General features: G+C 45.3%; 194 protein-coding genes and 7 pseudogenes (1 of these 201 running past the window's edge). 102 read left to right on the forward strand and 99 right to left on the reverse strand.

The window, feature by feature from the left end; genetic code table 11:
• Positions 1–318 precede the first annotated feature (318 nt).
• Genes ACE3K2_RS11685 through ACE3K2_RS11695 form a run of 3 tightly spaced genes read left to right on the forward strand, consistent with a single transcriptional unit; the run spans position 319 to position 3,982 of the window.
• Entirely contained in the window at positions 319–1,779 is a 1,461-nt protein-coding gene (locus ACE3K2_RS11685; protein ID WP_421889956.1) for a spore germination protein, read from the forward strand.
• The gene (locus ACE3K2_RS11690; protein WP_339296877.1) at positions 1,752–2,897 is read left to right on the forward strand and encodes a GerAB/ArcD/ProY family transporter; all 1,146 of its coding nucleotides are present in this window, start codon (positions 1,752–1,754) and stop codon (positions 2,895–2,897) included. The genes ACE3K2_RS11685 and ACE3K2_RS11690 overlap by 28 nt, the downstream gene beginning before the upstream one ends.
• Entirely contained in the window at positions 2,894–3,982 is a 1,089-nt protein-coding gene (locus ACE3K2_RS11695) for a Ger(x)C family spore germination C-terminal domain-containing protein (protein WP_421889958.1), read from the forward strand. The genes ACE3K2_RS11690 and ACE3K2_RS11695 overlap by 4 nt, the downstream gene beginning before the upstream one ends.
• Positions 3,983–4,145: 163 nt before the next feature.
• Here the strand turns inward: ACE3K2_RS11695 and ACE3K2_RS11700 are convergent, their stop codons facing one another.
• Both ACE3K2_RS11700 and ACE3K2_RS11705 read right to left on the reverse strand, forming a co-directional pair.
• Positions 4,146–4,487 (reverse strand): nuclear transport factor 2 family protein, encoded by a 342-nt coding sequence (locus ACE3K2_RS11700; protein WP_421889960.1) that lies wholly within the window; start codon positions 4,485–4,487, stop codon positions 4,146–4,148.
• Between the two features lie 42 nt (positions 4,488–4,529).
• The gene (locus ACE3K2_RS11705) at positions 4,530–5,324 is read right to left on the reverse strand and encodes an SDR family oxidoreductase (protein ID WP_339296880.1); all 795 of its coding nucleotides are present in this window, start codon (positions 5,322–5,324) and stop codon (positions 4,530–4,532) included.
• 177 nt (positions 5,325–5,501) lie between these two features.
• Here ACE3K2_RS11705 and ACE3K2_RS11710 point away from each other — a divergent pair, with 177 nt between their 5' ends.
• The 3 genes and pseudogenes from ACE3K2_RS11710 (at position 5,502) to ACE3K2_RS11720 (ending at position 8,981) form a co-directional block, all read left to right on the forward strand.
• Complete coding sequence (locus tag ACE3K2_RS11710) at positions 5,502–6,380, forward strand: LysR family transcriptional regulator (RefSeq protein ID WP_421889962.1); 879 nt, start codon at positions 5,502–5,504, stop codon at positions 6,378–6,380.
• 135 nt (positions 6,381–6,515) lie between these two features.
• A pseudogene (locus ACE3K2_RS11715) lies at positions 6,516–6,788 on the forward strand (flavin reductase family protein); the annotation flags it as partial.
• A 261-nt stretch (positions 6,789–7,049) separates the two neighbouring features.
• Positions 7,050–8,981, forward strand: a complete 1,932-nt coding sequence (locus tag ACE3K2_RS11720) for a fructose-1,6-bisphosphatase (RefSeq protein WP_421889964.1) — start codon at positions 7,050–7,052, stop codon at positions 8,979–8,981.
• A gap of 127 nt (positions 8,982–9,108) precedes the next feature.
• Here the strand turns inward: ACE3K2_RS11720 and ACE3K2_RS11725 are convergent, their stop codons facing one another.
• Complete coding sequence (locus ACE3K2_RS11725; protein ID WP_421889966.1) at positions 9,109–9,960, reverse strand: aldo/keto reductase; 852 nt, start codon at positions 9,958–9,960, stop codon at positions 9,109–9,111.
• Positions 9,961–10,130: 170 nt separating this feature from the next.
• Between ACE3K2_RS11725 and ACE3K2_RS11730 the strand changes: the two genes are divergently transcribed.
• The 7 genes from ACE3K2_RS11730 (at position 10,131) to ACE3K2_RS11760 (ending at position 16,189) form a co-directional block, all read left to right on the forward strand.
• On the forward strand, positions 10,131–10,580 hold the full coding sequence (locus ACE3K2_RS11730) for a MerR family transcriptional regulator (protein ID WP_421889968.1): 450 nt from the start codon (positions 10,131–10,133) through the stop codon (positions 10,578–10,580).
• 144 nt (positions 10,581–10,724) lie between these two features.
• Positions 10,725–10,961 carry an XRE family transcriptional regulator gene (locus ACE3K2_RS11735; RefSeq protein WP_421889970.1) on the forward strand — a complete coding sequence of 79 codons (237 nt, stop codon included), beginning with the start codon at positions 10,725–10,727 and terminating at the stop codon, positions 10,959–10,961.
• A gap of 331 nt (positions 10,962–11,292) precedes the next feature.
• Positions 11,293–12,039, forward strand: coding sequence for an ATP-binding cassette domain-containing protein (locus ACE3K2_RS11740; protein WP_421889972.1), 747 nt, complete (start codon positions 11,293–11,295; stop codon positions 12,037–12,039).
• Positions 12,023–13,651, forward strand: a complete 1,629-nt coding sequence (locus ACE3K2_RS11745) for a hypothetical protein (RefSeq protein WP_421889974.1) — start codon at positions 12,023–12,025, stop codon at positions 13,649–13,651. The genes ACE3K2_RS11740 and ACE3K2_RS11745 overlap by 17 nt, the downstream gene beginning before the upstream one ends.
• 321 nt (positions 13,652–13,972) lie before the next feature.
• Positions 13,973–14,551, forward strand: coding sequence for a hypothetical protein (locus ACE3K2_RS11750; protein ID WP_421889976.1), 579 nt, complete (start codon positions 13,973–13,975; stop codon positions 14,549–14,551).
• A gap of 160 nt (positions 14,552–14,711) precedes the next feature.
• Complete coding sequence (locus ACE3K2_RS11755; RefSeq protein WP_421889978.1) at positions 14,712–15,473, forward strand: pentapeptide repeat-containing protein; 762 nt, start codon at positions 14,712–14,714, stop codon at positions 15,471–15,473.
• A gap of 83 nt (positions 15,474–15,556) precedes the next feature.
• Positions 15,557–16,189 carry a histidine phosphatase family protein gene (locus ACE3K2_RS11760; RefSeq protein WP_421889980.1) on the forward strand — a complete coding sequence of 211 codons (633 nt, stop codon included), beginning with the start codon at positions 15,557–15,559 and terminating at the stop codon, positions 16,187–16,189.
• A 107-nt stretch (positions 16,190–16,296) separates the two neighbouring features.
• Here the strand turns inward: ACE3K2_RS11760 and ACE3K2_RS11765 are convergent, their stop codons facing one another.
• Positions 16,297–17,895, reverse strand: a complete 1,599-nt coding sequence (locus ACE3K2_RS11765; protein ID WP_421889982.1) for an FAD-dependent monooxygenase — start codon at positions 17,893–17,895, stop codon at positions 16,297–16,299.
• Between the two features lie 125 nt (positions 17,896–18,020).
• On the opposite strand from ACE3K2_RS11765, the gene ACE3K2_RS11770 reads away from it, so the two are divergent.
• The gene (locus ACE3K2_RS11770) at positions 18,021–18,656 is read left to right on the forward strand and encodes a TetR/AcrR family transcriptional regulator (protein ID WP_421889983.1); all 636 of its coding nucleotides are present in this window, start codon (positions 18,021–18,023) and stop codon (positions 18,654–18,656) included.
• 251 nt (positions 18,657–18,907) lie between these two features.
• Here the strand turns inward: ACE3K2_RS11770 and ACE3K2_RS11775 are convergent, their stop codons facing one another.
• Positions 18,908–19,789, reverse strand: a complete 882-nt coding sequence (locus tag ACE3K2_RS11775) for a LysR family transcriptional regulator (protein ID WP_421889985.1) — start codon at positions 19,787–19,789, stop codon at positions 18,908–18,910.
• Between the two features lie 206 nt (positions 19,790–19,995).
• Here ACE3K2_RS11775 and ACE3K2_RS11780 point away from each other — a divergent pair, with 206 nt between their 5' ends.
• On the forward strand, positions 19,996–20,847 hold the full coding sequence (locus ACE3K2_RS11780; RefSeq protein ID WP_421889987.1) for an alpha/beta fold hydrolase: 852 nt from the start codon (positions 19,996–19,998) through the stop codon (positions 20,845–20,847).
• Positions 20,848–21,185: 338 nt separating this feature from the next.
• Here the strand turns inward: ACE3K2_RS11780 and ACE3K2_RS11785 are convergent, their stop codons facing one another.
• Positions 21,186–21,443 carry a GlsB/YeaQ/YmgE family stress response membrane protein gene (locus ACE3K2_RS11785; protein WP_024630063.1) on the reverse strand — a complete coding sequence of 86 codons (258 nt, stop codon included), beginning with the start codon at positions 21,441–21,443 and terminating at the stop codon, positions 21,186–21,188.
• 157 nt (positions 21,444–21,600) lie between these two features.
• On the opposite strand from ACE3K2_RS11785, the gene ACE3K2_RS11790 reads away from it, so the two are divergent.
• The 3 genes from ACE3K2_RS11790 (at position 21,601) to ACE3K2_RS11800 (ending at position 24,562) form a co-directional block, all read left to right on the forward strand.
• Complete coding sequence (locus ACE3K2_RS11790) at positions 21,601–22,308, forward strand: response regulator transcription factor (protein ID WP_421889989.1); 708 nt, start codon at positions 21,601–21,603, stop codon at positions 22,306–22,308.
• A 71-nt stretch (positions 22,309–22,379) separates the two neighbouring features.
• Entirely contained in the window at positions 22,380–23,732 is a 1,353-nt protein-coding gene (locus tag ACE3K2_RS11795) for a sensor histidine kinase (protein WP_421889991.1), read from the forward strand.
• A 125-nt stretch (positions 23,733–23,857) separates the two neighbouring features.
• A complete protein-coding gene (locus ACE3K2_RS11800; RefSeq protein WP_421889993.1) occupies positions 23,858–24,562 on the forward strand; it encodes a hypothetical protein in 705 nt (234 codons plus the stop codon).
• Positions 24,563–24,684: 122 nt separating this feature from the next.
• Here the strand turns inward: ACE3K2_RS11800 and ACE3K2_RS11805 are convergent, their stop codons facing one another.
• From ACE3K2_RS11805 to ACE3K2_RS11815, 3 genes are read right to left on the reverse strand one after another with little or no spacing between them, the layout of a single operon-like run.
• Positions 24,685–26,001, reverse strand: coding sequence for a sensor histidine kinase (locus ACE3K2_RS11805; protein WP_421889995.1), 1,317 nt, complete (start codon positions 25,999–26,001; stop codon positions 24,685–24,687).
• Entirely contained in the window at positions 25,976–26,674 is a 699-nt protein-coding gene (locus tag ACE3K2_RS11810) for a response regulator transcription factor (protein ID WP_421889997.1), read from the reverse strand. Before ACE3K2_RS11810 ends, ACE3K2_RS11805 begins: the two co-directional genes overlap by 26 nt.
• Positions 26,661–27,623 carry a phosphatidylinositol-specific phospholipase C/glycerophosphodiester phosphodiesterase family protein gene (locus ACE3K2_RS11815; RefSeq protein WP_421889999.1) on the reverse strand — a complete coding sequence of 321 codons (963 nt, stop codon included), beginning with the start codon at positions 27,621–27,623 and terminating at the stop codon, positions 26,661–26,663. The genes ACE3K2_RS11810 and ACE3K2_RS11815 overlap by 14 nt, the downstream gene beginning before the upstream one ends.
• A gap of 263 nt (positions 27,624–27,886) precedes the next feature.
• On the opposite strand from ACE3K2_RS11815, the gene ACE3K2_RS11820 reads away from it, so the two are divergent.
• The 6 genes from ACE3K2_RS11820 (at position 27,887) to csaA (ending at position 31,106) form a co-directional block, all read left to right on the forward strand.
• Complete coding sequence (locus tag ACE3K2_RS11820; protein WP_421890001.1) at positions 27,887–28,462, forward strand: TetR/AcrR family transcriptional regulator; 576 nt, start codon at positions 27,887–27,889, stop codon at positions 28,460–28,462.
• Positions 28,463–28,833: 371 nt separating this feature from the next.
• Positions 28,834–29,685 carry an SDR family oxidoreductase gene (locus tag ACE3K2_RS11825; RefSeq protein WP_421890003.1) on the forward strand — a complete coding sequence of 284 codons (852 nt, stop codon included), beginning with the start codon at positions 28,834–28,836 and terminating at the stop codon, positions 29,683–29,685.
• A gap of 211 nt (positions 29,686–29,896) precedes the next feature.
• On the forward strand, positions 29,897–30,166 hold the full coding sequence (locus tag ACE3K2_RS11830) for a hypothetical protein (RefSeq protein WP_421890005.1): 270 nt from the start codon (positions 29,897–29,899) through the stop codon (positions 30,164–30,166).
• A gap of 2 nt (positions 30,167–30,168) precedes the next feature.
• Positions 30,169–30,381 carry an FAD-dependent monooxygenase gene (locus ACE3K2_RS11835; RefSeq protein ID WP_421890007.1) on the forward strand — a complete coding sequence of 71 codons (213 nt, stop codon included), beginning with the start codon at positions 30,169–30,171 and terminating at the stop codon, positions 30,379–30,381.
• Positions 30,382–30,424: 43 nt separating this feature from the next.
• Positions 30,425–30,748, forward strand: a complete 324-nt coding sequence (locus ACE3K2_RS11840; protein WP_337031447.1) for a putative quinol monooxygenase — start codon at positions 30,425–30,427, stop codon at positions 30,746–30,748.
• 25 nt (positions 30,749–30,773) lie between these two features.
• Positions 30,774–31,106: a chaperone CsaA gene (gene csaA / locus ACE3K2_RS11845; RefSeq protein WP_421890009.1), complete on the forward strand. Its 333-nt coding sequence runs from the start codon at positions 30,774–30,776 to the stop codon at positions 31,104–31,106.
• A 247-nt stretch (positions 31,107–31,353) separates the two neighbouring features.
• Here csaA and ACE3K2_RS11850 read toward each other — a convergent pair whose 3' ends face one another.
• Positions 31,354–32,301 carry an NAD(P)-dependent oxidoreductase gene (locus tag ACE3K2_RS11850; RefSeq protein WP_421890011.1) on the reverse strand — a complete coding sequence of 316 codons (948 nt, stop codon included), beginning with the start codon at positions 32,299–32,301 and terminating at the stop codon, positions 31,354–31,356.
• Between the two features lie 249 nt (positions 32,302–32,550).
• On the opposite strand from ACE3K2_RS11850, the pseudogene ACE3K2_RS11855 reads away from it, so the two are divergent.
• The 5 genes and pseudogenes from ACE3K2_RS11855 to ACE3K2_RS11875 all read left to right on the forward strand — a co-directional run.
• Positions 32,551–32,795, forward strand: a pseudogene (locus ACE3K2_RS11855) (hypothetical protein); the annotation flags it as partial.
• A gap of 232 nt (positions 32,796–33,027) precedes the next feature.
• Positions 33,028–33,588: a helix-turn-helix domain-containing protein gene (locus ACE3K2_RS11860; protein WP_421890013.1), complete on the forward strand. Its 561-nt coding sequence runs from the start codon at positions 33,028–33,030 to the stop codon at positions 33,586–33,588.
• Positions 33,589–33,806: 218 nt separating this feature from the next.
• Entirely contained in the window at positions 33,807–35,051 is a 1,245-nt protein-coding gene (locus ACE3K2_RS11865) for a CynX/NimT family MFS transporter (protein WP_421890015.1), read from the forward strand.
• On the forward strand, positions 35,044–35,358 hold the full coding sequence (locus ACE3K2_RS11870; RefSeq protein WP_421890017.1) for a universal stress protein: 315 nt from the start codon (positions 35,044–35,046) through the stop codon (positions 35,356–35,358). The genes ACE3K2_RS11865 and ACE3K2_RS11870 overlap by 8 nt, the downstream gene beginning before the upstream one ends.
• Before the next feature lie 41 nt (positions 35,359–35,399).
• Positions 35,400–35,627: a hypothetical protein gene (locus tag ACE3K2_RS11875; RefSeq protein WP_421890019.1), complete on the forward strand. Its 228-nt coding sequence runs from the start codon at positions 35,400–35,402 to the stop codon at positions 35,625–35,627.
• A 250-nt stretch (positions 35,628–35,877) separates the two neighbouring features.
• Here ACE3K2_RS11875 and ACE3K2_RS11880 read toward each other — a convergent pair whose 3' ends face one another.
• From ACE3K2_RS11880 to lpdA, 4 genes are all read right to left on the reverse strand, one after another.
• On the reverse strand, positions 35,878–36,444 hold the full coding sequence (locus ACE3K2_RS11880) for a GNAT family N-acetyltransferase (RefSeq protein ID WP_421890021.1): 567 nt from the start codon (positions 36,442–36,444) through the stop codon (positions 35,878–35,880).
• A 97-nt stretch (positions 36,445–36,541) separates the two neighbouring features.
• On the reverse strand, positions 36,542–37,690 hold the full coding sequence (locus ACE3K2_RS11885) for an ABC transporter permease (RefSeq protein WP_421890023.1): 1,149 nt from the start codon (positions 37,688–37,690) through the stop codon (positions 36,542–36,544).
• Positions 37,674–38,096, reverse strand: a complete 423-nt coding sequence (locus ACE3K2_RS11890) for an HlyD family efflux transporter periplasmic adaptor subunit (protein WP_376034930.1) — start codon at positions 38,094–38,096, stop codon at positions 37,674–37,676. The genes ACE3K2_RS11885 and ACE3K2_RS11890 overlap by 17 nt, the downstream gene beginning before the upstream one ends.
• 71 nt (positions 38,097–38,167) lie before the next feature.
• Positions 38,168–39,568 (reverse strand): dihydrolipoyl dehydrogenase, encoded by a 1,401-nt coding sequence (lpdA, locus tag ACE3K2_RS11895; RefSeq protein ID WP_421890025.1) that lies wholly within the window; start codon positions 39,566–39,568, stop codon positions 38,168–38,170.
• Between the two features lie 198 nt (positions 39,569–39,766).
• On the opposite strand from lpdA, the gene ACE3K2_RS11900 reads away from it, so the two are divergent.
• The 14 genes from ACE3K2_RS11900 (at position 39,767) to ACE3K2_RS11965 (ending at position 58,838) form a co-directional block, all read left to right on the forward strand.
• Entirely contained in the window at positions 39,767–40,348 is a 582-nt protein-coding gene (locus ACE3K2_RS11900; RefSeq protein WP_421890027.1) for a TetR/AcrR family transcriptional regulator, read from the forward strand.
• Positions 40,349–40,389: 41 nt separating this feature from the next.
• Positions 40,390–40,767, forward strand: a complete 378-nt coding sequence (locus ACE3K2_RS11905) for a DUF4180 domain-containing protein (RefSeq protein WP_421890029.1) — start codon at positions 40,390–40,392, stop codon at positions 40,765–40,767.
• A 24-nt stretch (positions 40,768–40,791) separates the two neighbouring features.
• Positions 40,792–41,232: an acetyltransferase gene (locus tag ACE3K2_RS11910; RefSeq protein ID WP_421890031.1), complete on the forward strand. Its 441-nt coding sequence runs from the start codon at positions 40,792–40,794 to the stop codon at positions 41,230–41,232.
• Positions 41,233–41,439: 207 nt separating this feature from the next.
• Entirely contained in the window at positions 41,440–42,657 is a 1,218-nt protein-coding gene (locus ACE3K2_RS11915) for a DNA polymerase IV (RefSeq protein ID WP_421891191.1), read from the forward strand.
• A complete protein-coding gene (locus ACE3K2_RS11920; RefSeq protein WP_421890033.1) occupies positions 42,654–43,001 on the forward strand; it encodes a YolD-like family protein in 348 nt (115 codons plus the stop codon). The genes ACE3K2_RS11915 and ACE3K2_RS11920 overlap by 4 nt, the downstream gene beginning before the upstream one ends.
• A gap of 1 nt (position 43,002) precedes the next feature.
• A complete protein-coding gene (locus tag ACE3K2_RS11925; protein ID WP_421890035.1) occupies positions 43,003–43,371 on the forward strand; it encodes a hypothetical protein in 369 nt (122 codons plus the stop codon).
• 525 nt (positions 43,372–43,896) lie between these two features.
• Complete coding sequence (locus tag ACE3K2_RS11930) at positions 43,897–44,691, forward strand: SDR family oxidoreductase (protein WP_421890037.1); 795 nt, start codon at positions 43,897–43,899, stop codon at positions 44,689–44,691.
• A gap of 190 nt (positions 44,692–44,881) precedes the next feature.
• A complete protein-coding gene (locus ACE3K2_RS11935; RefSeq protein WP_421890039.1) occupies positions 44,882–45,856 on the forward strand; it encodes a phosphotransferase enzyme family protein in 975 nt (324 codons plus the stop codon).
• 287 nt (positions 45,857–46,143) lie between these two features.
• A complete protein-coding gene (locus ACE3K2_RS11940; protein WP_421890041.1) occupies positions 46,144–47,805 on the forward strand; it encodes an extracellular solute-binding protein in 1,662 nt (553 codons plus the stop codon).
• Positions 47,806–47,879: 74 nt separating this feature from the next.
• Positions 47,880–49,727 (forward strand): sensor histidine kinase, encoded by a 1,848-nt coding sequence (locus ACE3K2_RS11945; RefSeq protein ID WP_421890043.1) that lies wholly within the window; start codon positions 47,880–47,882, stop codon positions 49,725–49,727.
• 3 nt (positions 49,728–49,730) lie between these two features.
• Positions 49,731–51,272, forward strand: a complete 1,542-nt coding sequence (locus ACE3K2_RS11950) for a response regulator transcription factor (RefSeq protein WP_421890045.1) — start codon at positions 49,731–49,733, stop codon at positions 51,270–51,272.
• A gap of 149 nt (positions 51,273–51,421) precedes the next feature.
• Entirely contained in the window at positions 51,422–53,470 is a 2,049-nt protein-coding gene (locus tag ACE3K2_RS11955) for a glycoside hydrolase family 16 protein (RefSeq protein WP_421890047.1), read from the forward strand.
• A gap of 518 nt (positions 53,471–53,988) precedes the next feature.
• Positions 53,989–57,792 (forward strand): GH32 C-terminal domain-containing protein, encoded by a 3,804-nt coding sequence (locus ACE3K2_RS11960; protein ID WP_421890049.1) that lies wholly within the window; start codon positions 53,989–53,991, stop codon positions 57,790–57,792.
• A 683-nt stretch (positions 57,793–58,475) separates the two neighbouring features.
• A complete protein-coding gene (locus ACE3K2_RS11965) occupies positions 58,476–58,838 on the forward strand; it encodes a VOC family protein (protein WP_421890051.1) in 363 nt (120 codons plus the stop codon).
• Between the two features lie 56 nt (positions 58,839–58,894).
• On the opposite strand, the gene ACE3K2_RS11970 is transcribed toward ACE3K2_RS11965, so the two are convergent.
• Positions 58,895–59,329: an Rrf2 family transcriptional regulator gene (locus tag ACE3K2_RS11970; protein ID WP_421890053.1), complete on the reverse strand. Its 435-nt coding sequence runs from the start codon at positions 59,327–59,329 to the stop codon at positions 58,895–58,897.
• A 361-nt stretch (positions 59,330–59,690) separates the two neighbouring features.
• Here ACE3K2_RS11970 and ACE3K2_RS11975 point away from each other — a divergent pair, with 361 nt between their 5' ends.
• From ACE3K2_RS11975 to ACE3K2_RS11985, 3 genes are all read left to right on the forward strand, one after another.
• Positions 59,691–60,134 (forward strand): ASCH domain-containing protein, encoded by a 444-nt coding sequence (locus tag ACE3K2_RS11975; RefSeq protein ID WP_421890055.1) that lies wholly within the window; start codon positions 59,691–59,693, stop codon positions 60,132–60,134.
• 426 nt (positions 60,135–60,560) lie between these two features.
• Positions 60,561–61,556 carry a glycoside hydrolase family 43 protein gene (locus ACE3K2_RS11980; protein ID WP_421890057.1) on the forward strand — a complete coding sequence of 332 codons (996 nt, stop codon included), beginning with the start codon at positions 60,561–60,563 and terminating at the stop codon, positions 61,554–61,556.
• 296 nt (positions 61,557–61,852) lie between these two features.
• Positions 61,853–62,710: a DUF421 domain-containing protein gene (locus ACE3K2_RS11985; RefSeq protein WP_421890059.1), complete on the forward strand. Its 858-nt coding sequence runs from the start codon at positions 61,853–61,855 to the stop codon at positions 62,708–62,710.
• A 208-nt stretch (positions 62,711–62,918) separates the two neighbouring features.
• Here the strand turns inward: ACE3K2_RS11985 and ACE3K2_RS11990 are convergent, their stop codons facing one another.
• Positions 62,919–63,497 (reverse strand): isochorismatase family protein, encoded by a 579-nt coding sequence (locus ACE3K2_RS11990; RefSeq protein WP_421890061.1) that lies wholly within the window; start codon positions 63,495–63,497, stop codon positions 62,919–62,921.
• A gap of 131 nt (positions 63,498–63,628) precedes the next feature.
• Between ACE3K2_RS11990 and ACE3K2_RS11995 the strand changes: the two genes are divergently transcribed.
• From ACE3K2_RS11995 to ACE3K2_RS12085, 19 genes are all read left to right on the forward strand, one after another.
• On the forward strand, positions 63,629–64,510 hold the full coding sequence (locus ACE3K2_RS11995) for a TetR/AcrR family transcriptional regulator (protein WP_421890063.1): 882 nt from the start codon (positions 63,629–63,631) through the stop codon (positions 64,508–64,510).
• A gap of 123 nt (positions 64,511–64,633) precedes the next feature.
• Entirely contained in the window at positions 64,634–66,610 is a 1,977-nt protein-coding gene (locus ACE3K2_RS12000; RefSeq protein WP_421890065.1) for a sigma-70 family RNA polymerase sigma factor, read from the forward strand.
• 172 nt (positions 66,611–66,782) lie between these two features.
• Positions 66,783–66,989 (forward strand): hypothetical protein, encoded by a 207-nt coding sequence (locus ACE3K2_RS12005; RefSeq protein ID WP_421890067.1) that lies wholly within the window; start codon positions 66,783–66,785, stop codon positions 66,987–66,989.
• A gap of 90 nt (positions 66,990–67,079) precedes the next feature.
• Positions 67,080–67,745: a GntR family transcriptional regulator gene (locus ACE3K2_RS12010; RefSeq protein WP_421890069.1), complete on the forward strand. Its 666-nt coding sequence runs from the start codon at positions 67,080–67,082 to the stop codon at positions 67,743–67,745.
• 18 nt (positions 67,746–67,763) lie between these two features.
• Positions 67,764–69,455, forward strand: a complete 1,692-nt coding sequence (gene ilvD / locus ACE3K2_RS12015) for a dihydroxy-acid dehydratase (RefSeq protein ID WP_421890071.1) — start codon at positions 67,764–67,766, stop codon at positions 69,453–69,455.
• Between the two features lie 274 nt (positions 69,456–69,729).
• On the forward strand, positions 69,730–70,227 hold the full coding sequence (locus tag ACE3K2_RS12020; RefSeq protein ID WP_421890073.1) for a MarR family transcriptional regulator: 498 nt from the start codon (positions 69,730–69,732) through the stop codon (positions 70,225–70,227).
• Positions 70,224–70,808 (forward strand): nitroreductase family protein, encoded by a 585-nt coding sequence (locus ACE3K2_RS12025; protein ID WP_421890075.1) that lies wholly within the window; start codon positions 70,224–70,226, stop codon positions 70,806–70,808. The genes ACE3K2_RS12020 and ACE3K2_RS12025 overlap by 4 nt, the downstream gene beginning before the upstream one ends.
• A 14-nt stretch (positions 70,809–70,822) precedes the next feature.
• Positions 70,823–71,308: a hypothetical protein gene (locus tag ACE3K2_RS12030; protein ID WP_289372572.1), complete on the forward strand. Its 486-nt coding sequence runs from the start codon at positions 70,823–70,825 to the stop codon at positions 71,306–71,308.
• Between the two features lie 699 nt (positions 71,309–72,007).
• On the forward strand, positions 72,008–73,144 hold the full coding sequence (locus tag ACE3K2_RS12035; RefSeq protein WP_421890077.1) for a GntR family transcriptional regulator: 1,137 nt from the start codon (positions 72,008–72,010) through the stop codon (positions 73,142–73,144).
• A gap of 170 nt (positions 73,145–73,314) precedes the next feature.
• Entirely contained in the window at positions 73,315–75,534 is a 2,220-nt protein-coding gene (locus ACE3K2_RS12040) for a hypothetical protein (RefSeq protein ID WP_421890079.1), read from the forward strand.
• 27 nt (positions 75,535–75,561) lie between these two features.
• Positions 75,562–78,636, forward strand: coding sequence for an alpha-mannosidase (locus ACE3K2_RS12045; protein WP_421890081.1), 3,075 nt, complete (start codon positions 75,562–75,564; stop codon positions 78,634–78,636).
• Positions 78,637–78,689: 53 nt separating this feature from the next.
• Positions 78,690–79,604, forward strand: coding sequence for an ABC transporter permease (locus tag ACE3K2_RS12050; RefSeq protein WP_421890083.1), 915 nt, complete (start codon positions 78,690–78,692; stop codon positions 79,602–79,604).
• Between the two features lie 12 nt (positions 79,605–79,616).
• Positions 79,617–80,513 (forward strand): carbohydrate ABC transporter permease, encoded by an 897-nt coding sequence (locus ACE3K2_RS12055; protein WP_192263016.1) that lies wholly within the window; start codon positions 79,617–79,619, stop codon positions 80,511–80,513.
• A gap of 80 nt (positions 80,514–80,593) precedes the next feature.
• Complete coding sequence (locus tag ACE3K2_RS12060) at positions 80,594–82,249, forward strand: extracellular solute-binding protein (protein ID WP_421890086.1); 1,656 nt, start codon at positions 80,594–80,596, stop codon at positions 82,247–82,249.
• Between the two features lie 44 nt (positions 82,250–82,293).
• Positions 82,294–84,300, forward strand: coding sequence for a glutaminase domain-containing protein (locus ACE3K2_RS12065; protein WP_421890088.1), 2,007 nt, complete (start codon positions 82,294–82,296; stop codon positions 84,298–84,300).
• Positions 84,301–84,324: 24 nt separating this feature from the next.
• Entirely contained in the window at positions 84,325–87,606 is a 3,282-nt protein-coding gene (locus tag ACE3K2_RS12070; RefSeq protein WP_421890090.1) for a glycosyl hydrolase, read from the forward strand.
• A 27-nt stretch (positions 87,607–87,633) separates the two neighbouring features.
• Positions 87,634–89,670, forward strand: a complete 2,037-nt coding sequence (locus ACE3K2_RS12075; protein WP_421890092.1) for a GxGYxYP domain-containing protein — start codon at positions 87,634–87,636, stop codon at positions 89,668–89,670.
• Between the two features lie 456 nt (positions 89,671–90,126).
• Positions 90,127–90,714, forward strand: coding sequence for a cupin domain-containing protein (locus ACE3K2_RS12080; protein ID WP_421890094.1), 588 nt, complete (start codon positions 90,127–90,129; stop codon positions 90,712–90,714).
• 92 nt (positions 90,715–90,806) lie between these two features.
• Positions 90,807–90,962: a hydrogenase/urease maturation nickel metallochaperone HypA gene (locus ACE3K2_RS12085; RefSeq protein ID WP_421891195.1), complete on the forward strand. Its 156-nt coding sequence runs from the start codon at positions 90,807–90,809 to the stop codon at positions 90,960–90,962.
• A 170-nt stretch (positions 90,963–91,132) separates the two neighbouring features.
• Here the strand turns inward: ACE3K2_RS12085 and ACE3K2_RS12090 are convergent, their stop codons facing one another.
• Positions 91,133–91,690, reverse strand: coding sequence for a hypothetical protein (locus ACE3K2_RS12090; RefSeq protein WP_421890096.1), 558 nt, complete (start codon positions 91,688–91,690; stop codon positions 91,133–91,135).
• 147 nt (positions 91,691–91,837) lie between these two features.
• On the opposite strand from ACE3K2_RS12090, the gene ACE3K2_RS12095 reads away from it, so the two are divergent.
• Together ACE3K2_RS12095 and ACE3K2_RS12100 are read left to right on the forward strand one after the other, a co-directional pair.
• A complete protein-coding gene (locus ACE3K2_RS12095) occupies positions 91,838–92,782 on the forward strand; it encodes a metallophosphoesterase family protein (protein WP_421890098.1) in 945 nt (314 codons plus the stop codon).
• Positions 92,783–92,897: 115 nt separating this feature from the next.
• Positions 92,898–93,161, forward strand: a complete 264-nt coding sequence (locus ACE3K2_RS12100; protein ID WP_342551480.1) for a hypothetical protein — start codon at positions 92,898–92,900, stop codon at positions 93,159–93,161.
• A gap of 82 nt (positions 93,162–93,243) precedes the next feature.
• Here the strand turns inward: ACE3K2_RS12100 and ACE3K2_RS12105 are convergent.
• Both ACE3K2_RS12105 and ACE3K2_RS12110 read right to left on the reverse strand, forming a co-directional pair.
• Positions 93,244–93,330, reverse strand: a pseudogene (locus ACE3K2_RS12105) (transposase); the annotation flags it as partial.
• A 734-nt stretch (positions 93,331–94,064) separates the two neighbouring features.
• Positions 94,065–94,214: pseudogene (locus ACE3K2_RS12110) on the reverse strand (PhzF family phenazine biosynthesis protein); the annotation flags it as partial.
• A 505-nt stretch (positions 94,215–94,719) separates the two neighbouring features.
• On the opposite strand from ACE3K2_RS12110, the gene ACE3K2_RS12115 reads away from it, so the two are divergent.
• The 9 genes and pseudogenes from ACE3K2_RS12115 to ACE3K2_RS12155 form a co-directional block, all read left to right on the forward strand.
• Positions 94,720–95,556, forward strand: a complete 837-nt coding sequence (locus ACE3K2_RS12115) for an alpha/beta fold hydrolase (RefSeq protein WP_421890100.1) — start codon at positions 94,720–94,722, stop codon at positions 95,554–95,556.
• A 769-nt stretch (positions 95,557–96,325) separates the two neighbouring features.
• Positions 96,326–96,727: pseudogene (locus ACE3K2_RS12120) on the forward strand (histidine phosphatase family protein).
• A 209-nt stretch (positions 96,728–96,936) separates the two neighbouring features.
• Positions 96,937–98,127: a glycine C-acetyltransferase gene (locus ACE3K2_RS12125; protein WP_421890102.1), complete on the forward strand. Its 1,191-nt coding sequence runs from the start codon at positions 96,937–96,939 to the stop codon at positions 98,125–98,127.
• A gap of 37 nt (positions 98,128–98,164) precedes the next feature.
• Positions 98,165–99,124, forward strand: a complete 960-nt coding sequence (locus ACE3K2_RS12130; RefSeq protein WP_421890104.1) for an L-threonine 3-dehydrogenase — start codon at positions 98,165–98,167, stop codon at positions 99,122–99,124.
• Between the two features lie 111 nt (positions 99,125–99,235).
• Positions 99,236–99,487, forward strand: a complete 252-nt coding sequence (locus ACE3K2_RS12135) for a hypothetical protein (protein WP_421890106.1) — start codon at positions 99,236–99,238, stop codon at positions 99,485–99,487.
• Positions 99,488–100,195: 708 nt separating this feature from the next.
• Positions 100,196–101,533 carry an ABC transporter substrate-binding protein gene (locus ACE3K2_RS12140; RefSeq protein WP_421890108.1) on the forward strand — a complete coding sequence of 446 codons (1,338 nt, stop codon included), beginning with the start codon at positions 100,196–100,198 and terminating at the stop codon, positions 101,531–101,533.
• 84 nt (positions 101,534–101,617) lie between these two features.
• On the forward strand, positions 101,618–102,514 hold the full coding sequence (locus ACE3K2_RS12145; RefSeq protein WP_421890110.1) for a carbohydrate ABC transporter permease: 897 nt from the start codon (positions 101,618–101,620) through the stop codon (positions 102,512–102,514).
• A 31-nt stretch (positions 102,515–102,545) separates the two neighbouring features.
• Positions 102,546–103,364: a carbohydrate ABC transporter permease gene (locus tag ACE3K2_RS12150; protein ID WP_421891198.1), complete on the forward strand. Its 819-nt coding sequence runs from the start codon at positions 102,546–102,548 to the stop codon at positions 103,362–103,364.
• A gap of 27 nt (positions 103,365–103,391) precedes the next feature.
• A pseudogene (locus ACE3K2_RS12155) lies at positions 103,392–103,694 on the forward strand (family 43 glycosylhydrolase); the annotation flags it as partial.
• Positions 103,695–104,339: 645 nt separating this feature from the next.
• Here the strand turns inward: ACE3K2_RS12155 and ACE3K2_RS12160 are convergent.
• Positions 104,340–104,672 (reverse strand): hypothetical protein, encoded by a 333-nt coding sequence (locus ACE3K2_RS12160; RefSeq protein ID WP_421890112.1) that lies wholly within the window; start codon positions 104,670–104,672, stop codon positions 104,340–104,342.
• A gap of 155 nt (positions 104,673–104,827) precedes the next feature.
• Here ACE3K2_RS12160 and ACE3K2_RS12165 point away from each other — a divergent pair, with 155 nt between their 5' ends.
• The 6 genes from ACE3K2_RS12165 (at position 104,828) to ACE3K2_RS12190 (ending at position 110,025) form a co-directional block, all read left to right on the forward strand.
• On the forward strand, positions 104,828–105,397 hold the full coding sequence (locus ACE3K2_RS12165) for a TetR/AcrR family transcriptional regulator (RefSeq protein ID WP_421890114.1): 570 nt from the start codon (positions 104,828–104,830) through the stop codon (positions 105,395–105,397).
• 669 nt (positions 105,398–106,066) lie between these two features.
• Positions 106,067–106,324 carry a hypothetical protein gene (locus tag ACE3K2_RS12170; protein WP_421890116.1) on the forward strand — a complete coding sequence of 86 codons (258 nt, stop codon included), beginning with the start codon at positions 106,067–106,069 and terminating at the stop codon, positions 106,322–106,324.
• A gap of 280 nt (positions 106,325–106,604) precedes the next feature.
• Positions 106,605–107,759 carry an alanine racemase gene (alr, locus tag ACE3K2_RS12175; RefSeq protein WP_421890118.1) on the forward strand — a complete coding sequence of 385 codons (1,155 nt, stop codon included), beginning with the start codon at positions 106,605–106,607 and terminating at the stop codon, positions 107,757–107,759.
• Positions 107,725–108,531, forward strand: a complete 807-nt coding sequence (locus ACE3K2_RS12180) for a D-alanyl-D-alanine carboxypeptidase family protein (RefSeq protein WP_421890120.1) — start codon at positions 107,725–107,727, stop codon at positions 108,529–108,531. Before alr ends, ACE3K2_RS12180 begins: the two co-directional genes overlap by 35 nt.
• Positions 108,532–108,584: 53 nt before the next feature.
• Complete coding sequence (gene vanG, locus ACE3K2_RS12185; RefSeq protein ID WP_421890122.1) at positions 108,585–109,646, forward strand: D-alanine--D-serine ligase VanG; 1,062 nt, start codon at positions 108,585–108,587, stop codon at positions 109,644–109,646.
• Positions 109,627–110,025, forward strand: a complete 399-nt coding sequence (locus ACE3K2_RS12190) for a hypothetical protein (RefSeq protein WP_421890124.1) — start codon at positions 109,627–109,629, stop codon at positions 110,023–110,025. Before vanG ends, ACE3K2_RS12190 begins: the two co-directional genes overlap by 20 nt.
• 266 nt (positions 110,026–110,291) lie before the next feature.
• Here ACE3K2_RS12190 and ACE3K2_RS12195 read toward each other — a convergent pair whose 3' ends face one another.
• Positions 110,292–110,690 carry an RDD family protein gene (locus ACE3K2_RS12195; RefSeq protein ID WP_421890126.1) on the reverse strand — a complete coding sequence of 133 codons (399 nt, stop codon included), beginning with the start codon at positions 110,688–110,690 and terminating at the stop codon, positions 110,292–110,294.
• A 1,333-nt stretch (positions 110,691–112,023) separates the two neighbouring features.
• On the opposite strand from ACE3K2_RS12195, the gene ACE3K2_RS12200 reads away from it, so the two are divergent.
• Entirely contained in the window at positions 112,024–112,497 is a 474-nt protein-coding gene (locus ACE3K2_RS12200; protein WP_421890128.1) for a YbaK/EbsC family protein, read from the forward strand.
• A gap of 221 nt (positions 112,498–112,718) precedes the next feature.
• Here ACE3K2_RS12200 and ACE3K2_RS12205 read toward each other — a convergent pair whose 3' ends face one another.
• The 8 genes from ACE3K2_RS12205 to ACE3K2_RS12240 all read right to left on the reverse strand — a co-directional run bounded on the left by ACE3K2_RS12205 (position 112,719) and on the right by ACE3K2_RS12240 (position 127,324).
• A complete protein-coding gene (locus ACE3K2_RS12205; protein ID WP_421890130.1) occupies positions 112,719–115,226 on the reverse strand; it encodes a WG repeat-containing protein in 2,508 nt (835 codons plus the stop codon).
• Positions 115,227–115,485: 259 nt separating this feature from the next.
• A complete protein-coding gene (locus ACE3K2_RS12210; RefSeq protein ID WP_421890132.1) occupies positions 115,486–115,764 on the reverse strand; it encodes a hypothetical protein in 279 nt (92 codons plus the stop codon).
• A complete protein-coding gene (locus ACE3K2_RS12215) occupies positions 115,751–117,580 on the reverse strand; it encodes a hypothetical protein (RefSeq protein WP_421890134.1) in 1,830 nt (609 codons plus the stop codon). The genes ACE3K2_RS12210 and ACE3K2_RS12215 overlap by 14 nt, the downstream gene beginning before the upstream one ends.
• Positions 117,581–117,584: 4 nt before the next feature.
• A complete protein-coding gene (locus ACE3K2_RS12220) occupies positions 117,585–121,139 on the reverse strand; it encodes a DUF4132 domain-containing protein (protein ID WP_421890136.1) in 3,555 nt (1,184 codons plus the stop codon).
• 19 nt (positions 121,140–121,158) lie between these two features.
• Complete coding sequence (locus ACE3K2_RS12225) at positions 121,159–122,382, reverse strand: VWA domain-containing protein (protein ID WP_421890138.1); 1,224 nt, start codon at positions 122,380–122,382, stop codon at positions 121,159–121,161.
• Entirely contained in the window at positions 122,367–124,844 is a 2,478-nt protein-coding gene (locus tag ACE3K2_RS12230) for a DUF5682 family protein (protein ID WP_421890140.1), read from the reverse strand. The genes ACE3K2_RS12225 and ACE3K2_RS12230 overlap by 16 nt, the downstream gene beginning before the upstream one ends.
• Complete coding sequence (locus ACE3K2_RS12235) at positions 124,832–125,932, reverse strand: ATP-binding protein (protein ID WP_253436758.1); 1,101 nt, start codon at positions 125,930–125,932, stop codon at positions 124,832–124,834. Before ACE3K2_RS12235 ends, ACE3K2_RS12230 begins: the two co-directional genes overlap by 13 nt.
• A gap of 414 nt (positions 125,933–126,346) precedes the next feature.
• Complete coding sequence (locus ACE3K2_RS12240; RefSeq protein ID WP_421890143.1) at positions 126,347–127,324, reverse strand: aldo/keto reductase; 978 nt, start codon at positions 127,322–127,324, stop codon at positions 126,347–126,349.
• Between the two features lie 189 nt (positions 127,325–127,513).
• On the opposite strand from ACE3K2_RS12240, the gene ACE3K2_RS12245 reads away from it, so the two are divergent.
• The 3 genes and pseudogenes from ACE3K2_RS12245 to ACE3K2_RS12255 all read left to right on the forward strand — a co-directional run.
• Positions 127,514–128,713: a cytochrome P450 family protein gene (locus tag ACE3K2_RS12245; protein WP_421890145.1), complete on the forward strand. Its 1,200-nt coding sequence runs from the start codon at positions 127,514–127,516 to the stop codon at positions 128,711–128,713.
• Between the two features lie 40 nt (positions 128,714–128,753).
• Positions 128,754–129,101: a ribosomal protein L7/L12 gene (locus tag ACE3K2_RS12250; protein ID WP_421890148.1), complete on the forward strand. Its 348-nt coding sequence runs from the start codon at positions 128,754–128,756 to the stop codon at positions 129,099–129,101.
• A 22-nt stretch (positions 129,102–129,123) separates the two neighbouring features.
• Positions 129,124–130,227, forward strand: a pseudogene (locus tag ACE3K2_RS12255) (MFS transporter); the annotation flags it as partial.
• A gap of 120 nt (positions 130,228–130,347) precedes the next feature.
• Here ACE3K2_RS12255 and ACE3K2_RS12260 read toward each other — a convergent pair.
• The 9 genes from ACE3K2_RS12260 to ACE3K2_RS12300 form a co-directional block, all read right to left on the reverse strand.
• A complete protein-coding gene (locus ACE3K2_RS12260; protein ID WP_421890152.1) occupies positions 130,348–131,103 on the reverse strand; it encodes an SDR family NAD(P)-dependent oxidoreductase in 756 nt (251 codons plus the stop codon).
• Positions 131,104–131,421: 318 nt separating this feature from the next.
• On the reverse strand, positions 131,422–133,149 hold the full coding sequence (gene poxB / locus ACE3K2_RS12265) for a ubiquinone-dependent pyruvate dehydrogenase (RefSeq protein ID WP_421890155.1): 1,728 nt from the start codon (positions 133,147–133,149) through the stop codon (positions 131,422–131,424).
• 239 nt (positions 133,150–133,388) lie between these two features.
• A complete protein-coding gene (locus tag ACE3K2_RS12270) occupies positions 133,389–134,150 on the reverse strand; it encodes an SDR family NAD(P)-dependent oxidoreductase (RefSeq protein ID WP_421890157.1) in 762 nt (253 codons plus the stop codon).
• A 153-nt stretch (positions 134,151–134,303) separates the two neighbouring features.
• Positions 134,304–134,609, reverse strand: a complete 306-nt coding sequence (locus ACE3K2_RS12275) for a Dabb family protein (protein ID WP_421890160.1) — start codon at positions 134,607–134,609, stop codon at positions 134,304–134,306.
• Between the two features lie 150 nt (positions 134,610–134,759).
• Positions 134,760–135,011 (reverse strand): type B 50S ribosomal protein L31, encoded by a 252-nt coding sequence (locus ACE3K2_RS12280; protein ID WP_278294759.1) that lies wholly within the window; start codon positions 135,009–135,011, stop codon positions 134,760–134,762.
• A gap of 144 nt (positions 135,012–135,155) precedes the next feature.
• Positions 135,156–135,422, reverse strand: a complete 267-nt coding sequence (locus ACE3K2_RS12285) for an HPr family phosphocarrier protein (protein WP_421890163.1) — start codon at positions 135,420–135,422, stop codon at positions 135,156–135,158.
• Between the two features lie 167 nt (positions 135,423–135,589).
• Complete coding sequence (locus tag ACE3K2_RS12290; RefSeq protein WP_421890165.1) at positions 135,590–136,657, reverse strand: NAD(P)-dependent alcohol dehydrogenase; 1,068 nt, start codon at positions 136,655–136,657, stop codon at positions 135,590–135,592.
• 83 nt (positions 136,658–136,740) lie between these two features.
• Complete coding sequence (locus ACE3K2_RS12295) at positions 136,741–138,888, reverse strand: alpha-glucuronidase family glycosyl hydrolase (RefSeq protein ID WP_421890168.1); 2,148 nt, start codon at positions 138,886–138,888, stop codon at positions 136,741–136,743.
• Positions 138,885–141,074, reverse strand: a complete 2,190-nt coding sequence (locus ACE3K2_RS12300) for a glycoside hydrolase family 52 protein (protein ID WP_421890170.1) — start codon at positions 141,072–141,074, stop codon at positions 138,885–138,887. The genes ACE3K2_RS12295 and ACE3K2_RS12300 overlap by 4 nt, the downstream gene beginning before the upstream one ends.
• 217 nt (positions 141,075–141,291) lie before the next feature.
• On the opposite strand from ACE3K2_RS12300, the gene ACE3K2_RS12305 reads away from it, so the two are divergent.
• Positions 141,292–142,203: an AraC family transcriptional regulator gene (locus tag ACE3K2_RS12305; RefSeq protein ID WP_421890172.1), complete on the forward strand. Its 912-nt coding sequence runs from the start codon at positions 141,292–141,294 to the stop codon at positions 142,201–142,203.
• Between the two features lie 31 nt (positions 142,204–142,234).
• Here the strand turns inward: ACE3K2_RS12305 and ACE3K2_RS12310 are convergent, their stop codons facing one another.
• Both ACE3K2_RS12310 and ACE3K2_RS12315 read right to left on the reverse strand, forming a co-directional pair.
• A complete protein-coding gene (locus ACE3K2_RS12310) occupies positions 142,235–143,638 on the reverse strand; it encodes an aldehyde dehydrogenase (protein ID WP_421890175.1) in 1,404 nt (467 codons plus the stop codon).
• Between the two features lie 90 nt (positions 143,639–143,728).
• Positions 143,729–144,031, reverse strand: coding sequence for an ArsR/SmtB family transcription factor (locus ACE3K2_RS12315; RefSeq protein WP_421890177.1), 303 nt, complete (start codon positions 144,029–144,031; stop codon positions 143,729–143,731).
• A gap of 272 nt (positions 144,032–144,303) precedes the next feature.
• Between ACE3K2_RS12315 and ACE3K2_RS12320 the strand changes: the two genes are divergently transcribed.
• The 5 genes from ACE3K2_RS12320 (at position 144,304) to ACE3K2_RS12340 (ending at position 148,277) form a co-directional block, all read left to right on the forward strand.
• Positions 144,304–144,978, forward strand: a complete 675-nt coding sequence (locus tag ACE3K2_RS12320) for a GntR family transcriptional regulator (protein ID WP_421891200.1) — start codon at positions 144,304–144,306, stop codon at positions 144,976–144,978.
• 40 nt (positions 144,979–145,018) lie between these two features.
• Positions 145,019–146,086, forward strand: a complete 1,068-nt coding sequence (gene uxuA / locus ACE3K2_RS12325) for a mannonate dehydratase (RefSeq protein WP_421890180.1) — start codon at positions 145,019–145,021, stop codon at positions 146,084–146,086.
• Positions 146,083–146,946 (forward strand): SDR family oxidoreductase, encoded by an 864-nt coding sequence (locus tag ACE3K2_RS12330; protein ID WP_421890184.1) that lies wholly within the window; start codon positions 146,083–146,085, stop codon positions 146,944–146,946. The genes uxuA and ACE3K2_RS12330 overlap by 4 nt, the downstream gene beginning before the upstream one ends.
• A gap of 204 nt (positions 146,947–147,150) precedes the next feature.
• Entirely contained in the window at positions 147,151–147,879 is a 729-nt protein-coding gene (locus ACE3K2_RS12335; protein WP_421890188.1) for a DUF421 domain-containing protein, read from the forward strand.
• A gap of 26 nt (positions 147,880–147,905) precedes the next feature.
• The gene (locus tag ACE3K2_RS12340) at positions 147,906–148,277 is read left to right on the forward strand and encodes a DUF4363 family protein (RefSeq protein WP_421890191.1); all 372 of its coding nucleotides are present in this window, start codon (positions 147,906–147,908) and stop codon (positions 148,275–148,277) included.
• A gap of 109 nt (positions 148,278–148,386) precedes the next feature.
• Here the strand turns inward: ACE3K2_RS12340 and ACE3K2_RS12345 are convergent, their stop codons facing one another.
• The 7 genes from ACE3K2_RS12345 to ACE3K2_RS12375 form a co-directional block, all read right to left on the reverse strand.
• A complete protein-coding gene (locus ACE3K2_RS12345) occupies positions 148,387–149,088 on the reverse strand; it encodes a M50 family metallopeptidase (protein ID WP_421891203.1) in 702 nt (233 codons plus the stop codon).
• Positions 149,089–149,131: 43 nt separating this feature from the next.
• On the reverse strand, positions 149,132–149,614 hold the full coding sequence (locus tag ACE3K2_RS12350) for a hypothetical protein (RefSeq protein ID WP_421890194.1): 483 nt from the start codon (positions 149,612–149,614) through the stop codon (positions 149,132–149,134).
• A gap of 164 nt (positions 149,615–149,778) precedes the next feature.
• Positions 149,779–150,906, reverse strand: coding sequence for a metal ABC transporter solute-binding protein, Zn/Mn family (locus tag ACE3K2_RS12355; RefSeq protein WP_421890196.1), 1,128 nt, complete (start codon positions 150,904–150,906; stop codon positions 149,779–149,781).
• On the reverse strand, positions 150,893–151,786 hold the full coding sequence (locus ACE3K2_RS12360; protein ID WP_421890199.1) for a metal ABC transporter permease: 894 nt from the start codon (positions 151,784–151,786) through the stop codon (positions 150,893–150,895). The genes ACE3K2_RS12355 and ACE3K2_RS12360 overlap by 14 nt, the downstream gene beginning before the upstream one ends.
• Positions 151,732–152,439 carry a metal ABC transporter ATP-binding protein gene (locus tag ACE3K2_RS12365; protein ID WP_421890202.1) on the reverse strand — a complete coding sequence of 236 codons (708 nt, stop codon included), beginning with the start codon at positions 152,437–152,439 and terminating at the stop codon, positions 151,732–151,734. The genes ACE3K2_RS12360 and ACE3K2_RS12365 overlap by 55 nt, the downstream gene beginning before the upstream one ends.
• A 49-nt stretch (positions 152,440–152,488) precedes the next feature.
• Positions 152,489–152,638: a 50S ribosomal protein L33 gene (gene rpmG / locus ACE3K2_RS12370; RefSeq protein ID WP_036613813.1), complete on the reverse strand. Its 150-nt coding sequence runs from the start codon at positions 152,636–152,638 to the stop codon at positions 152,489–152,491.
• Between the two features lie 70 nt (positions 152,639–152,708).
• On the reverse strand, positions 152,709–153,908 hold the full coding sequence (locus ACE3K2_RS12375) for a GTP-binding protein (RefSeq protein ID WP_421890206.1): 1,200 nt from the start codon (positions 153,906–153,908) through the stop codon (positions 152,709–152,711).
• A gap of 223 nt (positions 153,909–154,131) precedes the next feature.
• Here ACE3K2_RS12375 and ACE3K2_RS12380 point away from each other — a divergent pair, with 223 nt between their 5' ends.
• Both ACE3K2_RS12380 and ACE3K2_RS12385 read left to right on the forward strand, forming a co-directional pair.
• A complete protein-coding gene (locus ACE3K2_RS12380) occupies positions 154,132–155,172 on the forward strand; it encodes a permease (RefSeq protein WP_421890209.1) in 1,041 nt (346 codons plus the stop codon).
• An 82-nt stretch (positions 155,173–155,254) separates the two neighbouring features.
• Complete coding sequence (locus tag ACE3K2_RS12385; RefSeq protein WP_421890212.1) at positions 155,255–156,238, forward strand: TIGR03943 family putative permease subunit; 984 nt, start codon at positions 155,255–155,257, stop codon at positions 156,236–156,238.
• Positions 156,239–156,359: 121 nt separating this feature from the next.
• On the opposite strand, the gene ACE3K2_RS12390 is transcribed toward ACE3K2_RS12385, so the two are convergent.
• The 6 genes from ACE3K2_RS12390 to ACE3K2_RS12415 form a co-directional block, all read right to left on the reverse strand.
• Positions 156,360–157,661, reverse strand: coding sequence for a pyrimidine-nucleoside phosphorylase (locus tag ACE3K2_RS12390; protein WP_036613808.1), 1,302 nt, complete (start codon positions 157,659–157,661; stop codon positions 156,360–156,362).
• A 260-nt stretch (positions 157,662–157,921) separates the two neighbouring features.
• Entirely contained in the window at positions 157,922–158,629 is a 708-nt protein-coding gene (gene deoD / locus ACE3K2_RS12395; RefSeq protein ID WP_017688193.1) for a purine-nucleoside phosphorylase, read from the reverse strand.
• Between the two features lie 96 nt (positions 158,630–158,725).
• Positions 158,726–159,904 (reverse strand): phosphopentomutase, encoded by a 1,179-nt coding sequence (gene deoB / locus ACE3K2_RS12400; protein WP_421890215.1) that lies wholly within the window; start codon positions 159,902–159,904, stop codon positions 158,726–158,728.
• 29 nt (positions 159,905–159,933) lie between these two features.
• Complete coding sequence (locus tag ACE3K2_RS12405; RefSeq protein ID WP_421890218.1) at positions 159,934–161,124, reverse strand: NupC/NupG family nucleoside CNT transporter; 1,191 nt, start codon at positions 161,122–161,124, stop codon at positions 159,934–159,936.
• Between the two features lie 229 nt (positions 161,125–161,353).
• Positions 161,354–162,004, reverse strand: a complete 651-nt coding sequence (gene deoC, locus ACE3K2_RS12410) for a deoxyribose-phosphate aldolase (RefSeq protein WP_421891206.1) — start codon at positions 162,002–162,004, stop codon at positions 161,354–161,356.
• Between the two features lie 214 nt (positions 162,005–162,218).
• Positions 162,219–163,157 (reverse strand): sugar-binding transcriptional regulator, encoded by a 939-nt coding sequence (locus ACE3K2_RS12415; RefSeq protein ID WP_421891208.1) that lies wholly within the window; start codon positions 163,155–163,157, stop codon positions 162,219–162,221.
• 237 nt (positions 163,158–163,394) lie between these two features.
• On the opposite strand from ACE3K2_RS12415, the gene ACE3K2_RS12420 reads away from it, so the two are divergent.
• Positions 163,395–164,021 carry an FMN-dependent NADH-azoreductase gene (locus ACE3K2_RS12420; protein ID WP_421890221.1) on the forward strand — a complete coding sequence of 209 codons (627 nt, stop codon included), beginning with the start codon at positions 163,395–163,397 and terminating at the stop codon, positions 164,019–164,021.
• Positions 164,022–164,174: 153 nt separating this feature from the next.
• Here the strand turns inward: ACE3K2_RS12420 and ACE3K2_RS12425 are convergent, their stop codons facing one another.
• The 13 genes from ACE3K2_RS12425 to ACE3K2_RS12485 all read right to left on the reverse strand — a co-directional run bounded on the left by ACE3K2_RS12425 (position 164,175) and on the right by ACE3K2_RS12485 (position 180,471).
• A complete protein-coding gene (locus ACE3K2_RS12425) occupies positions 164,175–164,525 on the reverse strand; it encodes a hypothetical protein (protein WP_282321162.1) in 351 nt (116 codons plus the stop codon).
• An 85-nt stretch (positions 164,526–164,610) separates the two neighbouring features.
• Positions 164,611–165,798 carry an MFS transporter gene (locus tag ACE3K2_RS12430; protein ID WP_421890224.1) on the reverse strand — a complete coding sequence of 396 codons (1,188 nt, stop codon included), beginning with the start codon at positions 165,796–165,798 and terminating at the stop codon, positions 164,611–164,613.
• 81 nt (positions 165,799–165,879) lie between these two features.
• Positions 165,880–167,097, reverse strand: coding sequence for a M24 family metallopeptidase (locus tag ACE3K2_RS12435; RefSeq protein ID WP_421890227.1), 1,218 nt, complete (start codon positions 167,095–167,097; stop codon positions 165,880–165,882).
• Positions 167,090–167,935, reverse strand: coding sequence for an ABC transporter permease (locus tag ACE3K2_RS12440; protein ID WP_421890230.1), 846 nt, complete (start codon positions 167,933–167,935; stop codon positions 167,090–167,092). Before ACE3K2_RS12440 ends, ACE3K2_RS12435 begins: the two co-directional genes overlap by 8 nt.
• Positions 167,928–168,845, reverse strand: coding sequence for an ABC transporter permease (locus tag ACE3K2_RS12445; RefSeq protein ID WP_421890233.1), 918 nt, complete (start codon positions 168,843–168,845; stop codon positions 167,928–167,930). Before ACE3K2_RS12445 ends, ACE3K2_RS12440 begins: the two co-directional genes overlap by 8 nt.
• Positions 168,842–169,972: an ABC transporter ATP-binding protein gene (locus ACE3K2_RS12450; protein ID WP_421890235.1), complete on the reverse strand. Its 1,131-nt coding sequence runs from the start codon at positions 169,970–169,972 to the stop codon at positions 168,842–168,844. Before ACE3K2_RS12450 ends, ACE3K2_RS12445 begins: the two co-directional genes overlap by 4 nt.
• 72 nt (positions 169,973–170,044) lie before the next feature.
• Positions 170,045–171,181 (reverse strand): ABC transporter substrate-binding protein, encoded by a 1,137-nt coding sequence (locus tag ACE3K2_RS12455; RefSeq protein ID WP_421890238.1) that lies wholly within the window; start codon positions 171,179–171,181, stop codon positions 170,045–170,047.
• Positions 171,182–171,249: 68 nt separating this feature from the next.
• On the reverse strand, positions 171,250–173,223 hold the full coding sequence (locus ACE3K2_RS12460; protein WP_421890241.1) for a hydantoinase B/oxoprolinase family protein: 1,974 nt from the start codon (positions 173,221–173,223) through the stop codon (positions 171,250–171,252).
• A complete protein-coding gene (locus ACE3K2_RS12465) occupies positions 173,220–175,268 on the reverse strand; it encodes a hydantoinase/oxoprolinase family protein (RefSeq protein ID WP_421890243.1) in 2,049 nt (682 codons plus the stop codon). Before ACE3K2_RS12465 ends, ACE3K2_RS12460 begins: the two co-directional genes overlap by 4 nt.
• A 41-nt stretch (positions 175,269–175,309) precedes the next feature.
• A complete protein-coding gene (locus ACE3K2_RS12470) occupies positions 175,310–176,038 on the reverse strand; it encodes an FCD domain-containing protein (protein ID WP_421890246.1) in 729 nt (242 codons plus the stop codon).
• Positions 176,039–176,330: 292 nt separating this feature from the next.
• Positions 176,331–176,993 (reverse strand): class II aldolase/adducin family protein, encoded by a 663-nt coding sequence (locus tag ACE3K2_RS12475; protein WP_340962783.1) that lies wholly within the window; start codon positions 176,991–176,993, stop codon positions 176,331–176,333.
• Positions 176,994–177,064: 71 nt separating this feature from the next.
• Positions 177,065–178,555, reverse strand: coding sequence for a rhamnulokinase (locus ACE3K2_RS12480; RefSeq protein ID WP_421890249.1), 1,491 nt, complete (start codon positions 178,553–178,555; stop codon positions 177,065–177,067).
• 125 nt (positions 178,556–178,680) lie between these two features.
• A complete protein-coding gene (locus ACE3K2_RS12485) occupies positions 178,681–180,471 on the reverse strand; it encodes an L-fucose isomerase (protein WP_421890252.1) in 1,791 nt (596 codons plus the stop codon).
• Between the two features lie 413 nt (positions 180,472–180,884).
• Between ACE3K2_RS12485 and ACE3K2_RS12490 the strand changes: the two genes are divergently transcribed.
• Positions 180,885–181,901, forward strand: a complete 1,017-nt coding sequence (locus ACE3K2_RS12490; RefSeq protein ID WP_421890255.1) for a LacI family DNA-binding transcriptional regulator — start codon at positions 180,885–180,887, stop codon at positions 181,899–181,901.
• 183 nt (positions 181,902–182,084) lie between these two features.
• Here the strand turns inward: ACE3K2_RS12490 and ACE3K2_RS12495 are convergent, their stop codons facing one another.
• Genes ACE3K2_RS12495 through ACE3K2_RS12505 form a run of 3 tightly spaced genes read right to left on the reverse strand, consistent with a single transcriptional unit; the run spans position 182,085 to position 184,772 of the window.
• The gene (locus ACE3K2_RS12495; RefSeq protein WP_421890258.1) at positions 182,085–182,978 is read right to left on the reverse strand and encodes an NAD-dependent epimerase/dehydratase family protein; all 894 of its coding nucleotides are present in this window, start codon (positions 182,976–182,978) and stop codon (positions 182,085–182,087) included.
• A 12-nt stretch (positions 182,979–182,990) separates the two neighbouring features.
• Positions 182,991–183,761, reverse strand: coding sequence for an SAM-dependent methyltransferase (locus ACE3K2_RS12500; RefSeq protein WP_421890261.1), 771 nt, complete (start codon positions 183,759–183,761; stop codon positions 182,991–182,993).
• Positions 183,762–183,791: 30 nt separating this feature from the next.
• Positions 183,792–184,772 (reverse strand): Gfo/Idh/MocA family protein, encoded by a 981-nt coding sequence (locus ACE3K2_RS12505; protein WP_421890264.1) that lies wholly within the window; start codon positions 184,770–184,772, stop codon positions 183,792–183,794.
• A 190-nt stretch (positions 184,773–184,962) separates the two neighbouring features.
• Here ACE3K2_RS12505 and ACE3K2_RS12510 point away from each other — a divergent pair, with 190 nt between their 5' ends.
• Both ACE3K2_RS12510 and ACE3K2_RS12515 read left to right on the forward strand, forming a co-directional pair.
• A complete protein-coding gene (locus ACE3K2_RS12510; protein WP_421890266.1) occupies positions 184,963–185,547 on the forward strand; it encodes a bifunctional transcriptional activator/DNA repair enzyme AdaA in 585 nt (194 codons plus the stop codon).
• On the forward strand, positions 185,544–186,362 hold the full coding sequence (locus ACE3K2_RS12515; RefSeq protein ID WP_421890269.1) for an SPL family radical SAM protein: 819 nt from the start codon (positions 185,544–185,546) through the stop codon (positions 186,360–186,362). Before ACE3K2_RS12510 ends, ACE3K2_RS12515 begins: the two co-directional genes overlap by 4 nt.
• A 168-nt stretch (positions 186,363–186,530) precedes the next feature.
• Here the strand turns inward: ACE3K2_RS12515 and ACE3K2_RS12520 are convergent, their stop codons facing one another.
• From ACE3K2_RS12520 to ACE3K2_RS12640, 25 genes are all read right to left on the reverse strand, one after another.
• Entirely contained in the window at positions 186,531–187,637 is a 1,107-nt protein-coding gene (locus ACE3K2_RS12520) for a Gfo/Idh/MocA family protein (protein WP_421890272.1), read from the reverse strand.
• 95 nt (positions 187,638–187,732) lie between these two features.
• The gene (locus ACE3K2_RS12525) at positions 187,733–188,458 is read right to left on the reverse strand and encodes a ThuA domain-containing protein (RefSeq protein ID WP_421890276.1); all 726 of its coding nucleotides are present in this window, start codon (positions 188,456–188,458) and stop codon (positions 187,733–187,735) included.
• A gap of 79 nt (positions 188,459–188,537) precedes the next feature.
• Positions 188,538–189,710, reverse strand: a complete 1,173-nt coding sequence (locus ACE3K2_RS12530) for a Gfo/Idh/MocA family protein (RefSeq protein WP_036613779.1) — start codon at positions 189,708–189,710, stop codon at positions 188,538–188,540.
• Positions 189,711–189,764: 54 nt separating this feature from the next.
• Entirely contained in the window at positions 189,765–190,814 is a 1,050-nt protein-coding gene (locus tag ACE3K2_RS12535) for a LacI family DNA-binding transcriptional regulator (RefSeq protein ID WP_421890280.1), read from the reverse strand.
• A 504-nt stretch (positions 190,815–191,318) separates the two neighbouring features.
• Positions 191,319–192,392, reverse strand: a complete 1,074-nt coding sequence (glpX, locus tag ACE3K2_RS12540) for a class II fructose-bisphosphatase (RefSeq protein ID WP_421890283.1) — start codon at positions 192,390–192,392, stop codon at positions 191,319–191,321.
• A 692-nt stretch (positions 192,393–193,084) separates the two neighbouring features.
• Positions 193,085–193,603 (reverse strand): GNAT family N-acetyltransferase, encoded by a 519-nt coding sequence (locus tag ACE3K2_RS12545; RefSeq protein WP_421890287.1) that lies wholly within the window; start codon positions 193,601–193,603, stop codon positions 193,085–193,087.
• 385 nt (positions 193,604–193,988) lie between these two features.
• Positions 193,989–196,568 carry a glycosyl hydrolase gene (locus ACE3K2_RS12550; protein ID WP_421890290.1) on the reverse strand — a complete coding sequence of 860 codons (2,580 nt, stop codon included), beginning with the start codon at positions 196,566–196,568 and terminating at the stop codon, positions 193,989–193,991.
• A gap of 353 nt (positions 196,569–196,921) precedes the next feature.
• Positions 196,922–197,440 carry a (2Fe-2S)-binding protein gene (locus tag ACE3K2_RS12555; protein WP_421890294.1) on the reverse strand — a complete coding sequence of 173 codons (519 nt, stop codon included), beginning with the start codon at positions 197,438–197,440 and terminating at the stop codon, positions 196,922–196,924.
• Positions 197,437–199,764: a xanthine dehydrogenase subunit D gene (gene pucD / locus ACE3K2_RS12560; protein ID WP_421890297.1), complete on the reverse strand. Its 2,328-nt coding sequence runs from the start codon at positions 199,762–199,764 to the stop codon at positions 197,437–197,439. Before pucD ends, ACE3K2_RS12555 begins: the two co-directional genes overlap by 4 nt.
• Before the next feature lie 33 nt (positions 199,765–199,797).
• The gene (locus ACE3K2_RS12565) at positions 199,798–200,715 is read right to left on the reverse strand and encodes an FAD binding domain-containing protein (protein WP_421890300.1); all 918 of its coding nucleotides are present in this window, start codon (positions 200,713–200,715) and stop codon (positions 199,798–199,800) included.
• 269 nt (positions 200,716–200,984) lie between these two features.
• Positions 200,985–201,653 carry a nucleotidyltransferase family protein gene (locus ACE3K2_RS12570; protein WP_421890303.1) on the reverse strand — a complete coding sequence of 223 codons (669 nt, stop codon included), beginning with the start codon at positions 201,651–201,653 and terminating at the stop codon, positions 200,985–200,987.
• The gene (locus ACE3K2_RS12575; RefSeq protein ID WP_421890305.1) at positions 201,619–202,899 is read right to left on the reverse strand and encodes an XdhC family protein; all 1,281 of its coding nucleotides are present in this window, start codon (positions 202,897–202,899) and stop codon (positions 201,619–201,621) included. Before ACE3K2_RS12575 ends, ACE3K2_RS12570 begins: the two co-directional genes overlap by 35 nt.
• A 42-nt stretch (positions 202,900–202,941) precedes the next feature.
• The gene (locus tag ACE3K2_RS12580) at positions 202,942–204,264 is read right to left on the reverse strand and encodes a 5'-deoxyadenosine deaminase (RefSeq protein ID WP_062834805.1); all 1,323 of its coding nucleotides are present in this window, start codon (positions 204,262–204,264) and stop codon (positions 202,942–202,944) included.
• A 49-nt stretch (positions 204,265–204,313) separates the two neighbouring features.
• A complete protein-coding gene (gene ggt, locus ACE3K2_RS12585) occupies positions 204,314–205,909 on the reverse strand; it encodes a gamma-glutamyltransferase (RefSeq protein WP_421890308.1) in 1,596 nt (531 codons plus the stop codon).
• Positions 205,903–207,144 (reverse strand): pyridoxal-phosphate-dependent aminotransferase family protein, encoded by a 1,242-nt coding sequence (locus ACE3K2_RS12590; protein WP_074095406.1) that lies wholly within the window; start codon positions 207,142–207,144, stop codon positions 205,903–205,905. Before ACE3K2_RS12590 ends, ggt begins: the two co-directional genes overlap by 7 nt.
• Positions 207,145–207,150: 6 nt before the next feature.
• Positions 207,151–208,458 (reverse strand): Zn-dependent hydrolase, encoded by a 1,308-nt coding sequence (locus ACE3K2_RS12595; protein ID WP_421890311.1) that lies wholly within the window; start codon positions 208,456–208,458, stop codon positions 207,151–207,153.
• Positions 208,455–209,858: an allantoinase AllB gene (gene allB / locus ACE3K2_RS12600; RefSeq protein ID WP_421890314.1), complete on the reverse strand. Its 1,404-nt coding sequence runs from the start codon at positions 209,856–209,858 to the stop codon at positions 208,455–208,457. The genes ACE3K2_RS12595 and allB overlap by 4 nt, the downstream gene beginning before the upstream one ends.
• 43 nt (positions 209,859–209,901) lie before the next feature.
• Positions 209,902–210,279, reverse strand: coding sequence for a hydroxyisourate hydrolase (gene uraH / locus ACE3K2_RS12605; protein ID WP_421890317.1), 378 nt, complete (start codon positions 210,277–210,279; stop codon positions 209,902–209,904).
• Complete coding sequence (pucL, locus tag ACE3K2_RS12610; RefSeq protein ID WP_421890320.1) at positions 210,279–211,784, reverse strand: factor-independent urate hydroxylase; 1,506 nt, start codon at positions 211,782–211,784, stop codon at positions 210,279–210,281. The genes uraH and pucL overlap by 1 nt, the downstream gene beginning before the upstream one ends.
• Before the next feature lie 239 nt (positions 211,785–212,023).
• Positions 212,024–213,646 carry a PucR family transcriptional regulator gene (locus ACE3K2_RS12615; protein WP_421890323.1) on the reverse strand — a complete coding sequence of 541 codons (1,623 nt, stop codon included), beginning with the start codon at positions 213,644–213,646 and terminating at the stop codon, positions 212,024–212,026.
• Positions 213,647–214,073: 427 nt separating this feature from the next.
• A complete protein-coding gene (locus ACE3K2_RS12620; RefSeq protein ID WP_421890326.1) occupies positions 214,074–216,818 on the reverse strand; it encodes a CHASE3 domain-containing protein in 2,745 nt (914 codons plus the stop codon).
• 177 nt (positions 216,819–216,995) lie between these two features.
• Entirely contained in the window at positions 216,996–218,384 is a 1,389-nt protein-coding gene (gene fumC / locus ACE3K2_RS12625) for a class II fumarate hydratase (RefSeq protein ID WP_074095411.1), read from the reverse strand.
• A 132-nt stretch (positions 218,385–218,516) separates the two neighbouring features.
• The gene (locus ACE3K2_RS12630) at positions 218,517–219,527 is read right to left on the reverse strand and encodes an aldose 1-epimerase (RefSeq protein ID WP_421890330.1); all 1,011 of its coding nucleotides are present in this window, start codon (positions 219,525–219,527) and stop codon (positions 218,517–218,519) included.
• 168 nt (positions 219,528–219,695) lie between these two features.
• Entirely contained in the window at positions 219,696–220,505 is an 810-nt protein-coding gene (locus ACE3K2_RS12635; RefSeq protein ID WP_421890333.1) for an MBL fold metallo-hydrolase, read from the reverse strand.
• A gap of 180 nt (positions 220,506–220,685) precedes the next feature.
• Positions 220,686–220,958: a hypothetical protein gene (locus ACE3K2_RS12640; RefSeq protein WP_047843332.1), complete on the reverse strand. Its 273-nt coding sequence runs from the start codon at positions 220,956–220,958 to the stop codon at positions 220,686–220,688.
• A 234-nt stretch (positions 220,959–221,192) separates the two neighbouring features.
• Between ACE3K2_RS12640 and ACE3K2_RS12645 the strand changes: the two genes are divergently transcribed.
• From ACE3K2_RS12645 to ACE3K2_RS12660, 4 genes are all read left to right on the forward strand, one after another.
• Positions 221,193–222,425 (forward strand): aminopeptidase, encoded by a 1,233-nt coding sequence (locus ACE3K2_RS12645; RefSeq protein ID WP_421890336.1) that lies wholly within the window; start codon positions 221,193–221,195, stop codon positions 222,423–222,425.
• A 92-nt stretch (positions 222,426–222,517) separates the two neighbouring features.
• On the forward strand, positions 222,518–223,750 hold the full coding sequence (locus ACE3K2_RS12650) for an aminopeptidase (protein ID WP_421890339.1): 1,233 nt from the start codon (positions 222,518–222,520) through the stop codon (positions 223,748–223,750).
• 247 nt (positions 223,751–223,997) lie between these two features.
• The gene (locus tag ACE3K2_RS12655) at positions 223,998–224,588 is read left to right on the forward strand and encodes a sigma-70 family RNA polymerase sigma factor (RefSeq protein ID WP_338587152.1); all 591 of its coding nucleotides are present in this window, start codon (positions 223,998–224,000) and stop codon (positions 224,586–224,588) included.
• Positions 224,566–225,519, forward strand: a complete 954-nt coding sequence (locus ACE3K2_RS12660; RefSeq protein WP_421890342.1) for a hypothetical protein — start codon at positions 224,566–224,568, stop codon at positions 225,517–225,519. The genes ACE3K2_RS12655 and ACE3K2_RS12660 overlap by 23 nt, the downstream gene beginning before the upstream one ends.
• Positions 225,520–225,521: 2 nt before the next feature.
• On the opposite strand, the gene ACE3K2_RS12665 is transcribed toward ACE3K2_RS12660, so the two are convergent.
• The 5 genes from ACE3K2_RS12665 to ACE3K2_RS12685 form a co-directional block, all read right to left on the reverse strand.
• Complete coding sequence (locus ACE3K2_RS12665; protein WP_421890344.1) at positions 225,522–226,034, reverse strand: hypothetical protein; 513 nt, start codon at positions 226,032–226,034, stop codon at positions 225,522–225,524.
• A gap of 288 nt (positions 226,035–226,322) precedes the next feature.
• Positions 226,323–227,639, reverse strand: coding sequence for a hemolysin family protein (locus ACE3K2_RS12670; protein WP_421890347.1), 1,317 nt, complete (start codon positions 227,637–227,639; stop codon positions 226,323–226,325).
• 625 nt (positions 227,640–228,264) lie between these two features.
• Complete coding sequence (locus ACE3K2_RS12675) at positions 228,265–228,789, reverse strand: hypothetical protein (protein WP_421890350.1); 525 nt, start codon at positions 228,787–228,789, stop codon at positions 228,265–228,267.
• Positions 228,779–229,201 (reverse strand): MerR family transcriptional regulator, encoded by a 423-nt coding sequence (locus tag ACE3K2_RS12680; protein ID WP_421890354.1) that lies wholly within the window; start codon positions 229,199–229,201, stop codon positions 228,779–228,781. Before ACE3K2_RS12680 ends, ACE3K2_RS12675 begins: the two co-directional genes overlap by 11 nt.
• Positions 229,202–229,396: 195 nt before the next feature.
• A protein-coding gene (locus ACE3K2_RS12685; protein ID WP_421890357.1) for a sigma-70 family RNA polymerase sigma factor crosses the window boundary here: on the reverse strand, positions 229,397–230,686 show its 3' portion. 291 nt of this gene lie beyond the right edge of the window; only the last 1,290 of its 1,581 coding nucleotides appear in the window; its start codon lies beyond the right edge, outside the window — the gene reads right to left on this strand; the stop codon is at positions 229,397–229,399.

Raw genomic sequence — 230,686 nt, forward strand, 5'->3', positions numbered from 1 at the left:
TAGTAGTCCCAATTAGGGGTATTCGAAGCACCTGATGTGAAAGCCAACGGAATCAAACCAACAGTGGTAGCAACTAAAAAAGCATAAATCGTTAATTTATTGACCTCAGCTCACTTAACCCGGCTGAGGTTTTTTCATATGCATTGAAAAAATATCACATGCATTCTCACCGAGTAAAAAGAATCCTGATCCAGATTTCCATCTCATTCTCGAACATGTTGAGGCTTAGTATACACATTGCCGGTCGTATGATTTTTCGATTACAGGACAAGATATTAACCTTAGACCGTTTTGATTACTTTGATAAAGGAGAAGACCATGGTTGAAAAAAACGAGCCTCAAATGAAAAATCATCAAAAATCTACATGGCTTGATGATTTAAAACAACTATTAAACCATATGGAAGACGCTGAAATCATTGAACACAAAATAGGTACGAGTGCTTCAGTCCATCTTATATTTATAAAAACGTTAATAGATCAAGAACGTTTAAACGAGGCGATTATTCAGCCACTTCATCAATCAGGCGGAAATTCGCTTTCTTCATGCATCATCAATTCCGAAGTTTCGGAAGTTAAATCGCTCGAAGATGCTGGGCAAAAAATAATGCAAGGATGTATCCTTCTCTACGATTCAGTCAACGATCAATGGCTAGGTGTACAATTGGAGAATCCTCTTGGTCGGGCAGTTGAATCTTCCCAAACGGAAACGGTCATATATGGAGCGAAAGACAGCTTCAGCGAACAAATCGATAAAAACATTACAATGCTGCGCAGACGTTTGCCTATAACGACATTAAAAACAGAAAGCTTTACTATCGGATCACTAAGCAAAACAAAGGTTGTGTTAATGTACATAGACGGAATCATTAATCCTGAATTTGTTTCCATTGCAAGAAAGAAAATTGAAAGTGTGGATTTCGATCAGTTTCTAGACTCCGCACAGCTTGCAGCTTTTATTGAAGATCATAACCATACAGTCTTTCCGCAGTTTCTACAAACGGATCGGCCGGATGCCTGTGCCTACGCCTTAGGTGAAGGTAAGCTGACTTTATTGGTCTCCAATTCACCGTTTGCTTTAATTTGTCCCATTACATTATTTCATCTCTTCCAATCGCCAGAAGACTACTTCCTGCGTTGGCCAGTCGCCAGTTTCTTGCGTTTAATGAGGTATGGAAGTTTTATTATTTCTTTGACGATGATTCCTTTTTATGTAGCGTTAACGACATTTCATTACCAAATGGTTCCACTGCCGATTCTTTTCGTATTATTGGAATCGAGAAGCAAATTGCCTTTTACTCCGTTTGTGGAAGGACTTTTCATGATCGTAACGCTGGAAATCATCAAAGAAGCCAGTTTGCGAATGCCGACCAAAACGAGTCAAACTTTAGGGGTTATCGGTGGTATTGTCATTGGACAAGCGGCTGTAGAAGCAGGCTTTGCAAGTAAAGTATTAATTGTTTTGATGGGTATATCCGCTATTGCTTTCTTTTTAGTTCCCAACTATCAAATGACAAAATCCATGGTTCTGTTGCAAGTGTTTCTTCTTATCCTTGCATCGGTTCTTGGGCTGCCAGGAATCGTGGTCGGGCTAATCGGGATTCTTGCGCATATCCATGCACTAACGTCATTAGGTCAACCTTATCTGGCACCTCTTTCTCCTTTTTACGGGAAGGATTGGATTGACCTCTTTATTCGCGGGCCTCTGATTTGGATGAAAACGCGTCCGAGTAATCTAAAAACATTACAGAAATGGCGACAGGAGAAGATGAAGAAATGAAGACTCTATCCTTATTCAAGCAAACCTCCACCCTTGGCAGTATCCATTTCCTTTTATTGGTTAATCGTACGCAAATGCATTATTTTGTTCTAATCATGCCCGTTTATTTGGTCCATTCCTATATGGTTTGGGGTATTGTCGCCTTGGGGCTGCTGTCTCAACTTAATTTGATGATGCTGTCCAGATGGTTTGCTTCCAGTTATGCAGCCAAAGGCTATCAAGGATTTGTACAGCTTTTTGGAAAACGAGCGGTTCACATTTTCGCGATACTTGGTTTTTTGATAATACTGTTGAAAATTTCAATCATCACTCTGGGTTACGTTGAAATGCTCCATAGTTTTATTTATCCATCAATGAATAAAACGTGGCTGATCCTCGTTATTCTATCGATCAGTTTATTTGTGGCTTCACATGGCATGGAGAAAACATTGCGTTTTGTCGTTATCGCCTTTCTATGCGGGGCGTGGATCTTACTCATGTTTATTCCTTTTTTCTTTTCATCGATTTCAGATTACCGCGATTTGTATCCTCTAATCCCCACCGAATGGTCAGGGCAATCATGGCAGGGTTTGTTGTTTATATGGTCGGCATTTTCCGGTCCAGTGTATTTGGCCTTTATTGTTCCATGGCTAAGCTCCAACACAAAAATAACCAAATATCTTGTCATGGGCAACATGCTGACGATTTTGGAATATTCATTATTGTTCATAGCTTCGGTATTGTTCTATGGTTCCAACTTCTTAAGCAAGATCAACTTTCCGGTAGCATACATGGGGAGCTATCTTCAAACGAGCGGTTTAGAACGAATCGAGTACATTCTTATCTCTTTCCATATGTTTAATTACGTATTTGACATTTCAATTCTGTTGTTGTGTTTTTATGGAGCTGCAAGAGTTTTTATGAAAAAAATGAATTCAAGTACAACACTGACTGGATTGTTGTCGAGTTGGTTCGTCATTTTGATAAGTATCATCATCATGGATCAATGGTTATGGCAAACGGTTCCGGGTCAAACGATGTTACTGAACCTTCAAATCTGGCTAGGAGCATTCATTTATTTGCTTGTTCCTGCGATCCTTTTCACTGTGGTTAAACGAAAGGAGAGTATGCAGGCATGATACCATACAAGTATTATGGTTTATTGGCGATTGTAAGCCTTATGTGGATAACCGGCTGCTCTGCTCCATATGCCGAAAACAATCTGATCGAAGAGATCGCTCCGGTCGTTTTCTGGTCGGTGGACAAGGGGACGGATGGAAAGTTTAAAATCAGCACTTTAGTACCACCACTCATCGAAGAAAAAAAACGATTTCTCTCCAAGGAAGTTGATCTGATAAAGCAGGGAGGCAAGGAGTTTAATTTAATTTATTATCGGGAACTGAAACAGGGGCAGCTGCGAATATTATTAATCAATGAGAAACTGGCAAAAGAAGAAGGTATTGAAAAGCTGATCAATACGATATTGGTAGATCCCGATATTTCAATGCGTGTCTATTTAGTGGTTGTTAGAGGGGATTTTGATGAATACATAATAAATCAATTGACGAAGCAAGAAAACCAAGATTATTTTCTTTATCGGATGCTAAGGCATTACGAGAAGCATAACCAGGGTGAAATGAGCATTGTCAATATTCATCAATTTATGAAGAAGTTATATTCTCCTCTTAAGGATCCGATTCTTCCCGTTTTTCAAGCGGATAAGAACAATTTCAATTACGTTGGAACGGCCATGTTCCGAAATGACAAAGAAGCAATGGTCACTCAAGACATAAGCGATGAAATTTTTCAACTTCTGGATAACGATCATTTCTTAAAAGTCTTGGCCATTCCAAAGTTATCGACCAGTTTAGGACGTGTTCGATCCAATATTCGCATGAAACTATCGAGTGACTATTCATCCTTGTCTTTACATGTGGTACTGAAAGGAAGAATTGAGGAATATCAGGGAGATAAGAATATTCAAAACGAGGAAGAATTGGAACATTTCATTCATGAGATTGAGGTATATCTTGAGGAACAAACGTCAGTATTATTAAAAAGCATGCAACGGTTGAAAGTGGATCCCTTAGAAGTTGGCACACATTCGCTTAAACCGTTTTCCAAACAACTAACGGAAGAGCAATGGCTAAAATATTGGGAAAATATGAAAATTAATGTTGACTTCGACATCAAAATACAGCCTTTAATTAATGTTGAACGGTAGCCGTGATTCAAAACATGCCAATATAGTGAGTGATATCCTCATATCTGAATGAAACTAATATTTAAATATGCCCCCACAGGATCAAATACATCATTGTGGGGGCATTTTGTTCAAATCATGTACAAATAGTGCAGCTCGTTGCGGACAAGCCATTTAAATGCCTTTAGAAAATGGAAAGTCTGACGATCTTATCGTCAACAATAACAAAATGATAATTCAATAATAGTGGATCGGGTAGTCCAGTCTTGTCATAAGTACCATCCAGCTTGCATGTTAACACAATTTCATCACCTATTTTTTTTGCTTTTGTTGGCTCTAAGGTTACATTCGCCGCAAAATGGTTTTGATCACTCCATTCCCGAATCGCCTGTTTGCCATTTCGCTTTTTTCCTTCATCCAACACAACGGCATTCTCTGAAAAACAATCTACAAACACTGCGGGGTCTGGCTTGTTCGATGCAGTAATGTATTTGCCAATTACAGATGGTAAATGATTGAGATCCATATTATACTCTCCCTTTATTAATTCATTTTATTAGTTTCGTAATTAGACGGTAGGAATAGTTCCTCCATCTATGACATATTCACTACCTGTAATAGAAGCTGCTCGGTCCGAGACCAGAAATGCGACCAGCTCAGCGACTTCTTCAGGAAATCCTGGCCGACCAATTGGAATACCTCCGAGTGAAGTCATAAGTTGTTCAAGCGCACTTTCTCGACTTCCGGTTTCCGTTGCGATCCGATCAATTAATGCGTCAGCTGCTTCTGTCTGAATAAACCCGGGAGACAACGTATTTATGCGAATTCCTTGTGGGGAAAATTCATTCGATAATCCCTTGCTATAGTTAGTCAGCGCGGCTTTTGCAGATGCATAAGCCAGTGTAGTTTCATATAAAGGCAAACGTCTCTGGATGGAAGTGAAATGAAGAATAACACCTGATTTATTTTTTAACATAAGTGGAATTAAGCCACGATCAAGTCGAACTGCTGCGAGCAAATTCCAATTTAATGTATGAAGCCAATCCTCATCACTCAATACAAGTGCACCTCCTGGTGGTGTCGTTGATCCACCTACGCAATGGACAATAATATCGATACCTCCAAGTTGCTCTTTTACTGCTGTAATTATTTGTTCTATCCCTTCAGGTGTGGCGACATCTGCTTGCACAAATTTGACTGAATTTGGTAAGTCAGTTGATAGGGAACGGGCAGTAGTAAGGACTGTAGCTCCGCCGTTTGCAAGTCTTTTTACAACAGCTTGCCCCATTCCCTTTGTTCCTCCGGTTACAAGCACCTTTTTACCTTCAAATTCCGATACAGAAAACTCAAATTGTTTATGCATAACTATTCCTCCTAGTAGTGGTAGTCAATATTTAATTTAAAATTGCTCTGTCTCTAAAGCTGGATGAGTTGTTCGAGAGGAGCTAGAACTAATATTACACTTGCCACTTTCATAACGTCCAATTTATTATAATAATAAAATTAATGAATAATATTAATATATGGAGGGATAGTTTTAATGGAACTTACACAATTAGAGTATTTTATGACCGTTGCACGGCTTGAACATATGACCTTAGCCTCCAAAAAACTTGGTATTACTCAGCCAGCGTTAAGTCATGCCATTGCCAAGCTCGAAAATGAAATAGGAGCTCCTTTATTTGAGCGAAATGGACGAAACATAAAGCTGAACCGAAACGGTACAATGTTCTCTAAATGGATTGGTCGAGCTCTACAAAATATTGAAAATGGCCTAAGGGAAATCGAAGAGTGGTCCAATCCGGATACGGGTGTGATTACGTTGTCTTATCTAAACATTCTCGGGGTTGAATTGATCCCTAGCCTAATCCGGAGTTATCAATTGAAGTATCCCAAAGTTCGGTTCGAATTGACACAAGGGAACTTAGGAGATATTGACGACCATCTGGAGCAAGGTTTTTCGGATATTATGATTACATCGAGGGAATCTACTATGGATAATCATCACTGGAAGACTATTCAAAATGTTCCTTTATACATTGTTGTTTCCTCCCAACATCGTTATGCAGATTCTAGCGCACTTAGTTTGGCAGAGCTGTCTGGCGAGCCGTTTATTGGATTGAAAAATAACTGTGGATTAAAAGCAACAATTATATCCCGGTTCCGACATACGGGATTTTTTCTTGCTTCGGCTTATGAAGCGGAGGACCTGATCACTGTAGCCGGTTTTATAAAATCGGGCCTAGGTGTATCAGTACTGCCTAAGACGCTGGGTTTGATGTTAGATGAATTGGTCTGGATCCCTATCCTTGATGAAGGATGGTACTGGGAAATAGGATTGAAGTGGAGAGAGGATCATCATATTTCCCCAGCAGCTAAAAGATTTATTGAATATGTAGATACTTTACATCAATTATAATGACCGCCAAAATTTTAGTTTTGAACAAAAATGCTGAGAAGACAATCCCTAAGATTTTTATATAAGACCACAAGATTTCGAAAGTGCTCCCTTGTTATAATCAATGAGAAAAATGGAATGTGAAGGAGCTTATCCATGCATAAAATTGTAGAACCGAAAATTTTCTATTTTGGAATGCCAGTCGTACTAATCAGCACGCTAAACGAGGATCATTCGGTAAATTTGGCTCCTATTTCATCTGCATGGTCGCTAAATCAGTCATTTATGCTTGGAATACGTAACCGATCTCAACCGGTGCAAAATATTCTGCGTGAACGTGAGTGTATCTTAAACCTGCCTTCCGTAGACCTTGTTCACGCTGTGGATCGACTGGATCTTCTTACCGGACGTAACCCTGTTCCTGCCAAGAATCCACTGTTTATCGGATGATTATCGAATTGATTATCTGAAGCTCTACCACCTAGAAAGTCGCTAATGAAGCAAATGCAAAGTACACTCATCCAATGAAATTTGTTCATACATGAGGAACTGGAGTATAATGACCTGTGCGGATGGCACTTAGTAAAAATTCCGTTTGTAAAAACATATATAGAGTGGTTTTTATTATAGGTCTAAAGCTTTTGGACCCGGCTATACAACACCATACATTATTGAAGGGGGACATCTGTTTTGGATGAGCAATTTTTAGATTTATTGGCCCAGAAATATGATACGGAAGAAAAAATCATAACAGAGATCATCAACCTCGAAGCGATCTCCAATCTGCCGAAGGGAACTGAGCATTTTGTCAGTGATTTGCATGGGGAGTTTCAAGCTTTTCAGCATGTACTACGAAACGGTTCAGGTACGGTCAAAGAGAAAATCAAAGAATTATTTCGTGAGGTTTGGACGGACCAAGAAATCAATGATTTTGCGGCGCTCGTTTATTATCCGGAAGAAAAAATTAAGCTGGTCATAGGGGAGCTGAGCAATAAACAGGCTCTGGACCTGTGGTACAGACAAACGATTGAACACATGCTTAAGCTTATTTCTTACGCCTCTTCCAAGTATACACGCTCGAAATTGCGTAAAGCTCTGCCGGAGCAGTATGTATATATTGTAGAAGAGCTTCTATACAAGACGGATTCGACCAACAATAAAGATCCTTATTACGAGGAAATATATCGGCAAATTATATCCTTGGGCCAGGCGGATAATCTGATTATCGGCCTGGCTTATACGACCCAGCGCCTGGTGGTTGACCATCTTCATGTGGTTGGTGATATTTATGACCGGGGGCCGGACCCCGATAAAATTATGGATACGTTAATCCATTACCATTCCGTAGATATTCAGTGGGGGAACCATGATGTGCTCTGGATAGGTGCCTACGCAGGTTCCCTGGTCTGCCTTGCGAATATTATCCGGATCTGCGCCAGATATGACAATCTGGATATCATCGAAGATGTATACGGAATCAATCTTCGCCCACTGCTGAACTTGGCGGAGAAATACTATGAGGACAATCCATCGTTCAGACCTAAACTACAGGCTGGTCATAACCTATCGGAGCAGGAGATTTTGCAGATCACCAAAATTCATCAAGCCATTGCTATGATGCAGTTTAAACTTGAAATCCCGATTATCAAGAGACGCCCGTACTTTAATATGTCTGAAAGACTTTTGCTTGAGCTGATTGATTACGACAACAATGAAATTAACATCTGCGGCAAAACATACCTGCTGGAAAACACCTGTTTCGCAACCGTAAATCCACAGAAGCCTGAACAATTGCTGGAGGAAGAACGCCAGGTGATGGAGAAGCTGCTGTTCTCCGTTCAGCATTCCGAAAAGCTGGCCAGACATATGAATTTTTTGATGAAAAAGGGTAGTCTTTATTTAAAATACAACGGGAATTTGTTAATCCACGGCTGTATTCCTTTGGATGAAGAAGGAAATATGGAAGAAATGCAGATTGAAGACAAGATGTATGCGGGCCGTCAGTTGCTCGATGTTTTTGAAGATCACTTACGTTACGCCTTTGCTCATCCGGAAGAGACAGAAGATCTGGCGACGGATATGGTATGGTACATCTGGACAGGGGAATGTTCCTCGCTCTTTGGAAAGAGAGAAATGACCACTTTTGAACGTTATTTTATCCAAGATAAAGAAGCACATAAGGAGAGAAAGAACCCTTACTACCATTTACGTGAAAATGAAGAGATCACTCGAAAAATTTTGCAGGAGTTTGATTTGAATCCAGATCACGGACATGTCATTAACGGTCACACGCCAGTCAAAGAAAGTCGTGGAGAGAGCCCTGTTAAAGCAAACGGAAAAATGATCGTCATTGACGGCGGTTTTTCCAAAGCCTATCAGTCCACAACGGGCATTGCCGGATATACCTTGCTGTACAATTCCTTTGGCATGCAGCTCGTCGCCCATCAGAAATTTAATTCAAAAGAAGATGTGTTATGTAACGGAACAGACGTGTTATCTCTAAAAAGATTGGTGGACAAAGAACTGGAGCGGAAGCTGGTGAGGGAAACCAATGTCGGGGAGAAGCTGCAGCGGAAAATCTCAAACTTGAAGGATCTATTAGAATATCGCTACATGAAATGAAACGATTGCTAAAAGTACACACCCGGATCAACCGTTTGAGTGCATTTGACGTAAACGCTCGTATTGGGCAGGGAAATCATCATCCCCTGCCTGTACGAGCCTTTCTTTTTTATAGGTTTATTCCGGTTTACAGATCAATTTTCCAGTTACCCATCCGTTTGGCGACTTCTGGATCGCGGTACGATAAGAAAAGACTCTCCCGTGTATCCAGGGCCGAAATCTGTTCAATATCTTCGGTACTTAACTCAAAATCGAATATGTTCAAATTTTCGACGATCCGCTCTTTATTCACTGATTTTGGAATTACAACGATTCCACGCTGAACAAGCCAACGTAACACAACCTGCGCGACAGACTTACTGTGTTTTGCGGCAATCGATGTCAGCACTTCGTTGCCAAACATGTTATTAAGTCCTTCAGCGAACGGAGCCCACGACTGATGTTGAACTCCTTGTTCTTTCATAAAGGTGGCGCTCTCGGTTTGGTGATAGAACGGGTGCGTTTCGACCTGGTTAACAGCTGGCACAATTTCATTGTGCACGATAAGGTCCATCAGACGGTCGGGCAGGAAGTTACTGACACCGATCGCCTTGATTTCCCCTTCACGATACAGCTCTTCCATTGCACGCCAAGCACCGTAGTAATCCCCAAACGGCTGGTGAATAAGGTATAAATCGAGATAATCTAACTGTAGCTTACTCAAGGATTTGGCGAAAGCCAGCTTAGCACTCTCGTAACTGGCATCCTGGACCCAGAGTTTGGTCGTGATGAACAGTTCCTCACGAGGCACGCCACTGCGTTTGATCGCACGTCCAACCGCTTCCTCATTTAAATAACCGGATGCAGTGTCAATCAACCGATAACCAGCCATCAGCGCTTCATATACTGCATTCTCGCATGTTTCAGCATCTGGAACTTGGTAAACACCAAAGCCGATCATCGGCATTTTCACACCATTGTTTAATGTTACGGTTTGCATTGTAATTCCTCCTAATGATTAAATGTAATATGCAACAGCCATTAGATTCAAAATTTGGGCACCTCAACAGGGCTTTCCCTTAATGGTATAGTTGCATTACAATAAACCTATCACCTTCGTGTTACACGAAGGCAAGCATACTTCGAAATTTTTTTCAAGGAGGTCTTCTCATGCACACCGTTAAAGAAGCCGCGCAGATAACAGGACTTACGGAGCATGCTATTCGCTTTTATACAGATAAAGGCTTGGTGCCAAGTGTACAGCGCAATCAGAATAATATTCGAATGTTTGACGAAGAATCAATCAACTGGTTACATGGGATTAAATGTCTCAAACAATCCGGGATGCCAATCGAAACCATTAAAATATATGTTGATTTCTGTCTCGAAGGAGATTCAACGATTCGACAACGTTATACACTTATGATGAAGCATAAGGAAGCAGCTCTTGCCAAGTTTGAAGAAGCCAAACGGCACTTAGCTCATTTGGAAGAAAAAACTGATCTATATCAAGCAATCATGGAGAACCGATCCCTAGACACAACCAATCCCGCAAACTGGGATAGAATTAAACATATGCATGGAGACGTATTTTACGCTTCCTCTGTTGGTGAGGTCTAAAAGATAAAAGGGTGGATAGAGTGAAGAGATGTACCGCCATTTCTGTGAGAGGAAGGTAAGGGAGTAGGGGCGATCAATTTTCAAACACATGCTCGAAGGGAGAAAATTAGTTAACATACTTTTTACGGAGGAGGTCATCGTTTCTTGAAATTTGAACTAGGACGTTGCTTGTTGAAAGAACGATTATTGGAATATGGAAAATCAGAAGAATGGCTGGCAAAAGAATTACTGTTTAAACCCGAACGAATTACCGACTTTATTGAGAACAAAAGAGTGATGCCGCTCAAAATTGCCATATCAATCGCCGATTCCATCAGTTGTGATGTTCGTACGTTGTATGAATTAATTCCAAACGAAGATGAAGTAAAGTTTGGTGATTAGGCATAACATAGAAAAATTAATTCTGGATGGATAGAACATATGCCCATTGGAAGTCGCTTTTTTAGCGGCTTTTTTTGTTGTATTGAATATTCTTTTATCTGCAAAGGGAAGGACTTGCATCTATCAAAATAGAATATTGGTTTGAGTAATTGTCTATTTCCAAGATGAGTGATATTGGACAAATAAGACGATTACCTTATTAAAAGGATTAATTCTTATCCTTTTATCAAAAAACTGAAGGGATTGATAGGTATGAAAACTAAACAATTATTAAATATGAATAAAAACGTGAAACAAAAATCGAAATGGTTTGAAAGCGAGGATCAAATAAATGGAACTGGTATTACAAAATGTAGAGAAGAGTTTTGGTGAAAAAAAAGTATTAGCCAATTTAAGTTTTCAATTTGAAAAGGGAAAGATCTACGGTCTTCTTGGGCGTAATGGCGCCGGAAAAACAACGTTATTCAATTGTTTAGGTGGCGAGATCCAAGTGGATGGCGGCAAAATGAAACTCATCAACGGATCAAAAGCGCGTGACTTGGAAATGGATGATGTAGGTTACGTTTATTCATTGCCACTGTTACCAGAATTTCTGACGGGATATGAATTTGTACGTTTTTTTATTGATGTGAACGTAGATGTAATTGAAGGACGAGGAAACAATATTGATGCTCTGTTTGACATGATGCACATTGCGCAGGATGACCGACATAAGCTCATTAAACATTACTCGCATGGAATGAAAAATAAAGTTCAAATGTTGTTATTTTTACTCATAAAACCTGCAGTGATTCTGTTGGATGAACCTTTAACTTCGTTTGATGTCATCGTTGCGAGTGAGATGAAACAATTGCTACGTGATTTAAAAAAAGATCATATCTTAATTTTCTCGACCCATATATTACAATTGGCAACGGATCTGTGTGATGAGTTAATTATTTTAAATCATGGGAGTTTAACACGGATTTCACCTGAAATCCTTACTCAGCCCAACTTTGAAGAACAGGTAGTTGAATTATTACGACATGAAAGCCAAAATGAAAGTACGAAGGAGAACGCCAATGACGGGAATGATTAGTACAATTTCTCGCATGTGGCAGTTACAGATGATTACGCTGGTCAACCGTCTGATCTATTTCACACAAAAGTCACCGTTTGTAGGTCATTTAATCAGTGAACAAACGTATGCTGCTTTTCGGACAAAACGTACAATCGGTGCAATTGCGGTTATTTTATTATTTCTTGCTGGTTTATTGGAAAGCTTATTATATTTCGGGGGAATGCTTGCATTGCCCATGCTCTTATGGACAAAAAATATAAATAGTACGGAGCATTTTACCCTTTTTCTTCATATGTACTTTTGCATAAGTGGCGTAATGGCTGGCGTAACGAGTGCAAAAGTGTTGGAATCAACCAAAATGAAGTATACATCTGTCCGACTTATGCGGATAATCCCAACCAAATTTATGCGAGCTACGCTAGTTTATCGGTATACGACATTTTTCTTCTATCAAGGGATTGCAATTACGCTGGTTTCGGTTCTCTTTACCTTTTCAACGACTCATGCATTGTTAATTGTGGGCATTATGACCTTTTGGCGAGTGATATGTGAATTTTTACACCTGGCATTATTTAAATGGAGAGGAATTGTTCTTGTACAGAAAACATGGGCTACGAGTTTAAGCATGTTGCTGGCACTGACTTTGGCTTACCTTCCCTTCACAAAACTGAACCTTCCTCTATTTGGATCTGTGATATTGGATCAACCATGGCTTATGACGCTGATATCGTTGTCCGGGGTTATCTGTGGCTATGTTTTACTAAAACATACGGATTTCACATCTGCAGTGCGCGCAGTTACAAAACATGCTGATCCATTGTTGAACCCAGAAATACGGATTGCTGATCTTCAACAGAGACTGGTTGAGTCAAAAGAACATGACCTTAGCAGGCCTACCTCGTCTAACCTTCATGTCAACGAGCAGCGCACATTAGAAAAAAAGGGATACAAGCAATTACACGAAATTTTTGTTACCAGGCATTCCGCTCTACTCCGTGCACCGTTCCACAGACGTTTATGGGCTATTATGATTATAGGTATACTCCTGCCTTTGTTGGTGCTCATTTTCAAAGATCATCTTTCACTACATTCAATTGAAAGATTCTCACCTTTAATCATTATGGTCATGCTAAATCTGACCGTAGGTAGCCAGATCTGTAAGGCTCTATTCTACCATGTTGATAAGCCGTTAATGCGCTATCCATTTTACCGTCAGCAAGCGAAGCAACACTTTCTGTTACGATTTAGAAGTATATTAAACATCAATCTAAAGTTAGGTTCTTGTTTAGCAGCTGTAGTAAGTGTATCTATACTTGTATTAACTGGAGGACAGGATATACGTTTACTACTTCCTATCTGGGTTATAAGCATTGCAATGGCTGTATTTTTCTCAGTACATCATCTGTTGTTATACTATGTGATTCAACCTTATACAACGGAGTTGGAAACCAATAGTCCTCTTTTCTCACTCGTAAACAGCCTTATTTCATTGGGTTTTGTGGTGGCGATGTTTCTAGGTCCTCCACTATGGGGACTAACCGCTGTGATCATCGTGTTGACTGTAGCCTATCTATCCAGTGCTGTCCTTCTCGTAACCAGATATGCTCAATACAATTTTAGAGTAAAATGAGAAGGCGACTCCAAAGAGTAGAGATAGTTAACGATGTAAGATCAACAAAATTCAGCTATTAAGGGCTGCAAATTAAATATCATACTTGTTTTTATCCCCGGGTAAAACCGCTTAAAGCATTGAGTCTCAATCCCCACTAGGCCTATGTAATGTAGGAGGGATGAGATTCAATGCTTTTTTGATGATCGATCTAATCGTTATTTAATGATAAAGGTTTTCCTCTTTAATTGCAGGAAAGAGGTAATCTGAGCACGAAATATGTTGATGATTATGCTGAAAAAGTTGCTTGTTGCACAATGATGTAGCCAAAGGTGAATGTGCTTGAGCAAAGAGAAAGGTGTGCTACTAACCATGAAAGAACCGTCTGAACACCTCATTGCCATGCTGGGTCAGCCTTACGATTCCAAGTGTGTTCAACAAGTATTGCAATCCTTCGGTGTCAAACGTATGCCGAAGGCGAGCGGATGTTTTAGTGACGACATTATTTGGTCTGTAAAGTCATCTATCCGCCTAGACGTTTATCGCTCACCGAAAATCCATGAACTGACTGGACGTGACGATCTGAACACGGATGAATGGATGATCGGTGCCGTCCATTTTCTTGCTCCTGGATCGGATGATCGAATCCATACCCCGTTTCCCGGACAACTTCCTGCAGGAATGGCAATGAACTCAACACCAGATGAGTTCATTCGTGAATACGGTCAACCTGCATTGTATGAAGAAGGGGATTGGCTCGGGGGCAGCGGTCCGTTTCTGGCATGGCGCGAATCCGGCATCAATGTCGCCATCGAATATGAAACAAACGAGAATGGCAGTGCAATGACATGTTATACTGCCTGTTTAGTTGGATGTATCGGCGCTTGGCGAAAGGATTACCCGGAAGTTTTTATTCCCTGAAGACATCAAAAAAAGAAACACCGACGCTGGTCTGCATCCTCATAATATGATTGGTATGTCAGAGATCAATCATGGGGCTTGCGTTCCCATGTCTGGATCAACGCAGAGAGCTTATATTAGTAATAACAATACATCTCGAGGGACTGATAGGGTGAGAGGGATGAGAAAACTTGAGTCTGGTATCTCAGCAAACAACGAATTATTTTCTGACATTGTCAGGTATGAACACGAATCGATAAGTGGAACGACCATAATCAACTCAAATGTTGGTTCACCCATATTTTGGAGCTGTAACTTGCAACATCTTATATTTGATACCTGCGATCTTACAAATGCGAGATTTTTTGCCGGTAGTACGATTGATCATTGTACATTTATTCGTTCCGACCTGCGCTCTGTTGGCATTGCCAAAGACGAAGCTGTTTTCACCAATTGCGAATTTTCCTCCTGTGATATGAGAGGCATGACATTGGAGAACGCTACGTTTATCGACTGTACTTTTGTTAAATGCAGATTCAATGACCGGATTTTACAAGTGGCGAATATCGTCAATTGTTCCTTTACCGGAAAGCTAGTGGATATTACGTTTGAGGGGAATGGCAAACAAAAGCTAATCGCCAATTTTGAAAACTGTATCCTTGACGGTGTTCGTTTTGTGAGCTGTGACCTGACGCAATGTATTCCACCAAAATCCAAAAACCATATGTATGTTGAACAGGTATCCGCACGTGTGAAAAATGCTCTGACAAAGATAGACGATGACCCTAATCTATCTGACGATGATCGAAAAATACTGGTACGCAGTCTGCGCAAGCTTGAGCCTATGGAACAATATATTTTTAACACAGCGCATATGAAGAAAATATATGGTGATGTTTTTGTTGAACGATTTTTCAGTAGTCTGGATTGTAGCATGACGTAGATTTTCGATTGACGTAGAAATGAAGCACGTTGTATAAGTTATCGCAATAAAGGGGAGTGTAGAAGAAAAAAGGTGGAAGAGAAATGTACCGATTATTCATTTTTGTACCCTGTTTTTTTCTGTTGCTTGGAACAACTTATAGTGCTTGGGGAGCAGAGATTACCGGATCTTCTCTCATAAAAGATCTTCAAAAAGGCGGATACATCCTTTATATCCGACATGGAGACGCAACTGTTGGGGAAGATCAACAAAACTTTAGTCTAACAGATTGCACTACGCAGCGGAATTTAAGTGTATTGGGAAAAGAACAAGCTGAAAAGTATGGCGAGGCTATCCGTAAATTAAACATTCCTGTCCAAATACCCATAGAAGCAAGCCCTTTATGTAGAACCCTGCAAACGGCTCAGATTGCTTTTGGTACACAACAGGTAAAAGTAAATGATTTCTGGTTAAACATATATAATCTCAGTCAAAATCCGAGCACTGAAAAAATAAATAGTACATTGCAAGCATTTACAAATGAAATTGAACAAATACCTCCAACTCATGTTAACAGAGTAATTATGGCTCATTCTTTTCCTCCCGGGATAGGACTAGGAGAACTTTCGAGTATGGAGACTGTTATTCTAAAACCACTGGGAGATCAAAAAGGGTATATGGTTATTGGAAAATTGAAATTAGAAGATGTTTTACAGCTAGCCGGAATGTCAAATTAGATTAAAGATTGTATTTTAAGAGGTTAAATTAAAAAAATGGATTGAAGTAAAAGGAGAGGGGCCGCTTTTGATGACAAAAGTTGCCCTTCTTTGATTTCCTCTTGAATTTATCTTATTTCCCGCTGGCCTTGTCCAAACCAGTTCGTACGATAAATGTCATTCAAGTAATTCGAAATCGATGTAATATCATCAATGGAGGTACGCAGTGCAATGTAACCATCGGGACGAATCAATATGAGTTCTTCACTTGTTACATCGTAAATTCGATAGGCATTACCTGCGGTGTCTATTATGCCTTCCGTCGCTCCCTCCACGTTCGATGGCAGGATATAATGTACATGGAGTTTGTTGTTGGTGAAGTTTTTCAGCGAAGGATGGATGCTGTTTGCAAAAGCCAAAAGGGTCCAGTGTGGGCCGCGTAACAGGTCAAAGAGGCTTCCTGCAAATCCGGTTCCTTGCAGGCCCGTAGCATTAAGAGCACGATCCCCGGGAAATGAACGTGTAACATTTGTTCGAGCAGAACGACGGGTAAGCGAACTTGAGCGATAGGAAATGAGAAGCCCACTCGTCAGATCGTCGGAAATGGTGCTCAAAGATTGGGACAATCCTCCGCTTTCAGTCGCCGTTCCTATGACCACTCCCATCTTCTTCGTGCTGTCCTCAAGCACGGCTTGAGCCACTGGGCGGCGCTCCTCATCGTACGTGTCGAGTAAGGAGGTGTCCGCGCCCCGTATCACAGCCGCCAGCTTCCAGCCGAGATTGTATGCGTCCTGCATCCCCGTATTCATGCCTTGACCGCCGGCAGGTGAATGAACATGAGCAGCATCGCCGGCAAGGAAGACCCTGCCGTTACGGTAACATTCAACCATACGAACGTTGACCCGATAGATGGACAGCCAGGAAGCATCCGTGAGCCAAACACGTCCGGCCCCGGCGCGCCGGTCAAACATCGCTTGATACGCCTCTAGCGACGGCTGCTCTGGTTCTTCGATGTCTTGCGGAATGGTAGCCTGCAGTTGCCAAATATCGGATTTTGGCAGCGGGGTCACCCCAACCATCCCCTCCGAAGATGTCCAGATATGGATATGGTCACGATCTAACCCTTTCAATCGTACATCGCCAAGATACCAGCGCTCATCATCGTGTGTTTCCCCAATCAGCGGTAAGTGAATAAACTTGCGGATGTTGCTTTTGCCCCCGTCAGCGCCGACGACATAACGCGCGCGAATGTGCTCTTCTCCTTGTGGTGAATTCACGGTTACCGTTACACCATCCACATCCTGAATAAGCTCTACAGCTTCCATGCCCAACTCAACTTGACCACCAAGCACTGCATATCGGTCGCGCAATGCTTTTTCTACATCATACTGAGCAATCCAGACCGGATCACGATAGGGTGTTTCAAGTTCGGGGCTGGCTGCAACGGTAATAGCCGGTTTGTCCACACTCCTGCCATCTGCGGTATAAAAACGAACAGGCAAATCCACAACACCCGTGTCTATAATGTAGTGGACAGCCTCCAAATCATCGGCGACTTCGAGCGAGCGAGGCTGGATGCTTTTGGCGCGAGAAGCAACGTTGTATAAGGAGCTTCGTTCAATAATACGATGGTTGACGTTTCGACGAGCCAGATCACAGGCAAGTGTAAGCCCTGTAGGTCCGGCCCCAACAATGAGAACATCAACAAAAGACGGCTTGGTATTCATGAATAGAATCCTCCCTGATCATTGATTTGATATGCCACATTTGTTATACTACACCGTGCAGTGTAGTTTGTAAACAGAACTCTAATCAATTTCTGATGGTATACCAATAAGGGGGAAACGTAAGAATGGATCACACGGAAAACAAGAAAATCCGCAAAGGCTCTTCAGACAAACGAGCTAAAATTATTGCGGCAGCACGAGACCTGTTTCTTTCTGATGGGTTTGATCGATCCAGCGTTGATGCGGTCGCAGCTAAGGCGGGAGTTTCCAAACGGACAGTTTATGATTATTATGGCGACAAACTGAATCTACTGCTTGCCGTTGTGGAAGAATCCAGTTTGGCTGTTCTTAACATGATCGAGCAAGGGATTTCAGACCACCTCTTGGAATTTGAGGATCTGAAGCAGGCGCTCATCTTATTTTGCGAACAAATCGTAGCTTCTGCGAACGGTTCGTCCGACTACATGGCTTTGATCCGTCTGCTTACGGTGGAAGCCGCCAACCTGCCAGACTCGCTTTTTGAAAGGCTGGATAACGCAACGGAAGAGGGGATTATCAGGAGGTTTACAGAGTTTGGACATACCGGATTACTCGATGTGCCCGATCCTGAAATGGCTACAAAACACTTCGCTGCATTAACGTTTTTATTGGTATTTAATCAACCTAAAAAAACAGGGACATTGGAAGAGGAACAAACCAAACGTATCATCACTGAAGGCGTACGCGTCTTTCTTTGCGCTTATGCACCTCGTACCAATTAAAACGAAAATCAACGATTATACGGATTGCGATCAGGAAGATTAATATAGTCATGGGGGGAAGTTCATTCATATCCGCAGTCTGGAACAACGGGTTAACGGGAAACGATAGCTTAATAACAATAACAAGCAACCTATCATCTTAGATTGGTTGCTTTTGTTTTAACTAACGGGCAGGTTAGTTTACATAGTGCAATACACAGCGGGTTTAGCGACTTTTTTTCGATACAAGTTGTGAAAAAACTTGGTTAAGATTAGTGAAGTTTTTCCGAGAGATTATTATTCACTTCAACTAAAAAAGCAGATAATGCCGGTGTAGTTAAGGTGTCTTTACGCTTTACAAACATGGTTGTTACAGAAGAAAGCTTGGCGGGAAGTGGATGACTGATTACCTTTCCTCGATCCTCATAATCGGCAATTATTGAATAGGGGAGTAAAGTAATCCCTAAGCCTGCACTTACACAAGCAAGAATTGTTTCAAGAGTTCCGAATTCCATTAGTTTGGCGGGTAGTAAACCTTCATCTTGTAAAACAGAATTAAGCTTGGCGCGATATGTACACCCTTTAGGAAATACCAACATGGTATGATTTTGTAATTCATGGATAGAATCTACCCAAGGATGTGTAGGGGACGTTACGAGTACAAGTGTCTCTTCAAAAACTTTTTCTTGTGATAAATCAGGATGTTGAATAGGACCAGAAACAAATGCTCCATGAAGTTCATAATGAAGAACTGCCTGAAGCAGCTTTTCCGTTGATCCGGTAATAAGAGAAAAGTCTACAGCAGGATATTTTATATGATATTTAGCAATAACTGTGGGTAACCGAACCGCTGCTGTGGTTTCCATAGAACCAATGGTAAGAGGGCCGGAAGGAACAGAAGCATTCCCAACTGCCGCTCTTGCTTCATCCATCATGTTTAAAATCTTTTCGGTATAAGATACCAAAACTTCTCCAGAAGGAGTAAGGGTAATTCCCTTTTTATGGCGATAAAACAATGTTGTCTGAAGCTCAGCTTCCAATTGCTGAACCTTGTTTGTGACATTGGACTGTGCATAGTTTAACTTTTTGGCTGTTTTTGAAATGCTGCCTTCACGAGCTGCTTGAATAAAAATCTCTAACAAATGAATGTCCATAAAGCCTCCACTAAAATCAAGGTATCTGAAATAAAGATAGATAAGATCATGTTTTCGAATTATACATGATGGAAAGAACGGATGTAAACTAAACAATGAAGTAGCAGGCCGTCTTGGGAGCTGCTCACATGACAACTTGAAGATACAGGTTTACGGATTCATCGAACAAACAATATATTTGCAGAAATAGGAGATGACTACTACACATGACAACTTACCATAGAGTTGATGTAGATGGGATTGAAATCTTTTATCGTCAATCGGGATCAGTAGGCAAACCTGTAGTTATTTTACTACACGGGTTTCCAAGCGCGAGTCACATGTTTAGGGAATTAATTCCTGTATTAGAAGAGCACTTTCATTTAATTGCCCCGGATTACCCAGGGTTTGGAAACTCATCATCACCTGAACGTACTGATTTTGAATATACATTTGATAATATTACAAATATCATCGAACTTTTTATCGCTAAGCTAAACCTTACTAAGTATGCATTATTTGTTTTTGACTACGGAGCACCCATTGGTTTCCGGATTGCAATGCGTAATCCAGAACATATTACAGCGATCATAAGTCAAAATGGTAACGTGTACCGTGAGGGCCTGGGGACAAAGTGGGCTGCAAGAGAAGAGTATTGGCAGAATCCAACATTGGAGAAGAGAGACCGTTATAGAACAGCCTTTGCACATGATACCATCAAACATCAATATGTGGACGGAACGAAAAATAATTTGGTTTCTCCCGATGGCTACACTCTAGATCGTGCTTATATGAATCGACCAGGAAACGATGAAAAGCAGCTGGATCTAATATACGATTACCAAACAAATGTGAGAATGTATCCACTGTTTCAGCAATATCTTGAGCAATATCAACCTCCTTTGTTAGCTGTTTGGGGGAAAAATGATGTATCTTTTATACCTGCAGGTGCTGAGGCTTTTAAAAGGGATCTTCCCAATGCAGAGATTCACTTATTGGACACGGGTCATTTTGCATTAGAAACACACGCTAAGGAAATAGGAGAGATGATGGTTCAATTCCTAAAAAAACATAATTAATACCTGATATTGAACAGCGAATTAAACTATTGTTCAATCCCGCCGAAACCATTTGGAAGCCAGTAAAATGTAACAAAATTTGGAGCATTATTATAATGAAGATGGCTATCATAATGATTAGCGTCTTGCCAGGATGTGATTCAGGATAATAGGAAACTGTAACTCTTAAAATATAGAATGGATGAAATCAGTACAAAAATAAAAAAAGGACCGTAAGTGTTCATCCTCCATCGATGAATCCTTTCGGTCCTTCTATGTTTATCCTGTACTTTTATGCCTTGGCAGCATCTTTATGAAAATATCTAATAAACAACGGTATCGGTTTCCGCCTCTTTTGGTTAACGTCTTCGGAAGGCTCCGCCACGTGCGAGAGCGAAGAAGATGAGCAGGGCGATAATCGAGCCAACGATGGCTGGAATAATATGAAATCCGCCAATCACCGGCCCCCTTGGTCCCAGCAATTCCGTTCCTAACCAGGAACCGATAAAACCCGCAATAATGTTCCCAAGTACACCGCCCGGTACGTCCCGCCCAATCAAGTTGCCGCTTAACCAGCCAATAAGTCCACCAACAATGAGTACCCAGAGCAGATCCATGGATTGTTCTCCTTTCTTCAGGTTTATTACAAGTTATGTTGGGTTCGTTGGAATATACCTCATCTTCGTGCTGGTGGAGGAATCTAAAGCGCCTGTGCTAAGATGGGTTAATAATTGATTATAGCTGGTGAAAACAAGGCTAGATAGGGGTGTACAGTTGAAGAAAATCCTAGTCATTGATGATGAAATCGCAATTCGAGATTTAATTGAGCTGGTGCTAAGGCGAGAAAACTACGATGTGCAGACCGCAGAGGACGGCAAAACGGGCTTGCAGCTACTCGACTCTTTTCAACCCGATTTAGTGGTACTTGATCTGATGCTGCCAGACTGCTCCGGATATGACCTGTGCAAGGAAATCACCGGGAAACGTGCCGTTCCTGTCATCATGCTCTCTGCCAAAAATGAGATAATCGACAAGGTGCTGGGATTAGAGCTGGGGGCGGAAGATTACATGACCAAACCCTTTGACAATCGTGAATTGCTCGCTCGGATCAAGGTGATTCTGAGAAGAAACGAGAGTAGGGAGGGCACAAGTGAAGGGACAGAAGTGCAATCGAAACGGATCATTCATGAAGAGCTGACTTTTGACCTGGAGAGCCGAAGAGTGCTGAAAAACGGTGTACCCGTGTCTTTAACGGCCAAAGAGTTTAAAATTCTGGAAACGTTACTCAAAAGGCCAGAAAAAATCTTTACCCGGGATGAACTGCTGCAGATCGGATGGGGATATGACTTTATGGGGGACAGTCGCAGTGTGGATATGACCATCATGCGATTACGGAAAAAGCTGGAGGATAACGCGGACGAACCGAAGTATGTCAGGACGATCTATGGATTTGGCTATCAGCTTGGAGGTGGCGAGGCCTGAAGTATGCAACCCGGTTACTGCTGAATTATTTATTTTTCTCCGTGCTTTCTTTTGGCATCATCATTTTTGCGGTGAATAAAGCCATTGACTACTACAGCTTCGTTACGATTGAGAAACAAATGATGGAGAAGGCGGATCTGTCCGAGCTGTCCTTTCGTGAGGTGCTGGCACAACATAGGTCATCGTCTGGAGAACCGCAGACGGAGGAAATCGTCAGACTTGCTCTGGAGAAGCTAAAAGCTTCAGGCAAGGAAGTACGTATCTATAACAGCTCCAAGCAGTTGCTGGGCTTGGCTGTGGATGGCATCATTATTAATGATGGCAAACCGCTTATTTTTGACCAAAATATTGAGAAAGCTCTGAGCGGTAGTTATGCCTACACTGTAACGGAAAATCATCTGCTTTATTTTGCGACGCCCATTCAGGATCAATTCTACGAAAACGCTTATGTATATGAGTTCGTGGAGGACATTTCCTACTTTTATGCAATTATGGATCAAATCCGTTATATCCTGTTTGTCGGCGCAGGCGGATTTATTATACTCATTACGTTATCCAGTCTGTGGATTGCACGTAGCACAACCAAACCGATTAAGGTGCTGCTTGGCGCTGCGCAAAGCTTCTCCAGGCAGGAGTTTCGGAGAGTTCATCTGAAGCGAAAGGATGAGCTGGGCATGCTGGCAGATGGACTCGATTCCATGGGGCGGCAGCTTCATGATTATATCCAGTATCAAAAACAATTTGTCTCCAATGTATCTCACGAGTTAAAAACACCTTTGGCAGCCATTCGTGGTTTCTCTCAATACTTGGTTGAAGGGGAGACGGAGAACAAGGAGCTGCAAAAAATCTATGCTCATCTGCTGCAGGAATCGGATCGGCTGACACGCTTGATTAATGAACTGTTATTGTTATCCCGATTTGACAAGGCTGGTTCTAACGAACTCGAAGCCCGGAAGACGGAAATGAATGAACTCATTCAGGAAGTTGCAATGAATATGGGAGCCAAGGCTAAGGATAAAGGGATCGAGATCAAAGTTAGTAAAGTGAAGGGAGGATCGGCAAATGGAGGTCTGACAAGAGTCTATGCCAACGTAAATCCAATGCTGATGTCCCATGCGATCGCTAATCTTGTGGATAACGCTATCAAATACTCAGGCAATCACTCACAGATTGAAGTGGAGATGGAATATACGTCAAGCGAGGTTTTCATAAGGATACGTGACGAAGGGATAGGCATCGCAGGTGATGAGCTGGACCGAGTGCAGGAACGCTTTTACCGGGCGAAAAATGCAAGCACAGCGAACGGTTCAGGTCTCGGACTATCCATTTGCAAAGAGATTGTAGAGCGGTTTAACGGATATATCGACATGGAAAGTCAAATCGGGGAAGGAACAACCGTTACGATTGTATTGCCTCGTACGTAGTCCTGTATCTAAACCCAAGCCTGAATAGGTAACGTTACAAGATTGGTACATTTCTGTTATGAGACTAACAAATGTTTTATTTATAATCACTTCATAAGAACAAATCACATATTTATGGAGGGATCATGATGAAGATAACAAAGAAAGCAGCAGGTTTTATCGTACTAGGTGTTTTACTAACGGGGGCATTAACGGGCTGTCAATCCAGTGATGCTACATCTCCAGCAACTGGACAGAACACAACGAATGAACAAAGCAAAGGCGAAGGAGCAACCAATTCTTCTGCACCTGCTTCCGAAAATTCGGAAGAAAAGGGTACTGAAGCGATTAAAGAAGGTTCGATGGAGAAGGAAGGCAATGTCGTGCTGAAGGAGCTTGCTTTTGTCTATAATGAGCATACCATCGCGATTTCGGATACAGCGAACGAAGAACAGATGGAGCAGATGCTGGGCAAACCGGATAACCTGAAATCGCATACGTACACTGCCGACGATGGAACCAACATGGATACGTTAATCGGTTTTACAGAAAAAGTGTACACGTATCCTGGTCTGGAGATTAAAACAATCAGTATACCGGAAGGGAAACAAGACTCGATCTTTCATATTGAAATCACAGATCCTAAGTACACCACAGTTCGAAACATTAAAGCAGGAGACAGCCTGGATACACTCAAAAACGCCTACCCTGAGGGAAAACTCCTTGGTGATGGAGCTCCAGATGAAGAGGATGACTTCCGTTACGAGCCATCCAATTATGTGGATGTGATGTCATTCCATATCAAGGATGCCAAGGTTGAGAGCATTCAGATCTACAGTCTTCTGGACTAATATGTAGTGAGCAATGTTGCTAAGCCATTTATGCGTTTCACCTTTAATATCTGAATAAAATGAAAAGTTAACCCTCAACCATCCTGAAAAGGAGCATTGAGGGTTAACTTAGTTTTGGTCTTTTAGATTAAACGCTGTTTGGGCAAATGCAGAATAACGTTGAATTGATCGCCATGAATTTCGATTTTGATCTCCCCGCCGTGCAGTTCAACGATGCTTTTCACAATGGACAGCCCTAGGCCGGAGCCTTCAGTCTGGCGGGATTCATCTGCTCTTTTGAAACGTTCGAACAACTCTTCCGCAGCAAAATCAATCTCATAAGCAGCCGTATTTTGAATTTTGAATAGTACCTGTTCATCAGACTCATCCAAATAAATATAGATTCTGGTCCCCGGAAGCGAATATTTCTGCGCGTTGCCAATCAAATTTTCGAATACACGCCAAATTTTATTGCCGTCCAAATGTGCATGGATGGGGAATTTTGCAATCCTCTCCCGAATCTCGGGTGATGCTTGTCCCATACTGGTGTTGGACTCGGCAATCGCCTGTGTCAGCAAGGTTGCGACATCGACGTACTCTATATCCAGCTCTACTGTACCGCTGGCCATCTTTGAGATTTCGAACAGGTCTTCAATCAACAGCTTCATCCGTAGCGCCTTCCGGTCCAGGATTTCAATATAGGCTCGGTTGGTCTCCGTAGACAGATCTTCTTTTTTTAATAAATCAACATAGTTGATAATAGAAGTGAGCGGGGTCTTCAAATCATGTGATACGTTGGTAATCAGCTCTGTTTTTAACCGTTCGCTCTTCATTTGATTCTCCAGCGCGCTTTGATACCCGGCTTTCATATTGTTAATATAGCCAGCAAGCTTGGATAGGGTATCCTTGCCGGTAACCTGAATCGTATTCTGAATATTGCCTTCGGCAATTTCTTTGCTCCCGTTGATGATGGCGATGAAGCGACCAAGCTTGGAAAGGATATACGGAACCAGGAACAGCACATACAGCAATACATAAAGTAAGGGCGAGCCCTGTTGATATATGCTGTAATATGTGGCTGCCTGCCAAATACAAATGCCGGCTATCGCGGTTAGCAAAAACATCATGATGATGCCAAGCGTTAGTCTCCAGTTTTGCAAACTGGCTTTAAGACCGGTTCTCCAGCTATGAAAGTAATCCATCAGCAGACTGCCATGCCAGAAGGAACGCCTACTACGGGGTGCCTTAAAATAAAGAAACAATCTGCTTGCCAGTAGACAAAGAATAATAAAGGCAAGCAGTGTCTGGATGTAGCTTGAAGTTGAATAGTCCAGACTCAACCCCGTGTATGAATACGAGTTTATGAGTAAGAGGATCCATAAGATCGCGGCGACAATGATGACAATAAGGTCGATCGGAACCTTCCGATCGGATTTATTTTTTCTCGATTTTGTATCCAATTCCCCATACCACCTTTAAATATTTTGGGTCTTTAGGATTGATTTCAATTTTTTCACGGATGTTTCTCACATGTACGGCAACCGTATTCTCTGAAGTGAAGATCAGTTCATTCCACACGCGCTCATAAATCTCTTCGATTGAGAAGACTCTGCCCTTGTTCTCCATCAGCAGCTCCAAAATTTTGTATTCTTTCGGGGTTAGTCTGACGTCCTCACCATCTATCTCAACAGTCTTCGAGCTTTTGTTCAGCACGAGTCCTCTTACTTGAATGAGCTCATCCCCGTTGGACTGGAAGGAACCTAAATTCGTAAACCGGCGCAGTTGAGATCGAACTCTGGCGATTAGCTCTAAAGGATTGAACGGCTTCGTAATATAGTCATCAGCCCCAACGTTGAGTCCCAAAATCTTGTCGCTATCTTCTGACTTGGCGGAAAGCATAATAATCGGTATATTTTTGTTTTCACGAATTTTAAATGTCGTTTTAATTCCATCGAGCTGTGGCATCATGTTGTCCATGATAATAAGATGAATGGTTTCTTGTTCAAGAATTTCCAGCGCCTCCAATCCGTTAGAGGCAGTGAATACATTCACATCTTCGCTTTTCAAATAAATAACGAGCGCTTCTCGAATTTCCGGTTCATCATCTACAACAAGTATGTTATTGATAGCCATTATTTCTCACCTTCATCACGATATTTCTTATACTTGCTAATCCGGAACTCATATATCCCGAAAATTCAACATGGCGGGGGGGAGCGTCTGCAAGCATCAACTCCTCTGGTGATTCTTCCTCATCCGTGTAAAATCCATGCACCCCGAACCTGGACAGAATCTGCATAACCGGTCTGCTGTTGACGGTGTGAACATAACTATTCACCCCCAACTTATTTAGTGCTGGAACTAAATTGGGGTTTAGATACACCCGGTATACAGGCATGGCAACGGCTGTCAGTTGTTTGTCCCTTACGAATTCTACAATACTTTCGGCGGAGGCGCCAGTTTTGTAAAGTGAATATATTTTATTTGGAAAGGGGTGGATTCCCATAACCGTGTCATACATTTCCGGGCTGAAAATTTCAGGTATAACCCGGTTGAGCAGTGCAGAATCCGTACGTCGAGCCTCATTGACTAGATACGAAAACTGCTGCTGGATTTGCTCTTTACTGCCTGCTTTCGTGTCTACAATTAAGTAAAAATCAGGATATTGCTGCATCAACTGCAGTATGTCCGGCAGTGTAAGCGGGTGGAATCTTCCCATGATAAGCGAGTTTGCAAATTGAAGATTGGTTACGTTTCGTCCGTGATGAGCCGCCAAATCCGGCTGTAACCTCTGCGACCAATCATGTCTGGCTACAAGCTTCCCGTCCGTCGTCTGCACAAGATCAACCTCGAACAAACGGTACCCTCTATTGTAATTGGTTATAAATGCTTCATAAGAATTGGTGTAACTAGCACCGTCAACGCCGCCAAATGCATGTGCAATAAGCCTATTTTCCTGCCAGCCGCTGGTGCCAGCCATAGAGTCCGGCTGATTCTGATCTGTCCTAACAAACCCCCAGTTGCACCAGATCATTCCTGCCGTAATAACTATAAGTAAGCTTAACATCATCATTTTCTTCATTCGTTCTTCTCCTTCGTTATCCGATGTAAGTCATACTACAGGACTCAAATAAAGAAGGAGTGGTATAAAAACGAAGGAATTTATGAAGTTTGTACACATGTTACCGCCCTCATGCTTATGTTCTCCAATATGTTCATCTGGGGTCCCATCAAATGTCCCTTTACGCGACGTATCACCCAGCTGTGATCTCATCCGCTTGATCATGGTTAGGAGCACAACCTTCATCATGGACATACGTATATAGCACTGCTATAATAGAAGTTATGAACACATATGACAAAATATTATCAGCTGCTCTTAAGGTACTGGAGGAAGAGGGCGGAGCCCATTTTTCGACGCGAGCTGTCACTTCGATCGCGCAGGTTACGGCTCCTACACTCTACCACCACTTTGGTAATGCCGATGGACTCTTGAGTGCAGCTATAGTGGAAGCGTTCAAACAGTTATTCGAAAGCAAAATTGCCGCAGTCGAGTCACTTATTCCAGAGATGGCGCTGCGTCAAGGGTGGGATGACTATGTCCGCTTTGCGGCAGCCCGTCCTCGGATTTATGCGGCAATGATGGGGCGGCTGCTCGAGGGCGCCCATATTGAGGCGGCAGATCAGTCGTACCAAGCACTGGTACAAAATGTTCAAAACGTCGCTGCCGCAGGCAAACTGGCTGTTTCAGCCGAAGCTGCGGCAGATCTGGTCTGGGCTTCCGCCAATACGGCCTCTTGGCTGTATGTGACGTCTCAAATTCGCAAGACACCTCCCCCCCAGTCTGATGTTATTGAACTCATTCGTGAAAGCGTAATGCAGATCATTTTGATCCCAATGCCGGACGCAGGTTCCAAATGAGGGATCAATGACAGAGCCTGGAGACTCCAGACAAAGCCCCAATGTGGGCTTTGTTTCGTTTCATGGTAAAGATGTCAGACCATGTAAGACTATACATAGTACCCTATAAGAGAGATCGCCTATCCAAGCAGGATGGCGATCTTTTTCATTTTCAGTGGGTTTCGATGAGCCCACTCCTTAGGCCGCGGTATCTCGTAAACAATAAAGTACATCAAGCAGGGCCTGTCAAAAATGATGTTCATATCGCAGGAGGAGCACAATATAAAAAAATATATAGCACCGCTATAGACAGCTCTGTATAGCGGTGCTATAATCACCGTATAACAGTGCTATACAACGATTCATATCTTATTCAACTCGGGAGGTTTACAATGCCATATAAAACTCAAGAAATGGTTGTCGTTACAGGTACTTCAAGTGGAATCGGCAGGGCTACCGCGGAGCAGCTCGCCGCTGAAGGATTTCACGTTTTAGCCGGGGTTCGCCGTCAAGAAGATGCCGACAAAATCAAACAAAAAAATATCGAGCCTGTGATTCTCGATATTACTGCTATCGACACACTAAGGGCGCTGGCCGAACGAGTAGAGCAAGATCCGCTTGGTCGCCCGTTGCGCGCGGTGGTCAACAATGCCGGCATTGCCGTTAATGCACCTCTTGAGATGGTTCCGCTGGATGAATTACGCCGTCAGATCGAAGTCAGCGTGATCGGGCAAGTTGCGGTTATTCAGGCACTTACTCCAGCCTTGCTGAAGAGCGGCGGACGCGTAGTTAACATCGGATCCGTGGGTGGCAAAATCTCAATGCCTGGTTTCGGAATTTATTCAGCTGCAAAGTACGCGATGGAAGCGATCAATGACAGCCTTCGCAGAGAGATGTCCTCGTTCGGACTCAAAGTTATCATGATTACTCCAGGCGGTGTCAGCACCAGCCTGTCGGAGAAAGGGGTTATGACAGCCGATCGGCTGTCCAAGTTGATGACGCCCGATCAGCACAGACGTCATGATCGTCTTTTTGACGCCGTGAAGGAGCAGGCTGAATCGTGGGCAACGAGCGGTATTTCTCCTAAGAAAGTGGCAGAAGTAGTTTCACGAGCCATCCACGCAAGTAATCCGCGCACCCGCTATACGGCTGGCCGAGATTCGGCAATGCTGACCCGACTGGTTCGTATTCTCCCGGATAAACTCCTCGACCGGATGCTCCGCAGCCAGATGAAGCTGCAGTAATGGGAGTATGACAGATGTCACAACAACAGTTTGAACATGCCATTATTGTAGGTGGATCTTTAGGTGGTCTAATGATGGGCTGGCGTTATCCCGTTCTGGTTATACAGTGACTATTCTTGAACGTGCAGATTCATCATTAAGGAATGGTGCTTTTATTCGCCTACACACGAAGCCTTATTCTAATAGTGAAATGGAACGAGAACTTAGACATTTGGCATCCAATGGCAACAACAATGTTGAATCCTGGTCAGCCATTCAACAACGTTTGCTCCATGCGGCAGCTAAAGAACCTGGGATTACCCAGCATTCCTTATACGGTGAAGCTATTCCGGATTCGCTGCTGGAAGAACTATTACAACTCAGCCAAGCCCATTGGAGCACAGAAGATAATGCCATTTTGCAAATCGCGATTAAGGATCGCGGTTTAATCGGGGCCCTGTTAATGAATAGATCCCTAATCTATTGTCAAAAGGAAGAATAACCTTGATTGGTGACGCCGCTCATACCATGTCGCCAATGTCAGGCGCAGGCTTTAATGATGCACTCGATGATACGGTTGCCATCATGGACGCCATTAAACAGTATCCGAATTCGATAATAAATGCTTTGAGTGAATACCAAACACGTCGCTTGGATGTGGTTCGTCAAGATGTTCTTACGGGCCAGGGCTTTAATCGTTCATTTGGTCGCTTATAAGAGCATGATGCTAACTATTATCTATAAATTAGGAGGAATTAGCATGAACGATACAAATAACCGTTACGTTACTGTACTATGGGAGGCTAGAGCTAAGGCAGGGAGAGAAGCCGAGATGAAGGCGTTTATGACTGCAGCTGTCACCCCGTCACGCAACGACCAGGGTAACATTGACTATGAAGCTCACGAGGTAGAAGGCCAGCCTGGTACATTCATCATCTACGAGCGCTGGGAAAACCGGGATGCCCTCGATCGGCACCTGAGTGCACCGCGGATGCAGGAACTGGTGCCTCAGCTCTTGGAACTGATGGAGGGATCCATTGAGGAAGGGATACGACTCCTGAAGCCGTTTCGTCCAGCGCATTAAACTACAACACTGGGGAGGTCAAACATTGGCAACGATCGATGATTTTGTAGCACTAGATATTCGTGTCGGTACGATTACGGAAGCGGAGTTTTTTGATAAAGCAAAGATCCCGGCGATAAAGCTTAACATTGATTTTGGACCGGAGATCGGCATGAAATCCTCAAGTGCACAAATAACTAAGCGTTACAAGACTGAGGACATCATAGGAAGACAAATTGTAGGAATCGTCAATTTTCCTCCTCGGCGTATTGCTGGTTTCAAATCGGAGGTATTAGTTTTGGGAGGAGTCCTGGAAAAAGGAGATGTTATTCTATTAAAACCGGATACTGAAATCCCTAACGGTACTCCTATTGCATAAGTTAGACGACGAGAACGTTAACTGAAATACAAATAAGAAAGCAGCTGACCAATGTGTGAACTGCACCCCAATTGTTAGGAGGAACACATGAGCTTCTGGCGTTGGTTTCGCATCTAATTTCACCATTTTGGCTGAACTTATACAGAGATGAAATAGTTCACATACATTTAATCATCGCTGTATCATGAAATGATTCGCGATCGTTTACTCAAACTGCGTCATATAGTTCATTTTTATTGCACCATAACTATAATATCTGATTGAGCTTGCTTTCAGGCTCTTCACCATTTTCTACACGTTTTATATTCTCTATAAAGAAATCATATCTTTTTTTATGAAATTTCCGACCATCAGGCATTCCTGCTGTATGCGGGGTAAGTATCACATTACCTAGATTCCGGAGTTCACTCTCCATAGGTAGCGGTTCTGACTCAAACACATCCAGACATGCGCCTATAATATCGCCGTTTTTTAGTGCATCAATCAAGTCTCTTTCATTGACAATCCCCCCGCGGGCTGTATTGATAAAAAGAGTGGTATTCTTCATTTTTTTGAATACCGCTTGGTTGATCAGTTGTTTGGTTTGCTGATTCAAAGGAATATGTACACTGACTATGTCCGCTGTGCTTACAAGTGTATCGAAATCCGTCATTTCCACAAAACCATTCGATTGTACATTGGCATTCCTCGCATAAGCCAGCACATTCATATCAAAAACCCTGCAAAACGTAGCAACTTTTTTGCCGATCGCGCCCAAACCGATAATCCCAATCGTTTTGCCTTTTAATTCACTCCCTGTATAATCCAATTGATTTTCATCCATTGTGTTTTTCATGAACGAATCAAGAAACGGTATGTTTTTATAAAAAGACAATATCAGTGCCATTACGTGCTCGGCCACTGCCTGCGCATTCACCCCTGCAGCATTAGCGACCCAAATGCCTAGCTGTGAACAGGCAGCAACATCTACATTATCGAATCCTGCACCCGTCTGTACCAATTTTAATTTTTTTGCGGCAGAAAGCAGGCTGTAATCCACTTTAATGTGTTCAGGGATGATTACCTGGCAATCTTCAATATGATGCAGCATCTCTTGTCCGGGCGGGACAATTACAACGTTCCAATCTTTTGGAAAATACCTTTCAATATTTGATTTTGACGTCTCGCTAAAGTAGCCAACGATGAGAATTTTCATTGCTAAACCACCTTTCATACCTGTTTTTTAACAATATATCTGGAAAATGCGCCCGATTCACTGTGATGATCAGTTAAATTTTAAATACGATATAATTTGACGTAATTAAGATCTATAATAATGGTAAATTAACGAAAAGAACAACAAAACATGAAACGAAAAATACTCCAGAAGAACCTAACGGTTCTGAAAAAGAATTTTGGGAATTGGTTCATAGCAAAGAAGTCATGGAGATCGCTGAAGCAAAAACTGCCCTCGATAAGGACGACATGTGAAGTTTGTGATGGCAAGCGGTTTAACAATGAAGTGCTGCAGTATGAACTGAAACTGGCAGGAGAACTTCACAAGGAAGGCAATCTTTACGTAATGGATGAGCCGGCAACCGGACTGCATATGTCCGATATCTCCCGTTTAATGGACATAATGAACCGCTTGGTGGACGGGGGGATACGCTGGTGGTTATTGAGCACAACCTAGATGTGATCAAGAGCAGTAAAGCCTGATATGAAAGTGTACCTAGCTTAACAATAGGGCAAAAGTCACTACAATATAAATAAAGAGTCTATTCCAGTAATTTGTATTCTCCCCTCACAGTAGACAGGTAAAATAATCCATCCTGCTGCTGTGAGGGGAGTTTTTACTGCAAACATTACATCCCGGGAATGGAAAAGAATCCAGATAAACAATATACTAGCTATAACAGTTTAGTGTTGAGGTGAATATTTAATGGATGAAGTCAATGAATCAAAACAAATGGTATTACAAATGGGCGGTGCCTTGAAAAAGTACAGAAAAGAAAAAAATATGAGCTTAGATGACTTAGCGGAATTAACCGGCGTAAGCAAACTTACCCTGGGGAATATCGAACGTGGCGAGACCAATCCAACGTTGGCGATTATATGGAAAATATCAAAGGGCATATCATTACCACTATTGGCTTTGTTCAAATCAGAAGACCCTGTGAGTTTGTATCGAGCAGGCGAAGGATTGCGATTTTCTAATGACCAAAAAAATTGGATCATTGAACCCATCTTCAAAAGCAACGGTATTGAAATGTGTCGGGCTTACTTACAGCCGAATAGCTCGTATCACCCTGAAGGTCATCATGTCAATACAACTGAAATTGCAACAGTAATGACGGGTTCCATTGAAATTCAAGTCAACGAAGAGATTCATACATTGAATCAATATGATACGATCAGTTTTCGTGCGGATTGTCCTCACTCTTATACCAATCATACGAATAGCGAAACAGTGCTCCATATCTCCTTAAAGTATGGTTTCTAAAAATCAAAATTCTACCTAGGCATACAACTCCGAATTCCATGACGGGAATTCAGAGTTGTATTTTTGTTTTTAAACGACTTTAAAATATATCATATAATATTTATTGTAAATAATAATATATTATAATATACTTTTGTTGTCCGCGCGGAAGTTACTACCTCTTTTTCAATCAGCAGGAGATAAACCATACGTATGAAATCAGAAAGGAGAATTGAAGAATGCCGAACCAACAAAATAAAAAAGCCATACCATCTTCTATAGGATTTATCATTCTCGGCATTATTGTGATTGCAGCTAATCTACGTACTCCCTTAACCTCAGTCGGGCCTTTAGTGAGTCTCATCAGGGATGACATTCAAATTTCAAATACATTAGCCGGCCTCATAACAACGTTACCCTTGCTTGCCTTTGCTTTATTATCACCTGTAGTACCCAAATTAGGACGAATGTATGGGGTTGAACGCATCATTTTGATTGCACTCATATTTCTGACAGTTGGTATTGTAATACGTTCTTTATCTGGCGCAGCTAATCTGTATCTTGGGACTGCAATTCTCGGGTTCGCAATTGCCGTATGTAATGTATTGTTGCCCAGTATTATCAAAAGGGATTTCCCAACTAAAATGGGTTCAGTGACAGGTCTTTACTCCATTTCAATGAGTTTATGTGGAGCAATCGCATCAGGAATAAGTGTACCGCTAGCCGTGAACGCAGGTCTACAATGGCAGGGCGCATTGGGAATATGGGGGATTCTAAGCTTCGTATCAATCCTCTGTTGGTTACCACAATTCAGAAATCAAACGAGGCAAACTGCCACGACGAGCCAACAGAAGGACACCAATGATGTGAATGTTTGGCGATCTCCTCTTGCCTGGCAAGTAACCTTGTTTATGGGTATACAATCGATGGTTTTCTATGTGTTGATCGCATGGTTGCCCGAAATTTTAAAGCAGCAAGGAATTGATTCCAACCAATCCGGATGGTACCTCTCGATCATGCAGTTAGCTATGCTTCCATTTACCTTTCTTGTTCCTGTTATAGCTGGGCGTATGTCTAACCAACGTTTGTTAGTAGTCATCACAACCACTTTGCTTTTGACGGGAACGCTCGGACTTCTTTACGGAAATTACAGTATCATATTGTTGTGGATCATAATACTCGGAATTGGGGGAGGCTCCGCCTTTAGTTTGTCCATGATGTTTTTTGGATTACGTACTGAAAATGCGCGTCAAGCAGCCGAACTGTCAGGCATGGCGCAATCGATCGGATATCTTCTTGCCGCAGTCGGTCCTGCTCTTATAGGATATCTGCATGACGCGACAAATAGCTGGAAACTGCCACTTTACATTCTATTTGGTGCTTCGGTCTTACTCTTTTTAGTGGGTATAGGAGCAGCAGGAAACCGTTTTGTAGGTAACCGATATAACTACAGGCTGCACGCAAAGGAAGATAAAAATGTTTGAGAACATTAATGGCATGACATATGTGCCAGAGAATTTCCTGGAAGAAATATTGAACGAAATGGAGAAAACGAGTCTGCAACAAATACAACAAGCCAGTTCCAAATTAGAATCTGCGGGGATTAACCCGAAGACAGTTCATCTTAAGGGAAACCCTGCACATGAAATATTAAGATATGCAAGGGACACTGAGCAGCAACTCATTATTATTGGAAGCCGTGGGCTAAGCGGCATAAAAGAAATCATGCTAGGAAGTGTCAGCCACAAGGTTTCACAGCTATCCACTTGCCCAGTTCTCATTGTACACTAACCCTCTGTACTGCAGAGATGATGCATTGACATACAAACATCATGTCGGCAACAGGAAATCCCGACCTTCCACCAACCTCCCCCGAAGTCATGGCGTTGATGACTCGGCCTGCCCGGAATCCGATAGAGGATGAGGCAGGGCATTTGGCTCATAGCCTGGTGTTTGCCAAACGCATTGGCGGCACAGGCTATCCGTTCGATGCAAACGAGTATCGTTCACTCATTCGAGAGGAAGTTCAGCGAGCCTATGACCCGGGGAGTATTGCGTGACAAATCGCAGCAATTGCCGTTTTTGGCGACCGCCGCCCGAATCTGGAAAAAGTAACTGTTCCAGTATTAATTATTCATGGTATGGATGACCCAAGGATAATAATGGAAAATTATAAATGCGACCGTTTCCCATTGTTCTGCTGGGGAACGGTCGTTTGGTTGCTTATGTAATCAGTTTTGGTTGTAAACCAAATTGTATTCATCTACACCTGGAATGGTAACCTAACACGCCATTACATTTCTTATAAGATCACTGATGTTGTTTGTTCAACCACTCCGATCGCAGCATTGCATATTGATACTCATCTATCCAGATGCCTTTGGACTTGTAGTTTTCGAGCATGTGTCCTTCACATCTCATGCCCAATCGTTCTAACACTTGAATCGATTTTGTGTTCCTTACATCGGCAAAAGCGATTATCTTATGTTTAATTAGAGTGCCAAATACATAGTCCATCAGGGCACAAAGTGCCTCATTCATGTATCCTTTGCCTTGAAACTCAGGTGCAAGAGTGAATCCGAGTTCGACAATTTGAGGTTCATCTCCGCGTGTATGAATGGCACAGTCGCCGATTAGTTGATCCGACTCCGTCAGGGCAATGGCGTATTGAAACCAGGTCCCGGGCTGGTTAGGGGAATGTACGATTTGTTTGCTGATAAATGCTTCAGCATCTTGGAGCGTATAGTTTTCCCAGGATTGAAAACGGGCAACATCTGGATTAGCCCGGTAGTGATAGAACGAATGTACATCCTGCAAATCAAACTTTCGAATAACAAGACGCTCGGACACGCAATATACTTCGTTTGATTTCTTCATACCATAAACCTCACTTTTTCTGTATTTCTCTGGTTTTGATTCTAGCATAAATCGCCGCAGCCTATCATTCGCACAGGCATGCGGCGATTGTCCATTCCTAAACTGCTTTTGCTTCAAGTGTTGACGTTGTCACCTGTGATTCTCTTCGCAGGAATAATCCTATACCTAATGAAGCCAAACCGATAATCAGTATACAGGCTCCTAGCTCTACACCATAAAAAGTCAACTCACCGTGTCTAAAGGCCATTCCACGAATCATACGATTGAGCCAATTCATAGGCAGAGCCCATGCTGTAACCTGAAAAAATGTTGGAAATGCAAGCGGCGTCAGCTGAATACCTGTTACTAGAAATGATGGATATAAGATCAAGCTCATTCTGGCACCAACCCTGGACACGTTTTGAACAGAATATCCAAGTAACATCGCGAGCAAACATAATGCCATCGAATACAGCAATAAAGGAACGATGAAGATATACGGTGCCGCTTCGAATCGCATATGTCCCACTTGTTTTAACATCCCATAACTGAGCAGGGCAGAGCAGGTGCTTAGTATCACATAGGGCATGACCCGAATCCATAGCTGGAAAGGGGAAGTCCCCGCAGACAAAAGCTTACCCTCTTGCCGAAGGCGGGGAGCGATCGCGCCAGCCGCACCCGTCGTGAGCATCAGTATAATGATATTTACAAATCCAATCACCATGGTACCGATATAACTTGAATTTGGATTATATAACATGCGCTGCACTTGAGACAGCGGGGACACCAGAGCTTTTGCTGATTCGATGTCCATGCCGGTTTGAGTAAGACGTGATACAGCAAGCGTCATATTTTCGGTTGTTATTATTTCTTGAATTGCAGGCCGGATACCACTGAGGCTGGAAGGCATCGTATTGTCCATCCATATCCCGATACTTGAGGGTAGCCCCTTGTCTTTACGTTGCTCTAATCCGTCCGGCAAATAAATGACTGCCACTGCCTTCTCGTTCGCCAGCAGTGTATCCGAAGAGAGGCGATTGGCAAACACATTCGTGACTTTCATATATTGTGAAGCATTGATTTCTTCAATAAGTTGCCTTGAATATGAAGAGTGATCCTCATCCACAACCACAACCGGTGTTTCGCTCAACTGATTTTGGGAGAACAAAAGTCCAAAAAATACAGCTGCAATTAGAGGGGCAGCAAAAATAATACTAATCCATTTACTGCCGCGTATATGCTTCCATTCATCAGCCAGTGATTTCATCAAGCTGCACCTCCGCAGTCATCCCTGGAAGCAGATCTGCACTTGTTGGAATTGAAATCCGGATCAGGAACATACTTAGATCTGCTTGACCTTTTTCCCGCGTCATGCGGAGATTGGCGAATTGAGGAGAGGGGGATATCGACGTAACCACACCTTCCTTTACAAGAAGATTCTCCAGATATGGAAAACGAACATTTACCTTTTGATCTGCTCGAATCTGGTTAATCTGCGATTCCGGAATATATAGATCAACATAAAATCCTTCAGTCTTAGGTTCAGTATTTAATATTCCCTGCTTTTTACTTTCAGCCTGACTCACGGCGTCTGTACCTTTTGCGATCAACAAACCGCCTGCCAAAATAATGATCAAAGTTATGACGATATACAGTTTCCAATTAGACTTCAAGATGATCTCTCCCTATCCTATTACTCTCTATTATGATATGTGTTGGTTCATGTACAACTTTCCAAGCGTAATCAAACGACATCCATTTTCCTTTGTTCCATTCTCTGATGGGCTTGTTCAGCAGCCTCCATGATGATCTCGCCTAGCGTTGGATGCGGATGAATGGTCATGGCTATATCTTCTACCGTGGCTCCCATCTCAATCGCAAGGGAAAGCTCAGATATAAGAGTAGATGCTTCAGAGCCTACAATCTGTGCACCTAATACAAGGCCAGACGCAGCGTGAGCAACGATTTTGACAAATCCTTCGGTTTCCTTCAGAGCCAGTGCACGGCCATTAATAGAAAAAACAGATTTGCCAACGACAACAGGAATTGATTTTTCCTTACACGCCGTTTCGCTAAGACCGACGCTCGTAACTTCCAGGTGAGAAAACACAACCAGCGGAATAGCTTTGTAGTCGATGACAGAGGGTTTACCTGCGATAGCCTCTGCTGCAATTGTTGCTTCATAGGAAGCTTTATGAGCCAAAGCAGGGCCTTGAACAATATCTCCAATGGCATAAATATGCGGGATGTATGTTCTGCACTGTTTGTCAATCTCGATCAAGCCATGTGGAGTAGGGGACAGACCTATATGTTCAAGACCCAAGGTTCCATCTGTGTTCGGTTTTCTGCCTACCGTAATTAATGCATATTCAGCTTGAACAACATGGTGTTCATTCTGACGCATATAGTGGAGATCGATGTGACTCGTATATTGATCTGCTCCTGTAACCTTAGCTTCGGTCAGGGTTGTTATCCCATCCTTTTTCAGTTGACGAACGACAGGTGCAACAAGCTCTGCTTCGAATCCGGGCAAAATCTGTTCACCGCCCTCAAGCACCGTAACGTTAGTTCCAAATCTCGCAAACATCTGACCCAGTTCCACACCAATATAACCGCCACCAACCACAACGAGACTCTCCGGAATGTCAGGCAGCGATAGCGCTTCAGTAGATGAGAGAATTCGTCCGCCGAAAGGAAGAGAACTTATTTCAATTGGACGCGAACCGGTTGCCAGGATGAGATGTTTAAAGCCTATTCGACGCGTATGCTGTTCAGCATGATATATTTCAGCGGTGTTCGCATCAATTAAACTTGCTTCTCCTTCGATAACAGTCACACCCGCCGTTTTAAGCAAAAACCGAACCCCTCCAGACTGCTTATCCACCACAGCTTGCTTAAACACCTGAGCCTCCTGAAAAGAAGAAACTCCGTCAACAGCGCCCCATTGTCTGCGTAAATGATGACGCTCCGCTTCAGCAATGAGCGCTTTGGAAGGAATACAGCCTACATGCGTACATACACCTCCGATCTGTTGGCGCTCTACAATGGCTGTTTTCATGCCCAGTTGTGACGAACGTAAAGCGGCGACATAACCGCCTGGCCCTGATCCAATGACCAGGGTATCTACGACTTCTAATGAATTCATGATTGGTACCTCCAGTTTAAAATATGATGATCATAATATATTATAGTCATCATATTTTAAAGGAGTCAATACTCCATTTGTAGTCGCTCTCCCTTTGCTGAAGATGCTGATAGTTGAATTGACATTAGATAATATGATAACTATAATATTTTAAAAAACATTCATAGGTACAGACGTATACAAAGGAGAGGAAGCAGGATGCCTTATCCGAAAGGGCACAAGCTCAAAGTTCGGAACCATATTATTACCAGCGCGGCCAAAGCATTTCGAACCCACGGCGTGCGGAATATTAGTCTTCCACATATTATGAAAGGTGCTGGACTGACACATGGGGGATTTTACTCCCATTTTGAAAATAAGGATCAGCTTGTGATGGAGACCTGTCATTTCGCCATTGGTGACACCATTGAAATGCTGCAGAGAATCGCAGACAAAAACAAAAACGAAGATCAGACCTCAATTGAGGCTGTCATTGATTTTTATTTAAGTTCCCTGCATCGAGATCAGACGGAAGTCGGTTGTATCTTACCAGCTTTATCGGGAGAGATATCCCAATTATCGGAGGATATTCGGCAAGCTTACACACAGGAGCTGCAACGTTTTATCGCGTTTATTACAACTATGGCTGGTATGAATACCGCTGATGGTTATGCGTTGGTAAGCAGCATGGTGGGTACCGTTGCACTGGCACGGGCAGTTAGTGATGCAAAGTTCAGTGATGATCTGTTACAGGCAGGTCGTGTGCAGGCCAAACAAATGGTAAAGGTCGGCTCCAGATAACAACGACATTGATGAAACAGAGGAATGAGGGAGAAGAAGACATGAATATCAGAAAAATAAACGAAAATGGAGTATCTATTGCTTACGTTACGAGTGATGAACAATTAATTACCGATGTTCAATCCGCTATCGATCTTATGGCTACGGTTCGATATGAGGCCGATTGTCACCATATTATAGTTAACAAATCTGCTGTCAGTGAAGTTTTTTTTGATCTGAAAACACGGCTGGCGGGTGAAGTGTTGCAAAAGTTCATCAATTACCAGACCAAAATCGCGATCATTGGTGATTTTTCCGGGTATACCAGCAAAAGTCTTCGAGATTTTATCTATGAAAGCAACAATGGGAACGATATATTCTTCGTAACAGAGGAAGAACTGGCTATTGAAAAGCTAAGCAAGAACAGTGATCCAAGTTAACTAAGAGAGACTGGAGAGATTGAGATGGATATCGTGTCATATCGGGAACAAGATCAGGAACGACTGGTTCAGATTTGGGAGAGAGCTGTACGAGCAACACATACGTTTTTGGAGGAGCAACACATTCAATTCTATCGGGATATGGTAAGCAAGGTATTGCTGGAACGGCAAGTCGAGGTGTGGGAGATTCTAGATAAGGAGCATCAGCCTGTCGGTTTTATTGGGTTACATGATAACTTTATTGAGATGTTATTCGTCGATCCAAGTCAGCATGGACAGGGAATTGGGCGTCTGCTGATTGAACATACCCTCAAGATCAAAGGACCCCACCTAAAGGTGGATGTCAATGAACAGAACCCTGGAGCTGCGCAATTCTATAGCAAAATGGGGTTTGTACAAATCGGACGCTCCGAATTCGATGGCTCTGGCAATCCGTTCCCGCTATTGCATCTGGAAATTTCATAAAGGATAAAAGTATTTACATTAAAGTCGCTATTTTAGCGGCTTTTTTTTGTTGTGACCTAGTATGATCTAAATCCGTCATTTTGTCGTATGCCTATTATAAATATTTACCTCTTGCATAAAGAACGTATGTTCGGTTTATAATATATACAAACATATGTTCTCAAATGTACAGGAGTGATTTCAGTGTGGACTAAGCAGCGAACCATCATGCTCATTGATATGCAGAGCTTTTATGCTTCAGTCGAAAAGGCAAAAATGCCCCAATACAAAAATAGACCACTCGCCGTTGCAGGCGATCCAGCAAGACGTTCTGGCATTATCCTTGCCGCTTGTCCATTAGCCAAAGCTAAAGGTGTATCTACTGCGGAACCACTCTGGCAGTCTCTTCAGAAGTGCCCTGAACTGATCATTGTGAAACCTCACATGCAAGAATACATCGAAGTATCAACTCAAATCATGTCCATTATTGAAGAGTTCACCGATCTCGTTGAACCGTACAGTATAGACGAATTATTCGCTGATGTTACAGGATCTATGCATCTATTTGGTCATGATCCAATCGATCTGGCCAAGCAAATTCAAGACAAAATCTATAATGAAACAGGCGTTTACGCGAGAGCTGGCATTGGTGAAAACAAAATCATCAGTAAATTATGCTGCGATATGATTGCTAAAAAAGCGGAGGGGGGCATTTTCCACTTAAAGAAAGAGGAATTACACCTCCACATTGGAGATAAACCCATCCGCGATATGTGGGGGATTGGCTCAAGAATGGAAAAACATCTGTGGAAGATGGGCATCCGAACCATTAAAGACCTGGCGAATACGCCTCTTTCCAAATTAAGAAGCAAGTGGGGAGTTAATGGAGAAGTCATCTGGCGAGTTGCTAATGGACTCGACAATTCACCCGTAACCGTCAACACACACAGTACACAAAAGGATATCGGAAACGGGATGACCCTGCCCAGAGATTTCACAGAGGCTTGGGAGATCGAAGTCGTTATCCTCGATATCTGTACAGAAGTGTGCAGAAGAGCCCGCAAAAAAGGGCTGATGGGCAGTGTCATATCTGTGAGTGTATCGGGAGCAGATTTTGATCACCCCACTGGTTTTCACAGGCAGGTTAAACTGTCTGATCCTACAAACATAACCGTTGATGTGTGCAAGATTGCCAAACGCATATTTCATCAACACTGGGATGGGCAACCGGTGCGCCGTGTAGGCGTATCCCTGTCTCAATTATCCAACGCGGATACATATCAACTCTCTTTCTTCGATGATCAGGAGCAGAAACGAGCCATTGATCAGGTGATGGACGACATTAAGGATCGATTTGGCGACATTGCCATTCTGCGAGCGAGCTCCATTACGGCTGCGGGTCAAGCGATCGATCGAGCATCTAAAATTGGGGGGCATTACAAATGAGCAAAAAACTGGAGGCCAATGGATTATGGGAATCGAGCCGCATGATGCTTCCACAACATAAAGAACGAATTATTCAGCATCGTAATCACATTCATGATCAAGCGAAACCTATAATCCATGAAGATGAGTGGGAGATTATGGCTCAACATATAGAAATGTCGCTCAATTATACGTTGCAAGCCATCATTGAAGTATTTCATGAGTCAGGCAATCGGTATATAGAAGGGATCGTTACTTCCGTCAGTACCTTTGGAAAGAAAATCAAAATTGAAATGGAAAATGGATTTGAATGGGTCGATTTTGATCAATTGGTCGCTGTAAAACTTGAAGAAGGGGGCGTGTAACGTGAGACAGACTTCTGAGGAACTTTTACTTGTGAAGAGGGTGGTAGAACTCCCTTATCTATTAGGTGCTCTGGAGGTAGATAAGCATAAAATATACGCTTCAAACTTTAAGATGAAATCGGTGTATATTGACTATCTGGACGGTACCCAAAAGAAAATTGCTGTAGAGATGTACAAATTGAAACAAAGTTTAAAGCAACATCATATCAAAATCATCGATGAAAAGAGATCTCAGCTGAGTTTGACAGTAGATTATTCGGTAAGAGGTTACCTTCATAAAATGACTCTATTATGGAGCAAAGTAAAAGTGGATGTAACGTTAATGCTTACTGAACATATGAACGTTGATATCACTGATATGACAACATAAACATATAATTAAAGCAGGATACGGTATATAAAAGCATAGGGTGGATATAATACAGCTATAACCATTGTTTTCTTCTCCCGATTTGGGCAAACCGACCTTTGAAGTTCAAGGGTCGGTTTTTTTTGTCTCAGATTTTTCGGATTGGCATATCGAGTCACATAAAATGAGAGAAATCAGGTTAGTTCAATAAGAATTGCGTTTTTTGGCACCTAACCTGTATTTATCTTGACAGTAATTGGGTCCAACTCGTAATATTTGAACTGGAGATGTAGGAAAGGGGACTCGCCGGACAATGTGGACTTCCTTGTAATGATTATCTAAACTGGATCGCTCGACTTGGTGTTTTGGTTATTACCACACGCCTCGTTTGTGATGCCGATCTGCAATCATTCAAGGGACGCGAGGAACCGTTTGATCAAACCCGGGCGCGGATACTTGATGTATCCGTTTTTGTTATACCTAAGATAATTTCATCTCCAATGAAAAATGGATTTCTCCCTCCCTTATTAAAACGGAGGAAATAAAATGACTAACCTATATGGAAAAACCGCTATCGTGACAGGCACAAGCCGCCCTGGAGGGATTGGAACTGCTGTCTGCCGTACGTTGGCACACGAAGGCGCTAATGTATTTTATACCCATCTGTACGATTACGATAAGACAGAGAATCCGGGAGATGCCGACAAGAACTGGCCGGATCTCTTCGCTGAAGAACTTCGCTCGTATGGCATTAAGGCAGCGCATATGGAGGTCGATCTTACCGATCCCGCTTCTCCGGCGCGAGTGCTTGATGCGTGCCGGTCGGCTGTCGGGCTGCCGACCATTCTCGTCAACAACGCTACGTACAGCGTATCAGCTGATTTCCGTCAATTGAATGCATCACTGATCGATGCGCACTGCGCCATGAACATTCGAGGTACGTTCATGTTATCGGCCGAATTTGCGCGTATGCTGGAGGTTGAACTGGCCGGCCGTCAGGTCCTTTGCGGTGGCCGGATCATCAACCTTACGTCCGGTCAGGGTAAGGGGCCGATGCCTGGCAATCTCGCTTATGCCGCAACAAAAGGCGCCGTCTCCACCTTTACCGAATGTCTATCTGCTGAGCTGGCTCCGTTTCACATTACTGTGAATGCGGTTGATCCCGGTCCTACTGATACGGGTTGGATGTCAGAAGAAGTGAAAAAAGCCTTGCTACCGGGATTTCCGATGGGCAGGATCGGTCTTCCTGAAGATGTATCCCGCCTGATTGCTTTTCTGGCAAGCGATGACTCCCAATGGATCACCGGACAAATCATCCATTCTCGAGGTGGGTTTAATTAGGCAGACGGTTCATTAACTCAAGGGAAACAATAGTTCCATAAAATCAAAGAAGGCCGCCGATCAACAGGATCGGCGGCTTTATTCGATTACTAAACAGTAAAGCTTAGTTATAATCAATCTTTATCACCAGAAAATAAAGTCTACTTGGTAGAATTGTGGAGTAAAAATCACATTAACTGGAGTGGATACTATGCTTTCTGAGGAAGATTATGCGAAGGTAGCGAAAGAAGCTTTACATCAATACCCAATCATTTGGGAAAAACTTGTGTATCTCGGAAAGAGTGATAATGTTACATTTCAAGTTCAGACCAACGATCATAATCAAAAGTATCTTATCAAAATCCATATCTCAACAATTTCCATTCACTCAAAAGGGAATGTTGCATCAGAGCTTATTTGGCTTGAAGCTTTGGTTAAAGATACAAATCTCGTCGTACCTTCCCCTATCAGAAATTTTCAAGGTGATCTGGTAACAGAAATATCAACTGATCTTAGCGAAAATACATTCATGGTGACTATTCATCATTGGATTCATGGAAGCGTGCTTAAAAGAGAGCCAACAAGTAATGAAACTGAAAATTTGGCTCTCTTAATGGCGGCTCTACATAAACATTCTATGCAGTGGACTCCACCTGAAGGTTTTAATAGACCAATATACAATTCTGATCATTTATATTCATCACTTAATCAATTAAAACAGTTAGTAAATTTGGAGCTTATCTCAAGTGAAGTGTTTGTTTATGTGGAAGAGTCAGCCCATAAAATAGCAAATGTGATACAAAGTCATAAACGTTTGCCAAGTAATTGGGGAATTATTCATTCTGACCTTCATGAGAGTAACTATGTTTTTTATGAGGATATTCCTCGACCCATAGATTTTTCCAATTGTGGCTATGGCTTTTATTTATTTGATATGGCTGAAACATTTATGCACCTTTCATCTGAGAATAGGAAAGTATTTATTTCATCGTATAGCAAAGTAAATCAACTACAAGAGAATTATTTCGAGTTATTAGAAGCATTTTTTATTTGGTCAATAATTAGGACTTTTGCATTCCACTCTCTAAATTCAATTGAACAACCATCCTTAGCGGAAATTTTCCCATCAGTCATTCAGAACTATTTTAGGAAATATCTTAAAGGAGAAAATTTTTTATTGAACTGACGGCGAAATTATAGTTTAACGAAACTGAGAAGCAGCCGACCAAATTAATCGGCTGCCCTCACGACTAATTTACTCAGACCGGTCCGGATGACTTCTTCATTAATACGCTAGCAATGGAACGGAATTCTTGGATCAAGAAGATATTTTTCATTGCGGATGATCCGAGAATCGATCATGAAATCATTTCCATTTTAATCCAATGATAGTAAAATCGGTTGTACCACCACTAGGTATGAATGCTGGTGCAGATAGATTGAAGATAGCCAGTATAGAAAGGAGGCACTTAGGTGCTCTTATTTCGAGGTCCTTTTATTGTCGCCGTGTTGATGATATGTCTGATGTCAGGTTTGGCTGCTTGTTCTGCGTCAGAACAATTGGAAGATAGAGATAATACTTCGACAAAGGCTGACTTCACGGAGGAGATACGGAGCCTTAATTTGAATAGGGAAGAACCAGCATGGAAGCTGTATACCACCCCAGTAAATCTAACATGGTTCGTTGGAGCCGAATGGTTCGGGCACACTTGGGGAGAGAGCCTGACTTCCAAATATGTCACCCAAAAAACAGGGGTTAATATCGAATTCGAAGTACCCGCTGGTGAACCAAGCGAGATGTTATCCCGGATGTTGACAACCGGTAATCTGCCGGATTTGATAACCATCGGCTCCTGGGAGAGTGCGGTTAACAAACTCCGGGAGAGTAATCTCATCTATGCCCTGGATGAGCTCGCCGACCAGTATGATCCTTACTTTTTCAAGGTAGCAGGTGATGGTGCTCTACAATGGTATCGACAGGAAGACGGCCACACCTATGTCATTCCCAATGATGCTTACAGTCCCGAACAGATGCGTTCAACAGGCTTCACGGCAGCGAACCAAACCTTTCTCGTACGTAAAGATCTGTATGAATCAATGGGCAAACCGGACCTTAGCACACCGAAAGGTTTTCTGGATGCACTGCGCTTGCTGAAGAATCAATATTCGGTTTATAAAGGCCAACTGATCAGTCCATTCTGGGCACAGGGGAATGCCTCCTATGGCATGACTGAATATTTGCAAAATCTGCTTGCGATCCCCCATGAGCAGAACGGTAAGGTATACGACCGAATGACAGATCCCGACTATATTCAGTGGCTGAAAACATTTCGTACCGCTTACGAGCAGGGCCTGATTAATGTTGATTTTCTGGTTGACTCCAGTGCACAGGTGCAGGAAAAAACCAACCATGCCCAATATTTTATGATGATTCGGGAATGGACAGACATATCGGACCTCAATTCGAAATTGGAAACCCTCACGAATCAGAGTTCATACTATATGGCTGTAGATGGACCCCGGAGCAGCAGGGGAGAATCCCCTACACTGTTCCCCGGCAGCATGGACGGCTGGATGGTTACAATGATTAGCAGATCCACGAAAAACCCTGAACGTGCCATCCGATTTTTGACCTATCTGGTCAGCGAAGAAGGTCAAAGGGATTTATTTTTGGGCAAAGAAGGTGAAACCTGGGTAATGGAGAACGGCAAACCGCAGTTGACGGCGGCAATGGTACAGTTGCATGACACGGATCGGGAGCGGCTGGAAAAAGAATATGGCATTATGGATACCTACTGGATGTTGCGAAACCCTGCTTTCGTTAACAAGTGGAGACCAGAGCATGCCCCATCCATTAAGCAAATGGAGGCGTTCGCCAACCAACAGGCCGATCTGGACAGCGGCATCTATAAGGGACTCGATCCTGTAGGAGATTCCGATATAGCATTAGCCTGGTCTCGTATTTCTCAGAATTGGGAAGAAGTGCTGCCAGAACTGATTACAGCGAAGGATGAAGCTGCCTTTGACAAAATTTTTGAAAACTTTCTCATACGTCGTGTAAACTACGGATTTAACCAGGTGATGGAATATCGCCAGGCTGAACTGGAACTGCGGAAAGCCAAGATAGCCAGATAACCATTCCTTAATACAAAGTAAAATCTCAGCTAACTAGTAATATATGGTATAACCAAGGGGGTGAATACATCCGAATGAAATACTTACTGACGAGATTGAGGAAGCTTTATCGCAATGCCCGTATATCCCAAAAGCTGTTTCTGGCATTTAGCCTGATGATTGCCATACCTGTTATTTTGATATCCTTTGTGTATATCCGCATGCAAGAAACCCAGCTATATAAGGACGCTATGGCAACGGGCAACAGCCACGTTTCATGGCTGAATGAACAATTGCGCAGAAGAATGGATACGATTGAGAACGCTTCCAATACAGCCCTCACTCAAAAGTCATTTGTGGATTTTATTCATTCCAATATGATTGTGGATGGACTGCGTCTGGTAAAGTTTAAGCAAAACCAGTATGAGCAAATGCTCAATATCATTCAAAGCAATGCGATGATCAGTGAGCTTAGCTTTTATGTCGATAATCCAAACTTGTACGAAATCTGGCCTGAAATCTATCATTATAAGAAATTTTCACCTCAGGATTATTGGGTAAAGCTTCGGGATGAAGGTGGTGCAGCTTACCGCTTATTTTCATTTAGGGATGGTGAACACACCTTATCCTACTATCGTCTGGTTCGCCTTCAAGGGCAGGAACAAAAACGCCCTAGTATTATGGAAGTGCGCGTCCCGCACAGCCTGTTTTTCAGCGACCTGTTACAGGAGAACAAGGGGGACTTCTTTTCGGTGTTGATGAACGCAAGTGAACCTCCCCAGTATGTTTACAATTCCCAGCATGAGTTTTCTGAGAAGTATGGGCCGGGACTGGAGGAGATCCTTGGCGGTATTTATCACCAGCTGGATGTATCGCCGCAGGAAAGCCAGGAAAGCCCACTTCAGGTTAAGGTAGGAGATGAGCGCTACTATGCATTGTATCGATACATCGCTCCGTTGAACACTTATGTGGTCGATATTGCTTCTCATCAGGCATTGATGAAGGGGCCGCGCAGTTGGTATGCATTTGTGGTAACGATTACATTATGTGTATTACTGCTGATCATGCTGCTCGTATCCCAGACGACGCGACGTATTTTCCGGCGGTTGGACAGCGTACTGGTATCCATGCGTCAGGTACGGAAAGGCGAGCTGGATGCAATGATTGATACCGGCCTGGATGAGAACGAAAGAGGAGATGAAATCGATGAGGTGGCCGTGAATTACAATAAAATGTTACATGAGGTCAAACGCCTGATGACACAGGTCGTGGATAAGCAGTTAATTGCCAAAAACGCACAGCTGCACTCTCTGCATTCGCAGATCAATTCCCATTTTTTATATAATGCCCTTGAATCGATCCGTATGGTTGCGGAGGTACAGAGGCAGCCTGCTATAGCCAAATCATTGGTGTCGCTCGGCTCCCAGCTGCGCTACAGCATGCAGTGGCGCAGTGATACCGTTGCTTTACGTGAGGAGCTTGCCAATATCCAAAGTTATATTGAATTTATCAACTTTATGAAAGGTAGCAGTATCGCCATGACGGCGGATCTTCCTCAGGAGATCCTTCGCTACGCCATTCCCAAGATGTGTATGCAGCCCATCATTGAGAATGCAATTCATCACGGAGCACCTTCAGGAGGCAGGGTATCTATAGAGATTACCTTTTCAGTGGAGAATGACAGTCTGCTTCTCATTAACATGAGAGATGACGGAGAGGGGTTAGCGCCTGAGGTGTTACACCGCCTTCAAGCAGTATTGCGGAGCGAATCGGATACGCCGACGGTTACGAGCAGAAGCGGACTTGGTTTGGAAAACGTGAATAAGCGCCTGCAGCTTCATTATGGCAAGAATTGCGGTCTATGGATTGATAGTGTGCAAGGTGCATATACCTGCGTAACGATACGTTTGCCTTGGGAAAATGAAAATCTTGGAGGGTGGTAGAGCATGATGAATATCCTGATTGTGGACGATCAAAAACACATTCGTGACGGCCTGCAGGCCATGCTGCCTCAATTTCCTCTGGAGCTGAACAACATATATTGTGCCGCGAGCGGGATGGAGGCGCTGTGCCTGTTGCGGCAGCATTGCATTCACATTGTTATTACCGATATCAGGATGCCGGATATGGATGGATTGGCACTCATGGCTCAAAGCAAAGAGGAATCCATGGATGTGGAATACCTTATTATCAGCGGTTATAGTGATTTTACATATGCTCAGAAAGCGATCGGGCTTGGGGCAAAAGGTTACTTGCTAAAACCTGTGAAGCGAGAGGATCTGCAAAATTCCCTGGAGCATATATGGCAAGAGATCCAGACACGGCAGGCACTTACGCATAATATGCAGCATATATCCCGCCTCGCCCAAGAGACCGAGAGTAAAGAATTAAGAATGTTTATGCAAGGTGCGTTAAGTGATGACACATGGATTCTTCAGATTGAGGAACAAAATGCTGCATTATGGCGTAATTATCGCATAGCCCTGCTGAGGGAAGAAGTTTGTATTAAGCAGCCCGGAGCCAGCAGCGTCCATAGCATGGAAGCCATTGCTTATCATGTGTTTGGCAGACAAAGTTGTATTTGCCTGCAACATCGCCCATACCTGATCCTTGCGGTGGATGCGTCCATCGAGCCAAATGTTTTGCCAGCAGCGCTTAAGGAAGCAAAGATCGAGGCTATAACAGCCATGACGAACCCGATTCAGGGGTTAAAAGAACTACCCGACAGCTATACCCAAGTGCTAGAGCTCTATCGGCACAGTTACCTGTTTCCTGATCAGTATAGTATCTCCCCAGCACATATTGAGCATATGGAACAGCAATGGCAACTTCCCTATGAAGACTTATATGAACTATTCCAGTCGATTGGAACAGATAACAGCGGAACAATAACGCAGGGTATCTCTGCAATATTTCACAAAAAGGTGCTGCAACGCTATCCCATTCGCTATACTCAACAGCTCTGCGCCGCCACTATTCAGATGATGGAGGAATACGAACGGGTTATCCGCCCTTATATGGGGGAAGAAAAGCTTGACCTTGAATCATTGCGTAACCTCTTTGATTATCCAGGGATGCGTGATTATATACAAGCACTGCAACAGCAGCTGCTTCGGCTGAATCAATTCTATTATGACTATAAGTGCAGCTATCGCCATTCGCAGGATTTGAATGAAGCCATTCGTTATATCCACGAGAGTTACCACAAACCGCTGGACCTCGCGATGGTATCCAATCATGTATCGCTTAATTATGCTTATTTTTCAAATCTGTTTAAAAAGAATATTGGTAAAGGTTTTGCTGAATACCTACGAGATGTGCGTCTGGATAAAGCGCGGCGGCTTCTCGCCGAAACCGATATTAAAATTGTTGAGGTGGCTGCTATGGTAGGCTATGAAAGCTACAAAAGCTTTACACGCGCGTTCCGACTTGTGATGCAGATCCAACCCACAGAGTACCGACAGATGATGCGGCAGAAAGCAGATTGAATCAAAAGCCAAAAAAATGGGATACCACAAAAACAATTGTACCTTTTCAGCAAATTAACCTATTCGATAGAATAAAGATATCCCTCATGTAAGCGATTACCTTAATGCGCATGGATTGGGAGAATCTATTCTATTAAAGGAGGGCAATAATGAAACCATCTCATTTTACGGAGAAACGATGGATGAAAAAGGCACTCGGTATGTTGCTTGTTGTTGTGATGCTGGCTAGTATCGGCATACTCCCAGCGTCAAAGGTTCAGGCGGCGGCAACTACCGTGACCTCAATGGAGTACTTCTCACCAGCAGACGGACCTGTTATTTCAAAATCAGGCGTTGGCAAGGCCAGCTACGGATTTGTTATGCCTAAGTTCAATGGAGGTTCTGCGACATGGAATGATGTTTACAGTGATGTAGGCGTTAATGTAAAAGTGGGCAACAACTGGGTTGATATCGACCAGGCAGGCGGATATATCTATAACCAAAACTGGGGGCACTGGAGCGATGGCGGCTTCAATGGCTATTGGTTCACCCTTTCCGCAACAACCGAGATTCAACTGTACTCCAAAGCGAATGGTGTGAAGCTGGAGTATCAGCTTGTATTCCAAAACATCAACAAAACAACCATCACAGCGATGAATGCGACACAAGGTCCACAGATCACAGCGAGCTTCACAGGCGGTGCGGGCTTTACATATCCAACGTTCAACAATAATCCTGCGGTCACTTATGAAGCTGTTGCGGATGATTTGAAGGTGTATGTCAAACCTGTTAACAGCAGCACCTGGATTGATATTGACAATAACGCAGCCAGCGGCTGGATCTACGATCAAAATTTTGGCCAATTCACGGATGGCGGCGGTGGGTACTGGTTTAACGTAACGGAGTCGATCAATGTCAAATTGGAATCAAAGACTTCTTCGGCTAATCTCGTTTATACCATTACGTTTAATGAACCTACAAGAAATTCATATGTCATTACGCCATACGAAGGAACAACCTTTACAGCAGATGCAAATGGTTCCATCGGGGTTCCGCTTCCGAAAATTGATGGGGGAGCGCCCATCGCCAAGGAACTCGGTAATTTTGTATACCAAATTAACATCAATGGACAATGGGTTGATTTGAGTAACTCCAGCCAGAGCAAATTTTCATACTCCGGTAATGGGTATAACAATATGTCCGATGCCAACCAGTGGGGTTACTGGGCCGATTATGTCTATGGTCTTTGGTTCCAGCCAATCCAAGAAAATATGCAGATCCGTATTGGATATCCGCTGAATGGACAGGCGGGCGGTAATATTGGCAACAACTTTGTCAACTATACCTTCATCGGCAATCCAAATGCCCCGCGTCCGGATGTATCCGATCAAGAAGATATCTCCATCGGAACGCCAACCAACCCGGCAATTGCGGGCATGAACCTCATCTGGCAGGATGAGTTTAACGGAACTACGCTGGATACAAGCAAATGGAACTATGAAACAGGATATTATCTCAATAACGATCCCGCTACATGGGGATGGGGTAATGCAGAGCTGCAGCACTACACGAACAGCACCCAAAATATATATGTACAGGACGGGAAGCTAAATATCAAAGCTTTGAACGACAGCAAATCTTTCCCGCAAGATCCGAATCGGTATGCACAGTATTCTTCAGGAAAGATTAACACCAAGGATAAACTGTCCTTGAAGTACGGCAGAGTCGATTTTCGTGCCAAGCTTCCTACAGGTGATGGTGTATGGCCTGCACTGTGGATGCTTCCACAAGATTCGGTATACGGCACTTGGGCTGCATCAGGTGAAATTGATGTGATGGAAGCGAGAGGTCGTCTGCCCGGATCAGTAAGTGGTACCATTCACTTTGGTGGACAATGGCCCGGGAACCAGTATTCGGGCGGCGATTATCACTTCCCCGAGGGGCAAACGTTTGCCAACGATTATCATGTATACTCGGTAGTCTGGGAAGAGGACAATATCAAATGGTATGTAGACGGCAAGTTTTACTATAAAGTGACCAACGAGCAGTGGTATTCCGCAGCCGCACCGAATAATCCGAATGCACCTTTCGATGAGCCGTTCTACCTCATTATGAATCTGGCAATCGGCGGGAACTTTGACGGTGGCCGTACTCCGAACGCATCTGATATCCCGGCGACGATGCAAGTGGATTATGTACGCGTGTATAAAGAACAGTAATTTGCAATTTCCGATACGGCGAAGGAAGATCAGATGGAACAAATACTGGGCAAACCGCAGAACCTGAAATCTCATACTTTATAATAGGCTTACGACCGATTCCCAATATTTCTACCTGGGAATCGGTCGTTTAAATTTAGACTTGATAATTTAGTTCATCGGCTGGATTGGTTTTAAAACAGCATTCTTCCCAGACCCCAGCTACAAAACCCTCCAATGTGTCAAATCCCATCCCGCATACACACAAATTAAATTAACGCATTTCGATATCCATCTCTAGTTTACATTTGTAAATGATGTTGTTTAAAAATAAAGAAGTCTAATTAGACCGACTTAAAAAAAAATTGTTATTATCGATTAAAATCTATAAAATGTGCAAATGTAAACTTATTTTATGTATTTATATACAAAAACATGTGCAATATGCCAAAAATACTTTGACAAATGAAAATGGGTGAATTATTTTGTTAATAAGGAATGTATATCAAACACATTAAGGTTAGAAAAGAGGGGAAGGAATGAAAGATAAATCTAAATTCGCAATATGTCTTCTGATGGCAACGGGATTAGCTCTGACTTCAACCGATATTTTTACATCTAAATCAGTTACAGCTAGTGCTGTGCTCACTGATCAGGAAACAAATAAACAGGCAAAGGAGGAGCTTGACATTTTTGAAAGCGCATCCAAAACAAACACCAATTTGATAGGCTGGCAAGTGAAAGGAAAAGGGGGATTAGAGGATACTTCAGAAGGAATCTTGCTAACTTCACAGCCTAAAGAAAATGTAATGGCCATCTCAGAGACGGTGTCCGATGATTTTATCTATGAAGCTGATGTCATGATCAGGGATACGAAGGCAGACGCGACATTGTTGTTTCGTTCTAATGAGGATGGCTTTAGCTCGTACATGCTCCAAATCGTTCCTGATGCTGGTCTGATTCGATTAAGAGATGCAAGAAATGGAGAGGCGAAATTAAAGGAGGAGCGTAAAGTTTCTGTTGAAATGGGGCAGATCTATCATCTCAAAGTGAAGGCAGTGGGTTCCTCGTTAAAAGTATATTGGGGCAATCAATATAAACCATTAATTGATGTTCAGGACATTTCGTATCAAAGCGGAAGGCTTGGACTCCATGTATGGGATGGATCCGCCTTGTTTTCGAACATCGTAGTGAGCGATCTGAAAGGTAATTTGGGTACGGTGCTTTCTAGCAAGGGAAAATGGCAGCCTGATATCGGCGGCAAAAGAGGGACGGTAGAACAGGAGAGCAAAGCACAGCAAATCTATAATAAAGTTTCGGCTGATATGATGTATGAAGGGAATATTACTCTTCGTCCCGATTCTATTGCAGCGCTCGCATTTCGATCTTCCACCGATGGAGCTGAAGGATATGAAGCTACCCTTACGAAGGAAGGAGATCAAGTACGTGTAAGTTTGACGAATACAAAAGGAACAGTAATTGCAAGTTCGCTGCGCACTTATCCGAGTCAGGTGGGAACCAAACATCATGTTGAAATCAAGGCAAAGGGAGATCAAATTCAGGTCTTTCTGGACGGATACACTACGGCCGCGATTGACGTGAAAGATTCAACCTACCGGGGTGGAAGTACAGGAATTGTCGTGAAACAGGGGACTGCTTACTTCCAAGATACTTATGTGACGGAACTGAGCCAATATTACAATGAGATATATCGTCCACAATATCACTACTCGCCAATACGTGGTTCAGCGAGTGATCCGAATGGGCTCGTCTACTTCGAAGGAGAATATCATCTCTTCCATCAGGATGGAGGAACATGGGCGCATGCTGTCAGTAAAGATATGCTGAACTGGAAACGGCTTCCGATTGCACTTCCGTGGAATGATCATGGTCATGTTTGGTCCGGGTCCGCTGTTGCGGATATGACAAATACATCTGGTTTATTCGGAGATTCAGGAGGAAAGGGCATTATTGCATACTATACTTCCTTTAATCCAGATAGCCCCAATGGGAACCAGCGTATAGGTCTGGCTTACAGTAAAGACCAAGGTCGTACTTGGGAGTATTCGAAGGAGCGCCCGATTGTGATCAATAATCCAGGTAAGAGCGGAGAAGATGATGGGGATTGGGATTTCCGCGATCCGAAGGTGATCCGTGATGATGAGAATAACCGATGGGTTATGGTTGTGTCCGGAGGAGATCATATTCGTTTCTATACATCAACGAATTTACTTGACTGGACATTGACAGATAATTGGGGATACGGGGTTTACGTCCGCGGAGGCGTATGGGAATGCCCGGATTTGTTCCAGCTTCCGGTAGACGGAACGCCACAGAAGAAGTGGGTTATGATGATCAGTACGGGAGCAAATCCAAAAACAGGCGGATCAGATGCCGAGTATTTTATCGGTCATTTAACAGCTGATGGTAAATTCGTGAATGATAATCCGGCGGGCAAGGTGCTAAGAACAGATTTTGGTAAAGAGTTTTACGCTTCGATGTCTTTCGCTAACATGCCTGATCATCGCACAGTGATGATGGCGTGGATGACGAATTGGGATTACCCATTCGCTTTCCCAACGTCGAATTGGAAAGGTGAACTAACCATTCCGAGAGAAGTATCATTGGTAACGACCGAAGATGGAATTCGGATGATGCAAAGTCCAATTAAAGAATTGGAATCACTGCGTAAACCTATGTTTTCTGCTTCTAACAAGTCGGTGAGTCCTTCTTCCGGGAATCTGTTAAAAGGTATCATTTCAGGTGTTTACGATATTGAAGCTGAAATTGAAATTCCTGAAGCCAGCACAGTAACTGAGTTTGGGTTTAACATTCGTGAGGGTGCAAATCAGAAGACGGTCGTGGGTTATAAGGCAAGCGATAGTCGTATGTTTGTGGACCGAACAGCATCCGGTGAAACGGATTTTTCAAGCCTCTTTAGTAAGAAACATGAAGCGCCTATGTACATGGAGAATAATCGGATCAAGATACGTATTCTTGTGGATGATTCTTCTCTAGAAGCCTTTGGTAACGACGGTAAAGTCGTCTTTTCAGATGTTATATTTCCGGACCCTGCTAGTAGAGCGATGAGTTTTTATGTAAAAGGCGGGAATGTGAATGTTGTTTCCTTGAAAGTACATCAACTTCAATCTGTCTGGAACGAGGACATTCCTTCTAAAGCTCAGATAAAGATGGATACGAGGATTAGGGAACTGGGTATTGGGGAGTCGAATACACTGCAGGCGATGGTTGAGTATGGACCAGGTATAGGTGTTCAACCACTCAAGTGGAACTCTAGTAATAAAGAAGTAATAACCATAGACTTGGCAGACAACTCACACGCAGGTATTAAGGCGAAAAAAGAAGGGGAGTCCACAATCACCGTATCCACTCCAAATGGTAAAGCTTCCACTAGTGTGCTCGTTAAAGTCATAGGTGGCGAGTTCCGGACAAACCTGAGTGGATGGACTAAAGATCTGTCTGCTGCTTCATGGCTAGTTAGTGAACATGGGATTCGTGGTAAATATTTTAGCGATGCGAATTATATTGCCAAAGAGAAGGCTGGAAATTTTACGTACGAAGCAGACATGATGCTCGGTGAAACAGGAGGAGCAGGTTCTATTTTGTTCAGGGCTAGCGAGAATGGTCGCAGTGGATATTATCTGAATCTAGACCCTAACATGAAGGCAATCCGTTTGTTCTATAAAATCAATGGAGAATTTGAAGAACGGCAGGTTCTTGCAAAAGTACCAACTTTCCTTCAGCCAGGTCAAACATATAAGGTGAAAATAGAAACGAATGGTCCGCATATTGTCGTTCACGTGGACAGTCAAAAAGTCATAGATATAATGGATGGCACTTTTGCAGAAGGCCACTTTGGACTCCATGTATTTGGCGGCTCCGCATCTTATCAGAACGTCAAAATGAGCAACGGTGAACCTGCCAACATCACCAAGTCCAGCCTTGTAAATGCCGAAACACAGAAATCCATTTATACAGTGAACCTTGTCAACGGGGAGCCCGTTGCTTTGCAGGATGCAAGTGCAGCTTCCGTCCAAAAGTGGGTATTTGTTCCGACAGGCGACGAAGCAGGTTCGTATTCGATTCGTACTACAGCCGGTCAGACGCTTGATCTGGATATAGGGCAGAACAAACTTCAGCTATATCATTACTTAGGGTACAACAACCAGCGTTGGGTGCTTCACGAGAACAAAGACGGATCAGTTCATATTACCTCGGTTCATCACCAAAAAGCATTAGAAGTATCGGAAGATGGGACCGAACTCTTGCTTAGTGAACTGAATCCATCTCTTGACCGACAAAAATGGATATTAGCGAAATAATAAAAATTATTATAATACAACGCCCTGAACGGGTTTTGAGTTATCGGGATATTTGTGCGGTGCCGGAAATAGTCCCTCTCTTTCGCTTTATAGCAAGTCCAGAGAATGCTTCAAGTCTGCCGGTAACTCCAGATTTTCAGTGCTTTTTATATTTCCATCAACAAGGCATCAACAATATCGATACAGAACTAATGGCCGAAAAAGTCAAGAATCTTTTTAGTCAGAGGAGGAAATGATGTTACTGTATGGGGAAAATAAAGTATAAGACCGGAGTTGTCGTTTGACGCGGTTTGCCTTTATGAGTATCTCTTCCGATCGCTTATCAAATCTAACACTTTATTTTTATTAATTAGACTATTATAAATAGTGGATATGATGTTCAGTTTATCAGCATATATCCACTATATTTATGTATGATGGATTATTATTTAGACATCAAAGTTACTGTTTACAATGTATATAATGTAAGGATTACATGTAACATATGATTCTATTAAAAGACCATTATTCTAACAGTAACAGCTGTTACAAACTTTTATGATTACTTGTATAGAAATGAAGAGCTTCCCGATGATATGTCCGAGAAGTTAAAAAATATTGACAGAATCAAGATGTTTTCGTATAACTAAAACAGTTATAACTATAGTGGTTATAATTAGAAGACAAAAAAATTGGAGGTTAACATGAAAATCTTAAATCATTTTATCCCCGTTTTTACCGAGCAACTTGAATCAACCATTGCTTATTATGAATCTCTTGCTAACCGATCTATGGATCGGACGTGGGATATTCCTGAAGCTGGCTTATCTTTAGCCACAGTCTATCCTTACGTTATTGTATCTGGAAGTTCCGATGCCATTGAGCCTGCTAAATCACTACGTGCCGTGGTGTATGTGGATTCCATGAATGAATTGAAGGAAGAATTAAAAAAACAAAATACCCTTATAATAAGGGATCAGTGTGGTCCTATTGGTCCAAGCATTTTTGTACAGCATCCCGATGGCAGTTTTATTGAATATGTAGAGCCTACGCAAGCTACTGTTTGATTGATGAAAAATTAAAAAAGTAAAATAAAGCTGCTCCTAACACCGTAGGAGCAGCTTTATTTTACTTTTGTCTCTGTTCGTATTTGCTCCACAATTTGAGCTAGGGTAACAGAAGCCAGTTCATGCTCCATGACCTTCTGCGCATTAGAGAGTTTTGGTAATAGTATCGATTCAATGTTCATTCCTACAGAGCAATTGGGGTCAGTATTCTTGTGAAAATTGAAAAGCTGATTTCCTTCCACAGATTCGACCGCTTGAAAGATATCCAGCAAGGTTAATCTTTCGGGTGATACCAGAAGGGTGGCCCCCGCAACTCCTGGTTTTGTTTCAATATACCCTGCTTTTTTGAGCTGGGCCATTATCCTTCTAATTACAACAGGGTTACTATTGATGCTACGTGCAATTCGATCACCTGTACTATATATGGGATCCAACGTAATCATCGAGAGAATATGGACTGCCATAGAAAAGCGACTGCTTATTTGTTTCATCTATTCACCTTCTTTGCTACAAAGTATAGTTCCATTTTTAGAACAGGTCAATCGACAGTTTTTCAGCAGGAAACAAGAGGAACGTTTCGGTCACTATTTGCTCATTATCGAATAGATGTATATCTAAATTATAATATTCGTAAGTACGGTAATAAGCTTCGGGATAGTCTTACCCATGGTTCTAAGGCCGTAGAGACAAGGAGTTGGTACGAGGCGGTCCAACTCAGGGCATCTGACTATTCTGCTGATTGAGATACTGATTAATAACCCTTGGTTGTTCCGTCGCATCATGCAGGTATGGAAAGTATCGAGAATGTTTGGGGAATAGTAATTCATTATGAACAGAAATGGAGCTAGAGGAATGAAAGTATTATCTATGATTCAACCATGGGCGACTCTGCTTGTCCAAGGTGAGACTCTCTATGAAACAAGATCCTGGAAAACCCGGTATCGCGGTCCGTTAGCCATTCATGCAAGCCAGAAAGTCGATAAGCAGGCCTGCAAATATGAACCCATACGTTCTTTCCTAGCCAAGAATGGCTATACGGAACAAAACCTCCCTACGGGGGTTATTCTTGCAACTTGCGAGCTTTCAAATTGTTATCAAGTCATCGACGCTGATCATACGTCAGCCATTCTGGATTGCGGGAAGGTTGTCTCGGGTGAGGACTTCCTGTTAGGCGATTACAGTCCAGGTTATTTTGCGTGGGAAATAGCGGGTTTCCGTCTGTTGAAGCCCTATATTCCAGTGAAGGGAAAACTGGGACTATGGGAATATCCGATAGACGAAGAGTTGATGATATGACCTATGTGTGACACGACAACGTAAAAAAGATCACTTCATTGAAGTAGTCTTATTTAGAATATAAGAATGATGAGATGGGCGGGAATTGTACATTTTTTCGGGGGAAAACCTTTAGTATGTGTATAGGAAAGAACGAGCGGGGCTTATACAATAACATTAGGGATTGTAAACGCTTGCTTTGAATTCTGAGGATGCAATCCATGAATTATCGTAATCCCGTAATCGCCGGATATTTGAGCGCTATTCCTGTACCAAGCGCGGGAATGCCTACATGCTGGACGATGAAGTGCCTCTTGTGTTCGCGTGCCTCAGCCAGCGGCTTCACCGTGTTTGCCTGGGGTTGCGCGCCTCGGGCAACGGTACAGAGAACGCCAGCCCTGCTTATTATGAAAGATTCTATTATTCCAATACCAAAGGAGATGCCTTATGAATCAACAACAACTACCTAAACCCCACCAACCGCTCGTAACCCACATCTTCACTGCGGACCCGTCCGCCCATGTCTACGAGGGCAAAATCTACATCTATCCTTCCCATGACCTCGATCATGACGAGCCAAGTAATGATAACGGCGACCAGTATAAAATGGAAGACTATCATGTTTTTTCGATGAACAACTTCGATTCCCCGGTGGTCGATCACGGCGAAGCGTTGCATCTGAGAGATATTCCGTGGGCCTCCAAACAGCTCTGGGCACCGGATGCCGCTTATAAGAACAATACCTATTACCTGTTCTTCCCGGCACGGGACCATGACGGCATTTTCCGTCTGGGTGTGGCAACATCAGAGTCTCCGGCAGGCCCGTTCACGCCGCAACCGAATTATATGGAAGGCAGCTTCAGTATCGATCCGGCCGTACTGGTGGATGACGACAATCAGTCATACATCTATTTCGGTGGACTCTGGGGTGGCCAGCTGGAGAAATGGCAGACCGGCAGCTTCGTGCCAGATGCAGAAGGACCGGCTCCTGATCAGCCGGCGCTTGGACCGCAAGTTGCACTGCTTAGCGACGACATGCTTTCCTTCCAGGGCAAGCCTGCCGAGATATCCATTGTCGATGAAGACGGAAATCCGATTCTGGCCGGGGATGAGGACCGGAGATATTTTGAAGGCCCATGGATGCATAAATATAACGGGGATTACTACCTGTCCTACTCGACAGGAACCACCCATAAGCTCGTATATGCAATCGGCAAAAACCCGATGGGACCATTCACGTTCAAGGGCGAGATTCTCTCTCCGGTTATCGGCTGGACAACCCACCACTCCATTGTGCAAGTTGAAGACAAGTGGTATCTGTTCTATCACGACAGCTCCCTGTCGGAAGGTGTCAACCACAAGCGCTGCGTTAAATATTCCGAGCTGAAATACAACGAAGACGGAACGATCCAGAAGATCAACCCTTATCCGGATGCTGAGTAAGCTGGCAGGTTAGCGTAAACAGATAAAATTACAAGATAAGTCATAACAAGAGGCAGCTCCTGACGGAGCTGCTTTTTTGATAGGAGGATCCGTTGTGTCACTCAAACGTAAATCTGATCAACATATTCAGCATACAACGCAGTCTGTATTTCCTCCAACATTGTTATTTTCGCACTTATGAGATTTATAAAAATTCAAACGGATTGAATACATTCTAGAAACCGTGGTAATTCTAACCTTTAAAGTAAACAGACAGTAACCCATTACATTCTTCAGTGAAGAAAGGAACACATAACATGCCAGAATGGCTAGAGGTTGTACTACGGACGTTATCTGCTGTAACTATGCTGTTTATCATCACCAAAATTTTAGGTAAACGGCAAATATCCGAGTTATCGTTGTTTGAATACATAACAGGTATCACATTGGGGAATCTGGTGGGGTACATTTCATTGGATACAGATACCAAATGGTATTTGGGATTTTTAGCGGTGTTTGTATGGGTTCTGGTATCGGCAGCAGCCGAGTATCTAACTTTGAAAAGTAAAAAACTTCGGGACATTGTGGACGGGAGTTCAACGATTCTCATTGAGAATGGAGCACTGAATGAAAAAGCATTAAAGAAAGAACGGCTGACGATTGATGAATTCCTGGAGCAGCTTCGTAAAAAAGATGTGTTCCGAATTGCAGATGTCGAATTTGCAGTCATGGAACAGAGTGGGGATATTAGTGTAATGTTAAAAAAAGAGTATCAACCGCTAACCGCTGATTTGTTAGGCTATCATATTTCATCGGAAAAAGAGCCCCGAACAATCATTATGGATGGCCATATTCTGCCGGAAACTCTTACAAACACTGAAATAAGTGAGGATTGGATTAAAAAAGAACTTCGAAAGTTGAACTTGACCTTAAGTCAAGTTTTCATCGGGCAAGTGGATAGCAAAGGAGAGTTGACCGTGCAGACGGGAACGAGGGCTTTGCCTAAGCCTGCCCATACCACTCCAAATGATCAAATTCAAGATCTGATTCAACAATTAAAGGATGATCTAAAGTTGCGAAAGGATCTCGCATCTGATGATAAAGATCGCCTGAAATACCAGGAAGCGTTAGATCAATTGCAAACCTCGATGCATGCATATCAGAAAAATGAATAAACTGGAATGTGCAATTGGGGAATTTATCCATTTGCATTATATAGAAAAAGAAACCGACCTTATTCCGATTTCAATAGATTAAGGTCGGTTTCTTTGTTTTAATGAAGGGACACTGCTAATATCGGAGTAAGATAAGAGGGGCAAGAACATGGCCGCAATGAATTCGCTAGATAGGTACAAGCGACGGATTAAGTCCTTTGATGTGCATCTATGATTGAAGTGCTGCACAAGCGAGAATCTCGTCGGTCGTGCGGATTCGGCCGATACGTGGGAAGATGACTTTGCTTACGTGCTCATGTTCTGCCTCGCTGAATCCGGTCATGGCGTCGATCGCAAAAATTACCTGGTACCCATGAGCAAATGCTTCTCGCGCCGTTGTATCAACTCCGATCCCTGAAGCAATTCCGCAGAGTACGATCGTAGTAATGCCTCTCCGACGCAATTGTTGATCCAGATCCTTCCCGTAAAATGCACCCCACTGACGCTTAGTAATTAGATGGTCGTTAGCAGTGACTCCAATTTCAGGCACAATTTCATCCCAACCAGGCACCAGTTTGATCGCTGGAGGTTCTTGATCCAACATGGGACGAGGCATGTCTTTGAAATCTTTCGAAGAAACGCGTACGAGTCCAACAAAAGCACCTGCCTCACGGAAAGTTTGAACCATGGCAGAGGCACGTTGGACAACTTGTTCTGCCGAATGAGGGGCGTATTGGTTTCCAATCCATTTCTGTAAGTCGATTACGATTAAGGCCGTTTTAGAAAATTGATATAAATGCTCTTTCATGTTAATCACACTCCAGTTTCAGTTTGTACATCAATGACTATTAGTTCAAAATTATGAACATACAGTTCTTTGACTCTATGTTCATAATTTTGTACTATGAGTTTAACGTTGTCAAGAGGAGATGCATGAGCATGAGCGTAACGAAGCAAGATATCATTTATTCGGCTTCTAAGATGTTTAAAGAAAAAGGTTATCTGGCCACATCCATTCAGGAAATTGCCCAGGACTGTTCCATAGCAAAGGGCTCCGTGTACAAATATTTCCCATCTAAAGAGGATTTGTTGTGTGAGGTTTTCGACCAATGCCAACTGGCCTATTTTGATCAGGCCGAACGTTTGAAGGATATCGGAACGGGAAGCCCTCAGGAGCGACTTGTGGATCAGATCGTATTTCGTTTTCAGTATTTCATGGAATATCGTCATATTATGGTGGATTTCATTGATCTACCGATTACGCAATACGAAACTTTTCGCAAATTGAGGAACCACGTTCGTGAGCGAATGATGGAGTGGCACAGATCATGGCTTGTAGAAGTCTATGGTCATGGAATCAAACCGTATCTCTGGGATTTGATCTTTATTTACCGGGCAATTCTTAAAGATTATCTGCAGCGCGTCATCTCCGAAGAGAATCTATTGTCCGTTGAGGATACAGCTTGGTTTATCGTTGATAAGATGGATGCGTTAGTCAACCACATGTCCAAGTCAGGTTCGAACGGACTACTTGGGAAAAGCGCATATGAAACATTTATTCATTCAGGCTCAAACGACTGGGATGGTGAAAAAGAACGGATTACCGAAGAGTTGCTCGGCAGAGTGATTGCTATCATTGAGGCATGGAAGGGTGGGGCAGAGCGCCGTAAGGAATTGCTAGAGATTGTTCAATTGTTGAATAGCGAGATTGATCAGACTGAGTCAAAGAGGTCGGTTATTCAAGCATTATGTGCTTACTTGGAACAAGAGAAAGAACTAAGAAGTACAGTTATTCAGTTAAAGCAAACCCTCCTTTCGTAGGTTAGGAATATTAGTGTAGGTAAAAGAAAATGTTTGCGTGACGATTATTCCAATGATGATAACTAGAATTAATTAAATCCAAACCCCCGAGTCAGCTGTCTATATAACAGGAGGTGAACGACAATGATCGATGCACAGCAACAAATCAACGCCGCACAAAACGGAGATCACGATGCCTTCGTTTCTCTTATAAAGGATCGAACGGATAAGCTGCACCGAGTGGCTCGCCATTATGTACGGGAGTCCAAAGATGCGGAGGATATCGTTCAGGATGCCCTGGTTAAGGCTTATGAGTCACTGCATACGCTGCAGCAAGCCGAAGCGTTTGAGAGCTGGCTTACCAGAATTGTGGTGAACCGGGCGCTCAATCATTTGAAGAAATCCAAGCGTGTTCACCTGAGCGAAGACCCGCAGTCGCAAGAGCCATTGGTCGTTAATGATATCGACCAAACCCTGGATCTGGAGCGTGCATTGGCCAGTCTGAATCCGAAGCTGCGTCAGCTCCTGTTCTTAAAATATAAGAAGGACCTGACCCAGCAGCAAATCGCCCATCTCCTGGATATGCCATTAGGTACTGTAAAAACACAATTACGGAAGGGGCTGGAACATTTGCGCAACGAAATGGTTCAAGATTTTCTCGAACGAGACCTGGATACATTACGCCTGCAGTTAAGACAACAGGCAGAGCACCAGTTTGCCGTTTCAACGGATTATGATCTGATCGTCAATGACTATCAAGAGAACACCATGAGGGGAACAGGGAGGGGAGAAGCAGGATTTTTATGGGTTAAAACGGGGAGTGATGACGCCGTTTCTGCCACGCTCTCCAGGGACGGAAACTTGCTAGACTATGCCATTTCCTGGGCCTCATTGGACAATGAGACACGGCTATCTGAGGAGGAGCTCAAACAGCAGGCAGAGCAATTCCTGGAAGATCATTATCCCGGCGCACTGCGTGATTTTCCGTATTGTGAGATGGAGTGGATGGAAGGGATGTTTGGGTACACACGACAGCAGAAGGCGATGGGGCTGCCGCTTCCTGAGACGGGATGCCTGATTATGGTTCACCCCAGCGGTCGCGTGGTCGGATTTAGGTACTACGGGACCGTTTCAGGGCCAGCACTCCCAACCATGATCACACCAGAAGAGGAACAGATGGCGTGTATAAAGGAGAATTTTTTGCTACATGTGGAATATTGCGTATTGGACAAAGCCGTGTACACGGATGGTGACGATCAGGTCCATCTTGTTTACGCCCCCCGAAGTAGAGGACTAATCTATACTGCATCATCACAGGAGGAAGTTCCGACAGCCTACAGGGCAGAAGCTGTCCCCTCCGACCCAAGAACACTGGACGAGTGGCCAGGTGAGTTCCCGCCCGCACAAAGCCTGGAAGAGTGGATTGGCATAGACAACGACCAATTTCAGTTAGTACAAGACGACAATATTGGCTCGAACACCAAGCTGATGGTGTGGAAGCCACAGAATAAAGAGCGTTCAGCCAAGAATGACCGGTCTTGGAAGGCCTATTGGGCTGATCAGATGGAGGGAACGGTCAAGGCACGAGTAGACAGCCACACCGGACAACTGATTGACTTTGTTTCGCATGGTAAGCCAGATCAACTAGCTCCATTAACTTGGGATCGAGACGCATGTATAGAAGTAGCTATGGACTATGTCCGAGGACTAGCAGCCGACATGTTGCCATATCTCAAGCTTCTAACTGAAGAGACCGACGACGAAGATCGTTTGGAAATCATTCGCTTTGGTGTATATGTTCAAGACGTATCTGTCAGGGATGAATGCTATCAACTAGCTGTTGACCGCTCTAATGGGAGGGTCAAAAGTTTGATGTCCCCCTCCATAAGGCCAGAACAGTTAAAGAAGCTGGAGACCGTGCCTTCATTTGATTCCCAGACAGCCATCCTCCGATGGACGGCACAGGCCAAGCTGCGTCTGCAATGGGAACGGATGCACAATGCTAGGGCGGAAGAGGCCCCTTACGAACTAGTGTATCGAATGATTGGTAGTGAGCACGAGCGGACGCCAGAAGTGCTTGATGCGCATACGGGGAAGTTATACGAAAATACTTTTTACTGACAAACAAAAACATCTAGCCCGAAACTAAGGGCTGGAAGGCACTCAAAAGCCTGCGGACGTAAGAACAGCATTGGAAGGAGGTTGGTATCTATTTCAAAATGCCCATCGATGGTTCCTGATGGAAGGACGATCCCATCCTTTCTTCCTATCCACCGTCCCTAGCGAAGGAGTTTTGAGAAAGCCAGAGAAGCGCTCTTTGCGTTCAACCGTAATATTGCGCGGGGACAGCATGCTGCGAAAGTATTTGTTTCTGGTGGTGCTCCAGCATGTGTGTCACCAACCGGACTTCAAGCGCTGGCATAAGCAGAATGTGAAAAAGGGGGATGGGCAGCAACATTTCCCCATTGAAGTCGCTATTATAGCGGCTTTTTTAACTTAATTGAGCGAGTAAAAAATAAATAATAATTGCATCTCGGTCTTGTATGCGATATATTGCATACAAGAATATCTGTATAGAGGATGAAAAACAATGCCTATACCTAAAGATTTTGCTTTACCAGTCCGTATGTCCGCAAAAGAAAGAGCGTTTTCTCAGATTCAGCGATGGATTATTGATGGAACACTGCAACCAGGTGAAAAGCTTATTGATGCAGAAATGGCTGAATCGCTTGGAGTCAGCCGGACACCGATTCGCGAGGCATTTCAGTTACTCGAAGTTCAAGGTCTCGTGTCTATGCATCCAGGAAAAGAAACAAAAGTAACGAATATTGAGAAAAACGATATTTTCAAGATGTATTCAACCATGGCTGCTCTTCAGTCCTTAGCTGCTGAGATTACCGCCCAAGTTATTATTCCAGAACAGATCGAGAAACTAAGATCCATCAATTTGGAATTTGCTAGTTCCATTAAAAATGGCCAAGTTTATCAGGCCATGGAGGTGGATGAGCTATTTCATAATTATATTGTGGAGCTCTCAGATAATCCTTATGTGGCCACATTTAATACATCTCTTCAGATTCACATTAGGCGATTTAAATATGTGTTTTTAAAACAACCTATTAAGGCAACACTTGCTTCAGTCGAAGAGCATGATTTGATCATTAGAGCTTTTGAAGGCAAGAATAGCGAAGATGCTCACGTGCTAATGAAACAAAATTTTATTCGACCGATGCAGGAACTGAACGAAATACTTTGAAGTGAGGGATAAAAGGACATGGAAAATAAAAAAGATCTTCGTATTCGAAGCAAGGTAATCAGTGAAGGTGCTAACCGTGTACCGAACAGAGCCATGCTGCGTGCAGTTGGTTTTCAGGATGATGATTTTAAAAAGCCAATGATTGGAATAGCGAGTACTTGGAGTGAGGTAACGCCGTGTAATATGCACATCAATGATTTAGCGGTGCAAGCCAAGCAGGGCGCACGTAATAACGGCGGTGCTCCACTAATTTTTAATACGATTACCGTTTCAGATGGGATTTCGATGGGGCACGGCGGGATGTTGTTCTCACTGCCAAGTCGGGAAGCTATCGCGGATTCGATTGAAATTGTGACCGGAGCGGAGCGATTTGACGGCGTTGTTGCAATCGGTGGCTGTGACAAGAATACGCCTGCATGTCTGATGGCTATTGGACGGATGAACATTCCTTCCGTTTATGTATATGGAGGAACCATTCAACCGGGTAATCTCGATGGTAAAAAAGTGGATATCGTTTCCGCTTTTGAAGCGGTTGGTCAATATCAAGATGGCAAAATAACAGATGAACAGCTACATAAGGTCGAATGTAGTGTTTGCCCAGGTCCAGGCGCTTGCGGAGGCATGTATACCGCGAATACGATGGCAGCTGCTGCAGAAGCCATGGGGATGTGTTTGCCTGGTTCTTCTTCGACATCAGCGATTTCAGCGGATAAAGCAAAGGAATGCGAAGCAGCCGGTAAACAGGTCATCTCACTGCTTGAACAAGAGATCTATCCAAGAGACATTATGACGAAGAAAGCATTTGAGAATGCAATCACTGTTGTCATGGCTCTGGGGGGATCAACCAACGCCTTTCTGCATCTGTTAGCTATTGCGCACTCGGTAGAAGTCGATTTAACCTTGGATGATTTTGAGCGAATTCGCTTGCGTGTTCCTCATTTGGCGGATCTGAAGCCAAGTGGTCAATATGTGATGCAGGATTTGAACGATATCGGTGGCGTTTCAGGGGTAATGAAGCTATTGCTTGCTGAGGGATTACTTCATGGGGATTGCCTCACGGTAACAGGCAAAACGTTGGCGGAGAATTTAGCAGAAGCTGCTCCACTTCCGAATGATCAAGAGATTATACGTCCGCTCGATAATCCGCTGAAGCCAGATGGACCATTAGTTGTACTTCGAGGAAACCTCGCTCCTGAAGGCGCTGTTGCCAAAATGTCAGGTATGAAGATACAACAGTTTTCCGGCCCGACTAAGGTGTATGATAGCGAAGATGAGGCGACAATAGCGATTATGAATGACGAAATTAAAGAAGGAGACGTCGTGGTCATACGTTACTGTGGTCCAAAGGGTGGACCAGGCATGCCTGAGATGCTTTCCGTTACAGCACTCATCGTAGGCAAAGGACTCGGCGGGAAAGTTGCTCTCATCACAGATGGTCGATTCTCGGGTGGCTCGCATGGATTTGTAGTTGGTCATGTATCACCTGAGGCACAAGTCGGCGGACCGATCGCTTTGCTTCGAAATGGAGATATGATCACCATTAACAGTGATATCCAGGAGATGAAGGTTGAGGTATCAGAAGAAGAGTTAGCGGCTCGAGCGAAAGCGTGGGTACAACCTCCGCTGAAAGTAAAATCTGGAGTACTCGGCAAATATGCCAAATTAGTTTCCTCTGCTTCAAAAGGTGCTGTAACAGATTTGATGGAATAGAAAAGATTGAATTTTTAAAACCCGTTAATCAGAAAAGATTAGCGGGTTTTCTGTTGACAAGGATTGAAGTGGGCAGGTTGAAAAGATATTCCGATTAATGCAGGTTTCTATCAGGGATTGTAGCGTGATGTTGTCATCTCAGAGAATTTAGTTGATAATCATTATCATTCATGTTATATTATTCACCAGTAAACAAAATATAAGTAAATATTTAAAAAGACTATATTATTAAAAAGATATTTTTGTTTACAAGTAAACAAGGAGCGATCAAAGGATGACTTCAAAAGATCGAACAAAACAGTTGCTTTATGACCAGTTTATCCGTTTTTTACATGTATATGAGAACCACAAGGACACAGAAATCGAGCATTTCCTGAGTGTCGCCCAGCGAGAAAGCATCGAGAACATTCCTCAGCATTTGACCGCGGTTCATATGATAGATTGCATAGGCAAACATGAGCCTATTAATAACACGGGTATTGCCGAGGCGATGAACCTGTCCAAAGCAAGCATCACCAAAATTGGCAACAAACTGCTGGAGGAAGGATTCGTCAAACGCACAAAAATGAATGACAACAAGAAGGAGAGTTATTTCCGGTTGTCACCGCAAGGCAAAAAGATCTTTGAACTGCATGAACGTCTGCATGTACAAGAGACTGAACGCTTCTATCGTACTCTCGACAAGTATTCAGAAACAGAGCTAAAAGTAATCCATCAATTTCTGCAAGACAGCAGTATAAATATTGAATCCAGATCAAACGAAGGAGAGTGAAGCATTTGAGTCTGGCGGAATTGATCAGGGCGCGCAGGAGCATTCGTAAATATAACTCTACGCCGGTGGATCAGGAGTTAGTTGTTGAATTACTGAGCAAGGCTAATCGGCTTCAACCATTTGCTCAGGCTGACTCGTGGCGTGTGGTATATGCCGGCACTTCAGAAGCACGCAAACGGTTGGTGGACTGCATGTTGGAACAGATGTCACAAAGCAGGCTCGGCAAACTGATTCCTGGGAAACTTCTGGATATTTTCAAAAAGAGATTTACCGATATTCCTGCGCACGTCATTGTTATGTCGACTGTAGGACCGGATCGGCTGACTAATGACCGCAATTATGCGGCTGCCTGCGGGATGATGCAGAGCTTCCAACTGATAGGTTGGGAACATGGGTTAGGAATGCTATGGGATACAGAGTCCATGATGCTGCATGAAGGTTTTTTCAAAGGAATTGGTCTGCGTGAGGATGAAAGATTTGTTGGCATTCTTCATATAGGATATTACGATAAAGCGCCAAAAAGTCGGAAAAGAACGCCAGCCGAGCAGAAGTGGACCGTCTTGCGAGGACCGTCTACCTAAGAGGAGGATGTAATATGAAATTGTCAGATCTGGAAGGAGACATGCATACTCCGAGTGAGTTTTTGGATCGACCGGTATCGCAAGAGCTAATTCTTGAATTGCTCAATCATGCCGTATGGGCGCCAAATGATGAACTGCGAGAGCCGTGGCGATTTATATTTGCTGATAACCGGCATGGGGACATCATGCAGGGATTGCAGGAGCAGGCTCCCGCGTATCTTCTGGTCTTGGTGAAGGAAGAGGCGGATCAACATAAGCGGGAAGAGGACTTTGCAGCTGTCTGCTGTCTAATTCAAAATTTCCGATTGCTGGCTCATGAGCAGAGTCTAGGTGTACGCTGTACCTTGCATGACTGGATGTACGACCCGAGCCGTACTGAAATGTTTGGTGTACTGAGTAACGAGCGTATTGCTGCGGTTCTTGAATTGGGATACAGTGCAAGTCAGCCGAAAGAGAATACTGAGCTACCGGAGACTGAGCTTCATTTTGAGCTTCTCTAGGGTGGAGAGGATTCCTGATGAATGCTTTGTACAGCGAGAGCAAAAATAGGGCCTATTTGCAGAATTAATAGATGTTGAGGACGGTATTGCTAGGCTTAAATCGGTTAAATAAGCCGATTATCTTCTGCAGGTGAAGATTATGACCGGCTGTCTCTGTTCAAATAAAGGGCAGAAAAGTTGATTATCAGGAAGTTCAAACGTAATTATAATATAATAACGGACAAAAGGAATCATCATAGTCCAGATGGTCACCGAGGACATATTGTTAATGGAGACCAAGGCCTGCCAATCAGATGATTGACGGGTACGGATACCTTCCAAAGAAATCAATCATCTGACAAATTGTACACATGCTAAATTTCACAGCGTTTAAAACATTAGCTTGCTTTAATGAGTCAAACATATAAAAAAGATAGACGGTATTCCTTGATTCTAATGATCAGGAAACCGTCTATTTTTTTTGAAAGGGTTAGGAGACAAAAATGATCATATATCGCATCTTGTTTCTAGGGACATTTCCCATGTGGATTAGTGGATTGCGGAAGGGATTCGAGAAATTAGGACAAAAGGTGAAATAATTGCACCAAAGGCCTATGGTGAAGGATTGACAGGCATTATACGGTTGTTTATTGTACTTATATGTGTAAAAATATATTTTATATATAAAAATATAATGAATGAATTGGTGATGTGATTATCATGAGTACGAATGATCGAATACCGTTGTACCAACAAATTCAAGACTACATCCGCAAATTCATTGCTTCCGAAAATATGAAGCCGGGTGATCGAATACCGACAGAGAAGGAACTCATGGATCAATTTAACGTTAGCAAAATTACAGTTGTGAATGCCCTGACAGGTTTGGCTAACGAGAAATTGATTGCACGCGTCCCGGGGAAAGGAAGCTTTGTCGCGGAAGGCACAGATGCAGCAGACACCGCATTTTCTGAATCTCCGGCAGTAAAGGGAGACAGATCGAGTACAAGAATGATTGGGGTGATCATGCCTACGATTCACGACTACTTTGCGATTCGACTCATCGAAGGGATCGAGCAGTCACTCCATCAGGAAGGTTATCGCAGCATGATCATGCTGACGCATGGCAATATCGAGAAAGAAAAGGCTGCGATCAGGGAGTTAAAGGCACTTGGAACTGAGGGGCTGTTAATCTTTCCTGTGGATGAAGGTAACTATAACGAGGAGATTCTCGGCATGAAGTTATCCGGCTTCCCTTTTTTGCTGATTGACCGATATTTGCCTGGCGTCGAAACCCATTACATTGCGGCTGATGGACGGTTGGGCGTGAGGCTGGCCGTTGAACATCTATGGGAGCTTGGACATCGTGATATAGCGATCTGCTCGGATTCTCCATTGCAAACCGTCACGGTCCAGGAGCGGATTGATGGTTATATTGAAGCACTGAAGGATAAAGAAGCATTGATTAACCCTGCACATATGATTACAGATTTCAAACCGTTGTCTGTTCTGAAGGATGCAGAAGCCCATCCATTGTACCGATATATCAGCAACAAGATGGTGACTGCTTATATATCGCTTAACGGAAGGCTGGGGGTTCAGATCTATCAAATGGCTAAGCAAGCCGGTCTTCGCATTCCCGAAGATCTATCGATTGTAAGCTTTGATGACCCCACTTCCATCGTGGAGGAATTCAGTATTTTTACGCATGTAAAACAATTTGAGAGAGAGATGGGAATCCGCGCAGCCAACCAGCTTCTCGAAGTCATTCGGAATAGCCGCGAGATTACGGGCTTCAGCAAAATTCTGATTGAACCTGAACTTGTCGTTCGTCAAACGACGGGAAGCTGTCCCTAATCATCATTTCAATGCTTAAATTCAAGTCTTTTCCGTAGATGTACGGAAAGGGCTTTTTTATTTTTTCTCAAAAAACATATTGAATATATTCTTAATGTATATTATATTTTATGAAATGGTGAATATTTACAACGGAAGACCAATCCAACAGGGGCAGGGAGGTCATAGCTGTGGTTAGAGATCGGAAAGAAGAACGAACCGGATTCCAGGAATCAGCACCCTATCATCCTGATTATGATCTGCAAACGGATTTTGTCATGGTCTATGGAATGGACGATACGATGCCGCAACGTATTCAGGAATGGAAGGACAAAGGGTACGTGGTTCATTTAATGACAGGAGTAGCATGGGGGACCTATAACGACTATCTGGACGGGGAAGTAGACGGGGAAACGCACTGGGATGAAGCACAGATGGATCGCGATGGCGAGATGATTGTCCATGGGAAGGAACCTATTATTCCTTACATGGTCCCAACGGTTTCCTTTGGTAAATATATCGCTGAACGCATACGTGCAGCTGTTGATTCTGGCGTTGAGGCGATCCATCTGGAAGAGCCTGAATTCTGGGTAAACGGGGGGTACTCGGAATCGTTTAAGAGAGAATGGCAGTTGTATTACAAAGAACCCTGGAGTCCGCCTCACTCCTCACCCGATGCACAGTTTCGGGCTTCCAAATTGAAAGCGTATTTATACACACGTGTGTTAGACCGATTGTGTACCGAGATGAAAGATTACGCTCTGAAACGTTACAATCGCATCTTGCGATTCTACGTTCCGACCCACAGCCTGATCAATTATACGCAGTGGCGAATTGTTAGCCCGCAGTCTCGATTGATAGAGCTTCCCTCCGTAGATGGATATATTGCACAAATCTGGACCGGGACATCACGAACACCGAACGTGTATGAAGGGGTGCGCAAAGAACGCACTTTTGAAACCGCTTACTTGGAATATGGTGTCATGCAAGAGCTTGTGCGGGGTACAGACAGACAAATGTGGTTTCTGCATGACCCTATCGAGGACAATCCGAAATATACATGGGCCGACTATAAACAGAATTACCTGAAGACCGTTGCTGCTTCCCTGCTTCATCCCGGGGTTTCCCATTACGAGGTCGCACCTTGGCCACGAAGAATTTTCAAAGGAACTTATCCTTCCGATGAAGGCACGCATAAAGAGCGGATTCCACCTGACTATGCAACGACATTGCTGCATGTCATGCACACGCTTGGCAACATGGATCAGGACCGGATTGAAATGGATGGTGAATTTCCCTGCATTGGTGTATTGATCGCCGACTCGGCCATGTTTCAACGCATGAAGCCTGAGCCGGAGGCACCGAATGCTGGAAAATATGACGGTACAGATCCGGAAGGATTCCAAGCGGATGGCGATACGGAGCTGCTGGATTTCTCTTCATTCTATGGTCTTGCTCTGCCATTGCTTAAACACGGAATACCTGTGAGACCGGTCCAGCTTGATAATGTGAGGCGCTATCCACATTACCTTGCTCCATATCGTGTCCTGCTGTTGAGTTATGAGTACATGAAGCCGGAGCACTCCGATATCCATTATGCACTGGCCCAATGGGTACAGGACGGTGGTGCGTTGATCTATGTAGGAGACGACAGCGACCCCTATCACAACATCCGGGCATGGTGGAATGATGACCAGCGCAGGGAAAGCACGAGTGCCATATATAGCTCACCACGCGAGCACTTGTTTGAACAGCTAGGGCTTAAGGGAGAACAGGAAGGGATTCATCCTGCGGGCAAAGGGGTGGTGCATTGGCTTCCGGTACATCCGGCAGCATGTACGTCAAGTAAAGCGAGTGCAGATCAACTTCGCCAGACTGTGAAAGAAACATGGGAGAGACTACAGGATTCCAACTTCCGATGGGAAGCCAAGCATTATTTTAAAATCAAACGCGGGCCCTACATCATAGCCTCTGTCCTGGAAGAGTCCATATCCGAAGAACCACTGGTTATCCCAGGTCCGGTGGTGGACTTGTTCGATCCTGACCTACATGTTCGGCAAGAAGTAAGGCTCGCTCCTGGTGAGCAAGCACTGTTATACGACATTACGGCCGGAAGGGCACAGCAAGACAAGGTGAGCCTGATCTCTGCCTCTTCCAGAATTGAAGATCTGACGATAACGAATACAGGTTTTCAATGTGTAGCCAAGGGTCCGACCAACATGCAGGCCACCGCCAGATTCTATTGCCCATTTGAACCCATATCCGTTTGCAGTATAGATCAACACCAGATTGTACCTGCCGAATGGAAATGGGATTCAAAATCCAAAACCGTACTACTGAACTATGAGCATGGCAGCAAGAACAAGGTGGAGATTCAAGTAAGGTGGGATCTTGAGAATGCAAAAGCTTGATGAACGAGGGGAGAGAACAAAACAATTATGCCATATGAACCGATTAGACTCGGACATTTGAATCAAATGCTGTCCAAACTCCGTGAAGCCATATATGAGCCCATTGCCAAGTTGAATGTGACGGCATGGGTTACCCCGGAGCCTGTTCCATTCGAGGAGAGAATGTCAGGTCAGCAAATCACTCTTTCACAGGGCGAGCGTTGGGGGAAGTTATGGGATTGTGCCTGGTTTTGTTTTACAGGGAGCATACAACCGTCCGGTAGTGACGCCAAGGCTGTTCTTCTGCTGGACGTGAACGGCGAACTCTGTCTGGTGGACCACGAAGGAACGCCTGTACAGGGATTGACAACGATTAATTCAGAGTTTGAATTCACACTGGGTCTCCCTGGAAAAAGAGTGGTTGAACTGGACCATTCGTCGATAACGGTGACGGACGGAGCATTCGAACTGTGGGCTGACGCCGGCAATAACGACTTATTTGGAAAATACCAGGGCGGTACGGTAAAAGAAGCGATTTTGGCACATTGTCGTGAAGATATACGAAGTTTGTATTACGACACCGAAGTGCTTCTGGAGACGGCAGAACACCTTCCTGTCAACATGGCGCGCAGAGAAAGGATTCTTCAATCCCTGTATGATGCTTCCATGATATTGACTGAATTAACACCTGACCGCATACATCGCGCCAAGCTATTATTGAACGAACCATTATCACGTCATGGCGGCGATCCTGTGCTGAACATAAGTGCGGTTGGGCATGCTCATATTGATTTGGCCTGGTTATGGCCGATCCGTGAGACGATCCGAAAGGGCGCAAGAACATTCTCCACGGTGCTTCGCATGATGGAGCGTTATCCCGATTATGTATTCGGAGCGAGTCAGCCTCAGCTATACGATTGGATGAAGCAGCACTATCCCAAGCTGTATGACCAGATCAAGGAACGGGTGCAGGAAGGCAGATGGGAACCGCAAGGGGCCATGTGGGTGGAATCGGATACCAATGTGCCAGGTGGCGAATCTCTTGTACGCCAGATTCTGTACGGCAAACGTTATTTCCAACAGGAATTTGGAATGGAAATGAAGTCGCTGTGGATGCCAGATGTATTTGGCTACTCCGCAAGCTTGCCGCAGTTGTTAAAGAAATCCGGTGTAGATTACATGATGACCCAGAAGCTCTCCTGGAGTGAGTACAACCGCCATCCTCACCATTCCTTTCTGTGGGAAGGGATCGATGGTTCCTCGGTGTTAACACATATGCCACCTGAGGATACGTACAACAGTCCGGCCGCCCCACGTTCCATTGCCAAAGCAGAGCGGGAGTATCTGGACAAAAATGTTTCCAGCCACGCATTGATGCTCTTCGGCATTGGAGACGGCGGCGGCGGACCGGGAGAAGAGCATTTGGAACGGTTGGAGCGGGAGAAGAACCTGCTCGGTCTGGCGCCTGTTGTGCAGGAACCCTCCTGGAGATTTTTTGAACGATTGAATGAAGAAAGAGAGCGATTCCAGACCTGGCGTGGGGAGTTATATCTTGAAAAGCACCAAGGAACCCTGACCAGTCAGGCACGGAGCAAGTGGTATAACCGCAAGATGGAGAAAGCTCTGCGCGAGCTGGAATTTGCTGCTGTACTTGCTGCCCGCATGGGCAAGTCTTATCCGGCCGAAGCATTGGAGACGATCTGGAAGGAAGTGCTTCTGTACCAGTTCCATGATATCCTCCCCGGATCTTCGATTAAGCGAGTATATGATGAGTCGTTAATACGGTATGAAGCATTGCTCCAGCAGACGGAAGGCATGATCACCGAAACCTACAGTTATATTACAGATTATATCTCTTCCCAAGAGGAAAGCTCCCATTCAACTGTGGTATTCAACTCACTACCATGGGAACGTCAGGAGTGGCTGCACCTCCATGGACGATGGCATAAGGTGCAGGTTCCATCCATGGGCTACACCGTGGTATCTGATCATGAAGATCAGGAGGTCATGGGGGAGATCGCAACGGGTATTGAAACGGATGTTACTGCGTTGGAAACAGATTTCCTTGACTCAGCCAAGGAGTACAGTATGGAGAATGACATTCTCATCGTGAAATTCGACCCCAATGGCAGCATTACCTCGATCCTGGATAAGCTGGAGTCCCGCGAAATCATCTTGCAAGGACAGCGGGGGAACAATCTTCGTGTATATCATGACGAAGGCGATGCCTGGGATTTCCGCCATGATTACTCAGCGCAAGTGGGGATGCCATTAATGCTGAATGAAATCCATGAATTTCGGGATGGTCCAAGAGTTGGGTTGGTTTTTGATTACAGCTACGGCGAGTCGTCTCTAACCCAAACCGTTATTTTAACTGAGGGCAGTCGGCGTATTGATTTTGAAACGGTCGTGGATTGGCAGGAATACGGTAAAATGTTACGCACTTCGTTCCCGGTGCAGATTCGTACCGATCAGGTTCACTGTGAAATCCAGTTTGGCAGCCTGAGCAGGCCGACTCACCGCAATACGATGTGGGACTTTGCCAAAGATGAGATTTGCGCTCACCATTGGGTGGATATATCAGAACCGGATTACGGAGTCGCCTTACTCAACGATTGCAAATACGGACATCGAGCCATTAACAATGTACTTGACCTTCATTTGCTGCGCAGCAGTTCCTATCCGGATCCGGTGGCGGATCGTGCAGAGCACCAATTCACCTATTCGTTATATCCGCATCGGGGGAACCATGTTCAGGCTGAAATTTATCGAAGAGGCAATGAGCTCAATATTCCGCTGCGCCTGAGTTCCTTGTCTGCACCTTCAATGGATGTAGAAGAGGAAAAGCTGCCTTACTCGAAAGCATTCCTGCAGCCGGATCATCCGCACATCATGGTGGAGTCCATCAAAAAAGCCGAGGACAGCAATGACATTATCGTCCGTCTGTATGAGACCTCGGGAACCCGGGTCAAAACGAAACTGTCCATCGGTTGGAATGCTGAAGAAGTCTGGGAAGTGGATCTCATGGAGAATAACATTTCATCGCTGGAGCTTCAGGATCAAGCCGACGTAGTTTTGTCCTTTACCCCATTCGAGATCATCTCGCTGCGATTGAAAGGTTAGGTTAGCAAGAATAACGGTTTCAATCTTCCGAAAGGGAAAGGAGCGTTGGGAATGTGAGTAAGAACAGTGTGTTAATGAAGCGAATCTGGAAGAATAAGCTCTTTTACTTGTTCATGTTACCCGGCATCATCTGGTTCTTCCTATTCTCTTATGTTCCCTTATATGGAATTCAGGTTGCCTTCAGGGACTATACCTTCGTTGGCGGTTTTACCGGAAGTCCCTGGGCAGGCTTCAAGTATTTTCAACAGTTCTTTAACTATTATCAATCCGGTGATATCATCCGCAACACGGTGATTATCAGTCTTATGAAGCTGTTAATCGGCTTTCCGATGCCAATCATTCTTGCCATTCTTTTAAATGAAATACGCATGATCAGGTTCAAGAAAACCGTTCAGACACTTTCCTATTTACCCTACTTTGTATCCTGGATTGTAGTTGTCACCCTGATGCAGAGATTGCTCACGCCATACGGCGGGCCAGTTAATGATTTGCTGGGGTCGTTCGGAACTGATCCAATCCAATTCCTGAACAATCCCACCTGGTTCTATCAGATGATTGTTGGATCGGATATTTGGAAGAACATCGGCTGGAACTCCATCATATTCATGGCTGCGATTGCCGGAATTGACCAGCAGCAATATGAAGCTGCCAAGATCGATGGTGCAGGGCGTTTCCAACAGATGTGGCATGTGACCCTGCCGGGTATCCGTAATGTCGCCATTATATTATTTATTCTCGCCGTGGGTAACTTGATGAGTGCGGGTTATGAGCAGCTGCTTCTCCTGAATGGACCTGCGACCGCTGGCATGGGCAGTGTACTCGACGTGCACGCCATTAACTCGGGTATCCGGGAAGGGCGTCTGAGTTACGCGGCAGCTGTGGGGCTGTTCCAGAGTGTAATTGGGCTGATTTTGGTGCTAACGGTCAACCGGATTGCCCGCAAAGTCAGTGATGTATCCCTGTTCTAAGGAGGTGATGTGATGACACGCAAATGGTCCTTATTTTCAGTTATAAACTATACCATTCTCGCTTTGGTCGGATTCTCCATGATCTACCCGTTTATTTACATCCTGGCGTACTCGCTGAATGACGGCAAGGATTCCATGCAGGGCGCGATCTATTTCCTTCCACGACAATTTACACTGGAGAACTATGCCCAGGTATTTGATAACGCACGCATCTGGAAGGCGTACCAGATCACCATTATGCGAACCGTGCTGGGTACGTTCCTTCATGTGATTCTGTGTACACTGATGGCTTACGCGCTCTCGAAAAAATCATTGCCGGGCCGTTCATTTTTCACCTTTTACATCTTTTTGCCTACGATTTTCAGTGCCGGATTCATCCCGTTCTTCATTACGCTTCAGAAGCTGCATCTGATCAATACCTTCTGGGTGTACGTCTTGCCGTTGTTATTCAACTTCATGCATATCATCATTATCCGGACGTTCCTGCAAGGAATTCCGGAAGAGCTGGAGGAATCAGCCCACATTGACGGGTATGGGGATTTTCAAATCTTCATTCGCATCATTCTGCCTCTCTCGGGACCCGTACTGGCAACCATCTCCCTCTTCATTGGGGTCGCCCACTGGAATGACTGGTTCTCGGGTGCCTACTATGTATCCAACAAGGATCTGATTCCGGTGCAAACCCTCTTGCAGGAGATGCTGACCGAAGCGGAGTCGCTGTCCAATTCGATGCAGCGCGCAGCACAACAGGGCGGACAAACGATTGGCGGTTCAGGCGGAGCGGGTGCGACACCCGAATCCCTGCGTATGGCTTTGCTCGTCATTACGGTCTTCCCGATCCTGTGTATCTACCCGTTCCTGCAACGATATTTCGTTAAAGGAGTGATGATCGGTTCGGTGAAAGGTTAGGTAATCCTGACCCGGAATTTGCTGAGTTTTTACCAGGCTTGACCCAGATCATTCATCATCATATTCAGGAGGCGATTGGTTTGAACCGAATTTGGTCGAAAGGCGTATCCGTATTACTCGTGTCCATCTTGGTTGGAGGATCGTTGAGCGGATGCACGGATTCATCAGGAACAGGGAATAGCGGGGAAGCAGCTGATGGTTCATACAAGCTCAAAATATTGCACAACTGGAACGGTTCGGGTGGTTCGGATAACGGAATAACGCCTGTGGAAGAAGTCATCAAGGAGAAGACTGGCGTCACGCTGGATTGGGAGTATACCAAAGGCAGTGAGACCGAGAAGGTAAACCAGATATTTGCCACGCAGGATCTGCCGGATATCTATACCGGACCTGCATGGGGAGGTGAGCTGGATGGCATTATCAAGGCGGCCAAAGAAGGGCAGCTCGTCGATATTTCCGACAAATTGGGGGACTATCCTAACCTCGCGAAATCCATTGCTGAAGAAAATGTACCCCCAGCACTCTACGAAAAAGCGATTAATGCCTATGACGGCAAAAAATATCTACTCCTGCAAAACCAGCCTGCCCAGAATGAAGATGGCATGGATTGGCTGTACGGCTTCTATGTTCGCAAGGATATCGCGGATAAGGTGGGTATAGACCCTCAATCGGTCGTGACAAAGGAGGCATTCTATACCTTCCTCAAAGCAATCAAGGATGCCAATCTGCAAGAGAACGGGCAGCCGGTCTTTCCACTGGGTGGCTTCAGCAACGGCTGGTCCGTCGGCATCGGCAATACCATGTTCAATTCGGGTGGCAGTTATGTTGACAAAGGTGACGGAACGTTAGAGCATAACTTTTTCACCAAAGGTTATGAAGAATACACCCTGTTCTATCGGAAACTGGTTGAAGAAGGGTTAATGGACCCGGAAGCATTCACCCAGACTGACCCGATTGCCAAGGAGAAAATCAATCAGGGCCGCATCGCCATTCTGGCCGCACACTATCCAGCCATTCTGGATGCCTCCAAAGAATATGTTACTTCACACCCTGGAAGCGATTACATCCCGATCGGCCCTTTGGAGCGTGCAGATGTTGAACCGAATCGCCCTGCGGATCTGGGCATTCAGGGCAACAACGTAACAGCGATCACCAAAAACTGCAAGGGCGCATGTGTAGATGCGGCGCTGAAGTTCCTCGATTACATGGCTTCCGATGAAGGATTTATGCTGGCAAGATACGGAGTGCAGGGCGTTCATTGGGATATGAAGGAGGGTAAACCTGTTGCCAATAAGGAGTGGTTCGATAAATTTACGGCAGATCAATCGGGTAAAGTTCGCAAGAACGAAGGCATTTCCATTGGTCTGGAATCCATCACGGGGCCTGATCGAATCAATTCGGTCGCAGGCGGAGATATCTGGGCCGATCAGAAACGGCTTGATGCCATGGAACAAGCCAGAAAAATTCTGCGTCCTAATGGCATTCATGTCATTACAGCCTATAACCCGGGCGATGTGATTACCAAAGCACCGGAGTGGGAGATGCTGAAGCCTTCCATGGACCGGATGAGTGATGCCTGGAAGGAAGCTATCTTTGCGAAATCGGATGAAGCCGCGTTGGGCATTATCAACGAGCTTCGCGAGCAGCTTCGAAAGACCGGATATGATCAAGCCATGCAGTTTACGAACGAAAACTTGAAAGGGAAAGACGTAGTTACCGTTCAGATGCCGAACTGATCACCTCCATATTCTTACTTTTAATTTGAAGGAGTTGCATTCATATGACGACTGAGTTCAGACCGCCTTCCGTACCTCTGGTTACTGTGGACCCTTATTTTAGCGTATGGTCGGCCGCGGACCATCTGTATGAAGATCATACCCGGCATTGGACCAACAAAACGAATGGCATGGTCGGCTTGGCGGTGATCGATGGAAAGCTTCGACGATTTATGGGGAAAGTGGGATTGGAAGAGCGTACAGCTGTCCAGGAACCTGAAGTGCTGGTGCAGACCAACCTGACTGTTCAGCCCGTAACGACTCGATATACGTTTCAAGGGGAAGGAATTGAACTTCATGTTCAGTTCAATACACCTTTATTGCTGGATGATCTGGACCTGTTATCCAGGCCGGTGACGTATTTGACTTTTCAGGCCAAATCCATCGATGGGGCATCCCATCAAGTCAAAATATATTTTGATGTGACAGGTGAATGGTGCGTAAATACAACCGATCAGCACGTAACCTGGGAGCGCCATGTGATTGAGGGGCAATGGAACGTCATGTCTATGGGCACTGTGGATCAGCCCGTATTACAGCTTGCCGGTGATGATACACGAATTGATTGGGGATATATGGTTCTGGGTGTTCCCCAATCTTCCGATATCCAGACGGCGATTCATTCAGTAACAGGCCGTGAGCAGTATGCACGCACTGGACAATTGCCGATTGAAGACGATCATCCTCAGCCGCGAGCTGTATCGGACAACATGCCGGTTATGGCAGCCGAGATCGATCTGGGGGCTGTCCGGGACGAACCGATATCCGAATTTCTCATGCTTGCGTATGACGATATTCATGCGATTGAATATTTTCAACAACCGCTGACTGCATATTGGAAGCGAAATGGATTAACATTTCATGAAATGTTGTTACGGGCAGCTCAACAATACGAAGAGATTCAGCAGCGGTGTGACAGCTTTAATCTTGAACTTATTGCAGAGAGTCAGGCCGCAGGCGGTGAGAAATACCGGGATATTGTGGCGCTAACCTACAGACAGGCGATTGCAGCGCATAAGCTGGCTGCCGATGAGGAGGGGAATGTTCTATTTTTCTCCAAAGAGAATTTCAGCAACGGGTGTATCGCTACGGTGGATGTCAGTTACCCTTCGATCCCATTATTCCTGAGATACAACCCTGAACTGATCAAGGGCATGATGCGTCCAATTTACAAGTATGCGATGAGCCCGGAGTGGACGTTTGATTTTGCACCTCATGATGTAGGAACCTACCCTAAGGCCAACGGTCAGGTGTATGGCGAGAATAAGTTGGAATACCAGATGCCGATTGAAGAATGCGGCAATATGCTGCTGATGGCTGCTGCGGTCAGCAAATATGAGGGAGATATCGAATTTGCTCGGCAGCATTGGGAACCTCTTACGCGATGGGCAGATTATTTGCTGCACAATGGACTCGATCCTGTAAACCAGCTGTGCACGGATGACTTCGCCGGGCATCTGGCGCACAATACCAATTTGTCGATTAAGGCCATATTGGGCATTGCTGCCTATTCCTATATGTGTGACAGGCTCGGACTGAAGGAAGGGGCGACATACCTTGAGGAAGCTCAAAAAATGGCACAAGAGTGGGTGACCATGGCAGATGCCGGGGACCACTATAAGCTGACGTTTGACAGTCCGACCGAGTCATGGAGCATGAAGTACAATCTGGTGTGGGACCATCTGCTCGACCTGCACCTGTTCCCGAAAGAGATCGCCGCCAAAGAACTTGAATATTACATGCACAAACAAAACCGCTATGGTCTGCCCTTGGATAGTCGTGAAACGTATACCAAATCCGATTGGCTGGTCTGGTGTGCCTCTATGAGTGCAACGAAAGCGCAGTTTGAATCGTTGATTTCACCGCTGTGGGATTTCATGAACGAAACCTCATCTCGTGTTCCCGTAACGGATTGGTATGATACGATCACCGCAAAGCAAATGAATTTTCAGAATCGTTCTGTGGTTGGCGGGTTCTTTATCCAATTACTCATGCAACAGTCTGCAGAATAATGGTTGTGAAGGCAGGTGGTGAATATGAAGGCAGGCGCAGAGGAAGTCTGTGATCATGTACAGCAGCTCAAGCAGCAATTTGCGAATCCGGATGCAACGTATCGTCCGCAGCCTTTCTGGTTTCTGAATCATGCGCTGGAGAAGAACGAACTGGAGAGTCAGATTCAATCCATGTATGAAGCGGGTGTCGGCGGTGTGGTTCTGCATGCCCGGCACGGAATGCTAATCCCATATCTCTCGCCAGAATTTATGGATGTGCTGGAGTTTTGCACAGCAGAATGCAAGAAACGGAATATGGTCGTCTGGCTGTACGATGAGGAGAATTGGCCGAGCGGAACCTTGGGCGGCAGACTGACACGGGAACAACCGGAATATCGCATGCGTTATTTGAGAATAGAGGAAAAGCGATATGTGCGAGATGCGCCGCAGGAAAGCTTGAAGCTGGATTTTGTCTCCCATGATCACAATGAGCTGATTGCCATCCTGGCCTATCGCGCGGTTAACCACGATGGAGAGTGGTTGCTTCATGATGAACCGGAAAATATCACGCATTGTTGGGGAGAGGAGTGGAGCCCGGGTCCCGCCCATGATTCTTATATTGTTCTCGCTTGCTGGTCATGTGAGATTGCCGAGGGAATTACCTTCGCTAAAGGGTATTACCTGGATACATTGAATCCGGAAGCGGTTCAGTCTTTCCTTCGGATGTCTTATGAACCGTTTCTGGCATTAAAGCCCTATTACGGATCAACCATTCAAGGGGTGTTTACTGACGAGCCGGGTCTTATGATTCACGATGGCTTCGTCGGGGTGGAGGCTATCCGAACCGCCGTTCATGATGTGGATGCTACATTGCCCGGCCTCGTCTTCGCTTGGACCGAGGGAATGGCTGAACGATATCAGCGAGATAATGGTTATGATATAATCCCGCGGTTGGGGGCATTGTTGTATCCCATGGCAGACGGCAGCCGATCCGCAAGACAGCAATATTATGATACGATCACCCGCTGGTACGTGGATGGATATCATGCAGCGATTCGTACATGGTGTGAACAATCCGGTCTGCTCTATATCGGTCATACGCTGGAGGAGCCTGTCTGGGGGCAGGCTCGATCTCAAGGCAATCAGACCCGGGTATTGCAGCAGTTCCACTATGCAGGAGTGGATTATCTCACTCCCGGCATCGGGTCAAAGGCGAATCCGCATCGCATTGTGTCCGTCAAGACGGCGGCTTCTGTCGCGCAGCTGAACAGGAAGGAACGGGTGATCTGTGAAGCCTTTGGTGCAAGTGGTCATGGTTATTCCATGCGCCAGCGGCGACTTGATGCCAATTTCATGGCTTTCTTGGGAGTGAATCTGTTTATTCCGCATGCATTCTATTATTCGTTTGCCGGGTATCGGAAGACCGACTTTCCACCGACTGAATTCAAACATGCACCCCATTGGCCGCATTATCGTGCTTTTACCGATTATATAGGGCGATTGAGTCTGCTTGGAGCAAAAGGAAAACGAACGCCGGAGGTTCTGCTGTTATCGCCTATCCATACGGTATACGAAACCATGTTCACATCAGGCGAAGTGGATATGCATCCTTCATCAGATGTGCTGTTCTCGCTTTTGTCAGATCGCTTGCTGCGATCATCTATCGACTACGACTATGTGGATGAATGCCAGATTCGCGAAGCGCTCCTTGTTGAAGGAAAGGGTTTGCAATTTGATGGCCATGGCTATTCGATCCTCGTTATGCCGGAAATAGAGGTGATGTCAAGGGATGTTGCAGCCAGGCTTGTATCCTTTGTTAACCAGGGCGGCACGTTAATTGCGATAGGTACAATTCCGCAGCATAGTGAATCTTTGCGGCATGATCCGGTGTTGTTGAAGAATATTCAGCAGCTGTTTGGTTCCGATCCGCCGCACGGAAAATTACGGGCTGTTGGCAAGGGCCACAGCCTCTTTTATTCCATGGATGACGCTATTCATCAAGGCGGTCAGAGCCAGCGTCTGGATCAACTCGAAGCGTTTTGTATTCAATTAGGGGAGTTGATCAGAGAACCACCGGTAATACGATGGGATTGGATTGAAGGTCAGTCTGACGATTTAGTTAGCGTCGAACGCAGAATTGGAAATCTGGTGTATGTATGGCTGATGAATTGGTCGGAGCACTCCGTGACCATTAAGATCATTGGCGATGAAAAGAAAGGTGGCTTGCAAGAGTGGGAGTTGGAGAGTGGAAGAGTATGCAGCATTGACGCTGAATCGTTCCTTTCATTCGTACCCGGAGAGCTGCGTGTGCTGTCGGTAAGCCCCCAAGAGAGCTTCTCTTTTCCGCAAGAACGTACGGATCATACGGAGTATACAGGGCAAGCGTGCCTGGGAGATCAATCTTTTTCCACGAATGTGGTAGAGGCCATTCTGGATGAGCAGTGGGGGTTCAGGACCGCAGGCCCCAACGTTCTTCTGCTAGATCAATGGCATGTCACGTTGAATGACCGACATTCCAGGATGAACGCGACCATGCCTGGGCAAGTAAATACGTATCGCACAACGTTTGGCATGACGCCTAAATTGATTGAACGGCTTCAATCCCGGTGTGGTTCGGATCGTTCCGGTAAGGCGGGAGAAGAAGCATGGGGCAGGATGGAATTGCTTCTGGATGATGTAGATCAGAGCATTCCATCCCATATCGGATTTTTGCAGTGTAGGCGTAATCTGGAAATATTCGTCAATGGGGTACGTCAGGAAGCGTTAAGACGCTCTTCGTGGCAGGCTGGTGATGTTGACAGTGTAGATATCACTCCACATTTGTTGGCTGGCGAGAATGAGCTGGAAATTCTGACGGTTTCGTTATTGGAGCCGATGCCTGCTATTTCATTCCCAGCCTTTCTGATTGGTCCGTTCGCGATAGAAAACGATACGACGTTAAATACCGATGTGGAACAATGGGGTGGATGTTGGAATACTGCTGGCTATCCTTATTATTCAGGTACGGGTGTCTACTCGCAGCAGGTGGATCTGTCTAACGTAAACTTGGCTGCAAATGAGGAGCTATGGCTGGTAGCAGAAGATATAAGGGAGACAGCAAACCTATATGTGAATGATATTGAAGCAGGTATTCGTTTATGGCCGCCTTACCAATGGAACATAACGCCATATATTCAAGAAGGATTGAATGAAATGAACTTACATGCCGCAAATACACTGGAGAATTTGTATGGTAAGTCAGCATTGACATCAGGCATTAATGGACAGGTGAGGTTGATCCGACGAACGCGAAGAACATCACAGACGCAACATCACAACAAATCATAAAAAACATTAAAAGGAGATATGAACTTTATGATTCGTAAATTAACCGTTTTGTGTGCTGCCCTGGTCTGTACAACCGTTTTATCGGCTAGTGCATTTGCTGCCACAGATGAGTTGAAGCATACCAACTCTTTGAAGTGGCCTCAAAATCAAGCGCTTCCAACTTTCAATAAAGTAGAACGTTTGGATGTGGCGAATGTATATGAGGAATCCGGCGATATCAAATTGCTTTTGACGACGCTTGAAGGGGTAATCAATCGAGAAAAGCCGCGAATCTACATTCAACAGAATAAAGTAGACCCTTGGCTGCAGGACTTGAACGTCCCTTATAAGCAGCATGACAACGTAATGGATGTTCTCAAGAAATATGCAAAAGAGATCAAAGGCATTATCGTATATGATCCGCAGCTGCCGGACTCCATTAATGTGGCAACGACACTTGCCGGACTCAAAAATGCTGTTGTTGCCAGTCCTGAACTGGCTCAACAATTGACTGCTGCACCGTATCACCTGTCGGTAATCGAAGACTTGCAGGACAAGTTCAAGAATCGTATGGATGCATACAACTGGCAGTATGAGCATCTCTGGAGCCAGACGACTCAACGAATGTTGGTCGGATTGAGTCCAGACACCTCCATCCCGATTCCGTCCGGAAATTTTGATTCATTCCAAACGGTTGGCGTCGAGAAGGAACAGATTCGTGATGCAAGCAACAGGAAGACCTATGACTATGACTTGTCATCCTATTTGGGAAAAGAAGCGGTCTACCTCCGCTTTAATGATGCCTTTCCTCAGGATGGCTGGGGACCTGCCGTTCATCAAGTGACGGTGAAAGCAGATGGACAGATTATTGCGGATTTCAAAACGGGTTCTTCTGAGGAAGAAACGTTTCTCTATGACCAACATAACTCCAAATTTTTGCCTGGAAGCGATCACCGCTTCGCAGATAACGGAAACTACTTTGTATACGAATTTAAGCCTGCAACCGACACAAAGCAACTAACCGTATCGATCGAGATGTGGAACCAATACAAGGTATCTGCGAGCAATGTTCAACCCCTCTCGTCTGAAGAAAAGGAACCTTATGGCTATCTCCGCGATTATGCTGTAGCGAACAAAGCCATGGTGTTCTGGTTGTCTACCAGTGTGCCAGAGGAAAAGGCGCTATTTGAGAAGATTCTGTCTGATGTAAAACCAGGGACACCTTATCTGGGTTGGTTCGACAATGATTTTGAAGGCGAAGTTGCTGGCATAGAACTCACATCTCGTCATGGTGTCTATGTTGTTCCTTCCGACTGGTTCCATAATATGACCGTATTTTCAGGAACAAACGTAAAACAACAGCCTGCTCCCAAACCGGTAAAATCCAAGTTGGAGAACAAAATCTATGTAACCTATACCTTTGGCGAAGGTGACAACCTGCAATACGACCAGAATCATATGCGCAACCTGTGGGCTGATCCCGCTCGGGGTAAAGTGCCTATCAACTGGACTTCCAGTCCGTTACTCTACGATGCAGCGCCTGCCATTCTAAACTATTACCGTTCAACGGCGACGCCAAATGATCAGCTTGTTGCAGGCCCATCCGGAGTAGGTTACTTCAATCCGCATGTTTGGCCGACAGGCACATTCCCGGAGTATCTAAAACAAACCTTCTCTTATCTGAAGAAAACGAACATGTCGTACCCTTTTGTGCTCAATCGTGAACTTGGAAAAGACGTTCCGCTAAGTGATTCGATTGCAGCTGCGTATGAGAAAAACTATAAACTTCCAGGCCTGTTCCTCGCAGGCGAGGACAAAGCCAATGTTCAAATCATGAATGGCAGCTTACCGGTTTCCATTCTGCGAGGCATCTCAACGGTGCAGGATGGTAAAGATATTTTGAATCGTACCAAGACCGAATGGGATGGCAAATCTCCAACATTCATTTCGGTTGGGATTAATGCATGGAGCATGACCCCATCGGATGTGCTGGCGATTACGGAATCTCTCGGAGCCGAGTTCCAGGTGGTTAAGGCGGACGAATATTTCTCGCTGATCCGAAAAGCGTACGGCTTGTCCAAGTAAGATGTCAAAGTGACTTACGGAAGGACCTTTGGGCCGTCTTCAAAGCAATCGGAAGCTCGAATCTCGCAAAGCGATTTAAAGATATTCAAATATCATTCAGCCAATAAAAGACCTGCCGGATCCTTGCGGATCAGGCGGGTCTTTAGCTTGTTAATTCAATAAGCCTGAAATGCGTAATATGAGAGGTTAAACAGTGCGGCTAAGTTTTAAAGAAGGAAAGCTTGCTGATCTCGTGTTGCTTGATAAAAATCCGCTGGAGAATATAAAAAACACAACAAGTATCTCTGCAGTTATCGTAAATGGGGAATGGATGGACAGCAGAGGTTGGATCAGGAAGTCAAAACATATCCAGTAATAAAAGATGCCCGGATAGAGCTGCTATTTTATAGCTCTAGGCACATTCCGTGTGAGTAGTCATATACTGACTGCATAATATTTATAAAGGAATGGTGCAAAATGTGTCACTTTTATACGTCTAAACAGGGGTACTATCCCGATTCTTTCTCATCAATACATCAACATAATACTTACACGTCTGGTTACACCCCTCTTTATCAGCCGACTTATTTAGTAAGAAACGATCTCTCGCTGAACAAAGGATCTCAAACGGATATGGAGAGTACGGGACATCAAGTGATGCTTCTACAGGATTATGGGAAGAGGCCCTTAGTGATCGATATTGAAAAGGCTTCGCAACTGAATAACACGTTCCGTACAGCGTTATGGACTGGGGAACACTTTCAGGTGACTCTTATGCGTATAAATGTCGGTGAAGATATCGGATTAGAGGTTCATCCGAATACCGATCAGTTTATTCGAATTGAAGAAGGTCAAGGGTTGGTTCAAATGGGAGATAGCAAAGACAATCTGGATTTTGTTGCAAATGCCACTGAAGATTATGCAATCATAGTGCCTGCTGGCAAGTGGCATAATTTAACGAATACAGGTGATAAACCTTTGAAAGTTTATGTCATTTATGCACCACCGCAGCACCCATTCGGCACGGTCCACCTAACAAAGGCAGATGCCATGGCCGCAGAATAACAGACTATTAATCATTTTATGTTTTAAAAGGTACCGCTCCATGAAAATTGAGCGGTTTTTCTTTGTACAAACAGATATCCATCTGGCAGCCTATGCATGAAACAAGCCTTATGTATGAAATTATTCAGTCTGCTCAGAACGCTGCAAATGACCACGCTATAAACAAAGTAACATCAATTGAGCTAATTATAGGAGATAAGCTAAGCGTTCTCCCCAAAGCACGTTCCTTCGCTTTTGAGTGTCTCTAACAAGGAACAATACTGAATGAAACTACATTAATCATTCTTAATTACATATAAAATTGGTCAGTAAATTTTCTGTTTTTTTTGGACAACTGTCTTATGCAAGCCATAATAGACACCAAAAACCAGGGAGCTACGCAATCGGCTTAGCTCCCTGGTTTTTTCGGATGACGATTCTATGAAAGCCCGTTCAGGTTCAATTTTGCAGTTGGGAGAGGAGACACTCTCGCTTTTTCTACATACGTAACGCCGGTATACTTTTTCAGTTCGAGCTTTAAACTAGGAGAGTCGCTGTTTGGATTTCTGACCAGCCAGTGGTATATCCATACTTCTTTTGGAGGCTTGTTTCCATCTTTGATCGGGCATAGCAATCTGCCGTTCTTCACTTCCCGTCCCGCCGGGAATGTGCTTGATCTGGGTACCCGGAATTTAACAGCAACGCAAGATCCCGCTTTTATAGCAGGTGAAGAAGGGGAACTGCTGCAACGCCCTTTCTGATCACTAGTCTTAAAGGGCGTTTTACGGATCTCAATCGGTGTCACGGTAATAAGTTGGCGAAAAAGGTGACCGGATTTCCTATTGATATTGTAATGCAGTATAGTAACCGGGCCATTATACGTTTGCGAATTCAAACTTTTAGGAGAAACGAGAACGCCGTCATGTACTGTAGCCGGTGCACCCATCGTAGTGAAATAAAGGATGCCGACGCAATCTCCAGCTTTGATTATACTCAAATATATCACTCCTTGACCGTTGATCCTGTATTCTATGAGTTCGATCAAGAAAAGTCTTGTACGATTGCTAGCGAAATGGGCTAATGCCGTTTCATTACTGTCATTCGCCCCATAAAATTAGGTGTATCTACAGGGAAGGGTGACTAAATGAAATCCAAAAACCAGACGGCTCAAGTCAAAAGAACCTCGACAAGTCAGAGAACACTGTTCCAGACGTCCAAAGCTCGATTATTGGCAAAGGTAAAAAAGCTGAAAGGCAATGAATACACTTTTATCGGCATGGGAGACGGCTGGGCTGGGAACGGCCAATCCAGCAATGCAATATTTACTTCGGCCTTATCCACCATCTCCAAATTGAAGAGAAAGCCTCTATTTATTCTGCATAACGGAGATGCTGTATTCACGGGAACTGACCAAGAATTCAAGACAGGCGGGACCTATTCCGGTGTACCGGTAAAAAGCTTGCTGCAGATGATTCAGGATCCGAACAGAGGCGTACCTGATATCCCCTTTTTTATCGTTCCCGGAAACCATGAACATACGGGTATCAACGGACCACTTACCAATTTTAGAAAATATATCGGACCAACGCATTTCGGAATCCATCTCCCCAAAATTAAAACTACGATCATCGGCCTGGATAATTCACAACAGCTAAGCTCCAATGGGAGTGGTCAGTTAGTCTACGGTTTTGCACCAGGAGAACTGGCTTTTCTGAGAGAGCAGCTAAAAAAGGCACAGAAGAATACCGTTATGACCATGCACGTTCCACCTAGGATCGGGAAATGGGCCAATCCCCGTTATTTTCAAGATCCCACATCGACGTTCGGAAACACCCGAGGACAACTGACCCGGTTCCTATCCAGCGTTCGCGGCAAGGTTTCTCAGGTTCTTGTTGGCCATGTGCATGCATTAGATCAACTTTCCTATCAAGGCACAAGGTATCAACTGTCTGGGGGAGCCGGGGCGCCACTTGTCAAAAAGGGTTTTCTCAAGGGCGCACCAACCCCGATCTTCCATTTTATCGAGTTTACCGTTAGAAATGGTGTTATTGCTAAAAGTCGCGTCATTCCAGTAGGCGAGACTGCATAAGTCGCATAAGTCGATTTTGTTTCTTTCATCTACTTAGGAATCTACCTACACTTCTGAGAGTCATAGTGAATAGATTATTAACGTGTCCTATAGATTTCAGAAATGAGGGATTTCGATGAAGGGAACTAAACCAGGTAGAGTCGAAAATCAGGTATACTCTAGCCGGGTCTTGCGGTCAGAGTTTGACCGCAACTGGCGGACAGTGATTTCTAAGAGTGGCTATGTCATCTATATAGCTACTGCCAATCAAGCTAAAGTTGAAGTGCTGCTCAGCGGAAATATTACCAAACGTCTGGTGTTTAATAAGGGCGGGCGTGTTATCGTCGGAGGCGGCGGAACCAGTCATTACAGTAAGCCACACCGTGCGATTACGTTGTAATTGATTTGAACAGAGAGAAGGCGCCGATGCTATGTCGGCGCCTTCTAGACTCCCTTTGGATCTAGTTTTAGGCCTGCTCGAGCTTGCGTAGGGTTTCCATCGCTTGGTTTGCCATGCGGACAACGTGAAACTTATCAACGATGATCGTAGCCTGGGACAGTACGGCCTTCTTAGTGTTGTTAGATGCGTAATCCGTTCCTTATCGCGAATCCTGTAGAGGTAATTTACAAAGAAAATCACAAATTATCGGTCGTTTTATGAGTATTACATCACAACGCTTTAAAAATTTACGGAACTCATGGGGAAAAACTTGAATGGATTACTTCACAGCAGTGGTTGGAGGCCATTCTTGGTTACATCAGTTTAAGTTCTTCGATACGTGTGCATTTCATGAAAATAAACTTATTGATACCTGTCCAAATTGTAAGCAGACAATACCTTTTTTTATTGTCTAACAAACAGCTGGGAAGTGCTTTTTAATGTAAGTGTGGACATATACTTGCTACTCTTCGTTTTTCAAATTGGAACGATTGGAAGGAGCCCCTCAAATAAATCAGTCTATCCTTAGATGGCTTGAATTTAACATGAATTCAGTAAACGAGCAGCAAAGCTCCTTTATTAATTGAAGAGTATTTAGAGCACATTACAACACAGAAGAATCACTGCACCAGATTTGCAGGGAGAGCTGTAGATGGACATGAACATACATAGTCCGATTACCGATTAGTTGATCATCTAAATGAAAAAAGTTTTATAAGTAGCGAAAAACAGGGCCGTTTTCACATTCTTATGGAAAACAAAGACTCGATAAGAGAAACACGGTCAGCTAGGGATTTCAGGGAGCGTAATCTATAATTCTTTAATTATTTTGTATTTTCATTTTAAACGTACGTCTTCCAAATCTTAGATTGCCCAGTAGGGAATGAAGTTACAGTGCGCGAAACCCCATACTGGATCTTCATTTACGTTTAACTTTGGAAAAAAGCTTCTAGATACAAAATCGAATTTTTCGCTTTTCGCTGTAATGCAGACACCAAGACCGTCTGGTAACTCTTAAGAAAAAACCAACTGAGTGTGCAAACATTTTGAGGAGAAATGCACCCTTTAGGGTGGACATTGAAAAAATGACGGGGCTGCTTTTTTAATAGGAGGTCCCGTTGTGTCAATCAAACTTGGAGAAAATCTCTGCTGAACAAAGAATATTTTTACTTTGACACTATGTGTAGAACAGCAGTGATTCTTTCTATTGAGGACATAACCATTAATCATAAGAGATCACTTAGAATATTTTACAGACCAAATCGTTAGTCATCAAATGAGAAGTGTAGGGGGATTAATAAGAACGCATTATTCTGGATATTAGAAAAGATAGTAGCCCAATTTTGTGCAAACTTTTTTATTGATTGGTTGAGAACTGCAGGAGAAAGAAGTGTATAAGTTTCCAATTTACAATGAACGATTCTATTTAATTCTTGGGTACGATTGACAATAGTAGATTGCATATGTAGCATTTGAAGAGTAACAATTAAACGATCATAACTAAACGGAGGGATTTTCCATGGCTAAAGTAAATGTAGGCGAAGAGAATGCACAACCAATTGAACTGTATTACGAAGATCATGGCGAGGGGAAACCCATCATCCTTATTCATGGCTGGCCTTTGAGTGGAAGATCCTGGGAGAAACAAGTACCTATCCTGATTGAAGCGGGCTACCGTGTTATCACGTATGATCGTCGTGGTTTTGGTCAGTCTTCCCAACCTTGGGATGGTTATGACTACGATACTTTTGCATCTGATTTACATAAATTGATTTTGCACCTCGATCTGCGCGATGCTACACTGGTTGGGTTCTCCATGGGAGGCGGCGAAGTAGCTCGCTATATCGGAACATATGGAACGGAACGGGTTTCCAAAGCCGTATTTGCAGGCGCTGTTCCTCCTTACCTGTATAAGTCCGAGGACAATCCACAGGGAGGATTGGACGATGCAACCATTGCTGAATTCCAAAATGGGGTTAAGGGTGATCGTCTAGCCTTCTTGGATGGATTTACAAATAACTTTTTCGCTGCAGGAGATCGTACAGACCTTGTGAGCGAACCGTTCCGTCTATATAACCGGGATATTGCTGCTCTGGCATCCCCTAAGGGTACCCTGGATTGCATTGCTGCCTTTGCTCTTACCGATTTCCGTCAGGACCTGGAGAAATTCAATATTCCGACCCTGGTTATTCATGGCGATTCCGATGCCATTGTGCCGCTTGAAGTCAGTGGACAACGTACACATGAATCTATCCCTGGCAGCCGGCTTGTTGTTGTAGAAGGTGGACCACATGGCTTTAATGCGACACATTCTGAAGCATTTAATGCAGCGTTGATCGAATTTCTGAAGAGCTAAGCTTTGATTAAAACTCGTTAGATAAACATACGAAATAAAAAAAGAGCAGGACACCCTTTTGGAGTAGGGGGGTCCTGCTCTTTCAACGATTACAGAAATTCGACTGTATCATGTTGTTCCCGGACAATCCTGGTTGTATCAACCAAACCATGTTGCGCAAGGAAGCGACCGCTTCTTCACTCCCCTTGTATACGCCAACTAACCTGTATATTCTAAGAAGAGGGCTTCGTTCGAAGATAGAAGAAGACCACCTTAACCCTAAGTTTGATAATTAATCTAAGGCCAGGACATATTCATATATAAAAATCGAAGAGGTGAACAAATATTTCTTACCATTGCATAATCTTTTTGCTATTATATACTGCTTGTACTTCAACAGCTGAGCCTAATACCGTTACTGAGTATGTAAATACTAATGGTAAAGTAATGCAAAAAGAATGCTCCCAGGGATGCTGGCTAGATGTAAGAACGATGAATGAAGATTTAATACGTATCTATGTGGAAGATAAGTCTAAATGGGAGACAATTTAATTAGATAAATTTTATACATTCAGTTTTAGTAGGACTAAAGACGGTAAACTTGAATTGGATGAAATTGAATGATTTATATTTGAAGGAAGATTGAGGGGCAAATTAAAGAAAACATAGAATCTCTGATGTGATCTGTTTTTTGGAGATACAAATGTAACCCTTTAAAAGTAGAAGTCGCAATATGTGGTACTATTTGTTTGGGCAATGAGGGGGAAATTGTAGTCATTAAGGGGTAGGTATGGCGACCACAATAGGTATTATTAGACATGGGGTTACTGAATGGAATAATCTTAGCAAGGCTCAAGGAGTATTTGATATACCGCTAAACGAAGAAGGGATAGAGCAAACAGCTGCACTGGCAAAAAGACTTTCAAGCGAAGATTGAGATGTTATATTCTCCAGTAATCTAACGAGAGCTAGGCAAACTGCCGAAATCATTCAGCAATGTTTAGGAGTACCCGTATTCACTGATGGGCTAATTGAGGGCACCACCGAGGAAGAGCGTATCACTCGTTGGGGAGCAAATTGGCGTGAGCAAAATCTTGGTGTTATGTCGAGGGACAAGAAGCTGTTCCTATTACCGATTAGTCGTGTATCTAATCGGAATGGTATCCAAACTACCGAGCAGCAAAAGATATAAGCAAAGATTTAGTAGCGATTGTTTCCGGGAATGAGGGAGGCAATCGCTATGTGTATTTGCGGATATTTTCATTTTTTGTCCTCCACATGTGTACAAATAATGAAAAAGATGCTACATTGAAATCAGTATAACTCCTTTTATAACAAGGTTTTTTAGGGGAATAACATGTCTCCTGTACAAGGACATTCGTATAACGAGGAGGGAATAGAATGTCAAGTCATGCATTGGATCAATTTTTAGATTCGAACATCGAAGATCTAAAGACCAAGGGTCTGTATAACGTTATCGATACGCTACAGGGTGCAAATGGTCCTGTTATTCGTATCGACGGAAAGTCCCTGATCAACTTGTCTTCCAATAACTATTTGGGACTGGCAACAGATTACCGCCTGATTGATGCTTCAGTTAAGGCAGCGCAGACGTACGGGGCAGGCGCAGGGGCTGTGAGAACAATTAATGGAACGATGGATATTCATATGGAGCTTGAAGAGAAACTGGCTCGTTTCAAAAAAACGGAAGCCGTTATCGTGTATCAATCGGGATTTAACTGTAACATGGCTGCTATATCTGCGGTTATGGATCAGCATGATGCGATTTTATCAGATGAGCTAAACCACGCTTCAATTATTGATGGTTGCCGTTTGTCGAAAGCCAAGGTAATTCGCTTTAAGCATTCAGATATGAATGATTTAAGACAGTTGGCGAAAGAGGCCAAGGAATCCGGTCAGTACCGGAAAATTATGGTCATTACCGACGGAGTTTTCTCCATGGATGGTGATATCGCAAAGCTGCCCGAAATCGTGAAAATAGCAGAAGAATTCGATCTGATTACTTATGTGGATGATGCCCACGGTTCAGGCGTTCTCGGAGCAGGGGCAGGAACCGTGAAGCATTTTGGATTGTCCGACCGCATTGACTTTCAAATTGGTACTCTTTCCAAGGCGATCGGTGTTGTCGGCGGTTATGTGGCGGGAAAAAAACAACTGATCGAATGGTTGAAGCTGAGAAGCCGTCCGTTTTTGTTCTCCACATCGCTACCTCCTGGTGTAATCGCTTCTTGTAGTGCTTCTGTCGACATTTTGATGAACGACAAAGAACTGATCGAGAAGCTGTGGGAGAACGGCAATTATTTGAAAGCTGGCTTGAGCCGGCTTGGATATGATGTAGGCCAAAGCGAAACGCCGATCACACCTTGTATCATTGGCGATGAAGTAACCACCCAACAGTTCAGCAAACGACTCTATGAAGAAGGCGTTTATGCCAAGGCTATCCTTTTTCCTACGGTTCCGAAAGGAACCGGAAGAATACGCAACATGCCGACGGCTGCTCATTCCAAAGAGATGCTGGGTCAGGTGATCTCCGTTTATGCGAAAGTTGGCTCAGAAATGAAACTGATTTAGTTGCACCTACGGGAGTCTATTTCGGGAGGAATGTCTTATGAACAAGATATTGGTAACCGGAGCACTGGGCCAAATCGGTTCTGAGTTAGTTATTAGATTACGAGAGATTTATGGTGCGGATCACGTGGTTGCTACGGATCTCAGGTCATCAGCTCACGAAATTACCCGATCCGGGCCATTCGAGCTGCTGGATGTGACGAATGATAAGGCGATGTTTGAAATCGCCAAGCGGTACGAAGTAGATACCGTCATCCATTTGGCTGCACTGCTGTCGGCTACCGCAGAGGAGAAACCGCTACTTGCATGGAATCTGAATATGGGCGGATTGATGAATGCTCTTGAAATATCCAGGGAGCTCGGTTGCCAATTTTTTACGCCAAGTTCGATTGGATCTTTTGGTTCTTCGACTCCGAAAGACAATACCCCGCAGGATACGATTCAGAGGCCTAATACGATGTACGGCGTGAGCAAGGTGTCCGGCGAACTGCTCTGCGATTATTATTTTCACAAATACGGCTTGGATACTAGGGGGCTGCGATTCCCTGGTTTGATATCTTATATGACGCCTCCCGGCGGAGGAACGACGGACTACGCAGTGGAAATATATCACGCAGCCGTGACGACTGGTCGATATACATCTTATATCGCCAAAGACTCAAACATGGACATGATGTATATGCCGGATGCCCTGGAGGCTATCATCGATTTAATGGAAGCGGATTCATCCCGGTTGAAGCATAGAAACTCATTTAATGTCACCGCAATGAGCGTGGATCCGGAGGCAATCGCTGCAGCAATTCGAGAGGAGTTTCCCGGCTTTATCCTCGATTATGACGTTGATCCGAAGAGACAGGCGATTGCCGATAGCTGGCCGCATTCCATTGATGCAACGGCAGCGAAAACAGAATGGGGATTTCATGCCCGCTACGACTTGAAAGCCATGACGAAGGATATGATTACACAGCTAAGCCGAAGACAAATGCTTCGCAAAGCTTAAGTTATTATGAATTCGTTTTGCATATCGAGTAGAAATACAAAAGAAGCTAAATCAAGAGGTTTGGCGGTTGAAGCAGCAACGATTAAGTTGAATCAAAAGGTGCTTCTAAACATGACTGATCATGATAAATTAGCACTAAAAAATGCATTAAATACAGTAATAATGACTGATTTTTTATATATTTATCAATCGTTCCCATTATTTCATGTCGAGGGACAAGAACATATCTCTATTAAAGCTGCTATTTTAGCGGCTTTTTATGAGTTAACACAAGGGATATCGTATAAAACGATGACACCTGGTATTGCTTTTTGGATTCACATAATGAACTCTACAAGCAGACTGGTGTATAGAATGACATAAAGTCGCCAACCAAGAAACCCCTTGATTATTAAGGGGTTTAATTTTTAGTAGGGAACTTCTTGTCAATATTTAGTGACATAAATTCCCCTACTACGTTGGAATTTGACAAACAGTTCCCCTCTTCCCTGGGGAAGAGGATATCAGATTTATTTTTATAGATAGCACAACCTTAGGCCTCGATGCTCAGGTGAAGGATAAGAACTTGATCCAATTTCGAGTTAGAAAAATATCTAAATGTAGAAGTGAGTCTAATGAATGTTTTCTTATGCAAAAAACAAGACGACTAAGATTGATATGATACCGGGGCTAAGAGACTATTTTTGAACACTCCAGTTTGAATACTCGAGCAGTGGTGTTTGAAATCTGCAGCATTATTCAATGCTTATCCGTTGCTCAGCCAGAAACATGTCTCGCGGATAATATAACTAAAGGTACCTTTACACAAAGGTGCTTTTTTTTGTTTATGATAACCTTCAGCCACTAAATCATGATTTTGAAATAACAACTAGTTCAGACTTAATTATTCGACCTAAAGACATAGTTATATGTTCCCATAAACTTTATGATTTTATAATTCAATTGGTTATATAAAGCCTATTTCATATATATATTAATACGGCATGTTAAGCGCTTACAGTATGGAGTCTAAGAGCTTGTTGCGAAGGGGACTTTTCACATGCATAACAAAAAAGAGAGGATGACGAACAAATGAAAAAACAAAGTGCTTTAATCTTCATCGTTACACTCCTTATTATGTCACTTGTTTTTACTGCATGTGGTAATCCTTCTGGTTCAAAAACGGAAACACGTCAATTGGGCGCTAATGCTGGTGAGAATGCAACAGAATTATCATTTTGGACATTCGTAGATTTGCACGGCAAGCATTTGGATAAAATGCTGGGGTTATGGAACCAACAGAACCCGGACAAACAGATTAAGTTAAATGTAACGGTTATGCCTTACGATGATATGCATAACAAGCTCTTACTGGCAGTAACAAGCGGAAAAGGTGCTCCTGATATCGCGGATATTGAGCTAGGTAAATTCCCGAAATTCTTGGAAGGTGACAACGTTCCCCTGGAATCTTTAAATGATGTGTTTGCACCATACAAAGACACTGTTGTTCCTTCACGTGTCGATATTTACTCCAAAGCCGATCAGGTTTATGGCTTTGATTATCACGTAGGTGCTACGCTTGCTTTCTACAACACTGAAATTCTTGAACAAGCAGGTGTGGACTACAAGACAATCAAAACGTGGGAAGATTACAAACAAGCAGGTATCCAGGTTTACGAAAAGACTGGCAAGTACTTAGGTACTGCTGATACATCAGCTTCGTTCCAAGCATCGTTGCTACTAGCTCAGCAAAATGCTGATTTTACAGATGAAAATGGTAATCCAAAAGTGAACTCGCCTGAAATGATTAAAGCGCTTGAAATGTTAGTCGATCTGCAGAAGAACAATGTTATTCATACGATCCCTGGTGGACAACCCGACACAGAAGAAGCAAAAGGCGAATATAACAAAGGCAACTATGCAAGTGCATTAATGCCTGAGTGGTACATGTCTCGCTTTGTAAACGAAATGAAAGACCTTAAAGGTAAGTATGCAATAGCTCCATTGCCTGTATTCGAAGAAGGTAATCCTCGTTCCGTTGGCTTAGGCGGTACTGGCACAGTTGTTACCAAGAATGGTACAGACGTTCAGTTGGCGAAAGAATTTGTAGCCTTTGCTAAGCTTTCGAAAGAAGCTACGACTGAAATCTGGAATACACTTGGATTTGACCCAATCAACATGGAAGTATGGAAAGATGATGCAGTTACGAAAAACCCTGAAAATGAATACGTCCAATACTTTAAAACAAATGCATTTGATACTTTGAATGAAATCAAGGACGAAATTAGAGCGATAAAGTCCGTTAAAGCTTCACCAACCATCGGCAATATATTCAATACGGTTACTTTGAATTCGATCTTTGAAGATGGCCAAGACGTGAAGGAAGCGTTGGATGAAGCACAAGCAGCCATTGAACAAGAATTGAAATAAATATAATAAGTAAATGATTTGATTAAACCTGTTGGCAGGTATAGCGGTCAGCAGGTTTAACCATAGTCAAGGGAGATTGAGAATATGATAAAGAAATTTGTATACTCTCAAAAAGTTGCACCTTATGTGTTTGTATTGCCATTTATACTCATATTTTTGATGTTCTGGTTTTTCCCGCTTGTAAATTCATTCGTAATGAGTTTTCAAGATAGGATGTTGGGACAGGATCCTAAATGGATTGGTGAAGCGAATTATTCGAAATTGCTTACAGATAAAGTGTTTTTGATATCTATTAAAAATAGCGTTGTGTACATGTTAGGAACCTTAGTGCTGTTAATTCCCTTTCCCATGTTATTCGCCGTTATGATCAACAGTAAGTTAATGAGGGGAAGAGAGTTTTTTAAATCTTCGTTCTTTCTCCCTGCATTGACATCTGTCGCAGTTGCGGGTACCATTTTCCGCCTGACATTCGGTGAAATGGAAGGTTCATTAATGAACAGTTTCCTGGGTCTGTTTGGTGTAGAACCTATTAAATTTTTGAAAGACGGAAATTGGAGTATGGCAGCACTGTTAATCCTCGCATGTTGGAGATGGACAGGCGTTAATATGCTTTACTATCTATCGGGTTTGAAAAGCATTGACAATGAATATTATGAGGCTGCTTCAATTGACGGTGCATCTGCTTGGCAGAAGTTTAGAATGATCACAATGCCATTATTGAAGCCGACCACGGTATATGTTACCACAATTAGTGTTTATGCAGGTTTAGCCATGTTTACCGAGAGTCTGATGATGTTCAACGGTAACAAATCACCCCAAAATATTGGCTTAACCATTGTTGGATATCTGTATAGACAAGGGATTGAGCAGAATAAGCTGGGTTACGCAGCTGCAGTTGGTATCATTCTGTTAGCCATTGCTATGGTTATCAATTTAACACAGTTGAAATTTAGTGGAATGTTCAAAAAGGAGGAGGATTAAAGTGGGCAGAAGTCAGACGAGAAGTGATTTCATCTCTAGAATCGTCATTATTGGTTTATTCATTATACTATTCGTTATAATTATGATCCCATTCTACGCAGTGGCCCTATCTTCCTTTAAACCAGGTGAATCATTAGTTAGATATGGTCTTAACCTACGTTTGGATTTTGAAATCATGAGTTTTGATAACTTCGTTTTTCTGTTTACTGGAGAACATGATTATTTTGTGTGGTTTTGGAACAGTATGATTCTAACAATTGTTCAAGTGGTTTTAACACTTTTTGTAAGCGCATTTGTTGCATATGGTTTTGCAGCATATCATTTTAAAGGTAAAAACTTCCTCTTTATATGTGTTTTGCTCATTATGATGGTGCCTTTCGAAATACTGCTGGTTCCTTTGTACAGCCTAATTAATGATTTGGGAATGGTGAATAGCTATTCGGCAATCATTCTGCCCGGTATAGCCAATGCCGCGACAATATTTTTCTTCAGGCAATATCTACGAAGCATACCCAAAGAGATTATTCAATCTGGGCGGGTTGATGGCGCAAACGAATATGCGATTTATTTCAGACTAATTATGCCGATTATGAAGCCATCCTTTGCGGCAATGGCCATTTTGAATGGTATGAATAGCTGGAATAATCTATTGTGGCCATTCATGGTGCTCGGAGATCAGAGTAAATATACACTTCCAATCGGTTTGAAAACGTTGTTAACTCCTTATGGCAACAACTATGACCTATTGATCGTGGGCTCCTTCTTCTCCATCATTCCAATTTTCATACTGTTCATTGCTTTCCAGAAATATTTCATAGACGGTATGACTGCAGGTGCTGTTAAAGGGTAGTAATATTATGATGAAACAGGTGATAAGATGGAAGTCCAAAAAAGAGTGTTACACGACATACAACCATTGATTGAGCAGAAAGCGGATCCTTTTATTTACCGACATTCAGACGGTTATTATTACTTCGTAGCATCCGTTCCGGAGTATGACCGGATTGAAATCCGTAAAGCCCAGAACCTTGAGGGGCTTGTTACATCAACTCCTGTAGTGATCTGGAGAAAGCGTGAGACGGGTATCCTTAGTGCCAATATTTGGGCACCCGAACTGCATTTTATTAATGACAAATGGTACGTGTATTTCGCTGCCGCACACACGACGGATACGAATGAAGACTTTGTTTGATGGATTTGAGTTCGTTTATCCAACTTGCCATAGAGAGACAGTAAGAACATCGAAGGCACCCAGTAGGGTGCCTTCGAATTCGCTCAACAGATAATACGCCGAACCGTATTATAAGGGTAGGATAGTTTAACAAATAAGTCGAAGAGTTGAGATATACATAAAAGAGCTAAATGAACTATGGAAAGAAGAGGGCGAGGTTCCGCCACACGTTGCATTTGGCAATACGCCGAAAAGGAATATTAATGAAAGTGTGTCTTTGCCTCAATGCTTGGGTTTATGGTTATATCGTGATTGGACTTGCTTTTTTACCCATAATGTAAATTCCAATCCAGCCTAGCAATAATAAGATCTGAGCCAGAGCGACCAGCCACAACACTTCCGTGTAACCTCCTATAATGCAAAGTATAGTATTGACCAGGGGGAACCCCACGAAAGTAAACATGATAGGATAATCTTTTTTGGGAGTGATTGAATAATTAACCTTCCGGTCCCAAAACTTTATAAAAGCTAATGCTAAAATTCCGATTGTAATTATAGAAAGTGTAATCAACATCACCCATTGCATATTAGAGGTTCTTTCGAAGAATGGCCCCATATAATTAAAGAAGTTAGATAAAGGTGAGAACATACACGCTAATGACAGAATGGCCGCCAGAAACGGATAGATATAACCAATTGATTTACTGTAGCCTTTCTTTTTATGCCACCATTCACCAAAATAGGGACAGTAATCGGTATATTAAATAACATTAAAACACTCCGCCCATAGGCGTAAAAACCTTCCCCAAGCGATGAAGCAGTAATTTCAAAAACGGCTGCGTAAAAAAACACAAAACCTATAAACTGCAGTAGAACCGTTTTGGGATGTGTTTCCTTATCAAGGATATAGAAAACCATTAGAACAGCAGCAATTAAGACTATAATATCTTGAATTATCCATACAGGCACTACAGTTATATCACCCATATTTCACCTCCATTTAAGTTTAAAAATAGAATTGAACGTTCAAATAAATTATAATTTCACTGTGTTACTTAAACAACAGGCTGTTCGATTGAGATATGTTAGTTATCATACAAACCACCTTAGATTTGTTCATTATTTTAAATTGGGAGGATATTATGGCAGACAAAAAAACAGATCACAGAGTGAGATATACAAAAATGGTTATAAAAGAAAGCCTGTTGAAGCTTTTGACAGAACGGTCTATCAATAAAGTTACAGTGACCGACATTTGCAGAGAAGCAGGGATTAATCGCAACACCTTTTATACACACTATGCTAATCAGTTTGAGCTTCTTTCAACGATTGAAAATGATCTTTACGAAGACATTAAGCAAGTTGGGATGAGTTCTTCAAACCCTCAAACGCTATCATATGAATTATGTAAGTATATAAAAGCGAATAAAACGATATGTGAGGTTCTGTTCTCAGAGCATGGCGATAAAGAATTATTAGAACGAGTCCTTTATATCAGTCACGATTTAACTATTGAACGATGGAAGACGGAATTAAAATATTTTGATCCACAATTATTTGAGTCCTGGTATACGTTCACCGCTCATGGCAGTATAGCTATTATTAAAAAGTGGGTGAGTGGTGGTCTGAAGGAAAGCCCCAGTAAAATTGCAGCTTTTATTGATAAGGCTACGGAATCCGTATCTAAAGCTTTTTATTCTGAAGAATTGTAGGATTTCCCCGCTTGTCACCAAAAAGCCCGGCAGCTTCTACGCAGTATGGGTGTTGAAACTCACGCCGGCACGAAACTGGTCTTGTAGTTTTGTGAGAATTTCTTCTGTGTATGGATGGAGACCGCAGGGAAGAGAAGTAAAGAAGTTAGCGTACCTTCTTGGAAGGAAATTGAGAATATGAGGGATCACTCGTTTCCAGATGTCTCTTTCAAATATAACTTTGATGAGAGTAGCCATCTAACAGCATTGAATATTATCATTTGCAAAACAGAGAACCGTTGTTGAATAAACAATGCAATTACCCGAATCAATAGGAAACCGAAGTATATGGAAGGAATGATTCAACAATCTAACCGTTATAGGTTCTGTCGTTAAAATTCCGCAAGTTGGTGGTGGCGGGGAGCGCACGGATTGGGTTTCGGTTACAACGACCAAAGAATCAGATACACTAAACATTAATTTTCAGATCGATGGTAAACAGATCACGTCTGCTCCATCGTATACCGTGGATCGCAAAGAAGGGCCGAACCGATTGATCTTCACCTTCAATGGGGTACGTCATCTGGTTTATGACAAGCTGGAGAAGGATTCCGCGATTGGTGTTGTGGTTGAACTTAGGATGATGTGGAATACTCCGTATCAGAGTATCAGTAGCCTGGATATATTCAGTTGAAGCTTTCTTCTGACGGGAAGTCGACACAAGCGCATGAACTTTTCTTTGTCCGTAGTGAAGACATGGAGCAGGGTGAAGCACTGGCCATGTTGGCTGAACAGTATTCTGCCGATGGCAGCAGCGTTGTGCAGACTCAAAATGGAAAATTCACCGTCGTTATGGGAGGCTTCGAGAATTCAGATGAAGAGAAACATTTGAAACAATTTACGGTCCGGAGGACTACAGTGAACCACTGTATGTTGATAGCTGGATGAGCAATGAAAATCCATAATAATGAAAGAAACCTGCCCTAGTGCAGGTTTTTTTTGTTGTAACTATGAGATGTGGAGAAGTGCAAATCTGTAATCTTACATCGTTGTCATTTTTGTGTAAGTTTGATCGATAGGAGATGAAGTTGCCTTAATATACACTTAAATCAATTCAACGCACCACATTCACACCTTTAGGAGGCCAAACTATGAAAAGTGCATATGCGGATCTACTGAAAATAGTAAGTAAAAACAAGCCATCTATTCGGTTGAGGGGATTATTCGAATGTACCGAGATACATGGGCTGAAATAGATTTAACGCAAATCCGCGAGAATGTCATACAGATCCGCAAATTTCTACCCCGTTCGGCCAAATTAATGGCAGTTGTTAAAGCAAATGCATATGGCCATGGAGATATTGAGACGGCCAAAGAAGCAGTAGAGGCAGGCGCGGATTATTTAGCGTGTGCCTTTATTGAAGAAGCCATCCGCTTAAGAAATGCCGGCTTAACACAACCGATTCTTATTTTGACTCCGATACGTCCCGAACTTGTATCTCTGGCTCTGGAACATGATTTGATGCTTACCGTTACACAAGCTTCATGGTTTCAGCAGATGAGAAAATACAAACCTGTTCATACCCGGCATAAGCTATCTGTGCATGTGAAAATGGATACTGGACTTGGGCGAATCGGTATACGTACGGAAGAAGAATGGCTCGAAATGGTTCCGTGGCTCCGAGCTCCAGATGTAATAGTAGACGGGTTCTATACTCATTTCGCGACAGCGGGTGAGACAGACAACAGCTATCTGCAGCTTCAGATTCAACGCTTCCTGGAAATGAAAGAATGGAGCAGTATATCCCAGATTCCAGTCAATCATTTTCACTGTGCGGGAAGTATGGCAGCACTTCGATTTCCGGAATTGTGTATGGATATGGCTCGAATAGGAGCTGCGATTTATGGTTTTTATCCGGAAAAACTAGTATCGAACATCCAGCTAAAGCCCGCCTTCAGTATGCACAGTAGATTATTGCAAACGAAAAGATTAAAAAAGGGCGAATATGTGGGCTACAACAATGCTTATCAAACAGACTCCGATCAATGGATCGGAACAGTGCCTATCGGTTATGCAGATGGATGGTCGCAGAGAATGCAAAATACGAAGGTGCTGGTGGAGGGGCATCAAGCAGAAATTATAGGAAAAATCTCCATGGATCAATTGATGATTAAGCTTCCCATGTATTTTCCGGAAGGATCCAAGGTGACCTTCATTGGTTATTCAGGTGAACAGAAAATTATGGTTCAGGAACTGGCCAATCATATCGGTGGTGTATCTCAAGAAATAACGAGTTCCATCACGGACAGAGTATTGCGAATCTATAAAGAAGGCGGGGAAATTCAACGTGAAATCACGGGAAGTCGTACAACAACATATTGAAATCAGCGTAAGTAACGAAGAACTATGTCACGGGCACTTAGTGTTAATAAATTTTCAAAACCCAATCAGAAGGCAAGTACAAGCTAATCAACTAGAGTCCTTGGATTCCTTACTTTCAATAAAGAAGTTAAATAAGGAGATGCTTCTGGAGAAGCAGTGCTTCAAACAATTTCATGCTCTACTTAAGGCTTGTGGGGGGATGGATGAAATTGTCGCTGTCAGTGCATATCGAACCAAAGAAGAACAATCCCAAATCTATCAGGATTGTTTGATAGAACAGGGACCAGAATATACTTCCAAATACGTAGCCTTGCCTGACCAGAGTGAGCACCAAACAGGATTGGCTATCGATGTCGGTAAATTGAAATCGAATATCGATTTTATTGCACCTTCCTTTCCTGACACGGGCATATACAGGTCCTTCAGACAACATGCCATACAATTCGGTTTTATTCTTCGATATAAGCAAGAAAAAGAATCAATCACTCGTATTGCGTATGAGCCATGGCATTTTAGATATGTAGGATACCCCCATTCCAAAGTCATGGAAGAAAACAATCTATGTTTAGAGGAGTACATCGATTTTGTACAGCAATATCGGTACTCTGGAGAGCAGCTCACAGTTAAAGAAAAGGACATGACAATCCAGATATATTATGTTCCAGCGGATAAAGGGGCGTCTAGTCATATCCCGATCTTGAAATGTGATTCTTATCGGATATCAGGAACGAATCGCGAAGGATTCATTGTTACGACTTTCTCCAACAATTAAGTTATAACAATAGGAATTATATAGATTATATTACATTTTAGGAGGTTTTTAAGATGCAGAAGAAGTCGATTGCGGTATTGTTTGGCGGATGTTCAGGTGAGTATAACGTATCTTTGAGTTCGGCTGCTTCAGTGATTGAAAATTTGGATACCGAAAAATACAATCTTGTGTTAATTGGAATTACGCAGCAAGGTTCTTGGCTCAGATATAGTGGAACGGTTGAGGATATTCGCAATGATCGATGGCAATTGCATCCGAGTTGTATCCCATCCTTTTTCTCACCGAGCAGAGAAGTCAGAGGACTCATTGAGCTCGTGCATACGGAATATCATGTAACACCGATTGATGTTGTGTTTCCAGTGCTTCACGGCAAATACGGTGAGGATGGAACCTTGCAAGGATTATTGGAACTGTCGGGTACACCGTTTGTTGGATGTGGCATGTTATCCTCTGCATTATGTATGGACAAGGAACTGGCTCATAAACTGGTGCAGGCAGCAGGGATTGATATACCGCGTTCCCTTACAATACATCGAAGTGAACGGATGGAAAAAGTGTTATCAGCAGCAGAAGCACTGGGTTACCCTCTCTTTGTTAAGCCGGCTAGATCAGGATCGTCTTTAGGGATATCGAAGGTGAACAATAGGCAGGAATTGATTACTGGGACTGAACAAGCCTTCTTACACGATAGTAAAGTTGTCATTGAGCAAAATATCAACGGTTTTGAAGTGGGGTGTGCTGTATTGGGCAATTCTGATCCCATAATCGGCGTTATTGATGAAATTGAATTGCAGGGACACTTTTTTGATTATTCGGAAAAGTACTCCTTGTTGAGTTCGAAGATTCACTTGCCAGCCCGTATTGATGAGGATACTGCAATGAAGGTTAAAGAGAGCGCTCTGACTATTTATAAAACGCTTGGATGCAGAGGGTTTGCGCGAGTAGATATGTTCCTGGACACTGACGGAAGAATTGTGTTCAATGAAGTCAACACGATACCTGGTTTCACATCGAATTCCCGCTATCCTAACATGCTCCAAGCTAGTGGCATGACTTATGCCAATATTCTTGACCGGCTCATCGAGCTCGCCATTGGTGGAACTGAGAGCGATTGAACTTGCGGTTGAGCGAGGATTGGATGGATCCATTGTCGATGATCTCCTTCAAAGGAACGGATCCCCGAGATTTGCAAGAATACTTTTTTGGATTATCGAAAAATTAGTTGTTCAATTCAGGGGAAATTTTTTTAATGCCTGGCTGAAGATAGCAGGGAAGAGAAGTAAGGAGATTAGCACGCCTTCTTGGGACGAAGTAATTGCAATGAGAGATCGATCTTTTCCAATAGTAGCTTTGAAATACAACTTTGTTGAGAAAAGTTCATCTAGTTCAATCGAATATCACGATTCAGAAAATGAAGAACTGTCAGCTGATAAATATGTTTGTCCATATCTACACGAAACTGTAAAACGTAATATTTTAACTATGACGTCTTAAGAGATTAAACTTTTAGAACCGTTAAGTCTGTGATATGAAGATTTAACGGTTTTTTGTTGCAGTAAAAAGATATAACTTAAATGCAAAAAGAGGCAGCGGAACAATGTTCTTGTCCTCAGATACAAAAGGACAAAGAGGAGAAATCCTCAGACATATACATATGTACAAAATACGAGTTTTGTGAAACAGTACTAATGATTTAAAAGCTGCACAGTGATTTTTAGCCCTGTACAGCCATTCTTCTAATCTCCAAGTTGAAGAATCGTTTAATCCCAGACTACTTCTGTTCCTGCAATAAAGTCGTGAATCGCACGTCGATCCTCACGCAAACCAACCATAAACGCACTCACAATAATTCCGATACCCAAAGTTATCACATACACAAGCCCAGCCACAACAACTCGCATCAGCATTGTACCAATTTTTGGCGGTTCGTGTGTATCGTATTTACGGATTCGAATTCTACATATACGTTTTCCGATGGTTCGACCATACCAGTATACTGGTACTAAAATTGAATATAACGCACTAAGTAGTTTGGCAATCGGCTCATCCGCATCATAGTTACCTGTAAGCACACCTGCAATAATCACTAACGGAATTGAAATAATAAGACTATCCAACACACTTGCTCCTAATCTAATCCAAAAACCTGCTTTATACAAAATACTTTCCTCCAAGCTACAATTTTAAACTAAACGGCTAATTTTCTTCATGAACTCCCTTCATTAAAATATCTAACTTTATGTACACAACTCAAATAGTATAACAGAAAATTTTACCTATCTACGATGTAACTCCTATTTTTTCCTCTTGCACCTACTTGTGAATTTTATAACAAACTATCAGATGTGACTCCTGATTCTCCAACGTAAACAAAATAATAATTATGTAAACAAAAAAAACTACTCAACTTTTGTTAAGTAGCCGTTTGTTCATTCTGCCTCTGCTCTCTTCTCCATATCTTATTCTCCACGATAGCATAAACTAAACCAGCGGTGGCAAAGATCCATATCGATGTCATTCGATTCAGATGGTATCCATTCACGAAATATGGATTGTACATGAGATCAAAAATCCATAGCCCTCCCCATCCAAACCCAACCATATAGATGAAAGTCCTCACTGTAAGAAAACATACATATTTCCGCAGCAGCCATGAGATTGGGCTTAAAATAACAACATAAAAAGCAAACATATAGTGTCCGAATCCCAGGATGAGCGACAAAACATATATCAGCCCCCCTAGATTACGTAAGCCGTAATACTCTGTTGTTGTTATTTGGGACCCTTCAAACCTTTCAAGAACGATGAGTGCTATAAAAAAAATCCCTATAAATAGTAGTCCTAATACCATGTATCGTTGAACCGCGTTCACCAGCATCAGATCACCCCAATGTCTAAACGCATCAAGAAGCGCTTAAGTTACATGCTTTCGAACAAATTACACAATTGCACATAGACCGCCATTCGTTCTGTATGATCTCGTTGATTAACTTGAGAATGACTGGTGAACTATTTACATTCTCGCCAAGTAAAAGAAGTGTTGTTGGAGAAATTGTTTTTTACTTGTATAGATAAATATGACTTATTTGATCTTTAACCCCCGTACAATTTTTCATTTAGTATGGATAAATGTGTGAAGTGGTTGGTATTCCTCCCCTTGCCTCTTTAATATGTTATATTACATTTTAAAATGTTATGACATACAAAAGGAGTGATGCAACGGTCCAAAGACGCTATCATTGAAAATGATGGAAAAATGAGAGCATTTCCTGTTTTTCCTTTTGACCCTACCCGTAACGTTGAAATATTCTATTTGATCCTGGATGTCACCAATCCCTATCAAGAACCATGTGTTATTTACAACATGATTTTTTACCCAAGAACATAGACAATAGTATATTTGAAATTTATAGAACAAATAATTGTATATATGGATGAATGGTGAAAAAGATAAATCTTTTAGAAGATATTTAATAATGAGGTGTGATAATTATGGCAATTGAAAAAGTAAAAGATTTTTTCAAACAATACGGTATGGATTCTCAAATTAAAGAATTTGAAGTATCTAGTGCAACCGTGGATTTGGCTGCATCTGCCTTAGGTTGTGAGCCAGAGAGAATTGCAAAAACACTTTCTTTTATGGTAAATGGACAAGCTATTTTAGTAGTTGCCGCCGGGGATGCAAAAGTGGATAACAAAAAATTCAAAGAGTATTTCAAAACAAAAGCAAAAATGCTTTCTCCTGATGAAGCCATTGATATGGTTGGTCATGCCATTGGAGGTGTTTGTCCATTTGCTATTAATAATGATGTTTCTGTTTATCTAGACATATCTCTCAAACGTTTTGAGACAATCTATCCAGCTTGTGGGAGTAGCAATAGTGCTATTGAACTTACAATAAAACAATTAGAAAAATACTCTAATTACTCAGAGTGGATTGATGTATGTAAAGGATGGAATGATTGATTTATAGTAGTTCTATATGGAGTAGCGCCAACATTTTGACTGTTTTATACGCTAAGTATCAGCGAACATTTGCTTAAAGAAGGAAAAATCCGCTGTATTTGCGCCTTAACGTACCTAGCGTATTTTCGTTAAAATGTTGGCTATACCCTCAAATTTGTGTACGTGCCGAAAGGGAACCATATTGAATATATGACCTCATCGCTTAACCTGTGAATGGGCACTCACATATGGAATGCTCTCCAGAACGAACCTTCTGTATCAATGATATCCTTTATCTCGACAAACGGAATTGTAAACGTTGGAAATCCTGCCGCATAAGGTGCGATATCATATGGATTGAAATAGAGATGCAGAGCATCCGCTGTAACAAAGAACGGCTGATCCGCACTAATCCCCGTATAGGTGTCCGGAAACACATACGAGTATTGAGGATCATTTTTGATCTGATCCCCCACAATCTGGCTTAACACTTTGACATAGTCACTATTCGGCTTAAATAAATCCTTCAGCTCATACAACTGACCATTCGTCAGATTAATGATCGCATAGATCATCGTAGGCATACCATGTGCTGCACCAGCCGGGTAGTTATAACCTGTGAGTTGCAGCTGCAGCAATTGCTGCTGATAGAACGTAATGTCAAAATCCCCTGTATACGTGTAATCGAGCTGTTGATCGGCAGGGATCGGTTTAACCTGGGAGAGTTGCTTCAACTTGGCATTCAGCGCAAGCTGCTCTGCTTGGTTCGTTAACCCCTCCACCTGGGGATAATATACGAGATAGTCTCTGTTCGGTTTATACTTCTCTTCGCGTACACGGTACGGCGGATGAAGTGGAACGATTGTATTTTGCCGCCAGATGATCTGTCCTGCCCGGTTCACATAAGATAAGCGCTGGTCTACATAGGCTTTAATCAGATCTGGTGCCACGACCTCCAGCGTCCCCGAACCTTCTACATAAGGATACCCAGCGGCAGGCCTACCACTCAGATCCAGCAGATAGGTCTGTCTTCCGTCCGAAGCTGATGCAAGACCGTTTGTATAATTGCCTACATCGCGATATACGTACTCCGTAAGCCTTCTACCGTTCGTCTCTGCCATCGCATATACAGAGCCAATATAAGGCTGCTCCGGATTAATGGCTTGCCCGAGCGCGTAACGATGCTCACCTAGTTCGCGGATGTCATTATAAGCGGGTTGAATGATAAATGATCCTTGCGTATTAATGACACCATAGTTCGATTTGTAATCCTCCGCTGTATTGACAATCGCTTGCCCGCCGCTAAAAGGAAATGCCGATGAAAATTTGGGTTGAATGCGGATATTACCCCGTTCATCGATGTACCCATATTTACCCGAGAGCTCTTTTTGAAAAGCAAGCAGTCCATCCCCCAGTGGTCCCACATATGCATAGGGATATGTCGCGAGTCGATGTCCATTGCGATTAATAAGCGCATATTCGTTGTCCTTGATCTGCACAACCGCTTTGCCATCCTGAAAATCATTCGCCGAAGCGAACTGTGCCGGTATCACTTCATTGCCCGACGCATCCAGATAACCATACCGACTCACCGATCCATCTGCCTGACCAGGGATTGAATCGTAAAACAACGCTCGCCCGTCCTTCATATTCGAGATATACGGGTATGCCCGTTTGGTCAGAACTGTACCTTGTTCATTAATCATCTTAAATCCTTGAGAATCAATGGTTATCGCCCGTTCTTCGGAAAAAGAATTAATGGAATCGTATACAGGTTGAACGACATACTGCCCCTGAAGATTAATTACGCCGGCATGACCATCCTTCACAACGACAGCCAATCCATTGGGCTGGAACGCTTGCGCGTCATCCAGAACCGGCTGAAGCCGGATATGTCCTTGGGCATCCATATACCCCCAACGCGTCCCACTCGTGGTTCGAACGGAGATGGGATATAACCATGTCGTTACCCGAGCATGGCTTATGGGGACCATCGCCTGCTTAATTTTCTTTTCCAACTCCTGTAGTACCTCTCTGGAAGGATACGCTTCCGGGAAACTGAGTGCCTTCTGAACTGAAACGAGTGCGGCAGGATACTGACCTGCATGGTATTGAGCATCCGCAAGGTAATACCAATAAAAAATATAATTCGGATATTGCTGGGTAAGTTGCTCGTAATATTGCACCACTTTGGGATAATAGGTTGCATACACGTCAGGCGCTGGAACCCATTTCCCATTCTGCCACCGGATAATCTCTACACGATAGGCTTCACCCGTATCATGTATCCAGAGTGCGATCTCCACCTTGCCATCTCGGCCAAGCGAACCAGGCATATCTATAATCTCTGCATAACTATAATATAGATCGTCAGGCGCCAGGTCTTTGAGCCCTGATTCAGTCCACTCATATACGGCAAGCTTAGACCATATAGATCCTATCCGCCAACCAATAATGAGATTGTTCCTTGCCGTTGAAGTCACAGGGGCTGCCGTCATTAAAGTTACCCCATACCCCAACCCCTTGATTAGTGCCATCTTGATCCAGTGTCCTTGAACAAATTTCAGAATGAGCAAATACAGCTCACCATTCAACTGGTAGACTGCCGCAATCTCCGGCATACCGTCACCGGTAAGATCTGCCGCATAGATCGCTGGATGTTGAACAGGTTTATCAATCGTGACGACCGTTGCACCAGCCGGTATATGTTGATTCACAATCTGCGTTAACAGCGGTTCGCTCATGGACATCTCAGTTTCCTCCCTTATGACCGCATTCGCCTAATGGTATGCGTCATAAATCGGGATATGACATGTAATTCATGTTATATAAGTTGAACTAAAGAATATTCACACTTGCCACTCGATGAGGTCATGATTTACTTACTCTACGATAAAAAAAGATTTGCAGTGACCTTGTGGCCTTCTGCAAATCTTCTTATATTCTATACTACATCTTATTTAATACATCATATCGCTACATGTGCCTTCGCTTGCCTTACAACCAGTATTAAGCCTCTTCTTGCACACTGAGCTGTACATATTGGGTGAGACGACAATACTGAAATAACAGCAACTCTTCATTACCTTGCCCAAAAGCCACGCTACGCCCTTCCTTGATCACATGATTCAACAACTCATGCAGAAAACTCATCTGCAACCGCAAGGATTCCGCTGCGAGCTGCTCAAGTACTTCAATATCTCGGATTCCGAACTGGGATACTCCACGCAGGAGCAGTTCTTCTGACCAGCCGCTAATACGCTGCATGAATTGATTATATTCTTCCAAGTCTCCCCATCCTTCCATTCCCGATATCCAGTTTCAGACTGAGCACCGTTTGACCCTTCAGGAAACTGATTGGGCTAATGCGTTTGGGTTCCACCCGCACAAAGGCATAGAAGTGTTCAAGTGATTGGGAACCATATCCTGACTCCAGTCTTTGGATCATCGTCTGCCAGTCTGTTGAATACGGGAGAGTAAGTGCCAATCGTTCTCCTGTGGCACTCTCAACCGTCAGGACAAGCTCCTGCGTTTGTTTCACAAAGTTATGGTCCACAATTCGAGCAACTTTGATCACAGCCAGTCGTTCTCTAGGCGCAGTGAATAATTCAAATGTGCGCGATTCCTCGTGAAGTACAGATGATGCATTTTGCATGTACTTGCCCATATTTAGCGTCTCCACACCCGAACGTGGCAAAATGGTAAGCTTGGCACCTTCCCCGGAAGATATCCGGCGTTCTTCATTCACTTTCACGGAATGGAATTGGACTTCTGCACCCGCCAACTCACGAAAGGTCAGATGAGGCAGCCATGGTGTGAATGCACCATAATGCTCTGTATACGAGAACTGCTGATCATCATAATATACTGCACGTACATCACTATGGGTGTAAATTTCCTCATCATCGAAACCATAGAAATAATAGGTGATACCACGGAAACCGGATCGTGTCTCCCATGCATCGGCTCCCAGTCCATATAGATGGAGTGAAGGCACCGTATAGTATTTACTTCGAAAACTGCCAATGAGCTGACTCTGCTGAAGGGCTGACACCTGTTTTTCTTCAAGAACCTGAAGTGCAAGATACAGCTTGCTTACCCGATCCAGCATGGATTGCATGGAGAAACGTATATGTCTGTTGAAAAACAACTGTAGTTCGCCTTGAATCCCTCGTAAACTGCGTTCTATGTCAGGCAGGTTGCCACTATGGGCTGCAATGGCCAAAGTCTCCAGTTGTGCCATATAGGACTGTGGGAGACGGGCCAGTCCCGTCTTCAACAATCCTGCCAGCATCATGCGACATTCCTGCACCGTCTGCAGAGAGAACTTGGCTTCGTACACCCGTCCGCTTAGTGCATCCGTATCATCCAGTCCTTTTAGAGCACGATACCGTAACAAAGCTTCAAGCTTGGCCATCTTTCCGGCTGTCTGGGGCACCTTACAAAGAGCCTTCGTGAGACTGGCTTCCTCGGTAAAAGACACCTCAATATGCTGACTTGTCAGATGAACCGTAAGAAGTGAATCTTCAATGATCTTAATTTCCTCTGGGTATCTTAAACGAAATACCACTTCCTCTATCATGGAAGCACTATACGATTTAATTAGCATTGTAAGGTCAGACTCCGTCATCCAGCAAAAGCGAGACTCGATCTCTCGAGACACTGAATGCGGATCTTCGATTGGATCATCGTTTAATACTAAGTTTGATACTGATTCTTTTACTGATACGTCTTTAGGTACGTCCAACCGATCATTATCCGATATCCCTGAGTACTTATCCAGCGCATGCTTCTCGTCTGCATTCATTGAATCCTCTGCCATATATTCCCGTTGATCATACAGAATTGCAATCAGCACATGCTTGCAGATATGCTCTGACGGACAGGAGCAGTCCCAATGATCCAGCGTATTCTCAAGTGTACAGTGTGTCCCATCACTTAACTGGCAACTCACGGATGATGCATTCCATGTGTACGTTACACTTACGCCATTGTCCAACTCTTTTATTGACCTTTTGTACAATCCCTTGTTAGCGTACCGGATCAGATAATCCTCTGTGCACAGCTTCGAAAAAATCCGGAATTTCTCCTTGAATGCACTCACGTCATCAACGCCCCGTTGCTCTCAAAATATCGTAGATCGTTTCACTGAATACGCGACCTGGGACATCGCCCAGCGCAATGGGTTTGTTGTCACCGTAGTAATAATATTGCTTGTTATTCGGTTTGAAGAAATGTAGGGATTCTAGGGTAATGTCATCCAATCCCTCGTAATACGAGATACTCGTACCACTGAATTGTAATTCCGCAACAAGATCTCCGTACTCTTTATAAAATTCATGATACCAGCCGCCATCCTGTGCCTGCCCTTTGATCCAACCGTATTTCTCCAGTGCTTTCGGGAAAGACGTTGGTGAGAAATCAGATTCAGGCAGACGATCATATTCATTCTTCGTTTTATCCTCATCTTCAGGCTGATGGATTTCACGATTCAGCTGTTCAAACGGCTGCTTGATCTCGTAATCTTCCAACTGCGTTGTCCAACTTTCAAGCGTCGCCTGATCCAGTTCCAACGGGTGTATAAGTCCCACCTGTGCACCTGAAGGCAGATCAACCTCATCCTCATCCACAGAATTAAAGGTACCGTCCTCCATATAGCGGAACGTACTAATCAGAGCGCCATCCTCATACATCCCCCAGATCAGACCAACAGCAAATTTTTGCATGATGACATTATCGACAAACAGGGATTTCCACTCATCGGCAGACCACAGACGTTGCTTGGACAATGACTCTTCCAGACGCTGCGCCTGAATGTTAACCATGGATTTGAGATCTTTTTTCAGCTGCGTGAAACGTGCCTTGGACTGTGCTGCCAGTCCAGCATCATCTTTCTGTGCAGGAGCAGGCAGACTCTTGACGGATTTGCCCGTTTCTTCATTGAGTACAACCACTTGCAAGTCTCCATTCACCTTAATCAGGAAGGAACGCTCTCCGTAACTCAGCTGCATGGTTCCTTTTTCATCAAAACCAAGCGTAGTGACCAGTCGATCCTCGAGTTGCTCCGAGGTAAGTCCCATATTATCTGCTGCAAGCTGCAAGGCTTCTTCTGCTGCACCTTTCACCTGGCGGTTCTTCACGCCACGTTTGATCTTGTCAATCGCCATAAGAGCGGATGGATCTTTCAGATAAGCGAGCACTTTTACCGCATCTGCTGCAATCGCGCCACGACTGTTTTCGGTCCATTCCTTAATTTGAGGAGCCAGAATATTAACAATCTGAATATCACCAAAGAGTGCTGAAACATACATCACCCACTTCTCTTTCGCAGGAGCACCTTCCTGAATCCAGACCTGAAGCAATTCACTTGCAAAACGAGCGAGCGACGCCTCACTTACGTAGTCCCGAAATTCATTTAACCTTTCATTCGGACCAGAAGTATGATCCAGCGATTGCACCATAACATAAAGCTTGATTCGGTCATCTACCGGCTGATTATCCTCTGTCCGAATCAGGGAAGGGAGATCTGTCAGGGACAACCAGCTCAGTCTGGACAGCTTTTTGCTATCTGCCTGATCAGCGAGCGCAGCATGAGCATACTCCGGGCTCAGATCTGCGGTATCCAGCAGAATTTGAATCAGGTTCTTCCAATCCGCTGCTTTCTCTTTTTTCAAAAGCTCACCGTACAGCTCCTTGCTGTTTTCCAGACTGCGGATTGCGGTCAGAGCCATTTCTTTGATTCCCGCTTTTTTCTCCGAAAGGTATACGAGCGTATACAAATCCTGATCAGGTATCCGATTGAATTCGGCTAACGCCACACCGTTTGCCTTCTTGGACGAATCCTGCAATCCGGCACGAATCGCTTCGGCCAGTTGTTTCTTCGAGAGCTCATCACGCTGTTCAAAAGTAATCTCCAGAATTAAAATGCGCGTATCCGTTGGCAGTTTCTTGTACTGTGTCAGTGCATAGTCCAGATTCTGCTGAATGATTCGGCGGTATTCGTCATATGGCATGGCTTTGTATCTGTAGTCGGTCATGCCATTGAGAGAGATCAGGCTGGTAAGTAACTTCTCACGTTGCACCTCAGGATCTTGTCCATAACGTTGAAGCAGTTTCTCTCCACTAAACGCGTATGAATTATACATGTCTGAGACAATATCCAGCGTCCAATCGGGATGAGTGGTCAGGATTGCGAATCTGCGCATTGCTTCCGACTCCATGGGCAGAAAACTAATACTGATGAGATTATGAACTCGCTTCTTGTCCCGATTCAGTTGATTAAACAACGCGCGACTATTCGAGTCTTGCCAATATTCCTCAAGGGTGTTTTCCCCACTTAAGTATCTTGCAATAGCAATTCCTTGGCGCCCCCCATCCAATGGATGCCGAAGAGCGGTGAATACTGCCTGCTCCAAGGACTCCTCCGCATTGGGCAGCTCCAATTCCTGATCCTCCATGAATTTTTGAATGCAAAGTTTGAGGAATGGCGTTTTGATCAACTCGTAAGCTCGAATCGCTTGTTCAGGATGATTCGCGACCGCGGATCGTAACATGTTCCAGGAAACGGTGTACATATTAAGCTCGTCCCGCAGCATTTCAACCAACTGATAAGGCTCATCCAGAGGTACAAGTCCGGTAAGCAGATCATTCGGACTCTTTGCTCTCGGGTCCATACTCAGCAAGTAACGGCGAACTTCAAGTGGATAGATCTCATGTAACTGATGCAGGGTGTGAAGCAAAACATCCCCAATCTCACTCTTTGCATCAAGAAACCGTTGTTTGCCTCCACTAATGTTAATCAGGTACAGCAAGGCACTGCTAACCAGTACCATCGTTTGATGGAATACAGCATGTGAACATTGCTCTTTAGAAGAGTAAGACGTATTGGGATACATTTCAGCTATGAGCTGACTACGTTTCTCCTTGAGGAATTCATCCTTTAATTCTTGGGAAGATCCGTTATGCTTGCCTTGAATGTTACTAACCACTATAGGTTCAATTAACGTATGCAGCTCATCCCGTAACCCATCTGCATCATTCGCCATCACATGTTGAAACAACGCTGGCAACGATTGAGCAGCAGATTCAACCTCTGCATGAGAAGGGGTATCACTCAGCTTCGAATATAGTTGCAGGAGCATTAATGCATTAATAACATCCCGATAATTCCCCTGACTGTCCGCTTTTTTGGAATCAAAAAGCCACTGGGCCCGTTTTAATTTACTCTTCAATTCAGCCAGAATTTCGTTCTCGCCTGCAAACTGTTTGATTTTCTCCAACCGGGCCAACAACCCGCCCATGCGATCAGATCTTTTGCTCTTCCCACTTAAGCCGTAGGCTTCTGAATCATTTCCCATACAGATGGTAAAGGCATCCGTTCTCCATGTATTTCTTTTGGAATAAGTCGATTCCAGATATATCACAATAGCCCCGGCACGGTAAAAGATGTCTCCATCATCTTTTTTGGCGAGCTTCATGAGCAGATCAATCGTTTGATATACATAATGACTCGAATTTCCCAACATATCCGGGAACTTGTCTGTCGTTCCCAAGACATAATCAATAATTTCGGAGCTTCGGTCTGTTTTTAATGAATACTCGTTTGAACAGGTTACTGCGAATTTCTCCACCAACGTTTCTACTGCACGGTCTGCGGTAAGCATTACACATTCCTCCTTGAATTTAAGTGATAATCTCGCCAATCCAATCCGCGAGTTCGTTAGGCGTAATTGCTGCTACATGTGCCCCCATATTCGTTAACGTCTGTGCTGCGTGTTTGTTATAGACTGAATCCCCGTTAAAATCGAGTGCGGTGAGAACCAGCAATTTGCATCCTGCATCGATGATATCTTTACAGGCTTTGTACATCTGCGCAATCGGGTACCCTTCCTCCAGGTCACTGACCAAAATAAAGATCGTTTTGCCCGGATTATCGATCAGCGTCTCGCCATAACGCAACGCTTTGGTAATATGTGTTCCCCCGCCGAGCTGCACATTCATAAGCACGTCTACGGGGTCTTCCAGCCTGTCGCTCAGGTCAACCACCTGTGTATCAAAAATGAACAGTTTGGTTCGTAGCGCATTCAAGCGATAGAAGATGCTGGCCATTACCGAACTATAAATGACTGAATCCAGCATACTCCCACTTTCATCTACACCAATGATGATGTTCCACTTATTATGGGGCTGTATATTTCCGTCGAAATACAGTCGATCAATCACAAATCTGCGCTTGTTTTTATCATAATTCTTCATGTTTTTGGTAATTGTTTTTTTGAAATTGAGATTGCGCAAGGATCGTACTGAACTCGAGGTATAGCGACTGCGCTTGCCCATGATACTGGCTCGAGTCTGAGATTCCAGCTTGCTTCGGAGCTCTTCAACCACGGTTCGGACGATCTCTTTGGCGCTCTTTAACACCTCACCTTTCATCCGTCCTTTGAACTGCATAATGTTCTTGAGCAGATTCATGTTGGGTTCGAGAGATTCAAGCAGCTTTTTGTCCGTTAACAATTCTGTCAGTCCATAGCGGTCGAGCGCCTGTTTCTCCAAGATTTCTACCGTTGTTTTGGGGAATAACTCCCTGACCTTGTGTAACCATTTCGGTACAGTCAGATTGGACGCACCGCGTCCTCCCTCTTTTCGATAACCTTGTTCTTCACCGTATTCACGGTTATAGAGATACCCCAGAATCTCATCCATTTCCGTATATTGAAATTCACCCGAAGTGTATTGGTCTGTATTGCACAGCCCTTCCTCAGCCGATTCACCGAGAATCAGGCGCCAGCGATTTAACGTTTCAGCAGAAGGATGCTCGCCTCGTTTGCTTCCATCCAGATTGGAACTTTCATGGTTATCCCTGGATTCGCCAGCGCTCCGATTCGCTTCATTCATATTAGCTTCCATGCGGCAAACTCCTTTCGAAGCGCTTCGTCCCATGCTTTGGACTGGATCAGCATCTGTTCATCAACCGCAGGTCTTGACATCTCCTCTGGTTCAACCTGATGCAGACTTGCCACCCGTTCAGCAATCAAGCCCGTCTCCATGGGTGTAAAGTAGGTAAATGCCAGCCTTAATTCCGGTACCATGCTGATGAAGTCGTCGTATGACAGTTTTTCAATCAAAACATTCAACTCGGACAAGAGCTGATCTTCATATAAAAAAGCGTCACGTGCTACCGTAAATACGCCCTGTAAAAAAAGTGCCGTTTGACGGGTCTGATCCGGTGTACCATGGATATACCCGCGAGCACGATCAACAATCTCATCCCTGGGCCTGTCGCCGAGCCCTGAGGAAATAGCCACACACACACCCTCCAGCTGAGCCGGAAGCTGATGATCGGAGAGAAGCTCATTCAGATGAATTCGGAATGTCTCATCCTGAAAATACGCCTCTGATGACTCCGCGAGCATGGCTAACAGCTTCAATCCCTGAATAATGGCTTCATGTTCATCCGGATTGGCTCTGGATAGCTGTAACAACTTGTCCACGGCGTTCCTATAAGCTTCGGATACAAGGTCAGGGAGATGTTGCTCTTCAGATAATCCGAGTAGCCTGCGGTGCTGGTGAATTCGGTTCAAGACTTGAAGGCTGTTACATAAGGATAGGAAATTCCCATCGGTTCTCAGCGCCGAGCGTACCTGCTCATAGAGCTTCATTGCTGTGTCTTGAAGTCCCATGAGCAGTGCTTGAAGCATGAGTCGGGCAAGTTCACCGCTATGATGATCCGGTATCTCCTGCATCAGTTCTTCCATTTTGCGTGTGGCTGCCCCAGCAAGCGTTCCACCATAGAGGGAGTTCTCTATCAATCTGGCCTCAATGCGGGAAGAGTACATATAAACCCAGGTTTCACGAACCAGATTCATGTCACGCTCTGCGATCCAGTCCGGTCCCGATTGTCGTTTCGCGAATTCCGGAACCAGATAGGTGATGCATTGAAGCAATTGGCTTATCTGACGATGCTCCGGTTTCGCATACAGATCCAACACTTTCTTGTGTTGTCCAGTTGTGCGAATCTGCAATTTGTACCCTGTACAACGCGCCTTGAAATCCTCCACGATGGGGATACTGAATGAATTGGGAGCCACGCTTCCAATGACGTCTCCTGTCAATAACTGCTGCAGTTCTTGCAACGGTTTATCGGTAGCCAAGGTAAGCTCCCCCTTCACAAAGGAAGAGAGTGCTGCATCCAGCAACTCATAGACGCCGCCTTCCCTTTTGCCCCGCAGCCCGGCAAGCCCCTGAATCATACTGTACGCCTCAATCGCATCACTGGTTGATACATGTTCGTGACCATCCCGTAATTTGCGCATCAGCTGAGATAACAAGTCCAGAGCCGTTAGATTGTACGGTGTACTCTTCTTGCGGAGCAGCTGGTTCCATATCTGATCGTAATAATTCACATAAGGCATGCCGCTTGCATATCCATTAAGCCGATCTGCTTCAGCAAAGGTATAGACCATCGGGTACATTTGTTGGTGAACCGTAACTGGTTCAACAGCACGTTGTGGAGAACGTGGAGATGTACCGGTTTTACCTTGTTCATCTGAACATTGATCGGCCTGCTGTGTATCCATCTTCGGCTGGTTCAAGTCGGATTCATGTTTCTCCGGCTGTAAAAGTCCATACGTATGAAATCCACCGGTAACGACCAGCACACGGTCATGCTCAAGTACCGCTTGATTAATACGTTGTCTCATATGTGCTTCCCTTGTCAGATCACCTGATGACTGTAATCGTTCCGTTGAATAGCACATTCGGGAAAGCGTACAATACGTGAATACATCCTGTACGAACTCCGGAGTGGATTTTTCCAGACCGCCAATCTCAAACACCTTTTCCCACAATTCATCAAAACTGCGGCAGTTTGTTTTTTGGCACAACCGGTTAATGAAGTCAGACCCTGCAAGCAAGGTTTCGTCTTGGAAGGAAATCTCCTTTTGTTCTATCTGACCGGATTTGGATGCACGGGTGGAGAAATGTTGATAGTCCAGATCAATAAACTTCGCCGGAATCTCCAGTCGTTTTGCTTCTTTCAAAGCCACATATTCAGGCGAATAACGAAGCATCGGATAATAGCATGCTTCTCTCTCCAATTCGCTCTCATAAGTGTAGTACAGACTGACAGGAGGTAAGGTTGCCTCATCACTCAGAACCGAAATGAATGGATTACCGCTCTCTGGTCCTTCAATCAGGATGATATCCGGCTTGTACTCTTCGATTAAACGTAACAAGTGATATGAACATGCAGGACTATGGTGTCGTATTGGAAAATAGACCGTAGGATTACTCAGGTTATACACCTGGGATTCGAACAAGGATTGCAACTGATCAACATCAGGGTCCAGCACTGCTGTCAACCGATCCATTTTCTCTCCTCATAATAGTCCTTCCACATTCCCTCTTCCCTGGAACGCTCTTTTACGACCTTGGAGAAGTAGGTTTTGAGAATGGACAGATCCTTGTCGTTTTCCTTTGCAATGGTCCCTAACATGTTCTGCACTAATCGATCCAGCGCAATAGCTTTATCTTCGTAATAATAGGAAGTCATCGCACTCTGGACATAGACGGACACTGCTTCTGCCGTACTCATGGATGCTTGAGGTGTGTCCAGCTTGTAGCCTTCCCGTGTCATGCCGGTGCGCAGTTCCATAAATGTTGTAGCTAGCAATTCAACCACATCCGGGTTAATTTCAATATCAATTCCACTATGTAATAACAGGCTTCGTGCCTGGGATTCAATAATTTTGGCTTCCATCTTCACGTTATGAATGGGCTTGATCGTTTCAAAATTAAACCGCCGTTTCAAGGCACCGCTCATTTCGTTAACACCTTTATCCCGAATATTGGCTGTAGCAATGACGTTAAATCCGGGTTGGGCAAACAGTACACCGCCATCCAGTTCAGGAATGCTCATGACCTTGTCACTGAGAATACTGATCAGACTATCCTGCGCTTCAGCGGGACAACGTGTAATCTCTTCAAAACGGGTAAGAATACCTTTCTTCATGCCGTTATATAACGGGGATGGCACAAGTGCCGCTTCCGAAGGGCCTTTATCCAACAGCATGGCGTAATTCCATGAATACTTGATCATGTCTTCCGTTGTGCCTGCTGTACCTTGAATGGTGTTCAGACTGGTGCCAGAAATCGCTGCAGTTAACAGTTCGCTAAGCATGGTCTTGGCTGTCCCGGGTTCTCCCACAAGCATTAACCCCCGATTACCTGCCAAGGTGACTACTGCACGTTCGATCAACACATCATTACCATAAAACTTGCGGGTAATCGGGATCTCTTCTCCATTGAATAGCGCTGGCTTATCCCGGCCAATAATAAAATCGCGCACATAGGCAGGAGATAACAGCCAGTTCGGGGGACGTTTTCCCTGATCCTCTTCTCGCAGTGCACGTAATTCAACCTCGTATAGTATCTCGGCGGGTGGTTTAAGCATCTCCATCGTCAAGGTGGCTCCTCTCACATAAACAGATCGTATGTTCTTATTCCTATCATTTTATCACAGCACTCCAACTTCTACCCGGTAAAACGATAAAAATGGTTGAAACGTCCTTCTTATCAGCACTCTTCCTAAGTCCATGGACATAGCCTCTAGCACAATTATGAAGGTGAAATATCCTTACAGTTGGGTTTCGGCTCCAAATCAGCATACTTATTACCACTGTCAATGCATTTGCATTATAGGTCATATGACCTTAGGAATCATTACACTTCCCATATTGTGTTTCAACCCAATGAGGCCGAATATCACAAAGAAGACACAGGCAGCAACCAGTGTCTTCTTATACATTTATATTTCACCAAATATCAATCCATGAATTTTGATTGAACCAATCAATCTCTCAGATGTCCCTACTTACATTCTACGCCCGCATGAAACGGAATACAGCTCGTACCACTCATAACGGGAAAGCTCGATCTGTGTTGCATCACGACAGGCCAGAATACGTTCTGGTCGAATCGAACCAATCACAGGCTGAATCCCTGCTGGATGCTTCATTAACCAAGCCAGTACAATGGACTCCGGTGTCACCCCTCGCTCCTTGGCCATTCGATCAACCAGCTGCGCCGTATGCTCAATCTCCGGGCGTTGCCCTTCGACGATCCTACCGGTAAATCGCCCTTGAGCAAGCGGCCCCCATGCCTGTAGTTGAATATGTTCTGCCTGACAATATTCCATCGTACCATAGGGAAATACGTTGTCTCTGGCTTGGGGGCGATTCACCGTCACACCAGCTTCTACGAATCCGATTTTGTCCAGACTCATCTCCAGTTGGTTCACAATCAGAGGTACTTTACTATGAAGCTGAAGAAGGCGAATCTGTTCAGACCCCATATTAGACACGCCAAAATGGCGTACTTTACCGGCATGATGCAGATCAGCCAGTGCTTCTCCAATCTCTTGTGGATGGGCGAGCGGATCAGGGCGGTGTAACAGCAAAATATCCAGATATTCGATCCCGAGCCGTTCCAGAATACCGTCTACACTCGCCAGGATATGTGCACCTGAGGTGTCATAACGCTGCGGTCCTTCATCGTCGCCCACAAGACGTATACCACATTTCGACTGTATGATGATCTGTTCACGCAAGCCAGAAGTTTCGGATAAAACCCGCCCCAATACATGCTCTGCCTTACCGCGTGTGTAAATATCCGCCAGGTCAAAATGGTTAATGCCTATTTCCATAGCAGCATCTACCGCCCGATGACCTTCCACGACAAGATCTGACGTAATGGGAAGACCATCCCATTCACCCCCAAACCGCATACAGCCAAGAACCATTCGACTTGCCGGAATCTGGTGGTGATGCAAAGGAAGTTGTGCGTAGGACATGTCAGCGTTCACCTCATTTTCATTTTTATCAAGCATGATAACCGATTTTCTCTACCATGTCTTCTTCCATCTTCCTCTATTTTCCTGCTCTATCATCCAGATGGACCAAAAACAAGGTTTCAAAAGCTTACGTATTGAATATATAGAAGGTGCAGGTATTAAGCAGGAAAATGAGAGGAGATTTTGCATTTGAAACCGAATGAAGTGAACGAATCCTCAAGGCCAGCGTTTTTTACCAAAGAATTCACGCATAACCCTTACCCGGTATATGAAAAGTTAAGAAAAGATGAACCCGTCTTCAGAGTCATGTTTCCACATGGAGAATTCGGCTGGATGATTACCCGATACGAGGATGCAGTCCAGATTCTGAAAGATCCTCGCTTCAGCAAAGACATGGTCCGACGTTACGGCCCTGACAATCAAAGCATTTTCTCAAATAATATGTTATTCTCCGATCCGCCAGATCATAGACGTCTTCGGGGACTTGTACAGAAAGCATTCACGCCCAAGATGGTCGCAGACATGCGAAGCCATATTCAGGACATTGCTGATGAACTGCTGGACAACCTTCCGTCACAGGAAAAAATGAATCTGATCGATGATTTTGCCTTCCCACTACCCATCATTGTCATCAGTGAAATTCTGGGCGTGCCTCTTGAGGATCGAGACAAATTCCGCATGTGGTCCAATACGGTAATTGATGCTTCCACAGCGGAGAGTGCCGAGCTGTTTGAGCAGCATGCCAAGGAGTTCACGGATTACCTTACAGCCTGGTTCGCCAAAGTACGCCAGAATCCTGGCGCTGATCTGATCAGCCAGCTCGTCATTGCAGAGGAATCCGGGCAGCAGTTAACTGAACAAGAACTGCTTGGCGTTGTCTCCTTATTAATCATTGCTGGTCATGAAACAACGGTTAATCTCATCGGCAACGGCATTCTCGCCCTGCTGGAACATCCCGAGCAACGTGAACTGCTTATCCAGCAACCCGAGCTTATTCACAATGCCATTGAAGAGATGCTTCGTTATAACGGACCAGTGGAGTTCAGCACATCCCGTTGGGCTCTGGAAGATATTGAATTCCGTGGAGAGCATATCGCTCAAGGTGAACTTGTTATTGTTGCGCTTGATTCGGCTAATCGGGACGAACAGCAGTTTAAGGATGCTGATATCTTCGACATTACCCGCGAGAAGAGTTCACATCTGGCCTTTGGCAAAGGCATTCACCTTTGTCTCGGAGCACCGCTTGCACGCCTGGAAGGTGAGATTGCCGTCAGCACACTTCTGAATCGTTTTCCAAATATACAGCTCCAGGCAGATGTGAATGAACTAGAATGGAGACCTGGCATGATTGTTCGTGGTGTCAAGGAAATCCCGGTTCAACTTAAATAATGGCTAATTAGGAATAAATGAAAGTGAGGCACATGACATCATGGAAATGAACACCTTGGTATGGATCGTTCTGCTGCTTCTGATCCTTGTATTATTGGTCAGAGTCACTAGCCTGCAACGCCAATTGAATGAATTGAAAAGAGATGTGGAGCGTCTGGAGAATGGTTCAACCGCAACCGCCAGCCCACGCTCCGACTTCAATTACACCTTGTCGCCGAAGGAAGCATCTCCTTCACACACAAGCCAACCAGCCCCAACGGATCTGGATCAGGAGCTGCTTGCACTTATACAACAAGGGAAAAAAATTATGGCGATCAAACGACTGCGCGAGGCCAGAGGTTTGTCGTTGAAGGAAGCCAAAGACTATGTCGATTCCCTAGATCGGTAAATACTAACTCAACTAACTCTCGTTGGATCGCATTGCAGATACCATGAATATCTCTTTGATCGCAGCCGGACAGCTCATTACGATTTTTTCGCTCGTATATGCGCTTGGTACACCTATCATTATTGCACTGACTTCGCGCTGGGATCGTCGCAAGCTGTTGCTGTACTTCCTTGGTCTGTTCGTTCTAGCGAATGTACTTGCCTATCTGTTGCCGGGCTATGGCCTGTTCGTCGCAGCACGTGTCTTGATGGCTCTGGGTGCAGGCGTCGTTGTTGTCACGGCGTTAACCGTCGCTTCCCAAATAGCTGCCGAGGGCAAACAAGCTAGTGCAATTGCCACAGTAATCACTGGCTTTACCGCTTCATTGATTGTTGGCGTCCCGCTCGGAAGGCTTGTGGCTGCATCTTGGGATTGGAAGCTTGTTTTCGCAGGCATAGCCGTTCTTGGCATTCTCGCCATGCTGGTTATTGCAGCCGCCATTCCGCCTTCCAAAGCGGAAGCGTCTGTTCCGCTGAAGAAACAACTGTCTCTGCTCAAACAGCCACGAATTGGTTTGGCACTGCTGGTGACATTTTTCTGGTTAGGTGGTTATTCCATTGCTTACACGTATATCTCACCTTATCTCGTAACCGTTACAGGAATGAGCGAAGCACTACTCAGTTCAGCTTTACTGGCATTTGGCATAGCTAGTCTGATCGGTTCAAAAGTAGGAGGATTCAGTGCTGACCGATGGGGTGTCAAACGGACGTTGATCACCGGCATGACACTGCATATCGTGAGTCTGGTCCTGCTGAATATAACGGCAAGCTCTCATCTCGCTGTCTTGCTTGTTCTGATTTTGTGGTCTTTTGCCGCCTGGTCTTCGGGTCCAACTCAGCAGTATAACCTCGTGACTATGGCTCCCGAATCTTCAGGTATTATGCTTAGTCTGAATAGTTCGGTCATGCAATTAGCCATGGCCGCTGGAGCAGGGATTGGAGGCATCGCGGTCAGCAGCGTTTCATTGTCATCCATAACCTGGATTGGGGCTGTCGGGGTCATTGTGGCTGTCATCATTGTTATTGGCTCGTATCGTTCAGCATCAAGTAAAAGCACACAAACTGATGTATCAAACAACGTTGCCTGATATGAATTCGCGGTACCATTCGTAGTATAAAAAAGAAATCAAAAAGAGAGGCACTGTACACATACAGTGACCTCTCTTTGAACATCTTAACGACTATTATATTGCCGATAAACTTTACGCTTATTGGGCTGTAACTGCACCATCAATCGGATATACTGCACCATTGATATATGGCGCTTCATCTCCAAGCAGGAAGGAAACCAGGTTCGCGATCTCTTCCGGTCTGCCCAGGCGTCCAGATGGAATGCTGTCCACCGTTGCTTTGAACACTTCAGGATTATCCTTACCAAACTGAACAACCATCGGTGTCTCAATCGTGCCTGGCGCAATCGCGTTTACACGAATGTTGTCCTTGCCATATTCAATTGCAGCTGTGCGGGTCAACCCCACCACGCCATGTTTGGTTGCTGCGTAAGGTGCAACCGCAGGTACACCAACAATACCGGCTGTGGAGGCTGTGTTCACAATGGAACCCCCACCTGTTTTGAGCATTTCCGTAATCACATACTTCAACCCGTAGAACACACTTCTCAGGTTAATATCAATAATCTGGTCAAACTGCTCGATTGTATGTTCAATCAACTTGATCCCAGGACCCGCAATACCTGCATTATTAAAGAACATGTCGATTCGCCCGAACTCTTCGACTGCTTTTTTTACATAATTCTCAACTTCAGGTGCTTTACTCACATCTGCTTGTACAAAAATAGCTTTACTTCCCAGCTTCTCAATCTGCCTAACCGTTTCACGACCTGTCTCTTCGACAAGATCCACAACGACAATGGATGCGCCCTTCTCAGCCAGCTTTAGGGCTGCTGCTTGACCCAATCCACTTCCTGCTCCAGTAATAATGGCTACTTTTCCTGCGTGACTCATGTTGATCTCCTCCATGTGTGTGTGTCATCTGGTGATTGGATCGTTGAATACGATATGAAAGGTACGTACATGCAATATTGCAATATGTAGATCAAAAATGGCATAAATCCTTCCTGACTTTACCTATTCTAATAGACTTTCGATATAAAAACAAACCATTTGATATGTATTCATACTATATACTTGTCACATTTTTAACATTTATATTGAAGGAGCACACAACAATAATTCTTGTTGCATGCTCCTCATTTACATCTACACTGCTCTTAAAAGCGGTATCTCTACCACTTCAAACGGTGTTCATCTGATATCCTAACGCTATCTCAGCAGATTGGTTTTTGCCAATTCAATAATTTCGTCACCGCGTCCGTTCAACACGGCCTTCATCATCCATAAGGTGAAACCTTCTGCCTGTTTGAACTCTATCTTCGGAGGTAAAGACAATTCCTGACGATTCACCACCACATCAATCAGTACCGGACCATCATGCTGAAGCGCACGCTGCACAGCTCCTTCCAGTTCACCTGGATCTTCAACCCGAATACCTTCCATGCCCATGGCCTGAGCAACCATCGCAAAGTTGGGGTTTACAAGCTCTGTTCCCGATTCCAGGAATCCGGCAGCCTTCATCTCCAGCTCAACAAAACCGAGGGCTCCATTATTAAACACCACAACTTTAATCGGCAGATTGTGCTGTTTCAATGTCAACAGATCACCCATCAGCATCGTAATACCACCATCACCCGACAACGAGATGACTTGTCTGCCCGGATCAGCGACCTGAGCACCAATCGCTTGTGGCAGGGCATTTGCCATCGTACCGTGACTGAATGAACCAAGCAGCCTGCGATTGCGAGACATCTCAATATAACGTGCCGCCCATACTGTCGGTGTACCGACATCACAGGTGAAGATGGCATTTTCTGCTGCAGCATCACTAATGATCTTGGTCAGGTACTGCGGATGGATGGGCTTTTTACCCGGTTTTCCAACGGCCAGCTCGTCCAGTTCTTTACGTACTTTCACATAACGATCCACACTTTTACGCAGATGTTTGTCGCTGTGTTCTTCTGTTAAATAAGGAAGCAAAGTTTCAATAGTCGATTTCACATCCCCACATACGCCGTAATCCAGCTTCGTACGCCGACCGAGATGGGAAGATTGAATGTCGACCTGAAGAACTTTTGCATCTTCGGGATAGAATTGACGGTATGGGAAATCGGTTCCCAGCATCAATAATACATCACAGTCCATCATGGCATGATAACCGGAGGAATACCCGATTAGGCCAGTTAGGCCGACGGAATAGGGGTTGTCATACTCCAAATATTCCTTGCCTCTTAACGCAATAACCATGGGGGATTTCAACCGATCACAGAGCTGCATAAGCGGTTCCCGAGCACCCGCGCAACCTGCACCGCACAACAACGTAATTTTTTTGCCTTGATTCAGATATTCGGCCAATTTCACAAGTTCCGGCTCTGAAGGATGTACCACAGGGTTGGTCGCATGATACACATGCTCAGGCACAGGCAGATCCGCCGCTTCAAGTCCAGCTACATCCCCCGGTAATACAACGACAGATACACCTGAACGTGCAACTGCTGTCTGGATGGCCATCGTAAGGGAACGAGGCATCTGTTTTGCTGTTGTGATCACTTCACAATAATCGCTGCATTCCTGGAACAGATACTCCGGATGAGTCGCCTGAAAATATTCGCTGCCAATCTCGTCACTTGGGATATGTGCAGCGATGGCGAGTACAGGCACACGATTGCGATGACAGTCGTACAGACCGTTAATCAGATGCATGTTACCCGGACCACTGCTCCCTGCACAGACAGCGATACTTCCACTGACCTCAGCGTCTGCCCCGGCAGCAAATGCAGCCACTTCTTCATGTCGTACATGAATCCATTCGATCTTCCCAGAACGACGGATGGAGTCGAGTACCGCATTCAAGGAGTCTCCAACAATGCCATATATGCGTTTAATGCCAGCGTTTAATAAGGATTCAACCAGAACATCCGCTACTGTTTTTTTCATGATAGATGGGTCTCCTTTAATTGCTCATTTTGATTATGTTTCCACTCTGTTAATATACCTATTCTTATACCCCAATCTGCTGAAATCCGAACCAAATCATATGTATGTATGTATATATGCAACTAAAACCTTCCCCTTAAAGCCAAATGCCAAAAAATCCGTTTGTCGAATGACAAACGGATTTTGATGACACGCCATTAATTGTTATTTCACGTGAATTCCTGAATCCAAATCGGACACTAGATGGCAGGCATCACATTGCCGCCACTTACCGGGATATAGGCCCCCGTGATAAATGAGGACAGATCCGAAGCGAGAAATGCTACCGCATTGGCAATTTCCTGATCTTCTCCCCTGCGCTTCAGCGGAACAGTGCGAGTATATGCCTCATCATGTCCAGGCTCACTGGACCGATCACGTTCGCTTATCGTCCATCCAGGCGCAACCTGGTTTACAGTAATCTGATACTCGCCAACCTCTTTGGCAAGCACGCGATATACACCATCCATGCCACGCTTACCAGCGGTGTAGGCCGATTGGTGAGCGAAGTTTTGCATCGCACATTCAGTATTGATGCCAATGAATCGACCGGATTTGACATCTTGCATATGTGGTATGAAAGCTTTGGCAAGATACACACTCTGCATAACACAGGATTCGAACTGGCTCAAGTAATCTTCGGGAGACTGTTCCAATACCGTTGTCCATTCATATTGAATAACCGCATTGGCAACAACGATATCCACTCCGCCGAGGACAGGCTGAATTTCATCACGCATCCGAAATGCCGTATCCTGCTTTGTAATATCTCCCTGTACAATTACAGCCTTACGACCAAGTGCTTCAATCTCACCCTGAAGTTCCCGAGCCTTGGTATCATTATTTATGTAATGTAGAGCCAGATTGGCGCCACAGGCTGCTAACGTGCGGGCGATCACTCTCCCCAGTTGTCCGGTTGCGCCTGTAACCAGAGCCGTTTTTCCTGTGAGATCCAATTGCATAACAGCGGAAACCTCCTTTAAATTTATACTATCGAAAACGATTTCGGAATAGCGTCAATATCTCTTTACAATTACATATTATCTAGAGAAGTATACAGCATTGTTCAATGCTGTATATGGTAAATCAACTTTCTTCCCTATATGTGGAGAATATTAACGATTATGTTGAATAAGATCAATTTCCTGGAAGCGACTGACTTCCTTTTCCCAACGCTCTTCTACATATTGACGGTGAACCGGATGATTGTTGTAAGCATCATACGCAGCCTGATCCGCAAAAACCATGGAAAAGCTGTAGTCAAACTCATTCTTCTCACTAACCTGTCTTAGAACTTGAAATTGCTCTACCCCAGGAATAAAAGCCAGTGCGTCCGAACTTTCCTTCAAAAAGGCTTCTGCCTCCGGTGTATCTTTACCCGCGTAAAGTGTAAACGTTACCATATGTGTGATGCTGCTCATCTCTATTTCCTCCTCCAATATGTCGTACTCTGTTTCCTAGTGTACATCCGAATGTGTTGTAAGCGCAATAATTGGTTTAATTAATTTTTATTGAGACACAAAAAAACCTCAGGACGAATCCCGAGGTTTTCTTGTAATGTATGGACAAACTTATTTGTTGATGTTGTATTTACGGTTAAATTTATCAACACGGCCACCGATATCCACGTTTCTTTGTTTACCAGTGAAGAACGGGTGGGATGCGGAGCTAGTGTCCACACGGATTACCGGGTAAGAGTTACCATCTTCCCATTCCATAGTTTCGTTAGAGGACTTCGTGGAAGAACTCAGGAATTTGTAATCAGCACTTGCATCGTAAAAAATTACGATTTGTGTCTTTGGATGGATGTCAACTTTTGGCATAATCTATTTACACTCCTTTAATATGGGTACTTCTTTAGAATCAAACTAAATTTTATTATACTCTTTTTTTGGACAAAGTACCAGCAGGATTTGACGAATGGCTAAAAAAATTATGATATCTGTGATTTTGCACCTAATCAGGTGTTACGCCGTCCCTTTCTCCAGTACATTCAACATGTACTCCAAAGCCTCCAGTTCATCCCTGCCCCTTGTCTGTAATCTGACAACACTACCATATCGAATGGGAAGTAACGCCATTCCAAGCAGGCTTTTGACATCTACTCGATGCTCATGCTCAGACTCCATATACGACAAAATAATATCCGAGGAAAAACGTGACGCTTGAGAAGATACCGACATCAGATCATCCCGATGAAAATCAGCGTGTATCACAAATTCATGTACTCTCACAACCTTCATTTCCTTTCGCTAAGTACTTGTTCACCGTTATGGTGTGTATCATTTTATATATTAAAATCTTCATGAATTATACCATGTTATGGGAGCTTGTCTATCCCTTTATTTTGCGAAAAAAAACAAAAAAGAGTCCTGAACTGCCGGACTCTTTCGAGTTGTGCCTATCTACCATTCGGATATACCATGACCTTCAGACTACCGCTCTTATTGTGTAACGCGCGCTCCATCGCCTGCTGTGTCTCTTCGAGTGAATAACGATCTGTAATCATGGACATCACGTCATGCTGGCCGGAGCTCAGGAACTCAATCCCTGCCGGATACGTGTTGGCATATCGGAATATGCCGTAGATATCAACTTCATTGTCCGCGATAAATGGCACATTGAGTGCGATCTCATCCTGTGCAGGCAGCCCCACAATTGCAAGTTTTCCTCCACGTCGAAGTGAATACAAAGCGGATTGCAGCGCCTTCGGATTGCCCGCTGTTTCCCATGCGGTATCGACACCCAGGCCATTTGTTAACTCGCGAATCACAGCCAGTGCATCTTCATTCCGCACATTAATGGTATGAGTGGCACCCATGCGGCGAGCGGCTTCCAGCCTAACTTCCTCCAGGTCTGTAACAATGATCTTCTCTACACCAAAAGATTTGGCAGCAGCCACGGCCATGAGTCCAACGGGGCCCATACCCATAATCGCCAGGGTTGTACCCGGAGCCAGTTTGCTGCGGCGTGCAGCGTGAATGCCAACGGAGAATGGTTCGTTCATAGCTGCTTCCTCATAAGACAGATGATCCGGGATCGGAAATACCATATCTTCACGTATCACCATGTATTGTACAAATGCCCCATCCACCGGAGGGGTCGCCAGAAATTGTACATCCGGACACAGGTTATAACGACCTTCCTTGCATGCCGTGCAACGTCCGCAAGTCACCCCAGGTTCAATAGCAACCCGATCCCCTGTTTTCAAACGTGATACGTTCGAGCCAACAGCAGCAATGATCCCCGCACACTCATGACCCAGAATGATCGGTTTTTCCACGACAAATCTGCCAATGCGTCCATGTTCAAAATAATGCACATCCGAGCCACACACCCCAACAGCCATCACTTGGATTAACACCTCATCCGCTGCCGGTTGCGGGACAGGTTGTTCCTCCATAATAATGTGTCCTGGCTCTGTCATGACAGCGGCCTTCATGGTCTCGGGCAGTTGATGTTGTCCCATACGTATTCTCCTCCTCAGGTATGTCCATGCTGTCTATTCTACATCAAAGAAAACAAGGTATCTTCTCCCTTCACGTTCACCAATCAATAGATTGTTCGACCTTGTTCATCCGCAATGCCGCTCTTGCGGTAGAAATACGTATTGATCATGTCCCGCCATTCCTTTGCATGTTCGGCCTGATTATCCTGTAATGAAGCAACTTTGCTGAAAATGTCCGGGTCGATTTTGCCCTCCAGCTGTCTCCATGTCTCGGCTAACGCCTCCGCCTGCGCTACACCTTCAAAATGCGTATCATAAATATGCTGAATGACCGTCTTGCCTGAATGCAGAACATGGGTGTACGGCACGTGATGGAAAAATAAAATCAACTCATCCGGACAGGTGTCCAAGGACTCATAACGATCAGCATTCTCAGGGTGATACTGTGACGTATATCCTGTACCGCTGTTCACGGTTCGATCTACACCAATGCCATGACAATCGGCAAAGTGATACGTTCCCCATTTGGAATACTCGTATCCATCTACATTCGGCCCATAATGATGCTCGGGATTAACCATCCAGCCCACACCGAGAGGCGCCGTGTAATTCTCATAGATATCTAGTGAAGTCAAAAGCATACCCGTAACCTGCCGTACAACTTCGTCATCATGTCCAAATGTGAGTCTCACCCACTCATCGGCAATCTCTTCCGCGGACAGCTCCGGATTCCACGCAAGTCTTCCGTATCCATACAGGTTCGCCTGCGCGAGTGGATGTCCTGTCCAACAGGCATCAGCACCAATGTTGGAGACTGCCGCGAAGCCGCTGTGAGGTCGTTTATACAGAGAACCGTCCGCAATTCGTTTGATCTCTGAACCTTTGCCCTTGGCGTATGTGTCAAAGTCCAATACGTCTTTCCACTGGGGAACCAGATAACAGAGATGACGTTGTTGCCCGGTATACTCCTGTGTAATCTGAAATTCAATCACCTGATTTGTATGTTCCATGGCACCGAACAGTGGGGATACCGCCTCCCTCACCTGAAAGTCCATCGGCCCGTTCTTGATCTGCAAAATGACATTGTCGGCAAAACGCCCGTCCAGCGGCTTAAAGTGGTCATAGGCTGCACGCGCACGGTCTGTGGAACGATCCCGCCAGTCTTGCTTGCAGTTATAGACGAAGCAACGCCAAATCACCAAACCACCGAAAGGCCGAAGGGCTTCAGCCAGCATATTTGCACCATCAGCGTGATCCCGATTATACGTGAACGGCCCCGGTCGATTCTCGGAATCTGCCTTGATCAGGTATCCCCCAAAATCCGGAATTGCAGCGTACACCTTGGCCGTTTGAATGTTCCACCATTCCCGTACCTTCGCATCCAGCGGATCTGCCGTATGCAATCCACCAATCTCGATTGGACTTGCGTAGTTGGCGCTCAGGAACAGTCGAATGCCATACGCTCTGAATTCAGCAGCAACCTTCGCCACATCACCAAGATAACGTTCTGTCAGAAACAGGCTCTCACGGCGGTGTACATTGACATTGTTGATGGATATGGCATTAATGCCCGTCGAAGCAAGCAAGCGTGCATAATCCCTGATGCGTTCCAAGTCCAGTGTGAATTCCCCGTTATCATAGAAAATGGAATCTCCTGCGTAACCCCGTTCAATGCTGCCGTCCACGTTATCCCACTGATTAATCATTCGTAATGCATTGATAGGCTGCTCTTTAATGAAACTCCATTTACTCACAGCGTCATCCGCCTTACTTGCACTTCCTTGATCCATTGTCAGCTCCCGAAGCAGATGGAATGCACCATACAACACACCTTGGGGAGTCTCTGAACCAATGACCAGTACATCCTCGGTCTCGTTCTCACGAATGATATAGCCTTCTCCTTGAACAGTTGAACGCTCTGTCTCACTGAACGATCCAGCCACCGAATCGCTCCCTGCCCAAGTGCCAATTCGTATTGCGGGAGCGGAAGCGTGATTGTCCCGCTTACTTTGCTGAGCATCCGATAGATGACTGACCAAGGGTTTCACACCATACAACTTCTCCAGTCCCCGTGAAAGTTCGGTCAGAGCTGCTGCAATTACTCCATGGTTCTCTTCCGACACGATCAGCTTGCTCCAAGCAGGAGCCACCTGTGGAGCAAGTCCATTCGCTATTGGCAATTCGGAGTGATACCCCAGCCACGCATCATACTGCGGACCTGACAAGGCAGATTGAACAATAGATTGGCTCATTGTACCGCCTCCTTACTCGCATAGATCTGGGCAAGACGATTTCCTTTTCCTTCGAGCAACCATAGAATCGACGTTACACCACGTGGGTAGTATTTGCTGCCAACCGCCACACCTGACAGGATCTGGTCACTCCAGCACCAGTAGGATTCCTCCGGATGCAGCAGCCAGTTGACATGCGCCGCGTCTGCTGCCTTGCCTGTCTCATCCCATTCCACGCCCAGTAACTCTCTAGCGATAAACTGGGATAAATAGATTTTGCTTAACCACGAGTTATTGCTGGTTGAGGACAGTTTCCAGCCGCCATCTTCAAACAGGCATGTTCCCGGCACAAGAACCGTCTTCAGATGAGTTTGGAGTGCTTTCAGATAAGGTCCAAAGCGACCATTCACATCCAGTGCTGCTTCACATCCTGTAAAGTAAGGGAACACCAGACCTTCAATCGCAGGAATGATTCGAGAATCATTATTCTCTGCAATAACTGCTGGAATGTAGCCGCCGTCAGTCAACTGTGCAGCAATGCTGGCAGCGCAGCGATCCGCCTGAAGCCCTGCTTGATGTGACAGTTCTGCCAACTTCTCCGTTGCGAACAGCTTCTCCAGTGCAACATAGACCGCCCAACATTTACCCGCCAGATAGATATTATTGCGAGACTGGCCAAGTGACACATCCAGACTGTCGTAAGTTGTAATTTCTGCTCCACCTTGGGTACGGCTGCTATCCAGACCCATCAGTCCGTTACGCTGTTCTGCGTTAGGATGGTCACGATTAAGCATGCTTTCGAAGCAATCCTGGATAACAGGCAACATATTTTTCACAAATGTTTGATCCTGTGTCTGTTCAATGTATACTGTCGCGCAGCAGAGCCAGTTCACCAGTTCCTCGTGGCTCATCTGTGAGAAGCAGTCATCAATGCCAACCAGTTCATATGCCGAGTGCCCGGGGCGTGAGAACACATTGGCAACACCAATATCATGGGTAAAAGTAATTCCGCCCGGATATAACTTCTCTTCCCCGGGGAAACGAACCTGATCCGTATAACTGTATCGTTTCACAAACCACTCCAGCTCATTACGCACCGTCCATGGATTCAAGGCAAGCTCGAAGTACAACTGATCAGCCGTCAGATCAAGTGTGTTCATCATGCGATACTCCCCTTCGTTCACCACCCAGAGTGGCTCACCCTCGGCATCCAGCAGTTGAGTACTGGCATAATAGCTGTGAATGGAATGAGCAAGCATGAATGATTGATCTTCGGTCAAAGCTCCTGTTCCAAGGCGCTGTTCAACCTCTCCACAGGATGAAGTCAACTCACTGAAGCGTTGGAGTGCATACGCTCCAGCTGCCTGAATATCGGAGAAATAGCGTGTATACCAATACGTTGTATCCATACCGGTGGTCACAATGCCTCCGCGATAAAAACATACGGCGAATTGATACGTACGTTTCTCTCCAGCCGGCACTTCCATCAGTAGTGCAGCGGTTGAGCCAAGTCCAAATGCCAGATTCTCCCGATGTTGCTCCTGCAAAAGTTTCTCCAGCGTAAATCCGCGTGCGGGCCACAGCCCGTCATCTGCCGACATAATCGCTGTGAGTCGACCTTGTCCCACACCTGTGATGGAGCCGCCTTCCGGCCCCCCAATCAGACGCATCGCAGAGTACGGATCATTGCCCTGATAGCCAAAGTAGGCTTTCCGTGAATGTTGACCTTGCGTATTGTCAATCGTCATCTCAACCAATACGGCAGGTACGAGTGCATCCATTAATTCTTCACGATCCCCACTCGTTGGATCCGGTACGGGACGTACAGGCGAGTAGATACGGAACGTCAGGTCTCCTGCAGTCCACGTATCCGTTCCTGAGGTGAATTCACGGGTAATATCTTCATCACGAAAAGCCGTAATAAGAGGTTGTGAAACATTGGACGCTGTGGTTGACGCCGTGTCCCCGTTATCCAACTTCTCTACATCATAGCGGCTGCTCTCATCCTCGGAAGCTTCATAAAAAGGAAGCGCCTGATAATTCTCTCCATCACGAGATTGTAATCCAATATATACATTCTGGTCTGCCGGTTTGCCGAGTTCAATACCCAACCCGCCTTTGGCTCCTTTGTATCCCAGTGTAAAACTCGCAAAAGCACCAATTGGTGCATGATGTGCATTATAAAAGATGGATTTGGATGTGCTCACGTCATAACCCCTCTCAAAATAGTTTGCATACGTTTTCATTAGCCCCATCCTAACACGTGGTTCCACCTCAGACCATGATCAAATCAATCGGATATTTACCCAAATCAAGCTGATAGACTATAATGGATTAAAGCGGTTACACAAAACCATTCCATATGATATAAGTGCGTGTTCAAAAGCGCTTTTTTTGAACAACCTCTATAAAGGGGGATTTTCCATGTCTTCAACGTACTTGCCTCCTACTTTGGGAGAAAGTGTCCATGAAGTTTTTTATCCAGATGTGCAAACAACCGTCAATCTGTTCGCCATTCATTTACGAAGTGTTGGTATGGACTGGGATTATCCGGCGCATGAGCATCCTCAATATGAATTGAATTATGTCACGGAAGGCGAGCAGCACATGATGGTGAACGGTACCCTATATATTCAAAAGGCTGGCGAACTGCTCCTGATTCCTCCAGGAAGCATTCATTCCAGCCAGAGCCATAACGGCAAGGGATTCACGTATTTTTGCATGCATTTTGACATTGATGATCCGTTGTTCCTATCGTTGCTGGCACGTATCAAACAAGTGCGATTCAGCGCGGATAGTCCGGTTACAAGGCAGATTGAGCCGGTTTTACGCAAATTGATGTCAACTGCCGATGATGAAACAGCCAATACAATGGTGCAGCGTATGCAGCTGCAATCTGCAGTATTCGAACTATTTGGCCATCTGTGGGAGGCGGTCTCGCAAGAGGCAGCGCAATGGTTCACCGACGGGCATGAAAAGATCGAACTTGCCCACCAGATTCGTAATCGACTGCAAGGCCTGATGAGTCAGCAATTCAAACAGGGACATGAATCGAACGGTCACTATGGCATTGATGATATTGCAGCAGAGCTGGGCATCAGTTCTTCTCACTGTAATCGCGTGTTCAAGCAGGTGTTCGGTCAGTCTCCCCGTGCTGTATTGTCCCAGCTGGTTTTGCATGAAGCGAAGCTTCTTCTGGGCAATCCGAAGCTGTCCGTGCAGAATATTGCCGTTATGCTTGGTTACAAGGATATTGCCCATTTCAGTCGTCAATTCAAGCGCTGGTCCGGCATGTCACCATCCCGCTACCGACAGGAAAAGCCTGCTCTGGAATAAAGTCCAGTAGCAGGCTGTTGGGCTTTCTTATTTATTTCAGCAAACGTCTAATCAACTTCAGCTTGTTATCATACGGTGGATACAGAATTGGCAGATTTAATTTGGTGCTTTTTTTCAGTACACTTTTCAGATGGGAGAAGGTTTCGAAACTGTACTTCCCATGATATGAACCAACACCGGAATGACCAACACCGCCAAACGGCAGACGCGGATTCGCAACATGTGTGATCGTATCGTTAATGCAGCCGCCTCCAAAAGAAACTTCACGCAGCACTTTGTCCTGAATCCGGGTGTCGGAAGTAAACAGGTACAAAGCGAGTGGTTTCGGCCGCTTTACGATCTCAACAATCGCTTCATCGAGGTTACGGTAGCTGATGATCGGCAGAATTGGTCCAAATATCTCATCTTCCATCGTCGCTGCATCCCAGGACTCTGCATCTATTAATGTAGGTTCAATGAAACGATCTTCCTCATCCGAAGCTCCCCCATATATCACTTTGGCCTGATCCCGTTCTATCAAAGTCGTCAGACGTTTAAAATGACCCTTGTTCACGATTCGCCCATAGTCCTTGTTGTGCTGGATATCCGTACCAAAGAAGGACACAATCGCCGCTTTCATCTCCGTAATTAACGATTCCTTCACACGCTCATGCACGAGCAAATAATCGGGTGCGATACAGGTCTGCCCTGTATTGAGCAGTTTGCCCCATATAATGCGCTGCGCAGCTACTTTGATATCCGCCTGTTCATCAACAATGACCGGACTCTTACCGCCCAGTTCCAACGTAACGGGAACGAGATTTTTGGCAGCTGCCTCCATTACAATCTTGCCTACCGGTACACTGCCTGTAAAAAAGATATAGTCGAATGGCGCGTTAATTAGTGCTGTTGTTGTGTCTTTTGCACCGTCAAGCACTTGTACGTAAGCCGGTTCGAATACACTCGCAATCATTTCACGTACTACAGCGGACACCGCAGGTGTATTCTCTGAGGCTTTGAGCACAGCTGTGTTGCCTGCCGCAATCGCACCTACCAATGGTTCGATTAAGAGTTGAAAAGGATAATTGAACGGTCCGATGATCAGAACGGCTCCATAGGGTTCAGGTATAATAACACTTTTGGAACCCAGGAGTGCCATTTGCGTTTTTACTTTAACGGGTTTCACCCATTTATTCACTTTACGAATGGTGTGTGTGATGCTGTCCATCATAAATCCGATTTCGGTCGTGTAGGATTCGAACTCACTTTTGCCCAAATCCTGATATAGAGCTTCAGTCAGTCTGGTCTCATACTTTTGAATCGCCTGCTTGAGTTGGTTCAGACGGGCTATTCGAGCTTCTGCCGATCTTGTGGCCCCGGAACGAAAAAACTCCCGTTGCTGCTCCAAAATCTGTTCAACTTCCTGACTGGTTACTTCCTGTATCGTTGTTGTCATATATACATACTCCTCTGTTTATTATTGATCAAGCGTTTAAACTTACGAACCTATATGACACATGCAAAAGCATGTTTTATCCCTATTAATCTACAGACACTCTTCTTCCAAAGCAGCTACCAGTTCCTTCAACAGTTCCACCGATGCATTCAATGAAGCCGAATAATAGCGCTGTGTTCCCTTCTGTTCCACAGATATAAGCCCCTTCTCTAACAACAGCTTGAGATGATGAGATATGGCTGGTCTGGATAGGCTGGACTGATCGGTAATTTCATTCACCGTCATTCTGCCCTTCTCGGTGAGTGTCAGCAAAATGGATTGGCGATGATTGTCACTTAACACCTGAAATAACGGGATACAGGTTTGAAAAACGCTAATTGCTTTTTGTCCCATGGTTTCACCTCCATACGATTCTTGTTCAATGTTTCTACGTACTATTTTCTATATTGAATGTCTGTTGGTTTAAACATTTGAACCTAATAGCTGAATTGTACTCTTTACTCTCTTAAACCGCAAGTGAATCATCAACTAAATTTAAAACAATGTCGATAAAGCGCTTCCATACTACCATACAAGTATGGTAGTATGTCAATGAAGGAGTTGAAGTTGTGGAATATACCCCAAAGTTATCATCCAAAGCCGGTTTGTTGCCTGTTGCGAGCAGTATGTCTTCCATGAATAAGAACTCTTACTCGACGCGAGATGTGGTTTACTACACGCTGAAAAAACTCATATTGAGTCTGAAAATGCCTCCGGGAACAGCTATTTCCGAGAAAGAAATTTCGCTGGAGTTTCAGGTCAGCCGGACACCTGTTCGAGAAAGTTTTGTAAGGCTTGCTCAGGAAGGTCTTCTGGAAGTGTACCCGCAGCGTGGCACATACGTTTCTCTGATTCAGGTCAATCTCGTTGAGGAAGCACGGTTTATGCGCGAACAGCTCGAACGAGCCGTCATCAGGCTCGCCTGCGAGAACTTTCCAAACGAACAGATGGTGGCACTGGAACAGAATCTTGCGTGGCAACAGGAATGCAGGGTCAAACCGGATGATGAACGAATGTTCCAATTGGATGAGGAATTCCATAGCACTCTTTTTGCAGGCTGTAATAAAAGCAACATCTGGACTGTTATCCAGCAGATGAATGTACATTTGAATCGAAGTCGTATGCTTCGGCTGTCCTCCGACCACCAGTGGGATCACCTGATTGAACAGCACAGGTCCATGGTCAAGGCCATTCAGCAGCATGATGCCGATACAGCAGAGCGACTGATGCACGAACATTTGCATTTAACTGTCACCGATTTGGCTGTCCTGCAGGATACATATCCTTCCTATTTTCAATGACTTAATTTTTCTTACTACTATTCATGATGAGGTGAACGGGATGAGAATGGTTTTTCGCTGGTTCGGCGAAGGCAATGATACGGTAACGCTGGATCATATCCGGCAGATTCCGGGTGTTGAAGGTATTGTGTGGGCACTGCACGATGTTCCTGCTGGCGAGGAATGGCCAATGGATAAGATACTCGCTGTCAAAACGGCAGCGGACAAGGCCGGGTTACATCTGGATGTCGTTGAGAGTGTGAACATCCATGAGGATATCAAGCTGGGTCTGCCATCAAGAGATAAGTACATTGCGAACTATATTAAAACGATGGAGAAACTGGCTCAGGTGGGTGTAAAGGTCATCTGTTACAACTTTATGCCAATCTTCGACTGGCTTCGCACGGAGATGCACAAGGAAATGGAGGATGGCTCAACTGCCCTCTTCTATGAGCACAGTAAACTCGCTGATATAGAACCCTTGGAACTGGTTCGTCGCATTACCGAAAACTCTGAACTAACAATGCCAGGTTGGGAACCGGAACGATTGCAGTATTTAACAGGTCTGTTCGAAGCCTACAAGGATGTTACCGAGGATCATATGTGGGAGCACGCACGTTATTTCCTGCAAGAGATTATTCCGACAGCCGAACGTCTGGGAATTCGAATGGCCATCCATCCGGATGATCCGCCTTGGCCAATCTTTGGATTACCAAAGATTATTACGAGTCAGGAGAATGTTCGAAAATATTTGAATCTATATGATAGCCCTTATAATAGCGTGACGTTATGCAGTGGCTCTTTGGGAGCAAATGCAGATAATGATATTATCGGGATGATACACGAGTTCAAGGATCGGATTCCATTTGCCCACATTCGTAATGTCAAAATCTACGATAATGGCGACTTTATCGAAACCTCACATCGCAGTCAGGATGGCAGTGTTGATATTGCAGGGGTTGTTGAGGCTTATCACGATATCGGTTATGAAGGATATGCAAGACCCGACCACGGTCGTCATCTCTGGGGAGAACAGTGCCGACCTGGCTATGGGCTCTATGACCGGGCTTTGGGGATCATGTATCTCTGGGGCGTCTGGGATTCCCTGCAAAGGAGGACAAAAGCATGAGTGAACACCCATATGAACGCTCCTCTCGTCTCGAAGGCAGAACAGCTGTAATCACCGGAGGTGCTGGAGTATTATGCCGCTCCATGGCGGAAGAGCTCGCTCGGCACGGTGCAAGTGTAGCCATCCTGAACCGCACCGTGTCCAAGGGGCAAGAAGTTGTAGCGGCGATTGAAGCTGCCGGTGGCAGAGCGATTGCTATAGCCTGTGACGTAACCCAGGCCGATAGTGTGCAAGCGGCGGCGGATGCTGTACTGGAACAGCTTGGACCATGTGATATTCTTATCAATGGCGCGGGTGGCAATAACGCCAGTGCCAACACCACAAATGAAATTTTCAGATTGGAAGATCTGGAAAAAAGCGATGTCACTACATTTTTCGATGTAAGTGTAGAGGGATTTCGTCAGGTGATGGATCTGAATTTTGTCGGTTCGCTCATCCCCACTCAGATCTTTGCAAAACATATGATAGAACGCAATGTTCCCGCCACTGTCATTAACATTTCTTCCATGAGCGCCCCATCGCCCATGACCAAAGTTCCTGCATACAGCGCTGCAAAGGCAGCCATTAACAACTTCACGCAGTGGCTCGCCGTTCATCTGGCCGAATCCGGTATTCGTGTCAATGCTATTGCACCCGGGTTTTTCCTGACTGAGCAAAACCGTAATCTATTACTGCAACCAGACGGCTCACCTACGGAGCGTTCCAGTAAAATTATCGCTCATACACCCATGCGCCGCTTCGGCAAACCGGAAGACCTGCTTGGTACATTGATGTGGCTTGCAGATGAAAGACAGTCCGGCTTTGTCACTGGTACAGTCATTCCAGTAGATGGCGGATTTATGGCGTACTCTGGTGTATAATGATAAAGGCGAATGCTTCGCTTTATTCTTTCCTCTCCGTTACGTGTAAATAATCAGTTTCAACTAATATAGGTATTTAATGAAACCGAAGCTTGGGATACTATCCAAGTTTCGGTTCTTTGCGTTCAAGCATAAGATCATCCAGTGTAGGAAAAGCTTGTTATAGAGAATTGGAGAAGTGAAGTAAAGGAAGGTGATACATATATGATGGAAGAAACATGGGTTGTTGCAGTAAGGTCTATTATTGCCTTCCTGACCCTGATCATTTACACAAGGGTGCTGGGCAAACAGCAAATGGGTAACTTAACGTATTTTGATTACATTAACGGCATTACAATCGGTTCCATAGCGGGAACGTTTGCAACTGATCTTTCCTCCAAGGCGTGGATTCATTTTGTCGCATTGACCATTTTCACAATCATTACGATCATCTTTCAGTTTATTACATTGAAGAATCGTACCATATCCAAACTAATGGACTCTGACCCCACCTTGATCATCCAGAACGGTAAAATTCTCGAACAGAACCTGAGTAAAATGCGAGTCAAATTTGACGAATTGACCATGATGCTGAGGCAAAAGGATGTATTTGATATTACAACGCTGGATTATGCCATTCTGGAACCGGACGGTAGCCTATCGGTTGTTTTGAAACCTGAGAATCAACCGGTAACCGCGAAAGACATGCATATGCACCCGCCCAAGAGCAAGCTGATGACCGAGGTTATCATTGATGGCCTGCTCATTAAACAAAATCTGGAGGAAAGAAACAAAGATATCAACTGGCTCACTGAGCAACTGAAAAAACAAAAGATCACGATACAGGATATTGCTTTTGCCGCCATATTGCCCAATGACAAATTGTATGTTGACCTGTACAAGGATAAAATCACTGAAAAAATCGATATGGGCGATTATGAGGGGCCTTTCTAAACTCTTTACATCAAGGAGGCGATTGAATGAAAACGCGTTTCTGGCTGCTATATGTGCTTCCGATCTGCCTCATTCTTGTGTTCGTTGCAATTATGGCTAGCGGAACCTTTCTCAAAAAGCCTTTGGGCACCGATGATCGCTTGCTTGAATCGATACAAACATTAGAGAAGCAGGTTGAGGGCAAAAAATGGACTGAAGCCAAGTCTCAAGTTAATTACGCCATGAAGGCCTGGGATAAAATCGTCAACCGGATTCAGTTCAGTGTGGAACGTGAAACCATATATGACATTCTGGGCACCCTTGCTCGGATGAAGGGCGGCGTTGCGGCAGAGGATGATAAGGCAATTATGGAAGAGATTTATTACTTTTATGTGTTATGGGAAAATCTTGGAGATTAAATTCAAGCATTTAATATCAGATGGAAGTCCATATACAAAAGGCACTTTCCTTTCCTGAAGAAAGGAAGTGCCTTCTTTGCGTATATATAACGTTATAACTTTATATCCGTTAAGCTCTTCGTAATCCCCGGGACCTTGACGATCGCGACGTGCCTTCTTTACGGAAAAATAGACTGAGTGCTCCCTTGGCACACCATAAGGCAAACAAAGCAAACAGGGTTCCCCAGAATAGCGCCGGAAGGAATGTCTGCTGAGCGAGATTCGCTGCATCCCCTGCCCGTGAAGGTTGAGTCCAGGACATCAGTCCAACATATACGGCACTAACGACCGACTCTTCCAGCGTAAGAAACGCCAGTAACAGATAATAGAACTTCACGATCTTGGCACCAAAAATCATAATGACAACGTTAAGCACAATGAACCCGGTCAACCATAACATGCCAAACTCCCCTCTTACATATAACAGGAGCGACACCAGAGCAACAGCCGTCATAATGCCCAGTCCCCACATGTGCAGGCCTTTGCGATATAAGTAAAACAACAGCCAGGCGAACAAAGATGCACTGATATATCCCGCAAGGGAAACCAAAATGGATCTGCCTGGCGTCAGCATGGACGAATACGTTACACCGCTATGATCAGCGTATAATTCTATCCGCAGCACTTTACCGGACAATATCAGCGTCATTAATGCATGACCGAATTCGTGAATCATCGTATCCAGGTTGCGGAACAAGGACGAGAATGGGATGAAGCGTGTAAGAAAGACGGAGCCTAGCAGAAAAAGTATCGTTTTGACCCACTTATTCAATCGTGTCATACCTCCTTCACCTTCAAGTAAACAAGCCTATCCTTTATACTACGCTTTTTTCACTCGATTCGTTTCGGCTTCCGAACTGTGAGGCGCAGTGCTCCATCCACCAGCAGAAGCTCCGATTATGTCCAATGAAAAAAGAAGACAGATCATAGCGGCCCTTTTCGGCCTCTAGTGTAACGAGCAATCGATTCCGCATCCGGCGGAGCGCGTAGTGCACGAATTGATCTGCAACTTCACTTTGTACCAGAGTAACATAAGCATAAAGCGAATGATCGACAGGTTCATCGAGCGGACTCACCCCTGCACATGAAAATTCCGTCCTCACGCCCGCACTCTGAAGTATGGACAATGCCATCACAAGCTCGGCATCTACTTCAACACCGTTCCATATCTCCGTTTTCTTCGCGGCCACCGTATATTTGTCACGTTCCGTCCAGTGCATCAGCTCCAGCTTGCGTCGTCTCCACAGATGGGCAGGCTGATCACTTAACAGCACTTCATGCTCCTCATTTAAATTCATCTAATACACCCTCCTGGTCTCCTTGATCCGGTCGCCTTATCAACAAAGAGAGAGCACATCACTGTGCTCTCTGCTTCGCAAAAAGGCAAAGGAATGGCACTCCATTCCTCAGCATGTTGTATTATTGTACCTTTTTCGGTGAAAGGCATCAAACTGATCTTTAACTATTCGTTCAGTGCCACTTTCAGAGCCTCCAGATTCTGTCTCATCACACTAATGTAGTCCATTCCTGCCGCGATCTCTTCCTCGGTGAGTCCCTCGATCGGGTTCAATACAGCCGTTTGGGCCCCCACTTCACTTGCAATCGTCTCAGACACTTTGGATGAAACCAGCGTTTCGAAGAAAATCGTTTTCACCTGATGCTCTTTTGCAAAATCAATGACCGATGCCATCTGCGCTGCTGAAGGTTCTTGCTCAGGAGACAATCCTGCGATGGGTACCTGCTGCAATCCGTATTCCTGAGCAAGATAGCCAAATGCAGCGTGTTGGGTGATGAAATCCTTGCGTTTGCTATCTGCCACAGCCGCCTTGAAATCTTGATCCAGTGACTCCAATTGAGCAACGTAGGCATCTGCATTCTGCTTGAACTGTTCTGCATGTTCCGGGGCGGCCTGCGCCAGTCCTGCTTCAATATTACGTACTTCTTTGACAGCCAGTGCAGGTGACAGCCATACGTGAGGATCCAGTCCACCATGATCATGCCCATGTCCTTCTTCCGCTTCGGCGTCATGATCATGGTCGTGTTCTTCAGAAGTCACTTCAACCGCATGATCGTGGTCGTGTTCCTCTGTAGTCGCTTGATTTGTTTGGTTATGGTCGTGGTTATGGTCATCTTCTGTTGCCTCAGAATCTCCATGATGGTGATCATGCTCCCCGCCTTCAAGCAAATTAATGCCTTTGCTCGCTTCTACCTGAATGAGCGAAGCATTGCTCAGACTTCCAGTGACCTGATCCATCCATGACTCCATACCCGCACCGTTGTATACAAGCACATCCGCTTTTTCAATGCTGGCAATGTCCTGTGGTGTTGGCTCCCAATCATGAGGCTCCATCCCTGCCGGAACGAGCGTATGTACCTCAGCCAGATCACCTGCCACATTTTTAGTAAACTCATACATCGGGTAGAAGCTGACCTGTACGTTTAATTTTGCAGCTTCACTCTCTGTGGAGACCGCATTACCAGTACCTGTAGAGCTTGCATTTGTATCCGAAGCGGATTTCTGACCGCAGCCTGCGACGATAAGTGTAAGGCTGAACAATAATCCAAGCGTAGCTTTTTTACTGAATTTCATGTGATGTATTCCTCCTTGAATGGTTGACCAGTATGACGTGCTGTGAGTTTGTCTCTTTGCGATGACGCTTGCGGTTATATCGTGCAATCAGCTTTTGCGCTGATATTCCAGTCAATAGGATGACCAACAGGATGAGTGCAATTGTTCCTCCCGGTGGTGTATTTAGATGGTAAGATGTTGTGAGTCCGCTAAAAATACCAATTAATCCCGTGATTACTGCGACAATGATCGCTGCTGTAAAACTGCGAGACACTCTCAGTGCCAAAGCAGCGGGCAGTACAATAAGAGCAGAAACCAACAACACACCAACAATCGGCATGGCTGAAGCTACAGTCATTCCTGTCAGAATGGCAAATGCAAACGATAAACTTCTCACCTGAACGCCTCCAATGGAAGCTGTTTCTTCATCAAAGGTAAAGTTATACAATGGTCTTCGTAGCAGAATGAAAAAAAGTAAACCAATCACACATACACCTGCCATCATCCACAACTGCATATCGCTAACCGCAACAATTGATCCGAATAAGTATGAGCTGAAAGCCTTGGACAGATTGGTTTGGAGACTCATTAACACCACAGCAAGGGCCAGCCCAGAAGTCATGATGATCGCTACAGGTACCTCGCTGTAAGTTCGGTAACTTCGCCGCAGTTGTTCAACCAGTAATGCACCGATAATGGCGATAGCGAATCCGCAGATCACCGGGTTAAGATTCATGACCGAACCGAGCGCAACCCCTGCGAGTGAGACATGGGATAACGTGTCTGCCATAAGAACCTGCCGCCTGAGCATCAGATAGACCCCGAGAATTGGAGCGATGACCCCAATCAGTCCACCTGCCCAGAAGGCACGTTGCATGAATTCGTACTCAAACACTGCCATTCCTCACTTTCTTGCCGCTCCAAAGTAATCGTTCGATCCAAACGATTCCCCATCTCTTCCAGTCCGTGAGTAACCATAATAATCGTTAACCCATGAACATCAGCATAGTGGCGCATCAGATTGTAAAATCCTTCACGACTGTGGCGGTCCATTCCCGTTGTAGGCTCATCCAGTACGAGAACCTGCGGTTGCCCTGCCATAGCTCTTGCTATACAGATCCGCTGCTTCTGTCCACCGGACAGCTCACCAACCCGTGTATTCCGATGTTCCCACATGCCAACTTCACGGAGACTGCGTTCAACGATAGCATCCTGCTCTGCCCTGAATCTGCGAAATAGTCCCAGCTTGGTGTAACATCCTGAGCGGACCAGTTCAATCACCGTACTGGGAAACCCACTATTAAACGATGCCACCTGCTGGGGCACATAACCGATATTGGAGTTGTTCCGATGTTTCAAGTGGGGATTCATATGTATCGTGCCGCTCCAGGGCTTGAGCAGCCCCAGCAGCAGCTTTAACAGGGTCGTTTTGGCTGAACCATTGGGACCTGTGATGCCTATGAACTCTCCCACATGGATATCCAGCGACAGTTGATCAATGACTGGCTTTTTGCCATATCCAAATACAACATCACGCATGGAAGATAGTATCATGCCACTCCCTCTTTTCGTAAATATTACGATTTAAAAACAACAAAAAAATTTATCTGGTTTCCCGGTGAATCGTCATTTTCTTCAAACGCGGAGAGTACTTCTTCATCTCAAGTCTCTCTGGATGGTTACGTTTATTCTTGGTTGTTGTGTAGTTGCGGTCCCCGCACTCGGTGCAGGCTAAGGTTACAATGACTCTCATGATTGTTGCCTCCTCTGATTTAATCGTAATAATTACTATTTAATGATATTAGACTATGGCTTTTCTTTTGTCAACTCCATGCCGGGAAAGGATCTTTCAGTTCACGCCAGTTCATCAACATCTCTTCCTCCGTGAGAAGGGTCTCATCCAAGGTACGTTCAATCTCCGCCCGGTCCATATCAATGCCGATAAATACTAATTTGGTTACCCGATCACCCCACTCATCATCCCAGTCGGGTATGTTTGGCAATGTATCGCCAAAATGAAGTTGCCTTTCCTCCTCACTCATCGCACCTACCCATATTCCTGCAGGCGCAAGCTGCTTTGATGTACCTGCATGACTGAACGAAATCGCCATATGGTTCCTTGTCGCCAGCCACATCAGACCCTTGGATCGTACAATACTATCTGGATATTTCGCAATCCAACGCAGCAACCGTTCCGGATGGAATGGACGTTTACGATGATAGACAAACGAATGTATTCCATATTCTTCTGTCTCTGGTGTGTGTTCTTCTTTCATTAATTCGCGGATCCAACCCGCAGACTGGCTTGCTTTTTCAAAATCAAAACGTCCTGTATTTAATATTTCTCTCGGATCAATCTGCCCATGTATCGTGCGAATGAGATTGGCTTCCGGTTGCATGGCGTGTAATGCCTTCTCAAGCTTCGTCAGTTCTTCCTCCGACACCAGATCACATTTGTTCAGAATCAGCACATCACAGAATTCAACTTGGTCCGTCAGCAGATGAACGATTCCGCGAACATCGTCCTCCCCTGCTTCCTGTCCCCGATCCTTCAATGTTTCTTTGGAATAAAAATCACGCCAGAACTGGGCAGCATCAACAACCGTAACCATTGTGTCGAGACGAGTGAATTTCGTCAAATCAATGCCGAGTTCCTCATCGATATACGTAAACGTCTGCGCAACAGGTACCGGCTCACCAATACCCGTCGATTCAATCAATATGTAGTCAAAAGAATCATCCAGCGCCAGCCGCTCAACTTCTTTCAACAGATCCTCCCGCAATGTGCAGCAGATGCAACCATTGGACATCTCTACCAGCTTCTCATCAATGCGTGACAGGCCTCCACCGTCTCGTATTAAACCTGCATCGATGTTAACCTCACTCAGATCATTGACGATGACAGCAACCCGCATTCCCTCGCGGTTATGAAGCACATGATTGAGCAATGTCGTTTTGCCAGCACCCAAATATCCACTAAGTACGGTTACTGGAACCCGCTGTTGAACCTGTTGATCTGACATTTCTGTTTCCTCCACTCTGTTCAAGTTGCGATTTTAATCGTAATAATTACTATTAAGGATGATCATTCCGAATGATACCTCAGTTTTCTTTGGGTTGTCAACTCTACTATGATGAAAAATCTTGATTAATCGTAAAAATGTTGATTAGAACATAGGAATGATGTATGTTGCCGCACGTACAAGCATATATTTTAGCAAAGTCCGAGTTGTGGAGGTCTGTTTCATGAAAATGGCAGCCAATCTGAAGCTCCTGTCCTTCCTGATCCCTTGTGCATTTCTTGTTCCCGTGTTGATCACAATGGCTCCAGACCTGAAGGATGCATGGAACAGTGAAGCTTTGCAAAATATGAAAACCGTATTCATAGGTATTTTCCTTGAAGCCGCACCTTTTCTGCTTATGGGTGTACTATTGTCCTCGCTCATGCAGTGGTTCGTATCCGAAGAAATGGTCCGCAGACTTACACCCAAGAATCCGATCGGCGGTGTGCTGGTCGCAGGGCTGCTCGGTATTATTTTCCCCATCTGTGAATGTGGCATGATCCCGGTCGTGAGAAGGTTGATGCATAAAGGCATGCCAGCCTATATCGCAGTGACGTTCATTTTGAGTGGTCCCGTCGTCAATCCCATCGTATTTACTGCTACCTTGCTCGCTTTTCCCTCCCATCCTGAGATTACCATTGCCCGCATGGGACTCGCCTTTGCCGTAGCAGCTTCCATAGGCATGCTCGTGTATGTGTTTGTTCGTCGAAATCCCCTTCGGTTGCCAAAAGTCGCTGCGACAGAGGTTAAGACACATCCTGGATTTAAAATGGCACAACCTCATACTCATGCACATGCAAATGCTCATGACCATAACCATGTGAAAAACTGGCGCAGCTTCTTTATCCATGCCGGAGATGAATTCGTTGATATGAGCAAATATTTGGTGATCGGTGCCCTGATTACAGCCTGCATCCAGACATTCAATAGCCGCAGCGATCTGATCTCACTTGGCAATGGTCCTGTCGCCTCTTACGTGTTCATGATGGGCTTTGCTTATGTGCTGTCTCTCTGCTCCACTTCGGACGCGTTTGTGGCTTCTGCGTTCTCACATACATTTGCACTGGGGCCGCTGGTATCCTTCCTTGTGCTAGGTCCAATGCTGGATTTCAAAAGCACGCTCATGCTGCTCTCAACCTTCCGTACCCGATTTGTTATCGGTCTAAGTCTAGCCATTATCATACTCGTCTTCGCAGGCTCCTGGTTGATTAATCTGCTGGTATAAATGTTGAGTAACATACTTCATGATATGAATGGTTAATTCCATGAACTTTCATCCTGTTGATGAAAAGAAATGAGGTGATGATATGAACCACACTGTTTATACGATGAGCAAACGTCCTGTTCCAAGATCACGCATCATTCAATGGCATAACCTGATCCGTGCGGTATGGATCGGCGGGTTGGCAATGTACATTATTCACTTGAATTCAAGTGACTCGCTTCATTATTATTTGGCTCCTACCATGCAAAAACTGCTGTTATGCTGTCCTGTTCCCTTATTGTTTATTGCGGTTATCATGGCCTGGCATGGACTGTTCAGTAGAAACGAGATTCATTGCGACTGTGAGCATCCACCACCCTCAGGGTTCCTTCGCAGCTCAATGGTATATGGTCTGATTGCCATACCCTTGTTGCTGGGATTTCTGTTACCTGATCGGGCTCTCGGCAGCTCCATGGCCAGTCAGAAAGGCATGTCTCTCACCTATGCTCCTCCCGAGATTCGTCGAAAAGAACCTTTACCTGATCCGGCAACGCAATTGAATGTACAAGATCTCACCCAACCATCAACGGCTGTTCAGTCTGCATCTTCCTCCAAAGTACAATTCATTCCCCCAGACGAGTATAGCCGCGAATTCGCTGAACTGGCGGAGAAGTTGTATGCGGAACAGGTCATCCGAGTCTATCCCGAGATTTTCTCTGAAACACTCGGCACGATTGATATGTTCCAGCGACAATTTGCAGGCAAGGATATCTCCTTAACCGGGTTCGTTTATCGTGACAAAAACATGGATCATGAATCACATTTTGCATTAGGACGATTTCTCGTCATGTGCTGCCCTGCTGATGCGGCTCCTTTCGGCGTGATGATTCACATCCCAGAGGCGGATAGTTTCCCCACAGACAGTTGGGTGCAAATCGATGGCAGCATCGGCTCTGCACAGGTAAATGGTAAGGATACCATTGAAATTCGGGCCGCCAAGGTGACACCTGTATCCGAGCCGTCCACCCCTTATATTTATACTAACGCAGATTCAGTGATGGCATATGAACAAATAAAGAGCCGATAATCTCTAACATTAACAGCGCCTCTTCAACGACAAAAAGCCCCAAAGTGATGGATTACATCGCTTTGGGGCTTTCACGTTCCGGTCAGACATGAGATTAAATCTCGTCTACTCTGATGATTTATTATTCCGTTACGATATCATGAACCAGTACAGGCGCATCGGCATGATCCGCAATCGTAATGTTTTCTTTGATCTTCGCGATGACGTCTGCTACGTCTTCACGGTTGGCATGAATCGTTACAAGGGACTCACCAGCTTTGACTGGGTCACCGACTTTTTTGTTCAGCATCAGACCAACTGCGAGATCGATCTCAGACTCTTTTGTTGCACGGCCTGCGCCGAGCAGCATTGCTGCCGTTCCGATTTCGTCAGCGACGATTCCGGCAACATAGCCGTCTTTGTCTGCCGGGACTTCAACCAGGTATTGTGCTTGTGGCAAACGATCTGGATGATCCACAACCGAAGCGTCTCCGCCTTGGTTTGCCAGGAAATCTTTAAATTTCTCCAGTGCTTTACCGTTCTGGATCACTTCTTTCAATTTCTCCTCAGCGTGCTCCAAGGAATCTGCCTTGCCCGCAAGGAATACCATCTGACGTCCAAGTGCCAGACACAGTTCTTCCAGATCTTTCGGACCTTTCCCTTGCAGGGTAAGGATAGCTTCTTTTACTTCAAGCGCGTTACCAATCGCCAGACCCAGTGGTTGGGACATATCGGAGATAACAGCCATTGTTTTACGTCCAACATTGTTACCGATGCTTACCATGGCATGTGCCAATTCTTTAGCATCTTCCGTTGTTTTCATGAATGCACCCGCACCCGTTTTTACATCCAATACGATTGCATCTGCACCTGCTGCAATTTTCTTACTCATGATGGAACTGGCGATCAGTGGGATAGAGTTAACAGTTGCTGTTACATCACGCAGTGCATAGAGCTTTTTGTCTGCTGGCGTAAGGTTACCACTTTGTCCAATAACTGCAACCTTGTGTTCGTTTACGAGACGAATGAACTCTTCTTTTTCAAGCTCTACGTGGAAACCGGCAACGGACTCCAGCTTGTCTGTTGTACCACCCGTGTGACCAAGTCCACGTCCAGACATTTTGGCAACAGGAACATCAAGCGCAGCAACGAGTGGAGCGAGTACCAGTGTTGTTGTATCGCCCACTCCTCCTGTGGAGTGCTTGTCTACTTTGATACCTTCGATGGCAGACAGGTCAATCGTTTCACCGGAATTCACCATGGACATGGTCAAGTCCGCACGTTCCTTGTCTGTCATATCTTTGAAGAATACCGCCATCGCCCATGCGCTGACTTGATAGTCCGGAATCTCTCCTTGTGTGTATCCTTGAACAACAAAATCAATCTCAGCTGTTGTCAGTTCTTTTCCGTCGCGTTTCTTGGCAATAATGTCTACCATTCTCATGATGATCTCTCCTTGTGTGTGAAATTGATTGTATTGAACACTTTGTAGTTATATCGTTCCGGCTCCGGATCGTTCTTTTGATCGCTGTTGTCTCCAAGTTTTTTCTGATTCCATTTTGCAATGGGAACACTCGGTGACAGCATATCCTTCCGAAGCAGCTTTCTTTCAGAAAGCTTTTAGGCGAACGCTTCGCTTCTTCAGAATCGATTCCGGTTCCTTCACTCCGTGCTTAGAAAAATCAGGCTCGTTCAATCTAAAACTTAAAGTGTGATTGCTGTGTCGAGGGCAACTACCATCATATCGTTGAACGTTTTTTGGCGCTCTTCGGCAGATGTTTCTTCGCCTGTCAGCAGGTGGTCACTTACCGTCAGGATGGTCAGTGCATTAACACCGAACTTGGCAGCGATGGTGTACAATGCTGTTGTTTCCATCTCAACACCGAGTACGCCATGCTTCATCAACTTCTCGGTTACGGAACGGTCATCGCGGTAGAACGAATCGGAGCTAAACACGTTACCGACGTGAATCTTCATGCCTTTGGCTGTTGCACGGTCATATGCTTCTTTCAGCAGGGAGAACGTAGCGATTGGTGAGAAGTCATATCCACCGAATACGTGTTTGTTCATGCTGGAATCAGTACATGCTGCTTGTGCAAGGATAACGTCACGTACACGGACATGCTCTTGCATACCGCCACAAGTACCCACACGAATCAGGTTTTTTACGCCATATTCACTGATTAACTCATTAGCATAGATTGCGAAGGACGGAATACCCATTCCTGAGCCCTGCACCGAAATCCGGTGTCCTTGATATGTACCTGTGTAACCGAGCATTCCACGAACCTCGTTGTAACATACAACATCTTCAAGATACGTATCTGCAATATACTTGGCGCGCAAAGGGTCTCCTGGCAAAAGGATCGTTTCTGCGATATCTCCGGGTTTTGCTCCAATATGTGTACTCATGAATGAACTCCTCCAGTTATATATTTAGTCTATTATGATGGCAGGACCGGAGCAGCCACAGCTACTCCGACATCCCCTATCCCGTTTCAGAAAAGCTTATTTCAAATCCTTCAGGAAGCTTGTGCCGTATTCCGGCATTTTCACTCCAAAGTTCTCGGCTACGGTTGCACCCAGGTCAGCAAAAGTGCTGCGCAGATCAAGCTTTTTGCCCTCGCTGAAGCGCGGAGAGTAAGCAAGCAGTGGTACATATTCACGTGTATGGTCCGTACCACGGTAAGTTGGATCATTACCATGGTCAGCTGTAATCAGCAACAGGTCATCGTTCGTCATTTTGGCAAAAATCTCTGGCAGCCTTGCATCATAGTCTTCAAGCGCCTGAGCATACCCTTGCGGATCACGACGGTGACCGTACAGGGCATCAAAATCAACCAGGTTCAGGAAGCTGAGTCCAGTGAACTCTTCATCCATCGTTTCAGACAACTTGTCCATGCCATCCATGTTAGACACGGTACGAACAGCCTTGGTCACACCTTCACCGTCATAGATGTCTGCGATTTTACCCAGGGCAATCACATCAAATCCGCCATCTTGCAGTTCATTCATCACCGTACGACCAAAAGGTTTGAGCGCATAGTCATGACGATTCGCCGTACGCTTCCAGTTACCGTTCTCACCTACGAATGGACGTGCAATAATGCGGCCGAGCATGTACGGATCTTCAAGTGTAATTTCACGGCAGAACTCACAGATCTCATACAATTCCTTCAAAGGTACAACATCCTCATGTGCTGCAATTTGCAGAACCGAATCTGCGGATGTGTAGACGATGAGCGCACCCGTTTCGACATGCTCTTGACCCAACTCATCCAGAATTTCCGTGCCGCTGGCAGGTTTGTTACCGATAACCTTGCGGCCCGTTTTCTCTTCAATGCGCTGAATCAACTCATCGGGAAAACCATTCTCGAACACACGGAAAGGTGTATCGATATATAGGCCCATCAGCTCCCAGTGACCTGTCATGGTGTCTTTGCCTCTGGATGCTTCCTGCATCTTGGTGTAGTACGCTTTAGGTGCATCCGCTACAGGCACACCTTCGATTTCCTTGATGTTGGACAGTCCGAGACTGGCCATGTGAGGCATGTTCAGACCTCCGCGTTCACGTGCAATGTGACCAAAGGTATCTACATCAAAATCATCGAATTCTGCTGCATCCGGCGCTTCGCCGATCCCTACAGAATCCATCACGATCAGATGTACTCTTTTGAATGTTGACATAACCTAAGCACTCCTTCCAATAATCCGGTTTACAAGAACAGTCCGGCGATGATCGCTGACAATACACTGACAAGCGATGCACCGTAAAGCAGTTTCAGACCGAAGCGGGCGACCACATTACCTTGTTTCTCATGAAGTCCCTTCACCGCACCGGCAATGATACCGATGGAGGAGAAGTTCGCGAACGAGACGAGGAAGACGGATACGATCCCTGTTGTTCTGGCAGACAATACGGTCTCCTTCGCCAGCGCAAGCATGGCAACGAATTCGTTGGATACCATTTTGGTTGCCATAATACTTCCCGCCTGAATCGCTTCCTTCCAAGGAACACCCATAATAAAGGCAAGTGGTGCAAACACATAACCAAGCAGTTCCTGGAACGAAATGCCAAGCACCGCGCTGAAAATTCCGTTAACCAACGCAATCAAGGCGACAAAACCGATTAACATCGCAGCGACAATAATGGCGACTTTAAATCCATCCAGGATGTACTCGCCCAGCATTTCGAAGAAGGATTGTTTCTCCTCTTCCTGTACTTCCAATATATCTTCTTCCTCTGTTACCTCATAAGGATTCACAATGGAAGCAATGATAAAACCGCCAAACAGGTTCAGCACAAGTGCCGTAACCACATATTTCGGATCAATCATGGACATATAGGCACCGACAATCGACATCGATACCGTGGACATCGCCGAAGCACACAAGGTGTACAGCCGATGTTTTGGCAACAACCCAATTTGTTTTTTCACAGAAATGAACACTTCAGATTGCCCCAATACAGCCGAAGCAACCGCGTTATATGATTCCAGTTTGCCCATTCCGTTGATTTTGCTTAATACCAGACCAATATATTTTATAACAAAAGGTAAGATTCGGATATACTGCAATATCCCAATAAGTGCAGAGATAACAACAATCGGCATCAACACGCTGAGGAAAAACGGTGTGCCTACGGTATCTGCACCTACGGTGGTCAGATCACCAAATACAAACGCAATTCCTTCATTCGCATAATCAAGCAAACTTTTAAATACGGACGCGAAGCCGCCAATTAACCATGTCCCGACTCCTGTATTCAGCAAGGCATACGCCAGGATCACCTGTAAAACAACCATAACGACCAGTGGTCGGTAACGAATCTTCTTTTTACCGTTGCTTGCGATATAAGCCAGTCCAAAAACAACGAGTAAACCAAGAAGGGCAATTAGAAATTTCATTTGATCTCTCCTTTGAAGGTAGTTAAGCCGGATGTGGAATTCAGCTCAAAGGTCTTTAAGCAGCCTGAATCATTAAGCTTTCAGAAAACTTTATTAAGCGCTTACAATATGTTCCGTTAATTAAAATATAAGTGTAAATTGTATTCCCTGTACCTGAGTCGAACGCCCAAGTACAGAGAATATAACATTACTTTTGTTTGATAAGCTTTTGCATGTTAAAACCTTTTGCTTAATAAGAAGATGTAGACTGACCGCCCTGCATGATCTTCACGCCAGAGCTTGCACCGATCCGAGTTGCACCCGCTTCGATCATTTTCTCCATATCTTCCAGGCTACGTACGCCACCGGAAGCTTTAACACCAACATCAGGACCTACAGTACGACGCATCAAAGCGATATCTTCTGGCGTTGCTCCACCTGTGGAGAACCCTGTAGAAGTTTTAACAAAATCAGCTCCAGCTCGCACAGCTGCCTGACAAGCACGTACTTTCTCTTCATCCGTCAACAGACAAGTTTCAATAATAACTTTCACCAAAGCTTTACCCGCAGCCGCTTCAACAACAGCACGAATATCCTGTTCAACGAAATCATCTTTGCCATCTTTCAAAGCACTGATGTTGATGACCATATCGACTTCAGTTGCACCTTTAGCAATTGCATCCTTGGTTTCAAAAGCTTTTGTCTCCGATGTGGATGCTCCCAGAGGGAAACCGATAACGGTACAGATATCTACACCAGTACCCTGCAACTGCCCAGCAGCATAAGCTACCCAGCCTGGGTTAACACATACGGAAGCAAACTGGTATTGCTTCGCTTCTTCGGTTAACTTGGCCATTTCACTTTGCGTTGCGTCCGCACGAAGCAACGTATGGTCGATCATTTTAGCTAATTGTGGTGTAGTCAATTGAATCTCTCCCTTATCTGAACTAGTTATTTTCTATACCCTTACCCTATCATGAACATATGTAAAAAGCAACTTGAACTTTTGTTCACAATTTAACTTACAGTTGTTGCTTCGTTATATTTTCTGCCTTACAAAGCAAAACATCCGCCCTCTTTGCGTGGCAGATGTTGTCATCCCTATTCATTTGAAATTAGAAACGCAGTAATGCCTGTGCTGTGTACTGATCCGTAACCAAAATATTGGCATAATGACCTTTAAGCGCGGCGTGAATGGCTTCAATTTTGCGTTGTCCCCCGGCGACCAGGATTGATTTTTCCTTATTTCTTAATTCGGCCAAGTCAATTCCGACGGTTCTGCTGTTAATCTCTTCACTGATCAACTGACCTTCCGCATCAAAAAATCGTGAACAAATGTCACCTGCACCGGAGTTCATCAGTAATTGTTGCTCTTCTTCATTGAAATAGCCAAGCCTGAACAATAGTGCATCTTCTTTCACAGTACCCACGGTGAACAGAGCAATATTGGCCTGTCTGCCAAGCTCTACGATTCTGCCGATATGCCGATCGGCTTCCACCATGTTCTTAACTTCAATGTTGTCGAAAATAACGGGCAGCGGCAAATACCTCGGTACGGTATGAAATGCCTCAGCGAACAAATGAACAATCTCAGCGGCATATGTATTGACATGGGAATGGCTTACGCCCCCCTTCAATTGCACGACTTCGACACCTTTCACCTGCTTGGGACGAAGCTGGCGTGCTACGGCATGCATGGTTGTTCCCCATGTCACCCCGATAATATCTGCGTCCTGAACCGTCTCCTGAAGGTAGTCTGCTGCTCGTTTGCTGATATGCTTCTGTATCTCCTCATCACTCTTCAGCGGGGCAAAACACACAAGTGCCGTATCCAGATCATATTTCGCCTTGAGTTCACCGGCAATGATATCGATATCCTCCAGCGGGTCCATAATTTCAATCCGGACGTATCCACGATCTTTGGCGTACTGAAGTAACCTCGATACGGTTGGACGCGACACGCCCAATCTTGCGGCAATATCCTGCTGACTGTAATCGGACTGATAATACAATTTCGCTGCTTCAATGCTTAATCGTTGCTTCTCCAGGTCCATTCCCATGTGCGCTCATCTCACTCATCCCTATTATCGTTGGAAAATAAATACTCGTCCTGTATATTATACATGGATTGAGTATCTGGTCACTATATAGCATCCAATTCAGTATCATGATCCATCCATTCCATTCTTATCTGACGTATAAAACGGGGGAAATGATGCATACTACTGCGGTTGCTTCATCATTGCCACAAGTCGGTTCACCCCATTAATCGCACAGAGAGGAAGAAAAACATGTCTACCCTATTGTATATTACTGCCCATCCTCATGATCATGAAACCTCATTCAGCATGGCTACGGGCAAAGCCTTTATTGATGCGTATCGTGAAAGTCACCCTTCTGATGAGGTTGTTCACCTCGATCTGTATCGCTCGGATATTCCGCATATCGATGCAGATGTCTTCAGTGGCTGGGGCAAACTGCAATCGGGCAGTGATCTGACTTCCGAAGAGCAGGCAAAAGTAAGCCGTTTGAATGAACTGTCGGATCAATTTGCATCAGCAGATAAATATGTTTTTGTAACACCGATGTGGAACTTCTCATTCCCTCCCATCCTGAAGGCATATGTGGACTCCATCTGTGTAGCTGGCAAAACATTCCGTTACACCGAACAAGGTCCTGTCGGATTGTTGTCTGACAAAAAAGCGCTGCATATTCAGGCCCGCGGCGGCATTTATTCCGAAGGCCCAGCGGCTCAGATGGAATCCGGACATCGTTATCTGAGCATTATCATGTCTTTCCTCGGTGTGCCGAAGCTTGATGGCATTTTTGTTGAGGGGCATAATCAGTATAAAGAACGAGCGGATGAGATCAAGCAACAGGCGATAGAACAAGCGCGCACTTTGGCAAAACAATTTTAGAAAGGTAGTTCAAAAGTCCGCTTTTGATTACGAATTATGCCTAGTGACATCATCAGCAGTGTAGTAAACAATCAAAGCAAAAATAAAACCCGCATGTTTCCTAGGATATTCCCAGGAAACATGCGGGTTTCAATGTATATTTCAACCTAGAGCTTATTGATATCCAGCGCTGGCACGGCTCATGGTTTCAAGTTTACGTGTGATCGCATGACGGTCCACTTTCAATCCCCAGATCATCTCAATAATCTGCTCTTTCTCTTCAGGACTGTCGGCATGTTTCAGTTGCATTAACAGATCATGCATTTGTTCATTAATGCCTTCGAATTGAATCCATAAATCCTGTCTTACCTCTTTTGAATCCAGATGATGATTCGCATCGACTTCTTCCTTCAATGCTTGCAGAATAGCATCTTTCCATTCGTCATCACCTAGCTGTTTCGCAATGTTCAGGAGATCCAGATAATCGTCAACAAGAAGTGAGTTCAATTCAGCATGTGTTTTCATCGTTTATTGCATCCCCTTTTTGTCTATTTACCAAGTATTATACTCGGTATTTCAGGATATGCAATACCTGTCGGAAAAAGTTGCTTTATGTAGCCTGTCCCTTCAATCTATGGACAAGCAAATTACACAAGACAAAACCGATCAAAACATACACACCGATCAACCCCACAATACCTATCCATCCCAGATGGCTGTATAGCAATCCGCCCCCTGTTCCACTTACGCTTGAACCAAGGTAGTAGAAAAACAAATACAACGCATTGGCCTGGGATTTATGCTGATTAGCCACGAGTCCAACCCAGCTGCTTGCGATGGAATGACCGCCAAAGAAACCAAAAGCAAACAGGGCAAGTCCGATAATTTTGACCCCAATCGCTGGATGAACGGTACATACTGCACCAGCCAGAATAATGCCCAGCGCGATCCCAAGTACATGTGATCTGCCGTACCGATCTGCCAGCCTGCCCATCCAGGTGCTGCTAAGTGTGCCCATCAGATACACCACAAAAAGACTTCCAACAATGGACTGGCTGAGATGATAGGGTTCACCCGTTAATTCAAAACCTATATAGTTGAACAGGGTCACGAAGCCCCCCATCAGGAGAAAACCAAGCCCATACAGGCACAGAAGCCTTGGATTACGACATTGTGACCACAAAAGAGGTATTGGATTTTTGAATCCGGGTGCAGCTTTGACAAAATGACGGGATGGCGGGATGACAAGCCAAAAAATAACGGCTGCACATAGTCCAAGAATACCAATGAAACCCACAGCAGCGCGCCAACTGAACCAATCTGTCACCACACCGCTGATAAAACGACCGGCCATGCCTCCTATTGAATTGCCGCTGATATATAGGCCCATGGCATAACCAAGACTTCTAGGTTCAATTTCTTCTGACAAATATGTCATGGCTATTGCTGGCAACCCTGCGAGTGCCACCCCCTGGAGAATACGAAGAAGAAGAAGCTCTGAAAACCCCAAGCTGAACGCACTGAGCAAAGCAATAACAGAAGATATGACCAGTGCTGCTGTCATGATAAAGCGTCGGCCTACAGAATCAGACAAGGATCCGATGAACAGCATCGTCAGTGCCATGGCGATCGTTGTTACTGATAATGTAAGACTGGCGTGTGCCGGCGTAATGAAAAATGTATCGCTAATGTCAGGCATCAGGGGTTGCAGACTGTAGAGCAAAGCAAAAGTGACAAAACCTCCGGCGAACAGTGCAAGGCTAATGTTACGAAACGTCTTAGTTCCCTGCTGAATCATGGATGTTCCAACTTTCTCGGTAAGAAAGCTTCTTGGATCGGCTGTGGCCTGATCGCCGGTCAGTGAAGCCTTCCATTTATATTATTTAATAAACAGTTTCCGCTCCATATGGGTCAGAAACTCATAACCATCTGGCGTTACAACAATGGTATCCTCGATTTGGAATCCACCTGCACCAAGTTCGTAATAAGGCACCTCCACACATAACACCATACCGGGCTCCAGTACGCGATGGTCACCAGGAGAGAGCGTCATATCATCGTACAGTTCCAATCCGATGGCATGTCCGACATGTTGACGTCGATAATGCGGAATTCCCTCACGTTGCACACGAGAAACTGCCGCATGGAATACTTCGGATGCCATGACGCCAGGGCGCACGGTTTCAAGTGCTGTCTCCCATCCACTTTTGACTGCAGCAAAATGTTTTTTCATCCAGGCGGTAGGCTCCCCTGCAACAACCGTGCGACCCGTATCTCCCCAGTATCCTTCCAGCTGTAGGCAGAGATCAAAACGGATCTGATCTCCGGTCTCAATCGTATGAAAATAATTTTCGATGAGTGGCAACGCACTGCGTGGCCCTGCCCCTACCGCTGTCATTGCCGGAGTTCCACCTGCTCTCATCACAGCCAGACGATAATGATCGGCAAGTTGCTTCTCATGAACACCTGCGGCAATCAGGTTAATTAGTTCCTGCTCAATCCGTTCATTTAATTGGGCAGCCTGACGAAGTTGCTCGATCTCAAAAGGGGTCTTGACCAGACGGATATGTCTGAACAGCTTATATGCAGGAACTACTGATCTGTCAGGAACCTCCTCCCTGATTCTCGTCAGAATATCAGGAGCGATCCGCATCTCATCGATTCCAATCGGCTGATCTTCGATTTCAAGCTGTTTTAATGCCGCTTTGAGCGCATCTACAGGGCTTGAATGAATAACCGTCGTGTGCAGGAGAGAATAGAATAGATCAATGTCGTCAGTGGAAGGTTTGCCTTCAATGGAACCTTCCACGAAAAAATCACTGTAGGCAAATATGTTCACCCCCGTGATACCGAATTGGGCCACAACGCCCAAACGATTCGTTGGAATGATGATACACGGCTTAGCAGAACTGTCAGCAGGCAGAACCGCATAAATCTGCATCGTCCAATTGCTTGCACGCAGTTGGGACCCGATGACATATTGAATATTCTCGGGAGTAGTTGCAATCAGGGCACTTAGTCCCTGAGCGTTCATCACTTCTTCCGCCCGATCCCGATTCAGACCGGAGCTATGAGTTATATGCTGTGAATTATTCATTTTGATCCAGACCTCCTTTTGTTTTCCTGCGACCGAACAAACTCTCAAGTCCTGGTACAGAACGCAAAACCAGTTTAATCGTCATAAACAGAGCCAGCGCAAAAGCGATCAGAACTACAGACACCACGGCTATCGTTGGGTCCTGCCATTTCTCCATATACAGGAATAGCTGTATGGGCAACGTGTAGCTATCCTGACGGAGCAGCAGCAATGCAGCCTCGACCTGATCGAAAGTGAAGACAAAAGCGATTGACCCTGACAGAAGCAGGGATAGGCGGAGCTGTGGCAGCGTAATGGTGAAAAAAATGCGCATCGGTCCTGCCCCAAGGTCCGCGGCAGCTTCCCGGTGAGCCGGGTGCAGATTGGCTAATGCACTGCCCACAAGCGTGAGCACGAATGGAAGCACAATAACCGCTTCACCCAAAATAAGTGCAAACAGTCCGCCGGCAATATGCATTTTCGAGAATAAAATCAAATATGCGATACCCAGCGTAATTTTCGGCATAACCATCGGAGAACCAAAAAATGCTCTTAATATACCTGAGCCCGGGAAAGGGTACTGCACGATGGCTAGCGCCGCAAGCGTACCTGTAATCAAAGCCAGCAGAACCGCTCCTGTGGAAGCGATGAGGCTGTTCTTGAACGCATCAAGAAACTGGGTCTGCTCACCCAGATTGGCATACCATTTCAAGGTGAGACCTTCCGGCGGGAATTTGCTGGCTGAACCAGAGCCTACAGATGTCAACATAATCATCAGCAGTGGCAGCAGCAAATAAATGGCTACGGCGCCCACAAAGATATAGAGCAACAGCTTGGTGCCCCTGTTTGACTTAACCATATGACTGACCTCCCTTACCGGAACGACGGAACATCAACATTTCTGCTCCTTTATTCACAAGCAACGAGACAACGATGGAAGAAACCAGCAAGAACAGACTGGCAACCGCAGCCATCGGCCAGTTGGTGTCCAAGGTTCGCTGGTATATAAATACCGGGAGTGTCATCACTCTTCCCCCGCCAATCAGTTGAGGTGTGGTGAAGGCGGTGAGACATAACGTGAACACAATCTGTACCCCGCTTGCAATGCCTCTTGCCGATAAAGGCAGAGTAATGGTGAGGAACGTTCGCCAGCTGCCCGCTCCCAGATCCTGAGCAGCTGCCTTTAAGGAAGCATCACTTTGGGACAAGACATTCAGGATTGGAAAGACCATAAATGGCAGGAAAATATGGACAAGTGCAACAACAACACCTGTCTCGTTGTAGATCATATTGAATCCTTCCTGGGTAAGCCCCAGCCGAATGAACAACCAGTTCATGAAGCCCTGTTTGGACAGTAAAAGCTGCCATCCGTAAGAACGCACAACCGCGCTGACCAGTAGCGGAAGAAACGTGAGCAGCAACAAAAACTGCTTCATGCCAGGCTTCTTGAGACCCGCTATGCAGTAGGCCAGCGGATAGGCAAGCATTAGACTCCATAGGGTAACCTTGAAGGCAATGCGAAATGTCGTGCCAATCAGTTTCCAATAGTAAGGATCAGATAAAAAAGCACGATAGGTCCCCCAATCCCAGCCGCGAATAAGCTTCCCATTCTCATAGATATCAAAGCTATATCTGCCAAAGATCAGCAACCCGCCAAGATACACGATGCCCATCAGAGCAAGTGCAGGTAACAACAGCAGCAACCGGGTTACCCATGTGCGATTTCCAAAGGAATACAAATTCACGATCCGTTCCGCGATCCGGTTCATATTCCTGCACCCTGTACTTGGTCTTGCATGGGTTCAGATAACAAGAGCGCGTCCTCTGGATCAAAGCCAATTTCTATCGGCTCGCCTGGACTATAACGTGAAGCTCCCCGTTGATGTAGCACACTGGCCTGAATCAGAAAACCCTCAACAATCTGTACGCTGTATCGAATATTTGCTCCGCCGTACACCGCTTCAATCACTTGTCCTTCCAGCTTGTTCACGCATTGAGTTGCATCTTCTCCGAGTCGAATATACTCATTGCGGATGGATAGGGAATGTTGGGCTCCGGCTTTCGGTACGGCTTTGCCATCACTGACCTTCACCAGTAATGGCTTGCCGAAGCATTGCACCCGGATTCCATTCACATCCTGTCCTAACACTTCCGTCTCCAAGAGGTTGGTATCTCCGATGAACTTGGCTACGAAGCTATCAGTCGGTCTTTCATAGATTTCATCAGGAGTTGCATACTGCAGCAGCTTCCCAGCCCGCATGACGCCAATGCGGTCAGACATGTTCATGGCTTCGCTCTGATCATGCGTTACAAAGATAAACGTTCCGCCAAATTCACGCTGGATACGTTTCAGTTCACGCTGCATATCGAGACGCAGCTGCATGTCCAATGCAGAGAGAGGTTCATCAAGCAGCAGCACTTCGGGTCTGTTAATCAGTGCGCGAGCAATGGCGACGCGTTGTGCCTGCCCGCCGGACAGCTCGGATACAGCACGCCTGCCATAGTCTCCGAGTTGGACGAGATCAAGCATTTCACCTACCTGCCGCTTGATATCGGCTTTGGGTAACTTCTTCACCTTTAGCCCATAGGCAATGTTGTTGAATACGTCCATATGAGGGAACAGCGCAAGCTGCTGAAAAATCATATTGCTGTTGCGTCCATAGGCTGGAATGCCGGTAACATCCCGGCCTCCCAGCATAATGGTGCCCTGATCCGGCTGCTCAAGTCCGCCAAGCATGCGCAGCAGTGTGGTTTTGCCACAGCCACTCGGACCAAGCAAGGAAACGAATTCTCCCTTTTTCACTTGCAGTGTGACTTGATCAACGGCAGCTCGTTCACCATAGGTCTTCGTGACTTCCCTTGTTTCAATGGATATGGTCTCTTGTACGCTGCTCATCTCTGATTCCCTCCCGTCCATTCCGGGTTCATAACAGAACACGGAATTGTTGTTTGCCTGGCAACAATCCTTTTATTGAAGCTTGGTTTTCACGAGTCGGTCCCATAGTTCCTTCCAGGAAGAGCTGTTCTGTGCAAGCACATCCCAGTCTGGATTAATGTCGTTACTTTGCGTTTCGACAGAGAAGGAAGGATCATCCTTGTACTTGTCCGGAACGGCAGCTTTCGTACTGGTGACTGGCGTACCCGTTGCTTCTGCGTACTTAGACAGTGCCTCTGCGCTCAACAATTCGTTAATAATTTCGTTTGCAACACGTGCCTGCTCAGGTGTTGAGCCCTTCACGACCTGAAGTGTGTACGGGAAGGAGATCGCACCTTCACTCGGATACGCTACGGCAAGTGGAGAACCGCCATCAATCCATGTCTGTGCAACCTGTGCGCTGAATGGGGCAATAAGAGCATCACCTGATTCCAGCAGTGCTTTCAGCTGATCATTGGATGAAACCAATGTGCCAATCTGGTCACTGCGATCTGCCCAGTATTGGAAGGCTGGCTCCGGATTTTCATAGGATGCACCAATCTCTTGTCCTTTGGTAGCAATCAGTGGGGAGATATAGGAATAGAACATGTAGTCCCAGAGCGCCGTTTTCCCTTTGAACTCCTGGTTATCCCACAGATCGTTCCAGCTGGTAGGCGGCGTTTTGACAAGGTCTTTGTTATACACCAAGGCGAAGCTCGAAACGCCCCAGACCACGCCTTTGTTGTCTGGCTTGTGGAAGGACTCTGGAATATCCTTGATATTCGTCACGATGCTTGTATCCAGTGGCTCCCACATGTCATCATTCAAACCTTTAGCCGTTGCATCTGCATTGAAGTAACCAAAGTTGACCACCGGATTGTTGGCATCAGCCTGCTTGCCAGCGACCATCTTCGGGTACATTACCGAATTGGAGGATTCCTCAAAGGTGACCTCAACGTTGGGATGTTCTTTTACATACTCGGCAACCACTTCTTTTGGAACGACATCCTGATTGGAACCAGCCCAGATAAACATGGTCAGCTTAACTTTGTCCCCACTTGCTCCTGAAGCATCAGTCTCTCCGGCAGTATTACTTGAGCTGCTTGCTCCACCGCAGGCGGAAAGCACCAATGTACCGGCCAGTGTCAGAGAGGCGAGGCTGAGAAAGCGTTTTTTGTTTGATTTAAACATGTGAATTCCCCCATCCATGTAGTTGGTTTTACTGATAAGACAGAATTAGATAGTCTCCATACACTAGATCAATGCAAGCCTATTTGCTGGCGCAAACCTTCCATAATGTCAGATAACTCCCATGGATCTACAGATAGGGAATCCTTATACTTCTCCTCTACAACGTCCATGGTCTGACGTTTCAGGTAGTCTCTCAGTGCAAGCGGAACATTCAGTAATGCCTGATTTAGCGAAACCTGCATCTCATCGCTCCATATGTCTTCAAACTGCTCGCGCGCCTTGCCATAAGCGAATTCCTCCTGCTGCCGTGGTCGCTTGGCTCGCATTTGTTCGGTCTTTCTTTCGTTCAGCTCCAGGCCGTCAATCACAACACCGTATAACTCAAAGGCTTTCTCTGTAGATACCAGCCCTCTTCTTACATCATCCAGAACCAGACGTGAATCACGCTCATAAGGATCGCCATAACCGCCTCCACCTTGTGAAAGAAACGTAACCGTTTCTCCAGGCTGAAGTAGTAACTCATCAATTCTGCCCAGATGATCCTCACTTGCACGTCCAGCATTGAGAATCGCTTCGCCATGTGAACCTACGCCGCCACCGAGCCTACCCCAAGGCTGAAACTCCATACGCTCCATGTTTCTGGCCGTCATCACGGTATCCGGTGTTAGAATTCTGACGCACAAGTCAATTCCGCTTCCACCACGGAAGGTACCTGCACCTGCCGAGTCAGCACGAAGACCATAATGCTCAATCAACACAGGCATCTCGGATTCCACCGTTTCCGCAGGAATATTCCGAAGGTGACCAACCGCAAAATCCATACCATCAATTCCGTCTTTCATCGGCCTTGCTCCCGATCCTCCGCAGATCGGCTGAATCACGCCCACCTTTTTCTTGCCATCAGATGCGTCTGTCATCGCCATCATGACAATGCAGGCTTGTCCAGCTCCTGCTGCGGGAACCATACTGCCCTGTGCTTTCCCCAGAGCTCCCGTGATAACATCCATCAGCCGGATAAAGGTCGCAGCACGTGCCCCCACAGCTGCCATCGGCTCCGGGTTGAGTACGGAAGCAGGGGGCGCGTAATTTCGCACCATGCGAATCATGCCCGAATTCCACGGAATAGTCGGATCGATTGTACGGAAATAACGAATGAGTGCAGGTACCAGCATGTAATGTCCCTGTTGATTATGGGTAGGAATGTTGAATGAAGCCCTGACCTGAGGATCGGTGCCGCTAAAGTCCAGATGAATGTCACTGCCTGCAATCGTCATTGTGCAGCGCAAGCGGATGGGATACCCTCCTGGGCCTTTCTCCAGGTAGTCCCAGAAGTCATAGGAACCGTCAGGGATATCCTGCACAATAGCACGAGCTTTCAGTTCGGCATATTCCAGCAAATGCTCGATGCCCTGCTCGATTTTCTCCACGCCATAACGTGTAATGAGTTCCTCAAGCCGCTGCTCTCCCCGATTCAATGCAGCCATAAGTGCTTTAAGATCACCGAGATTTTGCTCCGGAATTCGGCTGTTGTCCAGAAACATGCGCAAAATCTGCTCGTTCAGCACACCAGCTTCATACAGCTTGACTGGTGCAATTCGAATGCCTTCCATATGAATATCGTAGGCGCTGGGAGATACGCTACCCGGTACCTTGCCGCCTACATCGGATGAATGAACAAAGCACATGCCGTAAGCAATGATTCGCCCTTCGTGAAAATAAGGCTTGATGAGATGAATGTCTGGAAGGTGTGTGACCATGCCTTTGGTGGAATAAGGATCATTACATATGACGAGATCCCCTTCTTTCCAGTCTTCTATGCTGTTAATGGTCGCAGCGGCAGGAATGCCCAGGGACAGATTGTAACCCGTCTCCAGCGGCGACCCGAACGTTTCCCCGGACGGAGATAAGAGGTAGGTTCCAAAATCGCCCGTTTCTTTGACAAAAGCGGTGAATCCTGTACGCAAAACGACATTTGCCATTTCTTCCACGGCAGCCTGAATCCGGTTGTTGAAAATCTCAAGAAAGACCTTGTCGCCGATCATGCTTCCACCTCCCCAATCACGTTTCCGTGGACATCCCGATATACCTTATATCCAGGTGGGATAAAGATCGTTGTATCATATTCCTCCACAATAATAGGCCCGGGGATGGGAGCATCCACCGATGGAATCTGTCCCCTTTTCAGTACCTTGGCTGTCTGCTGTACATGGTCAAAGGTTATGATCCGTTCTTCCGCTGTACTCTCATCGAATGGCAAATTTGCCGGATCTACCGTGTTATGGGTAGGCAAAACACCAACAATGGTTGCTCTGAGACTTACAAACATAACTTCTGCCTCTGGCTGACTGATGCCAAACACGTTTTGGTAAGACGTATGGAATTTAATCCCTGCCTTCTTGGGATCTTCAATTTCTTCCAATGTCAGCGTGACCTCGAGATCAAAGGCCTGTCCCTCATATCGCATATCCGCACTGTATAGGCAATAAATAGTATCCAGCTTGACACCGCCACGGGCTTCCTCATCGACCCAGCTACGTCCCTGGTTTTCTAATTCAGTGAAAAGAGAGCTTAACTCACCGGGCTCCAAAGTCTGAGTGGTTTTGTGTAACGTATGAACGAAATCATTGCGAAGATTGGCAACCGTGCAGCCCATGGCACACAGCGTTCCCGGAGATGGCGGGATCAGCACCCTGCCGATGCCTACCTCACGTGCCATCAGAAAAGCATGCATCGGGCCAGCTCCACCATATGCGAGCAACGTAAAATCGCGGGGATCAACACCCTTGCGAGCCATTAGGGGAGAAAACTGGGCGTACATATTGGCAGTTGCCACATCAAGAATGGCTTGCGCAGTCTGTTCGACATCCAGACCAAGCTTCTCTCCCAGATTGCCCAGAGCACGCTCTGCAAGTTCGGGATACAGACGCATTTTTCCACCCAGGAAACGGTCAGCATGCAGGATACCAAGCTGTAGATAGGCATCTGTAGTTGTCGGCTCTTCTCCCCCGCGCTGATAACAGGCCGGACCGGGGTTGGCTCCCGCGCTGCGTGGTCCAACCTTGAGCACGCCGACGGAATCAAGCCAGGCAATTGAACCACCACCTGCTCCTATAGCCGTCACATCAACAGCAGGAATGATGACAGGAAAATCCCCCACCTTGTTCTCGGACGAATAGGTTGGTTCTTTGTCAATGAGAGCAACATCCACGCTTGTCCCGCCCATGTCAAATGTGATGACCTGATGAATACCCGCTCGTTCAGCGATATGGGTCGCGGCGATTACACCGGAAGCAGGCCCGGACAGAAGTGTACGTACCGGCTCATTAGCCGCTCTGGCAGCCGTCATCATTCCACCGTTAGACATGGTGGACAGCAAGTTGGCTTTGAGACCGTATGCCTGAATCCCTTCTTGCAGACGTAAGAAGTAAGACCCCATTCGTTCACCTACATATGCGTTCATGGTCGTTGCGAGTGTTCGTTCGAACTCACGCTGTTGTGGCCAGATGGCGCTGCTTCGGCAGATGAACAGTTGCGGATAACGTTCCCTGATCAGATCTTCTGCAAGCTGCTCATGAGCAGGATTCACATAAGCATGTAAAAAACTGATCGCCAAAGCAGTAACGCCATCTTCCACCAGCTCATGCACCGCTTGCAGCAGCTGTTCCTGATTCAGTGGCTGAAGTATCCCCCCACTTGCAATCACCCGTTCATCAACTTCCTTGACAAGATGTCTCGGTACTAACGCATCTGTCTTGTCACCATATAGATTAGTTGTATCCTCAAGTCGCAACCGCCGGATTTCAAGAATATCGCGGAATCCTTTAGTGACCAGCAGACCTGTAACTGCACCATTTCGTTCGATTAACGTGTTAACGCCAAGTGTTGTTCCATGCACAAATAGATCAATCTCACGAATGTTCACACCATTCGCCTTGAGTTGATCAAGTGCATTAAAAATCGCCTGTTCCGGAGCTGTTGCAATCGATGGCGTCTTGAGCGCCGCAATCACGCTGCCCTGATGGTCCATCACCAGCGCATCTGTGAAAGTACCTCCGATATCTATGCCTAAACGGTAGATTGTGTCCACAAGCTCAACTCCTTTATCACAGGGTCTCATTCTAAGGATTGTTATTGGTTTTGCATGGCGAAATAACGTTTGACATCCTCAATCATTTGGTTGATATGATTCACCATTGCCGCTTCAGCCTGCTCCGGAGAGCCCGCTACTATAGCATTCAGAATCTGCTGATGATCCACAACTAATTCACTTCCTACTCTCCGGCGAATATACGCTGTTTCCAGAAAATCACGGCTTGTCTCCCATACCAGTTCAACCGCGTGCAGAAGAATTTGGTTTTGCGCAGCATAAGCCAACAATCTGTGGAACTCTCTGTCCTCCTCGTATGGTATAATATTCTTGGAAAGCAATTCATGCTGGTTCTCAATCGATGCTTGCAATAGTAATATGTATTCTTTCGTGGCACGCTGTGCTGCCAGGGAAGCGATCTCCCGCTCAAGTGCCCTTCTGGCAACGAGAACATCCAACAGAGCCTTTTCCCCAGAATGGTTCAGCATCTGAATTAACTGTGAATTCACGCTTTTTTGCTGCAAATCTCTTTCCAGAGTCTTCATTCGATCCAGACCTTGTTCGGTCAAAGTCCTTCCCTTGCGACCTTCCAGAACTGTAAAACCTTCAACATCCATCTCCATAAGTCTTCTTCCGATGGTTGCCTGACTCAGACCATACGTTTTGCCCAAAGTATGAACCAACGTACTGGCCCCGATGGGAGCGCTCGCGTCTCGAAGCTGCTTCAGCAGTTCGTATTCCAACTCCATTTCGTTAAGCTCAGGACCCACTGAATTTCACCCCTCTTAGATACTTAATTGTTTTTTTAATCTTCTATCTTGTTGTTACTCATTGATGATTAACGATAGTATAACTTCTAATCAACTCATTTTCAACAATTCTCATCAAATTAGTATGAATTATTTTCCCCAGCGACATTCTTCGCCTTTTCAATTCAACATTAAAATAAAAAAAGAGCACTTCACATCCTTTATTCCAGCGTTTAACTGGAGGATGCAATCTGCCCTTAAAGTAACAATCTTTTATAAACACAAATGTAATCATTAATGGTCAAATCAGGTGTCAGGACTTGAGCTGTTGCAGCAACTGCACACGGTAGGCTTCACTCTCAAGGGATTGAATTTCCTTATATTCTTCAGCAGTTAACACTTTGGGTTCCCCAGCTGCCTTGGCGATCATATATACTTTTGCGCTCTCTTCCACCACCTGGGTGCGGTAGTAGGCTTCGCGGAGGTTTTTACCCGTTGTAACCAATCCGTGATTGACGAGAATGAGTGCTGTATGTTCTTCTACCTTTGCTGAGACTGCATCGGCAAGGAGTTTCGTCGTTGGCAGAACATATGGAACAAACCCGATATCGCCCACTAATGCTGACTGATCAGGGAACAAGTGTGGCAATTCATCAAAAACGAGACTAAGTGCGATCGTATATGCCGGATGCGTATGCACAATGGCTTGGATATCAGGATTCACACGATAACTGTACAGATGCATCAATACTTCGGATGACGGACGAGTTGATCCCGCGCTAGTCTCCCCTGTCTCGATATCAATAGCGATCCACTCGTCCGGTTCCAGGTCTTCAAGTGCATAACCACTCGGAGACAATAGCATCGTTCCCCCGGAGCGTGCGCTCAGATTCCCACCGGGTCCTACCACTAGCCCTTGAGCAACTGCTCTGCGGGCATATTTCGTCAACTCTTCTCTTATTTGCTGTTCAGACATGTTGCTCACCACTCCTCATACTTTTCTTTTTTAGTATTTTGCGTTAATGCTCATTGCATTGAATCTGTTCATTACCTTTTGAGTTGATTCAGACTTTGGTAGTTTTCATAAGCTTCCTGCCAAAGCTCTGTATCCTCAGGTTCATAGGTCTCGGGGGAAAAGGAAACAGCCATGACCTCCCGTACCTCGGCCAAGCTACTCACTTCTCCATGCGCAAGGAATTGCAGCATGCAATTCCCGGCTGAAGTCGCCTCTGCCAGGCCTGCCAGCACCGGGACACCGGCTGCATTGGCTGTAAACTGGCACAATAGTCGATTGTGCACACCGCCACCAACCATATGAATGACACGAGGTCTTGTACCTGTAATCAACTGCAGTTCATCCAGCGTCTGTCTGAATTCCAGTGCAAGACTTTCCAGAATGCAGCGCACAATCGCTCCAGTCGTTTCGGGTGCAGTCTGTCCGCTGGCACGGCATTGTTGCCGTATTCGCTCAGCCATATTCCCTGGCGCCAAATACCCGCCATCTCCCGGCGATACGTAACTTTGATGCGGCGTTGCCAAGGTAGCCAGTTGAATGAGTTCTTCATGTGTATAAATTCGATTCTCCCGCTCCCATTGCCGTTTGCATTCCTGTAGCAGCCACAGGCCTGAACGATTTTTCAGGGTACGTACTTTGCCATTCACGGTCCCTTCATTGGTGAATCCTAATGCACGACTTCGGTCATCCAATACAGACGTATCACGCTCCACCCCCATAAGAGACCAGGTACCACAGCTGATAAAAGCAAAATCCGAATCATTCGCAGGGATTGCTGCCAAGGCAGATGCGGTATCATGTGAGCCCACAGAGACTACCTGCATCGGTCCAGTCCGTAACTCCGCACACAACTCATTCGTTAAATTGCCCAGCACGGTACCGGGCTGAACGAGCCTTGGAAATAATGTTTCTGGTATACCGAGACGACCGATCAGCTTCTCATTCCAACGTGCCTCGCCTGCATGCAACAGCCCACTGGTACTCGCAATTGTATACTCACAAGCCTGCTGACCGGATAGATAATAGTGAAATAAATCCGGCATAAATAACATGCGCACATCCGGACGCAAATCTTCAACCTGCTCTCGTACACTACCTAGCAGTTGAAATACGGTATTGATCTGCTGCGGCAGAACGCCAGACATGGCATACAGTTCTTCTTCTTTCACCATGTGCAGCGCTTCTGCCATCCACTGTGCGTTGCGTGCTTCCCTATAATGCCGAGGATTCGAGCATAATCTTCCCGCCCCATCCACCAGTCCATAGTCCACTCCCCACGTATCTACTGCTATAGAACGGACCGATGGAGAGATGTCTTGCGTCCCTCTCACAATGCCTTGTTTTAATTCATGAAAAAGTCGCAAGAAATCCCAATACAATCCGTCCCCCAGCTGCACGGGTTCGTTGCTGAAGCGATGCACTTCTTGTAACGAGAGTCTGCTTCCATCAAAAGAACCCCGGACGACGCGTCCACTACCAGCGCCATAGTCGGCAGCAAGCACATGTGTTGCTTGATTGACCATTCTACCAAGCCTCCTTAACTCTACGCCATAAGCCATGGTCACTATCTGAACACAGCCTTCAAGAGAACGCCATGTTACCTTCATTTCATAAGGAACATGGCGTTTGACAGGAATGGAACGTTATTTTAACGATACAACGGGCCAAACACACTGCAAGCACGGTAGTCTGCACTCTCCGGCTCACTTGTGCCAAATAATCCCCATGCACGCGGACGGAAAATTTCCGTTTCAGGGACATTATGCATATTGACCGGTATGCGAAGCATGGAAGCAAGTGTAATCAGATCAGCACCGATATGTCCATACGAGATGGAGCCATGGTTGGCGCCCCATTGATTCATAACCTCGTATACGGAAGTAAACGCTCCCGATCCGGTTAGAACAGGTGCAAACCAGGTGGATGGCCAGGTTGGATCTGTTCGCTGATCCAGCGTATCATGCACATCTTCAGGCAGATCGACCGTGTAACCCTGAGCGATTTGCAGCACGGGGCCCAGCCCTTTAACCAGATTCAGACGTGTCATCGTTACAGGCATGCCGCCTTTGGTTAGGAAATCCGCTGAATAGCCACCTCCGCGGAAGTATTCTACGGATGCCGGTCTCCACGATGTTGCTTTCAGACAATTCTGAACTTCCTTATCTGTAATTTCCCAAAACGGCTTGAGCACAGGCTTCCCGTCTTTGGTCTGTTGTCCTGTGCCATCCAAAGCTGCGGAACCGGAGTTAATCAGATGCAGAATGCCATCCTTCGCGTTTCCTTCCAACTGGTGCCCCGTCACGCGCTGTACCGAATCCGGACTCCAATACGTACGTACATCAGCGAAGATCTGAGCCGTATGTGTGAGCAACGAACCAAACAACATCGATACGCCATTCAAGCTATCATTTTCTGTTGCAACCAGATAAGGCGCGCGTTTGCCGTTCCAGTCAAAGGAAGAATTCAATATCGACTCCAGAAAATCTCCGTTCGGAGAATGATCCGTCCACTGCCGTTGCCCCTGGAAGCCGGATACAATCGCGTGGTGGCCCATCGATTCCTCTATAAACCCAAGCTCAGCTAATCTTGGATTGCCCGCCATGAGGTCACGCACAATTTGGGTCATTTTCACAACCGTTTCCCATTCGTACTCTTTACGTTTGCGATCGGTTTGCAGATGGGCAGCGTTGTTGTCCGGCCCTTCGCTACAATTCTCCTTCACCCAGGCCAGCGCAAGCTTATACTCCTCGGGGTCGTAGATTTCTTCTTCGATACGGCGAGTGAGTTCACTCATATCCACGTACTCATTGCGCATGCCCAGATACTCCTGGAAAAATGAATCATTCACAATCGAACCTGCAATCCCCATGGATACCGATCCAATCGACAGATAGGCTTGCCCTTTCAAGGTAGCGGCTGCAAGACCCGCACGGCTGAACCGGAGCAATTTCTCACGCACATCATCGGGAATGGTTGTATCCCCGCCGTCCTGTACATCCTCTCCATAGATCCCAAAGGCCGGAATCCCCTTCTGTGCATGGGCAGAGAGTACCGCTGCCAGATATACTGCACCCGGACGCTCGGTTCCGTTGAAACCCCAGATGGCCGTAGGAATGGATGGCGACATGTCCATCGTTTCCGTACCATAACACCAGCATGGTGTCACGGTAATTGTTACGCCCACGTTGGAACGGCTAAACAGTTCTGATGCTGCGGCCGCTTCGGCCACTCCGCCAATACAGGTCTCGGCCACAACGCACTCTACTGCGGAGCCGTCAGGATAACGTAGTTCGGCTGCAAGCAGTTCGGCAACGGATGTCGCCATCCGCATCGTTTGCTCTTCCAGTGACTCCCGAACCCCTTTGCGTCTTCCATCAATCGTGGGACGAATACCAATCTTGGGGAAAGCCTGCTTATAACGATAATCCTGATGTGTCATACGAGAGTGTCCTCCTTCAATTCGTTTCATAGAGTTTGGGTTGAATTGAGAAACCTTCTGTCTGATCCATATGCACTTGATTAGAATGAGATAATGACGGACATACAACCGATACCCGGGTGGCATACAAGAGCTGCAAATATAGATGATCAAGAACCTTCTTTAAAATTGAATACGTTTACATATTTTAAAAAATACCAATAAACCATTTCATTAATCAGCTGTCTATGTAGTTCCTCTATTCAAGAAAATGGAACGTGCATGAGCGAAATTAACAAAATGGTTTATGTAGTAAAGACGTTCAGAACCCTTTAGGGTTATCGGTAACCCTAACATAGCACGAGCCTATCTTGCTGTCAATTGGCATTATCCTATAGAATGGTAAGACTATGTTGCGGAAAGGTTAGATTCTAATGATTACCATTTACGATATTGCCAAAAAAGCCAACGTCTCCGCCATGACGGTCTCCAAGGTCATTAATCATACAGGCCGCATCAGTTCCGCGACACGCGAACGCGTGCAACAGGTGATCGACGAATTGGGCTACATCCCAAACTCGAATGCGCGCAGCCTTGTGCTTCAACGAACGCAAATGCTCTCCCTGCTAATTACGGATATTACCAACCCTTTTTATACAACACTGGCCCGTGGTGCTGAAGATGCAGCCCATCTTCGGGGGTACCGTCTTTTATTTGGCAATAGTGACGAGGATTACAATAAGGAAAAGGATTACGTAGATGCGATTCTGTCTACTCGTGTGGATGGTGTACTCTATGCCCCGGCGGGAGACCGTTCTCTCACTCATCTGAAACAGCTGCAGGAACGTCACATTCCGTTTGTCTTTCTGGACCGAACCGTACCTGGAATTACGTCAGATATGATTGCTGGAGATAGCCGGGAAGGCGCGATCGAACTCATGCGATACCTGGTGCAATTGGGGCACCGGCGCATTGCTCTGGTCAATGGTTCTTCGGAGGTTTCTACTGCCAGACTGCGGGAGCAAGGTTATATAGCGGGTTTGCATGAGGCCGGAGCGGATATCGATCCAGAGCTTGTGCTTCGAACCGGGTACCGGGATTTCAGCGATGATGAGGGATTGGATCAACTGCTGTCACAACCGGATCAACCAACAGCCATTTTTGCCGCCAACAACATGCTGGCGATTGGGGTCATCCGGCTTTTGCGCAAACGGGGACTTCGTGTGCCAGAAGACATCTCTGTTGTGTGTTTCGACGATCTGGACTTGGCTTCGGCCTCCGATCCTTTCTTGACCGTAGCCGCACAGCCAGCATATGACTTTGGATTTCAGGGAGTCCAGATGCTGATTGACCGGATTGAGGGGAAAGCCCCTTCCGAAGCCCAAACCGTCATTCTACCATCGGAACTGCGCATACGAGCTTCTGCCTCTGCTCCACGTGAGCAAGAATAGAGTTTAGCACATGATTGGACTAGATTAGCCCCCGTCAAATTCGAAAAAATAGACAACATTAAACAGGGTGCACCGGAGATTACGCTCTGGCTGCACCCTGTTTATGTTCATGCGTTAGAATGACCTGTTCATTCAAGCTGTTGATTTGTCAGGTTTATTTCATTCCGTTCCATCCGAGCCGATCTATCGCTCCGACTGTAATGCAAGAGCGACCTCACGAACGAGTCCTGGGAACCAGTCCATCAGAGGTTCGAACGTATAACCCGCTTGTTCTGCCTTGGTTGTCACCATCGTCCATGATTGCTCAATTCCGAAGGGTGACATGTCCTCCTTCACGGTTTCCGTGAGGATCTGGGACTGCATGCCCGTGACCGTCTCGATCAGATGTATCATGGCTGACAGCGTAATCGCACCCTTGGAAGATGCATTCACCGGACCAGTAATGGACGAATGTCCAAGCCAGGCGAGAAATCTTGCCGCTTCAGTGGAATTGATAAATCCAATCTCCGCATCCGGATTTGGCATGCCAATCGGTTTTCCTTTTTGCACATGTTCAATATGAAAATGAAGTCTTCTCGTATAATCATCAATTCCGAGTACAATGGGAATGCGCATCGCCACAACCGGGAAATCCGCTTCCTGAAAAAATACAGCCTCCGCAAGCCGTTTGCCTTCTCCATACGAAAAATCCTCCGCACTCCCATACTGTAATGGATATGTATACGGGTCAAAATCCGTTTCCTTAAATCCAGGTCTGGGATCACCGTACACTGAGAGTGTGGATGTCAGAACGTATCTTTTGGTGCGACCTGCAAAAGCTTCACATGCCGCTTTCGCTGCATCCGGTGAATAACAGATATTGTCGTACACAACATCCCACATGTCTGTCTGCGCAACCTCTGCCAGAGATTCCGGGTCTTCACGATCCATCTTGATTCGATTCACTTCGGGTCCGAAATCAACATTCGTTTTACCGCGAGTTGCAACTGTGATCTGCGACTTCCCTTCCCACAGCAAGTGATCCACCAGACGTTTACCGAAAAAACGTGTACCCCCAAGGATAAGAACTTTATTCATCCGAAAAACCTCCTATCTTGTTCGATGATGTTTAACAATTTGAAGCATGGTGTGCGCATTCCGTTGAAACTCATATGACGTTGGTTCTTCGAATACCGTGCACCCACGCTGTTCAAGTACTAATTTTAATTCATCCATGTGCTTGTAACGTTTGCCAGACAGATCCACTGTCGGAAAAATGCGAACCTCTTGTTTGGTCACACGCAGTAGCTCCATTACGGTTGCAACATGAAAATCAACATCCAATCGATCCGCATACGTAAACAGGAAATGGGCGGATAACGTCAGATCGAATTGTTCATCGGCAAAAGGGAGATCTGGCAGCACAGACGCCACATAACGGTCAGGAAACATTCTCATATCTGCGATGCAATCTGTGATGGCACGAGTTCGCTCTTCTTTTAGCCCCTCAATTGATCCAAATTGATCCCACACATAGATCCCTTGTACAGGCTCCATCTGTTTCATCGTATGTTCAATGTCCTGAAGTCCCTTTATTTCGAGCTCGTCAATCTCATATTCGTAGGCTATATCCACAGCTGTGGCGTCTGCACCCAACTTGCGCACCTGGCTACTGAACGAACATGCTCCGCCGGGACAATCCAGAATCGACTTGCCCGTAATCTCCTCTACCGTTAAGTTGAACATCTTCATATATTCCTCGAATGTTCTTCCGATGAAAACAATCTGTGACAGTTCCAAACCACCAGAATCATTGGAACGGTTATCTTCCCTGTTGTTCTTCAGCTCATCTCTATTGTTGCTCTGCTCATCTCTGCTCATCTCGTCTCAGCTACCTTTCCTGTTTTTGAATCAATCGTTAGGGAACACCAGCCCAATCTGCTTCCGAATCTGATCCATGACCTGCATCGTAACATAAGAGCGTTCATACGTGTTCATGTCAGATTCCTTTTTGCCTTCCTGAACCAGATTCACGAACTCCTCCACTTCATAATACATCGCCGGATGGTTTTGTTCGACGGTGAGCTGCTCCACCGTACCGTCATTGTATCGTATCTCTGCATGTTCCGGTGAGCCAATCTTGTCAATGATGATGCTGCCCAGTTCCCCCATAATTTCGCTTGGTACATGAGAATTGGAGATTTTGGAGTATGTAACAACCGCATCCATCCCATCATAATCCAGCAGCACACTGCCTTGTCCATCCACGCCAGATTCCAGCATCATCGCTTGGGATTGAACCCGATTAGGTGCACCAAACAATGTAATCAATGGGTAGAGACAGTATACACCGAGATCCATTAACGCCCCATTAGCGAGTTCAGGCTTGAATGCGTTCAGGACAATCCCCTCTTTGTACTTGTCGTAACGCGAAGAATACTGAGAGTATCCTGCTACATATTTACGGACAGGACCGATTTTATGCAGGCTCTCCTGCACCATTTTGAACTGGGGAACAAGGGTCGATTTCATCGCTTCCATGAGCAGAACCTGATGTTCTCGTGCTGTATCGATTATACTCCGAACTTCGGCGCTATTTGCAGCCAGAGGTTTCTCGCATAATACATGTTTACCGTTTCTCAAAAAAAGCTCAGCCTGCTCCGCATGAACCGTATTCGGTGTTGCGATGTAGACTGCATCAATCACATCACTTGCCGCCAACTCTTCCAGATTGGTGAAGCGGTGTTCAACTTCATATTTATCTGCAAATGCGTTAGCCTTATCTTCAGTTCTTGAATACACGGCGGTTAAGTTGAATCCTTCAACCTGTGCTGCGGCTTCAAGAAGCCTTTCTGTAATCCAGTTGGTACCCACTACGCCAAAACGAACCATGCCTACCTACCTCTTTCATCTATTAAATTTCATTTGAGATATAAACTGTATACCATCCTGTATATTGTAGCTCATATTTCATTCAGATTGAAGGAATGCCTGCATCCCAGATATTGATATCTTGCTTTTTAAGTTGAAACTTCGTCAATCACTTGGAATCAGGGGTATAATTAGAGATGAGGTGATCACTGTGGAAAGTCCAGATCAAGATCGTATACTGCCCGAATCTATAGATGAAAAATACTGGCATGCCATCATCCATAACGATAATTCTTATGATGGAACGTTCTTTTACGGCGTGCAGACAACAGGTATTTTCTGCCGACCTTCCTGTAAGTCCAGAGCACCTAAAGCTGAAAATGTGCTGATATTTCAACATGTTGAAGAAGCGTTGGCACGAAAGTTCAGACCCTGCAAACGTTGCAAACCCACCGGCGAGCGGGTACCTGATCAGGAGTGGATATACGGGATTAAGGATTACATCGAACATCATTACGCCGAACCTCTAACCCTAGATGTCCTTGCCACTGTAAGTCATGGCAGTCCTTATCATCTGCATCGTGTGTTCAAGCGGATTACTGGCCGTACACCGGTTCAATATATACAGGAAAAACGAATCACCGAAGCCCGGAAGTTACTTGAACATACCAGACACACCGTCATCGAGATTGGCCGCCATGTCGGTATACCGAACTCAGCTTATTTTATTACTGTATTTCGCAAACACACAGGTCTTACACCTGCACATTACCGTGAAAGGCATGACAACTCATGAAGACCAACCTATCTTACAAAGTACCCAAAACGTTAATGAACAAAGGAACAGGTTTCCTTCATGGCTATACACATACGCTGAATCCTTACACAGGCTGCGCCTTCGGTTGTTCCTATTGTTATGTCAGACAGATGCCCGTCTCCCTATTTCGCAAAGAGGATTGGGGAAGCTGGGTAGATGTGAAACAGGAGGCTTCCCGAGTGTTCGCCAAAGAATTGCAGCGTGCCCTCGCAAAAGGGAAAGTCACTCTATTCATGTCATCCAGTACAGACCCGTATCAACCCGCTGAGTATAAGGAGTGTATCACACGTTCATTGCTTGAAATCATGGTGCAGCATGCACCTGATTTTGTACTCGTCCAAACCCGCAGTCCACTGGTTACCCGCGATATAGATCTATTACAGCAGTTAGGTGACCGGGTTCGGGTCAGTATGACTGTAGAGACGGATCTGGACGATATGCGCAAGCATTTCAGTCCTTCCGCTCCCCCGATTGCAGGCCGATTACGTGCACTAGAACAGTTGCGGGATGCAGGAATACCCACACAGGTTGCGATTGCTCCCGTATTACCCAGCAGTGAACAGTTTGCAGCCATCTTGAGACCTCTGGTTCAGCGTGTATGCATTGACGATTATTTCATGGGCGATGGCAGTGAGGGTAAGCGCACCCGTCGACTCGGTATGGAATCGCTATACCAGCAAGTCGGGATGGAGCACTGGTATCAGCCAGATGCGTATCAGACTGTGGTTCAGCGGATGAAAGACCATTTTGCCGAGAATGAAATCTGGATCAGTCAGGCGGGATTTGAGCCTTAATTGGCTATATAATTTGAACCAAAGAATATTTACACTGGACACTCCGATGACAGGACAACCTTCCGATCGCTGTTAAACCCAGAATTTTTTGACTTAATAATAAAACAGCCCCTTTCTGTTTTGCAGGGAAAGGGGCTGTTCGTCATGCTATATACAATTATGGCTATCTTACTTATCCAACGTATACAATGGCAGATCCACCGGCAATGCAGCCGGGCGCTGACACGAGCTTTTCATTTGGTAGAATGTCTGTTCATCAGATGAATCATGGAATGCCCACATGGCCTCAAGTACGTGGTATGCCAGTTCCCCACTCGCACGGTGTGCACGTCCGCTATGTGCTGCATAGGCCATATCTGCCACACCGATACCGCGTGTATTTTCCTGATACCCTGGTAGAAGCGGAACTTCCGTCCATTCATGTTCACCTAACAAACGGTAACGAACGGGACCGCCGAAGGTATTCGGGTCAGGTACCTGCAATGTACCGTGCGTGCCATATATCTCAATTGGCGGCAGTGCACTTCCGCCAAATACGTCAAAGCTCGTAATCAGGGTGCCAATGGCTCCCTGTTCAAACTGTAACAGACCGGTAACGTGAGTTGGAATTTCGACGGGAACTACCTGGCCTCTCTTTTTCTCACTCGTTATCGTCCGCTCTTCCATGGCTTTACCCGTCATGCCTGCAATTGATTTGATCGGGCCCATCAGTTGAACCAATGCCGTAAGGTAGTACGGACCCATGTCAAACATTGGCCCTCCGCCTGATGCGTAATAAAACTCCGGATCGGGATGCCAGTGCTCATGACCACGGCTCATCATAAATGCGGTCGCCGCCACCGGCTTACCGATGATCCCTTCCTCCACCAATTGAAGTGAAGTCTGGATGCCTGAACCAAAGAACGTTTCTGGTGCACAGCCCACGAGTAATCCTTTACGCTTTGCTGTTTCAAGCACGGCCTGCCCCTCTTCACGAGTAACAGCAAGTGGTTTTTCTACATAAACATGTTTACCAGATTCAAGCGCCCGCAAGCATACATCCGCATGAACGGAAGGAATGGTCAGGTTGATGATCAGCTCAATCTCGGGATCAGCCAAGAGTTCGTCGACGCTGTATACGTTAGGAACGTTATAGGCAGCAGCCTGTTCTTCGGCACGTTTCCGATCAAGATCCGCAACAGCAACAAGTTCCAGCACCTCGAACCGGTGACAGTTTTCCATATAAATACCGCTGATTTTACCGCAGCCAATAATGCCTACTTTCATTGTTTTCATGCCTGGGGCTCCCTTCGCCGTGGATCAGAAATGGTTTATCCATTGAGGATGAATGGTTGACACTGAGTTACGTTTGCAATCAAACTACAATCTCATTAGTTCTGGTTGTCCGCCATGCCTGTGTACACTTCGGTTGCTGCACTTACTCGGCTCTTGGCAAGTTCTTTGCCTGCTGCTGTCCATTTGAAACCACTGCGCATCATTTCCGTCACAGGTTTCATGTCTACAATGTCTGCATGGTGTCCCAGTGAGTTATAAAATACCCGCCCTGCGCCCCATCGTTTCGTCCAGACAACAGGCATATCTACCGGTCCATTGGCTGCATGCGGACCAGTCACCACGGGGAAACGAGTTGTTGCCAACACTTCCACGGCCGGGTCTACGTGCAGGTAGTACTGTTCACTTTTCACCTGAAAATCTTCAATATGATCCAATAACGGGCTAGAGCCTCGCTTCATGTTCACCATGTACTCCACACCATCGTTACCTGGATGAGCAACCCATTGTCCACCCGTCATAAACTGCCAGTCCACGTTATTTCGGAAGGCATCACACATCCCGCCATGAAGACCAGCCAAGCCCACACCGCTCTGAACAGCCGCTGATACGTTATTGACCAGTTCCTGCTCAATCTGTCCCATCGTCCACAACGGCACGATCAGATCCAGACTCAGCAGTTTCTCTGCATCCGCATAAGACTCCAACGTATTCGAGACTTCAACCTCGAACTGCTCTTCCTTCAAAATGCGTTCAAAAATCGCCGCTACCTGCTCCGGTTCATGTCCATCCCAGCCGCCCCACACAATCAGTGCTTTACTCATCGTTTCATCACTCGCTTTCGAATAGTTTAGTGGTGTTCAACTCTAATTCTGACGTCTCTGTCTCGGTATCCATCATTGCTCACATCTCTTCCAGCGTCACCCAGCGCCGTTCTGTTACCGAACGCTCTACTGCTTCCAGTACAGCCTGACAGGCAACCCCATCGTGGAAACTCGGGGATGGTTGTCGTCCTTCGGAGATCGCAGTCACCAGCTCCAGCATCTCATGGGTGAACGTGTGCTCGAATCCAATCGTATGTCCGGCAGGCCACCAGGCTTCGGCATATTTATGTGCAGGATCAGTCGCCAGTACACGGCGGAATCCCTGTACGTCCTCTTCATCTTTTGTAAAGTAAACTTCAAGTTCGTTCATCCGTTCAAAATCAAAGCGTACACTGCCGAGACTGCCGTTAATCTCAAACGAGTTTGTACTGCGATGACCCGCTGCAAAACGTGTAGCCTCGAAGCTGCCCAGCGCACCTCCTGCGAATCGTGCCAGGAACAGGGTAGCATCGTCGACAGTCACTTCTCCTTTGGGAGCATCCGCATTCGAGCTGCCTTTTGCACTCAACCCCGTCATCTCGGCTGCAAGCGGTCGCTCTTTGATAAATGTTTCGCTCATACCGATGACTTCCTGGAATTCACCAACAAGGAAACGAGCCAGATCGATTAAGTGCGCACCCAGATCCCCATGGGAACCGGAACCTGCCACTTCTTTTTGCAAACGCCATACCAGCGGGAACGATGGGTCCATGATCCAGTCCTGAAGGAAAAACGCACGGAAATGATAGATTTTACCCAGTCGCCCGCTCTCCACCAGATCTTTGGCTAACTGCACCGCTGGTGAGAAACGATAGTTGAACCCGACCATATGGGCGACCCCAGCATCCTCTGCTGCCTGAAGCATCTCACGTGAGTCAGCAAGTGACAGAGCCAGAGGTTTCTCACAAAACAGATGTTTACCCTGACGGGCTGCTTCCAGCGCTATTTCCTTGTGGGCATCACTTGGCGCGTTGATATCGATCAGATCGATATCATCCCGCTTCACCAGTTCGCGCCAATCGGTTACACTTTCGGACCAGCCGAACTGATTTGCTGCCTCCTGCACTCCCTGCTCGTTACGTCCACAGATCACAGACATCTCAGGCTGCAGCGGAGCAGACGGGAAAAACATTGGCAGACTGCGATAGGCATTACTGTGGGCCTTCCCCATAAACTTATATCCAACCATTCCGACACGAAGACGATTTGACATGATCATTTCCTCCTTTGGAATAATAAAAATTCTTTCAATATGTGTACCAATACATTATTGACGGATAGAAGAAGCCCGGATGATCAGTTCGGTAGGCAACAACGCTCTCGCTGATTCGGTTACCGTCACAACTGAGTGATTCTCTTTATGCGCGATACCCACAGACCCATGCATAAGCTTCGATGCTGCAAGTTCACCCATCTCAAAAAATGGAACCCTGACGCTGCTCAGCGGCGGAACCGCCATCTCGGCGGCATCGGAATCGTCATAACCGACAAATGCCGGAAAATCCTCCACCCGGATTCCCCGCTCACGCAAACCATGCATGACACCAATGGCCATCCGGTCATTGGCCGCAAATACAGCATCAATCTCATGTAGCCGATCTGCTACAATCGCTGCCGCCTCGATGCCACTTCGTCTACTATAATTCCCCTCAAGCAACAGACTCGGGTCCAGCTCCATCCCCGCTTCTTGCAAGCCAAGGCGGACACCTTCCATTCGCTCCTGGCTGTTGGAGTAGCTGTCTGGACCATTGAGAAAAGCGATTTGGCGATATCCCTGATCCGTAAGATGGCGTATGGCAAGCCTGCTGCCTTCCACATGATCCGCATCCACTTCCATGAACGATCGGCCGGCAAAATGCTGATTCATGACACAGAACGGATGTCCCTCCTGGTGAAGCAGCTGCATGGCTGCCAATTCATCATGTTCATCTCTGGCACCAAGGATAATGCAAGCGTCCACTTTCTGACGACGGAACAGATCCGTATAATTCATCACTTCACCGGGTGTCCGGAACATAACCAGCAGATCCATGCCATTGTCTCTGGCTTTGCTTCCAATCCCGCTCAGCATTTCCGAGAAAAAATACGCCGAGAACAGATGCGCCTTCGGAACATAAGGCAATACTACGCCAAGGTTCCCGCTTTTACTTCTGGCAAAACTGCGAGCAAGAGCGCTGGGCACATAGCCTAACTGTTCGGAAGCTTCAAGGACCTTGCGGCGAGTCTCTTCCTTAATAGGACCTACCCCGTTATGTACCCGGGAGACCGTCGCCTCGGAAACACCCGCAAGATCAGCCACTTCTTTACGAGATGCCATGATTTTACCCCCCTTTATATAAGTTGAACTAAAGATTATTTACACTGACACTACGATGACAGAATAACCTTCCAATCGCTGTTATCCCCAGATTTTTTTGATTCCCTTTTCCTAAAGGGAAAATCCGGTGATAGCGTATGCTTCCGATGTAGCTTTCTTTCAGAAAGCTTTTAGGCGAACGCTTCGCTTTTTCAGGTTTTTTCTGTCCTCTCCGTTATCGTGCAAATGATTAATTCAACTTATATAACTCATCAGCAATAATATAGTAATTAAAAATCGATATTTATGTACGCGCGTACATTTTCTCATGCCATGTAACCGTTGTCAATGCTTTAATACAAAAAATAATGAGGGCTTGGATTAACCCAAGCCCTCATTATTTATTCTTGCTATATATGATACTTTCATTGAATTCGTGCCCCCTATAATCTTATGGGCACCAGTTACTTATCAAACTCATTACAGCGATTACAGTTGACCCTATTTGATCGATTCATGGAGAGTTCAGCTCACAACCTGGTTGTAGGAGGATTGACTAAACTCAGCCTGTTCCATCGTTTTTACATGATTCGGAATGCGGTCCGATGGTTCTGGCGTGGATTGGAGCTGTCTTACTTTGTGCAACACTTCCTTGTTTGGCAGGAAGTGTTGGGAGCGAATGAATCGAATGGTTTTGGTTTTGGCACGCATGACGATTGAATCCGTCTCGGCGCGATCATCCGCAAGATATCGTACTCCCCCCAGAATCTCACCTGGCGTCACACCTGTTGCGGCAAAAATGACGTCCTCCGTGCCGATCATATCTTGCATCGTTAACACTTTGTATGGATTATCAATCCCCATCTGCAGGCAGCGCTGGAATTCGTCCGCGTTGGCAGGCATCAGGCGACCTTGAATCTCGCCCCCCAGACAAGACAGCGCTGCGGCAGCCAACACACCTTCCGGCGCTCCTCCAGATCCGACATACAGATCAATGCCCGCCTCTGGGAAGGCCGGTGCCATTGCACCCGCCACATCACCGTCACTGAGGAACTTGATCCGCACGCCAACCTTGCGCAGGGTCTTTATAGTGCTCTCATGGCGCACACGATCCAGAATCATTACCGTCAGATCCGAGATGTTTTTGTTCAATGCGGAAGCAGCTTTCTCCAGTGTGACTTCAACCGGATCTTCAATGCTGACCTTGCCTACTAGCGCAGGCCCTACCGCCAGTTTCTCCATATACATGTCCGGTGCGTGGAGCAGGTTACCTTTTCCCGCCACTGCAATAACCGATAGAGCGTTGTTTAGTCCTTTGGCCACAATTTCTGTACCTTCGAGCGGGTCTACAGCCACGTCCACCTCTGGCCCCTCAGCGTTGCCCACTTCCTCGCCGATGTACAACATGGGTGCTTCATCCATTTCTCCTTCACCGATTACCACCGTGCCGCGAATGGACACGGAATCGAACATGGCGCGCATGGCCAAAGTAGCCGCTTCATCTGCACTGTTCTTATCGCCTCGTCCCATCCAGGGTGCTGAAGCTAACGCAGCCAATTCTGTTACTCTGACAATTTCCAACGCCAGTTCGCGTTCCATTTTTCCCACTTCCTTTCCAATTTCCAAAAGCATATCGTGAAAGCGATACTAAATCCATCGCAAATCCATATGAAATCGATCTATAAAAGGCTTAGTAGCGCTCCTTCGAACATTTTATACCTTATTTATCCAATTAATATTTTGATTCATTTCACTTCGGTTTTGGCTCGTTTCAAGAGGTCATTCCATTTGATTTCTCACTTGAAATATTAATTCATCTTCCATTTTTATCCTAAAAAAACAAAGAGTTCGACTCAGTGAATTAACACGTCCGTTTCATGCACAAAAAGTTCTTTTAACATAATATATATACAACTAATACAATGATTAATAAGAACGTAACGCTATCTAGCAGACTACGAACGAAAACGATTTTCGGCTCGCTTCCCAAACGTAGATATAAACTAATAAACGGTAATGATTATCCTTTAGATCAATCGGTTCCCTTCACGGTTATTGAGCTAAATTCTACTGCTAATTATGTATTAATCAGGCCTTTAACTTTTACTAAAGCCATAGATACAGCTTATGAAGGTCATCGAAAATAATAAGTTTACATAATATTTTTTTATGTAATTTTTCTTGTCCCTTTCTTCATTTTAGTATTCAACGGTTCTGGCAAAACATAAAAAAGCCCGAAAGAATTCTGCTTAAATAGCATTTTTCTTCCAGGCTTTACCCTACAGGATCCGTCATAGTATCGTTTTGGTCATTATAAAGTCAATCTGCTCCTCATCTCCCATATAAAAAGCATGGGCTCCTTTCTTAACAAACCCCATCTTTTCATAAAAGGCGATGGCATTTTCGTTTTTCTCCCACACCCCTAACCAGATATTCCTTTTGTGATGTTCTGTTGCCAACTCTATGGCTTTATGGAGCAAGACTTTACCAAGGCCATGTTTTTGGAACTCTTTCTTGATATATACCCGCTCAATCTCAAGGGATTCCACGCCCATCTTCTCAGATTGAGCATCATTGATATTCAATTTCATGTACCCGGCAAGTTTATGGTTGACATAAATAAAAAGAAATTGTGAATCTGCAATAGACAGTTCTGTTTCTAATCGCTCCCGATTAAATGCCTTTTCCAGATAGGCTTTCATATTTTCGGGTGAATTTTTCGCTTTAAACGTTTCATTAAACGTCTCATAACTAATTTTCTGCAGTTCACTTACATGTTCAATGGTGCATATCTCTATACGAATCATCATCTATATTCACATTCCTTTAACAAGTTAATCATGAATCATTTGTTGCAAATGCAATAAAAAAGGATTACATTGAATTTAGCTTAATTTTGTTGTATTTGCAACATAATATTAAAAAAAGAGGTTGAATGAATTGAAAGTTGTGCTTTTTGTCGCAGGTATTCTCATCTTAACGCTTGGCATTTCCCTTACCATGGTCTACTTCTTCAGTTCATCATGGCTCATACGAAAAGGATAATAGATCGCCTACTAACAGACTTGGATATATCGTCCCGTACTGAACGTGAAAAAGAACATTCCGTCTAACGGATGTACACCGTCTACACCATAAAAGGCTGGATCAGAGGTATCCCCCTACTGATCCAGCCCATTTACCGTTCTTTCTACCTTACGGCTCAATTCCCCACACAAGCTGACCGTTCACATACCCGGTAACCTTATCATGGTTTGCGAACTGACTACTGGAGGCCTTGAACGAGTAATCGTTCGTCTGAGTGTAATTCGACCAATTGTTTTTGGAAAAGCGTGCTTGAACCTCTGCACTCTGGCCCGCATTCAGTGATCCCGCTGCACTTGTAAAGCCCACTTCAAGATAATGATCCGCCCCGGCAACTGGAGTCGTCAGTTTAACGAATTGGCTGGTTACATTCGCACTGCCCATACTGGCCCAGTCTGACCAGAACGTCTGAGTTTCTTCCCCGTCAATCGTATAGTAATACCGGAGTTTTACATCACTCAACGGGATGGCCGAATTACCAGAGTTGACCAATTTGAATTTGGGTGAAATTCCGTTGGTGGATGCACTTGTATTGCCGTTAAACGCTTGAATCGTCAAATCTCCGGCAGGTACAGTAACTGTACTGTCTACTACGTTCACTGTTAATATAGCGTTATTACCGCCATTGAAGTGAAAGGTCAATACGTTCTGTCCCAAGGGCAGCGTAGCAAGATAGGTTTTATCCAGAACAACAGCAGAGCTGGATGCTGTATAATGCTGACCCGCTACAAGTGTGACGTTCTCCTTCGTGATGCTTGTGAGTTGACGGCCATTTAAGGTCATAGATACATTAATGTCTTGCGCGGAATTCGTCGCTTTATCAAATGTTGCATTCACAGGAGAGATCGCAGCATTCGTACTCGGTGTTGAATCCACAATTTTGACTTTTAACAAAGGGTCCTGGCCTTGATTAAAATCCAGAACAATTGAATGCTCTCCAACTGGCAGTGTCGCCAGATAAGCTTTTTTTAGCAGCAATGTGCTTCCACTCAGGGTATAGTCCGTATTTACGGTCAACGCATTGTTTCCTGCCCGAAGAGCGGTCAGCGTATGACCATTTGCATTCACCGTTACGGATTTGTCACTTTGATTGGGTGTGTATTTATCAAATTCAACGTTTGCAGGGGTAATGGATGCGCTGGGGTTGGGATTGTTAACCTTTAAATTTGGCAGCTCATCCAACGTGATGACATAATCACTTTGATAAAGCGTTTTCAGTGTTGCAGGATAATTAAATGCGGAACTCATCAGATGCTCGCCATACCAAGGACAGAAGTACAGCCATCCTGATTTCTCCTCTGTCAGATTTTTCACGCTTGGAATCGTATCGTTCTCCGTCATCGCTACCATTTTCGTACCACCGGTCAACTCAACAAGCTTATAGAAGATCGAGGTGATCGCATCCTCATTCGGTACGCCCGACAAGCCGTCATAACGGTTGTAGATCGTATTGTATTTATCGTATCCAACTAGATCCACCTGATCATCGCCTGGATACCAGGCCGGAGAAGTACTATATACATAGCTGTTGTAGGTCCAGATCAGATTGTGCAAGCCATACGTCTCCGTTAGTTCGGTATAGAGAAGATCCCACAGCTCTTTGTACACTTCTGCGCCTGCTGAAGCCCACCAGAACCAAGCTCCTTCCCCGTTCAGTCCGCCGTTGCCTTCTGCTTCATGATACGGACGGAACAGAACCGGCACGTTGTTGTCCTGCAAAATCAGCAATTGTTCTGCCAGATCCTCAATGGTCATCATCACGTATTGATACTCTTTGGTACCGGGAATGACCGCATTTGCTGTATTAAAATTCGTCTCCGTTGGCTTGTAGGTAGCTTCTTTCCAATCAACAAAGTCCCCGAGTTCATACGTATTGAAATTGCGGGGTACATTGATATGCCAGGAAGCTGTTGCAATACCTTCACGGTTATTCACCCAATCAATCATGCGATCGGTTGTACCGTCCTCCCAACCATACAACGGATTGTAATTCATCAAATCAAAGCCGCGAATAGCCGGATACTTTCCGGTCAGATCGTGGATCCATTCGAATTCAAGTTCCGAATCTCCGTCATTCCCTCCTCCATAGATCTCTTGCTGACCAGAAATAATATGGTTTCCGTATACCTCCGTTAAATAATTCATCAAAATTTGCGTTTCCGGTGTGGCCTCAGGATCACTAAGAATTGGCTGTACATGCAGGGGGTCCAGATCCGCATAATCGACTGTAAAAGTATCAAAATACGCGAAGCCCCAACCTGCCTTCAGCTCAATGGTATTGCTACCCTGATTCAACTTGTGAAATCCAAAATCAAAGTCAGACCACGTTGTTGTGTAAGGCAGCATATACGCACCTTTTGTAACACCATTCACGATTAGATTTTGTGACCTGCCATCTGCACTGAGCTCCTGCATATATCGTGTGGAGATTGCGTACATGCCGGTTTCCGGGACAGTAACGGTGAAGGTTAGTGTGCCAGAGTTCTGCATCCAGACAAATCCGGCCCCAGAGAATCCGGGCTTGGGTTGTCCATAGATTGAAGTGACCACTTGAAGATCCGGGGTGAGCTGCGCATTTTCGCTTTCGATGGTGAAAAGTGGGGGGGCTGCATGAATGGGCGCTGTCATTAACCCAAGCAGTAAGATCAATGCCAGCATCATTGCGGTTGCCTTTTTGAGCAAATTTTTCATCAATTCCATCTTCCTTCCCAAGTGAAATATGATAATGAAATGTCAATGAACCCATTCATGATGGCGCTTTCATTGTAAACATAGCATGCACATCAAAATTTGTAAATATATGGTGATTAAGATTATACAGAATTCTTTTATACCAACATTTTAAACACTTAATCTTAAAATCATCTGTACCTCAACGATTTACCGAAAACGATTCATTATCTCACCATAATCGGGCCTGAACTTCACCTCCCGTTATGTGATAGAAAACATACAAAAACAAAAAAAGCATTCAGGGATCGAATGCTTTTTTAAAGAATGTTTCTTCAATTTATCTTGCTTATGTCTACGTCCTGCATCCCGGCTCAACTAACGGTTCCCTCGGCAGACGTTTCCTTTACCGCACAACGTTCCCCTGCCTTGAGTACCGCCCGAATAATGCCACCGTAGCCCGTACAACGACATAGATTCCCGCACAATCCTGTTTCAATCTGTTCTTGTGTAGGCTCAGGATGTGCATCCAGCAATGCCTTGGTTGAGATCACCATGCCCGGAGTGCAGTAACCGCACTGGAACCCACCTTCCTCCACAAAAGCCTGTTGAATCGGATGCAGAGTCCCTTTCTCATCCCCGTGCAGACCTTCAATCGTTGTAATGTCACTGCCTGCACATTGATAAGCCATGACAAGACAGGAATTCACAGGCTCTCCATCCATCAGAACCATACATGCACCGCAGCGACCAACTTCACAGGATACTTTGGTACCCGTCAGTTGCAAATGAGTCCGAAGCACATCGACAAGTCGGGTCGTTTGCGCGATCTCCAGATGTTTCTCTTCGCCATTCACAACGGCTGTCCAGTGACTCTCAAGTGGCTTACTCATGATGGACTCACTCCTTCCTGCAAAGGTACATTTAAAGGTCTGACCAGTTGTTCTCTCGGTACGGGAAGACGATTAACCCATACGCCTGTCGCCTGGTGAATGGCGGCTGTAATGGCTGGCGCAAGCGCTACGGAACCAATCTCACCAATGCCCCTCGGTCCGAATGAATCCCCCTCAGGCAAGTCTTCAATGGCTTCAACCTCCAGATGGGTATGAATATCCTTAATGGTTGGAATCAGATACGTGTCGAGGTTCGTGGTTACATACCGGCTATCCTGCATGACCGCATCCTCGGTCAATGTGAATCCAAGCGCCATGACACTCCCGCCTTCAATCTGTCCGATAAAGCCCATGGGGTTGATCACCGGACCTGCCGCTACAACATGACGTGTATCCAGCAGCTTGGTTTCTCCGGTCAACGTATTTACTTCCACCTCTGCCGCAACCGCCGCATACGTATACAAATAATGCCCGCCTACCACATTGTCCGGCGTAGTTGGATAATCGAACTTTGTATCGAAAATCCATTCATCGGCTTCACCCTGTGTCGCGAGTTCAGCATACGAAACTACAAAGCCTGATTCTGTTTCTAGTTCTGAAGTTTCGGCAGGAAGCTGGCCTTTGCGCCATATCCCCCCAGGTCCTGTTGCCAGTTCATCCGCCGGAATGCCCGACATCTCAGATGCAACAGCGAGAACACGGGAACGAAATGGAGTCTGCAAACGTTGAAGCGCCATCCAGGCCATCGTTGTTGAACGTGAAGCTGTACTTGATCCGCTATGTGGTACACGATCTGTATCTCCAATGATGATACTAAGATCCGATGTACTGCACTGGAATAGATCACATAACATAATTTCCAATGTTGCAATGAGCCCTTGACCGAATTCCTCGTAGCTAAACGCCACCTCAATCTTGCCTTCGTTATTCAGGGACAGACGGCCTCCCGCAGGGTCCGGAATTCCGTATCCCAGCCCTGCACCGTGCATGGCGATGGCTGCTCCAACTCCACGTTTGATCCATGGCGGCAGAGAAGGATCTGCCGGGGGTTGCTGATGTTTTTGCCACAGTTCGGAGCGATCCAATGCCTCCCATACTTGGGACAGTCCATCCGTAACCAGAATACGTTGATTCAGTGGGCCGGGATCATTCTTTTCCCTCATATTACGTCTGCGGAACTCCCAAGGGTCCATGTTCATGATCTCCGCAAGCCGATCCATCTGACCTTCCATGGCAAAAATCGCCTGATTCCCGCCAAATCCGCGAAACTCACCCGATAACCCGTTATTCGTATACACAGACACACCTTCCACATCCACATGGGGGATGGCGTAGGGTCCAAGGCAATGCTCGGTACAGAAGTTCAACACCGGTGCACCCAGTGTGGCATACGCGCCGGTATCTGCTGTAATGCGAACACGATGCGCTTGTATAATACCTTCCTGGCTCATACCCGTTTGCATTTCAATCTTCATTGGATGACGTTTCAACCCTGCACGCACGGATTCTTTACGTGAATTATGCATTTTCACAGGACGTCCGCATCTCAAGGCCAGCAATGCACCATAAGGTTGTACGTTGAGTTCATCTTTTCCGCCAAATGAACCACCAATCGGTGAAGACACCACCCGGATATCTTCTTCGGGACAGCCGATAATGCGCGCAAGCTGCATCCGGTCTTTATAGCCATGTTGCGTTGCCGCGTATACATTCAGCCTTCCCGCTTCATCCGGGACAAACAGGCCACCTTCCGTCTCCATATATGCATGCATCTGGCGAGGCGTATAATACGTCTCCGTCACGATATGTTCACACGCGGCAAAGGCTTGCTCGGCGTCTCCACGTTTGATCTCCGTGCGATGCAGCACATTACCTGGACCATGCCCATGCAGTTCTGGTGCGCCGGGAGCCAATGCAGCGTCTGTACTATTCAGCGGTGTGAGTTCCTCATACTCTACACGGATTGCATCCAGCGCAAGTGCCGCACGTTCCGGGGAATCCGCAGCAACGGCTGCAATGGCATCCCCAACATAACGAACAATATCTTCGCAGAACACCGGCTGATCCGGGGTCGCTATGCCAAAACGATTCAGGCCAGGCACATCTTTGGAGGTCAGAACCGCATAGACACCTTCCAACGCCTCAGCTTCCGAAGTATCTATAGATAATATGCGAGCATGAGGATATTCACTTCGCAATACTCTTCCATGAATCATGTCAGGCAGCGTCATATCCGTCAGATATTGAAGCTGCCCGGTTACTTTGGGTGCCCCATCTGGCCGCAAGTGCCAGCGTTCTCCACTCTGTTTCCGATTCAACAGCATGATCCCTCTCCCCCTTACCTTGATCCCATTTATCTATTCGAGAAGTGCTTCCCATAGCCCCGCGCCAAGAATGTTGCCTGCAGTCTGCTTACGATAATCTTCCGTTGCAAATGCATCGCCATAAGTGGTAAATTCGTCAGCCACACCAGCTGCAAGAGTCGCCGCTTGCATGACGGAAGCTTCGCTACCCAGAAGCTGTCGTTCCGTCTCCAGAAGTCGCATCGCCATGCCTGAGCCCCCGCCTGCAGCAATCGCAATCTTGGTCCAGCGATGATCCGAATCAATCTCACCGTATAACGCAACCGTCACCAGCGATGCACTGAACGTCTCCCGTCGACCCAGCTTGCGGTAAAAGGAAACTTCTCGTGTTGCAGGTCTGTGCTGCTCACCGTCCACATCGAACATCGATGACGATCTCATCGGAAGATGAATCGAGATCAATACATCCCTTGGATTACGACTGCCATCCCGTCCACCCTGAAGCCAGGAAGACACACTTCGAATCTCGATTCCGCTATCCGTCAACCAATGCAGCTCGGCATCATATACAAGCAAAGCAGGCAGCGTATCGCCTACTCCGGATACAATATTCCCGCCAATGGTTGCCACATTTCGAATGGAAGGAGCTGCAATTACATTCACCGCTTCATGCAGAATGGGCAGTTGATGCAGCAACGTCTGTGTAGCACATTCCTTTAAACGGGTCATTGCACCAATGATGATCTCATCTCCACGATGAGATATACGGCTCATTTCAGGAATACGAGCCAGGCTAATCATGTGTTCAGGTGCTGGAACCAAGCCGCCCTCCCACTGGGTTCGCAGCAACGTTCCACCTGCTGTCAAACAATATATTCCCTTCAATTCACTTCTCAACGTTTGCAGTTCTTGCAGGCTCTCAGGTTGCCATACGGATGGCAATGCTCCAGAACCATATGCCGGTGTTACCATCGCTGCATCCCCTTTCTCTCTCTTCCTTGGGCAGGAAATTCAACCGTCTGATCCAGATAATTCTTCAAATCATATGAGAGTTAAGCAGCAACGTCAATTACCTTCACATCGTTTTGGATAAATGTATAAAACCTGCGTTCTATTTGTGCTTGATGCATTATGATCTATGAAAAGCTAACATAAACTCTCTTTCGCCAGACGTGAAAAGAAGACAAAGAGGCCAACCAGACTGCCTGGCTGACCTCATCATGTTATTAATTTATACATGGTCATTTATCTTCTCCTGTTATATAGTCTGCCTGCCCCGATTCATATACATGACTCAGAATACGTTCCAATTCCGGTTCCGTATCCGCATCCCAAAAACTGGTCTCAGACAGGGGTACATGTACACCTGAATAGTTGGCGCTGCGCATAATTTTGCGTGCCCCCTCATCTCCATGCAGAGACAACAGAGGTCCGAACATATGGGAGCGAAAAGCAACGGGCGGCTTTCCACCCTCTCCGTCAGTAGCTGCCGCATAGTCACACAGCTTGTGGGTAGCCAGTGCCGTAATCACCCGATTCATATCCTGCGCTGTTAATAGAGGCTGATCACCCAGTAACATGAGAACGCCCTCCGGTTGGTATTCCATGGCCGACAATACACCAGCATGAAGAGAGTTGGCCATGCCGCAAGCATAGTCAGCACAGACTACAATTCGAAGTCGAGCTGTGGGATGATACGCATACGCGGCAGAATCAATCCATTTTACAGGCAGCCAAGCCAACGAATCTTCCGGTTTAACCACACAGACCACTTGATCCAGATCCGAATTCAGCGCAGCTTCCAGTGACCATGCAGCCAGTGACCTCCCGTCTGGCATGACAACCGAAAGTTTATCCCGACCAAGACGACAACTCCTACCTGCTGCCAGAACGATGCCCGTCATTCGCATGTGCAACGCTTCCCTTCTCCACCACCGCGGAACTCAAGGCAGAAACCTTATGTTTACATGCGATCAATTCCGCTGCAATGCTGATGGCGATCTGTTCGGGACCGTCTGCTCCGATGCTCAAACCAACGGGAGAATGCACATGTTTCAACGGTGGTAAGCCATCCAGCAGGCGGGCTGTTCGTGTTTTGGAACCCATGATGCCCAGATACGCGTACTCAAAGTCCACTAACATCTCCAACAGCTCACGTTCGCGGGGGAAATTGTGACTCATCAAAATCAAATAATCCCCGTTGTTCACATTTATCAGAGGCATGATCTCACATGGGAAACCCAGTACGAGTTCGGTTCCAGGGAACCGTTCCAAGGTGCATAAGGACTCTCGCCAATCGGCTATCACAACACGAAATCCTGCGGATTGGGCGAGTCTGGCAACAGGAATAACATCATTCCCGGCTCCGATGATAATCAGACGAGGTTTAGGCGTGTACAGTGAAGTGAGTTGCTGTGGAAGATCCCAGGGATTGGTTGAAACCGTATCGTTTGTCGATATTTCAGCATCAGAATCAGAGATTTGTTGTGAATCATTGGATAAATGGGAAGAGTGAGATCCATTTGACGTAACTGGTGCCACTTCAGGCACAAGCGTAAGGCGAGGTATATCGGGAAAATGTTGTGTTGATGCCGTATATTCATGTTTGATATTCCCACTGCTGTGTTGTACATCAACCTGTAATGGTGATCGATTATAATTTGCCAGACGATCAGGAGGGACGAGTGCAGGGCGCAAGACTGGCTGGTGACGCTTTTCCGTAGGCTCAATCCGTTTCCAGTCATATTCAACCCTCGTATGATCATCTTGGAACGTTCGGATTAATGCTGTTGCAGCGCCGGATTGAAAACACTCATGCATCTTCTGTAACGTATATCGGAGTTCACCATACACAGGTTCAAGCAGCACAACAACAAGTCCGCCGCAGCCAATCGTCTCCCCCCAGGACAGATCATCCTCGGGACGCATGTCGTACTCCGCAAATTCCATCTGCTTCGTATCCAGCACATGGCTCACCCGGGCCTGAAGATCACTCTCCAGGCATCCCGGACTGATACTGCCATACATTTCGCCATCCTCGGTCAACAGCATAGAGACTCCCTGCTTACGGTAAGCATGACCCTCTACCTTGATTGCTGTTGCGAGCACGCAGCGCGTATCACGGGCTGGGATTGCACACAGATCATGCATTTCCATCGTCGTCTCCATCCTTTCTGGCATTGCATAAGGTTGCTTCAATCAGATGCGCTTCATCAATCTCGCAATGCTTTTATCTGACTCACGCAGCACAATGCCACGATCGATCGTTTGAATCTTGCGATTCTTGAGTACAATGCTGCCATCGATAATAACGGTGTCCACACAGCTACGTGTTGCCGAATAGACCACGCGGGAATAGACATCTGTCTCATAGGAAGGGTACGTGTGGAAATCATCGAGATCCAGCAGCAGCATATCTGCCTTTTTGCCCACTTCAAGACTGCCAATTTCCTTGGACAAGCCAAGCACCTCTGCACCACCCATGGTAGCCATGCGTAATACGGTCCGGGCATCCATCACGGTTGGGCCATGAGGAATCTTCTGCATCAGCGCTGTGAGGCGCATCTCCTGAAACATATCCAGATTGTTGTTGCACGCCGCTCCATCAGCACCGATGCCAACCGCGATCTGACGATTCAGCAGATCCGGAATATCCGCCACCCCGGAAGAAAGCTTCATATTCGATCCAGGACAGTGAGTGACTTTGACTCCGCGCTTGCGGATGATCTCTTTCTCTTCCTCACTTAGCCATACACAGTGGGCAAGCACCAATCTTGGGGTCGCCAGACCAATATGATCGAGGTATACGATGTTACGCATCCCGCGTTCGTGTTCGACCAGTTCGATCTCTCCGCGATTCTCGGAGGCATGGGTGTGGACTTTGACATGATATTTATTGGACAGATCGCGCACCTCTACCAGCAATTCTTCGGTACATGATACAACGAAGCGAGGACAGAAAGCATATTGAATGCGACCTCCGCCAAACCCGTTCCATTTCTCCAGCAGATCCACACTCTGTTGCAGCGAAGTTGCCGTATTCTCACGCAAAGGTTCCGGAACCTCGTCTCCATGATCCATCATCACCTTGCCGGAGATGACCCGGATGCCGCTCTGTGCCATCGCCTGAAACGCCGAGTCTGTGTGATGTACCGTCTCCATATCCAGAATAGTCGTAGTTCCGCTGGAGATTAATTCGCCGAGTCCAAGCATTGCTGAATAATACACAGACTCCTCATCATGCGCTGCTTCCAGCGGCCAGATCCGTTGACGAAGCCAATCCATCAGTTCCAGATCGTCCGCACGTCCACGGAACAAGGTCTGACACAGATGAATATGCGTCTGGATGAAGCCAGGCAATAGCACTTTGCCGCGAGCATCAATGACCTGATCAGCCTGAACGTCAATGTGAGCTGCAATCTCCTTGATTTTATTATCCTCGATTAACAGATCTCCAATGAACACTTCCTCTTCTGCATTCATCGTCACAAGCTGTGCGCCTTTCAGCAGGATCGTTCCCATGCCAATCTCCCCTATCTATGTCTGTCTATATCGTTCAATTCATACATATTTACCACCCAATAGCCATACCATCGCCTCTGGGGTCTGCGGCGCCGCTAATCATGCCGTCCTCACGAATGACAATGCCTTGTGACTGTCCCATAATACCGTCCCACGGTGCTCTAGCCTCAACGTTATGTCCCCACTTGGCCAGGGTTGCACATACGTCATCGTGATATCGGTTCTCCACACGCATCGTATCACCTTCTTCGCCCCATGTACGTCCATACACCCAACGTGGCAGGCTGATCGCTTCCTGAATATTCAGCCCGTAATCAAGCACGCCGGTAAGCACCGATAATTGGGTCTGCGGCTGGCCTTCTCCTCCCTGTGTACCCACGAGCATATAGGGTTTGCCATCTCGTGTAACAAGGCCCGGCATGAGGGTGTGGAATGAGCGTTTGTTCGGTTCCAGTACGTTGGCATCTCTCGGATCTAAGGAGAAAAAAGATCCCCGGTTCTGCATGATCACCCCCGTATCCCCTGGGACATACGCTGCACCAAAGTCAAAATACAGGCTCTGAATGAAGGAAACGGCGTTGCCTTCGCTATCTACAACCGCTGCATACGCCGTGTCCTGACCTATCGTTTTGGACAAAAACGGCTGTGCCACAGGTGGAGCAGATTGAATCTCATTCCACAATTGGTCTCCATAATCCTTGGATAACAGATGTTCCAGCGGTATGTCCCTGAAATCAGGGTCCGTCAGATACTGGTCACGATCACGAAACGCCTTTTTCACCACTTCCGCCATCAGATGATAGAATTCCGGTGAGGTACGTGCAACCGAGGACAGATCGATATGCTCCAGCATATTTAACATCATTAACATGGAGAAACCCTGCGAGTTGGGCGGCATCTGATGAACTTCATACCCACGGTACCCCGTACTGACCGGCTTCACCCACTCCCCTCGATGACCTGCAAAGTCCGCTGGTGCAAGCATACCTCCATCCTCACGAATAGCCGAAGTCAGCCGATCCGCGAGTTCTCCTGTATAAAAAGCATCTCGCCCTTCCGTCTGAATCAGACGAATGGAGGCAGCAAGATCAGACTGGATCAATAACTCGCCTTCCTGCAAAAGTGTACCCAAAGGAGCAAATACCGCCCGCAGCGGTGTATGCCCCATAATGTAATCTTCATCCCTTTCCATCCACAGGCGGAGATTCCGGGATACAGGGCACCCTTTTTCCGCATACTGGGCGGCGGGTTCAAGCAATTGTCCCCACGTTAACTTTCCGTACCGGGACCAGACTTCCCACCAGGCATCGACCATTCCCGGAACCGTGATGGCACTAAGCACACCACGCTGAGGAATCGCACTCATGCCCATCGCTTTGAACGTTTCTGCATGAATGCCTGCGGCTGAACGGCCACTTCCGTTATACGCGGTAATCTCACCACTGGCTCCGTCATGAATCAGGAAGAAGGCATCCCCTCCAAGACCGGTCATATGCGGATATACCACACCCAGCGCTGCACTGACCGCAACAGCAGCATCATAAGCATTCCCGCCCTGCTGGAGGATGGAGCTTCCCACTGCACTCGCCAGATAATGAGGAGTGGTAACCATAACTTCTCTGGAGATTGGCATCTGGTTTAACATAAGGCTCCCTCCTTCCCTGCATACACATCCAATGCGGCCTGCACTGCTTCACCGGCAGGCAATACGTGTCGATGACGTAATAGAACAGCTTCCAGCGCTCCGAGCACATGAAGTACGTTCTTGCGCTGGCAGCTGAATCCCATTGTACCGATTCGCCAGATTTGTCCTTTTAATGGCCCGAACGAACTGGCAATCTCAATACTGAAGTCGTTCAGCAACATGCTGCGCACCGACTCACCATCAATCCCCTCCGGAATCGTGATACAAGTGACTACCGGAAGTTTACTCGACATATCCCCGTACAGTTGCAGTCCCATTCCTTGAATTCCAGCGACCAATGCACGTTCATTCACCAGATGTCTTTGGAACCTGGCCTCCAATCCTTCTTGCAGCAAAATGCGCAAACCTTCGTGAAGACCGTAGAGCATGGAAGTAGCTTCTGTATGGTGGTTCAGCCGGGCCGAACTCCAGTAATCCTGCAATTGACTCAGGTCAAAATAATTGCTGGCGATGGTGCGGCCTTCTGCCCGTGCACTGGTTGCGTCACGGAGTCCGCGTTCAACGGTTTTGCGGCTCATCAGTTTCTGTTCCACACGACTGTTGTACGTGAGAGGTGCCATCCCTGAAGGAACGGACAGGCATTTCTGCGTTCCACCCATCACCGCATCCAGATGCCAGGCATCCGTTTCCACCGGAGTTCCGCCAATCGTTGCTACAGCATCCACGACGAGTAAGATATCAAGGTCGCGACAAGCTTTGCCAATCTCGGCAAGGGGCTGCATCTGACCGGTGGAAGTTTCACCGTGAACCATAGCAACCAGGCTTGGTTTATGGGTATGAATCGCCTTGATCACCTCTTCAGGATCAAATACCGTTCCCCATTCCGTTTCAAAAAAGACAACCTCCGCACCACAGCGTTCCGAGATTTCAACCAGCAGATGTCCGAATCGTCCGTAGATCGGAACGAGAACTTTGTCACCAGGCTGGATCAGACTGACCAACACCGCTTCAATACCTGAACGGGATGTACCATCGACAGGATAACACCACTCGTTATCTGTCATATATAACTCACGCAGCATCGCCATCGTTTCATTCATCAAGGATGTGAACTCCGGGTCGAACTGCCCCAGGATCGGAAAGGATAGTGCTCTGAGTACACGTGGATCAACTTCAACCGGTCCCGGGGTCATAATGGTCCGCAAGGACGGAGATAACTCTTTATAGGTGGACATCTTCATTCAACTCCCGTAACCGTATTTATAGAGTAGCCGGACCAGAACCCGAAAACCGTGCATCAGGTCTGCCTCAGCTGTATATTCAAGTGGATTATGACTGATACCATCCTGACTCGGCACAAAAATCATGGCTGTCGGACAAGCCGGCTGAAAAATCTGCGAATCATGTCCCGCGCCGCTTGGCATTAGCCAATAGGACAATTGCTCCTGCTCACAGGTATCCTGAATGTCTGAGATCATCTTTGCATTCATAGGAATGGGCGTCACCGACAGATGTTCTTCCCAGTCCAGTCCGAGCTGTTGCTCGGCTGCGATCCGACTAAAAGCTTGAAGCATATCCTGCCAACAGCGATCAATACTTTCCTGCCGGATATGGCGGATATCCAGTGAAAACACCGCTCGCGCAGCAACCACATTTCCAACACCCGGATCGGCTGTGATTCGCCCAACCGTGGCTACAAGCGGTTCTCCTGCTTCCAATGCGATATCCCTCACTGCAGTAATCATCTCAGCGGCTCCGGCTAATGCATCCTTGCGCCAGGACATCGGTGTCGTTCCCGCATGATTCGCTTCTCCGCTTACCGTAATACTGAACCGCTTCTGACCTACAATGTCGGATACAACGCCAATCGAATGTCCGAGACGTTCCAGAACCTGACCTTGCTCAATATGAAGCTCAATAAAGGCACCATAATTTTTCGCAGTCGGTCTATACGCACTATCGGGCCCAAAACCCGCATCGCGGATCGCTTGTGCAAAGGTAACACCGTCTTGATCCTTCAAATGCTCCACATCTTCCAGAGACGTTGTTCCTGTTATACTGCGTGAACCCCAATATGCAAAAGGGAATCGACTTCCCTCTTCCTCACATAGGGATACCACTTGAAGTGTGCGCTTCGGTGCTCCAAAATGCTTCTGCAAATACTCCAAAGCAAGGACACCGGCAACGACACCGTAAGCACCATCATACTTGCCTCCATACACCACGGTATCGATATGTGATCCGGTCACGATCGGTAATTCTTCAGCACCAGTCGCTGATCCCTTACCCTCGCCCTTGAGTGTGCCATACAAATTACCGGACTGGTCGAACTCGGGAGACAGCCCTTTTTCCTGCATTTTGGCAGCAAGGGCACCTTGTGCTTCACACCAAGCCGAGTCATACAACAGTCGTGTTACGCCGCCCTGTGTATCTGCACCATATGTCGACAGCCAGTCAAGCATGGCTTGCAGCTCCACCTGTTCCACATTTGGCAAAGAAAGAGGTGCATTATTAGTACCGGATGACCGGTATACTCCCGACTCCGTCATGGCGCTTCCTCCGTTCCCGCTTTGATGCGATTAGAAGAGTACGCCGCAATGTGTTGCCCGATAGGCACAGGAGATAACCCGGATTCCGAGTTGTAGACGCGCTGCCCACGGCAAAATACGTTTGCGATCTGACACTTAAATGTACGTCCCACATAAGGACTCTGTTGATGCGTATAGAGCAGATCCTCCGTGTTCAGTTTTGTGCTCTTCTCCCAGTCAATCAGCACCAGATCTGCATCCTTGCCAATTGCAATCTCCCCTTTGCTCTCCAGACCAAGCCTTCTGGCAGGTTGCAGGGAGAGCACTCTACCTAGCAACGGAAGGTCGATATTACGCTGAAGATGTCCATTCTCCAGCATGATTAGCAGTGTGCTCTGTGCCCCCGATATGCCTCCCCAGATTTCAAAGAAGTTATCCGATTGTTTCATGGATGGCGGACATGGAGAATGGTCTGAGGCAATAACATCAATCAACCCTGAAGCCAGTGCATCCCATAACTGCTCCTGTTCGGCAGAACTGCGAAGCGGTGGAGCACATTTCGCTACAGCACCCAAACGGACGACATCCTGATCGGTCAGTGTCAGATAATGAGGGCATGTCTCCGAAGTAACATCCTGTCCACGCCGTTTGGCCGCTGCAATCAGATCCAGCGCTTCGCGGGTGCTAATATGCACAAAATGCAGCGCACACCCGGTCTGTTCACCATATTTCAGCGCTCGGGCAACCGCGACGACTTCAGCTTCCGCAGGTCGGGACCGGATATAATCCATCGGTTCAGTCTTTCCCTCAGCGATGCTTCTCGCACCGAGTTCGGCAACGATGCCTTCGTCCTCTGCATGAAGTGCCAGCACACGGTTTAATGTTGCAAGTTCATTCATCCCATCCAGCAGTGTATGGTCATCAGCTCTGGCAAAGATGTCTTCCCCTTCACCTCCCGGCTCGGACATAAATGCCTTGAATCCGGCAGCACCCAGCCGTGACAGTGGAGCAAGTTGCTCACGGTTTCCGGGAACCAAGCCTCCCCAGAAAGCATAATCCACATACGATTGTTCTGCCGCTGCTTTCATTTTCATTTCCCATGCTTCCGGTCTCGTGGTTGGCGGTACGCCGTTAAGTGGCATATCAACATAGGTCGTGATTCCCCCTGCGGCAAGGGCTGCCGAACCTGATCGGAATCCCTCCCAACTGGCGAGTCCGGGTTCATTGAAGTGTACATGAATGTCCACGACACCCGGCATCACTGTAATCCCCTCAGCTTCTATGATGCAAGTCGCTTCACCAGCAGTCAGCCGCTTGGACAATTCCGTTATTTTCTCACCAGTAATGCCAATATCCAGTTGTTCTACCCGATCTCTCAGCACCACCCGGGCCCCCCGGATGATGGTATCAAATGTTGTCATATGGATGACCCTCCCCTTGAATCAGAACCGGATGTGTGCATATTCAGCTTCCCCGGTATGTACTGTAACCTCCTGGAGCAATTAATAATGGAATATGGTAATGGCTTGAGGCTTCAGATACGGCAAAACGAATCGGAACAATCGTCCATAATGCCTGCCCCAGCTCCTCGAGCGAACGTTGTGCGTAATAACTCTCGACATGGAATTGAAGCTCATATATCGCTGGCTCCAACTTGCCTTCATCCAGCAGCGGTGCATCCAACCGTCCATCCGCATTGGTCACCGACTCAGCCACTTTGATCTTGCTTTCCTGTTCTCCATCTCTCTTCAAGGTGTACAGTTCGATCCGAACACCCGCAGCAGGGACACCTTTGGATGTATCCAGCACATGTGTTGTAATTCGTCCACCAGATATCGACATCAGACGTCACCTTCTTTCCCGGAGTCACGGTCATCTGTTCCCAGATCATCCCTTGTCAGTGAGAAACCCTGGAATCCATATGGTGGTCTCGGCTCGGTAAATACTTTGCCTTCTCCCTCTTTCACTTCCTCCAGCACTGTCTCCCACGTCCGATTATTGGATTCAAATGATACCTCACTCAGTTGCTCAAATCGGCTTAACAACCTTCGTCCAATCTGGTAGATCAGATGTTGAATGGAAGCGGATCGACACTCATGAAATACCGCAGCAGCCAAGTCTCTAACCTGTTCCGCCGCCACATACCGTCCACGCTGATCATCCATGCCATCTCTCGGATCTTCGTAACGCCAATTGATGTTCAGGAAAATAAATAACGGTCGATCCCATGTCTCTGGAAGAGTGGTATATTCATCCTGCATAAATCCGGCAAATTCACTGCCTTTGACCTTGATCAGTCTCAGATCGGCTACACCACTGAAATGGTTGCTTAGTTCAATCAAGTCTCCTGTTCGTTCCGCTTCCACGGCAGCTGTCGCACGATCATTCTGCGAATAACGAAATACGAGCGCACTCGGTCGGTAACTTCCTTCCAATCCAATCGGTATATCTTCAAAAGGAATCTGGTCCGCTGTCATCTGAACCTTGCTCATCTGCGGATATGTCTCCAAGAAACGCCGACTTACCAGTGCCAGAAATCCTTCCACCGTTGCCCCTGTGTAATCCGCTGCATGTTTGAGAATAAAATTTTTCATCGAATCGGTTGCCACCACCAGCGAATTATCCCCTTCTGCAAAAGAAGGCAAGAATTCATCACCCTGTACAGCAACCTTTATGTTTAATCCAAACAGAATATTGCTGCGTCCCATAAAAGGAGATTCCGGAATGGACTGAATACCCGTCAACGGTTTGGCGTAGGAACGGTACATCCACACATCCCCTTTGCCGTAATACATGGTCCGCCGCTGCACTGCGGCTGGCTTGCTCACGAACTCATGTTCATGACCGATCTGTGCCAGCCACTGCTCCAAGCGAATGCCCGCAATTTTGAATACTTCCTTCAATGCAGTCTCAAATTCTTCTTCCCTGCCTCGGCGATGACGTTGCCTCATGGATTCGAGGATGGAGCTTGCGGTATGGCCTTTTACAGCCAATATGAAAGGAAAGCCGAATTGGCTTGTATATGCTTTGTTTAATTGTTGAAGTTCGTTGTATTGCTCTTGTGAGAGTGAATCAAGTCCTGCACCAGCTTGTTCCTGAACGGAATTGCTGCTCATGCTGATTCGCGCTCCAAGATCCGGGTGATTTCGAAGCAACTGCAACTTCACCTGGTCATCCGATGTCTGAACCACGTTCTTCATCACGTTCATCATCTGTTCAAATGAATCAAAAGGTCGTAAAAGCCCGGAACGTTCAGCCACCCATGGTGATTCCTCAAATAAGCCGCCAAACGTATGCACGAACTGCGTGATAGACCAGTTGTTAACAAGTTTAATTAAGTCGCTCATGTTAGAACCTCCGGTCTGTTATGGATTATTGTTCTTCATTTTAAGTGTCGTTCAATGTCGCGACAACAATATTTACGCAATTTTGTAATATAACATAACATCATAGTTACGATTTGTTTGCTGTGCACGGCAAGATTAGCTTTCCTTGCCCTTGAACATGAAAAAACCGCACTCCATCAAGGGAATGCGGTTCTTGGGTGTATGACACGGTAGCATTGTCACGATGCACAACGTGCGGTCTAGAGTTGCACATTGTGCGGTCTTGCAGCTGTTTTGTCCCGCACAAACTTACGGAAGGTGAATACCAGCTTTAATTTGAGCAGATCATTTGTTTTCTTAAAGTCCATTTGCAGCAAGCTGCCAACTTTCTCCATACGATAAGTGACCGTGTTGCGGTGCACAAACAACTGCTTGGCAGCTTCATTGATCAGTCCATCATTCTCAATAAAGGACTCCAATGTATTCATTAATACCTGATTGGGATCACCGTCTCTGGCAAGTAACGGTTCAAGTACTTTATTGCAGTAGTTCTCCATGATGTTATCCGGTACATGTTGGAACACATAGGCAAATTCGAGCATTTCAAATTGCAACGCACGGTCTTTCATGCCGAATCGACGAGCCAGTTGTCGGGTATCCAGACATTCCTGATACGCTTCACGGAGCGATTTGGGTTCGTGTTTCATTTTGCTGATCCAGAAACGTGGAGCCGGTGCCCCTTTTGCTTCTTGTGCTGCCAGCACATCACCGAACCGGTTGAGCAGAAAACCTGACAGTTCCTCTCCATAGTCTCTCCCTGTTGGACAGGTATAGATGGACAGAATGCCATCTTCGATCTGAAAATGCTGTGAGGCCGTGAATTGCATCAGCGGATTGTATTGTAATTCACGATGAATCTGTTTAAGCAACTTTCCCTCGGCGAACAGAGTCGGCTCAAGCGTAATCAGTACGCACTGATACGTTCCCTGGAACAGATGTACACCTTTGTTTTCACTCAAGGTAGTCAATTCCTGAATGGTCATTTTGTTATCCAGATACTGTGAAAGAAGCGTACGCATCTCATCTTGCACAGTTGGATTAATATGCTCGCGATAAGTCATATCCATATAAAATGCCAGTACATCAGCAGCCTGCTGGAACAACTCTTCCTCCGCTCGAAGGGATAAAGCTGAATCGGTAAACACCAGCAACGATCCGTATTCTTCATCATTTTGCTTGATCGGTACGCGATGACAACTTCCCTGATTCCATTTCACTCGGTGCATGACGGATTTCCATGGCCAGCCTTGGGTTACAGCATCCCCTGCAATACCTTCACTACCGTAAAGCACATGCCCACGTGAACCAATGACTCCAAGCGGATAGTTGAGCACCGTAGCAAGTTCGGCAAACACATTCCGGTGGGGCTGCTGTTGCAGTGCAAACTGCATTAATTTCTTCTGCTTCTGCACAACCTCGTGCAGCAATCGGTTACTGCGTTCATGTTCAGCCTTGAACAAGGCGTTCATTTGGTCCGAGAAGGTGAATTGAAAAGGGAGCTCAAGCAATGGCAAACGAAGCCGATCAGCTTCTTCAACAATGCCTTGGGGAATGGACTGCCAGAAACGTCCCAGCTTGATGCCAAGTCCTGCACAGCCACGTTCGTTCAAACGCCGCATCAAACGTAGTGCATCCGTCTCACTGTCTTTCATAATAAAAGCGGTGGTGAACAACATTTCTCCGGATTTGATCCAATCCGCGATATCAGGAGCGTCCATGACGTTAACGGATTTCATCATCCGTGATGTCCCTTCTCCACCCGCAACCAGTTTGGCCTCTGACAACGGGTATACCTGTAAAGCCTCTTTAACCGTAAGCTGCATGGACACTACCTCCCATATATATAACACAATATTATGCCATTCTCGTTTAAACATAATAAATTCTGGATTACATTCCTAATTAAATCTATATCCATCCATTTAATCTTGTTTGTTGTTAAGTATTATAACATCATTTTTCTCAATAAAGCTTACATGGCAAAAAAATAAAACCTATGACCTAATTACAGCGCACTTTCCTGTAATCGGCATAGGTTTTATTAAAATTACTATGATCCACATAAGTTGAACTAATTGATTTACACGATAACGGAGAGGACAGAAAAAACCTGAAAAAGCGAAGCGTTCGCCTTTATCCCCGGATTTTTCCCTTTAGAAAAGGGAATCGAAAAAATCTGGGGATAACAGCGATTGGAAGGTTGTTCTGTCATCGTAGTGTCAGTGTAAATCATGTTTAGTTCAACTATGATCAGATCTCCAATGTTTCGTGATTCATCCATAATTTCATACGAGATAATACATCTTTGATATTCAGTGGTTTACTGAGATAGTCGGAAGCGCCTGCTGCAATACATTTCTCCCGATCCTCTTTCATGGCCTTGGCTGTCAGCGCAATAATCGGAAGCTGAGTCATGCCAAGCCGTTCACGGATCTGGCGAGTCGTCTCATAACCGTCTAGTTCCGGCATCATAATATCCATCATGATGATATCCGGTTTGACTCCTCCACGCTCCAGCAATTCCAGACATTCGTACCCATTCTGAGCGGAAATGACATTCATACCGTATTGCTCGAGAGCGTTAGCCAGCGCATATACATTTCGAATATCATCATCAACGACAAGCACTTGACGACCACTGAGCAAAGATTCTTCCAGAGGTGTCAACAAAACATCCGATTGTTCGGAAGTCATTGAAGGAAGCTTATTGATCTCAGGTGTAGTGCTAGCCACCTCATTCAGGAACAACCGCGAAACATTCATAGTCTCAGGCTCATCTCTTCGCAGTGGCAGGAACAGCGTGAACACACTGCCATGTCCTTCACGACTTGTTGCCGAGATTGAACCACCCAGCAAAGTCGCAAGCGATTGTGAGATGGATAGACCAAGTCCTGTTCCGCCATATTTTCGTGCCGTAGCCCCATCCGCCTGTTTGAATGCATCAAAGATCTGCAGAAGTTTGTTTTCGGCAATGCCAATTCCCGTATCACTGACGGAGAAAGCAATCACGTCGGTCTCTTGGTCTTTCACTTCAGGATGTGCCAGACTCATTCTGGAGATGGTTAAGGCAACTTCACCCTCACTGGTGAACTTGAATGCGTTCGAGAGCAGATTCCGGAGAATCTGATGCATTCTCATCTCGTCAGTCACGATGGTTTCCGGTAAAGGACTTTGGAGCTGAATTCGGAAATCTATTTTTTTCTGCTCTGCTGTTTTCAGGAAATACTGATTCATAACTTCAGGCAGACTGCTTAGGTAGACATCATCAAAATCCACTTCCATCTGCCCGGCCTCTACCTTGGATAGATCAAGAATATCATTGATCAGATTCAGCAAGTCCTTGCCTGACTTGTGAATGACCGAAGCATAGTTCTGTTCTTCACTATTTAAGTGTTTGTTTTTGTTTTCAGACAATATTTCGGATAAAATCAACATGCTGTTAAGCGGTGTCCGCAGTTCATGGGACATGTTCGCCAAGAATTCGGATTTGTACCCCGAGCTTGTTCGTAACTGATCTGCCACAACTGCTAGTTCATTGGCTGATGTCTCAGCAGCGCTCTTCTGTATTTCCAGGCGTTCATTAAGCATATGAAGCTCTTCGGTCTGCATTTGCAGTTCCTCCGTCTGAGACAGCATTTCTTCGGTCTGAGACTGAAGTTTCTCTGACTGTGCCTGTAATTCTTCATTCAGAACTTGGGACTCATCATATAATTGCTGTAATTCCATACGAGTGACGGTCGAGTGCAGTGAAACTCCAAAAATGTCCGTCAGTTCTTGCATCAGCTTCATATCATTCTCTTGCAACGGTTTCATTGAAGCAAGCTCGATTACTGCAATCGTTCTGCCCTCGAACAGGACCGGTACAACGGTAAGTGATGTGGCAGATGTATACCCGAGACCCGAAGAGATTCGGATATAGTTCTGAGGCAAATCATTCATGCGCAAGACTCGCTTCTCCACAGCACTTTGACCGACAAGCCCCTCACCCGGGGCAAGCGACACTTTACCGAGCGAACGTTCTTTCTCTCCATCCGCAGCATACGCAGCTACCCGCAGCAGTCGATTGTCTTTCCAGTAATACAAGACGCTATAGGGAACTTCAAACAACATGGCAAGCTCGCTCAGGAACAAGCGGGACAGTCCCTCCAGATTGGTTGGGTTCTGTAAAAGTGTGGCAATGCCTGTGATCTGGTCCTTGACCCGATTCTGTTCCTGTACTTCATCCAGTAATTTGTTGGTTTCGTGGCCAAGGTCCCCCACTTCATCATGTGTCCGCACCTGAATTCGCTGCTTCAGGTTCCCACCTTTGGAGATATCACTGATGGTCTGCATAACATCTCGCAACGTTTTGACGATATTTCCTGATATCACCAGAGCGGCTGCAATCGATAACGCTGCAATAATCCCCCACAGCGTGTACATTATCGTCAGCAGTGTGGAACTGCGTCTGGCAAGTTCAGTAACCCTCGCCTCGGTCAGAGCGATCTCTGTGTTACGGAAGGTTGTAAGTTGAGAGCGCAGGAGATCAATTTCAGTTTTACCCGGATCAGATTGAAAGAATGCAACCACTTTTGCTTGATCCCCTTGCTTTTTCAAGTCCACTGACGGCTCCCCAGCAATCTCAATCCAGCGCGTAATATGAGCTTTGATGCTTTGCAGACTCTGCTGTTGTGAAGGATTGTCGCTAATGAGCGCATTCAACTGATCGTAGTTGGAACTCCACTGGGATATACCTTGGGAATAAGGCTCCAAGTAACTCTCATTGCCTGTAATCATGAATCCACGCTGTCCTGTCTCCATGTTCAAGACATTTTTTTCAATCGCGTTGGTCAGATTATGTACTTCCAGATCATGATGGGAGATAAAATCATTTTCCTTCTGTAACACATTAATTTGGGCCGTAAGCACTAACAGAACAGCACCAAACAAAAGTACAACCACAAGATAGCCCAATAAAATTTTGGAGCGTATCGTAAATCTTCTCGTTTTTGACAACGCGGAAACCTCCAAATATATACGAATCCTATTCCATTAAATTAAAACGTTGCATATGTAGTTTATATGCATACGTATAGTCTGACAAGCTTTAAGTTCATCGGAATCCATAAGAAAAACGACCTGCTTATGCAGGTCGTCCTCTTCATTGATCTATATTCCTCATTTTGGCTGATTTTAGGCCTTTGGTGCGATCATTTTGGCTGGATCGACATATTGATCAAACTGCTCTTCGGTAAGCAGACCCGTCTGTAACGTCGCCTGTTTCAAAGACAAGCCTTCTTTATGCGCAAGCTTCGCAATCTTGGCTGCATTCTCATAACCAATATGCGGATTGAGCGCGGTAACCAACATTAGCGAATTGTTCAGATTATGTTCAATCTGATCCAGGTTAGGCTCGATGCCTACGGCACACTTGTCATTAAACGCAATAATAGAGTCCGCCAAGAGTTGCACAGATTGCAAGAAGTTATAGATGATAACCGGTTTGAATACATTCAGTTCAAAATTACCCTGACTTGCCGCGAAACCAATCGCTGCATCATTCCCCATGACCTGCGTAACCACCATCGTAATGGCCTCGCTCTGAGTTGGATTGACTTTACCCGGCATAATGGAGCTGCCTGGCTCATTTTCCGGAATACGAATCTCGCCCAATCCACTGCGAGGGCCACTGGCCAACCAGCGGACGTCATTGGCGATTTTCATCAAATCTGCTGCAAGCGCTTTAACCGCACCGTGCGCATACACGACTTCATCGTGACTTGTAAGTGCGTGGAATTTGTTTGGTGCAGATACAAAATCTTTCCCGGTATGTTTGCCAATCTCCTTGGCAGTGAAGTCCCCAAAATCCGGATGCGCATTAATACCCGTTCCAACAGCTGTACCGCCGATTGCAAGTTCCTTCAGGTACTGTACACTTTCACGGATCATACGCTCACTCTTGCCCAGCATGGCTTCCCAACCACTGATCTCCTGGCCAAGTGTGATTGGTGTTGCATCCTGAAGGTGGGTACGTCCAATTTTGATAATATCCTTGAATGCTTCTGACTTGTCTGCAAAAGTGGCTTTTAAGACCGCAATGGCCGGCAAAAGTTGATCCTCAACAGCCAGAACCCCTGCAACATGCAGAGCCGTTGGGAATGTATCGTTGGAGCTCTGGGACATATTCACGTCATCATTGGGATGCAGACGCTCTTCCTTTCCCTTTTGCTCCAGCAGTTGGTTCCCCAGATTGGCAATGACTTCATTCACGTTCATATTGGATTGCGTTCCGCTTCCTGTCTGCCACACAACCAGTGGAAAATGGTCATCAATTCGGCCTGCAATAATCTCGTCTGCTGCATAAGCGATGGCATCCGACTTAGCCGCAGATAATTTACCTAATTTATGGTTACTGGCCGCAGCACTTTTTTTCAAAATGGCTAGGGCACGGATCACTTCCATCGGCATATGTTCACTGCCAATCGGGAAGTTCTCCTTGCTTCGCTGCGTCTGAGCTCCCCACAGCCTGTCGGCTGGTACTTTCATTTCGCCTAACGTATCTCTTTCAATGCGGTATTCCACTTGCTTGTCCTCCTCCAAAAAGATGGTTTGGGTCTCTACAAAGCTTGTGTATCTCGTCATATTATACATGATTTACGAGCAGGTTTTCACCTTTTCGACAAAATTGTAAGCGTAGCGCAAAACGAGCGTGAATTATTGTTGTGACGCAATTGGATACAATCGGCTGCTCTGTTCGAATAGTTCTCCTGGTTCCAGACCGACCAATCCGATTTCTTCTGCCGGGATGCCTTCAACATTAGGAGCGTTCACCAGGTTCATCTGTGGTTCAGGACAGAAGAATTCGCCACCCATGTTATTGTTCCAGATCATCCAGTGCTTGTACGATGTACCCACGTCATATACCAGTTTGTCTCCGGTACGGTGGTCCGTAAGCTCCATATAGTTACGTCCATTCTGCGGTTCCGCAGTGTAGTGATTATCCATGGCAGCAAAGAACGGACTAACTCCGTCTTTCTTCAGTTGTTCTTCCTCAGGTGTAAGCGGTTGAAATTGTCCTGTTGGCAGAGAACGTTCATTCAATTCACGTCGTTGTCCAATCGTAACTTTGGCCGTGTAATCCGAGGCTTGACTCTCAGGTGCAAAAGGTACAGCAATTGCTGTGTGGAATGCAAACAGATTAGGCATGTATTCCTTCCCGTTGTTACGAACGATCAATTGTTGCTGAAGTCCTTGGCTACTCAATGAATAACGAAGCGTCACCGTGAATGTAAATGGCAGGTACTGATAAAATGTATGTCCTTCTTTCACGTCCTGGCTAAGCAAGACATAGCTCTCTAGCTGGTCAGAACCATATCCCTCGACCTTCCACTCGGCATCATGCAAAAATCCATGCAAATGATTACCCGTAGCCGGTTCGTTCACAGGCAACTGATAAACTTTACCATTCCAGGGGAAACGTCCATCCTCATAACGGTTTGGTGGAGAAAGAATCGGAATTCCATAGACCGCTGGTGCAGCCATAAATTCATCCATCTGATCCTGATTCGGCTCTCTCAAATAACGGAAACCCTTTTCTGTATCACGGAAAGCAACAAGGTTGGCACCCACGCTTGGAATAACTGCCGCTTCAAACTGATTAAAACGAAGCCAAATGGCCGGTATCCCTCCAAATTGTTCTTCAAATGCTGCATTTTGCTGTGTCATCGTTATATGTACCTCCTGCATACTAAGGTTATATTATACGGCTCGACTATATCATGCCCGAGCACAAAATACCAATCTATGATAGAGAACAAATTCATGATTGAAAGACAAAAAAGACAGCTGCAATCCGCTGCGGCTGTCTCTGCTCGCGTTCATATGTTGGTTCAATTAATCCACATATTTGCCGTGATCCGGCACAGTGCTCTCTTCAAAGTCCATATCAAGCCGCTTCAGGGATTCACTCAGCATATCTCCGCTCAAGGCATGCCCATGTCCGGTAATCGCAAGTTTCGGCTCCAGATGCCTTAAATGCTGAACGGATCGATGAGCAGCCTGCCAATCGGTTGTGAAATAGGTAGGCGGTCCATGCAACTGTTTGTCCTGAAGCAACACACTCCACAGCGATTCCTGCTTCACTGTAATGATCGCGTCTCCCGCAATTAACAAACGATCTGCTTCCCGAAACAGCGACACATGCCCAGGAGTATGGCCTGGCGTGTGCACCCATTCCCATCCTGATACACCTGGAACGGAATGATCTTTGGGTAAACTGAATATCCGATCATCCAGATTGATTGCCTCATTAGGATAGGCGAATGACAACCTGGACATTAAACCTCCACCTACAGAAGGGTCCGCTGGCGGGTAATCTTTCAATCCCGTTAAATACGGGATTTCAAGCGGATGAGCATACACTGGCACACCCCAGAATTGTTCCAGCTCAATAACGGTTCCTACATGGTCGAAGTGACCATGTGTCAAAATGATCGCAGACGGCGGACCTTGAAATCGTTCTGATGCAACCTGAACAATATGATCTGTGAACCTCGCCATTCCGGTGTCCACGAGGACCCAGTTCCTGCTTCCTGGCTCTCCGATGAACACGACATTAACAAATAGTGTACGTAGACTGAGAATATCGGGCGCGACTTCTTCAAGTCCCGTCAACCCTTCTGTAATCAGATTGTCAGATGCCATTCACGGTTACCTCCCATTTGGCGGATTGTCTCTCTGGTTCCATTCATCTCGTAGACTTCCCTTTTCTGGATCATCTATTCAACATTTCCAATAAAATAGACGGTATACACCCTGTTTCGGGCATACACCGTCTAGTATAGTCATCGACACGACACAATAGAACAAGAACATCTCGGCCAGTTAAGCCGGAAATGCCTCCAAAGCAGCATCGAGCAATTGATTGTACAGATCGTCATCATTCTCAAGCAGTTCGTCCATACGAAGCAACTCTTCTTCATCACCGGATTGCTCCGTGAAATGCAAGCTATAGTCCCAGTCTTTTCCGTTTTTGCTCATGAAGGTAATCTCATATACTGACTTTTCGCCTTCTGTGCGGTAAACGGTATTTCCTACGTATCCTTTTTCACCTTCACGGCGCATTTCAGCACTTATAATTTCAATATTCACAATCATTCTCTCCTTTAATCTTTCATCTACAGCCGGTCTCCAACATTTCTGGTAAACCTAGTTTGGTAATTATTATTGGTTAATTGTACAATATATAACGTAGCAACGTATACCTTATTCAATGAAGGAACCATTCTGAGTCCTTACATAGTTGTAATGAGGACTATAATACGTGTTTGAACAACATCTATATTAGCCAACAAGCTACGATATTATTATCACATTGGAGGAAAAAATAGCATGAATACTTTTGAAACGAATCTGCAGCAATATGCTGAGCTGGCTGTACAAGTCGGTGTTAATATCCATCCTGGACAGACACTTGTGGTTAACGCGCCAATCTCGGCAGCACATTTTGTACGACTGATTGTCAAAGCTGCTTACGGCAAAGGTGCCAAATTAGTCAAAGTAAACTGGAGTGATGAAACCGTTACACGTCTTCATTACGATCTTGCACCTGATGAAGCCTTCTCCATTGAACCGAAATGGTTTGCAGCTGAAATGACTGAGCTCGTTGAAGAAGGTGCCGCTATTCTGCACGTCATCGCTGAAAATCCGGATCTGCTGAACGGCGTAGCTCAGGATCGCATCATTACTAGCCAAAAAGTGCGCGGCAAAGCACTCGAAAAATATCGTTCTTATCAGATGGCTGACAAATTCAGCTGGTCTATCGTGGCCGTTTCTTCGCCGGAATGGGCAGCCAAAGTGTTTCCGGATCTCCCGGAAGCACAACAAGTGGACCGCCTTTGGGATGTTATTTTCAAAACAGTGCGGATCGGTGAACAGGATGCTGTTGCCGAATGGAAAACCCATTTGCAAAATCTCGATTCACGCGCTGATCTGCTGAACAACAAGAAATACAAGAAACTTCACTATACAGCTCCAGGCACAGACCTGACGATTGAACTTCCCGAAGGCCATATCTGGGTATCCGGTGGAAGTGTGAATGAGCAAGGACATGTCTTTATTGCCAATATGCCTACCGAAGAAGTATTCACGGCTCCGCTGAAAACGGGTGTTAACGGCACAGTTCGCAGCACGAAACCACTGAGCTACGGCGGCAACCTGATTGACGGATTCTCCCTGACATTTGAGAACGGTCGAATTGTAGATTATACCGCTGAGCAAGGACTGGACGCTCTCAAAAACCTGATCGAAATGGATGAAGGTGCACACTATCTGGGTGAAGTAGCTCTTGTTCCACATCAGTCACCGATTTCGGATACAAATATTTTGTTCTACAATACGTTGTTTGATGAAAATGCCTCCAACCATTTGGCAATTGGTAATGCTTATGCCTTCTGTCTGGAAGGTGGTAAAACGATGTCCAAAGAAGAGTTGATTGAACGTGGTATGAACTCCAGTCTCACTCATGTAGATTTCATGATTGGATCTGGAGAAATGAACATCCACGGTGTAACCTCCGAAGGCACGGAAGAGCCGATCTTCCTGCAAGGAAACTGGGCATTTTAATTCCGTTTGATGTGATTAGGAGAGAGGAGATTACTCCTCTCTTTTCCTGCGTCAACAGGTCAAAAATTCAACAACTGGAGGAGGGAACGCATATGTTAAGTTTTGAACAAAAACTGGATCGTTACGCTGAACTTGCTGTAAGAGTAGGTGCTAACGTGCAGCCAGGACAAGTGTTTGTCATTAGTGCGATGATTGATACCGCTGAATTTGTGCGCTTGCTGGTGCGCAAAGGATACGAGGCTGGTGCCAAGCAGGTTATTGTAAAATACGGAGATGAAACCGTTAATCGCTTGCGGTTTGAGATGGCCCCTGAGGACTCCTTTCAAGAGCCGCCGAAATGGCATGCAGCGGAGCTTGAAGAACTGGCAGCCAATAATGCAGCCTTCCTGACCGTATTGTCATCCAGCCCTGACCTGATGAAAGGTATTGACCCTGAGCGGATCTCGACTCATCAGCGTACATTGGGTCAGGCGATGGCCAAGTACCGTCAGTATCAACAGGCGGATAAAATGAGCTGGACGGGTGTGGCTTGTCCTTCCCCCGATTGGGCAGCCAAAGTATTCCCGGATCTCCCGGCAACGGAGCAGGTTAACCAGCTGTGGGAAGCCATTTTTGCTGCGGTGAGAGCCGATCTGGAGGACCCTGTAGCAGCCTGGGAACAGCATATTGAACGACTGGAGACCAAGGCTGTTGCATTGAATAACAAAAAGTATCAAGCATTACATTTCCTCTCCCCGGGGACAGATCTTACAGTCGAGCTTCCAGAAGGACATATCTGGGCGCAGGCGGGTAGCGTAAATGAGCAAGGTATCCCTTTTGTTGCCAATATCCCAACTGAAGAAGTTTTCACCGCTCCAGCCAAGCATGGCGTTAATGGCAAGGTGTCCAGCACCAAACCACTCAGTTATGGCGGCAGTATCATTGATCGTTTTTCACTCACATTCGAGAACGGACGGATCATTGATTTTCATGCTGAAGAAGGTCAGGATACGCTGGAAAGACTCATTTCCATGGATGAAGGATCTCATTACCTCGGCGAAGTCGCCTTGGTTCCCTTCCATTCACCGATCTCTGAGAGTGGTATCCTGTATTACACTACATTGTATGATGAGAATGCGTCGTGCCATCTTGCGATTGGCAGTTCCTATGCATTTAATATCGAAGGTGGCAAAACGATGTCTCCTGAAGAGCTTGCAGCCCGTGGCATGAACAGCAGCATCACCCATGTGGACTTCATGATGGGCTCTCCTGAGACGGACATCTACGGTATTACGGCAAACGGTGAACGTGAAGCCATCTTCCTTAAGGGAGACTGGGCATTCTAACGAATAACGGTTGAGTTCTTCCCCGTAATATATTTTCACCAAACACTCATCAAGGCTTTCTTGCAACCATGGGTTCATGGTTGCAAGAAAGCCTTTTTATTAATTTTCAGCAAACTGTCCGGAGGCTGCACATGCTCTCTTCATCTGGTTTTTCTCGGACCAACCTCCCATTGTATCGTTTCCATATTATGTTGTAAAATGTAATGATACCAATGTTTGTGGATTGTTCACCAGAAAGGAGAACATCATGGCCAATCGGCTTCAGTTATTACTCGCCTCAGATTTCCATAATTTAGGCTCTGCACTTCAAGAAGAAGTGTATTATGAATATTATAATATGGTACATGGTCTTATCGTTTATATTATCAAGGAGCGTGCTGCAGCAGAAGATATCATTCAGGAAGCTTTTATCAAAATCATTAAAAATAAACCCATTTTCGAAGACGAGGTCAAACTGAAAGCTTGGCTCAAGGTCGTCACGCGGAATACAGCTATTAATTATCTGAGAAAAAATAAAAATAACCGTAACCAAGTGGATACGGATAGTGTTTTTATAGATATGGAGACGATGAATCAGACAGCTGCTTCCGTGGAAAGCATGGTAGAAACGCAGATGATGGAAGAGTCTATTGAATATTATCTCAGACAGCTCAAACCGGAATATCGTGTACTGGTGGAGTTACGGTGGAAAAAAGGTCTCTCCTACCGAGAGATGGCCGAACTGCTGGATACCTCCGAAGACATTGTGAAGCAACGTTTGTTCAGAGCCCGCGGCAGTATCAAGAAGAAATTACATAAGGAATGGGGTGGAAGCATTGAGCAAAGGCAAGTCCGATAAACATGTGGAGCCATTCAATTCAGAGCTGGAAGATGAATATTTCGACGCTGCGTTTGATCTGGCTTTTGATGAGGCTTTCCATCAGGCCGTCTCTGCCCCTTCCGCCTCCCATACCGAATCCATGCAGCAATCCTGGCAGAAGGTACAACGGGAAATTAACAGAATCGGTTTACGTAAAAAAAGAATACGTACTTTACGGCTGTCTGTCGTAGTCGCTGCATCCGTGACCATCGGGGCCGTTATTTTCAGCCTGCCATCCGGTACGCAAGCGGTATCCCCATTTGTGCAATCCATCAAGGATTGGGGCAATGGCATGAAATCCATTATCATCGAGGATCGCACGACCCATCTGGGGGCTGATCCGTCAACAGCCAAAACGCCTCCACCACCGGAAACCAGCTTAGACGACATTCTTAAAGCACAAGAAGAAGAAGCTCTTAATACACCTACGTATGAGTTATCGAGCCATCAGTTTCGTCCAGTACTTGTTACGGAAGAGATTGCACGCGACGGGTTCATGGGTGACTTTCTGTTATCCAAGGCCATTCCCGAGCGATTCAACAAGGTCAAATTTGAACTCGTACTCGATACTGAAAACCCTGTGAATCCAGACGATTATTATGAGTCCAACCAAATGAGAGTTCAATATACCAGTGAAGGCAAGAGCATAGAGGATGAGATTATCCAGTTTGATTATGTCTATGTCATGCCTGGGGAGAAAATTGAAGGGGCCATGCTTCGTGATATGAGCACCGTAAAGCTGGCTGACGGCACAGAAGCACTGATGTATATCGGCCCACCCTATAACTCCTTTCAGTGGATGATGGGTTCCAACAATATGAGTCTGTTTGGCACCCTTTCGGAAGAAGAAATGACTGCTATTGCCAACGATTTTCAAGAGCAGAAGTTTCCCGGCAGTACCCGTCGATAAGATCAGAATAATACGGTGCCAGAGACATGTTTGCTTGTTTCCGTGGTACTCCCATCATATGCTGTATGGATACTGGTAACGCGATAATAGTATCCTGGCATAACGGTCCAATCCGATGAGGCATTGAGTAAGTTTGTATTCGTTTCATTGTTGGAACTGGCTTTGAAAGTTACCCATGCTGTTCCTGTCCAGCGCTCAAGTCGATAATCTACGGAAAGTGTCTTCATTGCTGTATATGTCATGGTTTTGGTATTGACGATAGCCGACAAGCCCCCTCCAGGGATAACTGCACCCACCGCCTGATAGATATGTCCACGTTCGCGGGTGTTAGCGAGCGAATCGATGGATGGTTCCGGCGGTGGCGGAGCTGTAAGAGCACCCGAGGACACGTTGATCATTGGGCTTGCAACGGCTGGTTCAGATGTAGATATAGCCAGTAGCGTTGGCACCATTATCAAGGCAACAAAAGTAATTTTTAGTATTGCTGCTGCACTTTTTGTTTTTGTTTTCCGCATATTGATCCATCCTCCGCTTCTATACTTCATTTGGTGTAAGGATATAAACGGACGGATCAGGTGTCAGGTTTCAAAAAAATTTTAGACGCTCCGATGTTTCTGTCGGAAGTGTCTTTTGTCTTTTTTATACATTTCTAACATTGTGAAACTTTAAACGATTCCATCCCGTATGTAGTGGATAATCCCGATATTGTCATTCAATCACCTACAAAATCATGAGCATGCAAAAAAGCTGTACGATGACCATTACGTCACCATACAGCTTCATTGGTTACAATTTCGATCTGGCTACGCGCCTTCCTCTTCAACCAACAGTTCCAGCTTAATCACATTTACTCGGGAAATCCGCTTATGCTCTGTCTCTTGAATGACAAATACATACCCTCCATACTCAACCGATTGACCGACCTCAGGTGGAATGGCATCTACTCTGGAGTATAACCAGCCTCCAATGGTATCGTAATCAGCACGGTCCATCTCGAGTCCGAATCGTTCACTGACTTCTTCAATCAGCATCAATCCATCAATGGAGTATTCCATCTCATCCACTTGCTCAATGGCAGGACGTTCCTGGTCGAATTCATCCTGAATCTCACCTACGATCTCTTCCATGATATCTTCAAGTGTGACAAGCCCGGAAGTCCCCCCGTATTCATCAATCAAAATCGCAATCTGTGTCTTGCTGCGCTGCATTCGCTTGAGCAAATCACTGATCAGGGTGGTATCGGGCACAGCCAGGATAGGCCGGATCACGGAGATGGTATCCGTAAGTTGGGATCGCATCAGATCCTTAATGTGAATAAAGCCGATAATATGATCCTTGTCTCCGTTATATACCGGATACCTTGTTCGCATACTCTCACTGGCAATCTCCAGATTCTCCAGCATGGACTGATTGGCATTCAGACAGATCATTTCCGTCCGCGGAATCATAATTTCACGGGCGGTTGTATCCGTAAAATCAAATATATTATCAACAAGTGCTAATTCAGTGTTATCAATTAAACCGCTCTTATTGCTTTCTTTCATGAGAATACGTAATTCATCTTCACTATGCGCATCGTCCATCTCTGAAGCGGGTGCCATTCGGAACAGTCTCAACAAGCCATTAGCCATACCGTTCAGTGCCCATATGAATGGATACATTACCTTGTAGAAGAACGTTAGCAAGGCTGCAGACCACAGCGTGATCGTTTCAGACTTTCGAATCGCCATCGTCTTGGGAGCAAGTTCCCCCAGTACAATGTGCAGGATCGTAATAATTACAAATGCAATGGCAATCGAGATACCATGAACATAGACGGGTCCCAGTCCAAATGTGGTAAACAGGGGCTCTAACAAGTGTGCAATTGCGGGTTCACCCAACCATCCAAGTCCCAGTGAAGCCAGCGTTATTCCTAATTGGCAAGCTGACAGATATGCGTCCATATTGCGTATGATATTGGAAGCGTATATTGCATTTTTGTTGCCTGTTTCCACCAAAGCCTCAATCCGACTTCCACGAACTTTCACCATCGCGAATTCCGCCGACACAAAGAAACCATTCATTAATACAAGTAAACCGATTAATACTAAATTTAAAATACTCGGTAAGGGGTCACTCAAATTTTCATCCTATTCGCCGTCATTCTTCGGCAAATAGGTCCACCTCCTTCGAAAATGTAGGATATTAGCCATTCTGCCGCTCAAATGCAATTTCAACTTCCCAATGCTTCCACCTCCACCTTGTTCTGTCGAATAAAAAAGATATGCTTCTTTTATTATATAATTCTACACTACACAGTCAATCCGTGTCCTATGACAACGAAATGGCACAAACGCCTTTTTTCTTTAACAAAAGTAACGATTACGCTGTTTTTTTGAAAATAGCTTTTACTATAATACGCCTTTATGTCTATTTTTCCACTAGTTGAATCCGCTGCAATGTGTGTAGATAAATGATTAACTTTCCGATCATCAGATAATTATTCCTTTTCATGTTCTGTAATACGTGTGACTGCTCGAACTACAACATCAGGATAGTTATTTTGAATGATCATTTTGGCTTCAGCTATACTTTCAGCTCTCAATTCTCGAGTGTATATGATCCCATAAGAATCTTGGAATTCTACGGAATATTCAATTGCCTCTCGGTCCAATTCTAATCACCTGCCCATTGTTATTGTGCTTTACAAATCACATTATCAAGAAGTTTACGCATTCGCAAAATACACGTTAGCGCTCCCCTCCACTAGTAGTTTATTCGATAGTTCTTTTCAAGATAAGCATATTCACTGTCCCTTGTTAGATACGTTCTTGGTCTGATAACTAATAATTCCTTATCTGATCCAGCCTTGTTAGACGAATTATTTTCGAGTTTCATCACTCGTTCAATGACTTGATAATCAATATGCTCATCTTCTACATCTTCTTCGTCTACAAAGCGAACTGTTATGCCCTGATTTATTCCTTTCCAATTTAGATGACTACTTTGATAACATAATTCCACATTAATCAATGCCTCATCACAATCTATTCTCGACTGTGTATAAAACTCAATAAATACGTCTTTGTCTCGTGACACTAATTTTATTTCACCTGTTTCTGTTTCAAAATTCCCATTCAAATTTAATCCTCGATAAAGACCATTTGGGAGGTGGATACGTAATATTGCATTTTCAGTTAAATTATTGGTATGGGTGAGCTCAATCCATAAATGGTTCATTCCTTCTTCTTTTTCCATCTTTTTTTTAGCTAGCCGTAGATTAAGCATCATTAAGTTCCCCCCTTAAAACCTGTGAAACAGAATCAATGACCTTCTGTTTTAATTCGGCAGAAACTCGAGGACTTAATGTAATTGAAACATCATCTGTTATTGTTAGGGTTTCGTTTTCCAAGACACGATCTGGACTATATAAACTCATCAATTGGCCGATTTTTTCCACTTCCTCTACAGCAAGAAGCTTCAATTTTTCTTGGATGGATGCTAAGTTCTCACCAGTTCTTGCTAAAGTTATAATTGCTCGAAAATAATGAATGTGTTTATCGGTATATACTCTTTTATTTCCTACCAACTCTAACGGAGGAACCATGCCTATTTGTGTATAGTACCGAACTGTCCTCAGATTCATCTTAATATCATCTTCTTGAAGAATTTCTGAGATACGCTTTGCAGTGTACTGATTCATAAACTCACTCCTTTAGACTTTAGCTTCGACCTATACAGTAAACTGTAATATGTACAGTTTACTGTATAGGTATGCATCAAGTCAAACAACTATTAAAGAAAGGGAAAAATTATTTTGAAAACCACAACTAATTCTTAACTAAACCAAAGAGAGCATCCTAGCTCATGCTCCCGCATGGCTGGATACTCTCCTATATTATGTCGATTCAATCTCTACTACGGTCTCAGAATCAGGATTCCAGCGCCATCCGGCATGTTTCCCGCTTGCGTTATGCAATCCACCGATCCAGAATTCATCCTGCTTCAGCAGCGCCCAATCGATCTCTCCATTCAACACCTGAATTCCGAGTTCCGTTAGGGACAGGACTCCGTCTCGGAATGTTTCATCATGCTGCATGAAATTCGGGAACGTTTTTGCTCCAGTCAGTTGAAGTAGAGCATGAGGTCCTTCTGTCATTCGCTTCAGATGTGCCCAGTATTCAAGATCACCCATCCCGAGAATATGCAGCTTGTCCCCTACCTCGCGAAATAATGGATATGGACGCTCCACACCTGCTCTAATGGCCTCCAGTGTTGTCTGCTCAATGAGCCCTAATCCGTTCGATACCGATGGCAAACGAGACAAATGTGCCTTAAAGGCAGCTTTTGCAAAGGGTAGCGAAGAAGTATCTGCCTGCAAGTAATCCAAATGATCCCGGATATCCGTTGACGTATAGGCTTCCCAGAACTGAGCACCGGCTTTTAGCTCGTCCGTGTTAATCACATGCCAGGTGCCGGACAGCCGTTCAATCTGTGTGGAGGTAAGCTGTCCCAGTCCTCTAAAGTGCTCGATCTCTGGATACGAGTCAATACAGAGCAGATTCAATTTCGTATTCTGGAGTGCTTGTCCTTTGAAATAATGTAACAGGTACGATAACATCGTCTGATCATAGAGGTCGTATTCAAACCATAGGACAATCTCCTTATATTGTTGAAATGAATGCAACTTGCGTTCAAGCTCCTCAATCTGCAAGTATTCCGTCTGTGGAATGCCCAACTGAAGTTCTAATACGGATGCCCGATTTTCCCGCTCCTTCGCATTTTCCATATCTTGGACTACCGGTCCGAACGTGTACAATTCTCTCCATACGAGGACATCTCCCTCGATTCCACTCTCTTTTAAACGATTGGCAGCGTGATCCCCATTCATAATGTGTAACAATCCTTTTCCCCCTTCATACAAGTCACTGAACACAGAAACCAGATCCCTTACTGGTATAGAGCGCTTAAGTTTGGATCGGGCATCGAACAGTCTTTTCTTTAATGCAGGTACCTTGACCCCGAGGAAATCTGATATTTCCTTGAGCGAGTATCCTTCCAAATAAAACAGTTCAACAACGATCCGCATCGATGATGGCAGTATTGCAATAGATTCACGCAGCGTGCGATGCATTTCGTTTTGCACCGCTTGTTTTTCCGGATTATGCGCCTGATCCTCTTCAGGAAA

The sequence above is a fragment of the Paenibacillus sp. genome (genome assembly GCF_048976745.1).
Classification (GTDB): Bacteria; Bacillota; Bacilli; order Paenibacillales; family Paenibacillaceae; genus Paenibacillus.

What these genes read in the sequence shown, in the direction of transcription:
- ACE3K2_RS11685 (WP_421889956.1), top strand. Translation starts at nt 319, where the DNA reads ATGGTTGAAAAAAACGAGCCTCAAATGAAAAATCATCAAAAATCTACA.
- ACE3K2_RS11690 (WP_339296877.1), top strand. Translation starts at nt 1,752, where the DNA reads ATGGCGACAGGAGAAGATGAAGAAATGAAGACTCTATCCTTATTCAAG.
- ACE3K2_RS11695 (WP_421889958.1), top strand. Translation starts at nt 2,894, where the DNA reads ATGATACCATACAAGTATTATGGTTTATTGGCGATTGTAAGCCTTATG.
- ACE3K2_RS11700 (WP_421889960.1), bottom strand. Translation starts at nt 4,487, where the DNA reads ATGGATCTCAATCATTTACCATCTGTAATTGGCAAATACATTACTGCA.
- ACE3K2_RS11705 (WP_339296880.1), bottom strand. Translation starts at nt 5,324, where the DNA reads ATGCATAAACAATTTGAGTTTTCTGTATCGGAATTTGAAGGTAAAAAG.
- ACE3K2_RS11710 (WP_421889962.1), top strand. Translation starts at nt 5,502, where the DNA reads ATGGAACTTACACAATTAGAGTATTTTATGACCGTTGCACGGCTTGAA.
- ACE3K2_RS11725 (WP_421889966.1), bottom strand. Translation starts at nt 9,960, where the DNA reads ATGCAAACCGTAACATTAAACAATGGTGTGAAAATGCCGATGATCGGC.
- ACE3K2_RS11730 (WP_421889968.1), top strand. Translation starts at nt 10,131, where the DNA reads ATGCACACCGTTAAAGAAGCCGCGCAGATAACAGGACTTACGGAGCAT.
- ACE3K2_RS11740 (WP_421889972.1), top strand. Translation starts at nt 11,293, where the DNA reads ATGGAACTGGTATTACAAAATGTAGAGAAGAGTTTTGGTGAAAAAAAA.
- ACE3K2_RS11745 (WP_421889974.1), top strand. Translation starts at nt 12,023, where the DNA reads ATGACGGGAATGATTAGTACAATTTCTCGCATGTGGCAGTTACAGATG.
- ACE3K2_RS11755 (WP_421889978.1), top strand. Translation starts at nt 14,712, where the DNA reads ATGAGAAAACTTGAGTCTGGTATCTCAGCAAACAACGAATTATTTTCT.
- ACE3K2_RS11760 (WP_421889980.1), top strand. Translation starts at nt 15,557, where the DNA reads ATGTACCGATTATTCATTTTTGTACCCTGTTTTTTTCTGTTGCTTGGA.
- ACE3K2_RS11765 (WP_421889982.1), bottom strand. Translation starts at nt 17,895, where the DNA reads ATGAATACCAAGCCGTCTTTTGTTGATGTTCTCATTGTTGGGGCCGGA.
- ACE3K2_RS11770 (WP_421889983.1), top strand. Translation starts at nt 18,021, where the DNA reads ATGGATCACACGGAAAACAAGAAAATCCGCAAAGGCTCTTCAGACAAA.
- ACE3K2_RS11775 (WP_421889985.1), bottom strand. Translation starts at nt 19,789, where the DNA reads ATGGACATTCATTTGTTAGAGATTTTTATTCAAGCAGCTCGTGAAGGC.
- ACE3K2_RS11780 (WP_421889987.1), top strand. Translation starts at nt 19,996, where the DNA reads ATGACAACTTACCATAGAGTTGATGTAGATGGGATTGAAATCTTTTAT.
- ACE3K2_RS11785 (WP_024630063.1), bottom strand. Translation starts at nt 21,443, where the DNA reads ATGGATCTGCTCTGGGTACTCATTGTTGGTGGACTTATTGGCTGGTTA.
- ACE3K2_RS11800 (WP_421889993.1), top strand. Translation starts at nt 23,858, where the DNA reads ATGATGAAGATAACAAAGAAAGCAGCAGGTTTTATCGTACTAGGTGTT.
- ACE3K2_RS11810 (WP_421889997.1), bottom strand. Translation starts at nt 26,674, where the DNA reads ATGGCTATCAATAACATACTTGTTGTAGATGATGAACCGGAAATTCGA.
- ACE3K2_RS11815 (WP_421889999.1), bottom strand. Translation starts at nt 27,623, where the DNA reads ATGAAGAAAATGATGATGTTAAGCTTACTTATAGTTATTACGGCAGGA.
- ACE3K2_RS11820 (WP_421890001.1), top strand. Translation starts at nt 27,887, where the DNA reads ATGAACACATATGACAAAATATTATCAGCTGCTCTTAAGGTACTGGAG.
- ACE3K2_RS11825 (WP_421890003.1), top strand. Translation starts at nt 28,834, where the DNA reads ATGCCATATAAAACTCAAGAAATGGTTGTCGTTACAGGTACTTCAAGT.
- ACE3K2_RS11840 (WP_337031447.1), top strand. Translation starts at nt 30,425, where the DNA reads ATGAACGATACAAATAACCGTTACGTTACTGTACTATGGGAGGCTAGA.
- ACE3K2_RS11850 (WP_421890011.1), bottom strand. Translation starts at nt 32,301, where the DNA reads ATGAAAATTCTCATCGTTGGCTACTTTAGCGAGACGTCAAAATCAAAT.
- ACE3K2_RS11860 (WP_421890013.1), top strand. Translation starts at nt 33,028, where the DNA reads ATGGATGAAGTCAATGAATCAAAACAAATGGTATTACAAATGGGCGGT.
- ACE3K2_RS11865 (WP_421890015.1), top strand. Translation starts at nt 33,807, where the DNA reads ATGCCGAACCAACAAAATAAAAAAGCCATACCATCTTCTATAGGATTT.
- ACE3K2_RS11870 (WP_421890017.1), top strand. Translation starts at nt 35,044, where the DNA reads ATGTTTGAGAACATTAATGGCATGACATATGTGCCAGAGAATTTCCTG.
- ACE3K2_RS11875 (WP_421890019.1), top strand. Translation starts at nt 35,400, where the DNA reads ATGTCGGCAACAGGAAATCCCGACCTTCCACCAACCTCCCCCGAAGTC.
- ACE3K2_RS11880 (WP_421890021.1), bottom strand. Translation starts at nt 36,444, where the DNA reads ATGAAGAAATCAAACGAAGTATATTGCGTGTCCGAGCGTCTTGTTATT.
- ACE3K2_RS11885 (WP_421890023.1), bottom strand. Translation starts at nt 37,690, where the DNA reads ATGAAATCACTGGCTGATGAATGGAAGCATATACGCGGCAGTAAATGG.
- lpdA (WP_421890025.1), bottom strand. Translation starts at nt 39,568, where the DNA reads ATGAATTCATTAGAAGTCGTAGATACCCTGGTCATTGGATCAGGGCCA.
- ACE3K2_RS11900 (WP_421890027.1), top strand. Translation starts at nt 39,767, where the DNA reads ATGCCTTATCCGAAAGGGCACAAGCTCAAAGTTCGGAACCATATTATT.
- ACE3K2_RS11905 (WP_421890029.1), top strand. Translation starts at nt 40,390, where the DNA reads ATGAATATCAGAAAAATAAACGAAAATGGAGTATCTATTGCTTACGTT.
- ACE3K2_RS11910 (WP_421890031.1), top strand. Translation starts at nt 40,792, where the DNA reads ATGGATATCGTGTCATATCGGGAACAAGATCAGGAACGACTGGTTCAG.
- ACE3K2_RS11915 (WP_421891191.1), top strand. Translation starts at nt 41,440, where the DNA reads ATGCTCATTGATATGCAGAGCTTTTATGCTTCAGTCGAAAAGGCAAAA.
- ACE3K2_RS11920 (WP_421890033.1), top strand. Translation starts at nt 42,654, where the DNA reads ATGAGCAAAAAACTGGAGGCCAATGGATTATGGGAATCGAGCCGCATG.
- ACE3K2_RS11930 (WP_421890037.1), top strand. Translation starts at nt 43,897, where the DNA reads ATGACTAACCTATATGGAAAAACCGCTATCGTGACAGGCACAAGCCGC.
- ACE3K2_RS11935 (WP_421890039.1), top strand. Translation starts at nt 44,882, where the DNA reads ATGCTTTCTGAGGAAGATTATGCGAAGGTAGCGAAAGAAGCTTTACAT.
- ACE3K2_RS11945 (WP_421890043.1), top strand. Translation starts at nt 47,880, where the DNA reads ATGAAATACTTACTGACGAGATTGAGGAAGCTTTATCGCAATGCCCGT.
- ACE3K2_RS11950 (WP_421890045.1), top strand. Translation starts at nt 49,731, where the DNA reads ATGATGAATATCCTGATTGTGGACGATCAAAAACACATTCGTGACGGC.
- ACE3K2_RS11955 (WP_421890047.1), top strand. Translation starts at nt 51,422, where the DNA reads ATGAAACCATCTCATTTTACGGAGAAACGATGGATGAAAAAGGCACTC.
- ACE3K2_RS11960 (WP_421890049.1), top strand. Translation starts at nt 53,989, where the DNA reads ATGAAAGATAAATCTAAATTCGCAATATGTCTTCTGATGGCAACGGGA.
- ACE3K2_RS11965 (WP_421890051.1), top strand. Translation starts at nt 58,476, where the DNA reads ATGAAAATCTTAAATCATTTTATCCCCGTTTTTACCGAGCAACTTGAA.
- ACE3K2_RS11970 (WP_421890053.1), bottom strand. Translation starts at nt 59,329, where the DNA reads ATGAAACAAATAAGCAGTCGCTTTTCTATGGCAGTCCATATTCTCTCG.
- ACE3K2_RS11975 (WP_421890055.1), top strand. Translation starts at nt 59,691, where the DNA reads ATGAAAGTATTATCTATGATTCAACCATGGGCGACTCTGCTTGTCCAA.
- ACE3K2_RS11980 (WP_421890057.1), top strand. Translation starts at nt 60,561, where the DNA reads ATGAATCAACAACAACTACCTAAACCCCACCAACCGCTCGTAACCCAC.
- ACE3K2_RS11985 (WP_421890059.1), top strand. Translation starts at nt 61,853, where the DNA reads ATGCCAGAATGGCTAGAGGTTGTACTACGGACGTTATCTGCTGTAACT.
- ACE3K2_RS11990 (WP_421890061.1), bottom strand. Translation starts at nt 63,497, where the DNA reads ATGAAAGAGCATTTATATCAATTTTCTAAAACGGCCTTAATCGTAATC.
- ACE3K2_RS11995 (WP_421890063.1), top strand. Translation starts at nt 63,629, where the DNA reads ATGAGCGTAACGAAGCAAGATATCATTTATTCGGCTTCTAAGATGTTT.
- ACE3K2_RS12000 (WP_421890065.1), top strand. Translation starts at nt 64,634, where the DNA reads ATGATCGATGCACAGCAACAAATCAACGCCGCACAAAACGGAGATCAC.
- ACE3K2_RS12010 (WP_421890069.1), top strand. Translation starts at nt 67,080, where the DNA reads ATGCCTATACCTAAAGATTTTGCTTTACCAGTCCGTATGTCCGCAAAA.
- ilvD (WP_421890071.1), top strand. Translation starts at nt 67,764, where the DNA reads ATGGAAAATAAAAAAGATCTTCGTATTCGAAGCAAGGTAATCAGTGAA.
- ACE3K2_RS12020 (WP_421890073.1), top strand. Translation starts at nt 69,730, where the DNA reads ATGACTTCAAAAGATCGAACAAAACAGTTGCTTTATGACCAGTTTATC.
- ACE3K2_RS12030 (WP_289372572.1), top strand. Translation starts at nt 70,823, where the DNA reads ATGAAATTGTCAGATCTGGAAGGAGACATGCATACTCCGAGTGAGTTT.
- ACE3K2_RS12035 (WP_421890077.1), top strand. Translation starts at nt 72,008, where the DNA reads ATGAGTACGAATGATCGAATACCGTTGTACCAACAAATTCAAGACTAC.
- ACE3K2_RS12045 (WP_421890081.1), top strand. Translation starts at nt 75,562, where the DNA reads ATGCCATATGAACCGATTAGACTCGGACATTTGAATCAAATGCTGTCC.
- ACE3K2_RS12055 (WP_192263016.1), top strand. Translation starts at nt 79,617, where the DNA reads ATGACACGCAAATGGTCCTTATTTTCAGTTATAAACTATACCATTCTC.
- ACE3K2_RS12065 (WP_421890088.1), top strand. Translation starts at nt 82,294, where the DNA reads ATGACGACTGAGTTCAGACCGCCTTCCGTACCTCTGGTTACTGTGGAC.
- ACE3K2_RS12070 (WP_421890090.1), top strand. Translation starts at nt 84,325, where the DNA reads ATGAAGGCAGGCGCAGAGGAAGTCTGTGATCATGTACAGCAGCTCAAG.
- ACE3K2_RS12075 (WP_421890092.1), top strand. Translation starts at nt 87,634, where the DNA reads ATGATTCGTAAATTAACCGTTTTGTGTGCTGCCCTGGTCTGTACAACC.
- ACE3K2_RS12080 (WP_421890094.1), top strand. Translation starts at nt 90,127, where the DNA reads ATGTGTCACTTTTATACGTCTAAACAGGGGTACTATCCCGATTCTTTC.
- ACE3K2_RS12085 (WP_421891195.1), top strand. Translation starts at nt 90,807, where the DNA reads ATGCATGAAACAAGCCTTATGTATGAAATTATTCAGTCTGCTCAGAAC.
- ACE3K2_RS12095 (WP_421890098.1), top strand. Translation starts at nt 91,838, where the DNA reads ATGAAATCCAAAAACCAGACGGCTCAAGTCAAAAGAACCTCGACAAGT.
- ACE3K2_RS12100 (WP_342551480.1), top strand. Translation starts at nt 92,898, where the DNA reads ATGAAGGGAACTAAACCAGGTAGAGTCGAAAATCAGGTATACTCTAGC.
- ACE3K2_RS12115 (WP_421890100.1), top strand. Translation starts at nt 94,720, where the DNA reads ATGGCTAAAGTAAATGTAGGCGAAGAGAATGCACAACCAATTGAACTG.
- ACE3K2_RS12125 (WP_421890102.1), top strand. Translation starts at nt 96,937, where the DNA reads ATGTCAAGTCATGCATTGGATCAATTTTTAGATTCGAACATCGAAGAT.
- ACE3K2_RS12130 (WP_421890104.1), top strand. Translation starts at nt 98,165, where the DNA reads ATGAACAAGATATTGGTAACCGGAGCACTGGGCCAAATCGGTTCTGAG.
- ACE3K2_RS12135 (WP_421890106.1), top strand. Translation starts at nt 99,236, where the DNA reads ATGACTGATCATGATAAATTAGCACTAAAAAATGCATTAAATACAGTA.
- ACE3K2_RS12140 (WP_421890108.1), top strand. Translation starts at nt 100,196, where the DNA reads ATGAAAAAACAAAGTGCTTTAATCTTCATCGTTACACTCCTTATTATG.
- ACE3K2_RS12145 (WP_421890110.1), top strand. Translation starts at nt 101,618, where the DNA reads ATGATAAAGAAATTTGTATACTCTCAAAAAGTTGCACCTTATGTGTTT.
- ACE3K2_RS12160 (WP_421890112.1), bottom strand. Translation starts at nt 104,672, where the DNA reads ATGGGTGATATAACTGTAGTGCCTGTATGGATAATTCAAGATATTATA.
- ACE3K2_RS12165 (WP_421890114.1), top strand. Translation starts at nt 104,828, where the DNA reads ATGGCAGACAAAAAAACAGATCACAGAGTGAGATATACAAAAATGGTT.
- alr (WP_421890118.1), top strand. Translation starts at nt 106,605, where the DNA reads ATGTACCGAGATACATGGGCTGAAATAGATTTAACGCAAATCCGCGAG.
- vanG (WP_421890122.1), top strand. Translation starts at nt 108,585, where the DNA reads ATGCAGAAGAAGTCGATTGCGGTATTGTTTGGCGGATGTTCAGGTGAG.
- ACE3K2_RS12200 (WP_421890128.1), top strand. Translation starts at nt 112,024, where the DNA reads ATGGCAATTGAAAAAGTAAAAGATTTTTTCAAACAATACGGTATGGAT.
- ACE3K2_RS12205 (WP_421890130.1), bottom strand. Translation starts at nt 115,226, where the DNA reads ATGTCCATGAGCGAACCGCTGTTAACGCAGATTGTGAATCAACATATA.
- ACE3K2_RS12220 (WP_421890136.1), bottom strand. Translation starts at nt 121,139, where the DNA reads ATGCTTACCGCAGACCGTGCAGTAGAAACGTTGGTGGAGAAATTCGCA.
- ACE3K2_RS12225 (WP_421890138.1), bottom strand. Translation starts at nt 122,382, where the DNA reads ATGGAAGCTAATATGAATGAAGCGAATCGGAGCGCTGGCGAATCCAGG.
- ACE3K2_RS12230 (WP_421890140.1), bottom strand. Translation starts at nt 124,844, where the DNA reads ATGGATCGGTTGACAGCAGTGCTGGACCCTGATGTTGATCAGTTGCAA.
- ACE3K2_RS12235 (WP_253436758.1), bottom strand. Translation starts at nt 125,932, where the DNA reads ATGGAGATGCTTAAACCACCCGCCGAGATACTATACGAGGTTGAATTA.
- ACE3K2_RS12240 (WP_421890143.1), bottom strand. Translation starts at nt 127,324, where the DNA reads ATGTCCTACGCACAACTTCCTTTGCATCACCACCAGATTCCGGCAAGT.
- ACE3K2_RS12250 (WP_421890148.1), top strand. Translation starts at nt 128,754, where the DNA reads ATGGAAATGAACACCTTGGTATGGATCGTTCTGCTGCTTCTGATCCTT.
- ACE3K2_RS12260 (WP_421890152.1), bottom strand. Translation starts at nt 131,103, where the DNA reads ATGAGTCACGCAGGAAAAGTAGCCATTATTACTGGAGCAGGAAGTGGA.
- poxB (WP_421890155.1), bottom strand. Translation starts at nt 133,149, where the DNA reads ATGAAAAAAACAGTAGCGGATGTTCTGGTTGAATCCTTATTAAACGCT.
- ACE3K2_RS12270 (WP_421890157.1), bottom strand. Translation starts at nt 134,150, where the DNA reads ATGCAATTGGATCTCACAGGAAAAACGGCTCTGGTTACAGGCGCAACC.
- ACE3K2_RS12275 (WP_421890160.1), bottom strand. Translation starts at nt 134,609, where the DNA reads ATGAGCAGCATCACACATATGGTAACGTTTACACTTTACGCGGGTAAA.
- ACE3K2_RS12280 (WP_278294759.1), bottom strand. Translation starts at nt 135,011, where the DNA reads ATGCCAAAAGTTGACATCCATCCAAAGACACAAATCGTAATTTTTTAC.
- ACE3K2_RS12290 (WP_421890165.1), bottom strand. Translation starts at nt 136,657, where the DNA reads ATGGGACAACATCAACTGCCCGAGACCATGAAGGCCGCTGTCATGACA.
- ACE3K2_RS12295 (WP_421890168.1), bottom strand. Translation starts at nt 138,888, where the DNA reads ATGAGCCAATCTATTGTTCAATCTGCCTTGTCAGGTCCGCAGTATGAT.
- ACE3K2_RS12305 (WP_421890172.1), top strand. Translation starts at nt 141,292, where the DNA reads ATGTCTTCAACGTACTTGCCTCCTACTTTGGGAGAAAGTGTCCATGAA.
- ACE3K2_RS12310 (WP_421890175.1), bottom strand. Translation starts at nt 143,638, where the DNA reads ATGACAACAACGATACAGGAAGTAACCAGTCAGGAAGTTGAACAGATT.
- ACE3K2_RS12315 (WP_421890177.1), bottom strand. Translation starts at nt 144,031, where the DNA reads ATGGGACAAAAAGCAATTAGCGTTTTTCAAACCTGTATCCCGTTATTT.
- ACE3K2_RS12320 (WP_421891200.1), top strand. Translation starts at nt 144,304, where the DNA reads ATGTCTTCCATGAATAAGAACTCTTACTCGACGCGAGATGTGGTTTAC.
- uxuA (WP_421890180.1), top strand. Translation starts at nt 145,019, where the DNA reads ATGAGAATGGTTTTTCGCTGGTTCGGCGAAGGCAATGATACGGTAACG.
- ACE3K2_RS12330 (WP_421890184.1), top strand. Translation starts at nt 146,083, where the DNA reads ATGAGTGAACACCCATATGAACGCTCCTCTCGTCTCGAAGGCAGAACA.
- ACE3K2_RS12335 (WP_421890188.1), top strand. Translation starts at nt 147,151, where the DNA reads ATGATGGAAGAAACATGGGTTGTTGCAGTAAGGTCTATTATTGCCTTC.
- ACE3K2_RS12340 (WP_421890191.1), top strand. Translation starts at nt 147,906, where the DNA reads ATGAAAACGCGTTTCTGGCTGCTATATGTGCTTCCGATCTGCCTCATT.
- ACE3K2_RS12350 (WP_421890194.1), bottom strand. Translation starts at nt 149,614, where the DNA reads ATGAATTTAAATGAGGAGCATGAAGTGCTGTTAAGTGATCAGCCTGCC.
- ACE3K2_RS12355 (WP_421890196.1), bottom strand. Translation starts at nt 150,906, where the DNA reads ATGAAATTCAGTAAAAAAGCTACGCTTGGATTATTGTTCAGCCTTACA.
- ACE3K2_RS12360 (WP_421890199.1), bottom strand. Translation starts at nt 151,786, where the DNA reads ATGGCAGTGTTTGAGTACGAATTCATGCAACGTGCCTTCTGGGCAGGT.
- ACE3K2_RS12365 (WP_421890202.1), bottom strand. Translation starts at nt 152,439, where the DNA reads ATGATACTATCTTCCATGCGTGATGTTGTATTTGGATATGGCAAAAAG.
- rpmG (WP_036613813.1), bottom strand. Translation starts at nt 152,638, where the DNA reads ATGAGAGTCATTGTAACCTTAGCCTGCACCGAGTGCGGGGACCGCAAC.
- ACE3K2_RS12375 (WP_421890206.1), bottom strand. Translation starts at nt 153,908, where the DNA reads ATGTCAGATCAACAGGTTCAACAGCGGGTTCCAGTAACCGTACTTAGT.
- ACE3K2_RS12380 (WP_421890209.1), top strand. Translation starts at nt 154,132, where the DNA reads ATGAAAATGGCAGCCAATCTGAAGCTCCTGTCCTTCCTGATCCCTTGT.
- ACE3K2_RS12385 (WP_421890212.1), top strand. Translation starts at nt 155,255, where the DNA reads ATGAACCACACTGTTTATACGATGAGCAAACGTCCTGTTCCAAGATCA.
- ACE3K2_RS12390 (WP_036613808.1), bottom strand. Translation starts at nt 157,661, where the DNA reads ATGAGAATGGTAGACATTATTGCCAAGAAACGCGACGGAAAAGAACTG.
- deoD (WP_017688193.1), bottom strand. Translation starts at nt 158,629, where the DNA reads ATGAGTACACATATTGGAGCAAAACCCGGAGATATCGCAGAAACGATC.
- deoB (WP_421890215.1), bottom strand. Translation starts at nt 159,904, where the DNA reads ATGTCAACATTCAAAAGAGTACATCTGATCGTGATGGATTCTGTAGGG.
- ACE3K2_RS12405 (WP_421890218.1), bottom strand. Translation starts at nt 161,124, where the DNA reads ATGAAATTTCTAATTGCCCTTCTTGGTTTACTCGTTGTTTTTGGACTG.
- deoC (WP_421891206.1), bottom strand. Translation starts at nt 162,004, where the DNA reads ATGATCGACCATACGTTGCTTCGTGCGGACGCAACGCAAAGTGAAATG.
- ACE3K2_RS12415 (WP_421891208.1), bottom strand. Translation starts at nt 163,157, where the DNA reads ATGGACCTGGAGAAGCAACGATTAAGCATTGAAGCAGCGAAATTGTAT.
- ACE3K2_RS12420 (WP_421890221.1), top strand. Translation starts at nt 163,395, where the DNA reads ATGTCTACCCTATTGTATATTACTGCCCATCCTCATGATCATGAAACC.
- ACE3K2_RS12425 (WP_282321162.1), bottom strand. Translation starts at nt 164,525, where the DNA reads ATGAAAACACATGCTGAATTGAACTCACTTCTTGTTGACGATTATCTG.
- ACE3K2_RS12430 (WP_421890224.1), bottom strand. Translation starts at nt 165,798, where the DNA reads ATGATTCAGCAGGGAACTAAGACGTTTCGTAACATTAGCCTTGCACTG.
- ACE3K2_RS12435 (WP_421890227.1), bottom strand. Translation starts at nt 167,097, where the DNA reads ATGAATAATTCACAGCATATAACTCATAGCTCCGGTCTGAATCGGGAT.
- ACE3K2_RS12440 (WP_421890230.1), bottom strand. Translation starts at nt 167,935, where the DNA reads ATGGTTAAGTCAAACAGGGGCACCAAGCTGTTGCTCTATATCTTTGTG.
- ACE3K2_RS12445 (WP_421890233.1), bottom strand. Translation starts at nt 168,845, where the DNA reads ATGAACCGGATCGCGGAACGGATCGTGAATTTGTATTCCTTTGGAAAT.
- ACE3K2_RS12450 (WP_421890235.1), bottom strand. Translation starts at nt 169,972, where the DNA reads ATGAGCAGCGTACAAGAGACCATATCCATTGAAACAAGGGAAGTCACG.
- ACE3K2_RS12455 (WP_421890238.1), bottom strand. Translation starts at nt 171,181, where the DNA reads ATGTTTAAATCAAACAAAAAACGCTTTCTCAGCCTCGCCTCTCTGACA.
- ACE3K2_RS12460 (WP_421890241.1), bottom strand. Translation starts at nt 173,223, where the DNA reads ATGATCGGCGACAAGGTCTTTCTTGAGATTTTCAACAACCGGATTCAG.
- ACE3K2_RS12475 (WP_340962783.1), bottom strand. Translation starts at nt 176,993, where the DNA reads ATGTCTGAACAGCAAATAAGAGAAGAGTTGACGAAATATGCCCGCAGA.
- ACE3K2_RS12480 (WP_421890249.1), bottom strand. Translation starts at nt 178,555, where the DNA reads ATGGTCAATCAAGCAACACATGTGCTTGCTGCCGACTATGGCGCTGGT.
- ACE3K2_RS12485 (WP_421890252.1), bottom strand. Translation starts at nt 180,471, where the DNA reads ATGACACATCAGGATTATCGTTATAAGCAGGCTTTCCCCAAGATTGGT.
- ACE3K2_RS12490 (WP_421890255.1), top strand. Translation starts at nt 180,885, where the DNA reads ATGATTACCATTTACGATATTGCCAAAAAAGCCAACGTCTCCGCCATG.
- ACE3K2_RS12495 (WP_421890258.1), bottom strand. Translation starts at nt 182,978, where the DNA reads ATGAATAAAGTTCTTATCCTTGGGGGTACACGTTTTTTCGGTAAACGT.
- ACE3K2_RS12500 (WP_421890261.1), bottom strand. Translation starts at nt 183,761, where the DNA reads ATGAGCAGAGATGAGCAGAGCAACAATAGAGATGAGCTGAAGAACAAC.
- ACE3K2_RS12505 (WP_421890264.1), bottom strand. Translation starts at nt 184,772, where the DNA reads ATGGTTCGTTTTGGCGTAGTGGGTACCAACTGGATTACAGAAAGGCTT.
- ACE3K2_RS12515 (WP_421890269.1), top strand. Translation starts at nt 185,544, where the DNA reads ATGAAGACCAACCTATCTTACAAAGTACCCAAAACGTTAATGAACAAA.
- ACE3K2_RS12520 (WP_421890272.1), bottom strand. Translation starts at nt 187,637, where the DNA reads ATGAAAACAATGAAAGTAGGCATTATTGGCTGCGGTAAAATCAGCGGT.
- ACE3K2_RS12525 (WP_421890276.1), bottom strand. Translation starts at nt 188,458, where the DNA reads ATGAGTAAAGCACTGATTGTGTGGGGCGGCTGGGATGGACATGAACCG.
- ACE3K2_RS12530 (WP_036613779.1), bottom strand. Translation starts at nt 189,710, where the DNA reads ATGTCAAATCGTCTTCGTGTCGGAATGGTTGGATATAAGTTTATGGGG.
- ACE3K2_RS12535 (WP_421890280.1), bottom strand. Translation starts at nt 190,814, where the DNA reads ATGGCATCTCGTAAAGAAGTGGCTGATCTTGCGGGTGTTTCCGAGGCG.
- glpX (WP_421890283.1), bottom strand. Translation starts at nt 192,392, where the DNA reads ATGGAACGCGAACTGGCGTTGGAAATTGTCAGAGTAACAGAATTGGCT.
- ACE3K2_RS12545 (WP_421890287.1), bottom strand. Translation starts at nt 193,603, where the DNA reads ATGATGATTCGTATAGAGATATGCACCATTGAACATGTAAGTGAACTG.
- ACE3K2_RS12550 (WP_421890290.1), bottom strand. Translation starts at nt 196,568, where the DNA reads ATGAAAAATTTGCTCAAAAAGGCAACCGCAATGATGCTGGCATTGATC.
- ACE3K2_RS12555 (WP_421890294.1), bottom strand. Translation starts at nt 197,440, where the DNA reads ATGAGTAAGCCACTTGAGAGTCACTGGACAGCCGTTGTGAATGGCGAA.
- pucD (WP_421890297.1), bottom strand. Translation starts at nt 199,764, where the DNA reads ATGCTGTTGAATCGGAAACAGAGTGGAGAACGCTGGCACTTGCGGCCA.
- ACE3K2_RS12565 (WP_421890300.1), bottom strand. Translation starts at nt 200,715, where the DNA reads ATGGTAACACCGGCATATGGTTCTGGAGCATTGCCATCCGTATGGCAA.
- ACE3K2_RS12570 (WP_421890303.1), bottom strand. Translation starts at nt 201,653, where the DNA reads ATGCGAATGACGGGCATCGTTCTGGCAGCAGGTAGGAGTTGTCGTCTT.
- ACE3K2_RS12575 (WP_421890305.1), bottom strand. Translation starts at nt 202,899, where the DNA reads ATGGAAATGCATGATCTGTGTGCAATCCCAGCCCGTGATACGCGCTGC.
- ACE3K2_RS12580 (WP_062834805.1), bottom strand. Translation starts at nt 204,264, where the DNA reads ATGGGAACGATCCTGCTGAAAGGCGCACAGCTTGTGACGATGAATGCA.
- ggt (WP_421890308.1), bottom strand. Translation starts at nt 205,909, where the DNA reads ATGTTAAACCAGATGCCAATCTCCAGAGAAGTTATGGTTACCACTCCT.
- ACE3K2_RS12590 (WP_074095406.1), bottom strand. Translation starts at nt 207,144, where the DNA reads ATGTCCACCTATAAAGAGTTATCTCCGTCCTTGCGGACCATTATGACC.
- ACE3K2_RS12595 (WP_421890311.1), bottom strand. Translation starts at nt 208,458, where the DNA reads ATGACGGAGTCGGGAGTATACCGGTCATCCGGTACTAATAATGCACCT.
- allB (WP_421890314.1), bottom strand. Translation starts at nt 209,858, where the DNA reads ATGACAACATTTGATACCATCATCCGGGGGGCCCGGGTGGTGCTGAGA.
- uraH (WP_421890317.1), bottom strand. Translation starts at nt 210,279, where the DNA reads ATGTCGATATCTGGTGGACGAATTACAACACATGTGCTGGATACATCC.
- pucL (WP_421890320.1), bottom strand. Translation starts at nt 211,784, where the DNA reads ATGAGCGACTTAATTAAACTTGTTAACAACTGGTCTATCACGCAGTTC.
- ACE3K2_RS12615 (WP_421890323.1), bottom strand. Translation starts at nt 213,646, where the DNA reads ATGCAGCTTACGGTTAAAGAGGCTTTACAGGTATACCCGTTGTCAGAG.
- ACE3K2_RS12630 (WP_421890330.1), bottom strand. Translation starts at nt 219,527, where the DNA reads ATGACACAGCAAAATGCAGCATTTGAAGAACAATTTGGAGGGATACCG.
- ACE3K2_RS12635 (WP_421890333.1), bottom strand. Translation starts at nt 220,505, where the DNA reads ATGGCATCTGACAATCTGATTACAGAAGGGTTGACGGGACTTGAAGAA.
- ACE3K2_RS12640 (WP_047843332.1), bottom strand. Translation starts at nt 220,958, where the DNA reads ATGATTGTGAATATTGAAATTATAAGTGCTGAAATGCGCCGTGAAGGT.
- ACE3K2_RS12645 (WP_421890336.1), top strand. Translation starts at nt 221,193, where the DNA reads ATGAATACTTTTGAAACGAATCTGCAGCAATATGCTGAGCTGGCTGTA.
- ACE3K2_RS12650 (WP_421890339.1), top strand. Translation starts at nt 222,518, where the DNA reads ATGTTAAGTTTTGAACAAAAACTGGATCGTTACGCTGAACTTGCTGTA.
- ACE3K2_RS12655 (WP_338587152.1), top strand. Translation starts at nt 223,998, where the DNA reads ATGGCCAATCGGCTTCAGTTATTACTCGCCTCAGATTTCCATAATTTA.
- ACE3K2_RS12665 (WP_421890344.1), bottom strand. Translation starts at nt 226,034, where the DNA reads ATGCGGAAAACAAAAACAAAAAGTGCAGCAGCAATACTAAAAATTACT.
- ACE3K2_RS12675 (WP_421890350.1), bottom strand. Translation starts at nt 228,789, where the DNA reads ATGATGCTTAATCTACGGCTAGCTAAAAAAAAGATGGAAAAAGAAGAA.
- ACE3K2_RS12680 (WP_421890354.1), bottom strand. Translation starts at nt 229,201, where the DNA reads ATGAATCAGTACACTGCAAAGCGTATCTCAGAAATTCTTCAAGAAGAT.